This window comes from Amycolatopsis jiangsuensis, from assembly GCF_014204865.1.
Taxonomy (GTDB): Bacteria; Actinomycetota; Actinomycetes; order Mycobacteriales; family Pseudonocardiaceae; genus Amycolatopsis; species Amycolatopsis jiangsuensis.
In genome coordinates this window covers 7786535-8017220 of record NZ_JACHMG010000001.1, presented here as the reverse complement: position 1 = coordinate 8017220, position 230686 = coordinate 7786535, and the positions used below count along the sequence as shown (strand labels likewise).

Below are 230686 nucleotides of genomic sequence, written 5' to 3'. Positions count from 1 at the left end.
GCTGCGCTTGACGGTGCGCAGGTCCAGACCGGCGATCCGCACCCGCACGCCCTTGGCGTTGACCAGGTACCCGTCCCGGATCATGTCGAGGATGTCGCGCTTGTAGACGACCTGCTGCCAGGCGGCCTCCAGCGCGACACGGTCCGACCGGCCGAGGGTGGCCGTGACGCCGACGGCGTAGGCGCCGTCGAGCGGATCGTCACTGAACGCGCCGAGGTCGCGCAGCACTGCCATGTAGGTGTTCGCCACCGCGTGGTGGCACTCGTCGATGATCACGAGCCGCACGCCGGCCCGGGCCAGCTGCAGCCGACGCTCTTCCCGCGCCAGGGACTGCACGCTCGCCACGATCACGTCAACGCCGGCGGTCTCGCGGCGCGGGCCCTTCACGATCCCGATGCGCAGGTTCGGCGAGACGGCGCGCAGCTTCGCCGCGGCCTGCTGCACGAGCTCGTCCCGGTGCGCCAGGACGACGGTCTTCACGCCACGCTCGTGCATCATCGCGGCGAGCGCCGAGAACACGACCGTCTTGCCCGCCCCGGTCGGCAGCACGACGGCCGGGCGCCGGATGCCCGCGGTCCACGCGGCCTTGATCGCGTCGATGGCCTCGGCTTGATACGGGCGGAGCTTGAGCGCGGGGCCCGCGGAGGCAGGCTGCGCCGCGGCGCGCTGCGGCATGGTCGGCCGGGTGTCCGGGACGGTGGGCGTCGTATCTGGAACCACGCGGACCGTGCTCGCGACGGTCGGCAGCTTCGGCGCGGGCACGGTCTTCACGGTGTCGGCCACAACTCTCGGCGCCATTGTTAGGTACTCCTTACTTGGTTTGGTTCCGGCCGACTAGTCCCACTTTCACCCCCTTTAAGGGGGGTGAAACTAGTGGAACCATCTAGTCCCAGAACTAGTTCCAACTAGTTCCAAGTTGGGAAACTTGCAGGTCATGGGGTTTTGGTTCTGGGACTAGTTGGGAAAAGCCCTAGTCCCAGAACTAGTTCCACCTCGAAACTCGTGATCATGGTTTTGGAACTAATCCCCAGCGGGGTTTTCGGCCGCCACGATGGCCTTGAACCGCTGCGAGCCGGCCATCTTGCCGATCTGCTCATCCTTGATCAACGTGTTCCAGCAGCGGTAGAACGAGGTCTTCGAGTACTCCTGGTCCCAGCCTCGCTCCTTGAGCACGGACAGCACCTGGTATCCGGTCGCCCCCGTCTGGCTGAACTGCTCGTGCAGGACGTCCAGAATGCGCGCGAGCTTCTCCGGGGTATTCTCCTTCCACGGCTGTGCGGGGGCGGCACTCACGAATGCGTTGGTGTCCACCACGAGCGAGCTCACCGGGTCGCCCTCGCCATTCACGCCGAGATCCACCGGCACCATCTCGAATGACACGGCGTCGGTGTCGGCGCCGTCCTTCTGCTTGTCGACCACGAGCCGGGCTGTCAGCGCCTTCGGCCCGCCTACGCGCTCGACCTTCAGCTCGGTGTCCTGCGCCCCGTCGAGCGAGCTCGCGCCGCGGGCATCCTCGCCGTTGCGGCCGACGTGGTGGACGGTGAGCACGCATGCACCGCTCGCTCGCCGCAGGCGGTCAAGCTGCCCCACGAACTCGCCCATCTCCGTGTTGTCGTTCTCTCGCACGCTCTGCGCTACGCGGGCCTGCGTGTCCAGCACGATCAGCGCGGGGCGCAGGCGGCGCGCGACTTCGACCAGCGCGTCCCAGTGCGCCGCGTTGCGCACCTGCACGGCGCGGGGGTAGAGCCGGAGGAACTCGTCGGGCACCTCGCCCCTGACTTTCTGCCAGGCCCGCGCCCGCAGCACGATCCCGCCGAGTCCTTCGGCGACGACGTACAGGGCGACGCCTTGGCGCACACGGCGGCCCGCCCAGGCCCGGCCGAGCGCGACGTGCGCCGCGAGATCGAGCGCCACGAACGACTTGAAGCTGCCCGGCTTGCCGATCAGCCACGCGAGCGTGTCGAGGTAGAGCAGCTCGGAGACGAGCGGCGCGGGCGGCTCGCGGCGAGCTACCTCGGCGAACGACAGCATTTCGTTCAGCATGAAGTCGACCGGGTCAACCACCGTCATGCCCGCCACCACGCCCGCGCGCTCGTCCCCCTCCTCACCTTTTCCCGGCATCACCTCGGCCGGGGTGAACTCGAACAGCAGCCCCTCGCCCGCGAGCAGCGCGCAATCGCACTCCGCGCGCGGCGCACCCGGCGCCTTGCCGACGGCGCCGGCGATCATGCGCCACCACTCGCCCTCGGCGTCGCCGTTCGACGCACCGCGGCCGGCGCGCGCCTCGACGAACGCCTCGTGGTGCTGCGTGAGCGCCTGGCGCACGCCGGCGTGTCCCTCGTGGCCGAGCCGCGCGAGCTCGTGCACGCTCTCCAGCCCCGCCGGGTGCAGTGCGTCGCCGCTGACCGCGTCGCGCACGCGCTCCAGCGCCCGGCTCAGCGCGCGCCGCACGGGCTCGCACGTCTCGCCGTCGCGGAACGCGGCGACGGCATCGCGGGTCGCCTGATCGCTGGCCGCCGAGCCCGTGGCGATCTCGCCCGGCTCGCTCAGCCCGTCGACCCACGCCGCGGGCAGCTGCGGCAGCTCGTCGACGGGCACCGCACCTTCGTGCGCCTCCCAGGTGCGTGACGAGCGCAGCACGTACGTCGAGCCCGACGGGTGCACGCTCGGCCACGTCACCGCGTAGCGGTGTCCGTAGTGGATCGACTCGATACCCCGGCCGTGCCCACCCGGCTCATTCTTCCAGCGCCGTCCCTCGGGCAGCGCCGCGCGGAAGAGTCGGATGCCCGAACGCCCGTCGTCGCGTGAGGTGATCACCCACGTGTCCGGCAGCGGGCCGTGCTGCGCCTCCAGCGCGGCGAGTGCCTCGGCGCCGGTCTTCGCCCCGTAGGCGTCGACGTCGAGCCCGTAGACGCCACGCGGCAGCCGCAACGCGATGTTGCCCGCGCCTTCCGGTCCCGCGGCCCACGCGTACACGTCGGCGTAGGACGGGTTCACTCCGGCCCACCCGGTGCGCCCGGCCGGCGGCGGCCACTTCGCACGCGCGCCGAGCGGCACGACGCCTTCCCAGCCCGCTGCCCACCATGCGAGCGCGCCGCGCTCGTACGGACCGCGCGGCTCGGCAACGTCGAGAGCGGACAGCTCCGCGGGCATCACGCTTCACCGCCCACGGACGGGTGGCGCCACAGCTCGTTGTTGTTGTCGTCGAAGACGTAGAGCGCTTCGGCCTCGCCGTCCTCGCTCATCTTGTGGCCGCATTCATGGCAGAGTCCGAAGTAGACTTCCACGCTTGCCTTCTCGATCGCCTCGCCCACAGACTCGGCGGCGACGTCGACCACCTGACTGAATCCCTGCGAGAAGTAGACCTTCACGCGGCACGCCCCTCAGTGACGCCGAGCAGGTCGGCCCCGTCCACTGCGGCGGGCGCCTCGACGCTGCGCACCTGCAGGTGCGCGCCAGTGAATGGGTACGCCTCGGTGGCCGCGACCTTCGAGCACCAGTCGACCTCGACCACGCGCCCGTCGTCCTCCCACACGCGTGCCGCGGTGAGCGAGTCCCACACGGCGCGCAGCAGCTTGTCCAGGTCCGGCGGCGAGTCGACGCGGTGCCCGCCCGGCATGTAGAACGTAGCGCCGAACGCCACGGGCCCGAGCAGCAACGGCAGATCTCCCGGCACGACGCCGAGCTCGCGGTACCGCTCGTAGACGGCGCGCTTCACCGCGGCCCGCCACGCGGGCAGGTAGGCACTCGCCTCGCGCAGTTGTCCAGCTGACCCGGTTTTCTTGCTGCCCTGCGGCGCGGGACGGCCGGGCACCGTCACGCTCAGGACCTCGATTGTGCTCACGTGGACGCCGGGGCTCGGATCCCCGGACGCACGGCCTGACCGCTCACGCCCTCCACTGCTACGCCCGCGGATTGGCCGCGACCGCCGCCCGGTACTGCTGCAGGACCGGCAGCATCCGTTCCTGCACGTGCTGCGGTGCCATCTCGAACGTGCGCTCGCAAGCGCTCAGGTCGAACTGATCGCGCGGGTACTCGTCCTCTTCGGGTTCGGAGCGGACGCCCACGCCGAACCAGGCCAGCGCGTCAGCTGAGACGCCCGTGCAACGCTGCGAGGAGAACCGCAACCCGCCGTCGTCCGCGAGGTAACGCGAGGCGACAAACGTCAACTCCGCGGCAAGATCGTCGGCCTGAGTGCGGTACGTGTCCCGTACCGCCGTCATACGTTCGATGCGGCGCGTCAAGTCTTCCTTGGTGCGCCGAGCGGACGTCGGCGAGCAGTGGACGCACGGAGGCTGACACTCGATATCCGGGGTGCGGGGTGCCTGATTTTCCCGCCAAGCGTCGACCGCCTCGCAGACGAGCGCGACGCGACGCGGGCCCATGCTCGGCACCCGCGAGAGAGCCGACTCGCCTCCGGCGTAGTCGCGGTGCGCGTCGACGAGCTCGGCGACCGCCTCGGCCGTGTCGTAGCCTGCCTTCTTCAGCGGGCCGGTCTGGTGGAAGGTGAGGCCATGCTCATGCAGCACGGCGATCGGAGTGCTCACGCTCATGCCCGCACCTCGCCCGCGCCGAGGTGCCGCACGGCTTCGCGCAGCGCGTCGCGCTTGACGCCGAGCTGCTCCAGCGCGTGCGTGCTGATCTTCTCGTCGGCGACGGCATCGAGCACGCGTACGAGCGCGCGCAACGCGTGCCCGCCGGTGTACGGCGTGGCTTTCGGCTCCGTGTCGTCGAACGTGGCGGGGTAGCGCGACCCGTAGTTGCGGCTCCTCGCAGGCAGGTCCCCCGAGGTGACCGGCCGTCCCTTGCGGAGCTTGTCGCGCAGCTTCGGCAGCGCGGCAAGCCACGCATCGCCGTATTTCTCGACCCACTCGGTGCGCTCGGCCCGGTGGTCCTCGCGCCGCTTCGCGTTCCAGTCGTCGTGTGCTTTCTCGTCGGCCTTCAGCGCGGCCAGTGCGGCCGTGCGCAGCGCCAATCGGTTGAACTGCATGGGATACTTCCTTCGGGAGAGATGGAACCGGGGCGGCCGCCAAGGCCCCCTGCGCGCTGACGGCCGCCCCGGGGTTCGGTTGCCGGATCAGGCGAACGGGTCGACCTGCGCGAGGTACTGCCGGGCGAGCGCCTTGTCCTCGTCGGTGGGTGGCGAGAGCAGGAACGGCGCGTTCTGACCGGCTTCCTTCGCCTCTCCGGTCGTCAGCCGGCCGAGCACCATGCCCGGCTGCCCCTGCAGCCGCTTCGCCAGCGCCTCGCGGCACTGCGAGATCAGGCCGCGCTGCGACAGGAACATCCGCTCCGACTTGAACGGCGTCGCGACGGTCTTCGTGTGCGGCACCGGCGGGGTTGCCTCGGGCTTGCCGCCGTACTGGATCTCCCCACCGTCGAGGATGATCACGTCCGCCGTGAGTCGGTCCTGCGTGGTGCCCGGCTGCAGCCGGTTCGGCAGGTCTTCCTCCAGCTTGTGCGGGATCACGAGCAGCAGGCGGCCGTACATGTCACGCACCCGCGGGCCCCGCGCGGCCTGCGGCGCCGGAGCGCTGAACGGGTCGTCGCCCGCCGGCGTGGGTGCGGCAGCCGGCGCGGTCGGAGGGGTGTCGATCGCCAGCGTTGCGGGTGCGGCGACGGGAGCGGATGCCGGCGGCTGCGCGGGTGCGGAGGCCGTCGGGGCCGGTGCGGTCGCGTTGCCGAAGGCGAACGGATTCGTCATGGTATTTCTTCCCTTTCCTTTACGCTGCCGTCAACTGACGGCAGCGAGCTTGTGCGTAGCGGGCTCGATTGCGCTCGCGCATGCATGCCCTGCATTCGCGACCCCTTCCATCAGGCCGGAAGTAGGTGTTCTCACCGTCGTACGGATGTCCGTTCGAGCACTCCAGCTTCTGCGCGTTCTCCGCCGTGGCACCGACTCCCCGCAGGATGTTCACGCGTTGCGTGACCGCCTCCAGATGCGAGGGGTTGACGCATGCACGGTTTCGGCAGAGGTGATCGATCTGCAGGCCGTCCGGGATTGGCCCAATCCAGTGCTCATACGCGACACGGTGTGCAAGCCGGTAGCTGTTGCGGATTTTGAGGTTCCCGTAACCGGTCGAAATCTGCGATCCGGTCCACACAAGGCATCCGCTCGGCATGATCCGCACCTTTTTGGCGAACCGCCGGAACTCCTTTTCGCTCAGCATGGTCACACGGCGCCGCCCGTCAGTTGACGGAGGCGAGCCTGCGCGTAGGTGTTGACTGCAGCGGTCCACTGTCCCCGAGGGTGCGCATCTTCCCAGATGGCCGCGAGTTCCTGCTGCGACTGCGCGTGCGTGATGCGCTTGTAGACGGCGTCGGCGTCCTCGGTCGGTGCTTCGATCAGCTCGGCGAGCTCCTTCGCCTTGCTGCGCGAGGTCTTCACGTCGGCCGCGATCTGTGCCAGCCGCCACCCGGTCTCGATATCCACCGTGTACAGCTGCGCCGACGCCCTGCCGACCGGCAGATGCAGGATGTACGCGCGCTTGCGGTCGAGCACGCCGGACGGGATCTCGACGAGCCGCTCGCCGTCGGGCTCGTAGTAGTGCGTCGCGTTCGCGTAGATGGCTTGCTGGATCGCGATTTCCATCCACCCGTACGAGAGATCCTTGCCCGTCTTCAAGTCGAGTACGGAGAGCGTGCCGTCCGCCTTGCGCACAACGCGGTCGAACGTCCCCGCCACACCGAGCTCAGGGCACACCACGATGCGCTCGATCAGCTCGGGCACGATCGTGAAACCGGCCTCACGCATGCGCTGCTGATAGGCGACAAGGTCGGCGTGCAGGTTGGCCGGCGCGCCGAGCTGGTCGATCGTCTCGCCGCCGTCCGCCCGTTCGGTGAACGAGTGCAGCGCCGTCCCGAGGTTGGCCGCCTGCGTGCTGCCCGCGGCTTCCTTCGCCTGCTTCGCGATGCCCTGCAGCGTCTTCTTATCCTCCAGCGGCGCGGCCGCCGCGCCCGCCACGAGATCGGGCCGCGCGGCCATGCCCTTGGCCACCATGCGCTCGGCCCACTGCCCGAGGTTGTACTCGTCGGCGAGTACCCGGGCGAGCGTCGTCGCTCGCGTCCACGCCTTCTCCTTGCCTGTACGCGGATCGGGCAGCAGATAGCGCCCCCACTGATCGCGCTTCACGGGCCGCTTCGGCGGCTGCGCCGCCATCGGCTCGACGGTTGTCACGTACCGTTCCTCCAATACCTTGAACCGAATTCCGCCATCGATCAGCGCTTGCGCTACGTGCGCCTCGGCGCTGTGATCGGCCCGCTCGGCGACCATCGCGGGGTGGTCGAGCATCGTCCAGAACTCGACCTCGCGGCCGTCGAGCGCGAGCACGAACCGCGCTTCGCGGCCCTCATGCACCCATTCCCGCTCGGCGTCTCGCGCGGTAATCGTCCACTTGCGACCGTCGGCCGCGTAGACCGTGTCCCCGCCATGCACCTGCTCCCACGTCGGCGCGGTCACGCCGCACCTTCAAGCCGCTGTCCAGCGGACGGTGCTGCGAGTACCTCGCGCAGCCCCGCGACGGTCGTCGCTACCGGCATGCCGCCCACGGGCAACATCTGCGCCTGATCGAACTTTCCGTTCAGCCAAACCGCCCACGCCCGCACGCCGTCACGCCGCACGCGCAGCGCGATCGAGTCGACGACCGGCAGGCCGCGCCCCGGCTTCGTCCCGCGCGAGTACGTCGCCGCGACCGCCCAGCCCGCCCCCTCGGCGAGCCGGGCGACCGTGCGCGCCCCGCGCGGCAGCTCGTCGTCTGCCGCCGGGCGGCAGAGCACCTCCGGCTCGGGGTGCTCGGTCTCGGACTTCTCCAGCTGCGGGAAGCTCCACGTCGCCGCTCGCTCGCTCACACGGCACCTCCCCTGATTACCCGCAGGAGGTAGAGCGCCCTGCGCTCGCCGGTCGTGAGGCCCCGACCGACCTCCCGCCCATTCAGGTGCCGTTGCAGGGCGACGCGATCAACCCACGCCCGGGGCCGTACCCGCGGCGGACATGCCCCGTGCTCGGCCTCCCACCCGTCGACGGGACCGATTGCGCGCACCACCGCTCGGCGCTTGGCCCGGCCGGCGGATTCGCGGGACCGTCGAACCTGCAACGTGGCCACGCGGGAAGCACGAGGGCTGCGCGCCTCGCCGCTCCGGTGACGCCTGGTGCGGCCGCGCTCACACGTGAGGCAGACGAGAGTTATCCGTGCACAGCCATCCCTGCGCCGTTCCGCCATGTTCTCCGGCGTCAGCGGATGGTTGTTCCTGCACATCGCGCTCACGCGGCACGCTCCCCGTGGCGAGCAAGCGCCCCGCCGGTCTGGCTGTTGCACATGCCGCACGCCGGGCGGATGTTGTCGCGCGTGTACCGCCCGCCGTCACGTCCGGGAACGATCCGGTCAACAGTGATCGTCTCGTTGGTGAGCTCGGCGCCGCAGCGATAACACGGCGCCGTCTCGCCGTTCCCGAACGCGGCGAGCAGGAACGCGCGCCGCGCCGCCCGGTCGCGCGTTCCCCCGCGCGCGTCGCGGTTGGTGGTGCCCCGGGACGCCGTCACGCCGCACCGCCCTCGTGGTCACCGCGGTGCACGTCGCCGATCTGGTGCCCCTGCACGTCGTACTCGGCGTAGCGGCCGTACTTGTCAACGATGAAGTACCGGCTATCCCAGACCGCCCAGACAGCTTTGACGCCGCCCCAGGCGGGCGCTGCGGCCCACACCTCGAAACGCTTGCCATCGAGCTCCAGCACCGACCCCGGCTTGCCCGGCTCCGGCGAGAACTGGCCGTTTCCCGGTTTCGGCCCCCGCCACGCCCGCGGCTTCGCCGGGCGTCGGTGCTTGACCGCAGCTGCTCTGTCCAGAATGGACTTATTGGCAGCCGTGAACTTGGCGTGCAGCTCCACGCCCATCTCGTCCGGCGTCGGCAGCTCCGGGAACCCGAAAAGAGTGCCGTTCACCTCGTGCCACGTCTTCATTTCCCGGCCCCCACTCGACGCACTCGGTTCAACGCTCGCTCATGGCGTTCGGCCGCAGACAGCCGCGCCGAGCAGTAGCAGCGGATGCCGTCGCTGCCGACGTAAGCCGACTGTCCGCACCGTCCACACGGGACAGTTGCTGCGACTTGCCTATCCGGCTTTTCGTTGGCGCTCACGGGTTCCCCTCCGGGGGTGGCATGTGTGCCGCTCATCGGCCAGTACGGCGCGGGTCGCCGGAGCCGGGTACTGGATCGGACTGTCGCGCGAAAATTCCCTTGAGTTCGCGCACATCGGCACGGTCACGCTCGGCGCTCCGCTTGTTCTGCGCCTTCGTCTGCGGCGACGGCTGGTTCTTCGCTTGCTTCGGCACTACCGGTTCACCGACCCATCCGCAGGGCACCGGCGATTCCCGTCGTAGCCGCACCGGTAGTCCGGCTTGCCCGCGTCCTCCGAGTACGGCGCGCGCGGCGACGGCGCACCCTCGACCGGCTTGCAGCCGACGAGCCCGAGCACCGCGGCCGCGACGGTCACCGCGACGATTCCGCCGAACCCAACCACCTCGGCCAAGCGAACGGGACGCCAGCAATGCGCGCCGCTGAGCACGACACGCGCCCGCTTCATCGCGGCGGTCACCGAGCCACTCCGAGCGCACGAGCGAACTCCCGGACCACGATTGCCCGGTTGCTCGAGTCCAGCGACGACAGGCCCACCGGGTCCTGGGCGAGGAACAGCGCGAACCGCAGCACCGCCATCTCGCCCGACGATCCAGTCAGCTCGCCTTCAGCCTCGGCGGCCTGCCACCACGAGATGTAGACGACGCCCTCGAACTCGTCCTCGTGCACGCACGCGTCGATGAAGGCCTTGTTCCGCAGCCAGTGGCCCTGCTCGTCGAGCACCTCGAACGCTGCCCGCTGCGGCGCGTCCTGGGTCTCGGCCCAGCGGCGCAGCTGGGCGGCGATATCCTTCGTGCCGATCATGGAGAACTCCCTTTCTCTCTGGTCGTTTGCTCGCTCCGTGTGTCCGCACGGGGCGAGCTTCTCGTTATGCGGCAGTGTTTTCGCGGGTGGTGAGCATCGGTGGCGCAAGCACTGCGAGCAGGCGGCGCGCCTGCTCCGGAGTCAGCGGCGGCCAGCCAGCGACACGTTCGCGGGCCATGTCGCGAAGCCGCTGATCAGCGCGCTCAGGTCCCGCCGACGGTTCCCATGCCTTCACAGGTGGGGCACTGACGGTCGCCCTTGCGTCGGTCCTTCGGGTCGATAGGCACGGTCCCTGAGCCGCTGCACGGATTGCAGGGGTAGCGGTTGGGGGCACTGCCACTGGATCGCTTACCGGACATGCCTCACGCCGCCGTGGCACTGGGCTCGTCCACAGTCAGCTCGGCCGGGGTGACGCGCAGTGTCTTGCACAGCTCCCGGAAGTTGGCGCCGACAGGCGATCGGTTGCCGATCTCCCAGTGGCCGACCGTCGAAGGTGCGATGCGCAGAATCGCGGCGAGCTTGGCCTGAGTCAGGCCGGCGTCCTCGCGGGCCTGACGGATCTTGTCCCCGTCGATCTCTCTCGTTCGCATGGCCGCCACGTTATGCCCCGCTTTGCCACGTCGTCAAAGATGGACGTGGCATTACATGTCACTGCGCGTGGCAGAACTTGGCGATGTAACGAGACGACATGCGGAAACGACGCGCCAAGTGACGCCTGTCACATCTAGACATGCCAAGTTTTGCCACGTTACAGTGGTGACCGTGGGCGAAAGCGAGTACGCAGAGGGCAGCCTCGGCTGGTGGATCGACTTCCGGCGCAGTCAGCTCGGATTGACGCTCGTCGAGCTGGCCGAGCGCGCCGGCATGTCGAGGGAAACACTCAGGAATGCCGCACAGGGCCGGCGCATGCGCGCGGCGAACAAACGGCGCCTGGAAGACGCGTTGCAGTGGCAGGCCGGCGCGATCGACGCCATCGCTCGCGGAGCCGATCCCGCGGGACTTGTTGGGCCCGCGCCGATTCGCCGCGCCGACGGAAGCGTCGACGCGGTCACCGCGGTACGGACACTGCTCGATCTGGCCACGTCGCTTCGCGCTGCTGGAGACGACGCCGAGGCCGAGGAAACCTTGGAGATGGCGACGCGCCTCGCCCGTCGCCAGGGTGTGCTCGCCCAGCTGGCCGACGAGATCACGGCAGCTGGCGCGTGACTAAGGCGTTCGAGTGAAGGTAGTTCGGCCCAGCTAACGGACAGTGAAAGCTGCCCGTTAGAACACATGTACGAATCATGGGTCGGGGAGAACTGGAGACGAGGGGCATGCCGAATCGCATGTGGGTGGGGTGGTCAGGATTTGCCGCGTCGGCGGCGTTTGTGGTTGTGCAGGCCACGTACTTGGTGATCGTCGGAACCCAGTTGATCAGACCTGCGGCATGGGATCTGTCGATCGCATTACTGGTCCTTTCCGGCGTGACGACCATCAGCCTGTCCGCGCAAAATCGCATCGTGCGTGCGCTGGTCCGGCGGATCGACCTCGTTGAGCGACGATCGATCATGCGTGCAGCGGGCGGGGATGCTGACGATGATCCCCGCCCGCCATTGCGTATCGTGCGCTAGCGGAAACGGCAGCGGAGGGCCGCTCCCCCGGTCAAACCGTTGCCGGTCATTTGGACTGCCACGGGCGATCGAGCCGCACTAACCGGTCCGGGTCAAACTTGAACCGGTGGGTTGGCCGTGGCGGAACCACCAAGATCCCGTACGGATAGATCACCTGCGCGACCTCACGTCGCTCCGGCGGCTGCATCTCTGCCCACGCGTCCTCGATCGAATCCGCGGACACCAGGCGCCGCACCGGCCCCGGCATGCTCTGCCGAATGATCGCCTGCCATTGCGATAAGCGGTCGCTGATCTCACGTCGCATCACCAGGTACTCGGCTTGCGTGATCTCACGCCGCGCCCACATCTCCGCAGCGGCTTTCAGCTGCTGCTCGTCGTCGCGCGCCTCGCGCTGCGCTCGGTTTGCGGCGTCGGCGCTCACCGTGGTGGCCAGCGCGGCGACATTGTCCGGTCGTCGGAGGTACGCCAAAATTTCGGCCTCGATCGCATCGTGCGCATGTTCCGCGTCGACTGCCGTTTTGCCACAGCCGCCGATCTTCGGCGTATTCGGTGGCGGGCAAGCATACCGGCCGCCCGGGCGAAGGCGCTTGTTCGGGTTCGGCCAGCCGTACAGCCGGTGACCGCACGCCGAGCACAGCAAAAGGCCGCTCAGCCACTTGCGGAGAGCTTGCTGCCCCCGTCCGTGGTTCCGCTTCGCCAGGGCGACCTGCACCCGCTCCCAGGTCTCACGGTCGAGGATCGCCGCGAGATCGTCCGCCTCCCCCACCACTTCGCCGCGGAACGTATGCAGCCCAGTGATATGGCCGCTGGTGAGGCACGAGTGGATCGACCGAGGTTGCCAGCCGACCAGTTTCCCAGTCTCCTGGTCTACCGCGCCGGTCGCGGTCGGCACTCCACGCCTCGTCAAGTCGAGCGCAATCGCCCGTAACGACTCGGGAGCCCGTTCGTCGTCGCCGAGCACTCGGCGCGCACACTCACGAATGATCTCGGCCTCTTCGGGCACGATGGTCTTCCGGTCAACGGCCCGGCCGTAGCGGCGCCGTCCACCGCCACCGTACACCCCTTGCTCGGCCATCTCCTCGCGCTTGCGCTTCACCCGGCGAGCCGTGTCACGGCTGGATTTGTTCGCCACGGCGACCATCACGCGGGCCATCGTGACCCCTGCGTCCGTGCTCAGGTCGAGCGAGCCCGTCACCGATCGGGTCAACGCCTGGGTCATCTCCACCGCGTCGATCAAATCTTCGAGGTCTCGCGGATCACGTGCAACGCGGTCGAGGTCATAGGCGACGACGCCGAGGATCGCGCGCGAGGTCAGGTCGTCAATGAGCCGCCGGAACTCCGGCCGCATCACGCGCAGCCCTGTCGACCCGTCCGGTAGCCGTACTTTTCTCCGCTTGAACGCCGAGGTGTCGTTCTCGGTGTACACCGCCACGATCTCCACACCGTCGTAGCCCGACGGTCTGAGTGCCGCGGCGAGCAATCGGCAATCCTTCTCTTGCCGCTCAACGCCTGCGGTGTCCTCCTCTCGCGCGTCGGAGATCCGCAGCAGGATGCCGACCGGAAGCAGTTTGCGGGGTGTCATGCATGTAGGTTATCTTGTTCATGTCGCATCCCCGATTCCGTCGACGTCGCGAAGCTGCTCGACGCTCGCGAAGCCGCCGTGCTGCGTACGCCAGTCGACGATGCGCTGCGCGGTGACTTCGCCGACGCCGGGAAGGGTGTCGAGCTGATCCGGGGTCGCGGTGTTCAGGTCGACCTTGGCTGGCGCCGCCCCTGCACCCGCACCCGCCGCGGCGGTCTGGGCCGCGGGCAGGCCGACCGCCAACTGCTCCCCGTCGGTGAGCTTTCGCGCCAGGTTGAGGCCGGACAGGTCGGTGCCCGGCTCCGCTCCACCGGCGGCGCGCACCGCATCGGCCACCCGCGAGCCGCCCGGGACAGTGACGAGGCCGGGCGTTCGCACGTGGCCGATCACGCTGACCACCAGTTTCGCCGAGGACGATGACGACGAAGCCGCAGGTACCTGGGCACGAGCACTCGGCAACGGTGGCGCGACCTCCGCCGCAGGCGATCCACCGAACACCGCGAACCCGATGGCCACCACCGCGGCGGCGAGCACCGCGGAAAGCACGACGAGCACGCCCCGGCGGCCGAGTACCGCGGGCAGGCCGGGATGCCCGGGGGCGCCGCCACCGGGCAGCCAGCGCCGGACGAGCCGGCCACCAGGCCCGACCGTATGCGGGCCCGCGGCCAGCTGGTCGGCCAGCCAGGCGAGCCTGGCGTTGACGGGGGTGCCCGGATCCCGGGCGGACTGATCGAACACACGATCGACGCTAGCGGCTCGGGCAGCCCTCCGGCGAGGGCATCGCGCCGCACCTGTGGACAACCCACCCCTTGTGGACAACTCGGTCCGCGGAGCCCGGAATCACGCAGGCACGACGTGCCGATCGGTCATACTTTCACCGGGCTGGAGGGGCCGATCCGAGAGGAGTCCGCTGTGAACTGAGTCAGCAGCAGTGTTCGCCTTTCCAGGCTGCGCGTCCCTCCTTGACCGCGACGGCAGCGATCAGGAGGGCGACGACGGGATCGGCCCAGAACCAGCCGAAGAGGCTGTTGAGCAGCAGGCCGGCGAGCAAGGCCGCGGAAAGGTAGGTGCAGAGCAAGGTTTGCTTGGAGTCGGCGACGGCGGTCGCGGAGCCGAGTTCCCGACCCGCCCGGCGTTGGGCGTAGGACAGGCCGGGCATGACCAGCAGCGACACGGCGGCCAGCACGATTCCGACCGTCGAGTGCCCGGCCGGCTCGGCGCCGGACAGAGAGCGGACCGACTCGACGGTGACGTAGGCAGCGAGCGCGAAGAACGAGAGAGCAATGGCTTTCAACGCGGCGCGTTCGCGAGCTTCAAGGTCGGCGCCGGAGAACTGCCAGGCGACCGCGGCGGCCGAGGCCACTTCGATCACGGAGTCGAGCCCGAAACCGATCAGCGCGGTCGACGAGGCGTTCGACCCGGCGGTGATCGCGATGACTGCCTCGATGACGTTGTAGGTGATCGTGGCCGCGACGAACCAGCGGACTCGCCGCCTCAACACCATTCGGCGATTGCTGTCGAGCATTGCGGCGACCGGCGTGGGCTCGCAGCAGTCGTCGGTACAGGCACCCACCTGTGACGGGGTGGTCGTGGCCAGCGGGGTAAGTGCGTGGTCGGCGGCCTTGTCGTTCATCGCGTGGCCTTCGCGGTGGCCGGGGTGAGCTGCTCGGCGTCGTCGAGGCAGGGCTGGGCAGTGTCGTCGAGGCAGGGCTGGGCGGTGTCGACGGCGAGCACTACCTGGGCCAGCTCGTTGAGGGCCTTGGCCAGGTGCGGATCGGCGAGTGCGTAGCGGACCTGACGGCCTTCGTAGGTGGCGATGACCAGGCCACATCCGCGCAGACAGGCCAGGTGGTTGGACACGTTCGACCGGGACAAGCCGAGCTCGGCGGCCAGCGCGCCGGGGTAGCTGGTGCCGTCCAGCAGCGCGACCAGGATCCGGCAGCGGGTCGGATCCGCCAGTGCACGGCCCAGCCGCGCCAGCGCGTCACCCCGCGTCTCGCAGTTCAGCATGCACGTGACTGTACATCGAATAGTGAACTGTTTAGTAGACAATGTCCTTAAGGTCGGCGATGAACAGCCGCTCGAGGTCGACGACGATGGCCGGCAACCGTGGTCCGGGCGGGCGAATCGCGCGGCGTCGGGGGATGAACGTCCGGGGGGTGACGCAGCACCTCGTCTTGCCGGATGACGAGCTTGGGCAGGCGGCCGGTTCCGATTCGGTGCTGGCCGGGACACGCAGCTAGGAGTGCGCCGCCCGCTGCACCACGACGCCGAGCACACCGGGACCGGTGTGTGCGCCGATCACCGCGCCGATCTCCGAGACGACACATCCGCCGGCGCAGCCGGGTACCGCTTCCTCGAGCCGGTTGGCCAGCTCGACCGCGCGTTCCGGGGACGCGAGGTGGTGCACCGCCAGTTCGACCGGCCCCGCTCCGGCCGCTCGCACGGACAGTTCGACCAGCCGCCCGATCGCCCGGTTCATCGTGCGTACCTTCTCGAGCGGCAGAATACGTCCCTCGGACATGTGCAGCACCGGCTTGACCGCCAGCGCGGTGCCGAGCAACGCTGCGGCGGGCCCGATCCGACCGCCGCGACGCAGGTGTTCGAGTGTTTCCACCACGAACAGCGTGGACGAGCATCGGGCCGCGTCCACCGCGACGGCTTCGACATCCGCCGGACCGGCCCCGTCCGCTGCGACAGCCGCGGCGCGCAGCGCGGCGAACCCCAAACCCATTGCCGTGGTACGGGAATCGACCACGCGGACCAGGTCGGTGCCGACCTCCTCGGCCGCGATCACCGCGGCTTCCCAGGTGCCGGACAACTCCCGGGACAGGTGCACCGACACCACGGCGTCCGCGCCCGCCTCGAGCGCGGCCCGGAACTCGGCGGCGAACTCCGCGGGAGTGGGCCGGGAAGTGGTGACGATCTTGCGCTCCCCCAAGGCTTCCGCGAGCGCGGCGGGACCCGTTTCGGCGCCGTCGAGTGAAGCCACTCCGTCGACCAGGACGTGCAGGGGCACCACCCGCACCGAGTGCCGCTCGGCGAAGCCTTCGGGCAGGTGGGCGGTGGAGTCCGTGACCACGGCGACCGACACGCGGTCAGCCTACGTCGCCGGAGCCGAGGTACGGCGCGATGAGCTTTGCCATGGCGGTACCGAACGCCTCGTGACCAGCCCATCCCCAGTGCATACCGTCGGGATTGCCTGCTCCGCTGAGTACGTGGTCGCCGACAGTGCCGGGCGTGTCGAGCAATGGCACTTCGCGCCGCGCGGCCCACGAAGCAAGCGAAGCGGCAGCTTCGGCGCGCCCGGTATGCACGCGCCCGTACGCGTCCGCGCGGTGCACCGAAGGCACCATCCCGAACACAGGCAGCTCAGGCCGTAGCACGCGCAGCGCTTCGACAGACTGGTCGAGAAAGCTGACCGTCAAATGCGCCGGGAGGACGCGAGGACGTCCGCGCAACACGACAGACAGCCGCGGCTGCGCAGCCAAGTACGCGCCGCGCACGACACGACGTACGCCGTCATGCCGCAGATACCGCAGCCCTTGCCGGAGATACGTGGGTAACGGCGAGGGCAGTGTGTCCATGCTTCCGATCGCAAACACGACCGCGTCGACGCGGTGGAGATCCGCCCACACCCGCGGATCGCCGGTGAGAGACCACCACACGTCGCGTGCGGTCCAGCCGATTCCGGCCACCAGATCGGCCCGGCCCGACAGGGCGTTCGCGGTGACGTTGGGCCACAGGCGCGGGTCATCCGCGGCGCATGGACCTTCGGGACCGTGGAAACTCAGGGAGTCGCCGAAAACGAGCAGGTGCGGGCCCATCGGTTCAGCCGGTGATCCCCGCGTTGTACGCGTGCAGCCGCCACTTCCCGTCCCGGCGGCCGAATTCGACCCAGTGGCAGTTCATGATCCCGCCCAGCGACGGCCAGACCCCGATGGGCAGGCCGAGCAATTTCGCGGTGAGCGCGACGATCAGTCCGCCGTGCGTGGCCAGCAGCACTGCCTCGCCCGCGTCGGAGGCGGGTGACAGCAGATCGTCGACAACCTCGCCGGCCCGCTCGGCCACGTCCACTCGCGACTCCCCGCCGGGCGGGGCCCACGCGGCGTCGGTGCGCCACTGCTCGCGGTCCCCCGGGTAGGCCTCGTCGACTTCCGGGCCGGTCATCCCCTGCCATTCGCCCAGGTGCGTTTCACGCAGCCGCTTGTCGATCCGCAGCGGCACGCCGATCGCGTCGGTGAGCACGGTGGCGGTGTCGGTGGCCCGGCGCAGATCCGAGGCGATCACCAGTTCCGGCGAGAACCGGGCCAGTGCCGGGACGGCGAACCGCGCCTGGTTCCAGCCGACCGGGGTCAGCGCGGAGTCCAGGTGCCCCTGCATGCGGCCGGCGGCGTTGTAGTCCGTCTCGCCGTGCCGCCACAGCAGCAGCCGCACCGGGCTCACGCCTGCCGGCCCTCCGCGTCGTCGCCGGGCACCTCGGCGGGCACCGGCTCGAGGCCTTCGACCTCGATCCGCGGGCAGTCCTTCCAGAGCCGTTCGAGTCCGTAGAACGACCGCTCGTCCACGTGCTGCACGTGGACCACGACATCGACGTAGTCCAGCAGCACCCAGCGGCCTTCGCGGGCGCCCTCGCGCCGGACCGGCTTGTGCCCGTCGACGCGGAGCTTCTCCTCCACGTTGTCGACGATCGCACCGACCTGCCGTTCGTTCGGCGCGGACGCGATCACGAAGGCGTCGGTGATCACCAGCTGGTCGGACACGTCCAGCACGACCACATCGCCGGCCAGTTTGTCGGCTGCCGCGTGCGCTGCCGCCACCGCCAGGTCCCGTGCCTCGGACGTCGCTGCCACAGTGCTCCTTCGGATTCGGGGTTCGCCCGGACGAGAGTACCCGGTCAGCCGTCGCGGTCCTTGCGGTAGAGGTCCTTCTTCGCGATGTAGCGCACCACGCCGTCCGGTACGAGGTACCAGACCGGCTCACCGCGTTCGACGCGTTCCCGGCACGCGGTGGACGAAATCGCCATCGCGGTGACCTCGACGAGACTGACCTTGCCGCTGGGAAGGTGGTGGGAGTTGAGCCGGTAACCGGGCCGCGTGACGCCGATGAAGTGCGCGAAGTCGAACAGTTCGTCCGCCTTGTGCCAGGTGAGGATCTGCTCGAGCGCGTCCGCGCCGGTGATGAAGAACAGCTCGTCGTCCGGGTACTCCTCGTGCAGGTCCCGGAGCGTGTCGACGGTGTAGGTCTGCCCGCCGCGGTCGATGTCCACCCGGCTCACCGAGAACACCGGGTTGGACGCGGTGGCGATCACCGTCATCAGGTAACGGTCCTCGGCGCGGGTGACCCGGCGGCCGGTCTTCTGCCACGGCTGGCCGGTGGGCACGAAGATGACCTCGTCGAGGGCGAACCGCGACTGGACCTCACTCGCCGCGACGAGGTGACCGTGGTGCACGGGGTCGAAGGTGCCGCCCATGACCCCGATCCGGCGTGGTGACATAGCCGGTGAGCCTATACGCGCGAGGGCGCGGCGGCTGCCACTTCGGACCACGACGTGGCCGCCCCGAGATCAGCTCACTTTGTGACATGAGTCACATAACCCTCCGTTTTCGAGTGTGACCGGTCCGTTCGCTCCGCCTCCGGCTCCCGGTTTGTCGGAGACATGGGGTAGACGTGGGGACGTGGACACCACCGAGACCCTGCGAACCCGCGCCGAGACCCTGCTCCGCGCGCTCGCCGGCGACACCGCCACCCTCCGCGACGACCAGTGGACGGCCATCGAGGCGCTGGTCGCGCAGCACCGGCGCGCGCTCGTCGTGCAGCGCACCGGATGGGGAAAGTCCGCGGTGTACTTCCTCGCCACGGCGCTGCTGCGGGAGCAGGGCGCGGGACCCACGGTGATCGTCTCGCCCCTGCTCGCGTTGATGCGCAACCAGATCGCCGCGGCGGCGCGCGCCGGGATCCACGCGGCGACGATCAACTCGGCCAACGCGCAGGAGTGGGATCAGGTCCAGGCAAGTGTCGCGACGGGCGAGGTCGATGTGCTCCTGGTTAGCCCGGAACGGCTGAACAACCCGGATTTCCGCGACCGGGTGCTGCCCAAGCTCACCGCGGAGGCCGGACTGCTGGTGGTGGACGAGGCGCACTGCATCTCCGACTGGGGGCACGACTTCCGGCCGGACTACCGGCGGCTGCGCACGCTGCTGGGTGAGCTGCCCGACGGGGTGCCGGTGCTGGCCACCACCGCGACCGCCAACGACCGGGTGGCCACCGACGTCGCCGAGCAGCTCGGCATCGGCGACCGGGCCGGCACCCTGGTGCTGCGCGGACCACTGGACCGGGAGAGTCTGCGGCTGGCGGTCGCCGAGCTGCCCACGGACCAGGCCCGGCTCGCCTGGCTCGCCGAACACCTGGCGGAGCTGCCCGGATCCGGGATCATCTACACCCTCACGGTCGCGGCCGCGCACGACGTCGCGGCGCTGCTCGGCGACCGCGGGTACCCGGTCACGGCCTACACCGGCAAGACCGATCCGGCCGATCGGCAGGCAGCCGAGGACGATTTGCTGGCGAACCGCGTCAAGGCGCTCGTGGCCACCTCCGCACTCGGGATGGGTTTCGACAAGCCGGATCTCGGCTTCGTGGTGCACCTGGGCGCGCCGTCCTCGCCGATCGCCTACTACCAGCAGGTCGGCCGGGCCGGCCGCGGGGTGGAGCGGGCCGAGGTCGTGCTGCTGCCGGGGCGGGAGGACAAGGCGATCTGGGCGTACTTCGGATCGCTGGCTTTCCCGGACGAGTTGCGCGTGTCCCAGGTGCTCAATGCGCTGTCCTACGCCGACCGTCCACTTTCGACAGCGGCTCTGGAGCCGTCGGTCGAGCTTTCCCGGTCGCGGCTGGAGATGGTGCTGAAGGTGCTCGACGTCGACGGTGCGGTGCGCCGGGTACGCGGTGGCTGGGAGAGCACCGGGCAGCACTGGGACTACGACCGCGAACGCTACGAACGCGTGGGTACGGCGCGTGCCGCGGAGCAGGAGGCGATGCTCGGGTACGTGGCGACGACCGGGTGCCGGATGGAGTACCTGCGCCGGCAGCTGGACGATCCGGAGGCGGCGCCGTGCGGGCGTTGCGACAACTGCACCGGACAGCACTGGGACACGGCGGTGTCCGAGGAGGTGGCCGGCGCCACGCGGGAACGGCTGGACCGGCCGGGGGTGGACATCGCACCACGCAAGCAGTGGCCGAGCGGGATGGGTGGGCTCGAGGTGCCGTTGTCCGGCCGGATCGCGGCCGGCGAACAGGCTGAGCCGGGGCAGGTACTGGGCCGGCTCACCGACGTGGGCTGGGGCGGGCGGCTGCGCTCGCTCGTCGGCACGGGTTCGGCCGACGGCGAGGTGCCGGACTCGGTGTTCGAAGCGTGCGTCACGGTGCTGGCCTCATGGCGATGGGCGCAGCGGCCGGTGGCAGTGGTCGCGATCCCGTCGGCGACGCGGCCGCACCTGGTCGACAGCCTCGCCCTGCGACTGTCCGCGATCGGACGGCTGGACTACCTCGGCGAACTGGCCTCGGCCGGCCCGCCGCCCCGGCAGGCGAACAGCGCCCAGCGCCTGGCGGATCTGTGGCGGCGGCTGAGCCTGCCAGAGCCGGTGGCCTCGGCGGTCGCCGGGCTCCAGGGCCCGGTCCTGCTGGTGGACGACGTGATCGACACCGGCTGGACGATGACCCTGGCCACCCGCCTGCTCCGCAACGCCGGGGCGGACGCGGTGCTCCCGTTCGCCTTGGCCAGCACAGCCTGAGCCGGGGCTTGCGGAGGCCGTGTGGAACGGGTGTTTGTGAAGGGAGGAGGGGATCTGTCGGACGGGAAGTGAACGTCGTAGCGTGCGGGGTGACGGCGGGCTGACGCGGGCTGTGCGGGGCCGGTGCGGGCTGTGCGGGTACCTCGGCGATATGGGCGACGCACATCCTCCGCGCGGGCTGTGCGGGGCTGGCTCACCACCGTGCGATGCGTGAGTGACACGACGTGAAGGCTCAGCCGAACGACGCAGCATGCGGACTCGGCAGGTGACTTGGTGAGCAGCACGTGGTGCGAAACGTGCAACCGCTGGGTCGCTGGGTCGCTGGGTCGCTGGGTCGCTGGGTCGCTGGGTCGCTGGGTCGCTGGGTCGCTGGGTCGCTGGGTCGCTGGGTCGCTGGGTCGCTGGGTCGCTGGGTAAGGATTCTGCGCATTGAATCGTCGGAGACAACGGCAGCGGCGACGGCGGTGGCAGAGGGCGGAGCTTTCGTGCCTGCTGGCGTGAGCGAAGCCTTCCGTACCGGAACGGCCCTATTCGCTGATCAAGCGAGTGGGCGCCATACCGGTGCGGTCGGCGAAGCCCTGGTGCCTGCGCGAGTCAGCAGAGCGCCGCCTACCGAAGGCGGCGGTCCCTGCGTCGAGTCACGTGCGGCGGGGCTGGCTGGGTCCTCCGGCGTGCCCGTACGAGGGGGACGCCGTGTGCTCGAGGCGGCGGTGCCATGCGTCCCGGGGGCGGGTGCAGGAACAGAGCAGGAACAGTCACACGCGCAGGGACAAGACAGGAGCACGCACGCGCGGGGACAAGGCAGGGACATGCACCTGGGCACCTGGGCACCTGGGCACCTGGGCACCTGGGCACCTGGGCACCTGGGCACCTGGGCACCTGGGCAAGGATCGCCGGGAGCGCGGGGCATCGAGAGCGAGGGCAAGACGCCTGAGCAAGGGCAACCCCGCAACCCCGCAACCCCGCAACCCCGCAACCCCGCAACCCCGCAACCCCGCAACCCCGCAACCCCGCAACCCCGCAACCCCGCAACCCCGCAACCCCGCAACCCCGCAACCCCGCAACCCCGCAACCCCGCAACCCCGCAACCCCGCAACCCCGCAACCCCGCAACCCCGCAACCCCGCAACCCCGCAACCCCGCAACCCCGCAACCCCGCAACCCCGCAACCCCGCAACCCCGCAACCCCGCAACCCCGCAACCCCGCAACCCCGCAACCCCGCAACCCCGCAACCCCGCAACCCCGCAACCCCGCAACCCCGCAACCCCGCAACCCCGCAACCCCGCAACCCCGCAACCCCGCAAGGACAGCATCGCCGGGCCGGTCCAGGATGCGGCGGGCGCTACCGAATTCCGGAGCTTTCTGGCAAAGTGCCGTTCCACTCCGGGTGGATGTGGAGGTCGGGCGGATGGGTGAGCCGGCGGCGGTCGAGGGTGTGGTGCGGCATCGGTTGCCGGTGCGGAAGTTGTTCGCCGCCAGTGCCGGGAACGCGCTCGAGTGGTTCGACTGGACGATCTATGCGACGTTCAGCATCTACTTCGCCGGGGCCTTCTTCCCGCCCGGCAATGATGCGCTCGCCCTGATCAACACGTTCGCCACCTATGCGCTCGCGTTCTTCTTCCGGCCGCTCGGCGGGGTGCTGCTCGGGCGGTTCGCCGACGTGCACGGACGCAAGCCGGCCATGATCCTCACCATCGGGCTGATGGCCGGCGGGTCCGTCGCGATCGGAGTATTGCCCACGTTCGCGCAGGTCGGATGGCTCGCGCCGGTGTTGCTGCTGATCGCGCGGATCGCGCAGGGGCTCTCGCTCGGCGGCGAAGTGTCCAACGCCTCGGCCTACCTCGGCGAGGTCGCGCCGAGGCAGCGGCGGGGGCGGTACTCCTCGTTCTTCTACATCTCCACCGGCACCGCCGTGCTCATCGCGACCGTGCTCGGCTTCGTGCTCGCGCGCACCATGGACAAGGCCCAGCTCGGTTCGTTCGGCTGGAGGATTCCGTTCCTGCTCGGCGGCGTGCTCGGCGTGGTCGGCCTCTGGCTGCGCCGCAGTCTCGCGGAAACCGAGCTGTACCACCAGAAGAAGGACCAAGCCCGGCGCGTCCGGCGACCGCTGCTCACCACGCTTACGCACCATCCCCGCGCGGTCGGGCAGCTCGTCGGCTTCACCATGCTGTCCACGCTCTGCTACTACACGTTCTTCAGCGCGCTCACCTCGTTCGCGGTCAAGACCCGTGGCGCGGACGACGTAGACACCTTCCTAGCGCTGTCCATCGGCACCGCGCTGTTCGTCGCGCTGCAGTACCCGATGGGGGCGCTCGCCGACCGGGCCGGACGCCGACCGCAACTGCTCGTGTGGTCGGGAGCGACCGCACTGGTGATCGTGCCGCTCTCCTACCTCGTACGACCCGGGCTGGGCAGCCTGCTCGTCGTGTTCTGCGTGGGGCTCGGGCTCTACACCGCGATGACCTCGCTGGCCCCGGCGATCATGAGCGAGCTGTTCCCCACAGAACTGCGCGGCCTGGGCATCGGCGCCTGGTACAACCTCACCGTCGCGGTGTTCGGCGGCACCGCTCCCCTAGTGCTCAACGCGCTGTCCACGACCGGTGCCGGCACCGCGTTCTTCTGGTACGTGGCCGTCGCGGCGGCGATCGCGTTTCTCGTCATCCTGCGCCTGCCCGAGACGAAGGGCAGCGAGCTGCGGTAAACACGTCGAACCCGTCCGCGCGGAGTCGGTACGCTGCCCCGATCCGACGACGCGAAGGAGGGACACCGTGCAGCAGCTCGAAGTGAACGAGGAACTGGGGCGACGCGTGGTGAACGCCCTCCACAGCGCCTTCGGCATCGACCCGGAACCGGCGGACGCACTCGTCGTCGTGTCCACTCGCGACGGTGTCGACTACCAGTGCAACCTGGCGATGAGCCTCGGCAAGCGGCTCGGCCGGCCACCGCGGGAGGTGGCCGCGCAGATCGTCGCGCACCTGGACCTGGGAGACATCGCCGAGCCACCGGAGATCGCAGGTCCCGGATTCGTGAATCTCGTCCTGCGCCGCTCGTGGCTGGAACGGCGCGTGGCAGCGCTGGCGGGCGACGACCGGCTCGGTGTGGCCCCGGCGGAAAAGCCGCGCCGCATCGCCCTCGACTACAGCAGCCCCAACGTCGCGAAGGAGATGCACGTCGGGCATCTGCGGTCCACAGTGCTCGGTGACGCGATCGCCCGGCTGCTGCGGTTCGCCGGGCACGAAGTGCTGCCGCACAACCATCTCGGCGACTGGGGCACCCCCTTCGGCATGCTCATCGAGCATCTGATCGACGAACCGCCCGCGGTGCGTGGCGGAATCAGCGACCTCAACGCGTTCTACCAGGCCGCGCGCCGGAAGTTCGACAGCGACGAGGCGTTCGCGACGAGGTCCCGCGAGCGCGTGGTGAAACTGCAGGGCGGGGACACCGAAACCCTTGCGGTATGGCAGGAACTCATCGACGAGTCGACTCGGCATTTCAACGAGGTCTACCGGCAGCTCGGCACCACGCTCACCAACGCTGACCTCTACGGTGAAAGCTTCTACAACCCGAATCTCGCGAAAGTCGTCGACGAACTCGAGGCAAGTGGGCTCACCGAGATCAGCGACGGCGCGGTCTGCGTGTTCCCCGAAGGCTTCCGCAACCGCGACGACGATCGGCTGCCGCTGATCGTGCGCAAACGGGACGGCGGCTACGGCTACGCGGCCACGGATCTCGCCACGGCGAAGTACTGGACCGCCGAGCGTGGTGCGACCGATCTGCTGTACGTGGTCGGCACGCCGCAAGCACAGCACTTCGCGATGCTTTTCGCGGTGTGCCGCGCGGCCGGATGGCTCGACGGTGTGCACGCCGAGCACATCGGATTCGGCTCGGTGCTCGGCGCGGACGGCAAGGTGATGCGGACACGCGCCGGCGAGACGATCAAGCTCGCCGACTTGCTCGACGAAGCGGTCAGCCAGGCCGCGGAGGTCGTCTCCGAGCGCAGCGAACTGAGCGCCGCGGAACAGCGCGCTGTCGCGCATGCGGTGGGCATCGGCGCGGTGAAGTACGCCGATCTGTCCGGGGACCGCGAGCGGGACTACGTGTTCGCGTGGGACCGCATGCTCGCCAAGGACGGCAACACGTCCGTCTACCTGCAGTACGCGCACGCGCGGATCGAGTCGATCCTCGCCAAAGCAGGCGACCGCGGCGACGGCGCGCCCGTCATACTGGCCGAAGCGGCGGAACGAGCACTGGCGCTTACTCTCTTGCGCTTCGGTGAGGCTGTACGGGCGGCAGTGTCGGCGTACGCACCGCACAAGCTGTGTACGTATCTGTACGACACCGCTGTCGCGTTCTCACGGTTCTACGAACAATGTCCCGTGCTCACTGCAGAGACACCGGAGCTACGGGACTCCCGGCTCCAGCTGTCGGCACTGACCTCGCGGACCCTCGTACTCGGCCTGGGCTTGCTCGGTATCGAGGCGCCCCGACGTCTCTGACGCTCACCGCTGCTCAGGACTGCCGAACGCGGCGGACGGCTTCTGCGCGTGGTGGTCGCGAGCCGCGACGATCCGCGGTGCGTTGGCGCGGGACCATTCGGCGATCTGGGTGGTGAGCCGCCCCGCTTCGAGGCCGAGGTCGGTCAGGGCGTATTCGACGTGGGGCGGGATGGCCGGGTAGACGGTGCGGCTGACGAGGCCGTCGCGTTCGAGGTTGCGCAGTGCCTGGGTGAGCGATTTCTGTGTGATGCCGTCGATCCGGCAGCGGATCTCGGTGAACCGGAGCGGCCGCGCGCTGCCCTCGAGGATGCTGAGGAGGTAGAGCACCCACTTGTTCGCGAGCACGTCCACCACCGTACGAGAGGGACAGTCTTTCGCGTAGAAGCGCCTCGAACCGTCGTCAGAGTCAGTATCCATCAGGTACCTATACATCTCAAAGGTGCCTACTTCACAAATGACAGCGGAAACGGAGACGATGGGCTCGAGCCCGGAATCCGGGCGCTACCCCAGGGAAAGGGCCGTGGTGATTCTGGTGACCGGGCCGTCGGGCAAGGTCGGATCCGAGGCGGTACGGCTGCTCGGCGAGCAGCAGCACGCGGCCAGAGCGCTGGTCCGGGACCGGTCGCGGGCGCCACGCGGCGCCGCGGACGTAGCGGTGGGCGATTTCGAGCAGCGGGCGACGGTGGACGCGGCGATGCGCGAGGTGGACACCGTGCTGCTGATCAGCGCCGCGGTGCCGGAGCACGAGATCGCGGTTATCGATGCCGCCGTACGCCAGGGCGTGGGGCACGTCGTGAAGATCACCAATCACAAGGCGACAGCGGATTCGCCGGTCGCGCGGCGCCGCGACCACGCGCGGGTGGAGGCGCACGTGCGTGCCACCGGACTCGACTACACGTTGCTGGCTCCGAACTTCTTCCTGCAGAACCTTTTCGCTTTCATTCCTTCGATCAGGGAGTCGCACAGCTTCGTCATGTGCTCCGGCGACGGCCGGCTCGGCATGGTCGATGCCCGGGACGTCGCGGCGGCCGCGGCCACGGTCGCGGGCGCGCCGGCAGCGCACGCGGGCCGCAGCTACCTGCTGACCGGTCCGGAGCTGGTCAGCTACGCCGACGTGGCGACGGCGCTCGGCACCGCACTCGGGCACGAGGTCGAGTACCGAAGCGTCTCCCCCGAGACGCATCGCGCGATGCTGGTCGACGCGGGCGTGCCCGAATCGGCCGCCACCTCGAACGTGCAGGCCTTCGGCCTCGTCGCGGAAGGCGACGCGGCCTGGCTTTCCGGCGATGCCGGACGGCTCATCGGCCGCGCCCCGCGCAGCCTCCGCGAATTCGTCGCCGACCACGTCTCCGCGTTCGCCTGACGACCACTCGGCACGGGAGGACAGTGCGTTACCGTGGCGGAGCGGGGTTCGGAAAGGAAACGGCGTGCGCGAACGGATGCAGATCGGCGAGGTCGCCGAGCGTACCGGCCTTTCCCTGCGCACCATCCGCTACTACGAGGAAGTCGGGCTGGTCGTGCCGAGCGCGCGCAGCCAGGGCGGGTTCCGCCTGTACACCGAACCGGACATCGACCGGTTGCAGCTGATCAAGCGGATGAAACCGCTGGGTTTCCAGCTCGAGGAGATGCGCGAGGTGCTCGCCATCCTGGACCCGGTTCCGGGCAGCCCGCCCGTGGCCGACCCGGCCGGGCGGCTCGCGGAGTTCAGCGGCGCCGCGGAGCAGGCCTGCCGGGATCTGCGGGCGAAGCTCACCGCGGCCGAGGAGTTTTCCGCGCTGCTGCGCGCGCACCGCGAGCGACTGCCGGACGCGGACTCCCCGGCCCGCACGTGATCTCGACCGCATTCCGGCACCGCCACGTCCGCCGCCGCCCATCTCTCCTCTAACGTAACGGAAGAGTTGGCGGCGAGAGCCGCGTCCACCCGGTGCCCGCGCCGCCCGAACAAGACAGGTCCGTCCACTGTGTCCTCATTGCTGTCCGCCGTGCCCGCGCGGCTGCGCGGTACCCGTCCCGCCTGGTTCTCCCCGAAGGTCGCGCGCACGGAGTTCTTCGGCGGCCTGGTCGTGGCACTGGCACTGATCCCGGAAGCGATCTCGTTCTCGATCATCGCCGGCGTCGATCCGCGGGTGGGTCTGTGCGCCTCGTTCACGATGGCGGTGGTGATCTCGTTCGTGGGCGGACGAGCGGCGATGATCTCCGCGGCCACCGGTGCGATCGCGCTCGTCGTCGCGCCGCTCGCCCGTGAGCACGGGCTGGGTTACCTGGTCGCCACGGTGATCCTCGGCGGGCTGTTCCAGATCGTGCTCGGGTCCCTCGGCGTCGCGAAGCTGATGCGGTTCGTGCCGCGCAGCGTCATGGTCGGATTCGTCAACGCGCTGGCCATCCTGATTTTCCTCGCGCAGGTACCGGAACTCATCGCCGTGCCCTGGCCGGTCTACCCGTTGTTCGCGGGTGGGCTCGTGCTCATGGTGCTCTTCCCCCGGCTCACGAAGATCGTGCCCGCGCCGCTGGTATCCATCGTGGCGCTCACCGTGCTCACCATCGCCGCAGGCATTTCGGTGCCGACGGTCGGCGACAAGGGAGCGCTGCCCTCGGCGCTGCCGGTACCGGGCATCCCGGACGTCCCGTTCACCTTCGGCACGCTCGGACTGCTGGCGCCCTACGCCGTCGCGTTCGCCCTCGTGGGGCTGATGGAATCGCTGATGACCGCGAAGCTGGTCGACGACATCACCGACACCCGGTCCAGCAAGACCCGCGAGGCCATCGGGCAGGGCATCGCCAACGTCGTGACCGGCGTCTTCGGCGGCATGGGCGGCTGCGCGATGATCGGCCAGACCATGATCAACGTCAGGACCGCCGGCTCCCGGACCCGGTTGTCGACGTTCCTGGCCGGGGTCTTCCTGATGGTGCTCTGCCTGGTCTGCGGCCCGCTGGTGTCCCGGATCCCGATGGCCGCACTGGTCGCGGTGATGATGCTCGTCGCGTTCGGCACCTTCGACTGGCACAGCGTCGCACCCGCCACGCTGAAGCGGATGCCGGCCGGCGAGATCACCGTCATGGTGCTCACCGTCGCGGTGGTGGTTGCCACCAGCAACCTCGCCATCGGCGTGGTGGTCGGCACGATCACCGCGATGGTGATCTTCGCCCGCCGGGTGGCGCATCTGGTCGACGTGACCTCAGCCCTCGACCCGGACGGCAACCAGGTCGTGTACGCCGTCACCGGCGCGCTGTTCTTCGCCTCCAGCAACGATCTGGTCTCCCGGTTCGACTATCGCGGCGACCCCGGCCACGTGGTCCTCGACCTCACCGACGCGCACATCTGGGACGCCTCCACGGTCGCCGCGCTCGACGCCATCACCACCAAGTACGCCGCACTCGGCAAGACCGTGGAGATCGTCGGCCTGAACGCGCCCAGCGCCACCATGCACGACCGGCTGTCGGGGGAACTGACCGCGGGGCACTGAGCCCGCTCAGCCTGGCGTCCCGGCGAATCTCCGCCGCAGCTCGGAAACCCTGCCCATGGCGGCGAATCCGCCGCGGGTGAGACCGCGGTGGAAGCGGCTTTCGGTGACGAACCGGTCGGCGCTGCGGGCCGAGGCGCGTACCGCTCGATAGCCGTATTCGCGCATCCGCCGTTCGTAATCGGCCACAGCTGCGCGGACATCGCCGCCACCGGCCAGGGCACGGGACAGCAGCTGCGCATCGCGCAGAGCGACGTTCGCACCGATGCCGCGGAACGGCGTCATGCTGTGCGCGGCGTCGCCGAGCAGCGTCACCGGGCCGGTCTCCCAGGCCCCCACCGGAACCGAGGTCCGGATGGGCAGCAGAGACACCGTCGCGTCCGGGGAATCCGCCACGAGCCGCGAGAACGCCGGGTGCCAGCCTTCGATCCGTTCCAGCACCAGGGAACGCAGGCCGGGCCCCGCCAGTTCGGCCAGCCCGGCCGGGAAACACCGGGTGCGCGCCGCGTACACCCACATCACGTAGCTCGCGGTGTTGTCGAACAGGACCGGGTCGATCGCGGCGGTCTCGTCGTTTTCCGCGTCGTCCGGAAACTCGTGCGGCGCGGTGAACATCCCGCAGCCCGGCGGGGCAGCACCAGGTTGGGGCCGCTGGTCAACCGCTCCGGCACGCACCCGCGGGATTCGGCGGTGAGCGGGGACTTCCCGGCGACGCCGGTGATTCCGGTATCCACAGGCCGGGCATGCGGCAGCAGCTGGAGGCGCACGCGTGAATTCGCCCCGTCCGCGCCGACAACCAGGCCGGCCTCCGCGGTGGTGCCGTCCGCGAAGTGCAGGACCGCCCCGTTTCCGCCGGACTCGTACCGGACGAATTCCTTGTCGTACCGGACGATTCCGTCACCCGGTGCAGCGAGATGCGGCTCGCGGAGTGGTGCGCAGTGGCCGGGTCGGCGTCCGGCGGCCGCGACAGCATGGCCAGCTCCCGCAGCTGTTCGGTGACGAAGGCGAAGCCGCCCGCGCTCGTTCCGGTCGTGACCAGGAAACTGTCCCAAGTGGACGGTGACAGGCATTCGTGCAGTGCCGACGATCCGGTCGGGTCGATGTGCACGCGGTAGCCCTGTAGCCGTTCCGTACGCGTGCGGCTGCGTTCGTACACCGCGACCTTCACTCCCGCGCGGCGCAGCCCGTGTGCCAGGCACAGCCCACCGGTACCGCCCCCGACCACGGCCACTTCGACCTCGTTCACGGTCTTCTTCACTCACTTCCGAAAGAGCCATAAGTAACCATACAAATGATTAAGTCAACCGTACGTCTGATCAAATCACCGGCTACGCTGACGTCCGCGTCCGAGGCCCCGCGCCGTGCACCGCGGTCGGAAGTGCCCCCTTCGAAGGCTTCCGCGCGCTCGCCACACCGGAACGGCCGCTCGAGGACGTCGTGGCCGACTTCGCGCGTGACGGGGCCGCCGACCCCGACCTCAGCCGGATCTTCCTTCGCGAAAACCTGGCCGAGGGCGGTCCGGAGACCGGTAGTGCCGGGCAGCAGCGGGAGTTCCTGCAGCACCAGGTCGCCAGGGCCATCACCGGGCAGGACCCGGAATCGGCCGGGTTCACCGAGGCGTACGCGGAGCAGCTGGCCCGCGTGGTACTCCACCTCAAAGGTCAGCGGCGCAGTGGAACCAGATCGTCGGCGTGGACGACCTCGCGGCGGTGTTCCACCGGGACCTCGTGGCTGGAGCGGCCGATCAGCGCGGGCAGTTCGGCCGCGTCGAAACCTACGACGCCACGGGCCACCGGAACGTCGGCCGCGTCGACGAGGTCGACCACGTCGCCTGCCTGGAAGTCGCCGTCGAGGCCGGTGATGCCGGCCGCCAGCAGGGAACGACGGCGCAGGATCGCCCGCACCGCTCCGTCGTCGAGACGGAGCTTCCCGGACGCGTCGGTGGCGTAGCCGAGCCAGAAGCGGCGGGCCGACAGCCGGGTGTCCGCCGGGGTGAAAGCCGTACCGCTGCGGGCAGCACCGAGTGCGTCCGCAGCGTCGACGGCGGCGGCGAGCAACACCGGGATCCCCGCTCCGGCAGCGGTGCGGGCCGCGGCGAGCTTCGAAACCATCCCTCCGGTACCGAGGCCGGACGAGGAGATGCCGACCGCGATACCGTCCACATCGGACTCACTGTGCACCTCGGCGATCCGGCGGGTGGCACCGGCGCGCGGATCACCGTCGTACAGACCGTCCACATCGGACAGCAGGATCAGCGCCTCGGCGCCGATCAGGTGTGCCACCAGCGCCGCCAGACGGTCGTTGTCACCGAACCGGATCTCCTGCGTGGCCACGGTGTCGTTCTCGTTCACCACCGGCACCGTGCCGAGGGCGAGCAGCCGCGAGAACGTGCGCTGGGCGTTGCGGTAGTGCGACCGGCGCACCACGTCGTCGGAGGTCAGCAGGACCTGACCGACGGTGAGCGCGTAACGGCCGAAGGACTCCGCGTACGCGTGTGCGAGCGTCAGCTGGCCGACGCTGGCGGCGGCCTGCTGGGTGGCCAGATCCCGCGGCCGCTTGCCCAGCTTCAGCGGCGCCAGCCCGGCACCGATCGCACCCGAGGACACGAGCACGATCTGCGCGTCACGCCGCACCCGGGCGGCGATGGCGTCGACCAGCGCGTCCAGCCGGGCCACGTCGAGCCCGCTGCCCGCGGTGGTCAGTGCGGACGAGCCGATCTTGACCACGAGCCTGCGGGCCCCGGCGATCTCCTGCCGGGTCCCGTTCACCGGTCCGGCTCCGCGTGCCCGTCCTCGCCGGTCCAGACACCGTCCAGATCGTCGGCGAGGCCGGCGGGCTCGTCGTCCTCCAGGTCGTCGGGCCCGTCCCGGCGGATCCGCCGCGCCTCCTTGCGTTCGGCCGCGCCGACCCGGTCGTTACGCTCCAGCCGGACGTCGGTGCCACGGCCGGACAAGTGCACCGCGACGCCGGGGGTGGAAGGCTCCCATTCGAACTGGATGTCGCCGATGGTGACCGGACTTCCCGGTTTCGCCCCGCGTTTGGCCAGGGCCTCCTCGACGCCGAGCCGGTTGAGCCGGTCGGCGAGATAGCCGACGGCCTCGTCGTTGGCGAAGTTGGTCTGCCGGATCCACCGCTCCGGCCGGGCGCCGCGGACGACGAACGCGCCGTCCTCCTCCGGGTCCTCTTCGACGATGAAGCCGCTGTCGTCCACCGCGAGCGGGCGCAGCACGATCTTCTCCGGCTCCAGCACCGGCTGCGCCTCGCGGTAGGCCTCCACGACCTCGGCGAGCGCGAAACTCAGTTCTTTGAGCCCCTTGCGGGACGCGGTGGACACCTCGAACACCCGCAGCCCGCGTGCCTCGAAGTCGGGCCGCACGAACTCGGCCAGCTCGGCGGCCTCCGGAACGTCGATCTTGTTGAGCACGACCACGCGGGGACGCTGCTCGAGCTTGCCGCCCAGCCCCGGCGTGTAGCGGGCGAGCTCCTCCTCGAGAGCGTCCACATCGGACAGCGGGTCGCGGCCCGGCTCCAGCGTGGCGCAGTCGACCACGTGCACCAGCACCGCGCAGCGTTCGATGTGGCGCAGGAAGTCCAGGCCGAGCCCGCGGCCCTCGGACGCGCCGGGGATCAGGCCGGGCACGTCCGCCATGGTGTACACAGTGGACCCGGCCGTGATCACGCCGAGGTTCGGCACCAGCGTGGTGAACGGGTAGTCGGCGATCTTCGGCTTCGCCGCGGACAGCACCGAGATCAGCGAGGACTTGCCCGCGGACGGGAACCCGAGCAGGCCGACGTCGGCCACCGAGCGCAGCTCCAGCACCAGGTTGCGGCTCTCCCCCGGCTCGCCGAGCAGCGCGAATCCGGGCGCCTTACGGGCTTTCGACGCCAGCGCCGCATTGCCCAGCCCACCTCGGCCGCCCTGCGCGGCGACGAACCGCGTGCCCGGGCTGACCAGATCGGCCACCAGCTCGCCGTCCTCGGTGAACACCACCGTGCCCGCCGGTACGCGCATCTCCAGCGGTTCGCCGGCGGCACCGTTGCGGTGGCTGCCCATGCCCATCTTGCCGTTGCCGGCGCGGGCGTGCGGGCGGAAGTGGAAGTCGAGCAGCGTGTGCACGCCCGGGTCGACGACGAGGGTGACGTCGCCGCCGTGCCCGCCGTTGCCGCCGTCCGGGCCGCCGAGCGGCTTGAACTTTTCGCGGTGCACCGAGGCACAGCCGTTGCCCCCGTCACCGGCGGTCAGGTGGATGACCGCGCGGTCCACGAACCGGGACGCCATGACGTTGCCTACTCTCCCTGCACACAAAAAACGGCGCGGGTCACGCTGGGTCTGCCAGCGGCCGCACCGTGGGGGTTCCGGGGGCTCGGCCCCCGGGCCAACACGAGTAACGGGGCGACGTGGTCCGCGCTTTCCGCGGACCCACGTCGCCCCGACATCGCCCGTTACGGCGCGATGTTCACGGTCTTGCGGCCGCGCTTCACACCGAACTGGACCGCACCGGCGGCCAGCGCGAACAGCGTGTCGTCGCCACCGCGGCCGACGTTCACACCGGGGTGGAACTTGGTGCCGCGCTGGCGGATGATGATCTCGCCCGCGCTGACCTGCTGGCCACCGAAGCGCTTCACGCCGAGGCGCTGTGCGTTCGAATCACGACCGTTGCGGGAGCTGGACGCACCCTTCTTGTGAGCCATTGTTCAGCCCTTTCTGGCAAAGTTCAGGGTCTTGCGAAGATCCGGAAGGTCTTACTGGGAGATGCCGGTGACCTCGACGCGGGTCAGCTTCTGCCGGTGGCCTTGGCGCTTGTGGTAGCCGGTCTTGTTCTTGAACTTGTGGATCCGGATCTTCGGACCCTTGGTCTGCTCGACGACCTTGCCGGTGACCGAGACCTTCGCCAGCGCGTCGGCGTCCGTGGTGACCTCGCCACCGTCCACGAACAGCACGGCGGGGAAGGTGTGCTCGGTGCCCGGCTCGCCCTCGAGCTTCTCGACCTCGACGACGTCGCCGACGGCCACCTTGTACTGCTTGCCGCCGGTCTTGACGATCGCGTACGCCGACACGGAAGTCTCCTGCATTGCTCGACAATGGGTTAAGGGGCTGGCGCGGCCGGCCCGCCGGGAAGGCGGTCCAGGTGCTCGCGCAGCGGCTCACTCTGGTGGTGAGCCGAACTCCAGGTTACGGGAGGCCCCGGGTCTGGTTGCACCCGGGGTCCCCCAGTGCTCGTTCAGCTCTGGTCGGTGGCGTGCACCGGCGGACCGGCCGGCCGGGAAGCCGCCCGGCGAGACCGCCTGCGTCCGCTCCGCCCCGCCGGGGCGGGCACCTCGACCTCGGGTTCCGCGTCCGCGTCCGGACCGGCGGACGACGACCCGGCGACCGGGGTCTCCGGAGTCACTGCGGCCGCCGACGCCTTCGAGGTCGCTGGGTCCTCGGGGGTCTCCGGCTCCGGCGACGACGGCTCGACGGACGGTTCGGACTGCGGCACCACGACCTCGTCGGCCGGAGTGGTCACCGGCGCGTCCGCGACCTCCCCGGCGGGGCGGGCGGGCGACTCCTGAGGGCGCACCTCGGCCTCGTCGGCCGGAGTGGTCACCGGCTGGCCCGCGACTTCGCGGCCCGGCTCGGCCTCAGCGGTCGCCGTGGTCACGGCGGGCTCAGCGGTCGCCGTGTTCCCGGTCGTCCCCGTGATCGCCGTGGTCCCGGTGGCCACAGTGGTCTCCTTCGACTCTGCGGCCTCGCTGCGGCCCGCGGTTTCGCCGGAGGACGTGCCGGCGACCGCACCGCGCGGTCCGGCTTCGGTGGTCTTCGAGCGGTTCCCCGTCTCGCCGGAGGATGAGCCCTCCTTGCGGCCGGACTCGGTCGCGGTCGGCTCACCGGCAGCTTCGTCCGTGGCGGGCTGCTCGTGCTCGCCCCTGGCGGAGGCGGCCTTCGAGGCGTTGGCCATCGCCTGCACCGCGGTGACCACCGACTCCCGCTGCTCCGGGGTCGGCGCGGGCGTCACCGGTTCGGCCTTGGCCTGGTGCTCGCTGTGCTGGTCATCGCCGCCCTTGCCGCGGCCGCGGGAGCGGCGCGAGGCCTTGGTGTCGGAGCCGTGGTTGTGGCCGTTGTGGCTGCCGGAGCCGTTGCCGCGCTGCGGCTGTTCGGTCGAGACGACCACACCGCGGCCCTTGCAGTGCTCGCACGGCGTGGAGAACGCCTCCAGCAGGCCGGTGCCGATCTTCTTGCGGGTCATCTGCACCAGGCCGAGCGAGGTCACCTCGGCGACCTGGTGCCGGGTCCGGTCACGGCCAAGGCATTCGGTGAGCCGGCGCAGCACCAGTTCGCGGTTGGACTCGAGCACCATGTCGATGAAGTCGATCACGATGATCCCGCCGATGTCCCGCAGCCGCAGCTGGCGGACGATCTCCTCCGCCGACTCCAGGTTGTTGCGGGTCACCGTCTCCTCGAGGTTGCCGCCGGAGCCGGTGAACTTGCCGGTGTTCACGTCGATCACGGTCATCGCCTCGGTGCGGTCGATGACCAGATAACCGCCGGAGGGCAGCCAGACCTTGCGGTCGAGCGCCTTGGTGATCTGCTCGTCGATCCGGTGGGCGGCGAACGCGTCGCCGGTGCCGGTGTAGCGCTTGAGCCGCTCGATCAGGTCCGGCGCGACGTGCTGGACGTAGCCGTGGATGGTGTCCCAGGCCTTGCCGCCCTGGACCTCCAGCTTCGCGAAGTCCTCGGTGAACAGGTCCCGCACGACCTTGACCAGCAGGTCCGGCTCTTCGTAGAGCATCGCCGGGGCGCTGCCCTTCTTGCCGGAACCGGCCGCGGCCTTGTCCTTGATGATGTCCCACTGCGCCTTGAGCCTGCGCACGTCGCGGTCCAGCTCCTGCTCGCTGATGCCCTCGGACGCGGTGCGGATGATCACCCCCGCGTCCTCCGGGACGATCCGCTTGAGGATGTCCTTGAGCCGGCGCCGTTCGTTCTCCGGCAGCTTGCGCGAGATCCCGGTGGCCCCGCCGGCGGGGACGTAGACCAGGAACCGGCCGGGCAGCGAGATCTGCGTGGTCAGCCGGGCACCCTTGTGCCCGACCGGGTCCTTGGTGACCTGCACCAGCACGCTGTCGCCGGTGGAGAGCGCCTGCTCGATCTTGCGGGCCTTGCCCTCCAGGCCGGCCGCGTCCCAGTCGACCTCGCCGGCGTAGAGCACCGCGTTGCGGCCGCGGCCGATGTCGATGAACGCGGCTTCCATGCTGGGCAGCACGTTCTGGACCCGGCCCAGGTACACGTTGCCGACGATCGAGCCGGTGCCGGACTGGGTGACGAAGTGCTCGACCAGCACGCCGTCCTCGAGCACGCCGATCTGCGTCGAATCGCCCTTCTCGGCGACCACCATGGTGCGCTCGACCGATTCGCGCCGGGCGAGGAACTCGGCCTCGGACAGGATCGGGGCCCGGCGCCGTCCGGCCTCGCGGCCGTCGCGACGGCGCTGGCGCTTGGCCTCGAGCCGGGTGGACCCGCGGACGCTGCGCACCTCGTCGCGTGCCGCCCGTTCGGGCTCGGCCTTGGCCTGACGGACGTGCGTGACGGTGTTCGGCGGGTCGTCGCCGCCGGTGGTCTCGGGCGCGTCGTCGTCCCCGCCCTTGCGACGGCGACGACGGCGACGGCGCTTGGTGCCGCCGTCGGAGTCGGCATCGTCGCCGGAGTCGCTCTCGGCGGACTGCTCGGACTTGTCTTCCTTCTCGGCCTTGTCCGGCTTGGCTGCCTTGTCGCCGGGCTTGCCACCCTGGTCGGCTTCGTCGTTCTCGGACTGCTCCGAGGTCTCGAACGAGCCCTCGTCGCCACCCTTGCCCCGGCCGCGGCCCCGGCGGCCACGACGACGCCGGCGACGGCTGTTCGGGTCGTCGCCGTCTTCGTCCGAACGCTCGCCGTCTTCGCCCGCGGTGTCCTCGGCTTCGGCGCTTTCGCTGCTCTCGGCGCGCTTGCTCCGCTTGCCGCTCTTGACGGGCTCGTCGCCGACGCCGAACACCGCTTCGGGCGTGTTCCGCGACGGCTGCGCGGCCGTCTCCTCGGGCGGCAGGAAGACCGGCGACGGCGCGGCGAACACCGGCACGTGCACAGGCCCGCGCGCCGCGGTGGCCTGCTCGGTCTCCTGCTGTTCGGCCGGGATGGCGGGCGCGACGGCCCGGCGGCTGCGCCGCGAACCGGTGCGGCCGGACTTCTCCGGGGCCGCGGTTTCGCCCGCCTGCCCGGCGGTCGAGCTGCCGGCGCCGTCCGGTTCACCGGCGGCCGGGTCACCGGGCGTCGTGGGTTCCGCGGTCGGGGTGCCCTGGTCCGCGGCGGTACCGGCCCGGTCACCGGCCGAGGCGGACTCGGCGGTGTCCTGGCCTGCGGTACCGACCTCGGCGGTGGTCTCCGAAGCGGCATCGGTGGCCCGCGCTGCCGCGGCACGGCCGGTCGCGGACTTGCCGCCGGTCCGCCTGCCGGACCCGGACTTCCGGCCCGCGGACCGGCCGGTGCCCGCGGTCGAGGCGGACTGGTCGGAGGTGTCCGCCGCGGCCTGAGGGTCCGCTGCGGTGGTCGCGGCCGGGACGTCCCCGGCGCCGGGCCCGGTCGCGGATTCCGCGCTGCCGGACTGGGTGGTCGCGGCCGGGTCGTTCCCGGTACCGGAGGTCGCGGCGCCGGGGGCGTCGGCGCTCGAGGCGTCGGCGGTCGGGACGCCGGCGGTCGGGACGCCGGCGGTCGGGACGCCGGAGGCCACACTGCCGGGACCGGCAGCCACGGCTCCGGAAGTCACGGTGCCGGTGGCCTCGGTGCCGGAGGTCGCCGGGGAGCCGGCGGTGCCGGACTCGGTGGGCTGGCCGGCGCGGGCGGTGGCTTCGTCCGTGGCCGGTGGGGTTCCCGGCGCTGCCGGGGTTGCCCCAGTGGGGTCGGTGCCGGCCGGGTCCAGGGCCTCGGCCACCCGGTGCGCGACCTCGCGGGTCACGCTCGAGGCGGCGCTGCGGGGGCTTTCGCCCAGTTCGGCGAGCTTGGCGAGCAGGTCGCGGCTGCTCTGGCCGAGCAGCTTGGCCAGCGCGTGCACGCGGATGCGCGGTGGGAGCTCGCCCAGCCGGCTGCTCGCGGGTGCGGCGGTATTCCCGCCGGTCTGATCGGCGGGTGTGTCCGCGTTCGACATATGTCTCCTCCGCCCCCGGGCGCGTCTGCCGGTTCACACCGGTCACGACGCGGCCGCACAGGGGCCCTTTCCGTTCCGTGCCCGCCGTGGTGGTGACCAGCGGCGGGAATCCTGCTGGCAACCGTGCGCTCCGCCGGATCGGCGGCCACGCACGTCCTGGTCTTCTCGGCGGGGTGCCGGCCCCGGGCCAGCCGCCACGACGTCGACCTTTGGCCCGGCCTCCCGGGGGCGACGCGCGTGGTGCCGGTCCGGCACTCCTCCGGGCCGCTCACGACGCGAGCGGGATGCCCGTCGGCGCAGCGGCCGACGCAAGTATCCCACACCCGGGGACGCACCCGGTGTAGTCGGTGCCCCGCGGCAGGCACCCGGGCGTGCCGCGCTCATGCATCCGGGCGAACTTCACCGCCCCGCATTGTCCTCTCCTGCCGCGGTAAATATCATTCCCGCGCGCGTGACGAGCGCCCGCGCCGGACGACGGTGACCAGTGCCGGAGTCGTATCCGCCGCGCGCCCCGGCGGGTACGCGGCGGCCCCGACCTGCTTCCCCCGGCGGCCAGGTGCGCTTCACCGGACTTGACGCCACCGCACCCGCGAAGAATGCCGCATCCGGCCGGCACCACCGTGCGGCTTTCGACCGCTCCGAACCCCACCACAACGGCCTCGCCCGGAACACGACGCACGGTGGTCATTGTCACGTCAGCAGCAGTTTCGCGATCCTCCTCGTGGACGCCCACACCCCGAATGCCGCGAGCGCCAGCAGGTAGGCGAGGTTGCCGGCCATGCTCCAGGAGAAGAAGCCGCCGGCGAGCCCGCGCATCAGCTCGATGCCGTGGTACAGCGGGAAGCAGCGGACCACCCACTGCAGGGCCGCGGGATAGACGGTGATCGGGAAGAACGTGGTCGAGAACAGGAACATCGGCATGAGCACGAGCTGGATGTAGTCGAGCTGCGAGGTGGACCTCAGGAAGCTCACCAGCGCGATGCTGATGGCCGAGAACGCGAACGACACCAGCAGCGCAACCGGCAGCAGCAACAGCGCCCACCACGACGTGAGCAGCCCCATCGCACCGGTGACGGCCATGAACGCGACCGTGTAGAGGCCGCCGCGCAGCATGGCCCAGCCGATCTCGCCGAGCGCCACGTCCATCGGCCCCACCGGCGTGGCGAGCACCGCTTCGTAGTGCTTCGCGTAGCGCAGCTTGAAGAACATGTTGTACGTCTCGAACACCGCGCCGTTCATCGCCGAGGACGCCAGCAGCGCCGGGGCGACGAAAGCCACGTAGCTCATCGGCCGGCCGTCCGGACCGGCGACGGTGGAGACCAGCTTGCCGAAGCCGATCTGGAACGCGAGCAGGTACAGCAGCGGTTCGAGCGCACCGGACACCAGAACGACCCAGGAACGCCCGTACACGATCAGCGCCCGTTCGATCAGCGCGCCCGCCCGGCCGTGGTACATGCCGACCGGCGCGATGCGCAACACCAACCCGGGCCTCGCCGTCGTCATCACGTCACCAACCTTCGGTAGAAGGCGCGATGCGCGAGGCCCCAGCCGATCAGCACGAGCGCGGCGAGGTACGCGAGATGCCCGAGCACGGCGAGACCGCCCCTCCCGCCGAGCGTGGCTCCCCGGGCCAGCTCGGTGCCGTGCCACAGCGGCGAGAGCCAGGCCAGCCACCGCAGAACCGCCGGAATCTGCGTGATCGGGAAGAACGTGCCGGAGAACAACGTCATCGGGATGAGCACGAACCGGAACAGCAGCCCGAACCGCTGGCCCTCGTCGAACGTGCGCGCGGCCAGCGCGGTGAACAGCGCCCCGCAGGCGAGCCCGGTCAGCGTGCCGACGAGCACGACCACGAGCGCCCCCGCGTTCTGCCACGCGCCGAACAGGAGCGCGACGAGCGCGTAGACCAGGCCGGCCAGGGTGAGCCGGATGGTGCTCCAGATGAGGTGCCCGCCGAGTACCTGCCCTGGCGACACCGGTGTGGCCGTGACCGCGAGGTAGTCCTTCTGCCATTTGAACCCCGACAGCACGGGATAGCTGGACTCGCCGACCGCCAGCTGGGTGGATCCGGCCACGAGCAGCGCCGGGGCCACATAGGCCAGGTACGACACGCCGCCGGTGGCCGGTCCGGCCCGGACCTGCGAGCCGAAGCCGAGGCCCATCGCGGCGAGGAACAGCACCGGTTGCAGCCCGGTGGAGTAGAGCGTGCTCAGCCAGTAGCGGCGGTACCAGGCCCAGTGGCCCTCGACGCGCAGCCACGCGCCGTGCAGCGGGCCGACGACGCGGCCGGTGGAAGCGGTCGCCATCAGTCCACCAGCGTCCGGCCGGTGAGCCGGAGGAACACGTCCTCCAGCGAACTGCGGCGCACCAGGCTGGACACCGGGCGCACGCCACGCTCGTGTGCCCGCTCCAGGGTGGCTTCGCCGGTCATGGTGTAGAGCAGCACCCGGTCCGGCAGCACCTCGACGCGGTCGGCCAGGCCCGCCATCCGCTCCGCGGCCCGCTCCTGCTCCCCCGGCCCGAACCGCAGCTCCACGACCTCCCGGGTGGAATGCCGCGCGATCAGCTCGGCCGGCGAGCCCTCGGCGGCGATCCGGCCGCCGTCCATCACCACCAGCCGGTCGCAGAGCTGCTCGGCCTCGTCCATGTAGTGCGTGGTGACGATCAGCGTGGTGCCGGCCGCCTTGAGCCGGAACAGCCGGTCCCACAGCAGGTGCCGCGCCTGCGGGTCGAGGCCGGTGGTGGGTTCGTCGAGCAGCAGCAGCTCCGGGTCGTTGACCAGCGAGCGGGCGATGGTCAGCCGGCGTTTCATGCCGCCGGACAGCGATTCGACCGTCTTCTCCGCGCGGTCGGTGAGCTGCGCGAACTCCAGCAGCTCACCGGCCCGGCGCCGCACGTGTGCCCGGGACAGCCCGAAGTAGCGGCCGTAGACCTGCAGGTTCTGCCGCACGGTCAGCTCGGCGTCGAGGTTGTCCTCCTGCGGCACGACGCCCAGCCGCGCGCGGATGCGCGGACCGTCGACGCCCGGGTCCATCCCGAGCACGCGCAGCTCCCCGTCGCTGCGCGGCGACACGCAGGCGATCATCCGCATGGTCGACGACTTCCCGGCGCCGTTGGGCCCGAGGAAGCCGAAGGCCTCCCCCGGCCGCACCTCGACGTCGATGCCGCGGACCGCCTCGAACTCACCGAATCGCTTGACCAGCGCCTTGGCTTGCACCAGGGCCGGTTCCTCCACCTCTCCCACGCCGAGGACTCTAGGACGGGGGTCCGACAGTTTCGAGCGATTTGTGCTCCGGTCAGCGCACCGTGACCGCCACCGTGCGCGAGATTCCGTTTACTGTCACCGAGATCCAGGCCGTTCCGGGGTGCAGCGCGTGTACCGATCCGGTCGCCGGATCGAGGGACACGACGTCTCGCAGGGCAGGGGGCCAGGTGCCGGTGTGCACACCACGGCCGGTCCAGGCCGCGCTCACCGGGTAGGTCACCGGAACGGTGCGGCCACCCTGGTCCACCGTCGCGGTGACCCGTCCGGTCGTGCCGGGGGCCAGGGCGCCCGGACCGGTCAGGGTCAGGGCGTCCACGTTCGGCCGGGTTTCGAACCGGACCGGACCGGAGTGGTCGGCGGGATCGACTCGGACCAGCGTCCAGCCCACGAACCCGCCGTCGCCGGGCGCCGCGGCCGGGGTCTTCCCCGAGTTGCCGTTCACGAGGTAGGGCACCCCGTCGATGCGGGACAGGGCGAACACGCCCGCGTGCGAGGCGATCGACACGGCCGGTTTTCCGGACTTCTCCTCGAAATCGGTGAGCCAGTCCGGCAGCAGCGCGGCTTCCTTCCGGTCGGCCAGCCGGGAGTTGCCGGTCGGGCTCGGGTCGCTGACCGGATGGTGCATCGCGACCACCACACCGCGCACCGAACGGTCCGCCGCGGCGCTGTCGAGCGCGTCGCGCAGCATGCGCACCTGGTCGAAACCACCGGCGCGCAAAGAACCCCGCGAGGAGTCGAGCAGCACGAGCCGGACACCGTGCACGTCGACGACTCGATGCGGCGCGCCGAAAACTTCCTGGAAGCGCGCGAGGCCGTCGCCGCCCTCGGCCTCGTGGTTGCCGGGCACGTAGTACCACGGCACACGGCCGTCCAGCTCCGCACCGATCACCTTGCGTGCCAAGGCGAAGTCCGCCGCCGTACCGCGGTCCACCAGGTCGCCGTTGATCAGCACGAGGTCCGGTTCCGCGGCCACTGCCTCTCGGAAGGCCCGCCACGCCTGCGCCACGAGCGGCCCGTCCGGCGCATCGGCAGTGAACTGGGCGTCGCTGACCACCGCGATACGCAGCCCGCCGCGGCCGAGCGTGCCGTCGGTGACCAGCGCGGGATCGTGGTAGGCCGGGTCCGCCGGCAGCGGGGTGGTGGGCGCGACCTCGAAGGTGAGGTCGTCGAACGCGAGCCGGCCCGAGTACTGCTGATCCGGCACGTTCTCCACGGCGTAGAAGCGAGACAGCCGCTGTCCGTCCGCCAGGCCCGCGGGAAGCGCGGCGGTGACGTACCGCCAGCCGGTCCAGTCGACACTCAGCGAGAGGTCCACAATGGACGCGACGTCGGACGCGTCGCGCAGTTCCGCACGTAGCCAGGCGCCTTTCCCGTCTCCGTTCACCCACAGGCCGACCTTCTGCGTGCCCACGGGCACCTCGATCGGATTCGCTGCGTTCACGTAGGCCGCACGCGTCGCGGTCGTCCCGGTGAGCCGGTAGTCGAGCGCCAGGCCGTCGCCACCGTCGTGGCCCTCGGCCGGGGAAAGCGCGGCGCCGACCGCAGCGGGGTACACGGAGGCCGACCAGCCGTCCTGACCGTCGAGCGGAGCCGCCACCTGCGGCACGCTGCCGACAGAGGCGGCGAGGTGCTCGGTGAGACCGGCAGCGTGCACGGTGACCGCGGTGGAGCCGGAAGAAGCCACCGCGGTGACGGCGAAGCCGTTCCCCGAGGGCACCACCTTCACCACCGCGGGGTCGTACTCCAGCTTCACGTCCGATGGTTCGATCCAGGTGCCGTAGCCGTCGGCGTCGTAGCCGTAGACCTGGAACGTTCCGCTCGCGCCGGCACCGGACAACGCCACCTGCTTCGCGCTCGAGCCGAGCCGGACGGGAGTACCGAGCACAGTCAGCTTCGTACGCCCGTTCGCCAGGCCTTGCCGCGCAGTCACGTCCACGTCCGTCCGCGCGTCCGGCCGCCAGCGGTCCTCGTGCGCGGTGAAGACGTTCTTCGTGACGGTGCCACGGATCGGGTTCGACGTGCGCCACCTCGGGGTGGCGGCGACCGCGGCCCCGGTCTCGTCGTGACCGTTGGGCACGAGTACTCGGGTCAGTCCGGACAGGACGCGATCGGAGTTTTCGCCCGGCTGCGCGGGTGCGGGGGCGAAGCCGGTCAGCCGCCCGCTTCCTGCGACGGTCGACACGCCGATCCCGTTGGGCACCAGCCGTTCCTCGCCATCGGAAGGAGCGTTTCGCACACTCGGTGCCGCTTCGCCCTCCCCGCGGGCGAGAAGCGTGGAAGAACCGCCACCGTCGAGGTTGATCGCGTCGTCCGCGCCGAGACGCTTCAACTGCCGAGCCAGCTCCAGCTCGGTCATGCCCCGGCTGTCGGCCTGCCGCCCGTCCACAGTGACGAGCCACATCCGCTTGCCATCGGCGGAAAAGCCGACCGCCGTACGCGGAGCGAGCGTGGTGTCGTCAACTGCCTGCAGCTGCCCGTCCTTCAGCAATGCCTCGTTGCCGCCCACCGCGACAGCGACCTTTCCTGCGTGCGTACGCGGCGCGTACGCGACACCTACGCGGTCACCGACGTGCAACGTCGACAGCGCGTCGGCTCCGGCATCTCGGCCGAGCAGCAGGATGGCGCCGGCCGGGATCGGTCCCTCCACGGGACGCGGCCGCACCTGCGTCACCACACCGTCGTGGATCTCGACCTCGACGACGCGCTGTGCGCCGGCAACCGAGGTCTCGCGGGCCGAGGAACCCCACAGTGGCGTATAGACGCCCAACGCGTCCTTCTCAAGCACCGGGCTGTTGAAGTTGGTGGCCGGGACCACACGGCCGTCCGGCATGGTCACAGACGCTTCGAGGAAGATGTCCGCGAGCTTCGCGCGACCCTCGCTCGTGATCGCCGCGGTGACGTTGTGCCCGGTGGCGGGAGCGGTCTGCAACTGGCCCTTGTCGATGCCGACGCCGATCGGCGCGCCGGTGGCGCTGATGTCGAAGAAGTCGCCGTTCACGCCTGCGACCGCGCCCGTTCGCGCGATCTGCTGCGACAGCGGCGTCCGCGCGGACACCGTGCCCGGACTGAGATACGTCGGCTTCAGCACCTTGCTGGTGAGGTCGACGCTCAGCGTGTCACCGCGGATCCAGCCCTTCGGATCGAAGCGGTCGAACTGGGTGAGGTCCAGACCTGGTGCGAGCTCGGTGGAGGAACTGCTGGTCTCCAGGCCGTCGTCGGTCGCCGGAGCAGCGGCGGAAACCGGCGTTTCCCTGGCCGAGGATGCCGCGGGCGCGCCCTCGACAGGCGGTGTGCCGAGCGGCGCGGCAAGCGGATCGGCGTACGCCGGTGTCGCGACGGACACCGCGAGCGCGGCACTGAGCAGCACGAAACGTGACTTCTTCACAAGGGACCCCAGGTTCGAGGAAGCAGCTTCGTGCCAGGTAAGTGCACCGGCACGACCGGCGGAAGGCGCGCCGGTGAACGCCGCCTGAATGGCGCAGGGACTCTCCCGCTTCCGAGTGGTCCCGCTGGGTCAGGGCGTGAGCTTCGCCGCGAGGAAAGCGCGGGCGACCTCCGCGTCGCCGGTGATCCGCAGGCCGGCCTCGTCGAGCCGGCTGCGGTTCCACAGCACCATGAGCAGGTCCTGGGCCGGCGCCTCGACCGTCGCCGCGGCATGCGCGTCGCCGAGCGCGGGCGGCTCCCCCGGCACGAGCGTCCACGACTGGTCGAAGTCGCTGGCGCGCAAGGTGATCGGCACCGGCAGCGACGGGGCGGGACCGAAGCGGGCGGCCCGGGGCAGGAAACTGCCGAGCACCTCGTCGACACCGTCCGCGGCGACCAGCGGATCGAGCCGCACGACGGCGTCACGGGCAGCGTGCGCGTCGATCAGGTGCACCGCGGTTTCGCAGACCTGACGGCGGAACCAGAACGCTTTCGTCTTCGCCGAACCGGCGAAATGCCAGCACGGCTCGTCCGGATCGGCGCCGGCGAGCGCTTCGAGCAGCTCCGCCGCGCATTCCTCGTACCACCGCGCCGGATCCCCGCTCACCGGGACCGGGGTCCGTTCGCGGTCGCCGGTCCGCACGATCTTCGCCGCCCACCGGTACACGTTGCCCAGGTGCGCCACCAGCTCGGCCCGGGTCCACTCCCCGCAGGACGGGACCACGGCTTCGAGCCGGCCGGCACGCACCTCTTCGGCGAAGTCCTTGGTCAGCGCACGCAGATGCGGCAGGTACTCGGTCGCGGGCAGCGGAAACATCGGCACGCCTCGTAGGCTAGCGCGTGGCCCGGGAGGGGGCATCGTCCTCCGGCGTCATCCGCTGCGTGCCGATGACCGACAGCAGCCGGAACGCCTCCTCCGACGCCGAACCGGGAGCGACGGTGTAGAGCACCACCTGCTGGTCACGGTCGGAGATCTCCAGGACGTCGCAGTCCACCGTGACCGGGCCGACCACCGGATGCCGGAAAGTCTTGCGCAGCACCGGTTCCGCGCGGACGTCGTGTTGTTCCCACAGCCGGGCGAACTCCGCGCTGCCGGCGCGCAGGTCCGCGATCAGCTCGGCCAGGTCGGCGTCGCCGGGATAGCGGGCCGCGGCGGCCCGCAGCCGTAACGCCGAGGAGTGCGCGAACTGCTGCACGTCGGACAACCCGTACAGGTGCGGTCCGAGGAACGCGCGGCGCACGAAGTTGCGCTCGCGGCGGGGCAGCGCGGAGAAATCCTCCATCAAGGCGACGGCGAGGTCGTTCCAGGCGATCACCTCGTGCGCCGCGGACAGCACGATCGCCGCCGCCTGCGGGAGCCGGCGCAGCAGGTCGAGGATGCTCTGCCGGACCTCACGGGCAGGACCCGTGGACGGGACGAGCGGGGCATCGGCGAGCCGGTGCAGGTGATCGCGCTCGACGTCGGTCAGGCGCAGCGCGCGGGTCAGCCCGGCCAGCACCTCCTGCGACGGCCGCGGACCGCGGGCCTGCTCCAGCCGCGTGTAGTACTCGGTCGAGATGTAGGCCAGCCGCGCAACCTCCTCGCGACGCAGGCCCGGCGTCCGGCGCCGGGTGCCGGCCGGCAGCCCCACATCGGCCGGGCTGATCCGTTCCCGCCTGCCGCGCAGGAATCCCGCAAGTTCTCGTCGATCCACCCAGCCAGTGTGAACCGCGTCCGCCGCACTCAGCCAGGTACTCCCGGTGCCTGGCTGTGGCCGGCCCGGCCGCGAAGTCTCGAAGGCATGGAAAACACCACCAGCGGCCTGCTCACCGGCAAGACCGCCTTCATCACCGGCGCCGGACGCGGCATCGGCGCCGCCGCGGCCCGGCTGTTCGCCCGGGAAGGCGCCAGGGTGCTGCTCGCGGCGCGCACCGAAGCCCAGCTGAAAGCCGTTACCGAAGAGGTCCGCGCGGCCGGCGGCACCGCGGAGTACGTGGTCTGCGATCTGGCCGATCCGGCGAGCGTGCGAGCCGCGGTGGACGCGACCGTGCAGCGCTACGGACGGCTGGACGTGGCGTTCAACAACGCCGGGACGTTCACCCCGCCGCTCCCGGTGGACCAGCTGCCACAGGCCGATTTCGACCGTCTCTACGAGGTGAACCTGCGGGGTCCGTGGCTGGCGATGGCCGCCGAGATCACCGCGATCCGGGCGACCGCCGGAACCGGCGCGATCGTGAACAACTCGAGTGTCGGGAGCACCCGGGCCAATCCGCAGCTGCCGGCTTACGGTGCGATGAAGCGGGCGCTCAACAGCCTGACCGAATCAGCCGCGGTCAGCTACGGCCCGGAAGGCATCCGGGTCAACGCGATCGCGCCCGGGAACACCGCCACCGAGATGATCCGCGACTGGGAGGATCACACGCCGGGCCTCACCGGCCAGCTGGTGGCCGGCACGCCGTTGCGCCGCGGCGCGGACCCCGCGGAAATCGCCGAGGCGGCAGCCTGGCTGCTCAGCGACCGGGCTTCGTTCGTGACCGGCACCGTGCTGCGGGTGGACGGCGGCGCGGCGGCCTGAGCCGCGGGTGCCGGGGACGCGCGGTCACCGGCACCCGCACCGGATCACAGGTCCGGGAACCAGAGCTTCAGCTCGCGCTCGGCCGACTCCGGCGAGTCCGAACCGTGCACCAGGTTGTACTGCGTTTCCAGGCCGTAGTCGCCGCGCAGGGTGCCCGGCGTGGCCTTCTCGACCGGGTCGGTGCCGCCGGCCAGCTGGCGGAACGCCGCGATCGCGCGCGGGCCCTCCACGGCGAGCGCGACCACCGCGCCGGAGGTGATGAACTCCAGCAGGTCACCGAAGAACGGCCGCTCCTTGTGCTCGGCGTAGTGCTCTTCGGCGAGCGAGCGCTCGACCGTGCGCAGTTCCAGCGCGGCCAGCTTCAGGCCCTTGCGCTCGATGCGCGAGACGACCTCGCCGACGAGGCCGCGCGCGACGCCATCGGGCTTGACGAGGACCAGCGTGCGTTCAGTCACGACGGTGTTTCTCCTTGCGTGGATCCGTGTTATTCGCCGCGGAGCCTATCCGGTGCGGTCAGCGGCGCTGCGGGTGCAGGGTCCTCGACCACAGGGAGGCTCCGGTGGCGTCGCGCAGGTCGACCGTCAGCGCCCCGCTCGGGCCGTCCACGTTCAGCTCGCCGAAATGCTGGAATCCCTGTGCGGGCGAGGAGTTCTGCGTTTCCGGAGCGTGGGCGAACACCACCTCCGGGCCGAAGGTCGGATCGAGTGCGCTCGGGCCGAACGCGCCGGCGTTGAGCGGACCGGACACGAACTCCCAGAACGGGTCGAAGTCCTGGAACGCCGCGCGGTCGGGCGAGTAGTGGTGGGCGGCGCTGTAGTGCACGTCCGCGGTCAGCCACACGACGTTGCGCACCCGGTCGCGCGCGATCCGCCGCAACACCCAGGCCAGCTCCGTCTCACGGCCACCCGGCGCGCCCGGCAGGCCGTTGGCCACTGCCTCGATCGCCGTGCCGTCCGGGACCACGAGACCGATCGGCATGTCCGCCTGCACGATCTTCCAGGTCGCGGTGCTGCGGGACACCGCGTCGGCGAGCCACCGGGCCTGCCTGTCGCCGAGGATGTGGCCCGGCTGCGTCGGGTCCGCGGTGTTCGCGTCACGGTAGGTGCGCATGTCGAGCACGAACACCTCGACCCGGCTGCCGTAGCGGAAACTGCGGTACACCCGCCCGTCCACGGCCTGACGCCGGTCGATCGGATGCCACTCGTGGAAGGCCTGGTACGCCCGCGGGGCGAGCACGTCGACCCGCTTCTCGGTGTACTCCGGACGGTCGTCGAGGATTTCGCCGGGATACCAGTTGTTGGTCACCTCGTGGTCGTCCCACTGGACATACGCGGGAACTTCGGCCGCGAAGCGCAGGAAGTTCCGGTCGAGGCGGTTGTAGGCGTGCTGGCCGCGGTACTCGTCGAGGGTTTCGGCGACCTTCGACTTCTCCGGCGTGACGATGTTGTGCCAGGTACCGCCTCCGCCGGGCAGCGTCACGGTGTCGGTCAGCGGGCCGTCGGCGTACACCGTGTCGCCGCTGTGCAGGAACACGTCCGGGCGGCGGTCGGCCATCGCGGAGAAGATCGTCATGCCGCCGAGACCGGGGTTGATGCCGTAGTTCTGGCCCACGACGTCGCCGCTCCAGAGGATCCGCGTACTGGTACGGCCCAGCGGCGCGGTGGCGAACCGGCCGGCCACCGCCTCGCTCGACGCGCGGCCGTCGAGGTCCACCGCGGTCACGCGGTAGTGGTACTCGGTGCCCGGCCGCAGTCCGGCCACCCGTACCTTGCCGGTGCCGCCGGTGTCCGGCGTGACCACCGGGCCGGGAACCCGGCGGGCGGACCGGAACGACGGATCGCGGGCGATGTCGACCACGAGCCGGGCCGGACGGTCGGCCCGCGACCACACGACGCCGGAGCCGGTCGTGACGTCACCGGACGCGACGCCGTGGGTGAGCACCGGCCGGTCCCGGCGCACGAGCGGGGCCGCGGTGGCGGCCCCGGGAAGCAGCAGCCCGGAACCGGCGGCCAGCGCCGGGACGGCCAGTCCGGCTCTGAGCACGCAGCGCCGGGTGGGGATCAGTTCGGTCATGGCGGTCGTTCTATCCCGCTGCCGCGGCGGTGCGGCCAACTCCAGCTGACCGGCCGGTGAACGGGCTTTCCCCAGCTGCCGGGCACCACAGCTTTTTCCACAACGGCGGACGGCCCGGGTGCTATTCGGACGGCGTGGCCACCGGCTCGGTCGGGGACTCCGCGACGGTGGACGCCAGCAGCGCCAGCTTGTCCGCGTCCGCACTGCCCCGGTCGGCGTGGTATATCACCAGCAGCATCCCGGCCGTACCGCCGACGCCCAGTTTCTCGCGGTTCAGGGTGAACTCGCCGACCTGCGGATGGTCGAAGGTGACCACCGCGCCCTCCCGGAGCTTCACGTCGTGGCGGGCCCACAGCCTGCGGAACCGGTCGCTGGCCAGCGACAGCTCACCGACCAGTTCGATGAACCGGGGATCGCCGGTGTCCGTGCCCGCGGACTGCCGGAATCCGGCGACCAGTGCGGCGGTGGCACCGTCCCAGTCCGGGTAGAGCGCCTGCTCGGCCGGATCGAGGAAGACGTCCCGCAGCCGGTTCCGCCCGGCCACCAGCCGCGGCGAGACCGCGGCCGCCAGCGGATTGGCGGCCAGCACGTCGAAGTAGCGGCCCTCCACGAACGCGGGCAGCCCGGCCGAGCCGAGCAGCTTGGCGATCCCGGCGGGCACGGTCTCCTTGCGCGGACGGCGCCGGGTGCGGCGGTGCTTCTCCACCGCCAGGCTCAGCAGGTAGGCGGTACCGGTCTCGTCGAGCCCGAGCACCCGGGCGAGGGATTCCAGCACCTGTACCGACGGATTGCGGTCCCGGCCCTGTTCCAGGCGCAGGTAGTAGTCCGCGCTGACCCCGGCCAGCATCGCGACCTCTTCCCGGCGCAGGCCGGGTGTCCGGCGGGTGCCCAGCCGCGGCAGCCCGGCGCTGTCCGGTGTGACGAGTTCGCGGCGGGCCCGCAGGTACTCGCCGAGGGCGTTCGAGTCGTCGGGCATGGCTCCAGGGTAGGCAGCCGGGCGGCACGGTGCCTGGTCCTGCCGGCCCCAGGATCGCCGGGGCACTCCCCCGCCGCGCCGTCCGGGCGAATCGTGGGACGGACCACGACGAAAGGAGCAGGACCATGACCGTGACACTGGTGACCGGCGCGAACAAGGGCCTCGGCCGCGAAACCGCGCGCCGGCTGCTCGCCGCGGGCCACACCGTCTACCTCGGGGCACGCAGCGTCGAACGCGGGCAGCGGGCCGCGGCCGAGCTGGGCGCCCGGTTCGTGCGGCTGGACGTCACCGACGACGATTCGGTGCACGCCGCGCTGCGGGTGATCGAGGAGGCGGAAGGCCGGCTGGACGTGCTGGTCAACAACGCCGGGATCGCCGAGGCCGCCGGACTCGCGCAGGTCGAGGAGATCACCGGCGCGAGCGCGCTCCGGCACTTCGACACCAACGCGGTGGGCGTCGTCCGGGTCATCCAGGCCGCGCTGCCGCTGCTGCGGAAATCCGCCAACCCGGTGGTGGTGAACGTTTCCAGTGCACTCGGCTCGTTCTGGGCGGTCACCACTCCACAACGCCACCAGTTCCGGGTGAACTCGATCCTGTACGGCGCGAGCAAGGCGGCGGTCTCGATGCTGACCGTCCAGTACGCCAAGGCACTGCCGGGGATCAAGATCAACGCGGTCGAACCCGGCTACACCGCCACCGACCTCACCGCCGGGGTCGGCGGCGGGCAGCCGGTCGAGGACGGCGCCGACGTGATCGTGCGCATGGCGACACTCGGCGAGGACGGCCCCACCGGCACGTTCACCGAACCGGGCGGCCCGTTGCCCTGGTGATTCAGGCCTGGTGCTGCTGGCTCGCCAGCGTGCCGGCCGCCATCCGGCGGGCGACGTCGCGGCGCATCCACAGGAACCACAGGAACGCCGCCAGGAACAGCACCCCGAGGATGGCGATCGCGGGCAGCACGAAGGCCATCGCGATCAACGCGAGCTGCAGCACCAGCACCACCGGGATCGCCCACCGGTGCTTGAGCAGTCCACACAGCACGATCAGCGCCACGGCGATGGCGATCACCGCCCAGCCGGTGAAGCTCGTGACGCCGCCACCGAGCTTCGCCACCACGGGCAGCGCCAGCGCGACCGTGATGGCCTCCATGATCAGCGTCCCGGACAGGACCCCGCGGAACCCCTTCATCGGGTCCTTCGCCGGCGGGCGGGCCGCCGCGGCCGGCTCCGAAGTGCCGTGCTCGCTCATGCCGGCTCCTTTCCGAACAGCGTGCGTGCCTCGCCCGCGGTGACCACCGAACCGGTGACCAGGACCCCGCCGCCGGACAGCGGCTCCTCCGGATCCTCGGACTGCTCGACCAGGCCGATCGCGGTCTCGATCGCGGTGCCCAGATCCGGATCGGCCAGTACGCGTTCCTCACCGAACACCGCGGACGCCAGCTCGGCGAGTTCGTCGAGCGGCATCGAGCGCGGCGAGGAATTGCGGGTGACCACGACGTCCGAGACCACCGGCTCCAGCGCTTCCAGGATGCCGCGGGCGTCCTTGTCGGTCAGCACCCCGACGACGGCGACCAGCCGGCGGAACGCGAACTCGTCGGTGACCGTGGCCGCGAGCGCCCGCGCGCCCATCGGATTGTGCGCGGCATCGACCATGACGGCCGGAGCCGCCCGCACCCGCTCCAGCCTGCCGGGGTTGGTCACCTCGGCGAAGCCCTCGCGCACCGCCTCCAGCACGAGCTGCTTGTCCTTGCCCGCGCCGAAGAACGCCTCGACCGCGGCGAGCGCGAGCGCGGCGTTCGCCGCCTGGTGCGCGCCGTGCAGCGGCAGGAAGATCTCGTCGTACACCCCGCCGAGGCCCTGCAGCTTCAGCAGCTGGCCGCCCACCGCGACCTCGCGCTCCAGCACGCCGAACTCGCTGCCCGCGCGGGCCACCGCGGCGTCCACCTCGACAGCACGCTCGAGCAGCACGTTCAGCACGTCGGTGTCCTGTTCGGCGAGCACCGCGACGGAGCCGGGCTTGATGATCCCGGCCTTCTCCCGCGCCGCGTCCACCGCGGTGGGGCCCAGGTAGTCGGTGTGGTCGAGGCCGATCGGGGTGAGCACCGCGACCTGGCCGTCGGCCACGTTGGTGGCGTCCCATGCGCCGCCCATCCCGGCCTCGAGCACCGCGACCTCCGCCGGCGCGTCGGAGAACGCGGCGAACGCCATCCCGGTGAGCACCTCGAACTTGCTCATCGGCACGCCGTCCTCGCTCGCCCCGTCGACCATCGCGACGTACGGCGCGATGTCCTCGAACAGCTCGGCGTAGCGTGCCGCGGAGATCGGCAGCCCGTCGAGTGCGATCCGCTCGGTGACCAGCTGCAGGTGCGGACTGGTGTAGCGGCCGACCCGCAGACCCATGCGGGTGAGCAGCGAGTCGATCATGCGGGTGACCGAGCCCTTGCCGTTGGTTCCGGCCACGTGCAGCACCGGGTAGCCGCGCTGCGGTTCGCCCAGCAGTGTCACCAGCGCCTGGATCCGGGCCAGCGAAGGTTCGATCTTCGTCTCGGGCCACCGCTGGTTCAGCTCGGTCTCGACCGCCATCAGCGCACGGCGCGCCTCCGGGCCGTTCTCGTCGCCGGGCTGCTCCGTGCTGCCCTCGTCGTCCAGCTCGTGCAGCTCGGCGTCGGCGCCGGCGACCAGGTCCGGCACCGGGCCGAGGGCGAGGTTGTCGCCGAGCTGGCCGATGCCGCCGATCCCGCCACGCGAGCCGCCGCCCACGGTGTACGCCGCGTCGGGAGCGTCCAGGTCGGGCTCGGTGCCGTCCTCTTCCTCGTCACCGGGTCCGCCGAGTTCGTCGACACCGGCGAAGCTGTCCGGATCCGCGAGATCGGGCCGCCGGCGCGGGCCGCCCTCGGGCTCTTCGGATTCCTCGGCACCGAACGGCCCCTCGGGGCCGCCGCCCTCACCACGCGGCACGCACTCGCTCCTCGACAACGTCGCTGCGGCACCCGGGAAGGGGCGCCTCCGGACCGGCTAACCAGGCGGTATGCCCTGCTCCGGCCGGTGGGTCAAGCCTACCTGCCCGGCTCGCGCCCGCCGGCATGGCAGGGTCGGGCGCATGCCGTTCGACCACAACCACCACTACCACCCGCGGCTGCTGCGGCTCGTCCCGCCGGGACCGGGCCGGGCACTCGACGTCGGCTGCGGCGAAGGCCGGTTCGCCCGGCGCCTGGCCGCGGCGGGCCTGACCGTGGACGGGATCGACACCTCCGCGGCGATGGTGGCCCGTGCGGCGGCCGCCGGATCCCCGGGACCGGGCACGGTGTCCTACCGGCAGGCGGACGTCACCGCGGAGGCACTGGAACCCGGCGCGTACGGCTTCATCTCGTGCCTGGCGTCACTGCACCACATGCCGTTCGACACGGTGCTGGAGTTCCGCCGGGCACTCGTCCCCGGCGGCGTGCTGGCGGTGCTGGGCTGCGCCCGTTCCAGCACGCCGCGCGACTTCGCTCGGCTGCTCGCCGCGGTTCCGGTGAACGCCGCGGCCCGGCTCGTGGTCGCGGCCGGGGACCGGCTCAACGGCGGCGCCGACCCGGTGCGCGCGGCACCGGTGCGGACGGAGTTCCCCGGGCTGGCGGACGTGCGCCGTGACGCGGAGCGGCTGCTGCCCGGCTGTGAGATCCGTCCGCTGCTGTTCTGGCGGTACCTGCTCAGCTTCCGGAAACCGTGGGAGCACGGGGAATCCGTGGATCACCCGCCTACCGGGTGAACCGCGGGCCCGACCACCCGAACGGCGGCAGGCAACGATCCCCTCCCGGCCGAAAGTGGACCCCGTCCTGCGTTCGGCTCGGGAGAAGGGATCCCCATGCGCACCACCCGGATCGTGCTCGCCGTACTGGCCGTGCTCGCGTTGCTCGGCACCTCGGCGACGGCCGCGTCCGCGCAGCCACGCGGTTTCCGCCACTACGTCGCGCTCGGCGATTCCTACACGGCCGGACCGCTGATTCCGCTGCAGCGGCTCGATCCGCTGGGCTGCGCGAGATCCACGGCGAACTATCCGGCGCTGCTCGCGGTGGCCCTGCACGTGCCCCGCTTCACCGACATCAGCTGTTCCGGCGCGGACACCGGCGACCTGACGCAGGCGCAGGACGTGCCGCTGGGCGTCAACCCGCCGCAGCTGTCCGCGCTGCGTCCGGACACCGATCTGGTCACGGTCGGCATCGGCGGCAACGATTCCGGCGTGTTCGGCTCGCTCGTGGGCACCTGCCCGGGGTTGCGCGCGAGTGACCCCTCCGGAAATCCCTGCCAGCGGCATTTCACCGTGGACGGCGTGGACACGATGAAGGCGCTGCTCGCGGCCACCAGTGAGAACGTGCGGCAGGTGCTGGCCGAGATCCACGCGCGTGCGCCACGGGCCGAGGTGCTCGCGATCGGCTATCCGCGGATCGCCCCGGAGTCCGGTTCCTGCCCGGACGTCCTCCCGTTCGCCGACGGCGACTACGCCTGGCTTTCCAGCGTCGAGGAAGCCCTGAACGCGGCGGTCGAACAGGCCGTGGCAGCGGACGGCGATGCGTCCTATGTAGACACTTTCACGCCGTCGGCCGGGCACGACGCCTGCGCCCGCACCGGCGCGGCGTGGATCAACGGCAAGGACACGAAGCTGCTGGCCGCGGCCGCCTACCACCCGCTGCCGATCGGAATGGCCGGCATCGCCGGCGTCATCCGGCACCACCTGGCCGACCACTGACGAAACCCGAGTCGGCGACGAAACCCGCGCAGGATACTGAGTAAACCCAGGCACCATACGGGACAGCGCCACCGCCTCGACTGAGCGAGGCCACGCGACCCCAGGCCGGCTTACGAAACCCACACACCACACGAAACCGCACCACCACCCCGACTGAGCGACACCACCCGCCCCCAGACCGGCTTACGAAACCCACACACCACACGAAACCGCACCACCACCCCGACTGAGCGACACCACCCGCCCCCAGACCGGCTTACGAAACCCGCGCACCACGCGGGATCGCGCCGCCGTCTGGACTGAGTGATGCCACGCGGCCCCCAGGCCGCGTGGCATCGGGAAGGAAGACGGCGGCTCCCCGGCGATCCCGCCGCCTCAGCTTGCTGAGGCAAAAGATCCAGCCTCAGCTTTGCTGAGGCAGAGAATTCTGAGGCAAAAGTCCCAACCTCGCCTCGATGCGGGTGATGTCCGCGACCGCGGTTTCGCGGCGTAGTTTGATTTTCTCGATGACCTGCGCGGGGGCCTTGGCGATGAACGACTCGTTGCCGAGTTTGCCGTCGGTCTGGGCGAGTTCCTTCTGCGCCGCGCCGAGGTCCTTCTGCAGTCGCTTGCGTTCGGCGGCGACGTCGATCGTGCCGGAGGTGTCCAGCTCCACGGTGACGACGCCGCCGGCGAGCGACACCTCCAGCGATGCGCTCACCGTGAACCCGTCGTCGGGCGGGGTGAGCCGGACCAGCGAGCGGATCGCGTTCTCGTGTCCGGCCGGGAAACCGTCGCCGGTGAGCCGGGCGACCACCTTCTGGCCCGGCTTGAGTCCTTGGTCGGCCCGGAAGCGGCGGATCTCGGTGATCAGTTTCTGCACGTCCGCGACGCGCGCGTCGGCCGCCGGGTCGGCGTATCCGCCGACCGGCTCCGGCCACGCCGCGATCACCAGCGACTCACCGCCGGTGAGCGCGGTCCACAGCTTCTCGGTGACGAACGGCACGAACGGGTGCAGCAGCCGCAGCACCGCGTCCAGCACGTGCCCGAGCACGGTGCGCGTCGCCTCGACCCGAACGGAATCGCCTTGGTACAGCTGGACCTTCGCCAGCTCCAGGTACCAGTCGCACAGCTCGTTCCAGGTGAACTGGTACAGCGCGTTCGCGACCTTGGCGAACTGGAACTCCTCGAACAGTTCGTCCACTTCGGACACGAGCGCGGCGAGCCTGCCGAGGATCCAGCGGTCGGCCTCGGTCAGCTCGGCGGCGGCGGGCAGCGGGCCGGTCGCGTCCGCGCCGTTCATCATCGCGAACTTGCTGGCGTTCCAGAGTTTCGTGCAGAAGTTGCGGGAGCCGGCTGCCCATTCGTCGGCAAGCGCCATGTCCGCGCCCGGGTTCGCGCCGCGGGCGAGGGTGAACCGGGTGGCGTCCGCGCCGTAGGTGTCCATCCACTCCAGCGGGTCGATCACGTTGCCCCGCGATTTGGACATCTTCTTGCCGTTCGCGTCGCGGATCAGGCCGTGCAGGTAGACGTGGTCGAACGGCTGGCGCCCGTCCATCTCCTGCACGCCGAACATCATCATCCGCACGACCCAGAAGAACAGGATGTCGTAGCCGGTGGACAGCACGCTGGTCGGATAGAACTTCGCCAGATCCGCCGAGGACGACGGCCAGCCCATGGTGGACATCGGCCACAGGCCGGAGGAGAACCAGGTGTCCAGCACGTCGGGATCCTGCGTCCAGCCCTCGCCCGCGGGCGGCTGCTCGTCCGGGCCGACGCAGACGACCTCGCCGTCCGGGCCGTACCAGACCGGGATCCGGTGGCCCCACCACAGCTGCCGCGAGATCGTCCAGTCGTGCATGTTGTCGACCCAGTCGAAGTAGCGCTTCTCCAGGTCGGCGGGGTGGATCCTGGTGCGGCCGTCGCGCACCGCGTCGCCCGCGGCCTTGGCCAGCTCCGCGACCTTCACCCACCACTGCAGGGAAAGCCGCGGCTCCACCACGGTGTCACAGCGTGAGCAGTGTCCCACCGAGTGCAGGTACGGCCGCTTCTCCGCGACGATCCGGCCCTGCTCGCGCAGCGCGGCGACCACGGCGGGCCGCGCCTCGAACCGGTCGAGGCCATCGAACGGGCCGGCCACGGTGATCTCCGCACGCTCGTTCATCACGGTCAGCATCGGCAGGTCGTGCCTGCGGCCGATCTCGAAGTCGTTCGGATCGTGCGCCGGGGTCACCTTCACCGCGCCGGTGCCGAACTCCGGGTCCACGTGCCGGTCGGCGACGATCGGGATCTTCCGCCCGGTGAGCGGGAGCTCGACCTGCGTGCCGACCAGGTGCGCGTAGCGCTCGTCGTCCGGGTGCACGGCGATGCCGGTGTCGCCCAGCATCGTCTCCGCGCGGGTGGTGGCCACGACGATGGCGTTCTCGCCCTCGCCGTACCGGATCGAGACGAGTTCGCCCTCGTCCTCGCTGTGGTCCACCTCGATGTCCGACAGCGCGGTCTGGCAGCGCGGGCACCAGTTGATGATCCGCTCGGCGCGGTAGATGAGGCCCGCGTCGTAGAAGTTCTTGAAGACGGTCTGGACGGCCTTGGACAGGTTCTCGTCCATGGTGAACCGCTCGCGCGACCAGTCGACGCCGTCGCCGAGGCGCTTCATCTGGCCGAGGATCCGGCCGCCGTACTCGGCCTTCCACTCCCACACCCGCTCGACGAACCTCTCGCGGCCGAGATCGTGGCGGGACAGGCCCTCGCCGGCGAGCTGGCGCTCGACCACGTTCTGGGTCGCGATGCCCGCGTGGTCCATGCCCGGCAGCCACAGCACCTCGTAGCCCTGCATGCGGCGGCGGCGGCTCATCGCGTCCATCAGGGTGTGGTTGAGCGCGTGCCCCATGTGCAGGCTGCCGGTGACGTTCGGCGGCGGCAGTACGATCGAGAACGGCGGCTTGTCCGACGTGGCGTCGGCCGTGAAGTACCCGGCCGCTACCCAGCGGTCGTAGAGGGGTGCTTCCTCGGCGGCCGGGTCCCAGGCACCCGGAAGGTCGGTTTTCTGCTGCGGAGCGTTCTCGGTCACAATGGACAAGTCTAGGAAACCCGCCACGGCGGGCGTGCTCAGGGGGAAAGGGGTGCCGCGATGACCCGGCCGGAGGATCCGGACGACTACTCGATCGAGACGCATCCGGACCTGATCGACCCGGAATGGCGCAAGCACGCCGAGATGGACGCGTGGCTCGGCGCCAAGAAGGAGCTGAAGAAGAAGCGCCGCCGTGAGCGCCGGGCGCGCTCGTCCCCGGGGTACGGCGGTGGCTACCGCACGCCCTCGGCCAGCCGCTTGCCGGGCATTGCCGCGCTGGTCGGGCTCGTGCTGCTGATCGCCGCCGCGATCACCGTGCACGAGGTGAACGGCCCCGGCGTGAACGAGGGCTCGATCGAATTCCAGTTCGGCGCCGGCCTGCCCGCGGCGGACCGCCCCTCCCCGCACCCGGTCTGACCCGCTCGTTCCACGACCCGTGAAGGCCTCCTCGAGGGAGTTCCGCGTTCCCTCGAGGAGGCCTTCACGCTGTCCGGGCACGGTCGCACAGGCTGGGCTGCACAGGCTAGACTGTGCAGATGAGTTCCGTTCCCCCGCACGTCGCCGAGTCGGCGGGCTGGCTCCGGGGCGTGGTGGGCCAGCTGCACCGCAGGCTGCGCCAGGTCGACAACGCCGGAATCCTCACACCGTCGCAGAGTGCCGTGCTGAACCGGCTGCATCGCGACGGCCCGGCCACGCAGGGTGAGCTGGCCGCGGCCGAGCACGTGCGGCAGCAGTCGATGGCCGCCACGCTCTCCGTGCTCGACTCGCTCGGCTACCTCAGCCGCACGCCCGACCCCGCGGACGGGCGGCGCACCGTGCTCGCGCTGTCCGAGCTCGGGGCCAAGACCGTCGTCGGGATCAGCCAGCACCGCGAGGAATGGCTCGCCGCCGCGCTCGGCGCGGAGTTGACCGCCGAGGAACTCGAAACCGTCCGGCGCGCGCTGCCTCTGCTGCAGCGCGTCGCCCAGCGCTGAGCAAAGGAGCCGTCACGAGCACCGCCACCACCGCGAAAGCACCCGCCCGCTTCGGCGCCCGGCTCGTGACCCCACTGGTCGCGAGCGCGGTGCTGAACCCGATCAACTCCACGCTGATCGCCGTCGCGCTGGTGCCGATCGGACAGGCCTTCGGTGCCGGTCCGGAACGCACCGCCTGGCTCATCTCCGCGCTGTACCTGGCCACCGCGGTCGGGCAGCCGGTGGTCGGGCTGCTGGTGGACCGCTACGGGGCGCGGCGCGTGCTGGTCGGCGGCGCGCTGGTGGTGATCATCGCCGCGATCGGCGGGATGATCCCGGTTTCGGTGGAGTGGCTGACCGGCGTGCGCGCGGTGCTCGGCATCGGCACCTGCGCCGGCTTCCCGGCCGCGATGGCGGTGCTGCGCAAGCGGGCGGACGCGCTCGGCCAGGGCGTGCCGGCGCGGGTGCTGTCGGTGCTGTCGCTGTCCTCGCAGACGATCATGGTGATCGGCCCGACCCTCGGCGGGGTGCTGATCAGCCTGTTCGGCTGGCCGGCGATCTTCGCGGTGAACCTGCCGCTGGCCGGGATCTCCTTGCTGCTGGCCGTCCTCTGGGTGCCGAAGGACGCGCCGGCGCGGGCCGCGGGCGCGCCGAAACCGGCGCGGATCGACCTGGCCGGCATCGCGTTGTTCTCCGCGGCGCTGCTGGTGCTGCTGTGCTACCTGATGGCACCCGGCATCGGTGATCTGTGGCTGCTCGCCGCGGCGATCGCGGTGGGCGGCGTGTTCACGTGGGTGGAGCTGCGCGTCCGCACGCCGTTCATCGACCTGCGGATGCTTGCGGCCAACCGCGCGATCCTGCGCACCTACCTGCGTCAGGCGCTGAGCTTCATGGCGATCTACGCGATCATGTTCGGCTACGTCCAGTGGCTCGAGGAGGGCCGCGGCTTCTCCGAGTCCGTGGCCGGGCTGATGCTCCTGCCGATGTCCGCGGTGGCGGTGGTCGCGGCCGCGCTGTCCGGGCGGCCGACCGGCGTCCGCGCCCGGCTGCTCGTCGTCGCGGGCGCGCTCGTGGCCGGTTCGGTCGCGCTGCTGTTCGTCGACGATTCCACCTGGCCGGCCGGGCTGCTCGGCCTGGTCGCGGTGTTCGGGCTCGCGCAGGGCCTGACCAGCGTGGCCAACCAGACCACGCTGTACCGCGAGGCGCCCGCGGAGACGATCGGGACCGCGAGCGGGCTGTTCCGGACCGCGCAGTACCTCGGCGCGATCGTCGCTTCCACGGTGATCGCCCAGTGCTACGGCGGGCACGCGGATTCGGGCGGGCTGCACCGGCTCGCCGTGGTGCTCGTGGTGATCAGCGGGCTGCTGCTGCTCGTGACGGCCGCCGACCGCGGGTTGCGGCGGGCCGAATCCCGCCCCCGGCTTGGGTAATCGGCCGCCGGGGCGGACGATGGGCAGATGACCCGTGAAGCGCCGGCCGAAGACGTGGACGAAGCCCGTATCGAAGTGGGCAAGCCGAAAACCTGGGCGGCCGGGATTCCCGGTGTGGCGGTGTCGCTCGCCCGCGGCGTCGAGCAGATGGGTGTCGGCCGTACCGCGCGGACGCTGCGCCTGCTCAACCAGCGCGCCGGATTCGACTGCCCGGGCTGTGCCTGGCCGGAGCCGCGGCAGGCCGACGGTGAGAAGCGCAAGCTCGCCGAATTCTGCGAGAACGGCGCGAAAGCGGTCGCCGAAGAAGCCACGAAGCGTCAGGTCGGGCGGGAGTTCTTCGCCGCGCATCCGGTGCCGGAGCTGGCCGAGCGCACCGATTACTGGCTCGGCCAGCAGGGCCGGATCACCGAGCCGTTCGTGCTGCGCGAGGGCGGCACGCACTACGAGCCGATTTCCTGGGACGACGCGTTCGCGCTGGTCGCCGGCGAGCTGCGCGGGCTGACGAGCCCGGACGAGGCGATCTTCTACACCTCCGGCCGCACCAGCAACGAGGCCGCGTTCGCCTACCAGCTGCTCGTGCGCTCGTTCGGCACGAACAACCTGCCGGACTGCTCGAACATGTGCCACGAGTCCTCCGGCGCGGCGCTGTCGGCGGCCACCGGCGTCGGCAAGGGCTCGGTGACGCTGGCCGACCTGCACCGCGCCGACCTGATCGTGGTCGTCGGGCAGAACCCGGGCACCAATCACCCGCGCATGCTCTCGGCACTGGAAGAGGCCAAGGGCAACGGTGCGCGGATCGTGGCGGTGAACCCGCTGCCCGAAGCCGGGCTGATGCGGTTCAAGAACCCGCAGAACGTGCGCGGGGTGGCCGGCAAGGGTTCGCCGCTGGCCGACGAGTTCGCGCAGATCCGCGTCGGCGGGGACCTGGCACTGTTCCAGGCGGTCGGGCATCTGCTGCTGGAGTGGGAGGAAACGGCGCCGGGGTCGATCGTCGACCGGGAGTTCGTGGAGAGCGAGACGCTCGGCTTCGAGGACTGGGCCAAGCAGCTGCGGGAGGTCGACTGGCCGGAGATCGGACGTGCCACCGGCCTGGACCGCGCGCAGATCGAACGGATCGCCCGGATGATCGCCGGGTCCGAGCGCACCATCTACTGCTGGGCGATGGGCCTGACCCAGCACAAGCACGCGGTGCCCACGATTTCGGAGATCGCGAACCTGGCGCTGGCCCGCGGCATGATCGGCCGGCCGGGCGCCGGACTGTGCCCGGTCCGCGGCCACTCGAACGTGCAGGGCGACCGGACCATGGGCGTCTGGGAGAAGATGCCCGAGAAGTTCATGGACTCCCTGGACCGCGAGTTCGGCCTCGCCGTGCCACGCAAGCACGGCTGGGACACCGTCGACTCGATCCGCGCCATGCGGGACGGGCTGGGCAAGGTGTTCTTCGCGATGGGCGGCAACTTCGCCTCGGCCACCCCGGATTCCGAGCGCACGGCCGAAGCACTGCGGTCCTGTTCGCTCACCGTGCACGTGTCGACGAAACTCAACCGTTCGCACGTCGTGCCGGGGCGCACCGCGTTGATCCTGCCGACGCTCGGACGCACGGAACGGGACGTGCAGGAGTCCGGGCCACAGTTCGTGACCGTCGAGGATTCGATGTCGCAGGTGCACGCTTCACGCGGGCGGCTGGCCCCGGCGAGCGAGCATCTGCTGTCCGAAGTCGCGATCGTGTGCCGGCTCGCCGAGCGGCTGCTCGGGCCGGACCACGCGGTGCCGTGGCGGTCGTTCGAACAGGACTACGACCTCATCCGCGACCGCATCGCGGCCGTGGTCCCCGGTTGCCAGGACTACAACCGGCGGGTCCGGGAACCGGACGGGTTCACGTTGCCCCATCCGCCGCGGGACTCGCGCCAGTTCACCGGGACGGCCACCGGCAAGGGCATGTTCACCGTGTCCGGCCTGGAATACCCGGAAGTGCCCGAGGGCAGGCTGCTGCTGCAGACCCTGCGTAGCCACGATCAGTACAACACCACCATCTACGGGTTGTCCGACCGCTACCGCGGCATCGAGGACGGCCGCCGCGTGGTGTTCGCGCATCCGGAGGACCTGGCCGCCCTGGGCGTCGCGGACGGCGAAATCGTGGACCTGGTCTCGGAATGGCTCGACGGCGAACGCCGGGCGCCGGCCTTCCGCGCCGTGGCCTACCCGACCGCCCGCGGCTGCGCGGGCGCCTACTTCCCGGAGGCGAACGCGCTGGTACCGCTGGACTCTGTCGCGGAGAAGTCGAACACGCCGGTGTCGAAGGCGATCGTGGTGCGGCTCGAACCACACCACCACGCCTGACCCGCTCGCCCTGCCTCACCCACCCGGTGCTCGCCGGGCGCTCTGTGGAGTTCCGTGAAGGCCCCCTTCAGGGACTCTAGTTCTCTGAAGGAGGCCTTCACGGACTTGCGGCCGGTGGTCAGTCGACGCAGTTCTCGCCGGCCGAGGTGATCGGCGGCTCCTCGGTGCGGGCGGCGCCGCGGGCAGCAACACTCCCGGCAGCACCCAGCGCCGCGCCACCCCCGGCAGCACCCAGCGCGGCACCACCGCCCGCGGCGACTCCCGGTCCGGAGTAGACCGAGCCGAGCACCACCTCGATGTGTCCCGCGGGCACGTCCGCGGACTCCGCCGTGGTGAGGCCGCCGAGGTCGTTCGCGATCGACTTCGCCTCGTCGGCCAGCGCGGCCGGGTACCGCACCAGCGAAGTCCGCCGGGTCGGCGCGTTGCCGGTCGGGCCGGGGGTGAATCCCTTGCCCTTCAGGACATCCGCCACCCGTCCGGCCAAGCCCTCGGTGGACCCCGCGTTGGAGACGTCCACGGTGGCCTTCCCCGACCCCGCGGCCGGCTTCGGCGCGGCGGCCCCGATCAGCCCGGCGGCGAACGTCTCGACCTGCTCCGGATCGACCTGCACCGCGGTCCAGGTCGGGTGCGCCGGGTTGTAACGGTAGTCCGGGTTCACCACCGGCACCGTGGCGAACTTGATCCCGCCGCCGGACACTCCGCGCATCCGGGCGACGAAGTCCAGCAGGTCCCAGTTCTGGTCCAGCACCACGGATTCCTTCACCGCGTCGATCAGCGCGCCCATCTTGCCCGGATCGGCCAGCGTGCCCGCGGACAGCACCTGACCCGCGAGCGAGGCGAGGAACACCTGCTGGCGGCGCACCCGGTCGAGGTCGCTGCGCGGCAGGTTCTTGCGCTGCCGGACGAAGGCGAGTGCGTCGGCACCGGCGATCTTCTGCTCTCCCTTGACGAAGTTCGCCCCGGAGTCCGGATCGTGGGTGGCCTGGTTCAGGCACACCTGGACCCCGCCGATCGCCTTGCTGATCTGGTAGAAGCTGAGCAGGTTCACCTCGGCGTAGTGGTCGATGGTGACCCCGGTCAGGTCCTCCACCACCTGCCGGGTGGCCCGCCGGCCCGCGGTCAGCGAGCCCTCCTCGATCCGGCCCTTGTCGCTCTCCCCGCCGGCCCGCAGTTTCTTCGCCTCGGCGAGCTTGGCCCGGCCGAACGCGGAGTTGATCTTGTCCTTCCCGCCCCCCGGTATCGGCACGTAGGAGTCCCGCGGGATGGAGAACGCCTGCACCGCCTGCTGGCCGTTCGGAATGCGCAGCACGATCAGGGTGTCGGTGAGATCGTCGGCGCTGTCTCCTGCGCGCAGTTCCCGCAGCATGTCCGCGGGCAGCGGGTTGCCCTGCTTGTCGGTCCGCGAGTCCCGGCCCACCATCAGGATGTCGACCGCTCCGTCGGCGGGCTGCTCCCCCGGAGTGGCACCACCCGGGGAGTCGATCACGTTGCTTCGCGTGATGTCTTCCAGCGACTGCAAAGTGGCGTACCCGTAGGCCGTGCCGGCGAACACCACCAGCGCGAGCCCGGACACGACGATTTTCCCGGCGATCCGCACACCTCATCGACGTCCCCGGGCCGCCATCTGCTGCACGGGTGACTCAGTTCACAGCTCAGCGCAGGTGGGACGCGCCGTTCAGATCGAGCACCGCACCGGAGGCCCAGGTCGCTTCCGCCGAGGCCAGGAACACCACCGCGTCGGCGACCTCCTCGGGCTCGGCGACCCGGCCGAACGGGCTCTGCCGGCGCACCTGCTCGGTCAGCCGGCCCGCCACGCGTTCGGTGGCGGTGAAACCCGGCGCGACCGAGGTGACCGCGATCCCGTGCGGGGCCAGCGCGACCGCGAGGGACTGGCCGAGCGCGTGCAGTGCGGCCTTGCTCGCGCCGTAGGCCGGGTGTTCGGGCTCGCCGCGGAACGCCCCGCGCGAGCCGACGTTCACGATCCGGCCCGGCGCACCGCGGGCGATGAGGTGCCGGGCGACGTGGAACGAGACGTTCGCCGCGCCCAGCAGGTTCACGTCCACCGTGCGCCGCCAGACCTCCTGCCACTGCTCGTAGGAGCCGTCCGCGATCGGGGTGGCGGTCTCCGGTGAGGTGCCGATCGCGGCATTGTTGACCAGCACGTCCACCCCGCCGAGCTGCTTCTCGGCCACCTCGGCGATCCACTGCGCCGCCTCCGGGTTGCCGAGGTCGCCGGACACCAGCACGTGCCCGGAGCCCGGCAGCGCGTCCAGCGTCTCCCGCGCGGCCTTCCGGTTGGATCCACAGTGGACGGCGACCCGGTCGCCCCGGGTGGCGAAGGCGACGGCGATGGCGCGGCCGATCCCGCGCGAGGCACCCGTGACGAGGACGTTCATTTCGCGAACAACTGCGACTCGTCGCGGAACGCCTTGAACTCCAGGGCGTTGCCTGCCGGATCGTGCAGGAACATGGTCCACTGCTCCCCCGGTTCCCCGGCGAAGCGCTGGTAGGGCTCGATGACGAACTCGGTGCCCGCCCCGCGCAGCCGGCCGGCGAGGTCGTGGAAGCCGTCGACGTCGAGCACCAGGCCGAAATGCGGCACCGGCACGTCGTGCCCGTCCACCGGATTGCGGCCCGCCTCGGACCGCGCCCCCGCCACGACGTGGGTGACCACCTGGTGGCCGTGGAAGTCCCAGTCGACCCAGGCCGATGCCGAGCGGCCCTCGGACAGGCCGAGCACGCCGCCGTAGAACTCGCGGGCGCGGGCCAGGTCGTCGACCGGGATGGCGAGGTGGAACGCGGGACGGGCGGGCATGGGCACTCCTCGGGAGGTCGGGACCGGAAACCCCACGTTGACCGGCGAATGTCCGAATGTCAACATTAGCCCGTGGAAGTCACCCCGCTGAGGAAGGCGGCCCGTCGCGGACTGGCCGAGGAAGCCGCCGACCGGGTCCGTGAGGCGATCTTCGCCGGCCACTTCCCGCCCGGCGCACCCCTGCGCGAGGTCGAGCTGGCTGCGTCGCTGGAGATCAGCCGCGGCTCGGTCCGCGAAGGACTGGCCCTGCTGGCAAGGGAAGGCCTGATCCACGGCGGCTGGCACCGGCCGACCACAGTGGTCGACGTGACCGCCGTTGACGTGGAGGAGGTCTACTCCGTCCGCGCCGCGCTGGACCGGCTGGCCGCCACGACCGCACGTGCGCACGCCACGCCGGAGAACCTGGCCGGCCTGGACACCCGGGTGACGGAGCTGGCGACCGCCGTCCGTGGACGCGCCGACGGCCCCCGGTTGCTGGCGCTGGACATCGCCTTCCACGACCAGGTCTACGCCGCCGCCGGCAACGCCCGCCTCACCGAGGCGTGGCATGCGGTGCGCTCCCAGGTGTATCTCTTCCAGCTGCAACGAATTTCCGCGGGAAACGAGCACTACCGCGCGCGAGTGGTGGCCGAGCACCGCGAACTGGCCACCCTGATCCGCGACGGCGAACCGGCCCGGCTGGCCCGCGCCGCGGAGGATCACGTGCACTCCGCGCGCCGAAGCCTGCTCACCGAACTCCGCGGTTGAGGTCTGCACGATCGAGGTCGCGGATCCGTCGCGGCGTCCGGGAGAGAGACCGGTCGCGACGACGATGCGCAGGGAGACCGTTCCGGCGGTGATGCGTCCTGGGCAGCACGCTCGACACTTGCTGACACTGACATAGATGTTTACTGTTGCTAAGTGTCAGTGCGAGCGAAGGAGCCGATGATGATCGAAACCTGGAATTTCTCCTTGTTCAACGCGGGCACCGTGCCCGGTGAGCAGGATCCGACGCCGGAACAGCTCCAGGCCGCTTACTCGCGTTACCTGCGGTTGTGGGTGGACTGCGAGCGCTTCGGGTTCGACGGGGTGGCTTTCGCCGAGCACCACTTCACCCCGACCGGTCTCGCGCCCTCGACACATCTGCTCGTGGCGGCGGTCGCCGCGCAGACCTCGACCCTGCGTCTGAGCACCCTCGGCGGTGTTCTGCCGCTGCACGACGCCCGCCGCTTCGCCGAAGAGGTGGGCATGCTCGACTACCTCACCCAGGGCCGTTACGAACCCGGCATCGCCCCGGGTGCCGGCAGCGTCGAGGCACGCAAAGCCGGTCTGTCCACTGAGGACATCCGCCCGCGGTACCACAGCGGGGCCGACCTCCTGCGCAAGGCCGCGGAAGATCCCACAGTCACCCACCAGGACCAGTTCTACAACCTCGACCGGGTCACTCTCTCGCCGCGGATCCGTCCCGGCACGGGCGACAAAATCTGGGTGACCGCCATGTCCCCGGAATCCGCCGCGTGGGGCGGGCGACGCGGCCACAAGGTCTGCACCGCCTTCCTTCCGACGCCCGAGGCGAACGCACTGGCGCAGCACTACCGCGACGCCGTCACCGATGCCGGGCGGCCGCTCGACCCACGCAACCTCGGCCTCCGCCGCCGGGTTTTCGTCGCCGGCTCCGACTCCGAGGCCGAGGAGAAGCGCGAAGCCGCGATCGACGTCTTCCGGCGGGACGTCCAGTCCCTCGAAGCCGCCGACAACAGGATCGCCCGGCTGCACAGCCACCCCGACGACTTCGCCGTCGGCTCTCCGAAGACAGTCACCGAGCGGCTGGTCGAGCAGTGCCGCGCGGGCGGCTACGGCTCGCTCGTGGCGTTCACCGACTTCGCCCTGTTCGACCACGCCGACCTCGTGCGTTCCCACGAGCTGATCGGCACCGAGGTCGCCCCGGCCCTGCGGGCAGCGGGCCTGGCCGAAGTCCGCGGCTAGAATCGGCGGGTCCGCGTCCCACCCCCTCCGGAGGCGACGAGCCGATGAGCACCGACGGCCGCGCACCGAGCCGCTCCGCCGAGGTACACCAGGACCTGGTCGATGCCGCGCTGAACGCCGCCCGCCGGCTCGACAAGGACATCGCGGACGTGTCCGTGCAGGCCATCGCCGAGGACGCCGGAATCTCGCGGAGCACCCTGCTCCGGCGACTCGGCGGCACCCGGCACGCGCTCGACGCGGCGGTACGGGCCGCCGGGATCGATCCCGGCGGCCGGCGGCCGGTCCGCGATCGTGCCGTCGAAGCCGGTGCCCGCCTGGTCGGCGAGCTCGGCCTCGCCGCGTTCACCGTCGAAGCCGTCGCCGCCGAGGCCGGCTGCTCGATCCCGAGCCTCTACGCCACTTTCACCAGCCGTGACGGACTGCTGCTGGCCGTTTACGACCGCTACAGCCCGACCTCGGACGTCGAAGCCCACCTCAACTCGGCCGGCGACGACCTCGCGGCGACCCTGCGCACCTTCTGCCGGCTCATCGGCGAGAACTTCCAGCGACAGCCCCGCGTCCTGCCCGCCATTCTCGCCGAGATCCTGGCCCGGCCGCAGGATCCGGCCATCCAGTCGTTGCTGAGCCGGCATCTGCCCTGGCTGCTGGACGGGGCCGGGGCCTGGCTCGGCCGGGAGATCCGCCGCGGCCGGATCCGCGACCTCCCCGTCCCGCTGCTGCTGCAACAGCTCATCGGGCCGGTCCTGCTGCACGCGCTCAGCCGTCCGGTGGACGAGACGCTCGCCGTCCTCGGCCTCCCCGAAGCCGGGGAGGCGTACGACTTCTTCGCGGACAACTTCCTGCGTGCGGTCGGCATCCCCGGCCCGGACGGCCGCTGAGCACGCCCGCCGTTCGCCGGCAGCCGCGGCCTCCACGGCTGCTCGAACTACTCCGGCTGGACCGCCGGCTCGACCGGTTGCTGCTCGACCCGGGCCAGTGCCGCCTCGATCCGCCGGTTGCTGGTCATACTCATCGTCACCAGCATCATCGTCACCAGAACACCCGCGGCGATCAGGTAGGGCGCCCGGACGCCGGCCGCGGCGGCCAGCCAGCCGCCCAGTACCGCGCCGAGAGGTCCGGCGGAAACGGCGACCAGCCGCGACGCCGCGGTCACCCGGCCCATCAGCCTCGCCGGGGTCACCGCCTGCCGCAGCGCCGAGCCGAGCACCATGGTGGCCGCCATCGCGCACCCCACCACGACGAACATCGCACCGCCGAACCACGGGTCGCGGGCCAGCCCGAAGGCGAGCACGGCGCCGCCCTCGACCAGCGCGGTCACGGTGAGCGCGGTGCCCGTCCCGAGCCGCCTTTCCAGCGGACCGGCCACGACCATCGCCCCGAGCAGTCCGCCGACGGCTTCCGCGGCCAGCAGGAAACCGTATCCGGCCGCACCCAGCCCGAGCGCGTCGCGGGCGAACAGCACGAGCACCGCCCCGAACGCGCCGAAGGCCAGGTTGCCCACCGCGGGCCGCAGCGCGAGCCCGAGCAGCAACCGGTCCCGCACCAGGTGACGCAATCCCTCCTTCGACTCCGCCCACACCGAGCGGCCCTGCTGCCGCGGCGGGACCGGCACCCGGGGCAGGCCGCGGATCAGCACCGCACTGACCACAAAGGACACCGCGTTCACCCCGAACGGGACGGTACGGCCCAGCGCGAAGAGGAAACTGCCGGCCGGCGGCCCGACGAACTGCCCCGCCGTGGTCGAGGTACCCCGCAGATACCCGTTGGCACGCCTGAGCAGAGTCTGGTCGCGGGCGAGCAGATCCGGCAGATAGGCCTGCGCCGCGGTGTCGAAGAACAGCTGCCCGGTGCCGAGCAGGAACGCCACCCCCAGCAGCACCGGGATGCTGAGCAGGCCGAAGATCCCGGCGGCCACGGTGAACACCAGCAGCGCCGCACGGGCCAGATCGGCGACCCACATCGTGCGCGGGCGATCCCAGCGGTCCACGAGCGCACCCGCGAACAAGCCGGCCACGGGGTACGGCGCGAGCGTCGCCGCGGTGACGAGGCTGACCACCAGCGGATCGCGACTCAGCAGCAGAGCCAGCAAAGGAAGCGCGGCTTCGTAGGCACCATCGCCGAGCGAGCTGACCGTCGCCGCCGTCCACAATCGGCGAAAAGCACGTGGCATCGCGGGCGCGGTCATTCGGCCGCGCCCTTGCCCGGACGGAAGAACGCGACCGCCGCGGTCGCCGCCGGGGCGTCCGGGTCGCGAGCGTCACGCAGGTCGTCGAGCAGCTCGCCCAGCCGCCGCTCGAACTCGGCGAACTGCGCCTCCCCGATCCTCGTGTGCTGCATCCGGACGTAGCGCGGCGTCCCCTCCGGCGCGGTCGCCAGGTCGGCCAGCGCGTGCTGCATCAGCACATCCCGCTGCCCCGCCACCGGTTCGGGCAGCACGATCCGGCGGCCGACGTGCGCGTAGTAGCGCTCCACGACGCCACGCACCTTGCGCGTGCGGACGACGTGGATCAGCCCCGCCCGCTCCAGCACCCGCACGTGGTAGCTGGAGCTGCCTTTGGCCAGGCCCAGCCGCTCGGCGAGCTGGGTGATGGTCGCCGGACCATCCCGCAGCGCGGCCAGCACGCGATGGCGCACCACGTTGTTCACCGCACGCAGCTGTTCGGTGGTCCGGATGTGCACGGCGTCCTGCGCCGGTGTGTCTTCCCCAGGCATGCGCTCAATAGTCAACAACTCTTGACTGTTTGTCCAGTGAAAAACCCCGGACGGATCCGGGGCTTTTCAGCGGCGCCGGCGGCTCAGCCGCCGAACAGGTCGACGACCTTGGTGATCAGCTCGACCACGCCGTAGACGAACGGCGCCAGCACCCACACCCAGGCGAGCACGAGCAGGGCCGTACGGCCGCCGGAGCGGCCCTCGGCCGGTGTCGATGCGTTCATCAGGCCTCACTCCCCACCTGGGTACCGCCGGCAGGCTCGTGGTAGCGCTCCTTGACCGGGCGCACGCATTCGTTCGCGATGAAGCCGACCACGAGCAGGCCGATCATGATGTAGAAGGACGTCGCGTAGAGGTCCGGGCCGGTCTTGCCCGCCGCCTTCTGGCTGTCGGCGATCCCGTCGACGATCAGCGGGCCGAGCACCCCGGCGACCGACCACGCGGTGAGCAGCCTGCCGTGGATGGCGCCGACCTGGTAGGTGCCGAACAGGTCCTTGAGGTAGGCCGGGAGCGTGGAGAACCCGCCGCCGTAGAAGGAGAGGATCAGCATCGCGCACAGCACGAACACCAGCTTGGAGCCGTTCGTGGTCAGCGCGATCACCAGGTACAGCAGGGCGCCGACACCGAGGTAGAACCGGTAGATGTTCTTGCGCCCCACCGAGTCCGACACCGACGACCACACGAACCGGCCGAGCATGTTGGTCAGCGAGAGCATCGCGACGAACCCGGCGGCCGCGGCGGTGCCGACCGGCGCCGAAGTGCCCTTGAAGAAGTCCGTGATCATCGGCGCGGCCTTCTCGAGGATGCCGATGCCGGCGGTCACGTTGAGGCACAACACGATCCACAAGCACCAGAACTGTGGGGTCTTCAGCGCGTTCGCGGCGGAGACGTTCGCGGTGGAGATCAGCGGTTTGGCGGCGTCCGCCTTCGGCGTCCAGCCCGCCGGGCGCCAGCCCTCGGCGGGTACCCGCACGATCAGCACACCCAGCGTCATGAACACGGCGTAGACGAGACCGTGCACGAGGAAGGCCACCGCGATGTCACCGGTGCCCGGCGAGCTGCCGAGCATCGCCGAGGACCACGGCGAGGCGATCAGCGCGCCGCCGCCGAAGCCCATGATCGCGATGCCGGTCGCCATTCCCGGCCGGTCCGGGAACCACTTGATCAGCGTCGAGACCGGGGAGATGTACCCGATGCCGAGCCCGATCCCGCCGATCCCGCCGTAGCCCACCACCACGAGCCAGAACTGGCCGGTGGCGACACCGAGCGCGGAGATCAGGAAGCCGGCCGAGAAGCACACGGTGGCCACGAACATCGCCCAGCGGGGGCCGTTCTTCTCGACCAGTGTCCCGCCGAAGGCGGCGGACAGGCCGAGCATCACGATGCCGAGCTGGAACGGCAGCCCGGACTGGGTGCCGGAGAGATGCAGGGTCTTCTCCAGCGGGGTTTTGAACACGCTCCACGCGTACGCCTGCCCGATCGAGAGATGGATGGACAGCGCGGCGGGCGGGACCAGCCAGCGTGTCCACCCGGGCGGTGCCACGATACGAGAGCGGGCGAGGAAGCCGGGGACGGCCATCGTCAGACTCCTCCGAACTATGAGGGGGTGCAGGGAATGTATTACCAAACCGTCGTCGTTGCACCGGCCGGATGTCGTATGTCTGGTTCGTCGGGTAACGAATTCGGGACGAAAAGGTGGAGGGACGATGGGCAGACTCACCGTGCGGCGGCCGGTGCGGCGGATCTCCGCTGACGGCGAGCGCCGTCGACCGGACTCGCTCGCCGCGGAGGAACCGCTGGAGCTGCGCGTCGGCGGCAGATCCCTGGCGGTGACGATGCGCACACCCGGCCACGATGTGGAACTGGCGCACGGTTTCCTGTTGTCCGAAGGGGTACTCGGCGCGCGGGAGGACATCGCGGTGGCCCGGTACTGCGACGGCGTCGACGACCGGGGACGCAACACCTACAACGTGCTCGACGTGACGCTCGCGGAGGGAGTGTCACCACCGGACACCGGAGTGGAACGGAATTTCTACACCACCTCCTCGTGCGGCGTCTGCGGGAAGGCGGCGCTGGACGCGGTGAAGCTGCGCAGCCGTTTCTCCCCGGCCTCCTCGGCGTTCACAGTGTCCACAGAGGTGCTGGCACACCTGCCGGACGCGTTGCGGGAACAGCAGAAAGTGTTTTCCGCCACGGGCGGCCTGCATGCCGCCGCGCTGTTCACCGCCGACGGCGAGCTGGCGGTGGTGCGCGAGGACGTCGGACGGCACAACGCGGTCGACAAGGTGCTCGGCTGGGCGTTGCAGGCCGGCCGGATCCCGGCGCCGGACCTCGGGCTGCTGGTGTCGGGGCGGGCGTCGTTCGAGCTGGTGCAGAAGGCCGCGATGGCGGGGATCGGGCTGCTCGCGGCCGTCTCGGCGCCGTCGTCGCTGGCGGTGGAGCTGGCCGAGGAGAACTCCATGACCCTGATCGGCTTCCTGCGCGGGGACAGCATGAACGTCTACACCGGGGACCGGCGGCTGCTCGGACTCTCCGGCTGAAGTCCACTTCGGACGACGCGGAGCGTCCACAGTGGTCGCGTCACCCGATCCGGTCGGACGGTGTCCCCATTGTCCGCTTTCGGAGGGTCGGTGTGGTGTCCATCCGCGTGAAGATTTCGCAACGCAACGTTTCGGTCCGCCACGGCGTCCTAGGCTGTATGGGGGACGGAGGGACAGGTGGACGAACCAACCGGTGACCGGCGGCGGGTGAGCCGTCGTTCACTGCTCATCGCGGGCGCGTCGGGACTCGGCGTGGCCGGCGTGGCCGTGGGCACCGCGACCGGCGTCGTGCCGTTCAGCCAGGCGCTGCAGCGGGCACTCGGGGTCGCCTCGTCCACCCCGGTCACGCAGCTGGGCAGCATGCGGGTCGAGCGGGTGTACTCCGCGGCTCGCGGGCGCATGGTGAACCTGGTGTTCCTGCTGCCGAGCAAGCACCCTCCGCGCGGGCTGCCGATGTCCCTGCTGCTGCACGGCCTGCACGGCAACGCCCGCTCCGCCGCGCCGAGCGGACTGCTCAGGCAGCTCGGCAGCGACGTCGCGCGCAAGGCCGTGCGCCCGTACGGCTACGTCGCCGTGGACGGCGGCGACAACTACTGGCATCCGGTCCACCCCGGTGACGACCCGATGGCGATGCTGCTGGAAGAGGTCCCCCAGTGGCTGCGGGCACGCGGCTTCGCCGGGCCCGACGGACAGCCGTTCGCCTGCGCGGGAGTGTCGATGGGCGGCTTCGGGGCGATGCTCTACGGCCGCCGCCGTGCCGAACGCCGCCAGCCACCCGCCGCGATCGCGGCCGTCTCCCCCGCGCTGATCACGTCGTGGCCGGAGATGGAGAAGCGCCGCATCTTCACCGGCCGCACCGACTGGACGGCGCTGGACCCACTGCGCCATCCGAGCGCACTGAACGGCATCCCGACCGCCGTCTACTGCGGCACCGAGGACCGGTTCATCACCGGCGTCCGGGAGTACATCACGGCCACCCACCCGGCCGTGGCCTACACCGCCAAGGGCAGGCACAGCGACACGTTCTTCCGCACGGTGGTCCCGAGCCTGGTCAGCTTCCTGGGCAAGCACCTGCCCCGGACTGCGTAAAGGGAGCGGACCGGTCAGGAGACCCAGCGGGCGACCACGGAGATCAGCCAGAAGCCGATCATCGCCGACAGCGCGCTCAGCAGGGACCAGCGGAGCTGGTGGACCCGGGTCTGCGCGGTGCGCAGGCGGTGCAGGAAGAGGTAGGCCGCGCCGAACAGCGGGATCGGGATCAGCGGCAGCGGGGAGAGCCGGGTGCCGATCGCGACCAGACAGACCAGCGTGCAGAGGCCCAGGAAGATCTCGGACGCGCGCGGCAGCCACGGGCAGCGCGTCAGGACGGACCCCACCACGCGCTCGCTGAGCTCGACGATGCCGACCGGGGTGGCCGGCGACGAGCCGGCGGGGTCGGAGGAAACCGCTTCGGCCGGGTCGGCGGTGTCGTCCCCCGGGGGTGCGGTCAGCGGCACGGTCGTCATCCTGTTCATTATCGCGCCTGCCGCGAACACCCTGGCAGCCGACTCCTCCTAAGCTCCGCGGGCGCCGCGGCGGCGGCCGATCAGGCGGACTTCTCGCCCCGCTCGCTGCGCGTGCGCCGCGAGGGCTGCCGGGCCACGATCGTGGGGTTCACGTTCTCCCGCACGGTCTGCTCGGTGATCACGACCTTCGCCACGTCCTCGCGGCTCGGGATGTCGTACATGACCGGCTGGAGGACTTCCTCCATGATCGCGCGCAGGCCACGGGCGCCGGTACCGCGCAGCACCGCCTGGTCGGCGATCGCCTCGAGCGCGGTCTTGGTGAACTCCAGTTCCACGTTGTCCAGCTCGAAGAGCTTCTTGTACTGCTTCACCAGTGCGTTGCGCGGCTGGGTGAGGATGGAGACCAGCGATTCCTTGTCCAGGTGGTTCACCGTGGCGACCACCGGGAGGCGGCCGATGAACTCCGGGATCAGGCCGAACTTGATCAGGTCCTCGGGCATCGTCTCGGAGAAGACGTCGCTGCCTTCGATCTCGGCCTTCGTGCGGATCTCCGCGCCGAAGCCGAGGCCCCGCTTGCCGACCCGCTCGTTGATGATCTTCTCCAGCCCGGCGAACGCGCCGGCCACGATGAACAGCACGTTCGTGGTGTCGATCTGGATGAACTCCTGGTGCGGATGCTTGCGCCCGCCCTGCGGCGGCACCGACGCGGTGGTGCCCTCGAGAATCTTCAGCAGCGCCTGCTGCACACCCTCGCCGGACACGTCACGGGTGATCGACGGGTTCTCCGACTTGCGGGCGATCTTGTCGACCTCGTCGATGTAGATGATGCCGGTCTCGGCGCGCTTGACGTCGTAGTCGGCCGCCTGGATCAGCTTGAGCAGGATGTTCTCCACATCCTCGCCCACGTAGCCCGCCTCGGTCAGCGCGGTGGCGTCCGCGATCGCGAACGGGACGTTGAGCAGCTTGGCCAGCGTCTGCGCGAGGTAGGTCTTGCCGCAGCCGGTGGGGCCGAGCATCAGGATGTTGGACTTGGCCAGCTCGACCGGCTCGTCCTTGGAGTCCTTCGGCCCGGCCTTGTCCTCGGCCTGGATCCGCTTGTAGTGGTTGTACACCGCGACCGCGAGGGTCTTCTTCGCCTCGTCCTGGCCGATGATGTACTGCTCGAGGAAGTCGCGGATGTCCGCGGGCTTCGGCAGCTCGTCGAGTTTGACGTCGCCGGCCTCGGCCAGCTCCTCCTCGATGATCTCGTTGCAGAGGTCGATGCACTCGTCGCAGATGTACACCCCGGGGCCGGCAATGAGCTTCTTCACCTGCTTCTGGCTCTTCCCGCAGAAAGAACACTTGAGCAGATCCCCGCCGTCACCGATCCGTGCCATGGCCGTTGACCTCGTCCCCTCCGGTGCGCGGGGTGCGCACCTGCTCTCTCTGGCGGTCCCGGGCCTCACCGACTCGACCCGGGGCTGCACGCATTGCCACCGACGGTACCCGTCCGAAGCCGCGAACGGGAGCACCCCGGCCCCGGTGCGGGAACGTCGAACCTACGACAGTAGACCAGCGGGCCGGTGCACGGCGAGGATTGCCCGCGCACCGGCTCGTCGGATCAGTTCGCCGAAGCCTTCCGGTACGGGAGCACCTCGTCGATCATGCCGTAGGCCTTGGCCTCCTCGGCGGTGAGGATCTTGTCCCGCTCGATGTCGGCCTGGATCTCCTCGGGCTCCTTGTTCGTGTGCTTGGCCAGGATGATCTCCATCTGGCGGCGCACCCGCTTGATCTCGGCGGCCTGGATCTCCAGGTCGGAGACCTGCCCGTAGGTGCCCTCGGTGGCCGGCTGGTGGATCAGCACGCGCGCGTTGGGCAGCGCCATGCGCTTGCCCGGCGTGCCGGCCGCCAGCAGCACCGCGGCGGCCGAGGCGGCCTGGCCGAGGCACACGGTGGAGATGTCCGGGCGGATGTACTGCATGGTGTCGTAGATCGCCATCAGCGAGGTGAACGACCCGCCAGGGGAGTTGATGTAGATGCTGATGTCGCGGTCCGGGTCCTCGTGCTCGAGGTGCAGCAGCTGGGCCATCACGTCGTTGGCCGACGCGTCGTCCACCTGCACGCCGAGGAAGATCGTCCGCTCCTCGTACAGCTTGTTGTACGGGTTGGACTCCTTCACGCCGTAGCTGGTGCGCTCGACGTAGGAAGGCAGGATGTACCGCGCCTGCGGAGCCCGCCGGAAGTCGCTCATGAAGGGTCTCCTTGCACTTCGCGCTCGGTTGATCGGGGTGGGCCGGCTCTGGCGCGGCGCGGTCGCGGGGACCGCCGCCGCACTGGAGCCGGTACTGGATCTCGTATCCGACCCTAACGAACTCGGGCGGTGCAGAATGCCTGACACCGCCCAAGTTCGCTCACAGCTTTACTCCGCGGACGCGGCCGCCGTCTCCTCGGCCGCCGGGGCCTCCTCGGTTTCGGCCTCGTCGGAGCCGAACAGCTCGGACAGGTCCACCTCGGCGCCGGAAGCGTCCTTCACCGTGGTGCCTCGCACCACCGAGGCGAGCGCCTTGCCGCGGCGCACGTCGGCGTAGATGGCGGTGAGCTGGCCGGACTGCTGGGCCCGCTGCACGTACTCGTCCGGGCTGACGCCGAAGCGCTGGGCCTGGTAGACGATCCGCTCGGTGAGCTCGCCGTCGTCGACCGTGGTCTGCTCGTCGTCGGCGATGGTGTCCAGCAGCAGCTGCGTGCGGACGGCCTTCTCCGACTCCTCCTGGACCTCGGTATTGAACTCGTCCAGCGTGCGGCCCTCGGCCTCGAGTGCCTCGGCGAACTTCGCCTCGTCGTGGTCGAACGGGTGCACCGCGTCGTGCTTGCGGTTCTCGACCTCGGCCTCGAGGACCTTCTCCGGGATCGGCACCTCGGTGCGCTCGAGCAGAATGTCCAGGACCTTGTCGCGGGCCTGCACACCCTGCTGCATCTTCTTCACCCGGCCGAGCCGCTCGCGCAGGTCCGCGCGCAGCTCGTCGACGGTGTCGAACTCGCTGGCCAGCTGGGCGAACTCGTCGTCGGCCTCGGGCAGCTCCCGCTGCTTGACCGACTGCACGGTGACGGTGACCTCGGCGTCCTGGCCGGCGTACTCCCCGGCCACCAGCTTGGTGGTGAAGGACTTGGTCTCGCCGGCGTTGGCGCCGACGATCGCCTCGTCGATGCCGTCCACGAGCTGGCCGGAGCCGATCTCGTAGGACAGGCCGGTGGTCGAGGCCTCCTCGACCGGCTCGCCGCCGACCGTGGCGGCCAGGTCGATCGACACGAAGTCGCCGTTCTCGGCCGGCCGCTCGACCCCGGTCAGGGTGCCGAAGCGGGCGCGCAGCTCGTCGAGCTGCTCGGCGACCTCCTCGTCGGTGGTCTCGACGTCGTCGACGCTGATCTCCAGGCCCTCGAGGTCGGGCAGCTCGATGGCCGGGCGCACGTCGACCTCGGCGCTGAACTCCAGCACGTCGCGGTCCTCGAGCTTGGTGACCTCGAACTCGGGCTGGCCCAGTGTGCGGACCTCGCCGGCGCGCACGGCCTCGATGTACTTGGCCGGGATGGCCTCGTTGACGACCTCGTCGAGCACCGGCGCGCGGCCGATCCGGCTTTCCAGGACGCGAGCGGGCGCCTTGCCGGGCCGGAAGCCCGGGATGCGCACCTGCTGGGCGATCTTGCGGTAGGCGCGGTCGAAGTTCGGCTTGAGCTCGTCGAACGGCACCTCGACATTGATCTTCACTCGCGTCGGGCTGAGCTGCTCGACGGTGCTCTTCAAGATCTTCTCCTCGAGCGGTAAACGATACGGGTTGCGAACGTCCCTCGGGACGCCCCCGGTCACCTGCTGACCGGGACGTCCGAGTCTAGGCCAGAGGCGTGACGAGACCGGCCCGGGGGCCATCCGCGCACGTCCCGGTCAGCGGCCGGGCGCGGGCGCGGGCGTAGCGTGCGGGACGTGGTTCCCCGGCAGCGCTCCGAAGGACCGGCCGAAGCGGCCGCGCGGCTCACCGGCCGGGCCGTGACCGGCGCCGGGCACACTGGCTCCCTCGGCCGGGTCACGCTGGCCGGCGGTGCGGTCGCGGTGGTGAAGTACGCCCCCGGGGCGGCCGCGGCCGAAGCCGCCGGGCTGCGCTGGCTGGCCGACGCCGGAGCGGTGGCGGTGCCGCGGGTCCACGGGGCCGACGCGGACTGGCTCGTGCTCGACCTCGTCGACGCGTCCTCCCCCACTACTGCCGCGGCGGAGACGTTCGGACGCGAACTTGCCGCTCTGCACGCGGCCGGCGCACCGTCGTTCGGCGCTCCCCCACCGGGCGGTCCCGCGGACGCGTGGATCGGAAACGCATCGATGCGGAACGTGCCCGGGGACAGCTGGCCGCAGTGGTACGCCGAACACCGCGTGTTGCCGTACGTGCGCACTGCGGTCGACGCCGGCGCGCTGAGTTCTTCGGAAGCGGCAGTGATCGAACGGGCCTGCGCGCGGTTTCCGGACACCACCGAAGCACCGGCTCGGCTGCACGGTGATCTGTGGAACGGCAACGTGCTGTGGAGCGACCGTGGCGCCGTCCTCATCGATCCGGCAGCGCACGGTGGGCACCGTGAGACGGACCTGGCGATGCTGCACCTGTTCGGCTGCCCGCGCTTGGAGCGCGTCGTCGCGGCGTACCACGAAGCCGCACCGCTTGCCGACGGGTACCGCGAGCGCATACCGCTGCACCAACTGTTCCCGCTGCTCGTGCACACCGTCTTGTTCGGACGGTCTTACGCCGCGCAGGCCGTCGCCGCGGCGCGGTCACTGGGCTGAAACTGACCTGCACGCACTGACGACCGCACAGCGGACTCACAGGCGGCACATATCGCAGCCACACAGAGTCCTCGCACGCTCGAGGGGTGACTGTTCGCGCGAAGCTCGCTGCCACCCGCTTTGGGCGGCTCTCGCTACGCGTGAAGCTGACCGTGGCGATCGTGCTGCTGCTCTCCTTTGTGTGCCTGGTGATCGGCGTGGTGAGCGAGTTCGCGTTGCGGGCGTTCCTCACGTCGCAGGCCGACAACCAGCTGTATGCCGCGGCCGGCCGCGCGAAGGAGTTCGCCACGCACGACGGACCGCTCGGCGGGCACAACCCGCTGGACGCCCCCGGGCAGGGCGCGGGAACGGTCAACGTGCACTTCTCCGACGGCAGGCTCGTGAACGGCGGCGCGCTGTCGGCGCATGGCGAGCGCATCACGCTGACCCCGGACGAAGTGGCGGTGCTGCAGGGTCTCCCACCGGACGGTCATGCCTACACGAGCACGATCGGGGACCTCGGGGACTACCGGCTCACCGCGATGCCGATTCCCGGCGGCGTGGTGGTGACCGGGGTACCGCTGGACCAGATGCAGCAGACGCTCCTGACCGTCGGGCTGATCCTGTTCGGCGTGGCGGCGGCCGGGGTGACCGCGGCGGCGTTCGTCGGCGCGTTCGCGGTGCGCCGCACGCTGCGCCCGCTCGAGCGGGTCGCTGCGACCGCGTCGCGGGTGTCGGAACTGCCGCTGGACCGCGGTCACGTCGACCTGTCCGTACGGGTGCCCGATCCGGACACCGACCCGCGCACCGAGGTGGGCCAGGTCGGCGCGGCACTCAACCTGATGCTCGGGCACATCTCCGCGGCACTGGAGGCCCGGCACGTGAGCGAGCTGCGGGCCCGCCAGTTCGTCGCGGATGCCAGTCACGAGCTGCGCACCCCGCTCGCGGCCATCCGCGGGTACGCGGAGCTGGCCGGACGCGGCCGCGCGCTGGTGCCCTCCGACGTCGCCCGGTCCATGAGCCGCATCGAATCCGAGGCCGGCCGGATGACGACGCTCGTGGAGGACCTGCTGCTGCTCGCGCGGCTCGACGCGGGCCGCCCGCTCGACGTCGCCGAGGTCGACCTGTCCCGGCTCGTCGCGGACGCGGTGAGCGACGCGCACGTGGCGGGACCGGGGCACCACTGGCAGCTCGCACTGCCGGACGCGCCGGTCTTCGTGCTCGGCGATGTGCAACGCCTGCACCAGGTCCTGGCCAACCTGCTGGCGAACGCGCGCATGCACACGCCGCCGGACACGACGGTGGTCACCGCGCTCGCGCAGTCCCCAGACGGCAGCGCCGTGGTGACCGTGACCGACACCGGCCCGGGCATCCCGCCCGAACTCCTGCCGGAGGTCTTCGAACGATTCGCACGCGGCGACTCCTCCCGATCGCGGGCGGCCGGGTCGACCGGGCTCGGCATGGCAATCGCGGCCGCGGTGCTCGTCGCCCACCACGGAACCATCGAAGTGCACAGCCGCCCCGGCCGCACGGAGTTCGCGGTCCGGCTGCCCACGGCGGTCCCCGCGCAGCGCCAGCTGCCCACCGCGTCATCCCCCGCCCGGTTGCCGTGAAGGGGCGCTGCACAGCAGGCGCACAGGGTGGACATACCGCTGCCCCAGGTCGGGGCGCGAGTGTGGCGGCATGACCGCAGTCGTGACCCCTGAAGCAGCGCCGAGCGCGCTCGTCCCGTCCCGGCGACGACCCCCGTGGGTACGTCCGGTGCTGGCAGCCCTGCTCGTCGCCACCGCCGCGCTCTACCTGTGGGGCCTGGGGGCTTCCGGGTGGGCCAACGCCTTCTACTCCGCCGCCGCGCAGGCCGGTTCGCTCAGCTGGAAGGCGCTGTTCTTCGGCTCGAGCGACGCGGCCAACGGCATCACCGTGGACAAGACGCCGGCCGCGTTGTGGGTGATGAGCCTCTCCGCCCGGCTGTTCGGAGTGAGCAGCTGGAGCGTGCTCGTCCCGCAGGCGCTGATGGGAGTGGGCTCCACCTGGCTGATGTACGCGACGGTGCGCCGCACGTCCGGGTCCGCGGCCGGGCTCATCGCCGGCGCCGTGCTCACCCTCACGCCGGCGGCCGCGCTGATCTTCCGCTTCAACAACCCCGACGCGCTGCTCGTGCTGCTGCTCGTCGCGGCCGCCTACTGCACGGTGCGCGCCATCGAGAAGGCCGGCCCGAAGTGGCTGGTGCTCGCCGGTACCGCGGTCGGCTTCGGTTTCCTGGCCAAGATGCTGCAGGCGACCCTGGTGCTGCCCGCGTTCGCCTTGGCCTACCTCGTGGCCGCGCGGACGTCGCTGGGCAAACGTCTGCTGCACCTGCTCGCCGGACTGGCCGCCGTGGTCGTGTCGGCCGGCTGGTATCTCGCCGTGGTCGCGCTGTGGCCGGCTGCGGACCGGCCGTACATCGGCGGTTCGCAGAACAACAGCCTCCTCGAACTCACCTTGGGCTACAACGGTTTCGGCCGGATCACCGGCGACGAGACGGGCAGCGTCGGCGGCGGGTCCGTCGGCGGTCCCGGTGGCGGCTCCGGCGGCGGCTGGGGCAGTACCGGGCTGTTCCGGCTGTTCGGCAGCGAGATGGCCGGCGGGATCGCCTGGCTGCTGCCCGCGGCGGTGCTCGCCTTCGGAGCCGGGGTGTGGTTCACCCGCCGCGCACCGCGGACCGACCCCGGCCGCGGCGCGCTGCTGATCTGGGGCGGCTGGCTGGTCATCACCGCCGCAGTCTTCAGCTTCATGGGCGGGATCATCCATCCCTACTACACGATCGCGCTCGCCCCGGCGATCGCCGCGCTCGTCGGCACTGCGGTGGTCCAGCTGTGGCGGCTGCGGACGGACCCGGTCGCCGCCGGACTGCTCAGTGGCGGTCTCGCCCTGACCACCGTCACGACTTTCGTCCTGCTCCGGCAAGAACCGTCGTGGCAACCGTGGCTCGCGCCGTGCATGCTCGTGGCCGGACTGTGCTCGGCCGTGGGACTGTTCTTTGTCAACCAGTTCAACCGAGCGTTCGCGCGATCCCTTGCGGTGGCGGGGATGGTGACGCTGCTCGCCGGCACCGGCGCGTACAGCGTCGCGACCGCGGCGACCCCGCACACCGGGGCGATCCCATCCGCCGGACCGGCGTCCGGCCGGAACTTCGGCGGGATGGGCGGCGGAATGCGTGGCGGACCGGGTGGCGGCGGACCCGCGGGCGGACTGCTCGGCACGACGCTGCCGGGCTCGAACCTGACCGCGCTCCTGAAAGCGGGCGCCGACGGCTACACCTGGGTGGCGGCCACGGTGGGCTCCAACAACGCCGCCGGATACCAGCTCGGCAGCGGGCAGCCGGTCCTCGCGGTGGGCGGGTTCAACGGCACCGACCCGTATCCCACCCTCGAACAGTTCGAGCAGTGGGTGCGTAACGGGACAATCCACTACTTCCTCGGCGACGGCATGACCATGCCCGGCGGCCGCAGCAGTGGCAGCGATCTGGCGCAGCAGATCGCCGACTGGGTGGCCGACCACTACGAACCGACCACTGTGGACGGTGTCGTGGTGTACGACCTGACCCGCTGACTCCGGCCGGACACACCCCTGGACGACTGCGCTTGCCCAGGGGTTCCGTGCTGTCCGGTCAAGATCACCTGAGTGGGGCAAGACCCACAGCGGCCGCACAGCAACACCACAAGGTGGGCAAAGCCCCGCCGACGACCGTGAACGTCATGAACGCCACCGCCCCCTCCCGCAGCAGCGCCGGCGCCGTGCCCGCACCGCGGCCCGGGACGACCCCGGTCGGCCTCGGCGGCCCGCATCCCGTGCTCGACATCGTCATCCCGGTCTACAACGAGGAAGCCGACCTCGAACCGTGCATTCGCCGGCTGCACGCCTACCTCGCCGAACGATCCGGCTACCCGTACCGGATCACCGTGGCGGACAACGCGAGCACCGACGGCACCTTGCGGGTCGCCGAGCGGCTGGCCCGCGAATTCGCCGAGGTCGAGGTCCACCACCTCGACGAGAAGGGCCGCGGCCGGGCCCTGCACGCGGTGTGGTCCGCTTCGGACGCTGCGGTGCTCGCGTATATGGACGTGGACCTGTCCACGGACCTCGCCGCGTTCGGGCCGCTCGTCGCGCCGCTGCTGTCCGGGCATTCCGACGTCGCGATCGGCAGCCGCCTCGCCCGTGGCGCGCGCGTCGTCCGCGGCCCCAAACGAGAGTTCATCTCACGCTGCTACAACCTGATCCTCCGCAGCACGCTCGCCGCACGGTTCTCCGACGCGCAGTGCGGTTTCAAGGCCATCCGCGCGGACGTCGCGCGGCGGCTGCTGCCGCACGTGCGGGACACCGGCTGGTTCTTCGACACCGAACTGCTCGTGCTCGCCCAGCGTGCCGGGCTGCGGATCCACGAGGTGCCGGTCGACTGGGTCGACGACCCGGACTCGTCGGTCAACATCGCCGCGACCGCGACCGCGGACCTCAAAGGCATCGCCCGCATCACCCGCGCCACCTTCACCGGGCAGATCCCGGTGCACCGGCTGCGTGAGCAGCTCGGCCGGGAACCGATCGGAGTGGAGGCACCCGGAGTGTCGCCCCGCCTCGTCACCCAGCTCGTCCGGTTCGCCGCGGTGGGCGTCGCCAGCACTGCCGCCTACCTGCTGTTGTTCCTGCTGCTGCGCACCGTGGTGGGCGCGCAGGCGGCGAACTTCACCGCGTTGCTGATCACGGCCATCGCGAACACCGCGGTGAACCGGCGGGTGACCTTCGGCGTCCGCGGTCGCGCCGGCGCCGGACGGCACCAGTTCGAGGGCCTGATCGTGTTCGGGCTCGGTCTCGTGCTGACCAGCGGCTCGCTCGCGCTGCTCAACCACACCGCGAACCCCGGAATCGTCCTGGAGACCACTGTGCTCGTCGTGGCGAACCTCGCCGCCACAGTGCTCCGCTTCCTGCTGCTGCGTGGCTGGGTCTTCAACCCGCGCCGCGGGCGTACCGTCCCCGAGGAGTCCTGATGACCGTCCTGTCCGCCCGTCCCGCCGCGACCCGGGCGCGGGATCCGCGGCACCGCACGGGAAACGCCCCGCCGTGGACCCGGTTCGCCGCACTCGGCCTGCTGGTGGTCACCGCGGTGCTGTACTTCTGGAACCTGACCGCCTCCGGCTACGGCAACTCGTTCTACGCCGCCGCCGTCCAGTCCGGCACGCAGAACCTGCAGGCGTGGCTGTTCGGCTCCCTGGACCCGGGCAACGTGATCACTGTCGACAAACCGCCTGCCGCCCTGTGGGTGACCACCGCGTTCGCCCGCGTCTTCGGGTTCTCCAGTTTCACCGTGCTGGCCCCGCAGGCGCTGATGGGAGTCGCGTCGGTCGGTCTGCTGTACCTGACCGTGCGCCGGGTGTCCGGTCCGCTGCCGGGGCTGCTGGCCGGCGCGGGGCTCGCGCTGACCCCGGTGGCCGCGCTGATGTTCCGGTTCAACAACCCGGATGCGCTGCTCGTGCTGCTGCTGGTGGCGGCCGCCTACTGCACGGTCCGAGCGATCGAGAACGCGAGCCCGAAATGGCTGGTGTTCGCCGGGACCGCGATCGGCTTCGGCTTCCTGACCAAGATGATGCAGGCATTCCTGGTGCTGCCCGCGTTCGCGCTGGCCTACCTCGTGGCTGCGCCGGCGACGCTCGGCAAACGCTTGCTGCACCTGCTTTCCGCGGCGGGCGCGGTGCTCGTGTCCGCGGGCTGGTTCGTGGCGCTGGTGGAACTGTGGCCCACGGCGTCGCGGCCCTACATCGGCGGTTCGACCGGGGACAGCCTGCTGGAGCTGGCGCTGGGCTACAACGGTCTCGGCCGGATCTTCGGCGGCGACGGCAACGGCGGCCCGGGCGGCGGCCCCGGCGGCGGGGGCGGTGGCGGTAACGCGATGTTCGGGGGCGACTCCGGTCTGGGCCGGATGTTCGGCGCCAGCTTCGGCACCGAGGTCTCCTGGCTGCTGCCGGCCGCGCTGCTCGGCCTGGCGGCCGGGCTGTGGTTCACCCGCCGGGCGGCCCGCACCGACCGCACCCGGGCCGCGCTCGTGGTCTGGGGTGGCTGGCTGCTGGTGACCGCCGTGGTGTTCAGCTTCATGGGCGGCACCATCCACCCGTACTACGCGGTGCAGCTCGCCCCGGCGATCGCCGCGGTGGTCGCAATCTCGGGACACGCCTTGTGGCGGGGCCGCGCCTACCTGGCGCCGCGCATCCTGCTGGGCGCGATGATCGCGGTGACCGCGGTGTGGGACTTCATCCTGCTCGACCGCACGCCGGACTGGCTGCCGGCGCTGCGCTGGGTGATCGTGGTGCTGGGGCTGGTCGCCGCCACATTCGTGGTGGTGGGCCTGCCGCGGCTGCGGACGCTGATCGCCGGGCTGGCCGTGGCCACCGTCGTCACGCTCGGCGCGGGGACCGCCGCCTACGGCGTGGAGACGGTTTCCGTGCCGCACAGTGGTTCCATCCCGACCTCCGGGCCGCAGACGAGCGGAGCCGGCGGGATGGGCGGCTTCGGCGGCGGTGGTCCCGGGATGGAGCGCGACAGCGCCGCGCTCGGGCAGCTGCTGGCGCGGACCACGACCAAGTGGGCCGCGGCGACCACGAGCTCCCAGTCGGCGGCGAGCCTGGAGCTGGCCAGCGGCAAGGGCGTGATCGGCATCGGCGGCTGGATGGGCAGCGATCCGGCGCCGACGCTGGCGGAGTTCCGGCAGTACGTGGCCGCGGGTGAGGTCTCGTACTACGTGGACGGCGGCCGCGGCGGCGGCCCGGGTGGCGGGTCGAGTGAGATCGGCGACTGGGTGGCGGCGAACTTCACCGCCACGACGGTGGACGGCCAGACCGTGTACCGGCTGGTGTACTGACCCGCCCGGACCGGAAGGCCTGTCGCAGGGGGCAGGCCTTCCGGTCCGGTGTCCGGGACGACAGCGCGAGCAGGGAAATCCTCAGGCTGTTCCCAGGAACGAAGCGCATTCTGGACGCAGACGAAGGGTTACCTGTCAGACGAAGTCCGGGAGGTCGTCATGGCCGGATATCCACAGTGGCACACCGCGAGCGAGCAGGGTCCGCGGGCGCGCAACGCCGACGCGGTGAGTGCGTACGCCGCGGCCGGTGCCCCCGGCATCACCTTCGCGCTGGCCGACGGGGTCGGGGACGATCCCGGCGCCGGCCGGGCCGCGCAGACCGCGGCGGCCGCCGCCGCGCGTACTCCGGTGGCGGACGGGCCGGTCACCGCGATCCTCAACGCCCAGCAGGCGCTGCGGAAGCTGGGCGGCACCGGTGACGCGGTGCTGGTGGTCGCGATGCCGTTCACGGGTGGCTACCGGATCGCCTGGGTGGGCGACGCCCGTGCGTACGGCTGGGACGGCAGCATGATCCGCAAGCTCACCGAGGACCACACCATGGCCGAGTACTTCCGCACGCGCCGGCAGCCGTACTCGCCGCGGATGGAGCACGTGGTCACCACGAGCGTGCGCACCACGACCGCGCCGGAGATCGGCACCACGGAGGTGGTCGGCGGCGGTCTCCTGCTCACCAGTGACGGCGTGCACAAGGTCCTTCCCCCGGCCACGATCGACGGGATCCTGGCCGATCCGTCCCGTGCCGCCGCCACCCTCGTCTCGACCGCCATCGCCATGGGCGGCCACGACAACGCGACCGCGCTGTTCGTGGAACCGCCGGAGGTGGACGTGGCCGCGATCGTCACCGAACCGTTCCCGACGGCTGCCTGACACCGCACGGCAGGCCTCGCGTGCGGTTCCCGGCGCCGCGGAGCGGAGGACCGCCGGTCACGCCTGCCGTACGGGATCGTGCCGGGTGCGGCAGGCCGGGCACAGTTCGTGCCGCGCGGTGCGGTCGTCCGGATCGCGTCCGTAGAACGGGAAACAGGCCGCGCCGCACAACGCGAGGAAGATCGGCCCGCACCGCAGTGGCCGCGGGCCGACCTGGTGGGCGAGGCCGAGCGCGCGCCGCCGGGCGCCGGCCTCCGGGAGCCAGCCGTGCGCGGGCAGTGTGGCGAGCACCTTCGCGTTCAGCTCGTCCGCCCGCGCGACCAGCGCACCGCCCAGGTCGAGCAATCGCTCACCGAGATCGCGGACCGCGTCCGGCCTCGGCGCCTCCTCGTCGACCGCGCGGGCCAGGAACGCCAGATCCGTGGCCAGCGAGGCCTGCAGGTCGCGGATCCGTTCCAGCAACCGGAGATCGGTCATGTCCGGCTCAGCCACACGGCGTTGCACTCGGCGCACGTCGGATCGAACCAATGTCCGCCGAGCTGCGGCACATCGCCGCGCGCCACGGTGACTTCCGCGCCGCACAAGGCGACGAAGGTCTCGTCGGGCCGCGGCGGGAACGGCCCTTCCAGAGCGTGCCGCTTTCCCTCCGCCTGCTGCCATCGGAACACCGGAATCCCTCCCCTGTGGTGTGGGAGCCCATTCCGGATGTCCTCCGATGCTGACGCAAGTCCCCGGTCCGGGTGAAGCCGCGGTTCCCGGAAATCCCCGCCATCGCAGGGGTTTCCGAGCCGGGCACCCGGGCGGGACAGCGGTTTTCCCGGGCCGGGTGTCACCGGCTGTCGACACGGGTGGGATCCGGGGCACGCTAGTGTCCTGCGCCTGAAATCCTATGACTAAGTCTAGTGTGGGTGGATGGCGCGTAGTGGGCGGCCGGTGGCCGAGGTGGTGTTGACCGCTGAGGAGCGGGAGACGTTGTTGCGGTGGTCGCGGCGGGCAAAGTCGGCGCAGGCGTTGGCGGTGCGGTGTCGGATTGTGCTGGCGTGCGCGGAAGGCCTGTCCCATATCGAGATCGCTGCCAGGTTGGGTGTGCATCGGACGATGGTGGGCAAGTGGCGATCTCGGTTCGTGGCTGACCGGCTTGACGGGCTGTTGGATGAGCAGCGCCCGGGTCGGCCGCCGTTGATCACCGTCGATCAGGTCGAAGAGGTGATCGTGGCGACGTTGGAGCAGACCCCGCGCAACGCCACGCATTGGTCACGAGCGTCAATGGCGGAGAAGTCCGGGTTGAGCAAGTCGACTGTCGGGCGGATCTGGCGCGATTTTGGGCTGAAGCCGCATCGGGCGGAGACGTTCAAGCTCTCCACAGATCCGTTGTTCGTGGAGAAGGTCGTCGATGTCGTTGGCCTGTATCACAATCCGCCAGAGCGGGCGGTGGTGTTGTGCGTGGACGAGAAAAGCCAGATCCAGGCGCTGGACCGATCCCAGCCGGTGCTGCCGATGATGCCCGGCATCCCTGAGCGCCGTTCCCACGACTATGTGCGACACGGCATCACCAGCCTCTTCGCCGCGTTCAACATCGCCGACGGCACCGTGATCGGTGAGCTGCACCGCCAGCATCGGGCCGGCGAGTTCAAGAAGTTCCTGGTCACGATCGATAAGACGGTGCCGGCGGAGTTGGGCGTGCACCTGGTCTGCGACAACTGTGAGAATGATCAGGTGCCGTCCCGGGCCACGGTTTGCCCCGTGTGACAACCGGCCGTGGTGGCTTTCTGTAGATCTGGCGGCCTTGGTCCGGGGCGGTGCTTGCTGCCGCTGGACCGGCGGGGCGTGTCCCGATAGGGGCCTTGCCGTTAACAGGGCACCATCACAGTTCTGACCGCCTCCACCGGCCCAGCGACGGCCATCCGTTCCGAGCCAGGTCAGGAGACAGACAACCGTGCCCAGCATGCCCCACCCAGCCCTGCCCAGCCAAGGCGACAACACCGCCGACGACGTCGTTCTCGATGTGGACACTCATAAGGATCGGCACGTCGCGGCAGTGATCACCGTGCTGGGCGCGTTGGTGGGTAGTGAGACGTTCCCGGCGACGTCGGCCGGCTATCGACAGTTGCTGGCGTGGGCACGCACGTTCGGCACGCCTCGGCGAGCCGGAGTGGAATGCACTGGGTCCTACGGCGCGGCGCTGGCTCGACACCTGGGCGCCGAGGGCGTGCAGGTGATCGAGGTCAACCAGCCGGACAAGGCCACCCGCCGCCGACGCGGCAAAACCGACTCCATCGACGCGGAAGCAGCCGCCCGCGCCGTACTCTCCGGCCGGGCGACCGGAAGCATGAAGACCGGCGACGGCCCGGTGGAGATGCTGCGCATGTTCAAGCTGGCCAAGGCATCCGCCATCAAAGCCCGGACACAGACGATCAACCAGCTCAAGGCGGTGCTCATCGCCGCCGACCCGGCGTTGCGCGAGACACTGTCCGGTCTGAGCAACCCCACGCTCTTCCGCCGCTGCACGGAACTTCCATCGACCACACCCAGCGACGTGACCAGCGCAGCGGTCTACACACTTCGGCTGCTGGCCTGCCGGATCCGCGCGCTGACCGTGGAGATCCGCGACTTGGAGCACCGGATTACCGATACCGTCACCCAGCACACCCCAGCGCTGCTGGAACGTCCCGGAATCGGCCCCGACAGCGCGGCAGCCCTGCTTGTCACGGCCGGGGACAACCCGGACCGTCTGCGCAGCGAGGCGTCTTTCGCAGCCCTGTGCGGAGCCAGCCCCATCGAGGCGTCCTCAGGTAAGACCCAACGACGCCGTCTCAACCGCGGCGGCGACCGCCAGGCAAATGCCGCCCTCTACCGCATCGCGCTCTCTCGCCTGCGCTGGGACCAGCGCACCCAGGACTACCTTGACCGACGTGCCGCTGAAGGCAGGACCCGCCGCGAAACCATCCGCTGCCTCAAACGCTATATCGCACGGGAAATCTACTACCTGATCACCAACCCGACGCCTACGTCGAGCAGGCAGCCACAGTCCAGCGCCGCTTGACATCCATAGGGGCATCTACGGCACTCACAAGACCCCGGAGATCCGTGCGTGGCTGGCCAAGCACCCGCGGTTCCACATGCACTTCACCCCGACCGGCTCCTCCTGGATCAACCAGGTCGAACGCTGGTTCGGCTTCCTCGCCGACCAGCAGATCCGACGCGGTGTCCACAAAAGCGTCCAGGCCCTGGAGAAAGACATACGTTCCTGGATCACCGACTGGAACACTCACCCCAGGCCATTCCTCTGGACCAAGACCGCCGAAGAGATCCTCGACTCACTCACACGGTTTTGTCAGCGAATTTCAGGCGCAGGACACTAGTCCCGGGTGCGGGACACCAGCAGCTCCAGCCCCGGTCCGGCCAGGTCCGTGGTCGCCGCACGGCGGCCGGCCAGTGCCAGCAGGACGGCTTCGGCCGGGCCGCGGACCTCGGCGCCCCGGCCGGCGGACCAGTCCAGGTCCGTGGCGACCGCGCGCAGGCCGGGCAGCCGGCGGGCGGCGCCGACCGGTATCGCGAACAGCAGGACCCGCAGGGCGGCGTACAGGCGTTCGGGCGGGATGGTGCGCGGCAGCCCGAGCGGGCGCCGGATGTCCTGCTGGTGGATCAGCCCGTCGAGGAACCCGATCATGCCGCCGAACGCGGCGGTCAGCCCGCGCGGCTGCGGATTGCGCCGCAGGACGGCGACGAGGTCCTCCGGCGGCCGGGCGCGGTACTCCTCGTGCCCCAGTGCGTTCGCCCGGTCCAGGGACAGCTTCCCCCTGGCGAACCGGCGGACGAGGCCGCGGGCGCCGATCTCGTCGTAGCTCACCACATGGGCCACGACGTCGCGCACCGTCCACCCGGTGCACAGCGTCGGCTCGGCCCACTGCTGCGGGCGCAGGGTGTCCAGGAAATCCGCGAAGTCGGCACGTTCCTCGCGGGCGAAGCGGCGCAGGTCCACAGCAGGCCTCCTTGCGGTTGTCGGTGGCGGGCCGATCGTAGGACCCGCCACCGACAGTTCCTCAGGACCGCGCGAGCGCGGGCGGCGCGGCCCCGGTGCCCCACGCCGTCGGCCGGTCGGACAGCCGCACGTGGATCGTGCCGGAGCGCAGCAGGTCACGGTGCGACAGCCAGCTCTGCCGCACCGGTCCGCGCCGGGTGTCCACTGCGGACACGTACTGGAACTTCGAAGCGTCCGCGCCGGGCGCCTCGATGGTCACCGGACGGCCGTGCGCCGGCCGGATCTCGACCTTCTCGAACATCGGCGCACTGATCAGGTACCTGCCCGACCCCGGCTGCGCCTCGAACACGCCTGCCATCGAGAACACCAGCCAGGACGAGACCGTGCCCAGGTCGTCGTTACCGGGCATGCCATACGGGGTGTCGGTGAACAGGGTGCGAGCGGCGCGCAGCACCGCGGAGGTCTTCCACGGCGCCCCGGTCCAGGCGTACATCCACGGGGCGTGCAGATCCGGTTCGTTGTTCGGATTGAAGGCGAAGTTGTTGTGGTAGTCGTAGGCTCCGTGCACCCACGATTCGGCTGCCGCCTTCGCCGGATCGGTCAGCAGCAGGGGCAGGTCGAAGAAGGTGTCCAGCCGTTGCTGCGCCTTCGCCGGGCCGCCCATCAACCCGAGCAATGTGTCCGGGTCCTGCTGGCCCAGCCACTGGTACTGCCATGGCGTGCCCTCGTGGAAGCCGATCGACTTCGCCGGGTCCGGATCGCCCACAGCGGTGCCGTCCGCGTCTTTCGAGCGCGGGAATCCGGTGAACTCGTGCGAGGTCACGCCGGTGTCCCACAGCTTCGCGAAGTTGTCGCAGCGCCGCGCGAGCGTGGCCGCCTTGTCCCGGTAGCCGAGCCCACCGGCCATTGTGGACAGCGCACAGTCGGCGAGCGAGTACTCGAGCGTGGCCGAACCGGCCTGCCGGCTGTCGCCGTAGGTGTAGCCGGGCAGGTCCTGGTAGCCGACCCAGCCGTTCTTCGTGTAAGTCGGGTTGCCGTCCCTGCCGCGGAAGAGCGACTGGTCGGCGGGGACTTTGGTGGCGTTCTTCCACAGCACGTCGAACAGCCGGCGGGCGGTGCGGTCGTCGAGCAGGCCACGGACGTAGTTGTCCACCACCCACGGCGTGACCGGATCGCCGCTCATCACGTTCGTCTCGCTGGTCGCCAGGGCCCAGCGCGGCACCCAGCCGCCGTCCTCGGCGATCCGCAGCACCGACTTCGTCATGTCCGCGGCCCTGTCCGGATGCAGGAGCGCGACCAGCTGGTTCTGCGCGCGGTAGGTGTCCCACAGGGAGAACATCTGGTAGTACGTCGAATCCGTGCGGTGCACCCGGTCGTCCAGTCCGCGGTAGCGATTGTCCACATCGGACCCGATCGACGGGTGCAGCAGCGAGCGGTACAGCGCGCTGTAGTAGGTGCGCTGATCCGCGGTGGTACCGCCGGCGACCCGCATCCGGTTCAGCTCGCCGCGCCAGGTGTCGTGCGCGGACCGGCGCGCCCGGTCGAACGACCGGGGCTGCTCGGCGGCCCGGTTGAGCCGGGCGCCACCGATCGAGGTGTAGGACAGGCCGACGGACGCGCCGACCTGGTCCCCGCCTGCCGGGTCGAAGGTGAGCCACGCACCGGTCCGTTCGCTGCCGCGGGTCGCGTCCCGCTGCCCGGCGGTCAGCTGCCCGTCCGTCCAGGTGCCGAAGCCGGCGAACGTGCGGTCGAACTTGGCGCTGAAGAAGATCCGGTACCGCTCCTTGCCGGTCTCCCCGCAGAAGTTGCCGCCCTGCAGCCAGCCCTCGACGGTGTCGTCGCCGACCACGTGCACGTCCCCGGCGTAGGTGCTGCCGTTGGACTGGCCGACCTCGATCAGCACGTTCTGCGGCCCGGAGCCCGACGGGTAGGTGTAGCGGTGCTGCCCGGTGCGCTGCGTCGCGGCCAGCTCGGCCCGGATGCCGTCGTCCAGCTCGACGCCGTAGTAGCCGGGCGCGCGGGTTTCCGCGGCATGGCTGAACTTCGCGGCGTACTGCGCCGGATCGGACGAGGTGACCGCACCGGTGGTGGGCATGAACCGGAAGTTGCCCATCGTCTGGCAGCCGACGCCGGACAGGTGCGTGTGGCTGAACCCGAGAATGGTGTTCTGCGCATAGTCGTAGGAGGCGTACTTGTTCAGCTGCGTGTCCGGGCTGAGCTGCACCATTCCGAACGGCGTGGTGGCGCCGGGGAAGGTGGTCCCGTCGCCGTTGTTGCCGATCGAGGTGTCGACCAGCGTGGCCGGATCGGCGGCGAACCGTGCCGGGGCAGCGGAGGCGGCGTCGGGAGTGCTGGCGCCGGAAGCTGTTGTGCCAGAAATGCGAGCGCCGTAGGTACGGGTGCCGGGAGCAGTGGTGCCGGAAGCCGTGGCGCCGGGGGTGAGCAGGCCGGCCGTGGTGATCGAGGCGAGCACCAGGCCGGCGAAGACGCGTCTCCGCGTTCGCATTGCGTTCCTCTCATCGTGACAACGTTGTCAACCATCCGGATTCCCTGATCCTCGCCGGAGCGGTGTCCAGCGTCAATCCGCCGTGAGCCGGGCCGTCAGTACGGCGAGGTGAGAACGTGGTCGACGGCCGCGTGGAGTGTTTCGGTCTCGGTTGCCAGGATCGAGTTCTCGGAGGGCAGCGATCTCGCGATCGACAGTCCGTTGAGGACGGTCACGAGGAATCTGGCACGCCGGGCGTTGTCGCCCTCGGCGAGGCTGCCTTCGTCGCGCAGGACGGTCAGCCAGTACTCCACACGGCGGTGCGCTTCGCGGTCGATGGCGAGATACGCCGCGCGATTCTCGTCGGTCGGTTCCGGTTCGATGTAGGCGGTGAAAACCTCGCGCCAGGCCGCTCGCGCCTGATCGCCCACACCGGCCAGCGTGAGCACCTGCCGCAGGCAGTCGATCAGCCGGTCCCGGGCCGGTGCGGTCCGGTCGTGGATCCGATCGCCGGGGCTGACCGCGTCGTAGATGCCGGCGAGCACGGCGTCCTGCAGGGCGCGCTGGGTCGGGAAGTGGTACCGGAGCGAGCCGGTGCTCACCCCGGCCCGCGCCGCGACCGCCCGCACGCTGAGCCGAGCCCCCTGATCCTCACCGAACATCGCCATGGCCGCCCGCAGAACCTTGTCCCGGCTACTGGCACCGGTCTCCTCGGTCATCGTCACCACCTCCGTCAACACACTGTACTAGCACACTGTGATACCGTCCTGCCGATCTCAGTAACACAGTGTGTTAGTCGCGGTGCCGAGCCGGCCGGCATCCGGCCATCCGACCCGAGAAACGGACGTGAATCCCCATGCACCTGCTCCGCAGGCCGTTCCAGATCATCCGCGCCGACCTCCGGGCCTACCTGCTGGTCAACCTCTTCGTCTACGGAATGCTGGTCCTCGGGCTGGTGCTGGGGCTGCTGTTCCCGGACCTGCATGCCGCCAGGGCAGGCTCGTTCGCCGGCGGCTCGGGCGGATCGCTCGTCAACTCCGTGGTCGGCAACGGCTGGCTGTTCGCGACGGTCATCTTCCTCGTCAACGTGTTCCCGACCGCGCTGCTGCTCATCACCCTGCCGTCGCTGGCGATTCCGTTCGCCGGACTCGCGGTCTTCGCGGTCAAAACGGTCGACTTGGGAGTCACCCTCGCCCCGGTCGACGCGACCTCGCGGCTGACCCTCATCCCGCACTCACTCACGTTGCTCATCGAGTTCCAGGCGTACGCACTCGTGATGTTCGGTGCTTACCTGCTCGGCCGCTCCTGGCTGCGGCCGGCGACCGCCGGCGCCCCGACGCGCCGCCAGGGATACGTGCGCGGGCTGTCCCGGCTCGGCTGGCTCTGGATCCCAGCGCTCGTGCTCTTCGTCATCGGTGCCGCCTACGAAGCCCTCGAGATCTACTTCCTGGTGCCGCTGGTGCTCGGTGGCTGAACGCCGATCACCCCGTCCGCGCGGACTGCGGACGGGGTGATCGGTGCAGCGGCGCGGTCAGTCCCGCTTGGAGTGGCGCCCGTAGACCGCGGCCGCACCGCCGGCGGCCAGCAGTGCCGCGGCGCCACCGAGCAGCCAGGAAAGCTCGTCCCCCGGCAGAGCTCCGGTCTGGGCGAGCTGGGAATAGGTCACCGGACGGCTCGTCTTGCCTCCGCCGGCCGTGGTGATCACGTGGCGCACGGCGGACTGGCTCACCGGCACGGTGGTGACGGCCTGCGGAGTGGTGGTGACGGAGTGGCCCGTCTGGCCGTTTCCGGTACCCGGCGACTGGGTGCCGTTCGCCGGGATGATCGGGCACACCACCGCGTCCAGTGCTTTCTGTGCGTCGGCGAGGTCCGCGGTCAGGCCGGCGACGGTTTCGCGCAACGCGAGCACCTTCTTGTACGCCTCCTGGCCGGCCGCCTTGATGGACTCGATCTCGGCGAGTGCCGTCTGGTACTGCGGGTGAAGCTTCTTGCCGAGCGCGGTATCCGCGGCGATCGCGCGCTCTGCGTCCCGGACCGCGGCGGCGGCCGCGCCTCGGGTGGCGCTCGCCTGGTCGAACGCCTCCTGCGCGGCGGTCACCGCGTCGAGCAACGCTTGGTCCTTGTCGATGTGTCCCTGCTGCGTGGCTTGCGACGCCGGGCCGTAGTGCTTCATGTCGGCTTCAGCGGTGGCGAGGGACGCGCGAGCGGCCTCGGCGGCAGCGTGCGCGGCCTCCATGGCGGCGGTGTCACCGGCGTCCTTGGCCTTGCGGTAGAGCTTCTGCTGCTTCTCGATCTCGTCCTTCGCGGCTTCGGCGCGCCGGTTCGCGGCGGCGTACTTGGTTTTGAACGCGGCGATGTAGCCCTGGCGAAGAGCGATGTCGTCGACTGCCCCTGCTGCGGCATTCTTCGCGTCCCGCAACGCCGCCGCGGCAGTTCCTCGTTTCACGGTGGCCTGCTCGAAAGCAGCCTGCAGACCCGGCAACGCCTGCTGGTGGGCGATCTTGTCCACGCTCGCGGCACGGACTTGCGCGCCGAGGTTGTCCGCGATCTTCTGCTGGGCATTCTTGTCGGCGTTCAGTGAACGCACAGCGGCTTCGGCTTCGCCGAGCCTGGACTGCGCGTCGGCGAGCGCGGACCGGGCCTGGTCCAGCACGGCCTGGGCATCCGTCTGCTCCGCGCAACTCGACGGGGTCGACGGGGTGCTCACGGCGGGCTCGGCGGCGTTGGCGACACCCGCGCCGCTCATGAGGACAGCAGCTGCCGCAACGGGAATAGCGATCGTGCGCATGGATTGTGCTCCCTGGTCCGGGGATGAACTCATCAGGAACAGTCGATTACTGTCCGACACCAACCGCGCCGTCAGGTGGAGGTGTTTCGTCCTTATCCCAGCGCAGAGGCCCTTGCGGAAGTCACCCTGCGCTACGGAGTCGGGAGTGGACAGAAAACTGTTACAGGCCTCGCCGCGTCCGCCCGGGCGGCTTCACGCTCGCCGGGTCACGGTGTCACCGTGCTGCGTCGGCCTCGCAGGTTCCCACGCACCGCACGGCGATCGTGGTGTTCAGCGTGTTGCCGGGCCCGGAGACCAGCCCGGTGATCAGCCGGTCGAGATTCTCGTGACCGCGGCAGCCGGAGAACGGCGGGATGGCGAAGGTGGTCGTCATCTTCGTCGGCGGCGCCGTGGGCTGCAGGCCGATCACGCCCTTCAGGCGGATCTCCACCGGCGCGGCGGTGCGGCAGTCCTCGCCGAGGTCGAGCACCCGTCCGTCCACTGTGGCCTCGCTGAGCCTGATGTCGACCCGCAGGGTCAGGTCGGCAATCACCGACAGGTAGCTGTTGCCGTCCGGGAATGGCCGTTGCGCCACCTCGCCGGCATCGCCCGGGTTCTTCAGCAGAAGGCCGCCCTGCGGGCCGTCCGGGACCAGTTCGACGGTGCTGGTCGCCGGCATGAAGCGGAACGCGACGAAGTAGGCGTCCGGCGTCGGCGGCAGGGAAAGCGTCCCGGACAACGACGCGGTGGCGGCATCCACGTTGGCGTCGAAGGTGCCGTCGGTCAGCGCGAGGTCCGACTGGAGCTTCGCGATGTGGGACACGGTGTCCCGGACGTAGTAGGAAGCCGGGATACCGGCCGCGGCCACGGCGGGCGGCGGTGCTTCCGAAGACGGTGCTGCCGAAGGTGGCCCGGCAGGAGCCGCGGCAGCGGAGCCGAACAGCACGCTGAACACGGGCACGGTCGCGATCGCCACGGCACGCACGACGCGGCGCGTCTTCGGCCCCATCCGATCACGTCCTCCGGTACTGGACTTTTCCCGGAAGTTAAGGACTTCCGCGGCGGGCCGCAACCCACCGCGGAATCGTTGTCAGGGCGGGAACAGCCGCGACCGGCGAAAGTTGTCAGCCCGGCACCCGGTCAGCGGGCCTGCTCGAACCTCTGGTGCCCGAGCACTCCCAGCAGCTGAATCTTCTCGAACGCCTCGGTACGCGGCGGCGCGGTCAGCACCAGCAACGCCTGCGACTGGTCCTCGGTGAACAACACCTGGCAGTCCACCTCGATGTCGCCGAGCTCCGGATGGACGAGCACCTTGTGGTCCTCGAAGCGTTTCGCGACCTCGTGCCGCTCCCACAGCTGCGCGAACTCCGGGCTCTCCAGGCACAACGCGCGCACCAGCTCCCCCGCACGCGACTGCGGCCCGCGCGAACCGTGGGTCACCCGCAGGTTCGCCACGAGCGCGCGGCCCTGCCGCGCACGGTCGTGCTCGGGGTAGACGAGCCGTTCCCGCGGATCAGTGAACCAGCGGTAGATTTCGGCGCGGGCGAGCCCGGTGTACTGCGACCGATCGCCATAGAGAGCGGTGGCCAGCCGGTTCTGCACCAGCGTCTCGCCGAGATCGGACAGGATCAGCGCGGGGGTGTCCGAAAGCCGGTCCAGCACCCGCAGCAACGCCGGCGCCACGTGCGTGGCCACCGCCGCCGGTGAGGGCGCGTTGCGGCCCGCGACCCGGAACAGGTAGTCCCGCTCGTCGCCGCTCAACCGCAGCGCGCGGGCCAGCGCGGCCAGCATCTGCTCGCTCGGCTGCGGACCGCGCTGCTGCTCCAGCCGCGTGTAATAGTCGGTGGACATCGCCGCCAGCGCGGCGACCTCCTCCCGCCGCAGCCCGTGGGCGCGCCTGCGGGCTCCCGGCGGCAAGCCGACGTCCTCCGGCCGCAGCTGCTCCCTGCGGCGGCGCAGGAACGCCGCCAGTTCGCCTCGGTCCATCCCGCCAGTATCCGCGCCGGTCACGGCAGCGGCCAGGGATCGCCGATCCCCCGATGAGCGCTCTCTGCCGCCGGCGCCGCGCGGACCCGAGACTCGAAGCATGGACATCAGCGGAAACACCATCTTCATCCCCGGCTCGACCAGCGGCATCGGCCTGGCCCTCGCGCTCGAACTGCAGGCCAAGGGCAACACCGTGATCATCGGCGGACGGCGCACCGCACTGCTGGAGCGGCTCGCCGCCGAACACCCCGGCCTCGACACCGTCGAGATCGACACCGCCGACGCGGCGAGCATCCAGGCCGCGGCCAAGGAGGTGCTGGCCAAGCATCCCGACCTGAACGTGCTGGTCGCGATGGCGGGCATCATGCGGGTCGAGGACTGGCACCGGCCGGAGTCGTTCCTGGAGTCCGCGGAAGCGGTCGTCACCACCAACGTGCTCGGCCCGATCCGGTTGATCGCCGCGTTCGTGGAACACCTGCGGACCCGGCCGGACGCGACCATCCTGACGGTGTCCTCCGGGCTGGCCTTCACGCCGCTGAAGGTCACCCCGAGCTACAACGCCTCGAAGGCGGCCATCCACATGCTCAGCGAATCGGTGCGGCTGCAGCTGGCCGACACCTCGGTGAAGATCGTCGAGCTCGAGCCGCCGGCCGTGCGGACCGCGCTGCTGCCCGGCCAGGAGGAGAGCGAGTTCGCGATGCCGCTGGACGAGTTCGTGTCGGAGGTGATGACCCTGCTGGAAACCCGTCCGGACGCCCGCGAGATCCAGGTCGAGCGCGTGAAGTTCCTGCGCTACGGCGAGGCACGCGGCGACTACGACCAGGTCGTGGCGGCCTTGAACGCGGCCGACCCGCACGGCGACTGACTCACGCGACGTACACCGGGTTCCCGCCGACAATCGTCGCGGACACCGGCAGGTCGCGCAGCTCCGCCGCGGACAGGCCACTCGGATCGGCCGCCGTGAGCACCAGGTCGGCCACGTCGCCGGCCGCGACGCCCCGGCGGCCGCCCGAGGCCGCGGCCAGCGCGTCCGCCAGTGGGATGGCCTGCTCCGGATGCCACGGCGGCCGGTCGTCGTCGGTGCGCTCCACCGCGGCGGCGATCCCGTCCCACGGGTCCAGCGGGGCGACCGGTGCGTCCGAGCCGATTTCCAAGCGGGCACCCGATTCCAGCAGCGCGCGGTAGGGGTAGGCCCGCTCGGTGCGTCCGTACCAGTGCCGGTCGGCGACGTCCCGGTCGTCGGGCTGGTGCGCCGGCTGCACGCTCGCCACCAGGCCCAGCGCGGCGAACCGCGGCACGTCCTCGGGACGCAGCAGCTGGGCGTGCTCGATCCGGCCCGCGCACCCGACCTCGGCGAACGCGTCGAGGGCGATGGTGTTGGCCCGGTCGCCGATGGCGTGCACGGCCGGGTCCAGCCCGTGGCCGGCGGCGCGGCGCATCAGCGCCACCAGCTCCTCCGGCGGCAGCTCCAGCGACCCCGCCCCGCCCGACCCGGGATAGGGATCGTGACAGTAGGCGGTGCGGGTGTTCAGCGAACCGTCGACGAACAGCTTGAACGGACCCACCGTCAGCAGTCCGTGCCCGGCTTCGAGGAGGTCGCCGGTACGGTGCCCGCGTTCGATGGTCTGCTCCAGCAGATACCGCGCGATCACACAGGAAACCCGGATCAGCGGCGGCTTTTCGGCGGCCCGCCGGGTCCAGTCCGCGACGGTGTCGGCGTATTCGTAGTCGGCCACTGCGGTCACCCCGCGCGCGGCCGCCGCGGCGAGCGCTTCGGCGACCCAGCCGTCCTGCACCTCCACCGGCGCGGACGGCAGCGCCGCGGTGGCGCTCATGCAGTCGTTCTCCACCAGCACGCCGGTCGGATGGTCCAGCCCGATCACCCGCAACGCCGCCGGGCTCAGCCACAGCGTGTGCAGATCGGCGCCGAACAACGCCACCGCCCGGCCGGGCAGCGCCCGCTCCAGCAGGTCCTTGTGCGGCTGGTCCGGCCACAGCCCGTCCCGGAATCCCGCGCCGACGACCAGCTCCTGCGACCGTTCCGGCGCGGCGAGCAGCCGCTCCATCAGCAACTCCACCGCCCCGACCGCCGAACGCGCGGCGCCCAGCGCGATCCGGCGCCGGAACCCGGCCCACTGCAGCAGATGGGCATGGGCGTCGACCAGCCCGGGAAGCACCGTGCCGCCGTGCCCGTCGAGCACCCGGGCGGCGAAGCCGGACCCGGCACCGGGCTCCTCGACGGCCGTCACCACGCCGTCGTGCACCCGCACATCGGCGAGCGGTCCCCGCACTCCGACCCGCACCCGGCGGAGCAGAAGATCATCCATCCACCCAGCTTGCCAGTTCGACCCCGTTCGGGTGAACCGGGTGCAGAGGGCGGAATCCGGGGTATCCCGATGCTGTTGGAAGGAGTACAAGGCAGCCGTCGCCCGCCGAAGGGTCAGGGCCGGTCAGGAGCGCCGCCTTCACAAGCCGCGCAGGGTTCGACTCCCTCGGTTGCCGCCGAACCGACTCCGCGCCTGCGGAGCCCGCAGTGTCCGTGATGGTCACTGTCCTTTGTGGTATCAGGTCAGTTTTCCGTTCAGTGCGGCAGGAAATCGGCCGGGTCGGCCAGAATGCGGTGGATGGTGCGGCCCGCGGCGCCCAGGGTGGCGGCGGAGGCGCCCAGCGTGGAGGAGCTCAGCACCGGCACCGAGCCGCGGAGCGAGGCCAGCCGTGCGGTCAGCACGGCCTCCGCAGGCGGGGCCAGCCACGGGAAGAGCGGACCGAACACCCCGCCAAGGACGATGCGGTCCAGATCCAGCAGGTTGACCGCCGAAGTCAGTGCGAGGCCGAGGGCTTCGGCGGCCGCGTCGGCCGCGGCGAGGGCCGTGCGGTCGTCCGCCTCGAGCGCGGCAACGAGGGCGGGCAGGTCCGGCTGCCCGCCCGCGGCGAGCAGAGCTTCTTGTCCCGCATAGGTTTCCAGGCAACCCCGGGCGCCGCAGCGGCAGTCGGGGCCGGTCGCGGAAACCAGCACGTGCCCCAACTCGCCGGACAGGCCGCGCGCACCGCGGAAGAGCTCCGAGCCGACCACCAGTCCGGCACCGATGCCGATTTCCCCGGAGACATAGAGGAAATCCGGTGCACCGGCACCGAACCACAGCTCCCCCAGCGCACCCAGGTTCGCCTCGTTCTCCAGCGCGACCGGCACCGGCAGGTCGAGCAGCTCCGCCGCTCGCACGTCCCGCCAGCCGAGGTTCGGGGCGCTGGCGAGCACCCCGCCGGCGACCGGACCGGAGACCGCCAGCACTGCCCCGGCCACGGTCAGCCCGGCCGCCCGCGCTTCGGCGAGCGCGACCTCGGCGAGGTCCTGCACCGCCCGCAGCACCACCTCCGGAGCCCGGCCACGGTTGTCCCGGTCGACACGGCGGGAAAACCGCACCGCACCGGAAAGATCGAGCACATCGGCGGCGAGATAGTCCACGTTGACCTCGAGCCCGAGCGACGCCATCCGCGCACCGCTGAGCGCGACGGAGACCCCCGGCCGGCCGCGCTCCCCCACCCGCGTGGGACCCGTCTCCGCGAGAAACCCGGCCTCGACGAGATCCCCGACCAGCTTGGACACCGTGGACTTGGTCAGCCCGGTCCGTTCCGCCAGTGCGGCTCTGGTCAGCGGGCCGCCGCGGCTCACCTCGCCGAGCACCAGCCCGAGGTTGCGCGCGCGCATCGCGTCGTGGCGCACCGGCTGCGTCATCGCGACCTCCCTCTTGACGGACCGGCCCGGCAGCCGGATATTTAGTCTACAACGTGAACTAAATGAAGGGACAGTCATGGACGACTACGCCCCCACCCCGGCCGACAAGTTCACCTTCGGCCTGTGGACCGTGGGCTGGCCGGCTTCCGACCCGTTCGGCGTGGCCACCCGCCCGGCGCTGGATCCGGTCGAGAGCGTGCACCGGCTGGCCGAGCTGGGTGCCTACGGGGTGACGTTCCACGACGACGACCTGCTCGCCACCGAACCCGACCGGGCCACCGCCGTCGCGAAGTTCAAGAAGGCGCTGAGCGCGACCGGCCTGAAGGTGCCGATGGCCACGACGAACCTGTTCAGCCATCCGGTCTTCAAGGACGGCGGTCTCACCAGCAACGACCGCGACATCCGCCGGTACGCGCTGACCAAGGTCCGGCGCAATCTGGACCTGGCCGCGGAGCTGGGCGCGCGGACCTACGTGGTGTGGGGCGGCCGCGAGGGTGCCGAGTCGGACGCGGCGAAGGACGTGCGGGCCGCGCTCGCGCGGTACAAGGAGGGCCTCGACCTCCTTGCCGACTACGTCGTTTCGCAGGGCTACGACCTGCGGTTCGCGCTCGAGCCCAAGCCGAACGAACCACGCGGCGACCTGCTGCTGCCCACGATCGGGCACGCGCTCGGCTTCATCTCGCAGCTGGCGCGGCCCGACCTGTTCGGGCTCAACCCGGAGGTCGGCCACGAGCAGATGGCCGGGCTGAACTTCGTGCACGGCGTCGCGCAGGCACTCTGGCAGGGCAAGCTGTTCCACCTCGACCTCAACGGCCAGCACGGCCCGAAGTACGACCAGGACCTGATTTTCGGGCACGGCGACCTGACCAGCGCGTTCTTCCTGGTCGACCTGCTGGAGCACGGCGGCTACGACGGACCGCGGCACTACGACTACAAGCCGCTGCGCACCGAGGATCCCGAGGACGTCTGGGTGTCCGCGGCGGCGAACATGCGGACGTACCTGATCCTGCGGGAGAAGGCCCGCGCGTTCCGGGCGGATCCGGAGGTGACCGAGGCGCTGGCCGCCTCACGGGTGCCCGACCTGGCCACGCCCACCCTCGCCGAGGGCGAGACGCTCGACGACCTGGCGGCCGAGGACTTCGACGTGGAGGCCGCGGGCAAGCGCGGATACCACTTCACCCGGCTCAACCAGCTGGCGCTGGAGCATCTGCTCGGCGTCCGCTGATCCCCGTGCCCGGCCCCGGCTTCCGCTGCGGCGGAGGCCGGGACCGTCGGCGAAAATCCCGCGACGGCGCCGCACGCGGCGGGTTATCGTCGCCGGCAACACGTCGACGGAGACGAGTAGCGCGAGGCGGGTGCGGGGGACAGAGAGCTGCCGCCGCTGAGAAGGCAGCGCCGCGGCCACGCGTGAAGACACTCCCGAGTGCGGGGAGGAAATGCCCCGCCGGCCAGCCACCGTGATCGGGCCCGAACGAGGCCGCCGGCGCGCCCGGCGGCAAAGGTGCGGTGGTACCGCGAGTTCCCTTCTCGCCCGCACCCCCAAGGGGTCGCCGAGTGCGCTCAGGAGAACCGATGAGTACCCGCACCCTGGTGGCCTGCCTGCGTGACCACGTGGGCGCCACCGTGACCGTCGCCGGCTGGATACACCGCCGGCGCGTGCTGAAATCCGTGACGTTCCTGGTGATCCGGGACCGCTCCGGCACCGCGCAGGCGGTGTTCCGGGAGACCCCGGCATCGGCCGCGAGCCGGGAACCCACGGCCGGTGCGTCACCCGGCGGCGGGGAAACCGCCGCGCAGCCGAGGCTCGACGGCAGCCACACTGCAGCGCGCCCGGGCTTTGTCACCGAGGAAACCGGGGCACGCCCCACCCTCACCCCGGCACCATCCACCTCCGCCACCGGCCGGCGCACGACGTCACCGGCCGGCCTCGCCGAGGAGACCGTGGTGCGGCTGACCGGCCGGGTCACGGCCAATCCCCGCGCACCGCACGGGGTGGAGCTGGCCGACCCGGAGCTGGAGGTGCTGTCCGTTCCCGCGTGGCGGGCGCCGTTCGACCTCTACCGGCCCGAGGTTCCGGCCGCCTTGCCCACGGTGCTGGACCATCCCGCCTTCGCGTTGCGGCACCCGTTGCTGCGCAAGCGTTTCGAGGTTTCCGCGGCGAGTGTCGCAGCTTTCCGGCGGGCACTCGACCGGCGCGGCTTCACCGAGATCCACACCCCGAAGATCGTCGCCACGGCCACCGAATCCGGCGCGAACCTGTTCCGCCTCGACTACTTCGGCAGGCCGGCCTATCTCGCGCAGTCCCCGCAGTTCTTCAAACAGGCCATGGTCGGCGTGTTCGAGCGGGTGTACGAGACCGGGCCGGTGTTCCGGGCCGAACCGCACGACACCGCCAGGCACCTCGCGCAGTACACGAGCCTGGACGCCGAATTCGGCTTCATCACCGACCACCGCGACGTGATGGCGCTGCTGCGCGAGGTCGTCGCCGAGATGGCGGACGCGGCCGGACCGGACGCGCCGTCCGTGCCGGCCGAAATCCCGAGCCTGGATTTCGTTGCGGCACAGGAACTTCTCGCCCGGCACACGGACACCGACCCGCGGGGTGAACCGGACCTCGCGCCCGCGCACGAACGCTGGCTGGGCGAATGGGCCGAGCGCGAGCACGGTTCGGCGTTCCTGTTCGTGACCGGCTATCCGATGGCGAAACGGCCCTTCTACACCGAGCCCGACCCGGCGGATCCGGCCCGCTCGAACAGTTTCGACCTGCTGTTCCGCGGGGTCGAGCTGGTGACCGGCGGTCAGCGGCGGCACCGCTACGCCGACTACCACGCGGTGCTCGGCGACGCGGCCGGGCAGTACGCCGACTACCTCGACGCCTTCGCCCACGGCATGCCGCCACACGGCGGGTTCGCCATCGGCCTCGAACGCTGGGTCGCGCGGGTACTCGGCGTGCCGAACGTACGCGGCACCACGCTCTTCCCCCGCGACCTGCACCGGCTGCGCCCCTGAGCCGCCGACCACTGCAGATCCGCGGCGGGACTACTTCGGTGTGAAGGAAAGGGAGCCGAGGGCCGAGACCAGGGGGGCCAGCTCGGGCAGCTCCGCGGCGCCGGCGAGGGCCGTGGCCAGCACCTCGTCGTGGGTGGGCCGGGCGGCGGCGAGCAGCTGCTGCCCGGTCTCGGTCACCTCGGTGTAGATGCCGCGCCGGTCGGTCGGGCACAGGTAGCGGGCGAGCAGGCCGCGGTCCTCCAGCCGAGCGACCAGTCTCGTGGTGGCCGACTGGCTCAGCACCACAGCGTTGGCCAGCTGGTTCATCCGCAGGTGGAACCCGTCCTGGCGGGCCAGCACGTCGAGCACCGTGTACTCGCTCACCGACAGCTCGTGGTCACGCTCCAGTGCGCGCTGCAGCCGATCCTCGATCCGCGCGTGCAGCGCGGCCAGCGTGCGCCAGCCCTGTGCGCGAGCCTCGACGGCATCGTCGGCCAGTGACACGTTTCACCCCCTCCTGCGGGGTACCCGCGGTTGCGGGCACCACGACCACACGGCATCATCGGCGTGTGCAAATAAACGCGTGTGCAAGTATTGCTGACGCTGCTAGTTGTCGTGTGTCACTGTACTCGCGAACGTCCGGAGGAGTCCGCATCCGATGAACATCGACCTGACCGGCCGGACCGCGCTGATCACCGGGTCCACGGCCGGAATCGGCGAAGCCACCGCGGAGGCGCTGGCCGGTGCGGGCGCCGACGTGGTGGTCAACGGCCGCAACGCGGACCGCGTCGCCGAGGTGGCGCGACGGCTCGGCGCGCGCGGGATCGCCGCGGACGTCGGCACCGCCGAGGGCGTGGCCGAGCTCGTCGAGCAACTGCCGGACGTGGACGTGCTGGTGAACAACGCCGGGATCTTCTCGCCACAGCCGGTGTTCGAGATCCCGGACGCCGAATGGCAGCGCTTCTACGAGGTCAACGTGCTCTCCGGCGTCCGGCTGGGCCGGCACTACGCGCCGCGGATGGCGCGCAGGGGCTGGGGCCGGGTGATCTTCGTCGCGAGCGATTCCGCGGTGCTCATCCCGACCGAGATGGTCCACTACGGCATGACCAAGACCGCGCAGCTCGCGCTTTCCCGTGGCATGGCTCAGGAACTGGCCGGCACCGGCGTCACGGTGAACAGCGTGCTGCCCGGGCCGACGCTCACCGAGGGCGTCCGCGAGTTCGTGGCCGGGCTCTACCCGGACGTCGACTTCGCCGAGGCCGAACGGCGGTTCCTGAGCAACGACCGGCCGACGTCGCTGCTGCGCCGGCTGATCCGCCCGGCGGAGGTGGCGAACCTGATCACCTACGTCGCCTCCGAACAGGCCGCGGCCACCACCGGCGGCGCACTGCGCACCGACGGCGGGGTCGTACCCACCATCCTGCCCTGATTTCCGTTTCGCAGAAAGGGTTCCCATGACCAGCATCCCCGTGACCAAGCTCGGCAACGGTGTCGAGATGCCGCAGCTCGGGTTCGGCGTGTTCCAGGTGCCGGACGACGAGACGCAGGCCGCGGTGAAGGCCGCGCTCGAAGCCGGCTACCGCAGCATCGACACCGCGAAGGTGTACGGCAACGAGGAAGGCGTCGGCCAGGCGCTGGCCGAGTCCGGCATCGCCCGCGACGAACTGTTCATCACCACCAAGCTGTGGAACGCCGACCAGGGCTACGACGAGACCCTGCGCGCGTTCGACGCCAGCCTCGGACGGCTCGGTCTCGACCAGCTGGACCTGTACCTGATCCACTGGCCGCTGCCCCAGCGCGACAAGTACGTGGCCACCTGGAAGGCGCTGGAGAAGCTGTACGAGGACGGCCGAGTACGCGCCATCGGCGTGTCCAACTTCCAGCCGACCCATCTGCAGCGGCTGCTCGACGAGGGCAGCGTGGCGCCGGTGGTCAACCAGATCGAGCTGCACCCGTACCTCAACCAAGAGGAACTGCGCGCGTTCCACGCCGGGCACGGCATCGCGACCGAAGCGTGGAGTCCACTGGCGAAGGGCGGCGATCTGCTCGCCGACGACACCGTGCGGCAGCTGGCCACCAAACACGGCCGGACCCCGGCGCAGATCGTCATCCGCTGGCACCTGCAGCTGGGCAACGTGGTGATCCCGAAGTCCGTGACGCCTTCGCGCATCGCAGAGAACCTCGATGTCTTCGGCTTCACCCTCGCCGACGAGGACGTGGCCGCGCTGTCCTCGCTCGACCGCGGACTGCGTACCGGACCCGACCCGGACACCTTCGACGCGGGCTGATCCCGCGCGTTCACCGAGTGCGCGCCACGCCACCCAGGCTCAGGAAGTGCTGATCGCTCAACGGAAGCAGCCGCGGGCCTGAGGGCCACCATTCGTGCAGCGGGACGACGCCGGGCTCGAGCAGATCGAGCCCGGCGAACAGCGAGACGATCTCGGCCAGGTCCCGGTGCACGGTGTGCAGCCCGGCCGCGGCCAGCACCTCGCCGATGCGGCAGGCCAGCTCGGCCCGCGCCGGGTCCTCCGGCAGATGATCGTGGGTCAGCAGCACATACGAACCAGGGGCGAGCTGATCGCGGTAGCCGCGGACGACGTACTGCGCGTGCTCGAGGCTTTCCACGTGGTGCAGCACGTCGCACAGCAGTACCGCGACCGGCCGGTCGAAGTCGAGGTACCGGTAGACGACCGGATCTCCCAGCGTGGCACCGGGATCGGTCAGATCGGCACCGCTGACGTGGACGTGGTCGTTCTCCTCCAGCACCGCCCGGCCGTGCACCTGCACCACCGGGTCGTGGTCCACGTAGACGATTTCCGCGCCGGGACGGAACCGCGTCACGATCTGGTGGGTGTTCTCCGCGGCGGGCAGCCCGCAGCCGAGGTCGAGAAACTGGTCCACGCCCCGGCGGGTGGCGAGGTAGCGCAACGTCCGCAGCAGCCACTGCCGCCGTTCGCCGGCCACCTCGCGGGCGGCCGGGGCGACCCGCAGCAACCGGCGCAGCACCGCGCGGTCGCACGCGTAGTGGTCCTGCCCGCCGAGCAGCGCGTCGGACAGCCGGGCAGAACTGGGCCGATCCTGGTCCCAGGACACTGCCGGACCGGGCATCACGTTCCCGCGGACCATCGGCGCCGCCCCTCTCCTCGACAACCGAGGGTACTCGGATAGCCACGCGGGGTGGTCCGAACGGTGGTAACTCCCCCGCCAGGGTCAGCCCGTGGACACCTGCAGGTATCCCGGACGTGCTACGGTTCGGTATAACTATACCGGTACTGGACGCGAGGTTTTCGTGATCGAACTCAAAACGCCCGCGGAGATCGAGCGTATGGGCGTGGCCGGGCGTTTCGTCGCCGAAGTGCTCTCCGAGATCGGCAGGATTGCCGACGTTGGCGTCAACCTCCTGGATCTGGAGCAGCACGCACGGGGGATGATCAAGCGCCGCGGAGCGGATTCGTGCTACTGGGACTACGCGCCGTCCTTCGGCGAAGGCCCGTTCCGCAACGTGATCTGCCTGTCGGTCAACGACGCCGTCCTGCACGGGCTGCCGCACGACTACGTCCTCCGTGACGGCGACGTGCTCACCGCGGACCTCGCGGTCAGCATCGACGGCTGGTCGGCCGATTCGGCCCGCACAGTCATCGTCGGGACCGCCGCCGAAGAGGACCTGCGGATCATCCGCGCCACCGAGGAAGCACTGGAGGCGGCGATCGAGGTCGCCCGCCCTGGCAACCGCATCGGCGACATCTCGGCGGCCATCGGGGCGGTCGCCGGCTCCTACGGCTATCCGGTGAACACCGAGTTCGGCGGACACGGAATCGGCCGCACCATGCACGAGGACCTGCACGTGTCCAACAAGGGCCGGGCAGGTCGCGGCCTGAAGCTCCGCCCGGGACTGACCCTGGCGCTCGAACCGTGGTTCGCCCGCACCACCGACGAGATCGTCTACGACCCCGACGGCTGGACCATCCGCTCGGCCGACGGTTCACGCACGGCGCACTCGGAACACACCATCGCCGTCACCGAGGACGCACCCCTGGTGCTGACGCGGCGCGCGGAGGAAAACCGGTAGGCCGACACGTCACTCGTCCACAGAGGACTCCACGCTGGAGCTGACCGGTCCCGGCGTCTCCCGCGGCCGCTCGTCCGCCCGCTCGCGCCCGGGGTCCCCCACCGGGGCCGCATCCGGCTCCCCGGCAGGGTCCTCGAAGTGTTCCCGGCATCGGCGCCCGTAACGGCGCGAGTGGACAGTCATCGCGTTCCCCCTTCGCACTCCCCCTCAAGGGTCCCGCGCCGGGGCGGATGGCGCCAGCCGATTGCGCGCGCTCAGCCGACCGGGCGGTCGCTCGCGGCGAACGCCTCGACGATCGCCTTCGAGAACGCGGGGAGGTCGTCGGGGTCCCGGCTGGACACGATCCCGTTGTCCCGCACCACTTCCTCGTCCACCACGGTGGCACCCGCGTTGCGGAGATCAGTGCGCACGCTGGGGAACGAGGTCATCCGGCGGCCGCGGACCACGTCCGCCTCCACCAGGGTCCACGGACCGTGGCAGATCACGCCGACCGGTTTGCCCGCACGAACGAAGTCGCCCGCGAACTTGACCGCCGCGGGATCCCGGCGCAGGTTGTCCGGGTTCATCGTGCCCCCGGGCAGCAGCAGCGCGTCGTAATCGCTCGCGGACACCTCCGACACGGCGTGGTCCACCGGGAACCGGTCGCCCTTGTCGATGTCGCCGTTCATGGCCTGGATCTCGCCCGTGGACAGCGAAACGAGGTGGACCTCGGCGCCCGCCTGCCGCACCGCGTCGCGTGGCTGTTCCAGCTCCACCTGCTCGACACCGTCGGCTGCCAGCACGGCCACGCGCCGTCCGCGCAATGTGTCCGTCATCGGTCCTCCATCCGGATCGATCGTCTTCCGAACGCCCGGAGTACCCGCTCGCGCGCCGCTCTACTCCGCGTGGGCGGTGGCCTCGATCGCCAGCACGGCGATGTCGTCATGGCCGGAGTCGCCGAGCCATTCCCGCACGGCCTCGCGCAGCCGCTGCACGACCTCCTGCGCGGGCAGCCCCACACAGTCCTCGAGCACCGTGTACAGGCGTTCGTCGCCGAACAGCTCGGTCGACTCGGTGATGTTGCGGGCTTCGGTCACGCCGTCGGTGTAGAGCAGGCAGACGTCGCCCTCGGACAGCTGCGTGGTCGCCTCGGCGAACCGCGCCTGCGGCGAAATCCCGACGAGTGTGCCGGGCACGCTGATCTCCTCGACTCCACCGCCCCGGCGCAGCACGAGCGGTGCCGGATGCCCGCCGGAGGCGAGGGTGACCTCCAGCCCGGAGTCCGTGGTGGCGACCGAACCGAGCACCAGCGTCGCGAACCGGTTGCTGCCGCCCGCGATGAGCAGCTCGTTCAGCAGCCGCAGCAAGGTCCGGCCGTCCCGTTCGACGAGGTGCAGCGCGGCCAGCGAATGCCGTACCCGCCCGGTGAGCGCGGCGGCCTCGGCACCCTTGCCGCAGATGTCCCCCACCACCACGAAAGCACTGCCGTCGTCACGGGCCAGCACGTCGTAGAAGTCGCCGCCGACCCCGAGCACACCGGCCGCGGGCTCGTACCACAGCTCGAAGTTCGCGCCGTCCATCCGCGCCGGGTCCTGCGGCCGCAGGGTCGTCTCGAGGCCGCGGGTGGCCTCCTCCTGCAGCGCGAACCGGTGCGCGTTCGCCAGCGCCGTACCGGCCGCCGTCGCGAACCCCTCGACCGCCCGTGACTGCGCGGCGCCGAACGGCGGCTCTCCCCGCCGGCCGACCAGCACCGCCCCGGCCACCCCCTCGCCGCCGAGCGAAGCGACCGACACGTCGCTGTGCGCCCGGAACTGCTCCGCGACCACCTGCGGCAACGCCGCGACCTCGCTGCCGGGCACCGCACGGGCCTCCGGGCGGCCGGCCGCGGCGAACGCCCCGGCCAGCACCGGCGCCGCCTGCGCGGGCACCCGCCGGATCCGGCCGTGCCCCGGCGCCGCGGCGCCACCGCTGCTCCACCACTCCCAGCGGCCACGGGTCGTGGGCAGCAGCACGAAAACGCAGTCGCCGAGCGCGGACGCGGCGAGTTCCGCGATCAGCCGCGCGGTGCCGTGCCGGCCGCGCGCGGCCGCGAGCCGGGGACCGACCTCGGCGAGGAACTCCTCCGGACGGCGACGGCCGCCGTCCGGCACCGTCCAGGCCTGCCAGCCGTCGGGCAGCGCGCCGATCCGGGCGGGCCGCAGCACCCCGCCGGCATCGACCTTCCCGGTGGTTTCCGTCACGTCCACGAACTCCGGGACGGCGCCCGCGGCCAGCCGCTCCCCCGCCGAATTGGCCCATCGCAGGACCCCGTCGGGGTCACGCACGAACACCGGATCGCGCACGTCGTCCAGCACCGCACGCCAGAATCCGGCGTGCTCGGGCAGCTCGGCGCCGGGTGGCAGAGCCGAGGCCGGGGCGGGCCGTGACACCATGCACGAACCTCCTGCCTCCGGGTCGACCTTCCGGTCCTGGTCCTTCAAGGGTCCTTCAAGGTTGGCACAGCGTGCGCGGGCGGACTGGCTCGAAGTGTAGGGCGAACCGTGGCACGCTGGGTCGACGACCATGGCTGGCACAGGCGTCGTGGGAAGGTCGGCAGACATGACAACCAGTTCCGAGCGGGCTCCCGGGCGTACCGGCGGCACCGGCGCGGACGGGGTACCGGCGGGCGAGGAAGCCGCACTGGAGCGGCTCCTTTCCGCGGTGCACGACCTCGCCGACGGCAACTTCCGGCGCCGCTTCGTGGCGCACGGTGACGGCATCACCGCCCGGCTCGCGTCGGCGTTCAACGACATCGCCGGGCGCAACCAGCAGTTGGTGACCGAGCTGATGCGGGTCCGCGGCGCGGTCGGCCAGGAGGGCAGGCTGACCGAGCGGATCGACGCCGAGATCGGCCCCGGCGGCTGGGCCACCGCGGTGGACACCGTCAACGGGCTGGTCGAGGAAGTCAGCAGGCCGGTGGTGGAGCTGGACCGGGTGCTCGGCGCGGTGGCCGAGGGCGATCTGTCCCAGCCGATGGCGCTGCAGCTGGAGGGCCGTCCGCTGCGCGGGCAGTACGAGCAGCTGGCGAACACGGTGAACGGCCTGCTCGCGCAGCTGTCCCGGTTCGCCGCGGAGGTCATCCGGCTCTCCCGCGAAATCGCCGGCGAGGGCAGGCTCGGCGGCCAGGCCGAGGTGCCCGGCGTCACCGGCACCTGGCGTGACCTCACCGACTCGGTCAACTTCCTCGCCGACAACCTCACCGAGCAGGTCCGCAACATCGCCCAGGTCACCACGGCGGTCGCCCGCGGCGATCTGACGCAGAAGATCAACGTGGACGCCCGTGGCGAGATCCTCGAGCTCAAGAACACCATCAACACGATGGTCGACCAGCTGTCGTCCTTCGCCGACGAGGTCACCCGGGTCTCGCGCGAGGTCGGCAGCGAGGGCAGGCTCGGCGGCCAGGCCCGCGTCCCCGGCGTCGCCGGGACCTGGCGGGACCTGACCGATTCGGTGAACCTGATGGCCGACAACCTCACCGACCAGGTCCGCAACATCTCGCAGGTGGCCACGGCGGTCGCCGCGGGCGATCTGACGAAGAAGATCGACGTCGACGCGCGCGGCGAGATCCTGCAGCTGAAGACGACGCTGAACACGATGGTCGGGCAGCTGTCCGCGTTCGCCGACGAAGTCACCCGCGTGGCCCGCGAGGTCGGCAACGAGGGCCGCCTCGGCGGCCAGGCCGAGGTGCCCGGCGCGGCCGGGACCTGGCGCGGGCTGACCGACTCGGTGAACCAGATGGCCGACAACCTCACCGACCAGGTCCGCAACATCTCGCACGTGACCACGGCGGTGGCGAAGGGCGACCTCACGCAGAAGATCACCGTCGACGCGCGCGGCGAGATCCTCGAGCTCAAGACCACGATGAACACGATGGTCGACCAGCTGTCGTCCTTCGCCGACGAGGTCACCCGCGTGGCCCGCGAGGTCGGCACCGAGGGCCAGCTGGGCGGTCAGGCCACGGTGCCCGGCGTCGCCGGCATCTGGCGGGATCTCACCGGGTCCGTGAACTTCATGGCGAACAACCTGACCGCGCAGGTCCGCAATATCGCCCAGGTGGCGACGGCGGTGGCGCGGGGCGACCTGACGAAGAAGATCGCCGTCGACGCGCGCGGCGAGATCCTCGAGCTCAAGACGACGCTGAACACGATGGTCGACCAGCTCTCCGCGTTCGCCGACGAGGTCACCCGGGTCGCCCGCGAGGTCGGCACCGAGGGGAAGCTGGGCGGTCAGGCGGCGGTGCCGGGCGTGGCGGGGACCTGGAAGGACCTCACCGACAACGTCAACTCCATGGCGAACAACCTCACCGACCAGGTGCGGAACATCTCGCAGGTCACCTCCGCGGTGGCGAAGGGCGACCTGACCCAGAAGATCACCGTCGACGCGCGCGGCGAGATCCTCGAACTCAAGAACACCCTGAACATCATGGTCGACCAGCTCTCCGCGTTCGCCGACGAAGTCACCCGCGTCTCCCGCGAAGTCGGTACCGAAGGCAGGCTCGGCGGCCAGGCGCGGGTGCCCGGCGTCGCCGGGACCTGGAAGGACCTCACCGACAACGTCAACGGCATGGCGGACAACCTCACCGTGCAGGTGCGCAGCATCGCCACCATGGCGAGCGCGGTGGCCAACGGCGACCTGTCGAAGAAAATCTCCATCGACGCGCAGGGCGAGGTCGAGGCGCTGGCCGACACGCTGAACGGCATGGTCGAGACGCTGCGCGCGTTCGCCGACGAGGTCACGCGAGTCTCGCGCGAGGTCGGCACCGAAGGCATCCTCGGCGGCCAGGCGCGGGTGCCCGGCGTCGCCGGCACGTGGAAGGACCTGACCGAGAACGTCAACTTCATGGCGCACAACCTGACCAGCCAGGTGCGCAACATCTCCCAGGTCACCACGGCGGTGGCGCGCGGCGATCTGTCGCGCAAGATCGACGTGGACGCCCGGGGCGAGATTCTCGAGCTCAAGACCACCATGAACACCATGGTCGAGCAGCTCTCCGCGTTCGCCGCGGAGGTCACCCGGGTGGCCCGCGAGGTCGGCACCGAGGGCAAGCTGGGTGGCCAGGCCGAGGTCGAAGGCGTGTCCGGGACGTGGAAGCGGCTCACCGAGAGCGTGAACCAGCTGGCCGGCAACCTGACCACGCAGGTGCGGGCGATCGGCCAGGTCGCCACGGCGGTGACCGCGGGCGACCTGACCCGGCACGTCACCGTGGACGCGTCCGGGGAGCTGGCCGACCTCAAGGACAACATCAACCAGATGATCGTGAACCTCAAGGAGACCACCTCCGCCAACCGCGAGCAGGACTGGCTGAAGACGAACCTGGCCCAGCTGTCCGGGCGGATGCAGGGGCACCGCGACCTGTCCTCGGTGGCCACCCTGATCCTGTCCGAGCTGGCGCCGCTGGTGAGCGCGCAGCAGGGTGCGTTCTTCATCGCACACGAGGACGAGTCGGACGCGGCGGGCCGGTCACTGGACTGCATCGCCACCTACGGGCTCGCGCAGTCCCGCACCGGCCTGCGCTTCCGGCTCGGCGAGTCGCTGATCGGGCAGGCCGCGGTGGACCGCAGGACGATACTGGTCACCGAGGCGCCGCCGGAGTACACGCTGGTCTCGTCCGGGCTCGGTTCGGCGCCCCCGGTGCACGTGATCGTGCTGCCGGTGCTGTTCCAGGGCGAGGTGCTGGGCGTGCTGGAACTGGCGTCGGTGAACGGTTTCTCGTCGGTGCACCTGGATCTGCTGGAGCAGTTGCGGCACACGATCGGCGTGAACGTGAACACGATCCTGTCGAACTCCCGCACCGAGGTGCTGCTGACCGAATCGCAGCGGCTGGCCCAGGAGCTGCGGGCACGTTCCGAGCAGCTGCAGGCGCAGCAGGGCGAGCTGCGCCGGTCGAACACCGACCTCGCGGAGAAGGCGGCGCTGCTGGCCCAGCAGAACCGCGACATCGAGGTCAAGAACATCGAGATCGAGCAGGCGCGCCAGGAGCTGGAGGAGCGGGCCGGACAGCTCACCGTGGCCTCGCAGTACAAGACCGAGTTCATGGCGAACATGTCGCACGAGCTGCGCACGCCGCTCAACAGTGCGCTGATCCTGGCGAAGCTGCTGTCGGAGAACCCGGAGGGCAACCTCACCGAGAAGCAGATCCAGTTCGCCAGGACCATCTACGCCGCGGGCAGCGATCTGCAGCAGCTGATCAACGACATCCTCGATCTGGCCAAGGTCGAGGCCGGCCGGCTGGACCTGCAGATGTCCGACGTGACGCTGCCGGAGCTGGTCAGCTACGTGGAATCGCTGTGCCGTCCGCTCACCGCGGACAAGGGCCTGGAGTTCGCGGTGCGGATCGATCCGCCGGTACCCGGCAGCGTGCACACCGACGAGCACCGGCTGCAGCAGGTGCTGCGCAACCTGCTGTCGAACGCGGCGAAGTTCACCGACGAGGGCGGCGTACGGCTGCACATCCGCACGGCCGAGCCGGAGGAGGTCGAGCAGGAGACGCTGAAGTCGGCCGCGGGCATCATCGCCTTCGCCGTGGAGGACACCGGGATCGGCATTCCCGAGGAGAAGCTGGCGATCATCTTCGACGCGTTCCGCCAGGCCGACGGCACGACCAGCCGCAAGTACGGCGGCACCGGACTGGGCCTGTCCATCAGCCAGGAGCTGACCGAACTGCTCGGCGGCGAACTGCGGGTGCAGAGCGATCCGGGCCGGGGCAGCACGTTCACGCTGTACCTGCCGGTCGGCGCGGCGAACCTGATCGCGCCCACCACCCCGGTCCGTCCCACGCCGAAGCTGCCGGTGCTGCCGAGCACGATCACCGTCTCCGAGCCGGACAGCGCCCCGAAGCGCTTCGACGGCGAGAAGGTGCTGATCGTCGACGACGATCTGCGCAACGTCTTCGCCCTCGCCGCGGTGCTGGAACAGGCCGGGCTGGAGGTGATCTACGCCGACACCGGCGTCGCGGGCATCCGGGCGCTGGAGCGGCACGAGGACACCGCGCTGGTGCTGATGGACGTGATGATGCCGGAGCTGGACGGGAACGCGACCATCGCCGCCATCCGCGCCGAAGCCGCACACGAGGACCTGCCGGTGATCGCGGTGACCGCGAAGGCGACCGAGGAGGACCGGGAACGCACCCTGGCCTCCGGCGCGGACGACTACCTGACCAAACCGGTGGACACCGACCGGCTCCTGGACGTGATCGCCACCCGCCTCGAGGCGGACGCCGCCTCGGCCCCGCAACCCGGCGACCCGAGGAAAAATGGAGCGGGTGACGGGAATCGAACCCGCGTAGCTAGTTTGGAAGACTAGGGCTCTACCATTGAGCTACACCCGCAGCGCCCCGGTACGACCCGGGAACGCAGCAAGCTTAGCGTGCGCGCTAGGCTGACCGGCACACCCCCCGGGTACGCCGGCGGGACCGGGATGTGGCGCAGCTTGGTAGCGCATCCGCTTTGGGAGCGGAGGGTCGCAGGTTCAAATCCTGTCATCCCGACCGATAGGGGCTGGACCTGCGGGTTCAGCCCCTTTTTCGTGCCGTCGGACGCGGCCCGGAAGCTAGCACAGCGCTCAGTGACACTCCTATTTGAGGATTTTCACATGCGCACCCGAGCCCCGAAGCCCGCTCCGCCGGCCTGGCAGGCGTTGATCAACGAGTGGGCCATGTCACTTGAAGCGGAGAACAAGAGCCCCCGCACGATCCGCGGCTACTGCGACGCCGTGCGCTTCTTCCACATCTGGCTCGCCGACCCGGACGTACCGCCGGAAGCCGACGACCCCGAAACGTGGCTGGCGTCAGTTCCACCCAAGCCGACTGAGCCCGCCGACTACGAACCGAACCACGTCAAACGGTGGATCGCCTATCGCCTCGCAACCACCAGCCCCGGCAATGCAAACAACAATTACCGCGCCCTGAGCGCCTGGTTCAACTGGCTTCTGACCGAGGAAGAGATCGAACACCACCCGATGGCTCGCATGAACCCACCCCACATTCCGGACCAGCCGATCCCCATCACCCCGGTGGAATTCATCAAGCAGGTGCTCCGGGACTGCCAAGGCCGCGACTTCCACAGCCGCCGGGACGAAGCGATCATCCGACTGATCTGGGACACCGGCGGCCGCCTCTCCGAAATCGCCAACATCGACCTGGAACGCGACCTCGATCTCTCCCGTCGCGTCGTCAACGTCCTCGGCAAAGGCGGCAAATGGCGCGCGCTTCCCTTCAGCGCCGCCACCGGCAAAGCACTCGGCCGCTATCTCCGCGTCCGGGCGCGCCACCCCTACGCCGACACCACCAGCAGACTGTGGCTCAGCGACCACCGCCGAAGCACGCCACTCTCGCCGAACGGCATCAAGATCATGCTCCGCCGACGAGGCAACGCCGCCGACGCCCACGGCGTGCTCGGCCGCAACCTTCACGCACATCTCGGCCGGCACTTCCAGGCACACACCTTCCTCAGCTCCGGTGGCAGCGAAGGCGACCTGATGCTGCTCAACGGATGGACTACCGCACAAATGGCTCGCAGGTACGGAGCCAGCGCCGCCGCCGAACGGGCCCACGAAGCGGCCAGGAAGATCCGGATCGGGGACGCGCTCTGAACCACAGGCGGCGGCCGCACACGAACACGACACCCATACCTCTCCAGCAGGCTCCAGCCAACCGTCAACCCGGCGGGCCACAACCCAGGCTCGAGCCAAACCACGGAGTTCGACGGCATAGCGCGGCCGTCGCCGACACCAGCACCCTGACGACCACGAAACCCAGGAGCCTGAGTGCTCGCGTCTACTTGAACCGTCACGGGTTGGGGGCCGCTTCCTTTCGTGAGGATGATGGTCACCATGCCCAAGCGTTACCCGCCCGAGGTCCGTGAGAAGGCTGTCCGTCTGGCCCTGGACCGTCTCGACGAGTACGGATCCGCCTATGCTGCCGCGCATGCCGTCGGCCCGATGGTCGACGTGCACCCGGAGACGCTGCGCGTGTGGATCGTCAAGGCTCTCCAGCAGGGTGTCCCGTCCGTCGCGGCGGCCGGTGAGCTGGCCGCGACCGAGCGCGCCGAGCTGGACCGGTTGCGCAAGGAGAACCGGGAACTCAAGCAAGCCAACGACATCCTGAAGCTGGCATCGGCTTTTTTCGCGCGGGAACTCGACCCGCGACACCACTGATCCTCGGGTTCATCGACGAATACCGCCAGGTCCACGGCGTCGAGTCGATCTGCCGCGCGCTCTCCACGCACGGGATCCAGATCGCGCCCAGGACCTACCGCAAGGCCCGCCGCCGGCCACCGTCCGGGCGGGATATCGCCGACGCGTACCTGATCAACGCCTTGCTGGACGCGCAGGAGGCACCCGAGGCTGTTTATGGGCGGCGGAAGATGACCCGTTGGCTGCGTCGCCAGGGGCACGATGTGGCGTTCTGCACCGTCGACCGGATCATGCGAGACCTGGACCTGCAGGGAGTGACCAGGGGCCGCCCACCGCGAACCACGATCCGCGCCAAAGACAGCGTGCGGGCTGGTGATCGGCTCAACCGGGACTTCAGCGCCGATGCCCCAAACCTGGCGTGGGTGGCGGACTTCACCTACGTCTCGACGCAGACCGGATGGGCCTACGTCGCCTTCGTGTTCGATGTCTACTCCCGCGCCATCGTCGGCTGGATTGCGGCGAGCACGAAGACGACCACGCTGGTGTCCAAGGCCCTGAACATGGCGCTTTGGCGGCGTGATCACCACGGGCATCCCGTCGAGCCAGGGTTGATCCACCACAGCGACGCCGGCAGTCAATATACGTCGGTAGCCTTCACCGATTCCCTGGCAATGCAAGGATTATCGGCCTCCATCGGTTCGGTCGGAGACGCCTACGACAACGCGCTAGCGGAGTCGATCATCGGGTTGTTCAAGACTGAACTGGTCAACCGGCACCGCCCGTTCACGAACCTGTCCGAGGTCGAGTACGCAGTGACGGAGTGGGTCGACTGGTACAACAACGCCCGCCTGCATTCCCGGCTGGAGTACCTCACTCCGGTCGAATACGAGGCCGCCTACTACGCTCAACATCTGCCACGCCGACCGGCGCTGGTCTGACACCACAGCCGGTCCCTTACCCGTGACGGTTCAACGTGAGCGAAACCGAGCGCACCGGCTATGCCGACACCAGCCGGAAGACCTACGGCGATCACCTACGCGACTCTGTGGTCTGGGCGCACGAGGCAGCCGACATCCATAGCGAGGCCGCCGACATGTACAACAGGCTGGCCGAGCTCGGGATGCCCGATGCGGTCGAGCGCAGGGACTACGCGCGTCGCGCAGCCGCCCACATGGAGCAGGTGGCCAGCGTGAACGCCGCACAAAGCATCGCCCACGACGAGATGATGGCCGCCGGCGGCCCGGACAACTCCCGCGCCTACGTCGAGTACGAGGCCATGACCCGCCGCCACCAGGAGCTGCTACCCAAGGACCCCCCCGGCTTGACGATCACGTTTCTCCCGAAGTGACTACCGCTCGGTGACCGGTCCGCTACTGTGATTCGTGGCAGACGGTCTTGGCTGGACCGCTCTACCAGCGTTAACAGGTGTCACCAGAGGGGTAAACAGTGTCTCAACCTGCATCCGGGCCGAACTGGCTTGAAGGACTCGGCTTCGTCATCACCGACCAAGCGGGCGGCGGAGGCGCCTCCGGAGGAGGCGCAGCACCGTCCGGGCAGGGCTTCGCCATGAGTACCGACGAAGCTCACAGCATGCTCGTCGTGGCCAAACGCACTCGCGACAAGTACAACAGCATGCGTCGGAAGGCACTTTTGACGCTTCGGATGAATCCACCAACTGACGATCCCGGCAGCAGTGGCTACAACAACCTGATGGGAGCAATGCTTGAAACCTGTGGATCTGCCGAGGAAGGGCGTACCTTCCCGGTGATCGAGTAGAGGTCTCAAGCAGGCCGACGTTGGCGCGTCGGTCGGGAAGGCACGCCCATGCTCACCGTAGTCCCTGACCCCGCATCTGGTGACAACGACCAGTCCGCTGCGGGTGAAGCATCGTTGATCGACCAGATCGTCCGTGAGGGTGCTTGCCGGATGCTGGCCGAAGCGTTGCGTGCTGAGGTCGACGCCTACATCGCCGCGTTCGCTGACCAGCGGGACGAGCGGGGCCGCCGCTTGGTCGTGCGCAACGGCTCCCACCAGCCTCGTGAGGTGCTCACCAGCGCGGGCGCGGTCGAGGTGACCGCGCCGCGGGTCAACGACAAGCGCGTCGACCCGGAGACAGGCCAGCGTCAGCGGTTCGCCTCGGCGATCCTGCCGGCGTGGGCGCGTAAGACCCCGAAGATCACCGAGGTACTGCCGCTGCTCTACCTGCACGGCCTGTCCTCGGGTGATTTCGTGCCCGCACTGGGACAGTTCCTCGGGTCCGCGAAGGGCCTGTCCGCGGCAGTGATCACGAAGCTGACGGAGCAGTGGAAGGCCGACCAGCGTGCCTTCGCCGAGCGGGATCTGTCCGGTGTGGACTACGTCTACCTGTGGGCGGACGGCGTCCACGTCAACATCCGCCTGGAAGAACACAAACTCTGCCTGCTGGTCATGATCGGCGTGCGCGCCGATGGCCGCAAGGAGCTGGTCGCGCTGGCCGACGGCTATCGCGAATCGACCGAGTCGTGGGCCGACCTGCTGAGGGACTGCCACCGGCGCGGGATGCGCGCGCCCGTACTCGCGGTCGGCGACGGTGCGCTGGGGTTTTGGGGCGCGCTACGCGAGGTCTTCCCCAGCACCCGCGAGCAGCGGTGCTGGTTCCACAAAATCGCGAATGTTCTTGCCGCGCTACCGAAATCCGCGCATCCCGGCGCGAAGAAGGCCCTCGCCGAGATCTGGAACGCCGAAGACCGCCGCCATGCCCTGGACGCGGTCACAGCGTTCGATGCCGCCTACGGCGCGAAGTTCCCCAAGGCGGCCGCGAAGATCACCAACGACGTCGACGAGCTGCTGGCGTTCTACGACTACCCGGCCGAGCACCGGATCCACCTGCGCACCACGAATCCCATCGAGTCGACGTTCGCCACGGTGCGGCATCGCACGAAGGTCACCAAGGGGCCGGGCTCGCGAGCGGCCGGGCTGGCCATGGCGTTCAAGCTCATCGAGTCAGCACAAACTCGCTGGCGCGCGGTGAACGCACCACACCTCGTTGCCCTCGTCCGTGCTGGTACCACGTTCGTCAACGGCGTCCTGGTCGAACGACCCGACGAGGAAGCCGCTTAAAGATCTTGATCCACAGGTATTGACAATAGCTCCCTGATGGTCGGCGAAGATCACAACGGTGGAACGCTCGGCGGAGGCAGAGACCAGGTCGAGCTTGTCTACAACTACTCGAACGAGCTAGTCACTCGGCTGGAAAAGGCACTCGGCATCACCGAGTCCTCGGACGACCAGGCTGCCGCCGACCTCGGGAACGTCACACCTGGCGACGACAAGGGGTTCGCGTGAGGAAACCCCGAGCTCTAGCGTCCTTTGCTGGCGTGGTTGCAACCGTTGTACTGGGGGCGGGATGTTCCGGGACGCCGGCCGCGACCCCGACGAGTTCCCCACCGTCGCCGACCAGCGAGACCTTGCCTCACAGCGGCGCTCCCAAGGTCGAGCATCCACTCCCGGCATCCGTGCTCTCCGGCGACCCCTGCCAAGGTGCGTTGACGCCGGAACAGCTCAAACAGATTTTCGGCACCGTGCCAAACGGCACGCCAGACGCCACAGCCGGACTCGGCCCGAACTGTGACTGGCAGGCGGACGCCGGTGTTTCAGTGGGCTATGTGACGCAAGATCACCAGGGGCTCAGCGCCGTATATCGGAATTCCAAACCGCAAACCTCGGTATGGCGTGAGCTTCCGTTGATTCAAGGCTTCCCGGCCGTCGGATACATCGACAAGGCGGGAGCAGCTTCGGGAGATATCTGCACGGTGAGCGTCGGTGTCGCCGACGATCTGTCCTTCGATGTCGCACTGACACTCAGTCAGGCCAAGAAGAACGCGCGTGCGGATCCGTGCGAGCCTGCAACGCGGGTGGCGGACATGGTGGTCACCAACCTGCGCCAGAAAGCGGGTTCGTGATGGGTCTGTTCGACTGGGTCGGCGATGGCACGAAGTGGCTCAACGACCGGTTCAACGACGTTGAGCATTGGGTGTCGGACGTGTGGCACGGCAATACCGGTGACCAGGCAGTTCCCGCCCCGGAGCTGGTCCAGAAAATCTTGGCCAGCAAGGGCGCTACCGAATGGCATCAGGGCGCAGCGTCGCTCGGCGAAATCGCGAAGGACCACGACGAAGCCAGTTCGGATGTGCAGAAGCTGAGCACTGGCCTGGAGTCAACATGGACCGGCGGCGGAGCTGACGCGGCGCAAGCGAGGATTCGCCCGTTGGCAGATGCTTCCTCCGCGGCCGCGCAAACCTATACCAGCAACGGGCAGAACTTGACAGATCTGGCGCATGGGTTCGATGAAATGAAGGCCGCGTTGCAACCGATGCCCAACACGCCGCCACATAAAAACTTCTTCGACAGCGCTTCACCGTGGGACACCGACACCGAAGACCAGATCAACAACTACAACAAGATGGCCCAGGAAAACCTCGACCGCTACAACGGCTACTCGAAGCAGGCACAAACCAGCGGTCAAGGTTTGAAAACGGATTACGGGCAGCTGGGCACGTTCGACGGCGACGTGTCGATTACTCCGCAGGAGCCCGCTTCCACGCACTCGCAGCACACGTCGACCGGTGGGGCGAACGGGCATTCGTCGGCGCGGTCGGACCTCACCAGTACGGGCGGTGCGGCGCATACGCCACCTGCCGGGGGTTCGGTGCCGGACGTGCACACCCCTCCCCCCGCCTCCTCGCCACCGGGTGGGAATTCTGGGTCGGGCGCTCAGTCGGGTGGGGGCGGTACTGAGACCGCGGGTTACGTTCCTCCGTCGCTGCCGGACACGCGGCCCGGTTCGATGCCGCCGCTGCCGGTACCGGGGTCCTCGCCGGGCTCCGGGGGCGGTGGTTCGTCGTGGTCGGGGGGCGGGTTTGTGCCCGGCGGGTTCGGCGGTGCTGGCGGCTCGTCGTCTGGACCAGGCGCAGGGGTCGGCGGGGCCACCGGCCGCATGCCGTCCGGAGGGTCTGGCGGTGGCGCGCGGTCGGGTGCCGGTGTCGGTGCTGGAGAAGAAGGCGCTGTCCGCGGTTCGGGAGGGCCGACTGCAGGGCGCGGCGCCACCGGTGGCCGCGGCGGGGCCGGCATGGGTGGTATGGGCGCTGCGGGAGGCAGGGGCAAGGACGAGGAGGACAAGGAGCACCAGCGCAAGTACGGCGTGGATGATGACTCCGCGTTCAGCCTGACCGACGATGACGGCGGTCGGCTAGTGGATCCGCGAACCGGACTGCCACCCACACCCCCGACCATCGGGGGCTGAGGACACACGTGAACATCCTCGACCGGCCGGTGCGACTGCCCCGGCCCGTGTTTCTCATGTCCTGGAAGCTGGCCGAGCTCGGCGCACTCCCCGTCGTGGTCGAACCGGACCAGACCTACCGCACCGACGACGGCGCAACCGCGTTCCGGCAGCGCGCGCTCGACGAGCTCGCCCGTCTCGGATTGATCGACCGGGACGGCGCGCTGATCCCGCAGTACCGGGCCACACTCGAGGTACTGGCGAGGGCTCGGCGTGAGGTCTACTCCTGGAGCAACCTCCGCGACGCCAGCGTCCAGGCTGCCGCGATCCTCACCGCCGAGTCCGGGCGGGACGCAATCCGGTTGATCACCAACCACGAGGTAATCCAACTCGACCCCATCCGACCGCGCGCGCTGGTAGAAAGCCTGGTCGACACCCTTCCGAATGGTCGCCCAGCCCGGATCAGGCCGCTGTGTGTACCGAAAGGACATTACGACGACGCCGGTCGCGACTACGGTCGCGATGACCCGCTCACCGAAGACGCCGCAGACGCCGACGAGCTGCGTCGGCTGATGCGCGCCGAGCGGGACGCGATTCACCAGCTGTACGCCGCAACCCGCGACAACGCCGGCGAGCGCACGCGTTCCACACCGCTGTCAGCCATCGACCTCACCCGCGTAGGCAGGATCCTGAGTTTCGTTAACGACGGTCCCGGCGGTGCTCCACAGATCAACCTGTATCCCGGTCATCGTGCGCATCTCGTCGACGCACTCACACTCACACTCGGTGCGCTCGGATAGGCGGCAACCACACCAGTTCCGGCAGGCGCAGGTTCCCTGCGCCTGCCGGAACGGCCCGACCGTCCCGTCTGGCTGGTCGCAGAGGGGACGCGACGACGGGGACGGCCAAGTCTCGAGGACCGAGAACTACGTCGTGTCGAATGCGGCGAACCTACTGGCGATGTCTTCGATGATCATGACGGATTCGAGGGGTGTTTTCGCGTTCTTGTCGAGTCGTTCGATGACGTCCCGGTACTCGTTGCGGTCATCGGGAAGGAAAATTCCGGCATTGCGGTGGGAGAAGTAAGCGACCGTCGCTGCGGGAGTGTCATAGAGCGTGAAGGGCCCGGACCGGCCGGGGTGCTCGCCGACGTCGTCCGGCACGACGCGCAGGGTGATTCCGGTCGAGGCCACCACGAGGATCTCCAGCTGCCGGCGCATGATCTCCGGAGTACCGACAAGGTTGGTGAGCGCAGCAGCTCCGACGAAAGCGGTAATCGGTGTGGCATCGAAGCCGAGGATGACATTGCCGCTCTCCGCCCGGACAGTGGCCAGCTCGCGGACGTCCGAGGCGAGGAAACCTTGCGCGAAAAGAGCTGCCATCGAGTAGTCCGGGATCTGCAAGAGGTCGGGAATCTGCAGGGGATGCCACACCCTGATACTGCGAGCCATGGCTTCACAATCGCGCAAAGCTGCCAGGTGGTCGCGGTGACTCTGATTCCCGGGGACGATCAAGCCGGGACCGGTGAGCCGAGCCAGATGCAGGATTCGCTGCTTCTCCTCGCCAACGACACCCAGTGCACCGAGAATCCCCGCCACGTCGGTCACCTTCGGTGTGCGCTGGCCGAGTTCCCAATTAGAGATCAGAGCAGGGTTCGTCCCAATCCGCCGGGCCAGCTCCCGCACGCCATACCGCGCGTGCTTCCGCGCCGCGCGCAGAGCAATACCCAGCAACCGGTTCCGAAACGGACCCTTGTCCTCAACGTTCACGTGTCATGCCCTGTTCCTCGTCATCCTCGACAACGACCTCGCCGGTATCGCGGTCGATCAGAACCTCAGTGCCGTCGTCCCCGATCCAAACGCTCATCACGACCTCCGCGGTGGTGTCCGCAGGCCCGGATGATTCGGCGGGATCTCGTAGCCGTGGATTCGTCGGTACTCAAAGTCGCAATATAGGCACTGCGTCGGTACGCCGTGCGCGCTCCGCTCACTCAACGTCCCGAACGCGGAGGCCGCTGTCTTGTTGCACAGCATCGTGATGACCCCACCCGGCGCAGGAATGGCGGACAGTCGGGTCAGGTGCCACACGCCGCCGATCACGGGGCGCATCGCCGCCGCATCAAGGTAGATGAACGCGGTCATGCAGAACAGCGTCGTCGCCTGCACGCTTCCTGTGCAGGGAAGATCCCGGGGAAGATGGGGGAAGCCGTAGACTCGATGCCGTGACCGGGATGCCGAACGATCGTCTTCGCCTCGCGCGCGAGGCGATGCCTTCGCGTCTGCATCCGGGGACACCGATGGGTCGGGATGAGCTGGCCGGTCACGTACGCGACTGGATCACCGCCACCGACCCGGACGGGCGGTTGTCCGCGTTCGACGGCAACCACCTCGGCAAGCTGGAACGGGGCTCGGTCCGGCGGCCGTCCGCTCTCGTTCGCGCAGCGCTGTGCGGCGTGTTGGAAGCCAACGAACACGACCTTGGCCTCGTTGCCCACAAGGACGAGGAAAGAGTCGCCGCAGCACTCTCCGGCCGGGTGTACACCGATCACAAGGCCTTGGCTGCCATCGCCGAAGTGCTGGCCAGTGTTCGGCGGTTGGAAGACGCCACCAGCGCCGGCGATGTGGTCTCGACGGTTCAGGCGCAACGAGCAATGGTCTCTCGGCTCGCCGACAACTCACGGGGAGCGGTGCGCACCGACGCCATCGGACTGCTTTCCGAACTGGAGCAGTACCTCGGGTGGCTGAGCATTCCGTTGGATCGTTGGGGCGACTCCCGGAAACACCTGGACCAGGCCGTCGTGCGTGCCACGGAGGCCGACGACCCCGAGCGGCTGGCAATGGCGCTATCGTTCTCCGCGTACCGGAACCTGCGTCGTGGCAACTTGCGCAACGCCGAGACCATGAACGCTGCAGCCGGTCGGGACGAACGCGTGAATATCGGTCTGCGCACCTACACCGAGTTTCAGCGCGCCGAGGTCCTGGCTCGTGACGGGCTGAGAAACGAGGCGCTGCAGGCCTTGACCTCGGCCGACACGTTGATGGGCGGACTGCCAGACACCTCTGACGACCTACCGGCATCCGCATACTGGTACGTACCGTCCTTCTTCCACGGACAACGTGCCTTCGTGCTGCACGCGCTCGGCGACGACAGGCAAGCGGCCCGTATCGCCCGCGAAGCTCTGGCAGAGATGCCCTCAGCATGGCGCGAAGCCGAGTGGGCGGGCCGACGTACGAAGCTGGCACAGCTCGACACATGATGAAGCCGTGCGCTGCTGCCCAGCGAACCGACAGCCGGCAAGGCCCTCGCGCATAGTTGCGTAAGGCCCGAGGACCTCACGCAATGCTACGCACAGTAGTGGGAGGTGTCGTGTACGTGTCGCCTGTTAACGGCCGACGCGAGGACCGAGCTGACCGCGCGCCAGAAGCGTCCGGGACCGGGCCAAACGGAAGCAGGAACAGTTTGAGCTGACCACCGACTCCGAGTGCTGGGGCGCGGTCTGTTTCAAGCGCTGGGTAAACACGGAGCTGCCCCTACACCAAGCGGGCCCGCTCAGCATGTACGACAACTACCTGGGCGAATAAGCCGTGGACCAGATGCTCGGCGTGTCGATGGACACCGACGACAAGCAAGGCGGAGGAGCAAGTCATGCGTGCAGCTCCGTCGCGGGCTCGCGGCGCAGTCAGCCGTGGGCCCGCGCGTGCAGTGGGCCACCGCGCCGCTCGTGAACGGCGTTTCTGGCCTGGCACGCCGGGCCGAGGTCCGGCGAGATGGGCACTGTGAGTGATGACATCGAACCCTATGAGGCTTCGTGGAAGTGAGAAGAAGCCGGCGCGAGAGCTGTCGCCGGAGCAGGCCGCTGCGACGGCGATGGTGGCCGAGACGAAGGCTCGCGGGCTGGAGCTGACCGGCCCGGACGGGCTGCTGAAGCTGTTCACCAAGAACGTGTTGGAAGCGGCACTGAACGAGGAGATGACCGAGCATCTCGGGCATGAGAAAAATCGTGCCGAGGAGGGCCGGGACTCGACGAACGTGCGGACCGTGACGCGGTCGAAGACCGTGGTGACCGACGCTGTCGGTCAGGTGGATATCGAGGTCCCGCGGGATCGGGAATCGACGTTCGAGCCGCAGATCGTGAAAAAACGCCAGCGCCGGCTGACCGGCGTGGACGAAGTCGTCTTATCTCTCTACGCCAAGGGGATGACGACCGGTGAAATTTCTACGCATTTCAGCGAAATCTACGGGGCGTCGGGGTGAAATCCCGCACGCGCGGTCGGAAGCGTCTGTGCCGGCAATTCGGTTTCGACCAGCGCTGGGCACCGCACAACCGGTCAATGCAGGCGGTCGCAAACCTTCGGGGCCTGCCTGTCGATCCGGCGGTTCGGGTATCCACCGGTCGGTTCACTGCCCAGACACTTCGCTTGACGCCCGCACGTCCCAAGGGCTTTTCGGGGGCGGAATCATAAGCAGGACGCGACGCTGTGCCCACATAGTGCCGACAGAGGGCGGGGAGCTGGCCGACATCGGTGCCGAGCTCTCCGCACAGGTGGCGGATGGCCGGGTCCGAAAGCTGGTGTCCTCCGTCGGGCCACGGAGCGGTGTTCTCGCCGGTCCGTAGCCCGACCTCGCCGACAACCTTGCAAAAAAGCGAATCACGACTGCGCAAGTCGATGGTCATGCGCGGCCGGTATGTCCAACATGGCCGGCTCGCCACCGGACGCGCCGGCCACGACCCGGTCATCGGACGGCGGCGTGGAAGACCGCGCGCGGGTGGGACAGCTCCTTGAAGCCCCAGATGCCGTGGTATCGACCGAAACCGGAGCTGTTGACCCCGCCGAACGGGAGGTTCTCCTCGGACCAGTGGAGGTTGCTCCCGTTGATGGTCACGCCACCAGAGGTCGTGTTGTCAAGAACGCGCTGAATGAAAGCCTCATCCCGGGAGTGCACGGAGAGACCGAGCGGCTTGCCGAGGGAGTCGACGTACTCGTAGATTTCTTCTTCGTCCACGTAGGTCAGCACCGGGAGGATCGGCGCGAACAGCTCCTCCTGGATGATCCTACTGCCCGCCGGGACGTCGACCAGAACGGTCGGCTCGATCACGAAGTTTTCCGGGTCGGTACCGCCCCCGAAAGCTACCTTTGCACCGGCGGCGATCGCTTCGTCGAGGTAGCCCTTGACCCGCTCGTAGTTGCGCTTGTCGACCAGGCGGCTGTCCTGGCGCCACCGGTAGACACCGTCCTCGTAGTACTGTTTTCGGACTGCCGCGACATACTTCTCGACGAGCTGGTCGCGCAGCGCCTCGGGTACCCACGCGTAGTCGACCGCGAGGCAGTTCTGCCCGTGGTTGAACAGCTTCCCTGTCACGAACACCTCGGCGACATGGTCGAGGTCGGCGGTCCGGTCAACGATGGCCGGGTTTTTGCCGCCCAATTCCAGTGTGAACGACGCCATGTGCTGGGCGGCCTTCTCCACGATGATCCTGCCCACCCGGGGGCTTCCGGTGAGGAAGATGTGATCGACTGGGAGGTCCAGTACGATGTCGTTCGCATCGCGCGGACCGTCCGGGGTAGCGATCTCATCGGCGTTGATCACCGCGACCTCGCGCTCGTCGAACACCGCGCGCACGATCTCCTCGATCACTACCGCGGTCGCCGGGGTCACCGGGTTCGGCTTGGCGAGCACCACGTTGCCGGCGCTGACCGCCTGGATAAGCGGCGAGAAGAACATGCTGAGGGGGAAATTCCAGGTCGAGAAGAGCAGAACAACTCCCCGTGGTTCGTACTTCACGAACACGCGCTCCGCCTCCGGCGACGATGGCGACTTCTCGACCGGCTGCGGCTGCATCCAGGCGGCCAGGTTGTCCCTGGCCTTGTCGATGTTGGACTGTAGTGCGGCCACCTCCGAGCGATCCTCGATCGGACGTCCGAGGTCGGCGTTGATCGCCCGGGCGATGTCCTCCTGGCGAGCAAGGAGCTCGCGACGTAGTCGCTCGAGCCGCTCGATGCGCTCGGCGGCGGTGGTGTGGCGCATTGCGCGACGACGACCGTGCAGGCCGTGGAAAATCCGGTCGATCTCACTGATGTCGATCACGAACATACTCTCCTGACAATGGGCGGATGGGTGGGGTGGCGCGCCCGTCCTGCCCGGGTCCGGTTACCTGCGCCGCAACACCTGCCAGGTTGGAGCGTACGGGCAAACTGCACAATACAGTGCACAGATTTTTCGATCTCTCTTGTGCACAGTGCCTAGTAGTGCTTTGTTAGGTGCTGTTGAGTTGGGGTTTCTGTGGTGGTGTTCGGGGCTGGATGGGTTGTCGGCAGGTGTGGCAGGTGCCGGTCCAGGCCGCGAGCAGGGTCTGGAGTTCGCGCAGGACTGCGTAGAGGGTCAGGCCTGCGCAGGGGCTTTTGGGGTGCGGCGGAGCTGGGTGCAGATGGCCTGGGCGACGGCGGCGAGGGTGACGTGGCGGTGCCAGCCGAGCCAGGAGCGGCCTTCGAAGTGGTCCAGGCCGAGGCCGTCTTTGAGTTCGCGGTAGTCGTGTTCGATGCGCCAGCGGATTTTGGCCAGCCGGACCAGGTCCCGCAGTTTCGTGTCGGCAGGGAGGGTGGAGAGCCAGTAGTCGGTGGGCTCGGGTGCGCCGGGAGGCCACTCGGCCAGCAGCCAGCATTCGGGCAGGCTGCCGTCGCTGTCGCGGGGGATGTTGCGGTTAGCTGGGCGGATGCGCAGCGCGAGGAACCGGGAGCGCATGCTCGCGGTGGGGTTGCCGGGAGTCTTGCGTGATCCGTGTCGCCAGAGGACGTACCGGCCTGCTGATCGTCCGGCGGCCATCGCGAGGGATTTCAGGTCCTGTGGCGGGTCGGGGTAGCGCGGCTGTGGCGGGCGGCCGGTGCCCTTCCAGGCCGGGGTCACCGGCGCGGCCTCGGCGGGGTGGGCGGTCGCGGTCGGGCTGACGGCGAGGGCGTAGGTCAGGCCACGTTCGGTCAGGCCGAGCCGGAATTCGGTGGCGTCGCCGTAGCCGGCGTCGGCCACCACCGGCCGGCTCGGCAGTCCCCACTCACCGATGACCTCGTCGAGCATGTCCAGCGCCAGCCGCCACTTCTCCCGATGTCGCAGTTCGTCTGGGATCGCACTGCGTACCCGCCGACGCCGGATCTCGGCCGCGGCCCCGCCGTCGGTTGCTTTCTCGTCGTCCCAGGACTCGGGCAGGAACAGCCGCCAGTCGATCGCGGCCGAGGCCCAGTCGGTGACCGCGTGCACGCTCACCCCGACCTGGCAATTCCCCGTTTTGCCCAGCGCACCGCAATACATCCGCGCCACACCTGGGGAATCCTTGCCGTCCTTGGGAAACCCGGTGTCATCGATGACCAGGGCATCCGGGGCGATGAACTCCCCGGCCCATCCGGTCAGGCGTCGCCGGACCTCGACGTGTTCCCAGGTCGAGGTGGTGACGAACTGCTGCAACTGCTGATGATCGACCTCAAGCCGCTGCGCCATCGGCTGCATCGACTTGCGTTTGCCGTCCAGCATCAGCCCACGCAGATACAGCTCACCTTTCCCCCGCTGATCACGCCGCGCGAACCCACCGAACATCCGCTCAGCGAACTGTTCGATCACCGGACGAACCTCGTCCATCTCCTCCGAAAGCACCCGCACAGGAGATCACATCAACCACCTGACCAGCCACAACGACACACCTAACAAAGCACTACAAGCACGCCCTGGGCAAACCCAGCCCAACGGTCCCGGCAGGTGGGCGTGGTGGATACTTTTGACAGCCCGGTGTGCACCATGCACAATCGCGAGGTGCCACCACCGAGATGGGAGCCGTTGAGCGGGCCTGCAGCCGAGCTGGTGGCCACCACAGCACAGCACCTGCTCCACGACCCGGCGGAATTGTTCGCAGCCACCGGCCAGGCCATTCTCGACGCCTTACCGGTTGTGGACGCGGACGCGGACCTCGCCGCATCGGCGCGGGCCACCAGCAACGCCAACATCACGCGATGGCTAGTCACCATGGCCCGGTATCCCGGTGAGCCGGTGGGGACCGATCTGACACCGGAGGCACTGGAGATCGCCAGGGACGTCATCCGCCGCGGACTAGACAGGGAGGTGCTGTGGACGGGATATCGGCAAGGCCAGAACACGAGCTGGCTCGGCTGGATGCGGACGCTGTGCACCATGAGCGCGGGCAAGCCGGAGTGGTCCGGTGTCCTCGGTGAAGCACTGGACGCCACCGCGCGCTCCTATTTCGGTTTCCTCGACGACATTCTCGTCAACGTTGAGGCGCAGGTGAGCCTCGAACGTGACCAGTTGCGCAGCGACGGGACATCGATGCGGCTGGAAACGGTGCGCCTGATCCTGGACGGAGCGCCGATCACCCAAGAGCGCGCCGCCAAGCGTCTCGGCTACGAGCTGGCGGCGCAGCACATCGGTTTTGTGTTGTGGGCCGATGGCGAGGTCGACCAGGGCAGCCTGGAGAAGACCGCGAACCAGCTGGCTCGTGCGGCCGGTGCCGGTCGTCCGCTCGCACTGCCGGTGAGCGGCAGCAGCCTGTGGGCTTGGTCGCATGCGCCGTCGCCGCTGAACCTCCGCGCGCTGCGCGACGCCGTCACCGTCATCGAGCGGCCGATCCACGTGGCCATCGGGGCTAGCGCGTACGGGATGGCCGGTTTCGGCCTCACGCACCGCCAGGCGATCGACGCGCGAAAACTCGCGCAGCGCCTGCCGGAGCCACCACGTTTCACCAGTTACGAGGACATCGAGGTGGTCGTGCTCGCCAGCGTCGATCCCGACCGGGTCAGGCATTTCCTCCAGCAGACGCTGGGCGGTCTGATGGGCGAACGGCGCGAAATCCGGGAAACGATGCTCGCGTACCTGCGTCATGAACGCAATGCGACCAGCACCGCGAAGGAATTGTTCACGCACCGCAATACCGTTTTGAACCGGCTTGCCCGTGCGGAGAGCCTCCTGCCCCGCCCTTCCTCGGAGCGTCCACTCGCGGTGCATCTGGCACTGGAGCTCGACCATTGGCTTGCCGCGCAGCCGAATGGCGAGTGAGCCCCCACCTCGAGTTCTCCAGTTCGCGTTTTCGGCGGGAACACCGCTCGGCGCGGTTTGAGTATGACCTCCGCACCGACTTGCTCGCTCAAGCCCGCATTTCGCAGCTGGCACGGGAACCAATCGTGTCCGGCTTGCACTCGTGGCCCGGCTGGTTGGGCGAGGCGACCGGTAACATCTCGGACAGGCCGTAGCCCTCATGAACCGCGCAATCGAACTGCTTCTCGGAGTCGTGCAGCACGGTCACCGGCATCGGCGGGGCCGACCCGTTTTGACGAACAGGGTCGGTGCGGCGGTGTCAGGCTACCTGACGTTTGGTGGTGTCTTCGGTCGCGTGGTAGTTGGTTTCGTAAGCGTCGGGGCTGAGGTAGCCGAGGCGGGAGTGCCGTCGGCGGGTGTTGTACCAGGCCTCGATGTCTACGAAGATCGCCTTGTGGGCGGCGGTCCGCGTCGGCCAGCCATGCCGGTCGATCAGTTCGGTTTTGATTGTGGCGAAGAACAACTCGGTGACCGCGTTGTCCCAGCATTCTCCTTTACGTCCCATCGATAAACGCACCCCGTGAGGCTTATCCACGGTGAATAAGCCTCATTGAAATCCCGCGTGAACGAACGCCGAGCCCGAAGCGGCTTCTTGCCCATAGTCTCCATGATGAACGACATCCTTCCGGAGGCACACGCATCCTGATCTCGGATGTCCGCCAAAACGGGTCACGCCCACATCGTCGGTTCCCCTTGTTTTGGGCAAAGGTGGGCACGGCTGAGATCAACGGCGCACGGCTGCGAGAGACCGGTCGCCGGCGCGCAGCACGCCGCTCTCCAGCGGCCGGCCGACGACCTCCTGCGCCAGTGCCGCGGCAGCACGCAGCCGCTCCAGGTCAAGCCCGGTCTCAATGCCGCACTCGCGGCACAGGAAGGCGAGCTCCTCGGTAGCGATGTTGCCGCTGGCTCCAGGAGCGAAGGGGCATCCGCCGAGTCCTCCGATCGACGCGTCGAGGTCCAGTACGCCGATCTGCATCGCGGCCAGCGCGGTCGCCAAGCCCGCGCCGCGGGTGTCGTGCAGGTGCACGCCGAGCGGGGTCCCCTGGCAAGTCGTCCGGACAGCGGTCACCAGCTCGGCCATCCGCACCGGGGTCGTCGTACCGATCGTGTCGCCGAGGCAGAGCCGGTCCGCTCCGCTGTCCACCGCCCGCCGGGCGAGTGCCACGACGCCGCCCGGCGGGGTGGGCCCGTCGAAAGGATCATCCCAGGCCACGGCGATGATGACCTCACAGGTACCGCCGGCACCGTGGACGACCGACGCCACTTCGCCGACTTGGTCCAACGCTTGTGCGGTGGTGCGGTGAGCGTTGGCCAGACTGTGCCCGTCCGAGGCCGAAACCACGTATTCCAACGCCGTCACGCCGGCGTCGACCGCCCGGTGTGCGCCACGAGGGTTGGCGACCAGTGCCGAGAACTCGATTCCCGGGTACTCGGAAAGATGCGCGGCAACCTCTTCCGCATCGGCGAGCGCGGGCACCGCTTTGGGCGACACGAACGCGGTCGCCTCGATACGCCGCGCACCGGTCGCGACGAGGGCTTCCAGCAGTCTCAGCTTCGCCGCCGTCGGGATGGGCTGCTCGATCTGCAGGCCGTCCCGAAGGCCGACCTCGCGCAGCCGGATCGACTCGGGTACACGCAGAGGCCCGGTCATACGACACCTTCCTTAGCCAAATCTTCGAGATCGTCCGCGGTCAGCCCGAGCAGTTCCCGGTAGACCTCGTCGTTGTGCGTCCCGGGCTCCGGCGGGCCTGCCCAGCGCACCCGGCCAGGTGTGCGGGAGAAGACGGGGACGATTCCCGGCCCGAGCACGTCGTCGTCCACCCGCTCATCGTGGTGGGAGACCAGCGCGCCGCGCGCACGGAAGTGCGGATCGGCGACGATGTCGGCGGCCGTGTACACCTGCCCCACCACGACTCCGGCTTCCTCCAGCCGTGCGGCCACCTCGCTCGCCGTACGGGCGGACACCCATTCGGCCACGAGGTCGTCGATCTCGTCCTGGTTCTCGCCCCGTGCCCGATGGTCGGCGAAACGCGGATCGTCGGCCAGCTCGGGCTTGCCCATTACCGTGCACAGCCGCCGGAAGATCGTGTCCTGGTTGGCGGCGACGATGACCCACTGCCCGTCCGCGGAGCGGAAAAGATTAGACGGAGCGATCCCGTCCAGGCGGGTGCCGCCCGGTCGGCGAACCCGGCCCAGCCGGTCGTATTCCGGGACCAGCGACTCGGTCACCGCCAAGCAGGCCTCGGTCAGCGCGATGTCGACGACCTGGCCCTCCCCGGTCTGCGCACGGTGCAGCAGCGCGGCCAGCACGCCCTGTACGGCTACCATTCCGCCCAGCGAATCGCCCAGCGACACCGCCATCCTCGGTGGTGCCTCACCGGGATGGCCGTTGATCGCCCGCAGCCCGCTCATCGCTTCGGCCACCGACGCGTAGCCTGGCCGGCCAGCGTACGGCCCGGTCTGGCCGTAGCCGGACAGCCGCGCCAGGACCAGGCCCCGGTTGACCGTCCGAAGCCGCTCCCAGCCGAGATTCCAGCGTTCAAGCGTGCCCGGCCGGAAGTTCTCGATCAGCACATCGGCAGTCGCGACCAATTCGAGCAGCAAGTCCTGACCACGCCGCGACCGCAGGTCCAGGGTGACGCACCGTTTGTTGCGCGCGTGCACTGTCCACCACAACCGGTGGCCCCTGTACGCGGCCTGGCCCCAGTCGCGCAGCGGATCCGGCCGGTCCGGCGCCTCGATCTTGATGACGTCCGCACCGAAGTCGGCGAGGACGCGTCCGGCGAACGGCCCGGCCACCACTGTGCCGAGCTCGATCACCCTGGTCCCTCTCAGCGGACCACCGGCTTCAGGTGTGCTCATCGAACCTCCAAGGCGTCACAATGCACATCAGTCGAAGAGGACGACGCCGACGACGAGTTCCCCCGCGGACTGGTCCCGGAAAGCCTGCGCGACGGCGTCGCGCCGGTACTGCCTCGTGACCAGCTCGTCGAGCTTGGACTCGCCGCGCCGGTACAGATCCAGCATCCTGGGATGTCGGCTCGTCCGATCGGACAAGCGTCCTGGGGATCGGGAACGCGATCGAGCAGCATCTGTGCCACCCACCGGGCAAGCGCTTCGGGACATTGCGTCGCCAGCAGCAACGGGTACTGATCGGACCGGGATTGACGCTGTTGACGCGAATCCCGGCACGTCTCCATCCCGCGGCGAGTCGCTGGGTCAGCACGATCAGCACGGCCTTGCTCGACCCGTAGGCACGCCCGTCCGGGTAAGCGGAGGCGCCGCTGAGCGAACCGATGTTGACCATCGATCCGGCACCGCTTGCGGCCAACAGCGAATACGCTGCCCGCGGCACCCGCAGCGCGCCGTTGACATTCATGCCGAACAGCGCGTTCCAGACCTCGTCCCCGATTTCGGCGACCGCGCCGGCTCGACGAATCCCGGCGCTGTCGGACAGATCGTCGGTCCGCGGTTCGGTGCCGATAACAGCATTCACCGCGACAACGTCGGTCGCATCGAGAACGATGGCTCGCGCACGGCCGCCACCCGTGACGACACCCACCCGGCTGCCCAGCAGCCCGGGTGCCATCCACGTATCGTTCTCGTCCATCTACGTCACTTCCTTATGCCCGAAGGGGAATAGGGCACCGCACGTGCTGGTCGATCCGCCGATGGCTGAACACGCCATTGTGGACGCGGCGCTGCGCCTCATCGATGTAGCGAGGACTGACCGAGCAGAAGTCGTCGTCGGTGACCGCGGCGTAGGTCTAACCACCATCGGCCTAGAAACCGGTACCGGTGAGGAAGTCCGACCCGGGGCCGGCCAGGAAGAGGGCGGAGCCGACCAGGTCGTACGGACGCCTGGGCGACCGAGTGGGCCCGTCGATATTCGCCGGTCAGCACGCCAGGGAAGCGAACTGTCCGCCCCCAGCACACCCATGCTGAACGTGATGTTGATGATCTTGCCATAGCCGCGCCTCGACATCCTCTCACCGACCGACTGGCAGGTCAGGGAATAGCTTTTCAGGCCAACCGCGAGGCTGCGGTCACACTTCTGCTCGGAAATGTCGAGGATTCGCCGTGTCCACCTCATTTCGCGGTGTTGACCAGGATGTCGGGCGCCGGTCTTCGCTCAGGGACCTGTGCCATCTCGTCCGCCGCACCGGAGGCGGGTCCCCACGTCCCGTACCCCAACCTTGCCCTGCGTGCGCTTCGCGAGACCGGCGTACTGGCATTGCTTCAGGCCCCGACGGCCGTGGGATCCACCGGGTCCCGCCAGCGGCCCTTTTCGATGTTCGCAGGCTTGCCTTCATACGGCGCGGTGATGAACTCGAAGAGATGTCCGTCCACCGCGTCCCGGATGTAGCATCCCCGGCCGCCGTAATAGTTGTTCACGCCCGGCTCTTCGTAGAACATGTCCTCGTACGGCTGTACGTCGTGCCGCCGCAGCCCTTTCAGCAGCACGTCCATCTCGTCCTCCGAGAGCAGGAAGCACAAATGCTGCGGGGTGATGTGATCATTCCACGCGGAGTCTTCGATGTTCATGAACTCGATGTCCGTCTCACCGGTATGCACGCGGATAAAAGGACCCCAAGCGTTGGTTTCCAAGCCCAGTATTTCGGCGAGAAAATTAGCCGCCGCGACCTTGTCTTTCGATAGGACGATCGTGTGGTTCAGCGAGACCGCCACGGTACCTCCACGTTACAAATCGGTGCTGACGCCATCGACAGTAACTCCGTCGCAGCAATTCGTCAACATGTTGACGACCTCAGTTTTCGGAGTACCGTACGAGCTGGACCAGCGGTGGCCGCCTGAACAGGCCACCGCGTCCCGGGCACAGAACGGATCACGCCAGTCCTCCCGTACCCGGTCACTGCCGAGCGGGTGGGACGGTCCGCACGACAAGAAGGTAACGCCGTGTCGTACTCCATCGAGATCAACGAAAAAGCCTGCAACGGATACGGAAACTGCATCGTCGCCGCGCCTGAGGTCTTCGACCTCGATCCCGAGACGAACATCGCCGTCATCCGGGCCGGCGGAAATTCCGAGACAGCGGACGACGAGGAGCTCGAAGAGGCTGCCGCCGACTGCCCCGTCCGCGCGATCACGCTCCGCCGCCCGTGATGGCCGGCGACGTACTCGTCATCGGCACCTCGGTGGCCGGCGTCCGGCTTGCACGGACACTGCGTCGCAAGAACTTCAGCGGACGGATCCGACTGCTCGACGCGGAGCCCTGTCTGCCCTACGACAAGCCCACGCTGTCGAAGGAAGCGCTGTCTGATCCGGAGCCAGCCGGCGCGTCGCTGCTGATCGACGAGGAACAGCTTGCCGACCTCGACATCGAACTTTCGCGTGGCTGCCGGGCGGAATCGATGTACACGGTGCACAAAACCGTCCGGACTTCTGCCGGGGATTCGACCTTCGACACCGGTGCGCTCGCCCGGAATTTGCCCACCTTCACCGGGTGCGGCGGCGTTTATCATCTCCGTTTGCGTGCGGACGCCGAAGGTCTGTCCCGCCCGCTGGACGGCGCCCGTCATCCCGTCGTCATCGGCGGTGGTTTCATCGGCGGGGAAATGGCCTCGAGCGCACGGCTTCGCGGTGTCGACGTCACCATCGTCGAGGCCGCGCCGCGCCTGCTCGCCCGGGTCATGCCGGGCGAGGTCGCCGAGGAAGCGGCAGAACCCCATCGCGGCAACGGAGTCTCCCTAATGCTGGGAACCACGGTGGTCGACGTGCTCGGTGCCGGCCGCGTCGAACGACTCGTCCTCTCCGACGGCCGGACGATCCCCGCGGACGTCGTGGTCGTCGGAAGCGGTGCGAACCCGGCGACCGACTGGCTTGCCGACTCGGGTCTGCGCATCGACGACGTCGTCCTCTGTAACGCCGACCGCAGTGCCGCGGGTGCCCAAGACGTGTTCGCCATCGGTGACGTCGTGCGGTGGCGCGACGCGGAACCGGCCGCCGACACCGGCGCGAACACTGGACAGCAGCCAGGGAGCAGGCTGCGCACGTCGCACACACCCTCTGCTTCGACGTCAGAAGCCCGTTCAGGAACTGTGAATACGTGTGGTCCGACCAACACGGCGTGCGCATCCAGCACGCCGGGAAGACCGGCTCCGCCACCCGTAGGGCGACAGCGCGCAAGGGCGGACGCTGTTCACCCACCACGACGGTGATCGCCTGGTGGGAGCAACCGCGTTCAACGCCTCATCCGATCTGCTCACCGTCCGCAGGCACCTCATCGCCGCGGCACGGAACCGGCACCGCACGTCCGCGTCCGGCACGAGGCAAGCCGGATGACATCCGCCCCTGCCCGGCACCGTCAAGGAGATTGCATGATCAGGCACGTCTTCCTGCTCAGCACACAGCCATCCGCAACCGGTGAGGACATCGAGCGGCTGGCCGCAGGAATCCGGGCGTTACCAGAGCGGCTCAGTGAGATCCGGCGCTATGAAGTAATCCGCGACCTCGGGCGACAGGCAGGCAACGCTGCTCTGTTGCTCATCGCGGATTTCGACTCGTTCGATGCGTACGAGTCCTACCGCGACCATCCAGAGCACCTCAAGCTGATCGACGATTTCGTCAAGCCGATCAGCGCCGGCTTCAACCGGCTCCAGTTCGAGACCACGATGGACGAAGGTGCGGCGTGACTCGCCGGATCCTCGTGACAGGTGCGGCCGGGGGCTTCGGCACGATCATTTCGCGAGAGCTCCTGCGCCGCGGCTTCCGCGTCGCACTCGTCGATCGGGACGAACACCGGCTCACCTCGGTCAGCGCGGACCTCGCGAGTGCCACGGGCGGCGAGGCCCTTGCCGCGGCGGCCGATCTCGCCGATCCGGCCGCGCGCGCCCGCGCGGTGTCAGAGGTCGACGCCGCATGGGGCGGGGTCGACGGCATCGTCAACTCCGCAGGTGTCGGGCCGGGCATCGTCCGGCCGGATTTCGTCACCAGGCCGATTCTCGCCGAGGAAGTCACGGAGGAACACCTGCGGCGCTCATGGGAAACCAACACCCTTGCGCCGACGCTGCTGGCCATGGAACTGCTGCCGCGCATGCGAGCACGCGGATGGGGCCGGATCGTCAACGTCACCACCGGTCTCGGCACCATGCTGCGCCTCGGTTTCCTCACCTACGGCCCCAGCAAAGCGGCGTTCGAAGCGGCCACGGCGATCCTCGCCGAAGAGTGCAAGGGAACGGGAGTGACCGTCAACGTCGTCGTTCCAGGTGGCACCGCCGACACCCCCATGGTACCCGCCCAAAGCCGGTCCGGTGACGTACGCCTGATCAACCCGGAGGTGATGGCCGACCCGGTGGCTTTCCTCCTCTCGGAAGACGCCGGAACGGCCAACGGGGTGCGCATCGTCGCCGCCGACTGGAACCCCGATGCGCGGCCCGATCCGGCCGCGCTCGCCCCGGTCGGCTGGTGACCGCTGCCGCGCACGCATCTCGGCGGCAACGGCGTCCGAAAACCCGGACGCCCCGCCGGACCGTCGCCGGCGCCCGGGAACAAACCCAGGAAATCTGTGTCGAGCGCGTTGAAGGAGCCGTGATGACCGAGCAGCGCAATGGGCACGACCGCACCTCCCCCCAGGGCCGCAAGGCGCTCGTAGGAGCAATCTTCGGCCTGTCGGTCGACTACTACGATCTGTTCCTGCCCACCGTCGCGCTCACCCCCGCGATCAGGTACTTCCAACCCGCGGGCCTTGCCCCGACCACGATCGCCACGATCGGCTTCGCGATTCTCGCCGCGACGTTCCTCGGCCGGCCCATCGGCGCGTTCCTCTTCGGCCACCTCGGAGACACCTTCGGGCGCAAGCCGGCAACGATGGTCGCGATCGGCGGCGCGGCCGTCGTCACTTTCCTGATCGGCGTCCTGCCCGGCTACCAGGTCTGGGGATCGCTTTCGCTGGTACTGCTCCTCGCGGCCCGCCTCGTCGGCGGCATCTTCCTCGGAGGGGAATACTCCAGTGCCAACCCACTCGCCATCGAAGCGACACCGAAGCACCGGCGTGGCCTGGTCGGCGGCCTCATCATGTGCTCATACAGCATCGGCTACGTCGCGATCTCCGTCGTCACATTCCTGCTGCTGGCCCTGCTTCCCGCCGACGACCTGTATTCGCCCTACGTCCAGTGGGGATGGCGGATCCCGTTCCTCGTCGGCACCGTGGTGAGCATCGCTTTCCTTTTCTACTACCGGAAAGTCGAAGAATCCGAGATCTGGCGGAAGGCGAAGACAGCCACCAGCGCCGCCGCACCGCTACGGCAGCTCTTCCGCGGCGGGAACGCCAGGATCCTCGAACAGGTCTTCATCCTTCAGACCGGCATGTGGCTCGCGGTACAAGCGGTCGTGGGCTCACTGCCGGGACTCCTGCAGAACTACTTCCGGCTCCCGGCCCGAACCGTCACAACGACGCTGCTGATCGGGACAGTCATGCTGGCCGCGGCGTATCTGACCTGGGCGCTGCTCGGGCAGCGCTACGGTCGCCGCCGCATGCTCATTGTCGCCGGTGCAACCCTGTCCCTGCCCGGCACCGGCACGCTGTTTCTGATGAGCCACTCAGCGCTCACTGGGCAACCGGTGATCACCACAATGCTCTGGTGCGTGGTGACCCTGCTGATCGCGGGCTCGCCGTTCGCCATCTCGATGATCTACCTCGCGGAACGATTTCCCGCCGAGATCCGCGCCTCCGGATACGGCATCGGATACAGCCTGGCCATCGTCATACCGTCGTTCTCCGGCTTCTACATGCTCGGCCTCTCCGCCATCATGCCCTACGGCTACACCCCGATCGTATTCATGGTGCTCTCCGGAGCTTTCGTCATCGTCGGCGCCCTCATGGGGCCGGAGACCCGTGACGTGGACCTGACCGCGGACGCCGCGAAGCAACGTTCCGGCCCGCTTACCGAGGACACCCGGCCGCGGTAAAGCACCCCGAGGAAGAGGCTATGGACCAGAGCTACGAATACCTCTACCTCGGCGGTGCCTGGCGCGCACGTCCACGAAGTCGACGATCGAGGTCGTCTCCGCCGACACCGAGCAGATCATCGGGACCGTGCCCGAGGCGCGGGACACCGACGTCGACCTCGCGGTATCGTCCGCACGTCAGGCGTTCGACGATCCGGCCGGCTGGGCACATGGGTCGCCCGAAAGGCGAGCTAACGCGATCGAGTGGCTGTGCGCCGCAATCTCCGGCGAACCGGCGAACTCGTGCTGGAGAGCGTCCGGCAAGGGCTGACGGCCGAAGTCGAGGTGGCACGGCAGCCGGTCGGTGCCGTCGCCGCGATCATCCCATGGAACACCCGCAGACCACCGGTGCACACAAGTACGGGCCGGCACCCGCCCTCGGTTGCACGCTGGTCATCAAGTCGAGTCCGGAAACCGCGCTCGACGCACAGCTTTTGCCGAGGATCGAGGTGCAGGCGTACCTACCGGACGTCGGGCAGAATCTGCAGGACCACGTGTCCACACCGATGGTCTTCCAGACCGTCGAACCGGTGGCTCCGCAGGTCAACGGCCTGGTACCGGCGGTCTTCGCACGCACCCGTCCCGGGCTGCCGCACCGAACGTCCAGCCGATGCTGCTCACCTACATCTCCCCACTCCTCGAAGGGCACCCGTTGCCGGAGAACGGTTTCTCGGTCACCGGCCAAGTGCTCCGCCCGCTCAGCCGCGGATCGATTTCGGCTACTACAACAACAAGCCCTACGACCTGGAAGTCCTGACCGACGTCATGCTGCAGATCCCTGAGATCGGCGAGCAGCGCGCGCTCGCCGCGCTGCACAAGGACGAAGCCGTCCCCGGCGCGAAACCGTCCGGGGCCGAGACGACATGCGGGAGTCAGTCCGTACGCACACGGTCTCCGGCTACCACCAGGTCGGTACTTCCCGGATGGGAGTGGACACCCGCTCAGTGGTCGACCCGACGCTGCGGGTGTACGGCGTCGAGTACCTGTGGTCCGCGGACGCGTCGGTCCGCCCGCTGCCGACGCGCAACCCCACCGGCCGCACGATGATGATCGGCAAACGCGCCGCCGACTTCACCCTCGGCCACAGCGTTCACCCGAGATGAGCCGGACTGCCACGGCACCCGCCACTCCATCGGCAGACAGAGGCATGACCGACGGCACGCATCCGACGCCGGACTACCTGGTGGTCGGTGATGGAACCGCGGGCAGCGTGCTCGCGGCCCGGCGCTCGGCCGATCCCGCCGTCCAAATCCTGACCATGGAAGCAGGGCCCGCTCGTTCCCCGGCCGTGAACCCCGCACCCGCGGCCCGGACGGCTGAGCTGGACCGAGCGGAAGCTCGGGTGAGCACACGCCTGCCCGTGCGGCGAGGCCTGCCGTTGCCTTTCCCCGTGGCCGGGAGCTCGGTGGGTCCTCGGCGATCAAGGGAATGATCTACGTCCGAGGTCATCGGTCGAGCTACGACGCTTGGGCCGGATCCGGACTGGCCGGCTGGGGATACGACGGCCTGTTACCCCACCGGCACCGGAGCGAGCAGACGCCGGCGCGATCCAGGCATCCGGGGACAAGACGGGCCACCCAGAGTCACCCAGGCCACATCCCTCAACCCGGTGTCATCGGCCTGTCTGGACTCCGCGGCGGCCGCAGGGTAAGGCCGCGTGTGCGACATCAGCAGCGGCCTCGGCGAGGGCCTCGGAGCCGCGGACCTGACCATCGTCGCGGAAAAGCGGCAAAGCGTCGCGGACGCCTACTCTCTCCCGTGCGCGCCCGGCCCAAGCTCACCGTTGTCACCGATGCGCTCGTGCACCGCATGCTGTTCAAGAACTGCCGGGCCACCGGCGTCGTCTCTTCCTCCGACGGCAGGACGAGCTCGGCCGGATGCCGGAAGGAAATCGTGGCCACGGCCGGCGCGATCGGCTCGCCCCAGTTGCTGTTGTTGTCCGGCATCGGCCCGGTGAGCCACCTCGCCGACCTCGGCACCGCGCAGATGGCCGAGCTGCCCGAGGGTCGGACACAACCTGCACGACCACCCGGCCAGCGGAATCGTCTACCGGTCCGCGCAGCGCGGTGCCCGACGGCACTGCCAACCAAGCCGAGGTTCTCGGGCTCGTCCGCACGCGGCCACCGGCCCTGATCTGCAGATCCGGTGCCTCGACGTGCCATATCCCCTGGCCGGCACCACACCGCCCGCGTCGGGCTACACGATCGTGGCCTCCTCGATGACCCCCGCAGCCGCGGCACCGTGCGCCTGGCCGCGCCCGGCCTCGAAACGGCCCCGGTGGTCGAGCCGAACTACCTCGCCGATGACCGCCGACCTCGACGTCATGGTCGCCGGGCTCAGGATCGCCAGCAGATCGGCCGAGCTGCTCCGCTGACACCGTCAGTTTGGCGAGGAAACCGCGCCCGGTCCGCAAGCCGATGACGACGACATTCTCCGAGAGGTCGCACGAGCGACGGTGACCACCTGTTTCCACCCGGTCAGCTCCTGCGCCATGAAAGCACCCGACGGCGGTGGTCGACCGGCAGCTGCGGGCCTGAGGCATCGTCGGCCTGTGGGTGGGCGACGGCTCGCTCATCCCCTCGATCCCGTCCGGGAACACCGACGCGACCGACTGCGCGATCGCCGAGGGCGCAGCGGAGATCGTCGTCAACGCTAGCCGTTGCCCGGCGAACGCCGGGTGAGCACTTCGCGCCGACACGTTCTCCACAGAAAAGGACTCCGGATGAGTGCCAGTGCGCGCGGCGCGGCGCAGAGGCTCGAACGTCGTCTCTACACTGGTGAGGTGTCTTCTCCGTCAAGATCCGTGAGCGGCGAGCCGGGGCCGGATGGTGGCGTCTGGAACGATCCGATGCCCGGCCTCATCGGCAGCTTCGTTCAGCGCGCTGTCGTCGCCATGACAACTTACCTTGAGCAGGGCCTGCGAGCTGCGGGCTACGACATCACGCCGGCGCGAGCAGGCAACGTGATGCGCAATATCACTCCGGAAGGCGCGACGATCGTCGCCATCGCACGCGCTGCGGGGGTGAGCAAGCAGGCCATCAGCCGGCAGGCTGAGGGATTGCAGAAACTCGGGTACGTCGTCATCGGGACCAGTGAAGCCGATCGTCGCGTCCGCATCGTCAAGCCAACGCCGTTCGGGCTGGAATCGCGAGACGTCGTGGCCCATCTCTACCAGCAGCTTGAGGAGAAGCTCACCGACCGCGTGGGCACCGCTGACCTCGCCGCCTTCAGGCACGTTGTCGACGCGCTGCAGGACATCGGAGCCGAAACCGACCGTGGTGCCGGTCCGCCCGACGGAGGCGGTGTCTCGCGGCCGTGACGAACTTCAAGACAGACGAAGCGCCACCGACCACGGCCCCTCACCGGAGGTCACTCTTCTTTCCTGTCGATCGGACACCCGGGCCGAGGGTTCACCCGTGCGGGATCCGGGACGGTGCCAGTGCGCCCGCGTCGATCCCGTGGGTCGTGCCCGTGACGTACCGCGCTTCCTCCGAGGCCATGGAGAGCACGGCGTCGCTGACGTCGGCCCGGTCGATGAAGCCCACTTCGATGGCGTTCACGGTGGCGAAGGCGGGGTCCGCGTCGACACGGGTGGCGCCGGTTTTCCGGTGACCGCGGCATAGGTGGCCCGTTATTCACCATCGCGATGTCGACGGTCGTCGGGTGGATCGTGCCGCACCGGAACCGGTGCGAGTTCCAGCGCATGTCCCATGTTGGCGTAGGCGGACAGGCCCGCGATCGAGCTCGTGAGCGCGGCCGACCCTGCCGGAGCCATGGTCCAAGAGCGCGGGAACGGCCGCGCGAATCGTCTTCCAGACACCGCGCAAATTGGTGTCGAGCATTTCCTGCCAAGTTCCCTCCGTGATCTCCCATACCGGCCCATCGAGCAGATCCCGGCGTTGACTACCACGATGTCGAGCTGCCCGAGCGCGGCGATGCCGTCCGCGACAGTCCCTTCCATCGCCGGGAGGTCCCGGGCATCGGCGACCCGGCTCAGTACCCGCCGGCCGAGGTCCTCGACGAGCAGCACCGTCTCGGCGAGGTCGGCCTCCGTCGCGACACCGTACGGTGTCGCCGCGTCCGCGCGGAGGTCCCCGACGTGATGTCCGCACCCCTGCGCCAGTCGCAGCACATGGCCGCGGCCCTGGCCCCGCGCCACCCCGGTGACCAGAGCGACCCTGCCTCCGACTCGTCCCGTCATGGAACTTGCGACTGTGCGGTAGACGCGCTGAACTGATCGCGCGGCTCATGTGGTCTTGAGGAAGATCGATTTGGTGTTGAGGTAGGCGTCGTACTGCTCGTGGCCGTTTTCCCTGCCGTAGCCAGAGGTCTTGTACCCGCCGAAGGGCACCGCGGGGTCCGCCAAGCCGTAGTTGTTGACAAAGACAGTGCCCGCTTGTAGTCCCTTCGTGACCCGCTGCACGGTATTCACGTTGGTCGTCCACAATCCGCTCGCCAGGCCATAGCTGGTGGCGTTGGCCCGGCCGACCACCTCGTCGACGTCGGCAAAGGGCATCGCCGAGATCACCGGGCCGAAGATCTCCTCCCGCGCGATCGGCATGGCATCGTCGACATCGACGAACGTGGTCGGCGAGATGAAGAAGCCCGAGGCATTGCCGTCGGTGGTGAGCCGGCCACCACCGGAAAGCGCGCGGGCGCCGGCCGCCTGTCCCGCCTGCAGGTAGCCGGTGACGCGCTCGAGCTGTTGTGCGGAGACCAGCGGTCCGAGATCGGTGTCCGGATCGAGGCTGTTGCCGACCTTGAGCGAGTTCGCGAACGCCGCGACCCGCTCGGTGAACTCCTCGAAAATCGTGCGCTCGACGTAGAGCCGAGTACCTGCCATGCATGATTGACCGGAGGCGACGAACGTCGCCATCGCGGCACCCGGGACCGCCTCGTCCAGGTCGGCGTCGGCGAACACGATGTCCGGGGACTTTCCTCCGAGCTCCAGGGTGAGCTTCTTGACGTTGCCCGCCGAGGCGCGGATAACCTGCCGCCCCGTCTCGGTGGAGCCGGTGAACGCGATTTTGTCCACGTCGTGGTGTTCGGCCAAAGCCGCACCGGCCTCCCCGTCCCCGGTCACGACGTTCACCACGCCCGGCGGAATCCCGGCCTCGAGGCTGAGGCGGCCGAGCAGCAGCGGTGCGAACGAAGCCTGTTCGGCGGGTTTGAGGACCAGAGTGCAGCCGGTCGCGAGCGCGGCGCCGAGCTTCCAGCTCGCCTGGAAAAGCGGGCCGTTCCACGGGATGATCCCGCCGACTACGCCGACCGGCTCGCGCAAGGTGTAGGTGAATACCTGGCCGCCGGGGATCGAGTTGGGGATGGTAGCGCCGTTGAGGTCCAGCGCCTTGGCGGCGGCGTAACGCAGGTTGTTGAGAGTGACGCCCAGCAGGAATTGCTGGAACTTCACCGGCGTACCCATGTCCATCGCGTCGATGTGCATGAACTCCGCACCGTTGTCCTCGATGAGGTCCGCGAGCCGGTTGAGCACGAGGGAGCGCTCCCCCGTGGTGAACCGGCGCCACGGCCCCGCTTCGAAGGCTCGGCGAGCCGCCCGCACGGCACGGTCGACGTCCACGGCAGTGCCACGGGCGACACTTCCGAGCGTCTCGCCGGTGGACGGATCGATCGAATCGATGGTCTCACCCGCCGCCGCGTCGACCCATTCGCCGTCGATAAGCAGTTGTTTCGGGCGCCCGTCGAGGAAAGCGGGCCGGGTACCGAGAAGATGCGCTGCCATGAGACACACTCCGGGATCTGAATCGGACGGCACCGGCCCCACGACGGAGACGGTGTGACGAGAACCGGCGGACTGACCGGGCTATGAGGCGAAACATCGGGAAGCCTGTTCGCTCGCCCCTCGAACCGGGGCGCGCGCTTCTCGAGGAGGGCGCGGACGCCTTCCGTGCCGTCTCCGATGCCGGTGTAGAACGTCGACAACGGCTCCACCCGGTGCCTCTGCCGTGGGCTGCGGCACTGTTGCGGTGCGTCATCTGTCGCGTCGACGCGACAGCAACGGGCGAACGGCTGTCGACGAAACGGTGAGCGAGCTCCCGGGCGGCGCCCAGCAGCTCGCCGGGCCGATGGACGGAGCGGACCAACCCGTCCTCCCTCGCGTACTCGGCCGTGAACAGCTTGGCTGAGTAGGTCCATTCGAGTGCACGCCTGCTCCCGAGGAGTCACGGCGGGAACCAGGTGGAGGCGGCCTCCGGCACAATCCCCGACCGTCCGAACACGAAGCCGATGCGGGCGACCGAGGAGGCGAGCCGGACGTCCATTTGCAGGGTCATTGTGGCGCCAGTACCGATCGCGGCGCCGTTGATCGCGGCGATCACCGGTTTGGTGCAGGCAAAAATTGGCGAACGCCAGCCGTACCCGGTGTCCCGGACGCCAGCGACGGTCTTCGGCTCGTCGAAGCGGCTGCGCAGCTCCGCCATCGTGGGCCGCTGCGTCTAATCGAGCCCGAACACGTTGCCGGTACCGCGAAGATCCGTCCCTGCGCAAAACGTGGGGCACGCTTCGGTCACCACGATCGCCCGGACCTCGTCGTCGGAGTTCGCCGACTCGTAGACGTCGATCGGCTCCTCCGCCATCGCCGTGGTGAACGCGTTCGGCCGCGCAGGACGGTTGAGGGGCACGGCGAGGACTTCGTCCCGCAGGTCGCGCGGGAGCGTGCTGTCCCGCGCCGCACCCATGGGTGCGGCCTGCCTTCGCGAGCCTCACCGGAGCCCTCGCCGGAGAACTTTCCCAGCGGCGTTCTTCGGCAGCTCACCGACGAACTCGACGGCACGGGGACACTTGTAGGCGGCCAGCCGGTCCCGGCAGAACGCGATCAGCTCGCCGTCGGTCACGGCGGCGCCCGCCCGCAGCGACACGACGGCTCGCACCGTCTGCCCACGGTACTCATCCGGGACGCCGACCACCGCGGCCTCCCGCACCGCGGGATGCCCGAGCAGGACGTCCTCGACCTCGCGGGGCCACACCTTGTACCCCGAGGCGATGATCACGTCCGATTTCCGGTCGACCAGGTAGAACCAACCCTCGGCATCCATCAGCCCGACGTCCCCGGTGCGGATCTCGCCGCCGGTGATCCGGTCCGCAGTGTCCACCGGCTTGTTCCAGTAGCCGGGCACCACCTGGGGCCCGGATATCGCCAGCTCGCCGAGCTTGCCGGGCGGCAGGACCGTTCCGTCGTCGTCGAGAATCCGGGCCCGCGTGTTGAAGACCGGCAAGCCGATCGACAACGCGCCGGTCCCGGGATCGACCGGGGTGGCCACCCCGAGCGGCACGGCGTGCGCCGGCGACGTCGTCTCGGTCATCCCGTAGATGTTGTGGATGACGATCCCTATCCGGTCCCGGATCCGTTCGCGGAGTTCCGGCGCGATGGGCGCACCACCTGAGTAGACCGCCCGCAGAGACGCGAAGTCCTCCTTGGTCGCCCCCTCGGCGCCGGCCAGATTGGTGAACGCGGTGATGGCGCCGACGGTGAACGTCGGGCGGTGTTCCCGGATGGCATCGAGCACCACGCTGCCCTCGAAACGGTGCACCAGGACGAGCCGGCAGCCGCTGACCAACGCGGCACACACGTGCCCGACCAGACCGGTGATGTGGAACAGCGGGGCGATCCCCAGGATGACGTCGTCGCTGCCGAGGCCCATCCACTCGCGGTAGATCTGGCCGGCGAAGGCCAGACCACGGTGGGTGTTGATCGCGCCCTTCGGCACGCCGGTGGTCCCGGAGGTATAGGTGAGGACGGCAGGCGAGGCGGGATCCGTGGGAGCCGAAGCGCAAGCCTGGCCCGCGAACCGGGCGTACACGGTGCTCAGCAGCACGACATCCGGACCAGTGATCGCGGCGGCGGTGGCAGGCAGCACCCGCCGATCGTTCCTCGTCTGGTCATCCAGCGCGGAGGCGACGAACACCTGCCGTACCGCGGTGCTGCCACTACCGACCACTTCGCGGAGAACCGAGTGGTACAGGCCGTCCAGGGTGAGGACGGCCGCCGCACCCGAGTCCTGCAGCAGGTACGTGACCTCCCGCGCCTTGTTCATCGGATTGACCGGCACCGCCACCGCGCGGGCTCTCCAGGCCGCCAGCAAACCGACGACGAACGCGGGATCGTTCTGCAAGTACAGGGCAAGCCGGTCCCCTGGCCCGAAGCCCCGCGTGGACAGGGCAGCGGCGAGGGCGCATGCCCGGTCGTCGAGTTCGCGATAGGTGATCGCGCCGTCGAAGTACGCGATCGCGTCGCGATCGGGATTCTCGGCGATGTGCGCGTCGAACGCGTCCAGTACCGATCCGTACTCGGGCGTGATGTGCGACGGGAGACCGCCGGGATAGTTCCGGAGCCAGGGTGCCTCGGTCATCGCGACGCCTCGGTGCCGGTCATGTCGCGATCCGGCCGAAGTCCTTGCCGGCCTTCTCGGCCAGCTCGTGCGCGCTGGCCCGCAGCTCCGCGGCAAGATCTTGGAACCGAAGCAAATCGGGCGCCTTGTCGGCCAGCGTCAGCTCCGTGTCGATCAGCGTGACGTCCGCACCCCACACCTCGGACAGGATCCGGACGATCCAGCTCGTGGCGTGATCCCAGCCCTCCTTCGGCGCGCCAGCGCGGTAACCACCGCCGCGCGCGACGACCAGTGCGACCGGTTTGCCGGGCAGCGGGAGTGTCCGCGGTGCGAAGCGGTCGTCGGCGATGATCATGTCCACCCACGCCTTGAGGTGCTGGGACACCCCGTAGTTGTAGAGCGGGGTGGCGATCACGACCACGTCCGCAGCGATCAGCTCGTCCGCCAGTTCCCGTGCCACGGCGAGCGCGGGGAGGGTGGCCCCGGTCCACTCCTGCTCGGGGGTGTAGCGCGCCATCGCCGCAGGCGCCCAGACATCCGCCTGAATCGGGTTCGTCCCCAGGTCGCGGCGGACGATTCCGCCGTCGGACCGCTGGGCGAGATACGCGCGTTCGAGGGTGTCGGCGATTTCGCGGCTCACCGAACCCTTCGTGCGAATGCTCGTGTCGAGTCGGAGCAGAGTCACCATTGACCTCCCACGGATGGCGATGCGTCGGCGGGTTCAGGCCGCCCGGGCCGGGCCCCGGCTGGGGTCGGTTTCGGCAGGGCCGAGCACGATGTCGGCCTCTTTCCAGGCCCGGGTGACCTCGAATGGCGTGAAGCGGTCCAGCAGACGGGCGCCGAGCCGGAATCGGCGCACCCGGACGAGCACCCGGCGGATCCGGATCTGCTTCTTGTTGTCGGGCACCCAGGTGACACGCTGGACGTGGGCGAGCCGCTGGAACTCCCGGACGTAGGGCTTCAGCGTCCGTTCCCACTCGGCCAATCCGGCGTTGAGGTTCTCGGTGTGCCTGCTGAGTGCGGCGCGGAGCAGGTCGGCCCCGGCCAGTCCTGCGGACACGCCCATCCCGGCGAACAGGGTCAGGCACCAGGCCGAGTCACCGATGAGGACGACCCGCCCCTTGCGCCAGGACTTCATCTTGACCTGATCGCAGGAATCGAACAGCACCTCATCCGCGTCCGCCATGGTCGCCACCGCATCACCGAGCGTCTCGCCCAGCGGCTCGGTACCGTACACGGCCTTGACGCGCTCGACCGGGCTCTGCGTGAACTCGGCCTCGACGTCGTCGGTGCGGTACTGAAACAGCACCGTCGGGTCGGCGTCGCGGTAGGCGAACACCCACATCGAGCGATCCGGCTCGAGGAGGCTGCAGCCCTGCCCCATGGCCAGTCCGCGCGGCGCGCCCGGGTAGGTATAGCCGACGACCATGTAGTTCAGCCGCTCGACGTGGTCCTCGTGTGGTCCGAAGACCAGTGACCGCACCGTGGAGCGCACCCCGTCCGCGCCGACCACCAGTGCGAAGCGCTCGGTTTTCGAGGTGCCGTCCGCGGTGTTCAACAGGGTCACATCGACACCGTCGTCGTCCTGTTCGACAACGGTGGGCGTGGTGGAGTACCGGATCTCCACATCCTCGGGCAGTGTCGCGTACGCAGCCCGTTCCACGTCCCCGCGCAGCATCATCCACGGCGTGCCCGGCAGGTCCTGAAAGGACATCCCCACCTTCCTGCGGCGACCGCGGTCGATGTCGAGGTGCGGCAGGACCGAGGCGCGGTCGCGTAGATGAGCCAGTATCCCTAGCCGCTTCGCGGCCGACCGGCCGGAGTCGTACATCCCGATCATGTGACCGCCGGTCCGCCGCCGCGGGGCGCGCTCCACGATCACCGGGGTCCAGCCCGCCGAACGCAGTCCGACCGCGGTCGAGATGCCGGTCACTCCCAGTCCCACGACGAGGGCGCGTTTCGTCTCCTCCGTTGGCATGACGGTTCTCCCTGATCAATCGAATGGAAAGGGTCGAGCGTGCGACGCGGCGGTCACGCCGGCAGGTAGCCGTCGCGGGCAAGGCGAGGCATCAGTCCCCCCGCGTCGAGGATGTCGAGCAGCATTGCGGGCAGCGCGGGCACGTCGAACCGGGCACCGGTGGTGCGGTTCTCGACCACGCCCTCGGTGATGTCGAGCCGGGCGATCTCGCCGTCGTGGAAAGCGGTGGCCACACCCGGCACGGTCAGAGCGGGAAGGCCGTAGTTGATGCAGTTGCGGTAGAACAGCGAGTTGAACTCTTCGGCGATCAGTGCGGCGACCCCGAGTTCGGTGAACAGCTTGGACACCGGCCGGGAAGAGCCGATGCCGAAATTGTGCCCGGCCACGACAATGTCGCCGGGCCGCACCTCGTCCGTCCACCCTGGACGCAGTTGGTGGAAGACGTGCTGCGCGGCTTCGGCATAGGGCATCTTCAGCGCGAACGCAGGGTACATGGCGTCGGTATTGACCGAATCACCGACGATCCACACGCGCCCTTCAACGATCCCGCTCATGCGAGTACCTTTCGCGGGTCGGTGATCACGCCGGTCACGGCGGAAGCCGCGACCGTCGCGGGGGAGCTCATATAGATCTCGGCCTCGGTGCTACCCATCCGGCCCTTGAAGTTGCGGGTCGAGGCGGTTAGGCATACCTCGCCCGGTCCAACGACCCCCATGTGGTAACCGAAGCAGGCACCGCACGTGGAATTCGTGACCACGCCGCCCGCGTCGGCGATCTCCTGCAGATAGCCCAAGCGCATCGCGTCCCGGTACACCGCCTGCGACGCCGGGGTGACGATGAGCCGCACACCGTCGGCGACCCGCCGCCCGCGGAGTATCTCTGCGGCAATGCGCAAGTCGTCGAGCTGGCCGTTCGCGCAGGACCCGATGAAGCACTGGTCGACCCGGCGGTTCTCGATCTCGGTGATCGGCAGGCTGTTGTGGCTGACTGTCCCTGGGCGCGCGACGTACGGGACCAGCGCCGACAGGTCGATCGTTCGGACCTCGGTATAGGTGGCGTCGGGATCGGGATCCGCTGGCACCAAAGGGCGATCTGTGACCGCAGCCAGTGCCGCGCGGCACCGGTCGTCGACGCCGAAGGTACTGAAATCCGCCGAGATCTCCGCGCCCTGGGTTGCGATGGTGCGCCGATCGTTCATCGGAAGGGACCCGAGGCCGGGGCCGCCGTACTCCAGGTTGTGGTTGGTCGCGTCTCCGTAGGTGCCTGCGAGGTGCAGGAAGACATCCTTGCCGCTGACGTGCTCGGGCTTCTCCCCCACCAGCTCATAGCGGATCGTGGGGGCCACCGTGAACCAGGTTTTGCCGGTGCACATCACCGAGTAGACCTCGGCGATCCCGAGCCCGCGCGCCGCGGTGTTGTAGGCGCCGGCGGCGCAGGTGTGCGAGTCGGTGCACGCCAGGACCTGTCCGGGCAGCGCCAGTCCGTTCTCGGCGATCACCTGATGACAGATGCCGTGCCTGCCGATGTCGTAAAACCGATCCACACCGAACTTTCCGACGAACGCGCGGGCCCGTTGGCCGCACACCGCGTCCTCCGCCGATGGTGCCGGCACCGCGTGGTCGAGAACGACCGCCACCTTGTCCGGGTCGTTGATCTTCAGCGGCTCGACCCAGTTCGTGGTGAACTGCAGGTCGATCAACACCGCCATGTCGACGTCGACGGCGACGGTCTGTCCGACCTGGACTTCGTCGAGTCCGGAGGCTCTTGCCAGGATCTTGTCGATCATCGTCATGCCCATGTCAGGACTTTCCCCACTTCTCGCCGACGGCGAACCACTCCTCGAGGCCGAGGAGATCGAAGAAGCCGGTGACCTCTGAGGCGGTCACCTCGGGACGGGTGCCACCCAGCTCCGCGTAGGCGTCGACCATCGTGTTGGCCACGGCGAGCAGCGGTGTGGCCGGGTGGATCGCGATGGCGTAGCCGAGATCCTGCAGGTACTCGGCGCCGCGGATCGGTGTCCGGCCGCCCTGCACCAGGTTAATCAGCAATGGTGCGGTGACGTTCTTGGCGATTTCGGCGATTTCCTGATTCGACTGCGGCGCCTCGACGAAAACGACATCGGCGCCTGCCGCAGCATAGGTGTTCACGCGGTCGATCGCTGCCTCCAGCCCGAGCACGCCGCGAGCGTCGGTACGAGCGATGATCAGCGAATCCTCCCGCACGTCCAGTGCGGCACCAAGCTTGGCAACGAATTCCGACTCGGAAACCAGTTCCTTGTCGGGAAGATGACCACATCGTTTGGGGAAGGCCTGGTCCTCGAGCTGGATCGCAGCCACACCCGCGCGCTCGTAGGCCCGGATGGTGCGCGCCACGTTGATCGGGCCGCCGTAGCCGGTGTCCGCGTCCGCGATCAGCGGAACCTCGCCGAGCACCTCGGCGAACAGCGCCGCCCGGTCTGCCATCTCCGTCGCGGTCACCAGCCCCAGATCCGGTACGCCGAAGCCGGATGCGGCGACGCCACCGCCGGTCAGGTAACCGCAGGCGAACCCCATGCGCTTGACCAGATGGGCCGAGATGCCATCGAACACACCTGGTGCGACGACCAGCCGCCCATCTGCCAGCAGCTCGCGAAGCCGGATTCCAGGAGCGGGACGAGTCATCAAGGGTTCACCTACCGAAACTTACAGATTCAATATATAGAACTCAAAGTTAGGTGAATGCGTCGGCGGTGTCAACGCCACCGGTACGACAGCGGGCACTTTCCGAGACACCGCCCGCAGGCTTCCGCGGCGCGCTAGCCTGGAACGCATGCCTGAACCTCGCCCTACCGCAGGCGGTGACACCGCCCGGCGCGCCCTGCTCGTCCTCGAGCTCGTCAGCAGGTCGTCGCGGCCGTTGATGCTCGACGACCTCGTTCGGCAGACCGGGTTCGGCAAGAGCCTGGTCTACCGGCTGCTGCGGGTCCTGCAGGAGGAGTCATTCGTCGAGCACGCCGAGGGCGGCGGATACCGCGGTGGCAGCAGGCTCTACGCGCTCGGTGCCTCGGCGCTGCCCAACTATGACCAATACACCGCCTACGTGCCGATGCTCGAGAAGCTGGCCGAGGAGACCGAGGAGTCGGCCACCCTGCACCGCCGCGTCGGCGACCGGGCCGTGTTGATCACCGGCGCGGAGAGCACCGCCCATCCGCTCCGGCGCGTGTGGACTGCGGGCGAACTGACCTTCCTCAGCCGCGGCAGTTCGGGCATGGCCATCCTCGCCAGCCTGTCCGACGAGGAGATCGACAAAATCGCCGCACAGGAGGGCTCCGAGGGCGAGTTGCGGCTGCGACGGGATACCCGGCGCATCGTCAAGCAGGGCTACGCGATCTCCTCAGGTGTCAACCACCCTGGCGTCAACGGGATTTCGGTCGCCTTGGCAGGCACCGAGATGTCGGTGTCGGTGTCCGGCCCGGAGAGTCGGTGGACACGGCAGCGGATGATCGAGTTCGCGCCACGGCTGATCGAGCTCACGCAGCCGCCGCCCACCGTCTAGGTCTCAGAATGAGCACCCTACGGTTCTGAATAGTGAAACATTCTTTCTTCCTGCTGTTCCCCTTGCGCACGATCTCGGCTAGCGTTGGTCCTGCACTTCGGTCGTCGGAAAGACAAGACCGTGCAGACGGGCGACTGAAGTAGTCCTGCCGCGGCGGCTCTAGACCCTCCTCAGCGTTGAAGGAAGGACCCGGCCGTGTCCGAATGCACGATCGACGTAGCGAAAGGGATCGACCAGGCTCGCTTTCCCGACCTCCAGAGCCGTGTCCTCGTCGTCTGCACGATCATCACGATCATTGACGGGCACGACACCCAGATGATCGGCTTCGCCGTTCCCGCCATGGCCGGGGACTGGGGTGTCTCACCCCAAAGCTTCACCGCAGCGGCGACCGTCGGGCTCATCGGCCTGACCGTCGGCGGCATCATCGCCAGCGCGATCGGCAAACGGTTCGGCCGCCGGCGCATCCTGCTGGCAAGCATCGCGGTCTTTTCGGTGGGCACTCTGGCCACCGCATTGGCCACAACTCCCGTGGAACTCGTGGTGCTGAGGCTCCTGACGACGCTGGGCATGGGTGGCCTACTGCCGAATCTCGTCGCGGTGATCCCCGAGTACTGCCCCGCTCGTCGCCGGCTGATGAGCGTCACCATCGACCTCGCCGGGCTTGGGCTTGGTGGGGTGCTGGTCGGATTCGTTGCGGTGTGGGTCCTTCCGGCGGCAGGCTGGCAGGGCATGTTCGTGGCGGGTGGAGCCGCCGGTCTCTGCTGCGGAGCACTGGCCATGGTGGCAGTTCCGGACTCGATCCGGTTCTTCACGGTCATCGGCAGGTACGACACGGTTCGCGAACTGCTCGCCCGCATCACCGGCTCCGCGGCAGCCGGTAACACCGACATCGCGCGAACTTCTTGAGGAGAGAGCGAAAAACCATGGAACACACGTACAACCGCCCATCGGTCACTCTCGGACTGGCACAGGAAATCTTGCGGTACGCGGTCGTGAAGGCCGTCGAGGACGGGGGCGCGTTCGCCGTCTCCGTGGTGGACGAATCCGGAGTGCAGAAGGCGTTCGCCCGCATGGACGGCGCGCCGGTGCAGTCGGTACAGATCGCCCACGACAAGGCATACACCGCCGCCGGCTTCGGGATGGCCACGGACGGCTGGTTCGACTTCATCAAGGAGGATGAGCCGCTGCGCCTCGGAGCGCCGACCGGCATCGACCGCCTCGCCGTGTTCGGCGGCGGCTACCCGATCACGATCGACGGAGCGGTCGTCGGCGGCATCGGCGTGAGCGGCGGGCACTACCGGCAGGACATGGCCGTGGCCGAGGCCGGCCTGCACGCGCTCGATCCCGCGTCCGCGGAGTCACAGTGACACGGAAACCCGCATTTTCTACCCGTCATGACGCACACCGAGGAGGAGTAACCATGCCTGCCACGCTCAACCACACCATCGTCTTCACCAACGACAAGGTCTCCGCAGCTGGTTTCCTGTCCGAACTGCTCGGCATCGAGACCACCGCGTGGGGCCCGTTCGTCAAGGTCCACGTCGGCGAGACCGACCTCGAGTTCATGAACGTCAAAGATGCCGAGTGGAACGACCACGTCGCCCCGCAGCACCTGTGCTTTCTGATCACCGAAGAGGAAATGGACCGGGTTCTCGAAAGGCTGGAGGCACACTCCGTGGAGCCGTACACGAGTCCGCTCTACAACGAGCGTGGTGTGAACCACTTCTACGGCGGCCGGGGCTGCTACATCCGTGACATCGTGGACGGGCACATGCTCGAGTTCATCACCGCCGCCTATGACGATACGCCGGCGGACGTCGAGGACGCCAAGTGGCGCAAGGCAGCCGTGGCGAAAGACCACCGCTGATGTTCTCCGTCTTCGTTTCATCACTGTCAAACCCGACCAGGTCGGCACTTTCCGCCGTGCGATCCGGACACAGGCACGCGCGTCGGTCCGTGAGGAATCCGGCTGCTTGCATCTCGACGTCCACCAGCAGACCGACGATCCCACGAAATTCGTCCTCTACGAGGTCTACACCGACGAGGAAGCTTTCCGCGGCGCCCACCATGAAACACCACACTACGACACATGGCGTGCTGCTGCAGTCGACCTCGTGGCCGCGGGCGGGCATACGAACATCTACTGCACGCCCGCGTTTCCCGAAGACATCACCTGAGTTCCGGAAATCCGCCGGGAGGAGCGTTGTGCGATGCCACGGGGACCGGGAACCGAAATGCCGACGTCATCGTCGTCGGGTTCGGTCCCGCCGGTATCGCGGCCGCCATCACCGCCCAAAACGCGGGCGCAGACGTGCTTGTTCTCGAGAAGATGCCGGAACCGCTCGCCGGTGGGAACTCCTGTGTCTCCGGTCAGGTGTGGTCGTACCCCGTCGACGTGGAGCTCGCCGAAAAGCACCTGCGTGAGCGGGGCCAGGAGTACCCAGTGCCCGAGGACGTCGTGCGGGCGTGGGCCGCGGAGACGGTCCAGAACGACGACTGGATCCGCGCCCGCGCCGCAGGGGTGCTCGGCCGGATACCGCGCGACGAGGGGGTTCCGTTCACCGGCCCGCACGCCGAAATCGTACGGATCCCCTACGGTGCGGACGCCCGTCAGGCGCGTTGCGGTCGCGCGGCATCCGCGTGCTTTACGGCACGCGCGCCACCGACTCGTCACCGGTCCCGGCGGCGGGGTCGACGGTCTGCGTGCGAACGGCCCCGACGGACCACAGACGCTGTGGGCGAACCGGGCCGTGGTCCTGGCCTCGGGCGGTTTCACCAACGACTCCGAGATGGCCCGCAACTATCTGCGACTGCCGTGGGGCAGCCCGGGCAACACCGGCGACGGCATACGCATCGGCCAGAAGGTCTGCGACGACCTCGCGCACCCTGACAACTACATGACCATGCCCGGGATCCGCATACCGCCCTGCGAGACCGGTGAATACGCGCAGCCACAGGACTCGCGGTTCATCTACGTCGGAGCGGACGGACGGCGCTTCTGCGACGATTCGGTCGAGAGCCGGCACGGCAAGACTGCCCAGCGCGGCAGCTTCGACTTCTTTCCGGGCTTTCCGATGTGGACGATCTTCGACGAGGACGGCCGCGCAGCGGGTCCGCTCGTCTGACCGTGCGAAGTGTACCCGGCATCCTGGATGAGGCAGATCGAGCGTTACCGCTGGAGCGACGACAACCAGGCCGAGATCGCCCGCGGCTGGATCGAGAAGGCGGACACGGTCGGCGAGCTGGCGACCGAACTGGGAGTCGATCCGGCGGGTCTCGAGGTGGGGCTCGCACGGTACAGCGAGTTCGTCGCGCACGACGCGGACCCTGTGTTCGGCCGGCCAGCAATGCATCTGCGGCCGATCGCCCGTGCTCCGTTCTACGGCTTGCGGTGGCCGGGTTTGCTGATCACGACGTTGGGAGGGCTTCGCAAGGACGGCGACGGCCGCGTGCTCGATCCCGAGGGCCGGCCCATCCCGCACGGCTCTTCGCGGCCGGCGACGTCGCGTCGAGTTATCCCTGGGTCATCCACGGCGGAGTGGGACTGGCCGACGCGATGGGCTTCGGCCGTCGGGCAGGCGGCTAGGCCGCGGCATTGCCCGAGCCCGACCGGCCGGCCCTCGGCACGGTGCAGCCGTTCGCCGCAGCACCCTCGAGCCGCGAGCGGCTCGACCACCACTGTCGTCACCTGGTTGACCAACGGACTGTACGTACGTACAGTTGGAGCCGTCCGCAGTGAAGCCGGTCGTTTTGGAGTCCGCATGAGTGTCGTGCTCACAGTCGCGCCCACCGGGCCAGTCGCCTCGAAGACCGACAATCCAGACCTTCCGACTCAGCCGGAAGAAATCGCAACGGCGGTGCAGCAAGCTTATGAGGCGGGAGCAGCGGTCGCGCACATCCATCTTCGCGACGAGTCCGACCGGCCGACGGCGAACCTGTCCATCGCACGGCGGACCCTGGATCTCATCGCCGAACGCTGCCCAATACTGGTCCAGCTCTCGACCGGCGTCGGGCTCGATGTGCCGTTCGAGGATCGAGCCGCTCTCGTCGAACTGCGCCCGCGTATGGCCACGTTAAACCCCTGCACCATGAGCTTCGGAACAGCGGAGTTCCGCAATCCGTACCGGCAAGTTCGTGAGCTCGCCCGACGCATGCTCGATCTCGGTGTCAAGCCTGAGCTGGAAATCTACGACACCGGCCACTTGGATGCCTGCCTGCGGCTTCGCGACGAAGGGCTGCTCGGCGACGGGCCTCTGCAGTTTTCCCTGGTGCTCGGCGTCGCCGGAGGCATGGCCGCGACTCCGGACAACCTGGTCACCATGGTGCGCCGACTGCCGGAGGGTTCCCGCTGGCAGGTGATCGCGATCGGGCGTGCGAACCTCACGCTCACCGCCATGGGACTCGCACTCGGCGGCAACGCCCGCGCCGGTCTCGAGGACTGCCTCTACCTACGCAAGGGTGAACTGAGTCCAGGCAATCTTCCCCTGGTCGAACGCGCCGTGCGCCTTGTTCGCGACCTGGACTCCACCGTGGCGAACGTGGAGGAAGCCGAGAGTCTGCTCGCACTCCCGCGGTGACCGACAGCACCAACCCGGTCCGGGGCACACGGAAGCCGAACCGAGGCCGCGCCGGCCAGATCCTGCGGGCTGCGGAGAAGATCTTCGCCCAGAAGGGGTTCGACGGCGCGACGATGCGTGAGGTGGCTGACGCCGCCGGCGTGGGTCTCTCCTTGGTCGTCTACCACTTCACCACCAAGGACGGGCTGTACCGGTCGATCTTCGAGGCTCGTCAGTACGTCAACGACGAACGCCTCACCCGGTTGGAGACGATCACAGACACCGCCGCGCCGGACGCGCTCGACCGGTTGATCGCCGCATTCGTCGACCCGGTCCTGGCCATGCACACCGAGCCCGAGAACGTCTCGTTCGCCCGTCTCGTCCTGCGCGAGGCAGCCGATCCCTCCAGCCAGCAACGGTCGGTCATCAAAGATCTCTTCGACCCGATGGCCCGCGCGTTCATCACGAAATTGGATGCGGTACTGCCCGGCCGCCCCGCCGGTTTCCATGAATGGGCTTATCTGTTCTCAGTCGGAGCACTGACCCTCAGCGCCTTCGACGATCGGATCGACAACCTCTCCGATCACGACATCTCTGGACGCAAACACGAATTCCTGCGCCGCTACATCACGGCCGCTCTGCGGCACCAGCCCGCAGGCAGTTGACCCCGCCCCGGCGCCGAGCGCGCTTCGCCGGAAAGGACACCACCATGCACGACGCGACAACGACACCGCTACCGCAGACCGGCGACCCCGACCTCGCCGACTCCCCGTACCCGCTGGCCTTCGTTGCTGCCGCCGGCCGGACCGGCATCGCAGACGAGACGGAGCGGGCAGAACACACATTCCGCTGTGAGGTGATGGGAATTCACCGCTTCCAGAAGGAGGGGCTGGTCGAGGACACCACGACGGGGCGGTCCTGGCGGCTGCCCGCAGACGAAGGTAAGTACCTCAAGGGGACCGGTCGCGCTCCCGCACCGCTGATGCACTGGGCCGCCGGACTGCACGGCGACGTGACCACGCGAATCGCCCGCCTCGCGGACGCCAGCGGGATCACCATCACCGACCTCCACGTCACGGTCTCACAGGGCTTCGCCTCCCAGGGTTCCTTCGCCCGCGGCGAGGCCGTCGGCCTCGTGTTCGACCTCGGCTGGGACGTCCGAGTCATCTCAGGCGCGGCGAAACAGCAGATCGAGGAGATCGTGACGGCCGCACTGTCATCGTCGCCCGCGCACGCCGCGCTGACCCGCAGCCGCGAGGGGACATTCGCGCTCACCACCAATGGAAAGGCCACACGGGTTATCGGTGTTCCCGCATCCACTTCCCCGCCGGAGGCCGACCCCTTCCGGGCGCATTCCCACCGCCCCGCGCCGGCGGACACGGAGGCTGTTCCGGACGGAGTACTCACCATCCTTCCGGGGAGCACTGAGCGGTCCGTGATGCTGACCGACAACCACAGCGGCACGGTACAGTGGCACGTGGCGGCCACCGGTGACTACGACTTTTCCTCCGGGCTCGTCACCACGGCCGTCGGATTCCCCGAAGCACCCGCCGATCGGTGGCAAGTGCAGACCGACGCGAGTAACCGGCTCGCCCCCAGCCCGCTGTCCTACTTCGCGATCGGCACAGCGTTTTGCTACCACACCCAGCTTTGCCGGTATGTTGATGTGCGCCGGATGCCGATCAGCTCTCCACGCCTGGTGCAGACCAGTACCTTCGTCAGTGCCGCCACCGCGGCCGACGCCCTCCCCTTCGACACCCACCTGTTCCTCCGCGGCAAGATCGACGATGAGCGGACACGATCGTTGCTCGTCGCGGCCGCCAACACCTGCTACGCGCACCGCGCCCTCAGCGTCGAAGTCGAATCGACCCAGACGGTCTCGGTGAGCCCGGGCCGACCGTGATGGAGAGTGCGCGCATCACGACCGATGCTGGCACCTTCGACGCGATTGCGGCCGGACTCGAAGGTGGGCCAGGTGTTCCGCGCTACTGCGCGGTTTTCCGGAGGCAGGCCGGGTGTGGGAAGAGCAAGTTTGCGCGCTCGGCACCGCCGGCATCCGGGTGGTAGCGCCCGACCAGCGCGGCTACTCCCCCGGCGTGCGACCCGAGAAGGCGTCGGAGTACGGCGTCGAACAGATCTCCGACGACGCACTCACGATGGCGAAGGCCTTGGCGTGGCGGAATCTACATCTCGCGAGTAACGACTGAGGCGCCGCGGTTGCCTCGGTGGGCCGCCGAACGCGCGCCGGATCGGGCGCAAACGATCATGGCCCTGTTCACGCCCATCCCGCCGCGCTCGGTAATGACCTCCGCACCGATGCGACCAGCGCCTCCGTTCTCGGTACATCACCGGTTGGCGGCAGACCGGGCTCACCGAGCGGCGGATGCTGGAAGCCGGCGCGGCCGTGCTGCGCCGGCTCTCCGAGTCGAAGGTGCCGTGCGTCGAGCCAGATCGACAAGCACGTGCCCTGCTCTCCGAGCCGGGCGCGCTCACCGCCGCGCTCAACCGGTACCGCGTGAGCCGCCGGAACCTCCGGATCGGCGAGACCACCGTGCCGACGCTGTACGTCTGGAGCACCGATGACGTCTTCTTCGGCTCCACAGCGACGCTCGGCACGGAGAACCAGGTGATCGGGCCGTACTGGTTCGAACAGCCCACAGCGTAAAATAGTCATGAGAAGACTGTCCGGAAACTTCGGGGCGCATCATCCCCCGATGGCGGTCTGCAGACAGAGATTGCTTTCGCGACCTCGAATACGTGATCGTTGATACGCTCACAGCGCTCCAACAGAGGGCGCTCGTGGACGCGGTCGCTGGTCTCCTCCGACGCCGTACGCGGCGAGTCCAGCTGTTCGGCGTGATCGGGTCGAAGACAGGTCACTCACCCTGGCCATGTGGGCGTGTGCTACCGCCCATATCACCTCCGTCAGGGGAGCCCGAACCCATGGGGCAGCCCGGCCAGCGCATCAGCGGCCGCACGTCGACCCCATTCGTCGCCGAGGGCGTGCCAGTGTCCGAATGCTTGAACCAGCCACTCTCGGGCGTCGCCGGGCCGTCCCGCCGTCGAGCACGCCTGGCCGAGCTCGGTCAACGCGTGTCCCAGGAGATGGCCAGCGCCGGTGGCCTCCGCGAGCCGGACGCCGCGGCGTCCGCAGTCGATCGCGTCATCGTGGTTACCGAGTCCGGACAGCACCGCGCACAAGTTGATCGCCACCACGGCCTCGAGGTGCGGATTCCCCTGGTCCTGTGCCGCCTGCCAGGCATCGCGCAACAGGGGCACCGCATCGAGCTGCCGCCCGAGCATCGAGTATGCCACCGCCAGGTTCGCCGGCACCGCCGGATTCACCGCCCCGTCCTGCCCTGACAGGATCTCGATCGCCGCGCGGTGCTCGGCTGCCGCCTTCTCCGGCTTGCCCAGGAAGTGCCAGGCCACCCCGGCGTCGTTGCGTAATCGGCCCAGTGCCGACGAGTCCGCCCGCCGTTCGGCGGCTTCTCGGCCGAGGCGGACGGTCTCCAGCCACTCCGACCACCGGCTGGTGCAGTAATACAGCGATCCGAATGCCGTCGCCAACCGGGTCGCGATTGCGTCGTGGCCGTGCTCGACGGCCAATCTGAGCATGGCCTCCAGGCAGCCCATCCGCCGGGTGGCCCATGCGACGCCGTCCTGATGGTCGCTGATCGCGGGCAGCCCATCCGCGACAGGCGGCTCGGCACAGTCGTCACCGAGCCCCGGGGTGAGCACAGTGCGGACGGTACGGGCCGCGTCCAGGTACCAGGCGAACATGCGTGCACGCGCGGCATCGGCTTCGGCCGTCGATCGGCCAACGCGTTCCGCAGCATAGATCCGCATGAGATCGTGACAACGGTAGCTATCGTTCGCCGCCCGTCCGAGCAGGTGCCTGCGCTCGAGCACACCGAGCAGCCGATCCGCGTCCGCTCCCACCGTGGCGGCGGCCGCGCCGGGGTCGATCTCCCCACCCGGGTGCACGCCGAGCGCGCGGAAGGCCGCGGCGGCCGCAGGCTCCAATGCGGCGTACGACCAGGAGAACACCGCCCGCACGTCCGAGACCTCGTCATCCGGCACTGCCAAGGCGTCCAGTCGGCGCCGCTCGTCACGCAGCTCGGCGACGAGCGCGTCCAGGCCTTGCTCGGCGAAGTCCCTGATGCGCTCGGCGACGACGCGCAGAGCAAGCGGCAGATTTCCGCACAGTGCCGCCAACTCGGTGGCCGCGCGGTCGTCCGTACCGGGCAGCCACCGCAGCAGCGCGACGGCGTCCGCCGCCGGCAGCGGGCCGAGGTGTACCCGCGTCGCACCGTCGCGAGCCACTAGGCCCGGCATCCTGTCGCGGCTGGTCACGATGACCAGGCAACGCGGGTCGCCGGGCAGCAGAGCGCGTACCTGCGCCGCGTCCACTGCATTGTCCAGCACGACCAGGAGCCGCTTACCCGCAGCCATGGTCCGGAACAACCCCGACCCGGCCTCGGCATCCCCGCCGAAATCGGCGGGCCCGCCGAGCCCGGTGACGAGCCGGGCCAACGCATCCTCGACGCCCACGCCGCGTCGGCCGGCGGCGTAGCCTTGAAGATCCACGAACAGCTGGCCGTCCGGGAAGGACTGCGCGAGACGGCGAGCAAGGCGAATCGCCAGCGCCGTCTTGCCCGCCCCGCCGATCCCGTCGATCGTGACGAGCGTCGCGCCACCTTCCCCGACCGCGTACAACAGATACTCGAGTTCATGCCGCCGGCCACTGAACCCGGGCACTTCGCGGGGCAGCTGGGCAGGTACCGCGCTGGGGCGGCCGCTCGGCCCCGGGTCGTCGTCTGCCAGCACGTCCCGATGCAGCTCCTGCAAGACGGGGCCGGGCTCGATGCCGAGCTCGGTCACCAAGGTCTGCCGCGCGTGCCGGTACGCCTCCAGCGCCTCGCCCCGCCGACCGCTCCGCCCGAGCGCGAGCACCAGCAGCTCGTGCAGCCGTTCGCGCAAAGGATGCTCGGCGGCCAGCACTGACAGCCGGCCCACTACCTCCTCCGCGGCCCCCGTCGCCACCAGCGCTTCCGCGCGAAGCTCCTCGGCGTCCAGTCGGGCGAGGTCCAGGCGGGTACGCTCCGTCTCCGCGAACGGACCACTCGCCCCGCCCAGCGCGGGCCCCTGCCAGAGCGCCAGCGCAGCCTCGGCCTCCCGAAGCGCTCCCAGCCCGTCACCTGTGTCCCGGCGCCGGCGCGCGCTACGCAAAGTCTCCTCGAACTCCGCGACGTCCAGTGTCCGGCCGGGAAGCACGAGCGTGTAACCAGCGCGGGTACGGACCAGCGGACCTGGCCGCTGCTGCGATCCCCCGTCCGGCTCCAGCGCCTTTCGCAGACTGGAGATGTAGGTGTACACCGCGCCCTCGGCCGACTTGGGCGGGTCCTGGCCCCACAGTGCCGCGACAATTTCCGGCAGCGGCACCGCCGCGTTGGCACGGGCAGCCAGCACGGCGAGGACCGTCCGCGGGCCCGCACCCCTGAGGTGCGCGACAGTTCCCCCAACGAGCACCTGAACGTCACCCAGCAACCGCACTCGCATACGGACTCACGCCTTTCCGCGCGCACGCGACGTCGGCACACGAATGTTCCAACCCCTCGAACACGCTCTCGATCTTGGCCTCCGGACGCCGTTGGATAGTCCATACCGGCGGGCACCGCCGGACGTGCCACCCGACCCGGCGCAGTCCGGGCCAACCGAAAGGAAACACCCATGAAGCGTTTCAGCCGCAAGGTCCGAATCGGATTCCTGGCACTGGCACTGCTCGGAGCAGGGTTCGGCATGGTCGAAGCGGCACAGGCATCCACTGCCGGCACCAGCCATGAAGCCGCGGGCTGCGCCGGGTTCCCGACCTATGCTTGTATCTGAACCGGGTGCCGGGGGTGGGACGCGGGCGCCGTGTCCCACCCCCGGACCGGTGAGAAACGGTTGAGATTCGGCGGAGCGTTCGCCGGCACGATGTCTCCTATGAGGACAGTGCAAGAACAGTCCCAGCCGGCTCTCGACAAGGCGATGCGCCTGTACGCTGAATTGTGCTCGTCCTGCGGGCCGACGCACCTGTCGGAACTGAGCCGGCGGACCGGTTACGCGAAATCGACCACGCACCGGCTGCTGAAAGCGCTCGGCTCGGCTGGTCTCATACGGCGCGAGAGCAACTCCTACACCGCCGTTGATCCACGCTCCGCCCGGCCGGCCGGGGACGAACGGCTGCGAGCACTCGCCCCGTTCGTCGGCGACCTGCGCTTGCACACCGGTCTGACCTCGAGCCTGGCCGTGCTCGACGGCAACGATGTCGTGTTCGCCCATCGCGTCTACGGCCACGACCATCCTCGTACGTCGAGCGACGCCACCGGACGTGCGCGGGCCGCGGATACGCTGACGGGTCAGCTGCTGACATCCGGCAAAACGGAGATGTGCACATCGGCGCGAAACTACCAAGGCATCACCTGCGTAGGAGTGCTTGTACCCGGCGACGGGCTTCCGGATGTCGCGTTGACAGTCAAGGGTTTCACAAGCCGGGTCGACCGGGAGCGCACGTTATTCTCCTTACACCGCGTCGCCGTCGCGATCACCCGGCAGGCACCGCACCGTGGCATGCGGCCGGGCCGGGAAAGGGCACCGCAGGGCAGTGCTCCATCTGTCACCAGATGAACGTGGCCGCGGTGTGTGCCGGCAGTGCGGTTAAGGACTCGTCGCCCGAGTTCACACGGACGCTCTGCTCGCTCGTGCCGGTCTGATAAGCGATCAGTGCTTTGGAACATCCAGGTTCCTCCACGCGACGTGGCGCACGGTGTGATTGTCGTTGTCGTTGGAGTCGATGCGCAATGCACCCGGTTCCACGAACTTCGTGAGGTGTCCCATTGTGTAGTACTCGATCGTGTAGTCGACCTGACCGTCTCCGCTGTTGACGTGACCAGCCCGGTGAGTTGTCTCATTCGCCGTTGTGTGGGTCGTGCCCCTGGTCCATGGCCGTGGACCACTTGACGACGCTGTGGGACCAAGCCGTGCCTGGCCATACCGTCGAAGTTCGGCAGCGTGTGGGCGGCCGCATTGTCCATCGTCGGCGCACCGAACTACGGGCACAGGTCCCAGTTCCAGTCCAGCGCGGACAGATTTGCTTTCTACATTCGCGGGCAGCAGCTTGTTCTTCGTGAAGTATGCCAGCCCCGAGCCGTCCCAGTTGGTGGAGGGCCAACGTTTACAGCGCGATCACCTTTCCATGCGGCAGGCACCCCACCTCCGGCGCGCGGGAACCAGGTGCCGCACGGCATGCTCCGTACCCTGGACCGGCTGCAGAACACCCGGACCAGATCGTCACCGCGCTCGTCGAGGCTCTGGTGCAGATCCCGCTCTCGGGTACGCTGTTCGACCACGCAACCCGCTAGAAAGGGCTGGATCGGAGCCTGCTCCACCGGTGGTTCACCCGGCCGGAGACCCACCGCATCTACCCGCCTGCCGATCATCCGAAGCACAGCAGGGCCATCGCCTGCGAGCTGCGCTCGGCCCCCACTCGGCTGGGGCCCGATGCACCGGCAGGCCGCATCGTCGCGCTCACCGGCCGGAGCGAGGAGTTCGCCGGTGCGTGGAGCGCCCATGATGCTGACGCCCACCACGAGGATTACCGGAAACGGACCCAGCCCCTCAAGACCGGCGCGCTGGACCTGGACTGTCACATGCTGTTCACCACCGATCATCCGCACACTCTGCCCGTCCACACCGCCGATTCCGAAGCCGACAGCCGCAAACTCGCCGAATTGGCGAAGTTGTCCCGCGCGATGACCGGAACAACCGTGGCCGGTCACCGTTGCCGCGCCATGAGCTCCAGCGCGAGATCGAGCGTCTCGTCCACTGAGGACGAAGCGAAGAGGTAATCCACCACCACCTCGTCCGCGCCGGCCTCCCGTACCCGCTCGACGCGTGCGGCGACCTCGCCGGGGCTCTCACCCGGGTCGACGTTGACCCGGACAGCACTCTGCAACGCTTGCGGATCGCGCCCCGCGTCATCCGCGGCGCGACGGGCCACTTCCCACAACGGCGCCAGGAACTCCTGCGGCACCCTGTCGAAACCCAGCCAGCCAACGGCACGACGGCCGATCCTGGCAAACGCGGGCGCACTGGCCCCACCGAGCCAGATCGGCGGCCCACCCGGCTGGACCGGCCGGAGGTCCACCCGGGTGGGCGGGACGGACACCGCTTGGCTCTCGAAGCTGACCGGATTCGTCGTCCACCACTTCGCCAGGAAATCAAGAATGTCGTCCAGCCGTCTGCCGCGCTGCGCCCACGACAGGCCGACTGCGTCGTACTCGTCGCGCATCCAGCTGAGCCCGAATCCGGCGTTCATCCGGCCGTCGCTCAGGAAATCCAGCGTGGTCAACGTCCGCGCCAGCTGCACCGGTTCGTGCACCGGGGCGTTGAGTGTGCTGAAGTTGAACCGCACCCGTTCGGTCACCGCGGCGGCTGTGGCCACCAGGGTGAACGGTTCTGCGCCGCGGGCGATCCGCTCGAGATAGGGCCGGTAGTCGCCGCCCGGGTAAGCGGTGTCCGGTGTGACCGGGGTGAAAAGACGGTCCCCGCACCAGAGCGTGTCGTACCCGATCTCCTCGGACGACGACGCGAACTTCCGCAGCCCGCGTGCGTCCGCCAACGCAGGGCCGTATTGCGGCAGAGCCAGCCCCATCCGCACTTTCGGTCTCCTTTCAGCAGTCCGGATCGACCGGCAGTGGTGTGCCGAACCGCACGGACACGCCCGGCGAGTACAGCACGCTCACCGGCTCCCGATCGAGCACGGCAACGCCTGCCGACTCGACCAGATTCTCGTCAAGGTCGAGCAGCCGGGCACGGTGCAGCGGCCACTCCTCGTGGTCATTAGGCAGATACCAGGTGCGCCCGCCGCACCGCACGTGCAGACCCCATCGCGCGGTCACGAACCGCTCGACGGCGGTGGGCTGCCGAACCTTCCCGGCCACCGACACCGAGGCCCGCACCGATGCAGTGTCCGGCCCGCTCTCCCGCCGCCGGCTCCGGTAGGACACTACCGAACCGGATCGCCATTGGCGCATCCGCGACCAGCGGTAGGGCAACCGCGTGCCGAGCCTGCCCACCAGGACCGCGAGCAGCCGCGCCGCGTCCAGTGACAGGAAGACCACACCTCGTCTGCCGTGCACATCGACCGAGTACAACCGGACGTTCACCTCGCAGAACGTCCGCAAGTAAGGCAAACCCGGTTCCCGAGGCAGCCGGACCCGCCGCATCCGGAAGAGCACGAGCCCAACGTAGGTGACCCCATCGGTCACGTCCGGAACAGTGCCCGCCGGCAGCCGTGCGGCGACCGAGGCCGGGTCCACCGCCCAATGCAGGAAAGAAACCCCGCACCAGTCCTGCAGCATCGTGCGCCGGTGCAGCCTGCGGGGCGACACCGGCGTGACGAACTCGGGAACCATCACGCCCTCGTTGCGCGCTCAGCCACCGGGCATCCGGCGGGCAGCGCCGCCAGCGGCGGAACCGACAATTGCAACGTCTGGAGCTTGTGCGCGCTGGCGCTGCCCGGCCATGCGTGGAACGAGACCAGGTAGCACTCCGGATCCGCGGGCAGCAGCATGCTTTCGTGCAGCAAGTCCAGCTCGCCAACCTCATCGTGGTACAAGATTCTCCTGCCGTGCGAAGGGTTCTCGACCTCCTGGCGGGCCCACATCTCGCGGAAGAGCGTGCTGCACGCACCGAGTCTCTCGACCAACGGGCCGACCTGGCGATCCTCCGGCTGCCGCCCGGCGTAACTACGCAGGTAACCGACGTACTCACCGGCTTTCGCTGCCCAGTCGACGAAAAGGCTCTGATAGCCGGGAGAGCAGAACAGAAACCAGCCCCAGTTGCGGCGGCACCCCGGCACCTGTTGCCAGTCCCCGAACAGCGCCGTGGCGGTGCGATTCCAGATGAGCAGGTCCCCACGTGGACCGGTGACGTAGGCCGCGCCCTCCATCGACTCCACCAAGCTGCGCAGCGACCGCAGCCGCCCCTCCTTGTGCACGCTGTGCGGCCGCTGCGGCGAGGACGAAGCGGCCCCGGCCAATGTGCTGAGGTGCGCGTGCTCGGTGGGATTGAGCCGCAGCGTCCGGGCCAGCGAATCGATGATCTCCGGAGAGACGTTCCGTGCGCTGCCCTGTTCCATCCGGATGTAGTACGCCACGGAAATGCCGACGGCGCTGGCAAGTTCCTCCCGGCGAAGCCCAGGCACCCGGCGGAAGCCCCCTTGCTCGGACAGCCCGACATCAGCCGGCTTCAGCCGGGCCCGCCGGTTGCGGAGGAAACTACCGAGGCCGACGTGGCTCTCGTCCGCGCTATCCGACCCGGCAGAGGCTTGATCACCCATCAGCTCCGCTCCACCATTCCGGCCGAACCGTGCCCTACCCGGATCGCCCGCAGCGGCGGCGAATCCGAGGCGGGCACGGTCGTCTCACTCACAGCTGCGCAGTGTCCATCACGAAACGGTAGCGGACCTCCGCGCGTTCCAGCTTCTCGAAAGCCTCGTTGATCTCCTCGGGACGGATCTGCTCGATCACCGCAGCGACACCGTGCTCGGCGGCGAAGTCCAGCATCTCCTGCAGCTGCGGTACACCACCGCTGGAAGAAGCCGCGTAGGACCGCCGCATCGGGATCAGCGACCAGTTGTCCAGCGAGATCGGCTCGTCCGGCGCGCCGACGTTGACCAGAGTTCCGTTGACCTTCAGCAGATTCAGGTACGCGTCGAAGCCGATCGCGGACGAAATCGTGCACAGGATGAGATCGAACTGCCCGGCAAGCCGATCGAATGTCGCGGGGTCGTTGGTCGCGTAGTAGTGATCGGCACCGAGCCGGAGACCATCCTCCTTCTTGCCCAGCGTTCGCGACAACACGGTCACATCGGCGCCCAGCGCATGCGCGAACTGGACCGCGACGTGCCCGAGCCCGCCCATTCCGAGCACCGCGACCTTGGTCCCCGGGCCTGCGTTCCAGTGCCGCAGAGGCGAGTAGGTGGTGATTCCGGCACACAGCAACGGCGCCGCGACGTCCAGCCCCAGCCCCTCCGGCACCCGCACCACGAAGTGCTCATCCACGACGATGGCGGTGGAGTAGCCGCCCTGGTTCGGGTTTCCGTCGGGATCCCGCGAGTTGTAGGTGGGCACGACACCGCTGCCGGTGCAGTACACCTCCAGACCGGACCGGCAGTTCTCGCACTCGCGACAGGAATCGATGTACGTGCCGACACCCACTCGGTCTCCGGGGGCGAATTTCGTGACTTCGGCACCGACCTCGGTGACAAAGCCGGTGATCTCGTGCCCCGGTACCATCGGATAGACACCGGGCCCCCAGCCGTCCTGGGTCTGGAACACATCGGTGTGGCACACACCGCAGTACTTGATTTCGATACGCACGTCCTGTGGCCCGACCGCACGCCTTCCGATGGTCATCGGCTCCAGCGCCGCTTTGACCGACGGAACACCGTAGGCGGAAACATTCGGCATTTCAGAACTCTTTTCACCTCAGGCTACGGGAATACAGCCGGACCGCTGCGCCAGCCACCCTCTCCCACTGCGCGGGGACCCACCAGTACTCGCCAGGCATACCATCCCGGTTAGCACTACCGGCCACCCCAAAGGCAGCCTTCACGAATACTGATACCCAGGGTGGCTTTCCGCGCTGCCGGTGGCAAGTCACCGTGGCCCCGAACCGCATTGTGAAAGCCGGCTGAAATGTTGCCCGTGCCGATCCCCGATAAGGGCATCGACCGGTCCGGCGGCGGACGGCGCCAGCTGCGCACCGTAGACCGCGCAAAGCGCGAGGGCGTAGCTGAGCGTGGTGGGGCGGTGGGCCCCGCGGTCACGGTGCACCAGTCCCAAGCACGCTTGGACCTCTCCCTCGGGCCCGACCTGCACCGGGAGGAACAATCCGGACCGGAAGTTCTCCTCCCTCAGCACCGTGGAGGTCCGGCGATAGCCGCCCGCGGAGGGGAACTGGACCGGCCGCCCGGTGGCGACCGCCCGGCTGCTGGCGAGCCCTGCGTCCGACAGCCCCACCTCGCCACAGGCCCGCACCCAGTCTCCGGACATGCCCTGGTGGGCGCGGACCACCAAGCGGCCGTCCAGCACCTGGTGCAACGCGGCACCATCGGCGACTCCGGCGCCGATGACGCCCTCGACGAGCCGCGTCGTACGCTCGGCGTCGTTTTCGGCGCGCGCCAGGTCCGTCGCGGCCTTCGCGAGCGCGTCGAGCCAGCCTCGCCCCGGTTCGTCGGTGACGCCCGCCCGGTCCTCGTCCGGCACCTCGACCACGGGCACGGCGAAGCGGTAGCCGTGCCCGCGGACGGACTGCACGAACCGGGGCCGCCGTGCGTCGTCGCCGAGCTTGCCCCTCAGCCGGGTGACGTAGATGCGCAACGTGTTCAGGCCCGCCGGCTCGCCGAGGCCCCACACCTGCGCGAGGATCGCCTCCGGGGCGAGCAGACGCTCCGGATGACGCATCAGGTAACTCAGCAGGTCGAACTCGGTCGGAGTGAGCCGGAGATCCTGCTCGTCGAGCCGGGCACGTCGCCGCCAGACGTCGACCGCGAGCCGTCCCGCGAGGAGATAGCGGGTGGTGGGCGCCAGCCGCTCGTCAGTGCGCCGGACGACCGCGTAGGTGCGGGCGAGGATCTCCTCGTCCGTCGTCGATGACGACAGCACGGTGTCGGCGCCTGCCGCCAACGCGGTCAGTACTCCGCCCGTCCCGAGATCTCCCACGACCACCACGGGCGTGCCCGTCATCGCGCGAACCGCGGAGACCAGCCGCACCACCCATCCGGTGTCGTCGGTGAGCACCATCAGCGCGGCGGCCCGGTGCACCGACACCGCCCAGCTCACCCGGTCGGCATCGTCCTCGCGCAGCATCCGCCACCCACTACACAGACCGGACCTGACGAGCCCGCCGGCAGCAGCACGGCGATCCGGCGCGACCAGCACCACCGGCCGGGCCGGCGCGGGGCATCGCACACCCTCGGCCGGGCTGCTACCCGTATCCGCGCTCACACCCATAAGCTCTCCTCCCCGATTGATCCGGCACCGCGCACTCCTCGCCGGACCGTGATCGCCGAGTGGATCGGCTGAACCGGCCCGTGCACGGAGCAGGCCATCCGACTCAGGTTGATCGATCAACCTTAAAGCTCTCCCGCCACGACACCTCCACGGGCATCTCCGCGCTCCCCGGCCACCTAAGCGAGATTGACCTTCAGGAAATCGTCGACGAGATCAAGTACCGCCGGCTGCCAGAAAGCGGGCCCGGCGTGATCCGAACCCCGCAACTGGTAAAGCTCCACCGGGTGGCCTGCGTCACTCAACGCGGAGAACAGCAGCGCACTTTGCCCGAACGGAACCACGCGGTCCTTACTGCCGTGCACGATCAGCATGGGTGGCGGCGTCACTTCCCCGCCGAGGTGGCTCACCGCGACCGTCGGCGCCACCAGATCCGGGTTCTCGAGCACGTTCCGGCCGCCGATCAGCATTCCTTCGGGACTGTCCGGTGCGACGTGGTCCTGGATCGAGGGGTCCTCGTTCATCCGGGAGATGTCCGTGGGGCCGTAGTAGTCGACGACACACCGCAGTCCGAGCTCGTCGCCCACTGGTTCGTCGCTGTATTCCCGATCGTTCAGGGTAAGGCAGGCGAGCACGGCGGTGTGCCCACCGGACGAGTCGCCCCACATGGCCATCCGAGCGGTGTCGATGTGGTACTCGGCAGCGTGCCCACGCAGGAACCGGACGGCGGTTTTCGCGTCCTTGACCTGTGCTGGGAAAGCTGCGACAGCCGACGAGCGGTACTCGACGACGGCCACCACGTAGCCACGCCGGGTGAACTCGGCCAGCGCCGGAAGCACCCGGCCGAGGTCCTGCTTCCGCCAAGCCGATCCCGGGACGAAGACCACGCACGGGAACGTCTGCGGGACATCCTCCTCCCAGGTCGGCGGCAGAAGGATCTGCAACGTCAGCGGATGACCGTCCTTCTCCGCGTACGGAACTCCCAGCAGCGCGGTGCCGTAAACCGGGGTGGGATCGGCCGCAAGGACCTTCATTCCCACCGGATCGGCCGTGCTGTGCGGAAATTCCGCGAGCGGGACCACCCGCGGCGGAACGACTGTCATGTGGACGCACCCTCCACCTCGGCAACCTGCCCAGCCACCATCGATCCGCGTCTTTCGGTCCGGTAGAAGACCGTCGCCGCGATGGCCACCGCCGCGGCCACCACTGCTCCAGTGAGCAATTGCCCGGAAGCGGAGGTACTGCCGGTGATCCGTCCTGTGAGAGTGAAGAAGTAGGGGGCGGCGAAGACACCGATCGATGCCCCGGTGTACAGCACCGCGGTCACCAGTGCCGAGGTCTTCAGCGTGGCCTGCTCGTTCATCGTCGTGATCGCGAACGGCATGTAGCTGCCGAAGCCGAGTCCGGTGAGGACCGCGCCGGCGTGCAGGACGACGAGATCGTGCGCCACACCGGCGCAGACGAGGCCGGCGGTGAGGAACACGAGGCCCGTGGTCACCGTCCAGACGCGAAGCCGGGAGAACACGAAGCCGAAGGCGATACCGGCCACAATGGACGCGACACCGGAACTCGTCATCACCAGGGACACCCCGGCTCCGTCCGTGAGGTGCCGTTCGTCGACCGCGAGGAACGGCACGGCGACGATCAATGCCTGGTACCCGACGGTCATGAACATCATGAGAACCGCTGCGGGCAACGTCCCGCTGGGGATCGCCCGCCGCCCGCTCAACAGCGCACCGCGTCGACCCGAGGAGGCCTGCCACTCACCTGCCGTCACCGGCGACCGCACCTTCTCCGGTTCGGCGAGGAACCGCCAGAGCAAAGTGAAGATCACGAGCGCGGTCAAGTAGACCAGGAACGCGGCCTGCCACCGGAAAGTCATCAGTGCGGCGACGGCCACGCTCCACACCACGTTCCCGATGCCGACCATCGAACTCTGCCAGCCCATCATCCTGCCGCGTTCCCGGCCACGGTAGAAGTCCGCATTCAGGCTCGAGGTCAACGGCTGCAGCAAACCTACCCCGACACCTACGAGCAAACGCGCCGCCATCACCACCGTGAAATTCCCCGCCGGGATGAGGGCCAGCGGAGCCACCCCGCCCACTACGACGAGCAGGACACCGGCGAGCATCAGGGCCCGTTTCCCCACGCTGGCCGCCAACGCACCCGCCGCCAGTGTGGCGACGATGCCCGCCAAGGCGGGCATCGTGACGAAGCTCTGCACCGCCGAATGGCTCACCCCGGGGAACTCCCGGGTCAGGTAGGGCAGGGTCGGCGAGACCGCCCCCGCCTCGGAAAGCAGCAGAGAAGCGGACAGCAGCGAGACCTTGAACATCGGCGATCGCGGATTCGGTGGCTGCACCCCGCAAAGCTAAGTGCCTACACCTAGATAAGTCAAGCCCTGACTTAACTAGCTGACTTGCTCGTACGGGGCGAAGCGAGCCGGACGGCGAACGGTGCTCAGCGCGGTGTGTACGCGGTCATCGGTGGGACCACGCGCGGGTTTGCCAAGACGCGTTCCCGCAAGGTCAGCCACGCGCCTGTCTGGGGCGAACGGTCCCCGAACCGAGCCGCTTCGACTTTCGGCCAGAAGCGGGGGTTGACCCGCGCCCGGGAGACTGCGAGGGCGTTCACCGGCTCCAGCAGCCAGTCTCGGAACAGGGCGAGATCGCCACCGAGCACGACCGCGCCGAGGTCGGTGAGGTGACTCATCGTGCTGACCGCCGAGGCCAGTGCGTCTCCCGCGTCCGCGAGCACGGCCAGCGTCCGTTCGTCCCCCGCATTCGCTTTCGCGACCAGAAGGCGGCTCGCTTCCCCTGCGGCGGAGGGTTCCGGTGGCATCCCGAAAACCCGGCCTGCCAGCGCGACCGTGCCCAGGTACAGCGTCAGGCAGCCCCGTGCGCCGCAGGCACACTCCGGCCCGTCCTTGTCGACCACCACATGGCCGACCTCGCCGGCCAATCCGTGCTGACCACGGAATAACTGGTTGTCGAGGACGAGCCCACCGCCAACCCCCAGCGGACCGGAGAAGACGTAGGCCATCACGTGTGGACTGACAGCCGGTGGCAGCGCCTGGTACTCCGCGAGCGCGCCGAGCCTGCCGTCGTTGAACACCGACAAACAATGCGGGTAGCGCAGCAGCGGTGCGAGTTCCGCCTGAAAATCGATGTTGCGCAACCCGAGGTCAATGGAGTCGGTCATCACGGAATCGGCCGCCACGGTGCCGGGCACGATCAGAACCGTCCCGAGAACGTACGCGTTCCGATCGGCGGCTGCGGCGTCCCAGGCTTCGTCGAGGCCCTCGGCCAGCGTCGTCAGCAGCGCCGAGCTCCCGTGGGCGCGCTCGTCGTAGGTCCGCCTCCGGCTCCAGCGCGGCTGCCCCGAGAGGTCTGTCACCTCGAGCTCGACGGCCCCCGGCACGACGGTCGCGACCAGTCCGACGACCCGCCGGGAATTCAGCCCGACCACGCGCTGCGGCCTACCCCGCGTGGAGACCAGGTCCCCCGGCTCGACGAGCAGGCCGCGGGAAAGCAGATCCGCCACGATAGACGTCACGCTTCCGCTGACCAGTCCGGTGGCCCGGCGGATGTCGGCTCGCGAGCTGACCCCTGCCTCGGCCACCTGGCGCAGGACCAGCGAGGTGTTGTGGCGGCGGACATCAGCGGTGTCGGCAGGGGAGGCCATGTGCTCGATTGTGCTGTATCCGGCCGCGCGGAGCCCCCGGGCCTCGATCACCAGCCCCAGAGGCAGCCGTGAGCAGTCCCGCGCATCCGCAACGGTGCCACTGCCAATGGTGGCAACCCGGGGTAGCGGGATTCCGGAAATTGCGGGCGCCGGTCAGTGCACCGGTGCGAACCATTCCAGGAGATACTGTCGCCATGACGGACCTGTACAGCGGCACGAGACTGCTGGGCAGCCAGGACTTCGCCGTACCGGTCGAACATCGGTACTTCGAAGACAACGATCCCGGCGCGGTTTACGAGTACGGCCACCTCCCGGTTTCCGAGGAAACGATCCTCCGGTCCGCCGGAGAATTCGACCCACAGCGCAGGCACGACGTGGAAGCCGCCCGAACCGGGCCGTTCGGCGGGATCATCGCCTCCGGGTGGCACTCGGTGGTACTCATCATGCGGATTTTCGTCGACCATCACCTCTCGCACGTGGCCAGTCTCGCATCGCGGGGTTGACGAGGTGCGGTGGTCGGTACCACCGCGCCCCGGCGGCAGTGTGGCACTACGGGCGACGGTCGTCGAAGCCCGCGCCGCACAGTCCAAACTCGACCGCGGGATGGTCTGCACCCGAGCCGAACTGTTCAACCAGGACGGTCACTGCCCGGCATGCCTGCTGGCCACGAACTTCCTGCGGCGCATACCGCCGACAACCCGGTGGCCGACGAGGCGGTCAGCGCCGCGCGAGCGGAATCTCGACGGCGACGGTGAGGCCGCCGCGCGGGTTGGCCTCCGCCGTCACCTTGCCGTCGTGGGCGGTGCTGATGGCGCGAACAATCGAGAGGCCGAGGCCGCTTCCCGTGCTCGCGCCGGTCCGTGGCGTGCCGCCACGCTGGAAAGGCTCGAACAACCGGCCGACGTCTTCGGCAGGCACGACCGGGCCGGTGTTGCACACTTCCAGCCGGCCGTGCTCCCCTGCGACGCCCACCCGCACGGACACCGTGCCACCCGGATTGTTGTAGCGCACCGCATTCTGGACGAGATTGCCGATCAGCTGGCTGAGCAGCAGCTCATCGCCGAGCACTGTGCACGAAGCTGTGCGCACATCGAACGTCACGACGCCCGCTGGGGATTCCTGCAGTACGTAGACGGCCACCTGGTCCAGCCGGACCCGCTCCCGGTGGCGGAGTTCCTGTTCACCGCGAGCCAGTTGGAGCAGCCCGCTGATCAAGTCGATCGATCGGTCGTTGATGCGCAGCAGTTCGTCCCTCGCACGCTGCACGTCACCCGGTTCCGCGGAGGAGAGCCCGACCTGGATCACCGTCCTGGTCACCGCAAGCGGGGTCCGCAGTTCGTGCGAAGCGTTGGCGATGAACCGTCCCTGCACCTGAAAGGCATCATCGAGCCTGCCGAGCAGGTCGTCAAAGGTGTCCGCGAGCTCCTTGAGCTCGTCGTGCGGACCGGCGAGGGCGATGCGCTTGTGCAGGTTCGCGGTGGAGAGGCTCTGTGCCTGTGCCGTCATCAGGTGCACCCGGCGCAGCAGCCGACCACTCAGCCACCAGCTGAGCACTCCGGCGATGGCGCCCAATACCACGAACGTCAGCAACGACAGCACCAGCTGGCTCGTCATGAGGTCCCCCAGTGCCTCGCCGGTGCTCACGGGCTGGGACCGGGTGGTCGCCGCGGAGGTGCCGGGGACCGCTCCGGTCGGGGCGGTGACGGGTGCCTTTGGCGCCACCGACCGTTGCGCGCGGACGATGCCATTGCGGTTGAACACGTACACGAGACCGACCACGACCAGGCTCGCGACGAGGAACAGTCCGGTGTGGATGAGGGTTAGCCTGGCTCGCAGCGTCATCCGCTTCACGAACCCGCACCACGCAACCGATAGCCGACCCCGGCGACAGTCTCGATCACCTGTGGGTCGTCGAGCTTGCTCCGCAGCCGGGACATCGTGATGCGCACCGCGTTGGTGAACGGATCGGCGTTCTCGTCCCACACTCCGCTGAGCAGTTCCTCCGCGCTGACCACCGCACCGCCTGCCGCCATCAACGCATGCAGCACGCCGAACTCCTTGCGGGACAGAGAGACGTGCCGACCGCTCTGCATCACTTGCCGCAGCCCGATATCGAGCACGAGGTCTCCGTGGCGCAGCACCGGTGGTGTCGCCGGCCCGGTCCGGCGGCCGAGCGCATCAACGCGGGCAACGAGTTCGTCGAAGTCGAACGGTTTGGCCAGGTAGTCGTCCGCACCAAGGCGCAGGCCCGCGACCCGATCCCGCACGTCCCCCATCGCAGTGAGCATCAGGATTCGCACCCGCAGCCCCTCGGCGGCGAGTTCCCGGCACACGTCGTCGCCGTGCTTACCGGGCAGATCCCGATCCAGCACCACCACGTCGTATTCGTCGACGGCAAGCTTCTCCACCGCGACCAGGCCGTCCGGGGCAATGTCCACCGCCATCGCCTGCCTGCCCAGCCCGTCGGCGATGAACGCCGCCAGCACGGGTTCGTCCTCGACCACGAGCACACGCATAACCGACCTCCGTTGTACCCGGCTCACCTTCGCACAACAGTTGTTTCATCCGCATATCGGTGTTCCGAGACGCTCGTGAAACAAGCCGCTCCGTAACGTTCCGAACTGTCACCGCCACCCGGCGGCCGACACCTCCGAAAATCGAGAACGAGGTATGATCATGGCCAAGTCGATCCCCGCAATCCCGGGTCTGTCGCCCCGCAGCGTTCCGGCCCTTCCGCCGATCGGCCGCACGCCGGCCCTGCCCTCCACCGGCCACCCGGTGCCCCGCACGCCGGCGAGTTCCAAGCGCTGACGCGCGGCTGGGGCCCGCGGCGGCGTACCGCCGCGGGCCCCGCTCCGGTAGACCATCGAAGGGAGTGTGCACAGTGGACCCAGCTACGCCGGCACTGGCAACCCGTGTCGTGTTTCGCCGGTTCTGGCCGCTGACCCGAGGCAATCGGCGGTGGCTGGTGGCAGGTGCACTACTGCTGATCTGTTCTGCTGCCTGTGATTCGGTGGCGGTCTCGATGTTCTCGACCGTTGTGGACAGTGCGCTCGGGGCCGGCGACCTCACCGCGCTCTGGACGCCGGCCACATGGTGGGCCGGCGTCGCGGTATTATCCGGCGTCTTCGTGTTCGGGGGCGAATACCTGACCGCCCGGTCCGGCGAGCGCTTCCTGCTGCGCCTGCGGACCCGGGTCTTCGGTCACCTGCAAAGGTTTTCGCCGGACTTCGTCGAACGTCGACGGCACGGAGATTTGCTCGCCCGGCTCACCGACGACCTCGACACCGTGGAGCGGTTCGTCAGCTCGGGCCTGGTGCATGTGGTCACGTCGCTGTTCAGCGTGATCTTCTTCACCTGCTACGCGCTGTACCTGAGCTGGGAACTGGCGTTGGCGGCGTTCGTCATCGCACCGCTGTTCGCGGTGATCACCCGGCAGTTCGCCCGGCGCATCAACGACCGGTCACGGGAACAGCGCGCGCTGAACGGCGAGCTCACGGCGATCCTCGGCGAGGACCTGGCCAATGCCGCTGTCGTGCAGGCATACAACCGGCAGCAGAGCGAGGAACGGCGGCTGTACGCGGCAGGGGTCCGGTTGCTGAAGACCAATGTGGCGATCTCCAGGCTCAGCGCGCTCTACTCACCTGTGGTGCACCTGGCGGAAACGGTCTGCGTGCTCGGCGTCATCGCACTGGGCACCTGGGAAGTCGCCGCCGGCAGGCTGACCCTCGGTGGGGTGCTGGCGTTCGCCGCAATCCTGTCCTTCGTCTACGGCCCGCTGCAACAGCTCGGCCAGCTGCGGGTGATGGTCTCGGCCGCCACCACAGGTTCGGAGCGGATCGTCGAGCTGCTGGACGAGCTGCCCTCGCCTGCCGACCTGCCCGGAGCCCGGCCGTTGGGCCGCGCCGAGGGCCAGCTGCGCCTACGGTCGGTGACCTTCAGGTACCCCGGCGCGCGACGACCCGCTCTCGACCAGGTCACCACCGAAATCCGGCCGGGAGAACTCGTGGCGATCACGGGTGCGAGCGGAGCCGGAAAGTCGACCGTCACGAAACTCCTGCTCCGCTTCCTCGACCCGGACCGTGGTGCGGTCGAGCTGGATGGTGTCGACCTGCGCGCGCTGACCCTGGAATCGTTGCGCCGTAACGTGGCCCTCGTCCAGCAACGAACGCTGCTCTTCCACGGCACCGTCCGGGACAACATCGCCTACGGCGCAGTGACGACCGGTCACCGCGAGGTCGTCCACGCGGCGATGGCGGCGGACGCCCACCAGTTCATCATTGCCCTGCCGAACGGGTACGACACCATCATCGGCGAACACGGTCACGGCCTGTCCGGCGGACAGTGCCAGCGCATCGCGATCGCCCGTGCGATGGTGGCGAACGCACCGGTACTTGTGCTCGACGAACCGACCGCGAGCCTCGACGACACCACCGTCGAACGCCTACTGGTGCCATTGCGCCGCCTGGCCTCCGGCCGTACCACGCTCCTAATCACCCACGACCTGCGCCTCACCGCCATCGCCAATCGAGTACTGGTCATGGCCGACGGCCATGTTGCCGAGCGCCTCCCGGCGGCAAGTTCTCCACCGCAGCCGATCCACGCCGACCGGGGTGCAAGCCCCGGCGGTGTACGATGGTCCGGCGCCGGGGACCCCCGCGCCGGTTTCCCCATGTCTCCGTAGGCGATCGACCGCAATTGCGGTGGGCAGCTTCGCAGAACGTTCGCGGTGATTTTGCGCCTCACCGGATCCGGCTGCCGCCGCCTCGAAACAGGGCGCGCACATCGGCCCAACAGGTCAGGATTCACTCCACCGCGTCGAACGCTGCCACCGAAGCCAAGATTTTCGGCACCCGGGCGGGCAGGACGCACCAGGCCAGTTCCGGAGGAGGCCAGGATGACCGCATTTGCGCACCCTCCGTCACGAATGCTCTACTAGCCAGCGAAACGGTGAAGGGATCTGACATGAAAGCCCGTCTGACGCAAACGGCAGTGGCGACTCTGTGCATTCTGGCCACAAGCCCAGTTCCTTCGATCGCGTCGGTTCCGGCGCCCCCTCACGAAGTGGATTCGGGATGCGGCAGCGGGCACACCGAAGCGGACCTGCCCGCGACAATCGGTGACGGCCGCGGATACCGTCACCATGCCCCGCCCGGGTACACCAGTGACCAGCCGCTGCCACTGATTCTCGCATTCCACGGCGCGAACGGCGGTCCCGCCGATCTCGAGGATTACACCGGGCTCGACAAGGCGAACGCACTGGTCGTCTACCCCGAAGGCCGTCGCTACGACGGCGAACACCGCACCTGGCCACCCGGCGACCGGTTCCCGTCCGCAGCGGACCGCGATCGGGACCTCGACTACGTCAAGGCACTCGTGGCGGAAACAGAAAGCACCCTGTGCGTCGATACCTCGAAAATCTACGCCACCGGGAAGTCGGCCGGCGGCGGCTTCACTTACCTGCTCGCTTGCAAGGCGCCCGACCTGGTGTCCGCGATCGCGCCGGTGGCCGGAGCGTTCTACCGGCCGGGCAGTGAGCATCACGGTGTCCGGGACTGCGGTTCCGGGCCCCGGCGCATCCTGGAATTCCACGGCGACGACGACAGCGTCATCGACTACGCCGGCACCGACCGATCCCGCCCGATCCGCACCACTGCGGGCGAGGACAACGAGGGATGGATCGATGAATGGGTCCGACGGGACCAGTGCGGTGCGGAGGATCCGGCCGGCCAGGAACCCGCGGACATCCACCGCCACAGCTGGACCGCCTGCGCGGACGACACGGAGGTGGTCCACTACCGGGTACTCGGCGGTGACCACAACTGGCCCGGGTCCGAACACTCCAGCGGTCCTGGCACCCCGACGCAAAGCATCTCCGCCACCGACGTCATCCTCGACTTCTTCCACGTCGACCACACTTGAGTAGACGAGAGTGGTGCACACGCACGCCGAGATCGAGATTCCCCCAAGGTACCGTCCGCATAGCGGCGGCGAGGTCGTATGTTGATACGCTGCGCGCGACTCGTGCCCCTCGTACGCCGGTTGGCACAGTCCGGAGAGCTCTCACCGAGCAGCCATTTCGCTGCACAGTTTCGCACTGCCCACCATCATCGCATCCGACTGCCGACGAGTGATCCACGCTATTTGTACGAATGGCGTTGGTACCAACCACAGTAATACCCGGATCACTGGAACTCAATGCATCCGGGAAGTACTGTTCAGATGAATCATGGCGATCAGAGAAAGCTCCGACGGCACGCGGGCCGAGTTCGTCCGTGTCGCAGCCCTGCTGATCGCCGAAAACGGAATTGATCGGTTCTCCGTGTCCGCAACGGCGCGTCGCGCCGGATTCTCGGCCGCGGCTCCCTACCGTCACTTCCCCGATCGCGTGGCGTTGCTCGCCGCGGTGGCCACCTCGGCGGCGCGTGAACTGTACGAACTCGCCCGGCGATGGGCCAAGGAGGAACCCGATCCGGCGGGACAGGCGGCGGCGATCGCCGCCGCCCACACTCGGTATCTCATCGACCACCGCGTCGGGATGGATGTCTTCTTCGCCGCCACCTTCGAGTCCCCGAGCTTCAGCGAATTGCACCGGGAACGTCGCAATCTGGTCAACGTGTTATTGGCACCGTGCGAGATGCTGTGCCGGGAGCACGAAGAGGCCGTGGAGTTGGTCGGCCAGCTCCACGCCCAATCACACGGATTCGGGGCGCTGTTCCTTTCCGGCTGCTACGGCCACCGACGGGACGTTGTGGTCGCCAAGGCGAAGTCCGCGGCGCAAACGATGGTGGCAGCACACTCACGCACCGCACCCGACCGGTTCCCCCTCGCGAACGGTTGAGCACTTACCGCCGCGAGTGACTACGTCGACGTGCAGATCTCCTGCGACGGCGTCACCGAGGAGGTCAACGATCCGTACGCGGCCCTGGCTCGTACCGCGGTGCGCGCCATGGAACGCCTGCGCAGCGCGGGTCTCACGGGTTTCAAGCTGACCGTGGCGGCCAATCGTCAGAACACCGGGCAGCTGGACGGGTCCAAGACGATCGCCGTTTCGCCGTAGTTCTCGCGGAACACGCGATCTCGGTAAGTAGTCCCGCATCCCGCAGGACACGTTTCGAGGGGGCCCATCTTTTCGCTGCCCAGTACGTTTTCGGTGCGATCTGCGTACCCGCGTCGTTCAAGGCTGCGCAGACCGGCTCGGCCCCGAGTCTCTTCACCTCGACAACACGCTCGCGGTGGCCATCGATATAGTCGATGACCACCGCGAGCGAAACCTCCCGCCGATCAGAGGAACCGTCATGGGTTATGTGGTCTTGCGGTCTAGCTCCGCGGCAGGGAAAAACGCCGATGCCGTTTTCAGGATCTCGCTCGCCCGACGCAACTTGCGCACCTCGCGTTCCAGCCATCCGCGCCGCATCGTCGCTGGTGCGACCGGGCGCCGTGCCGGCGTCGATCTCGGCGCTTGCCCCATGTCCGCAACGCCTCCGGGTGCACGTCCGACTGGCCCGCGATCCAGCGGATCGCCGCCATCCGCTGCCCTCGGCCGCGATCGCGTCCAACGTCACCCGTGTCGCCCGCTCACGCAGCTCATCGCTGTACTCCTTCGGTGCCGGCATGCTCTGCATCCTCTCCGGAATCAGAGCCTGCACAGAATCCGGGGCGCATCAGGCCAACGGGCGGGCCCCGCCGGTCGTCGGTAAAGTGCTGGCGAGCGCGCGGAGCAGCCCAGGTTCTTGACCAGGCGAACGCCAGTCGGCGCTGAGGTGTTACGCGTGCGACCTGACCTTGCGATTGAGGTTCGCGTCCCCGTGATCGCAATTCAGGCACGGCGACCGCGGGGACGCTCAGCAACGGAGACCTGCCGCAGCGACGTTGACGGCCTCCGGCCGCCGGACAGCAGCCAGACCGGTACTCCGCGCGTCCAGTCGGTGAACACCGCCGGCACTTTCCTCCTGCTCGCGGCGATTTCGCTCGCCACGTCGGTCGAGCTGCAGCTCCACCCGTAGCGACACAGCCACTCCGCCGGAGGCTCCGCAGGACCCGAACGGACCAGCGACGCCATCGCAGCGGCCGCGGCTCGGTCCGTCTCGAGCGTGGTGAGCGCCGCGAAGATCGCGGCGTCTGGGAACCGGGCCGGGTATTCCGTCGCGATCGAGCCCTCACCGCGGGTCTGCGCGGTGATCACGGACAGCAGACGATCGCTCTCGATCCTGTCAAGGTACATCAGCAGACCTTCTGCCACCCAGAGGATCGGCTGGTCGGTGCGCAGCCCCGCGTCGATCAACGCGCTTGACCAATCTTCGCGCAAGTCGGCCGGGACGATTACCCGTCGGCAGCTCGGCGTGGCCCCGATCCGGTCGAGATTCTCCTGCTTGAACCGCAACACAGGATCGGAATCCACTTCGAACACCGTGGTGTCGTGTGGGAGGGCCAACCGGAATGCCCGGGCATCGAGCCCCGCGGCCAAGAGCACGACCTGCCGCACACCCCGGTCGACGGCATCGAGAAGCTGTCGGTCGTAGAATGGGGTCCGGCCGGCGAAGTACTCGCGGAACGACACCCACAGCTCCGACGGGCCGTCGGTACGAGCCATGCCCAACGGCAGCAGTGCCGCGCCGGCGGATCCGGTCACCGATTCGACGAAGACCCGGGCGATCGGGTCGTCGAACCGCCGATCGGCTCGAACCGTCTCCTCCGCCCTGGCGTAGGCCGTGAGCAGTGCGGTAGCTCCCACACCTTCGATGGACATCCCCGTGACACCTCTGTTCGGACTGGACGTGGTTCTCGGTGGCCGGTCACGGCCCTTGAGACCTCGATACCACGACCAAGGTTTCGGCGAGATTTCGTTCGATAGCGAGGACCGGTGACGCCGGCAAGTCGACAATCGTGGAGCTCTGCTCCGGTTCCACGATCCGGTCGCGGCACGATCGCACTCGACGGTGTCGACCTGCGGGCGATGACCCTGGAGTAGGGTCGCCGCCCCGCAACGTCGCGTTCATCCTACAGCCGATGTTGCTCTTTCCATGGCACGATTCGGGACTATAACGCCTACAGCTCCCGGTCGGCCGGGGCCGGAAGGTCGTGCACGCAGCGCTGACGGCCGACTCTCCCTCCGTCGCTGAGCGCGATTCGGCTGGTGCCGCGCGCATCAGCTCTCGCCGGGCGGCGAAACCTCACGCCGCAGGATCTTTCCGGTGGCCCCCTTCGGCAACGAGTCCATGAGCCAGACCTGGCGCGGGTACTTGTAGGCGGCGAGGCGGTCGCGGACGAACGCGCTCAGTTCGGCCGGCTCGGCCGAGGCTCCGGGTTTGAGCGCGACAGCGGCACCGACTTCCTCGCCGAGGTCGTCGTGCGGTATGCCGACGACCGCCGTCTCGGCCACCGCCGGATGCTCGTAGAGCACTTCCTCGACTTCCCGCGGGTAGACGTTGTACCCGCCACGGATGATCACGTCCTTCTTGCGGTCGACGATCGTGAGGTAGCCGTCATGGTCACGGGTCGCGATGTCGCCGGTACGGAACCAGCCGTCGGGGATCGCCTCCGCGGTCGCGTCCGGACGCCGCCAGTAACCCTTCATGACGTTCTCCCCGCGGACGGCGAGCTCACCGGGCTCACCGACTGGGAGATCGGCACCGTCTTCATCGACGACTCGGATCTCGCAGCCCCGCACAGGGAAACCGATCGTGCCCGGTTTGCGCTCGTGTCCCGGCTGGTTGAAAGAGGCGACCGGAGAGGTCTCGGAAAGGCCGTACCCCTCGTAGATCGCGCAGTCGAACCGCTTCTCGAACTCGCGCAGAACTGGCACCGGCATGGCGGACCCGCCGGTGATGCAGGTACGCAGCGAGGACAGGTCGGCCACATCCGCGTCGGCGTGGTGCAGCATCGCCGCGTACATCGTCGGCACCCCTTCGAAGACCGTGACCCGGTCGCGCGCGACCATAGTGAGGGCTTTCGCTGCGTCAAACCGCGGCAACAGGGTCAGGCAGGACGCGCCGAGTACCGAGGCGTTCAGGCTGCACGTGAGTCCGAAGACGTGGAACAGGGGCAGACAGCCCATGATCACGTCGTCCGGGCCGGTGGCGAGCAACGTCTCGCGAGTGGTGCGGGCATTGCTGCTCAGGTTGCGGTGCGTCAGCTCCGCGCCCTTGGGCGTGCCGGTAGTCCCCGAGGTGTAGAGGATGACGGCCGTGTCCTCGTCTGCTCGAAGCACCGCGGCACCGTGTCGGCCGGCTTCCGGAAGCTCGAGACCGAACTCGTCGGTGGCGACATACGGGATGCCCACGGCGGCCGCAGCTTTTGCCGCTGCGTCGCCTCCTCCGGCCCAGCCGTAGACCAGCGATGCCTGCGAGTCACCAAGGTGGAACTGGACTTCTCGGGCCTTGAGCAGCGGGTTCATGGGCACGACGACAGCACCCGAGTACAGGATTCCGTAGAATAGCACCGGAAACGCGGGCAGGTTCGGCACCACGAGACCGACCCGGTCCCCCGGCCGGATTCCACGGCGATCCAAGTCTGCCGCCACCGCGGCCGCGGCCGAGTGCAGCTCGTGGTAGGTCATCCTGCGCTCATCGAGCCGGACCGCGGATCGATCGGGGTGCTGGCGCGCGGTCTCCGCGAGAGCGGCGGCAAGGTTCGTCATGAAATCCTCCGAAATCGTGCTTCGCGGCCGGACGCGGAAACCTCCGGCCGGGCAGGTGTGGCCCGCGAGCGCGCGTGGTGCGATCGCGGGCCACACCTCAACTCGCGCTGGGGACCTCGTCCGATTCGGCCGGCTGCCCGGTCTCGGCACTCGCGGTGGATGCCGTCAGTAGACCGGGTAGCTCGCGGGACGCCCGGCTCGCGGCAGCCCGCGCGTGGCGGTCGATGAGCAGCTGCATAAACCCATGCGGGAGGCGCGTGAAGCGTTCGTTCCGAACCGGCACACCGAACTTCACCAGCCGTCGGGCGAGTGCTTCGCCCTGGTCCCGCAGCGGATCCATGCCCGCGGTGGCCACGTAAGTCGGCGGCATGCGATCCAGCCGCTCGTGCCTGAGCACCGACACCCGCCCGTCTCGCTGGTCGGCGGCCACCGGCGCGTACTGGGTGAGCATGTCCCGCGCGCAGGCGGTGCTCAGGAGCGGTCCGGAACCGAACAGGCTCGCGGAAGGCCACTCGCCTAACTCCGCATCGACAAACGGGTACACCAGCCACGCCGCCCGCGGCGAGACGGCGTCGTCCGCGGTTTCCAGGCACACACCGGCGGCGAGATTGGCACCCGCGCTGTCGCCACCGACGCCGATACGCGAGGGGTCCGCTTTCAGTTCGGCGGCGTGTGCCACGGCCCAGCGGAACGCAGCGACACTGTCGTCGAGCGGAACCGGGAATCGGTACTCCGGCGCCTTGCGATAGTCGATCGCCAGGACTCGGCACTGCCCTTCACGGGCCACGAACCGGCAGGTGTTGGCGTGGGAAGCCACCGAACCGAGGACGAACCCACCGCCGGGGCAGTAGACGAGCAGCGCCGAGTCGGCGCCGACGCCCCATGGCGTGTACAAGCGAGCGGCGAGGTGGGTGCCGCCGGCCCCGTCGACCACCAGGTCCTTTTCGGACACGCCCTGGCGCTGATCACCACCCACGGTCGCAAACACCGCGTCCAGGATGCCACGAGCCGTCGCCGAAGGATGCCGGGCGACCGCGTGCAGGATCGGCGCGGTGGGCCCGGCCAGGTTGGCCAGGAATAGACTGAGCCGCTGGCCGTCGGCTCGTTTCAGTCCGGATCGTGAGCTCATGCCGACACCAACTTCGAGGACGAGGAAACCGATGCTGTCCGCAGCTCGTAGCTCTCGACGTCGAATCGGCGCAGCATGGTGCTGTACGCGAACATCGACCTCGGCCAGAGCACGCTGGGCGCGCCCGAGGCGTCTTGGTACCAGCTCTGGCAGCCACCGAGGTGCCAGACGGAGCCTTCGAAGTCGCTGAAGATCTCCTTCATATAGGCATTGAGGGCGTCCTCGCGGACCTCGAAGCTGTCCTTACCCTCGGCGTCGAGCGTGCGCAGCGCGTCGACGACATAGGTCGACTGCGCTTCCATCTGCCAGATCATGGAACCGTGACCGAGCCCCGAACCGATACTCGCGAACCGGAACATGTTGGGGAATCCCACGCACGTGGTGCCCCGGAAAACGTGCGGCTGGTCGCCCCACGCCTCGGCGAGCGAACGCCCGTCGCGGCCGTGCACGCGGTGCGCGATCGGGGCGTCGAAGACATGGAATCCGGTGCCCATCACGATGACGTCGACCTGGTGGTCGCGCCCGTCCGCCGTGCGGACTCCGGTCGGGGTGATCCGCTCTACTCCGTCGGTGACGACGTCGACGTTCGGCTTGGTCAACGTCGAGTACCACTTGTTCGACATGAGGATGCGCTTGCAGCCGAGCTCGTAGTCCGGTGTCAGGCGGCGCCGTAGCTCCGGGTCGCGGACCTGGGCACGAAGCATCGCCCTGGTGACGGCCGTGACGAGGGTCCGGTTGAACTTGTTGCGCCGCATGAGCGGGTAGTGGCCGAGCTCGCGCGAAGCCGTCTGATTGGCACGCAAGCCCTTCGCCAGCGGAGGCAGGAACTTCAGCAGGCCCCGTTCCAAGGCGCCGATGTGCCGGTCCAATTTCGGCGAGACCCAGGGGGCCGTGCGCTGGAAGACCACCAGACGATCCACATTCGGCTGCAGCTCCGGCACGAACTGCACGGCCGACGCGCCGGTGCCGATCACAGCCACCCGCTTGCCGACGAGCGGAGTGTCGTGGTCCCAGCGTGCCGAATGAAAGAGCGTGCCTCCGAAGCTTTCGATACCTTCAATGTCCGGCATGGACGGTTCGACAAGCGGGCCGGCGCAATCCAGCAGTACCTGCGCTTCGACGACGCTGTCCGCAGTCGTGAGCACCCAACGGTGGTGCTGGTCGTCCCAAGAGGCGTCGAGCACCTCCGAATTCAGGCGTAGGTTGTCGCGGAGGCCGTACTTGTCGGTAATTCCCTTGAGGTACTCGTGAATCTGCGGCTGCCGGCTGAAGGAACGCTTCCAGTCCGGGTTGGGTTCGAACGAGTACGAGTACAGGTGCGACGGTGTGTCGCAGGCCGCTCCGGGGTAGACGTTGTCCCGCCACACCCCGCCGACGTCCCCGGCCCGCTCGAGGATCACGAAGTCGGTGTAGCCCGCCTGCTTGAGATTGACCGCCGCGGCGATCCCACTCAGTCCGGCTCCGATGATCGCCACCCGCGTCGTCGTGGACGACGCGTCGGCATTCTTCTGCACTCGGCGTCGAGTCGTGGTCATGTTCATCCCCTTCGATGAGCATTCAGCAGTCACTCGAAGGTAAAGACACGACCACTCGGAGTCTCTAGGCACTGCACACATCGTTGAGGGTCGAGTTGGGCACAGTGACCAACTCGGCCCTGGCCGTCGGTCACGGCACCGACCAGCCACCGTCGACGATGAGCTCGGCACCCGTCATGTAGCGCGCCTCGTCCGAGGCAAGAAAGAGCGCGCCGTACGCGATCTCGATCGGCGCGCCCATGCGTTTCATCGGCACGACGGCCATCTGCTTGTCGAGGTCTTCGCGCATCACCGTCGAACCGCCGAACTCGGTGTCGATCATCCCCGGATGCAGGGAGTTCACGCGGATCCCGCGCTCGGCGTATTCGAGTGCCACCGACTTCGTCATGCTCCGGACGCCGCCCTTGGATGCGTGGTAAGCCACGGAACCTGGGCTGCCGATGTTCGCCCACAACGAGCAAACGTTGACGATGGCCGCGCCCTTTCCGGCTGTCAGCAGCGCCGGTTCCGCCGCTCGCATGCCGAGCCATTGTCCGTCGAGGTTGACGCTCAACAGCTTGGACCACGCCTCCGGCGTGATGGCCATCAAACCGGCCGAGTCGTACACTGCGGCGTTGTTCACGAGTGTGGTGAGCCGGCCGTACTTCTCCGTCGTGAGCGCCACTGCCGCGGCCCAGTCGTCGGGCCGGGTCACGTCAAGGTTGGTGTAGGTCACCGGCGCACCGAGCTGTTTCAGCCTGATCGCGACCTTCTCGCCGGCTTCGTCGAGCACGTCGCCGAAGACTACTGCGGCGCCCTCCTCCGCGAAGAGCTCGACGATCGCCTCGCCGAGGCCTCGCGCGCCGCCCGAGACGAGCGCGACTTTTCCTTCAAGACGTCCGGACATGGGTGTCTCCTCTGTTCTGGTGCCGCGGGCATGCAAAGAGCCCGTCGGGTTGGACCCTGATCCGCCACGGTCGTGCTATTCGGCCCGATCAGGTCACTTCGCAGGTTCGGCGCGCGCGAGCATGACAAAGCCCTTCCCCGGGCGACCGACGAGCTCGTGGAACGCCCGAGGGTTCCGGGCGGCCCCCTTCTCGAACTCGCTCACGGACGGCCACCACAGCTCGCGCGCGCCGAAGATCGGCGGCGCCTCGGATCCGTGAATCTCCTCCACCGGCCACGTCCGCACGTGCCGTAGAGCCGCGATCCGGCGGCCAAGCCCCGCGTCGTCGTCAACGGCCCAGCCGGGTCGCCGTCCTGTTCCACCACGATCATCAGCTTCGCGGAGACGCCGTGTCCAGTGTGATGCCACAGCGCGTAGGCGACGTTATCCGGCTGCGGCTGGTCCAGCACCTCATCGCGCACGTAGGCGAACAGGAGGCTCTCCTGGTCGGTGGAGTTCGCCTCATCGGGCTGGACGACATCCCGATCTTCCGGCACTACCGCCATGCCGACCACGTCCTTCACGCCGGCGAACTGGTCCGCACTCAGCAGCGGGGTGCCGACCGGTGGCACTTCGCCATGCCCGTGATCGTCGCGATCGCGAAGCTCAGGGGGCTTGGGAGTACCGCCAGTGATCGTGGAAAGCTTCGGCGGACGGTCCCGGCTTCCGGCATGGGAAGCCGTACATCTTCACCGGATCGCGGACACGGCTTCCTCCAAGGTTCTCGGACCGGCACATCCGCGAAAGATCGCGGACCGGGCTCGCTCAGGGTGCGAGACGGCCGGTGGCCCGACCACGTCAAAACCGGCCTTGCCCATGATGACCGCGGCTCACGTTCTCACCACGCCTCCCTTCCCTGCGGTTCAACACTTTCACCCTTTCCAGCCGACGCGACGATTCGGTGTCACTCCGCGCGTGAGACGAAACGTGCAGGCATTTCGAGGTCGGCCGGAAGAACTACGGTTTCGTGGAGCAGTTCGAGCTCTCCGACGACGGGGTGAAGGAATGTTTTCCGCCCATACGGGGGTCCTTGACATCGTGACCCTCCCACATCGCGCGGGAGTCAGCACTTCGGGACAGCAGTTTCGTGATCAACGGCACCAGCTCCGGGTCGTCCGGTTGCCGCGCAGATAGCCGACGTAGTCCGGTGCTTTCGCCCGCCAGCTCGCGAGCAGATCCCGCTGACCGGGCGAGCCGAACAGGAAGCGGCCCCAGTTCCGCCGGCCGTCGGGCACCACCGACCAGTCTCCGAACAGCGCGGTGGTCGTAATGTTCCAGGCGAGCACGTCGCCGCGCGGTCCGGTCAGGTGCGCGGTCCCGCTCATCGAGTCCAAGAGTCCTTCCAACGCCAAGGGCCGGCTGGTCGGCAGGTTCGCCGTCCCGAGCTGGCCTGACCGCGACCGCGTACGGCTTCGGCGCCGGAGTGCTCTTCCTCGGCTACCTCGGTGGCACCGTCACCGATCCGGCGCTGGAGGCAGCTGCTCGCGGCGCTAGGCACATGCAGGTCGGTAACTCAACCGGTCCCGCGGTCCCACTGCGCGCGCCGTTGCTGCCGGAGAAGATGGTGGACCTTGCTGGGGCTCCACGACCCGGCACGCCCCACCGGACGTGGTCCGCGCGCCGACCTCCCATGTCCTCTCCGGCGGAGTCACGGTCGCCATCGAAGAACACCCGCTCGCTGACGTCGAGATGACTTGGCAGCGCTTGACCTCGCCCAGCCACCACAAGCTGGTAGTCCCTGAGGCGCGCGGATCGCGCATCATCGACGCGCCGCACACGCCGACCAGCGGCAGGTCAAGCGACCAGGTCGCAGCCCCTCACGCGGCTGCGCCGGGAACACGGCCGCCGTTTAGCGATCGAGCAGGGATCGTTCGCCGAGGTGGGCCATGATCGCCTCGGACGCTTCGCGGATCACCTGCAGCTGTGCCTGGGTGAGCGGATCGAAGAACAGGTCGCGCACTCGCGCCACGTGCGCGGGTGCCGCGTCCCGCACGATCTTCAGGCCCTCGTCCGTGACCGTTACCATCGGCGCGCGAGGGTCGTCCGGACACACCGCACGCGTCACCAGGCCCCGTTCCTCCATCCGCCTGATCTGGTGCGCCAACCTGCTCTTCTCCCACTGTAACTGGAACCTCAGCTCACGAGCACGCAGCTCTCCGGCCGGCTGTTCCGAGAGCACGGCGAGGACTTCGTACTCCGGCTCCGAGATGCCCGAGTCCAGCTGATGGGCCAGGCGCAACGCCATGGCGAGCTGAGTGCGCATGTGATGGAACGCCCGCCATGTCATCTGCTCGTCGTCGTCCAACCACACAACCTCACCGTCCATTCCTCCACGGTATCCCGTGCCCGCCCCGTCGTGGCCGTGTCGGCCGCCTCCACGGTGGATTCGCCTCCTATGATTGACGCATCAACGTTGATGCGTCAATTTCGCGGAGTAGCGGCGCGGCGCACCTTCCACGTCGGTGAAGCCGGCCCCGGGCCGGCCGTCCGCACGCGGGAGCAGATGCGCGTCTACGTGCTGTCCACGGCTGTCTCCGGCCACCACCAAGTCAGCACCGTTCGCATAGGCCCGGAGAGCCGTCGGTCGTTGCCCCACGGCTGCGGGCGCAGGACGTTGCAGGGCTGCACTTAGCCCGATCCGTCCGTCATGCCCACGCGGCCTCCACGCCGGCACCCTTGTGTTCACGGGATGAGGCGTCCAGGCCGGCGCGGGCACGGTGTTCCACCTTCTGGGCTCCGAGTCAGGCACCAGAATCGCGGTGTCGGTACCGGCGCCGTCGGCCTCGCCGGTGTCATGGCGGCCCGTGCGGTCGGCACGACCGCCATCGTCGCCAGCGGACTGCACCGGTGGCGACTCGACGTCGCGATCGAGTTCGGCCCGACGCACACCGTCGACGCGTCCACTGGGGACTCCGTGGAGAGGTCAACGACCTCACTGGTACGCCGCGATCATCAGGGTCGTACCGGAGCGGCACCTTCGAGCTCGACGTGTGGAACATAGTGCGCGGCGGGCCATGCACGGCATGACCCTCGGCGACGCCGTCCCGCAGGCGCTCCTGCCGCGGCTGGTGCAGTTGCGCGCCAAGGCGGGCTCCCGATCGACAAGCTGATCACGCACTACGCGCTGACGGATATCGAAGAGGAGGTCGCGGACGTCGACTCCGGCGCCACGGTCAAGGCAGCCCTGCACCCCTGACGGTGGTGGTGGCCGCTCCCGCGGGTGGTTCCGGATCGCCTCGGCCCGGAAGCACCGCACGGGCTCTGCCCACCGTAAATTCGCGCGCGGCGAGCTGGGCCCCATAAACCGCGCACAAGGCGACGGCGAAGCTGAGGGTGCTGGGGCGGTGCGCGTCGACGTCGCGGTGGACCAGGCCGAGACAGGCCAGGATGGTGCCTTCCGGTCCACCGGCGATGGGGAGGAACAGCCCTGCCCGGAAGTTGTCGGACTTCAGCGCGGTGGTCGTCGAACGATAGGAGCGCGTTTGCGGGACCTGCACCGGTCGCCCGGTCAGGACCGCGCGGCTGCTGGCCAGCCCGTCGTCGGACAGAGCGACGTCGCCGAACCCGTCGAGCCATGTCTCCGACATTCCCCGGTGCGCGCGCACCTGCAACCGGCCCCGATCCACGTGGTGCACCGCGATGCCGTCCGCGACGCCCGCGCCGACGAGCCCGTCGACCAGCTTCTGTGCCAGCTCGGCGTCGTCGCGGGCACGGCCGAGGTTCGAGCTGATCTTCGCGAGTGCTTCGAGCCAGCCCCGTCCGGGTTCGTCGGCGAGCCCGGCGCGTTCCTCGTCCGGCACCTCCACCACCGGAACCGCGAAACGGTACCCGTGCCCCCGCACCGACTGGATATAAGTGGCGCGGCGGGCGGTGTCACCGAGCTTCCCCCGCAAGCGGCCGATGAAGATGCGCAAGGTGTTCAGGCCCTCGACTTCGCGGAAACCCCACACCTGGGACAGGATCGTTTGCGGAGCAAGGATTCGCTCGGGTTGGCGCATAAGATGGCTCAGCAGGTCGAACTCGGTCGAGGTGAGCTTCAGGTCGCACTCCCCGAGATGGGCGCGGCGCCGCCAGACGTCGACGGAGAGCCGCCCGGCGAGCAAATACCGGGTCGTCGGAGCGAGCCGCTCGTCGCCCCGGCGGATGATCGCGTAGGTGCGCGCGAGGACCTCCTCGCTCGCCACCACCGGCGGCAAGACCGTGTCGACGCCGGTCGCGAGGGCCGCGACGACAGCGTCCTTGTGCACGTCGGCCACCACCACGATGGGGATGGCCGACATCGCCCGGAACGCCGACACGAACCGCACCACCCACCCGGCGTCGTCCGCCACCAGCACAAGCGCGGCGGCCCGGTGGACGTTCACCGCCCAGTTCACTCGTTCGAGATCCTTCTCGAACACCATCCGCCAGCCGCGAGCCTCGCCGGACCGCACGAGCTCGTCCGCTATGTCCGCGCAACCGGCGGTGGCGACCACCACCGGTCTCCCGGGAACGGGGTACCGGCCCCCGGCGAGGATGCTGCGGCCGACTTCCACACTCGCCGTCACAATTCCCCCTCCTTCGCCTCTTCACCCGGGCAGGGACCCAGCGCCACCGGATGCAACCCTTCCCGCTCGCCGCGTGACCTCAAGCGAACGCGGAGTTCAGCGCGGCCAGCCGGCGCCACTGCTCCATCGGGACGGTGCCACGGGCGTGACCCACGCCCGGCACGGTGTCGCGATCTGACAATACGTGCAAAGCGACGTGGTCCGCACCCGCGTCCAGTTGTGTCTTGATCCGGTCCGCGACGGCCTGCTCACCACCGCGCACGACCAGCGCGTCGACGAGGCGATCGCTGCCCCCACCCTCGAGATCATCATCTCCGAAGCCCATGGCGCGGAAGCTGTTGACGTAGTTCGGCAAGGCGAGATAGGTGGCCAGGTACTCCCGGGCGACTCGAGCGGAACGCGTCTCGTCCTCGTCGAGGACAACGGCTTGCGTCGGCGCGAGCAGACGATCGCGGCCGAGGATCTCGCGGGCCGAAGCGGTGTGCTCGGGCGTCACCAGGTAGGGGTGCGCGCCGGCCGTTCTGGTTCTGGCGAGCTCGAGCATCCGGTGCCGCAGCGCCGCGAGGAGGAAGACGGGCTCTTCCTGGGGCTGGTGCGCGCCGTACGGTGCGGAGTGCAGCACTTCCAGGTAGCTCTTCATCGTCGTGTAGGGCTTCGCGTAGTCGTGCCCGCGCATGCCCGACACCAGCACCTGGTGGCTCACCCCGAGACCGATGAGCTGACGGCCGGGGAACGCCTCCGCGAGAGTCCGCGCAGCGGTCGCCGTGGCCACCGCGTCACGGGCCCAGATATTGGCAATCCCGGTGGCACCGACGAGATGTTCGGTCGCGCTCAAGGCGATCGCCAGCGCGACAAAGGGATCCCTGCCTGCCCCTTCGGGCAGCCACAGCACGCCATAACCGAGATGCTCTATCTCGGCCGCCGAACCGCGGAACTCCTCAGCCGGCACCCCCTCGAGGGTGTCGGTCCAGATACCGATCGCCGGCAAGCCGGCTCGATCAAACATCCCGTGCTTCTCCTCGATCGACGTGGTGAAACCGCCGCCGACCGCAGGGCCGCAGCGGTGGGCGTCAGACCACTCCTACGAAGGTTGACAGGTCAACGTCATCTCGTCAAACTTCGATCCTCGAGAACGGCGACGTGAGAGCCGTCCAACGCTGCTAGCCAGCCCGCCTCGAGCCGGGTGCCGCACCGGCGAAACGAGTGAAAGAGACATCCCACTGACATGTTCGCCGTGATGAACTGGCGATCACTGATGGGCCGCACGAAGCTTTTACTGATCTGTCCTCAAAGGAGTCGACCTGTCCACCACCACGTCCGACGACGGACGCGCCACCACGACCTCGATCACCCTCTCGGTCAACGGCTCCGATCAGGAACTGCGCGTTGACAACCGCACCTCGCTGCTCGACGCGCTGCGCGAGCGAATCGGCCTCACCGGCACGAAGAAGGGGTGCGATCACGGCCAGTGCGGCGCGTGCACCGTGCTGCTGGACGGACGGCGCGCCAACTCGTGCCTCGTGTTCGCCGTCGCCGCCGAGGGCCGGGAGATCCGGACCGTCGAAGATCTGGCGCAGGAAGGCGCGCTGCACCCTCTCCAGCGCGCCTTCCTCGACCGCGACGGGCTGCAGTGCGGCTACTGCACCCCCGGCCAGCTCTGTTCGGCGGCCGGCGTGCTCGCCGAGGCCGATCGCGGTTGGCCGAGCCGGGTGACCGAAGACGTCGCCGCGGGCATCGGATCGGCCGCGGACCTGGACCGCGAGGAGGTGGCCGAGCGCATGAGCGGCAATCTGTGCCGCTGCGGTGCATACACGGGCATCGTCGACGCGGTGCTGGAGGCTGCCGGCGCGAGCCCCGCCGAAGGAGGCCGGGAATGAGGGCCTTCGCGTACGAACGGGTGTCCGACGCCGGTGAAGCGCAGCGCATCGCCAGCGAGACCACCGAAACGATGTTCCTCGCGGGCGGTACCAACGTCACCGACCTGATGCGGCTCGGCGTCGCCCGGCCCGAACTGCTGGTCGACGTTTCCGGCCTGCCCTACGACGTCGTCGAGCACCGGACCGACGGCTCCGTCCACATCGGAGCACTCGTGCGCAACGACGACCTCGCCGGGGACACCGGCGTCCGGGCGCGGTTCCCGGCGGTCAGCAAGGCGGTCCTGGCGGGTGCGTCCGGCCAGCTCCGGTCGATGGCGACCACCGGAGGCAACCTCCTGCAACGAACCCGTTGCACCTATTTCCAGGACGTGACCAAACCGTGCAACAAGCGCGTGCCCGGCAGCGGCTGCCCAGCGATCGAGGGCGCCAGCCGCGATCTGGGGGTGCTCGGCGTGTCGGATTCATGCATCGCGACGCACCCGTCGGACCTCGCCGTCGCGCTGACCGCGCTCGACGCCCTCGTGCACATCCGCACGACCGACGGCGCGACCCGTTCAGTGCCCCTGGATGAGCTTTACCGGCTCCCCGGCGCCACGCCACAGGAGGAGACGACACTCGAGCGCGGCGAGCTCATCACGGCGGTCGAACTGCCCGCCCCACCGATGGGGAGCTCCACCTACCGCAAGGTCCGCGACCGCTGGTCGTACGCCTTCGCGCTGGTCTCGGTGGCTGCGTCGCTGTCACTGGACAACACCGGTTCCGTGCAATCGGTACGGGTCGCACTCGGCGGGGTCGCTTCGAAGCCGTGGCGCGCGCGAACGATCGAACAGATGCTCCTCGGAGAACGCCTGACCGAGGCCGGGATCCGTACTGCGGCCGCAAGCGAGTTCGCCGATGCCCGGACGACGGCGGCGAACGCATTCAAGGTTGACCTCGCGATCGACGTCGTCGCCGCCGAACTGCTCGCTCTGGCCGGGGAGGAGTCACGATGACCACCACTGAAACGAAACCGCACCACGGCCCGGTGTCCACCGTCGGTACCTCGGTCGAGCGACTTGAGGGCTCGGCCAAAGTCACCGGTGCGGCGCGGTACTCGTTCGAGGTTCCCGCCGACGGTGTACTTTACGCTTGGCTTGTCACGTCGACGATCGCCTCCGGCCGGATCACCCGGGTCGACACCACCGCCGCGCTGGCGGATCCGGAAGTGGTCGCCATCCTCGATCACACCTCGGCTCCACGGCTGCAGGAGGTGGGCGACACCGAGCTCGAAATTCTGCAGTCGTCCGAGGTGAGGTTCCACGGCCAGGTCGTGGCGGTCGTGGTGGCAAACTCCCCGGAAGCCGCGCGGGAAGGGGCGGCACAGGTCGTGCTGGAGTACGACCGGTATCCCCACAGCGTCGTGCTCGACCCGGACAGTCCCGACGTCTACGTGCCACCGATCGTGAACGGTGGGGAGGCGACGGAATCCGAATTCGGCGAGCTCGACAAAGAGCTGGCGGAGTCCGCCGTCGTCCTCGACGCCGTGTACACAACGCCGCCGCACCACACCGCCCCGATAGAACCTCACGCGGCGCTCGCGCAATGGGACGGCGAAAACCTTCTCCTTTACAATTCCGACCAAGGCCCGTACACGACCTCGGCCATCCTCGCGCCGCTGCTGGGTATCCCGCAGGAACGGGTTCGCGTGGTGGCCGAGCACATCGGCGGCGGGTTCGGCTCGAAGTTCGTGCCGCGTGCCCTGCCCGTCGCGGTGGCGCTGGCGGCGAAAGTCCTACAACGCCCTGTGAAGGGCGTGCTCACCCGTCAACAGATGTTTGCGCTCAACGGTCACCGCAGCGAAACCCGGCAGCGGGTCCGGCTCGGCGCCGACGCCGACGGTCGGCTGCGGGCCATCGAGCACACCTCCCTGCAACACACGTCCCGCACGATGGAGTTCGTCGAGAACACCACCACCAGCAGCCGGATGGTGTACCGCGCCAATGCCATCCGCACGTCGCACACCGTGGGACGGCTCGACATCCCCACGCCGAGCTTCATGCGCACACCGGGGCACGTCCCCGGCATGTTCGGCCTCGAGACGGCCATCGACGAGCTGGCCGTGGAGACCGGGCTCGATCCGGTCGAGCTGCGGCGGCGCAACGAGCCCGAGGTCGATCTCCACACGGGCCTGGCCTTCAGCAGCCGCGGACTTCAAGAGTGCTTGCGCGTTGGCGCTGAACGGTTCGGCTGGGCGGGACGTGACCCACAGCCGGGCAACCGCCGCGACGGCCGCTGGCTCATCGGAACCGGAGTGGCGGTCTCGACGCACCCGGACTACACCTTCCCGGCGACGGCCACCGTGCGGGTCGACCGCGACGGCCGGATCGGGGTCCGGGTGGCCGGGGCCGACATCGGCACGGGCGCGCGCACCGCGCTGACCCAGCTCGCCGCCGAGGAGTTCGGAGTTCCGCTGTCGCACGTCGAGGTACGGATCGGCGACAGCTCGTTCGGCCCGGCGCCCGCGGCGGGCGGTTCGATGGGCACGTCGTCGTGGAGTTGGCCGATGCTCGCAGCCGCGCGCGAAATCCGCGGTCGCATCGAGGCTTCCGGTGGTGTGGTGCCGGAAGAGGGCATCGAGTTCACCGCCGACTCCACGGACGACCTGGCTCGTCGTGCGGCCCTCGCGCGGCACACGTTCGGCGCCCAATTCGCTGAGGTCCGGGTCGACGCCGATACCGGCGAGGTACGCGTGGATCGCCTGCACGCCACCTTCGCCGCCGGCCGTATCATCAACGCGCGCACGGCACGGTCGCAATTTCTCGGCGGCATGATCATGGGGCTGGGCATGGCCCTGACCGAGATCGGTGAGCTGGACCTCCAGTTCGGCGACTTCGCGAATCACGATTTCGGCAACTACCACATCGCGGCCAACGCCGACGTGCGCGATCTGCAGGCGCACTGGATCGACGAGGTCGACGACCAGCTCAACCCAGCCGGCGTCAAGGGGATCGGCGAGCTCGGGATCGTCGGCGCCGCGGCGGCCATCGGAAACGCGATCCACCACGCGACAGGTGTCCGGCTGCGCAGCGTCCCGTTCCGCATCGAAGACGTCCGAAGCGGTCTTCGCGCGGGATCGAGGTGACGACGGTCCGCCGATGAGCCCCACTCGATCGGCCGAAGTCGTTGACGCTGAACTCGGAATAGACCCTGCAGAGAAGCAGTCGGCGCCTCCGCCCCGGAGTCGGTGCTGGGTCCACGAAGCGATCAACAGCGGAGTCCAAGACTCGCTCGACTTCTCGCACCGTCCGCGGAAACGCCGACACTCGTAGCTGCCCCTACCACAGGAGACGCCGAGTGGGCGGGGGCGAGTTCGCTACCGCCCCTGCCCACTACCGGTGCTTCGACCCGACGCCCGTGTCCTTGCCCCGGTCCCGTCTCACGAACGGCGCCTCTCTGTGTCAAGTGGATCTTGTGCTTGGGTTGTAGAGTGGTTGCTGGTGGGTCTGGGAAGTGACTTGTCCGAAGAGCTGATGTGCGGGGTGTCAGTCTGAACCGTCACGGGTTGGGGGCCGCTTCCTTTCGTGAGGATGATGGTCACCATGCCCAAGCGTTACCCGCCCGAGGTCCGTGAGAAGGCTGTCCGTCTGGCCCTGGACCGTCTCGACGAGTACGGATCCGCCTATGCTGCCGCGCATGCCGTCGGCCCGATGGTCGACGTGCACCCGGAGACGCTGCGCGTGTGGATCGTCAAGGCTCTCCAGCAGGGTGTCCCGTCCGTCGCGGCGGCCGGTGAGCTGGCCGCGACCGAGCGCGCCGAGCTGGACCGGTTGCGCAAGGAGAACCGGGAACTCAAGCAAGCCAACGACATCCTGAAGCTGGCATCGGCTTTTTTCGCGCGGGAACTCGACCCGCGACACCACTGATCGTCGGGTTCATCGACGAATACCGCCAGGTCCACGGCGTCGAGTCGATCTGCCGCGCGCTCTCCACGCACGGGATCCAGATCGCGCCCAGGACCTACCGCAAGGCCCGCCGCCGGCCACCGTCCGGGCGGGATATCGCCGACGCGTACCTGATCAACGCCTTGCTGGACGCGCAGGAGGCACCCGAGGCTGTTTATGGGCGGCGGAAGATGACCCGTTGGCTGCGTCGCCAGGGGCACGATGTGGCGTTCTGCACCGTCGACCGGATCATGCGAGACCTGGACCTGCAGGGAGTGACCAGGGGCCGCCCACCGCGAACCACGATCCGCGCCAAAGACAGCGTGCGGGCTGGTGATCGGCTCAACCGGGACTTCAGCGCCGATGCCCCAAACCTGGCGTGGGTGGCGGACTTCACCTACGTCTCGACGCAGACCGGATGGGCCTACGTCGCCTTCGTGTTCGATGTCTACTCCCGCGCCATCGTCGGCTGGATTGCGGCGAGCACGAAGACGACCACGCTGGTGTCCAAGGCCCTGAACATGGCGCTTTGGCGGCGTGATCACCACGGGCATCCCGTCGAGCCAGGGTTGATCCACCACAGCGACGCCGGCAGTCAATATACGTCGGTAGCCTTCACCGATTCCCTGGCAATGCAAGGATTATCGGCCTCCATCGGTTCGGTCGGAGACGCCTACGACAACGCGCTAGCGGAGTCGATCATCGGGTTGTTCAAGACTGAACTGGTCAACCGGCACCGCCCGTTCACGAACCTGTCCGAGGTCGAGTACGCAGTGACGGAGTGGGTCGACTGGTACAACAACGCCCGCCTGCATTCCCGGCTGGAGTACCTCACTCCGGTCGAATACGAGGCCGCCTACTACGCTCAACATCTGCCACGCCGACCGGCGCTGGTCTGACACCACAGCCGGTCCCTTACCCGTGACGGTTCAGCCGTCCCCGAGTGTCCTCCCGGGCCCGCCGCGATGGCCCGTTCGGCATCGTGGAGGAGTTGGCGGTAGACCACATCGGATAGTCGCCCTTTCAGGCACCGCATGGCTTCTTTGTGGCTTTTGCCCGACGCTCGCTTACGCTGGTAGTAGGCGCGACCTTCGGTTGCGTGCCGGATTTGGGACAGCGCCATCATGTGCAGGGCGTGGTTGAGTTGACGGTCCCCAGCCCGGGAGAGGCGATGCCGTTTCACCTCACCGGAGGACACTTCGATGGGCGCGGTACCGGTGTAGGAGGCGAACGCCGCCGCGGACCGGAACCGGTGCACCGTGCCTACGCGGGCCAGGATCTTGCCTGCCGGCCCGGTGCCGATGCCGTAGAGCTGGGTGAGTCCGCTGCCGGTGTGCTCGACCGCGGCGGCGATGTCGGTGTCGGCGGCGGTGATACGCCGGTCCAGGCGACGAACCTCGGCGACCAGGTCCGCCGCGAGGCGGCGGAGCGTCTTTCCCGCGACGTCGCGGGGTCGGACGGTGCGCAGCAGGCCAGCTGCGGTCTCGGCCGTCAACTGGGGGGGGCACCCGCGGGGACGAGCTTGGTGAGCAGGGCGTGCAGCCGGTTGATCGTCTGGGTGCGCTGCTTGATCACATCGTCGCGGTGCTCGACCACCGCACGCAGCGCAGCGATGGCCTCGTCGATGCTGGTCGACCGCAGGCCAGTCGCGGTCAGTGCCGCGATCCCGACCGAGACCGCGTCCGCGTCATCGTTTTTACGACCATGGCCGGTGGAGAGCATGCGCACCCGGGCTGCCAGCTTCGCCGGCACATCAACAGGATCGATACCGTCGGCGCCCAGTCGCGTGGTCAGGGGCGGGGCGACAGGTGTTTCCCGAGCCAGGCCCGGCCACCGCCTAGTACTCCAGCCGGACTTCGTGATGTCGCTGGTGGGTTGCCCGAAAGCGGGTGCGGCCACCAGTTGATCATGGTCGGTTGTGTGGACTAACCCTGATCGGCTGGTGGCCGCGAGTCCCAGCGTAAACCCTGACCGATGGGCGGTGATGTTCGAGGAGATGATCGCCCGGATCGCAGGCCGGTTCACCCGCGTCGAACCCCGCCGACGAGCACGGACACTGCTGCTCGGGCTGCTGTCGGACCTGCCGGACAAGAACTGCTGGACCATCTCCGAGTACGCCGGTGACGAGACCCCCGACGGCCTGCAACACTTTCTGCGCAAAGCGGTCTGGGACGCAGATGAGGTCCGTGACGACCTGCGTGACTACGTCACCGAGCACCTCGGCGACACCGGTGCGGTGCTGGTCGTCGACGAAACCGGTGACCTGAAGAAAGGCGTTCACACCGTCGGAGTGCAACGCCAGTACACCGGCACCGCCGGGCGTATCGAGAACGCCCAGGTCGCGGTCTACCTCACCTACGCCACCGACACCGGGCACGCGTTCATCGACCGGGCTCTCTACCTCCCGAAATCCTGGACCACCGATCCCGACCGCTGCGCTGACACCGGCATCCCGGCCACCACCGTGTTCGCGACGAAACCCGCGTTGGCGAGGACCATGATCGGGCGGGCTCTCGACGCCGGGGTCCGGGCCAGGTGGGTCGCCGGGGATGAGGTCTACGGAGCCGACCCCGGGCTACGCGCTGACCTCGAGAAACGCGGTGTCGGATATGTCCTCGCCATCGGCTGCGACCGCCGGGTCAGCACCCCGGCAGGCGTGCTGCGTGCTGACGGTGTTGCCGCTCGGTTGCCCAAGCACGTCTGGCAACGCCTCTCCGCCGGCGCTGGAGCGAAAGGACATCGCTACTACGACTGGGCGTTCGCCGACATCGACCTCGGCGAGGCGGACGGGCACCGGTGGCTGCTGATTCGTCGCAACCGCACCACCGGTGAGCTAGCGTTCTACCGCTGCTACTCGCCCGAACCGATGCCACTACGGATCCTGGTTCAGGTCGCGGGCCGCAGGTGGACAGTCGAGGAATCGTTCCAGACCGCCAAAGGCCTCACCGGTCTCGATCAGCACCAGGCCCGACACTGGACTTCGTGGCACCGCTGGACGGTCATGGCGATGCTCGCCCACGCCTTCCTCGCCGTCGTCGCATCCACCCAACGAAACCCCGAACCGACGACCGTCGGATGGATCTCGTTGACCTGCAACGAAATCCACCACCTGTTCACCACCCTGATCAGCCGCCCCGTTCACGATGTCGCACACCGGCTCCGCTGCTCGAATTGGCGCAGACGCCACCAATACCGCGCCCGGCAAACCCACTACCAGCGACAATCCACCCGAGAACCATGACCATCACGATCTAGGAGGGTCGGGAGCTGGCGCGGTGGCGTGTTCTGGCGGTAGGTCACGAAGCCATTGGCACCCGGTGGTTTCCCGCCGGGTTGTTCTTCTTCGCGTCCGTGGCCAGCACACTCCGTTTCCAGCTCCCGCCCGTCAAACCGTGCATGCGGTTCTCCCGCACACGGCTTACCGACGTTCTTCACCGGCGGCATTCAACGTTTCCAGGCCCGGAAGGGCCTGGGCGGGACGACGATCCCATCGAGACTGATCAGGCCCAGGTGATTCGGAGACAACAGAACCTGAGTCATCCCCCACCCCCACGCCCGGCGGCGATTGCCCCGTTTGGACAACCACAACGCGAGCCGAGTCAGGGCATAGTTCCTGATCTGACCGAGCACCAAGGCGGAGTTCCCGTAACGGAAATACCCCGCCCAACCGCGGAGGAACACGTTCAGTTCATCCACGATCCGCTCGACCGGCACCAGCAACCGGGACCGGGCCGTGACAGACCAGATCCGATCCCGGGCACACTGGACTGCCTTGCGTGCGGGCCAGCGAGCGAGGAAAATCAGATGCGCCGACCGGGGAGTCCGCCCGCGCACCAGCCGGTTGTGGAAGCCCAGGAAGTCCAGCCCCTGTCCCCCTTCGACCAGATGCACGATGCGGGTCTTGGCGGCCTTGGGTTCCAACCCCAGCTCAACCAGCAACACCGTCAACCGCACCAGCGCGGCCTCGGCCTGCTCCCGTGACCGGCACATCACCACCAGGTCATCGCAGTAGCGCACCAGCACACCATGCTCGCTCACATCCCACGCCCGGTCCAACCGGTGCAGATATGCGTTACACAGCAACGGCGATACCGGACCGCCCTGCGGGGTTCCGGACACCTCACGGCGCACCACCCCGTCCTCCAACACTCCCGCGCGCAACATCACGCGCAGCAGCTTCAGGACACCCTGGTCGCTGACGCGTTCCTCGATCACTTGCATCAACTTCTCATGAGGAATCGCCGAGAAACACTCAGCGATGTCCGTCTCGACCACCCACCGCTTGCCCTGCCAGGACTCATCAACGAGCACTTGCAGGGCATCGTGCGCCGACCGCTTCGGGCGGAACCCGAAGCTGCACGGCAGAAAATCGGCCTCGAAGACCGGCTCGAGCACGATCTTCAACGCGGCCGCCACGACACGGTCCCGAACCGAAGGAATCGACAACGGACGACGTTCACCCGTCCCGGGCTTGGGAATCAGCACCCGCCGGGCCGGCAACGGCCGCCACCGTCCGTTCCTCAAGTCCTCGGCCACCTCGTCCAAGAGCCGATCAACGCCGTACTCCTCGACATCGGCCAGAGTGGTTCCATCGACACCCGGCGCACCGTCATTACGGCGCACCGCCACCCACGCCCGCCACAGGACGTCTCTGCGATAGACCTTGTCCCGCAGCGCGTGGAACCGTCGTCCCGAATCGGCCTTGGCCGACCGGTAAAGCGCATGCTGCAAGGCACGAACCGGGTCTCTCATGGACCCCACAGCGGCGGAACTAGCCTGACCGGCACTCACCGGACCCCTCCTTCCAAACACTGCGCACGAACGAAGCAGCGGCCCTTCCCTCACCGGCGGTTCTGTTGTCCGCACGGCTCGATCGGTACTACGACCGCCTCCGACTCCCTCCCGACATCCGATCCACTTCCCGGCTCCACACCGGTTATAGGACAGGCTTGTCCACGCCACTCGCAGCGCGCTTCGGCCGGGGAAGGTCTCCCCAGTTCCCGCCATCACCTTCTGAACGTTCCGCACCCTCTTACGCCGGGGAGTCCTTCGCGGCTGCACTTTCAGGATCTTCACCGCTTCCATGGCCTTCACCGTGAACCGCCCGGCTCGGCTCTCCCTCAATATCTAACGACGCGGCAGGCTTCGCTATCTGCTACGGACCGCTCAGTCGCTTCCCCAACAGGGCTTTTGACACTGGGCTTCGACCCGACCCGTTTCCAGACCGGACCGCCAGCCTGCTACCGGGCCTCCTGACAGCTACCCGGACCGGACTCACACCGGCAGGCGACAACGAGCTTCAGATCACGTCATGACCGCTGGACAGTCACCTCCTGATCACTGGGCGCACCGACTGGAGTACTAGGAAGATCATGGCTGCAGACCACGCTCCCTCCCGGCATTCAACAAGTTGGTGTTTCCGGCGTTATTGATCAGCAGCTTCCGGCGGCCGGCCAGCGGTCACCGAAAGTGATGGCAAAAGCGTTGATCACCGGCTTCCAACGCATCGTCCATCGGGCGCGGCCCGTCCCTGTGGGGTCCAGGCTGCGGGTCACAAGATACAGGAATTTCAACGCGGCTTGTTCCGTGGGGAAATGCCCGCGTGCCCGCACCGCGCGCCGGTAGCCGGCATTCAGCGACTCGATCGGGTTCGTCGAGCAGATCATGCGGCAAATTTCGACGTCGTAGTCGAGGAAGGGGATGAACTCTTCCCACGCGTTCCGCCACAACCTGATCATCGCCGGGTGTCTCCGCCCCTTTTCTCCTCAAGCTCATCGAGTGCTACAAGAGCCGCGTCGGAGCTGGGTGCGGTTTCGAGTGGTTTCACGTCGCGTTTGAGTGCGTCCCAGTGCTGCCGAGCAGCGAGCCGGAACGTGTTCCGAACGAGGTGCACGATAAAGGTCTGGACCAGTGCGTGCGGCCAGACATTCGCCACCACCTCGGGAAGTCCTTTCAGGCCGTCGCAAACGAGAAAGAACACATCGGTGACGCCACGATTCTTCAGATCGACCAGGACGCCCATCCAGAACTTCGCGCCCTCACCACCGGTGCCCATCCACAGGCCCAGCACGTCCTTGCGGCCGTCCACGGTGACCCCGATGGTGAACACATAGTGCCTCGGCCCCTTGTAGGTAGCCAGCTGCCCCTGCAATGAGCCTGAGCCCACGTTCGACAACCTGCACGTCGCCTTCTTCCGCTCCCCGTGGCGCGACCGCGCTGATCTCCAGCGCCGCGGGATCGCGACCCCCACGCTCAGCATCCGCCCGCCGAACGGCCCCGCCACCACGGTGCCAAGTTCGATAACCCTGACGCCGGGCAGGGATCCCGACGCGGCGGGCACGCTGACAACGCCTCCTCGGGTCTGGTTCAGGGTCGGTTGAAACGCTCGCGCAGCGCGCGTTTGTCGACGTTCCCGTGGGCGTTGCGCGGGATCACGTCGACAAGTTCGAAGCGCCACGGCACTTTGTACGACGCCAATTGCACACGCGCGTGCGCCGCGAGCTCTTCCGGCAGCTCGTCAGCCTGTTCTCCGGCCGGGACCACGACCGCCGTCACAGTCTCGCCCCAGGTCCGGTCCGGCGTACCGATCACCGCTACTTCGGCCACGCCGGCGTTCTCCAGCAGCGCCCTTTCGACCTCCACCGCGTACACGTTCGAGCCTCCGGTGATGATGAGATCCTTGGACCGGTCGAGCAGGAACAGCCGCCCGTGCTCGTCGATGCTTCCCAGATCACCGGTGTGCAGCCAGCCATCGTGCAACGTCTTCGCGGTTTCGTCCGGCCGTTTCCAGTAGCCCGCCATGACCGCCGGGCCCGCCGCCGTGACCTCGCCGACCTCACCGGTGCCGAGTTCGGCACCGGTCTCCGGGTCGACGATCCGCACGTCCATCCCAGGCCGGGGCCACCCGGCCGATCGCAACGTGGTCACATCGGCCCCGTCCGGCTCAGGGTGAGCCGCCGCCGGCAGCCAACTGATGGTCATCGGCGCCTCGCCCGGCCCGTACAACTGCACCAGTACCGGGCCGAATGCCCGCACTGCGGCGGCGAACTCGGTCGGCGGGAACGGAGCGCCCCCGTACACGACGTGACGCAGATGCGGGAGCTGCGGGTCGGCACCGTCGAGATAATCGGAGAGCATCGTGATCTGCGTCGGTACCAGCCACGTGTTGGTCACCCGGGTACGCCGCATAAGCTCGAGGATCTCCCTCGGATCGAACCATTCGGCCGTGGGGATCACCTGGTGCGCCCCACGTGCCACCGCCGCGAGCGCGTGGAACCCGGCGCCGTGGCTGAGCGGAGCGGCGTGCAGCGTCACATCGTGCTCGTCCATCGGCGTGAGATCCGCCAGCCACGAGGCCACGATGAACGCGAGACCCCCGTGCGTAAGCATCGCACCCTTGGGCCGGCCGGTCGCCCCGGACGTATAGAACAGCCACGCGATCGTCTCCGGCCCGACGTCCACGGTCTTGGGCGGCTTGTGCGTGTATTCGGCCAGCAGACCTTCGTACTGTTCGCCGGTCGCCACCACGGAAACGCCCACGTCACCGGCTTCGGCCGCTCCGTGCTCGTCCGTGATCAGCACCGCCGCGCCCGAATTGCGAAGATGGTAGGCCACCTCCGTGGCCGAGAGCGTCGCATTCAGCGGCACAATGACCATGCCCGCCTTGAACGCGGCGTACATCCCTTCCAGCAATTCAGGACGGTTGCGCATCAGCAACGCGACCCGGTCCCCCACCCCGGCTCGGTGCGCTCGCAAGACCCAGGCGAGCGCGTCGGAGCGGCGGTCGAGTTCGGACCACGAAAGGCATCGCTCACCCCACGTCACGGCCGGCCGGCCGGGCCGCAGCGCCGCGACCTGGCTCAGCATCCGTCCGAGATTCACCGGCTACACCGGCCGTTCGGGGGCCGGGGACGCATCCTCTACGGGTGTATCGGTCCTATCCGCGCTGCGAGCCGTAATGAGATTCAGCAGCGCCTCGCTGACGTTCTTGCCCTGCTGCGTAGCTTTGTTATTGCTCTCGATCCCGTCGTCGAAATCGCGAGCAGCGGCGTCCTCTCGATCATGCCAGTCGTCGACAAGTGGGGAGGTGATCTGGCTCCCGTCCTGCTGCAACCACATCGTCCACGCGTAGACGAACGCCAGCGTCGAGCCCTCGTCCAAACATGGGGAGTCGTCTCCGGTCGAGGGCACTTCCGACCCGATGGCCGTGCTGACCATCGGCAAGCCCATCACCTGCGTGTAAAAGTCCACCGTCGCTCCCTGAGTGACATAGGCGAGGTGGTTGAGTATCTCCGGCCGCCCCTGGGCCGGTGCGCCGGACAAGGCGCTTTCGGTGGCCTGACTCACTTTCCGGACCTCCTTGATCGAAACGAGCAGTGCGCGGCGTGCCGACACTGAGCAGCCGAATCCAAGGATCCAGCCCGGGAGGCAATCACAAGCCTCGGCGCGCGGGTCGAATCTGCCTTGGAAATAGTGGTCCACGCCCTTGAGCGCGATCGTGCGCAACGAGCCGGACTCGGCATCCAACATGTCGAGGGCGTGCTGCGGGTGCGCGGCTGTGTCACCGGTGCCGTCGATCACGAGAACCGGCACCTGCGATCGCGGCAGCCACCGCAGCGCATCGCCCTGCGCGTGCGCCGGTGACCACTGGTACAACCAACTTCGCGCGGTGGTTTAGCGAACGATCGCCGCGGGCAGGAAATTCGACGAACAGGGCCGTTCCCCATAGGGCAACACCTACCTTTCGGTCGCTCGGTTCGATGGTCCCGTCGAGACTGCGCGGACCCACGTAGGTGCCATGCCACGAACGGGAAGTCGTCGACGCCCTCCAGGGTGGCCCGCAGCATCTGCTCCGGCCGGCGGGTGATCCGACAATCGCGTTCGCGTGGCGCTTCGCGGTAGCGGCTCAGGAATTCCCCGCTTGCAGGGCGGACCGTCGCGCTCGTCGAACATGTCGAGTTCCGAGTCTCGCACGAACAGCGCCTGCTCGTCGCTGATCGCCGGGTCCAGCCACTCTGTTACCAGCCGAGCGTGGCACGAGTGCGCCATCAGCATCACGATCGCATCGACGGGCGGGAACTCGTACCGGCTGAGGCTCGGGGCGCTGCCCGCCGGGCCGGTCACCGTGGCCGTGCTGGGCCTGTATCTGGTAGTAGGGCACCATCGAAGCACCACCGGGATTACCGACGAGGATGATCCGCCGGTAGCCGCGATCCTCGCGCAGATGGCGAACCATCGCCGCGATGTCGACCAGCACGTTATCGGTGATCAGTAAGGAATCATTTCTCACGTAGCAGGTCGTCAGTCCGCCAGCGACGGGTCCTCGCTGTGCCAGCGGCACCAGCGCGTAGTGCACCAGCATGCTCGACATCGGATGCACTAACATGATCGCGGTGTCGGAGCACGTGCCTTCGGCCACGAACTCGCCCGCCCACACGGTCGCTGCCAGCCGGACGACGCCGGAGTAGACGTCGACTCGGCTGCTCGGAACGGCCGGCGCCGCCAGCGGGTTGGCCCGGCAGGAGATTCCGTGGTTCCCGTCTTCGAGTTCGCGGTCGCGTTCACTCCCCGACGATGGCACCCCGAACATGTCGGCAACCTGTCGAACGAGGCCGGTTTCAGTCGCTCGGGAAGAGCTCTCGAAGCTGAGCTGTTGATCGTCAACGTCCTACGGCAAGCAGCCGTTCAGTGCGAACCACCCAGAGAGGGCTTCCCATGGCTTCTCCTTTCGACCCGGTCAAAATCGGCGATATCGAGCTGAAGAACCGGATTGCGATGGCGCCGATGACCCGTAGCCGCGCATACGGACCCGATCACAGCCCGACGGAACTGACCGCCCAGTACTACGCGCAGCGCGCAAGTGCCGGGGTAATCGTCACCGAAAGCACGCAGCCCAACGCCATCGGGCAGGGTTATCCGAACACCCCAGGACTGCACAACGAGACCCAGATCGCGGCGTGGCGCCGGGTCACCGACGCGGTGCACGCTCAGGGTGGGCGCATCTTCGCCCAGCTCATGCACGGCGGCCGCGTGGGCCACCCGTCCAACACCGATGAACGATTCACGCCGGTCGCGCCCTCGCCGGTCAGGGCCGCGGGCCAGATCTTCACCGCGAGCGGGATGCAGGACTTCCCGGTCCCGGACGAGCTGACGCCCGGACAGATCCACCAGACCATCAATGAGTTCACCGACTCCGCGCGCAACGCCATCGATGCTGGCTTCGACGGAGTCGAGCTCCACGGCGCCAACGGTTACCTGGTCCACCAGTTCTTGTCCACAAACGCCAACCTCCGCACCGACGAGTGGGGCGGCAGCCCGCACGACCGGATCCGGTTCGCGGTCGAACTCACGACCGCCGTCGCGGATGCGATCGGTGCCGCACGCACGGCCATCCGCATTTCGCCCGGAGCCCCACTCAACGACATCGAAGAAGACGACTACACCGAGATTTATCCGTTGCTCATCGAATCCCTCAATCCGCTCGGGCTGGCCTATCTCCACATCATGGAGACCCGCGAGCCGGAATTCACGGCAACGTTGCGCCAGGCGTGGAACGGCGTATTCATGCTCAACCCGGCCACCCCCGGCAGCCGTACGGGAAGGGAAGAACTGCAGCTCATCGAGGACGAGAGAACCGACATCCTGTCGTTCGGCGCGCTGTTCATGGCCAACCCTGACTTGCCGCGGCGACTCGAGATCGGCGCACCGATTCAGGAGGCCGATATGTCGAAGTCCTACGGCGGCGATCACACCGGCTACACGGACTACCCCACGCTGCAGTCCTGACGACATGAGGCCGGCGGAAACGCCTTGCCTCACCGTGAACCACGGCGGCCGCGTCGTCCCAAGGGGACGACGCGGCCGTGCCCCGAACTCTCGATGAGAACCCCGCGACACTCGGGCATCAGGACATGCGCCGAGTCCTACGACAGGTTGTTAACCCACTCTGGGTCATGCCGAGGGGCTCACTCCAGCAGCCCGATCAAGACCTACGTCTTATCCGGAACACCGCCCGTCATCCTCGGCGGCTGCGAGACCGCTCCGCATCCCAGCTGACGAGGCATTCCGCGGCCAGTGCCCGGTACGGCCGCCAGTATTCGCCGCGATGCTCGACCTCCGCCCACCGAGAGCAGCGACCTGAGCCATACAGATCGCGGACCGCGCGACGAATCGCGAGGTCGCCGAAGGCAAGGCGGCCGGGCGGCCGGGCGTGATCACGAGGAACCCGGTATGGTCCAGGTTTCGACCCCTAGCAATTGCGTACCGACACCGGCATCGAAGTCTACATCGCCGACCCGCACGGCCCCTGGCAGCGTGGCACCAACGAGAACACCTAGGAGATGTTTCGAAGTCGTGAGCAGCCGGTTTTCCGTGTGGTGCAGTGTGTCGGCGTGTCGTTGATGAAATAGGTGAGGTCTCCGGTAGATCGATCAACGACCAAGAAAATCGGAATACCGGAGACCTCGTGGCCAGCGTAACGGTCACCGGGCGGGCGGACTTGACCGACGCGCAGTGGGCCGTGCTGGAACCCATGCTGCCGGTCTGGAAGAAGCCTGGCCGGCCACCGCAGTGGACCAAACGGCAGCTCATCGACGGGATCCGCTGGCGGGTGCGGGCCGGCACGCCGTGGCGGGACGTGCCGCCCGCTTACGGGTCGTGGCAGGCGGTGTATGGGTTGTTTCGCCGGTGGCAACGTGTCGGCGCGTGGGCGATGATCCTGGCACTGTTGCAGGCTCGTGCCGATGCCTCGGGGTTGATCACCTGGGATGTCAGCGTCGACTCCACCGTCGCCCGCGCGCATCAGCACGCTGCCGGGGCGCGAAGGGATGGGGCTGCGCAGGCTGAACCGCCTGGCGGGGTTGGCGAACCCGAGCCTGCCGATCACGCGCTGGGGCGGTCACGGGGTGGCTGGACGACCAAGGTGCATCTGGCCACCGAGCAGGCGCAGAAGCCGCTCTCGCTGGTCCTGACCGCCGGGCAGCGCGGTGATTCGCCTCAGTTTCAGGTGGTGCTGGAGCGGATTCGAGTCGCGCGTGCCGACCGCGGCCGGCCTCGCACCCGCCCGGATCGCGTGTTGGCGGACAAGGCCTACGGGTCCCGGGTCAACCGTGGCTACCTGCGGAAACGGGGCATCCGATGCACCATCCCGGAAAAAGCAGACCAGATTCGCCATCGCAAGAACAAGGGCAGTGCCGGCGGCCGGCCACCAGCGTTCGACCCGAACATGTACAAGCAGCGCCACGCTGTGGAGTGCGGGATCAATCGCCTCAAGCGCAACCGGGCCGTGGCCACCAGGTACGACAAGCTCGCAGTTCGCTACGAAGCCACGGTCCACATCGCCGCGATCAACGAGTGGCTACGACTTTAAAACACTCCCTAGTGGTGCAGAGTGAGCGGCGCCGGATCTTGTTCGACGGGAGAAGAACCGGCTGGGTCGCTGGGTGACTCGGAGAACACGTGCCCGTGAGGGCCTTCCGTTGATCTGTCCACAGCAGCCCGCAGGGCGAGCGCCCTGACCGGAGTGACTTGATAGAAGCCTGCTGAGCCGTCAACTCGCACTAGGTCTGTCCCCTGGCCAGGGCGCTCGTGTCTGTCCCGTCATCGGAGACAACAGACAACGAGGACAAGCACCGATGGTGACAGTGGGGATCGACCCGCACAAGCACGTTCATGTCGCGGTGGCCGTTGAGGATGGCGGCAGGCGCATTGGCAAGCCGCTGACCGTCGGCAACGACGCGTCCCTGATCACCGTGCTGCTCAAGTGGATCAGGTCGATCACCGGTGACACGCCGGTCACCTGGGCTATCGAGGACGGTCGGGGCTTCGCCCGCCGCCTGGCCGATGGCCTGCTGCTCGCCGGACACGAGGTGGTCTGGGTTCCCACCCGGTTGACCGCCGCCCACCGCAAGCTGCACGCGGCCACCGGCGCCAAGTCCGACCAGATCGACGCCGCCGCGGTGGCCCACGCCGCCATCGCCACACCCGGCCTGGACCGGCATCGAATCGACGAGCGTGTGCGTGAGCTGCGCGTCTTGGTCGACTACCGCAGCGATCTCATCAAGCGCCGCACGATGGCGATCAACCAGCTCAAGGCCCAACTGCACGTCTGGCTTGACCACACCCCTGGTGACCTGGCCCGCGCCAGGAACCTGGCGACGGTGACAGCGCTGGTGAACACCATGACGACCAGAGCGCACGTCCGCCAGGCTCTGATCGACATGATCGCTGAGATCGCAGAGATCAACCGCCGAGTCCACGACCTCGACACCACCATCAGGCAGCTCGTGAGCCCGTTGGCGCCCGCGCTGCTGGAGGTCACCGGGATCAGCCACAACTCGGCAGCGGTCCTGATCACCGAGATCGGTGACATCAACCGGTTCGGCACCTCGGCCAAGCTCGCGCGCTACACCGGCTGCGCACCGATCCCTGTCTACTCCGCTGACCAGCAGCGGCACCGGCTGCACCGTGGCGGCAACCGCCGGCTCAACAGCGTCCTCTACACCGCCGCGATCGTGCAGAAACGCCAGCACCCAGCCGCGCAAACACTCCTGGCCCGCCACGAACCCGCCAAAGGCTCACGCGGAGCCCGCCGCATCCTTCAACGCCACCTCATCGACGTCATCCATCGAGCCATGACCGCAGACCACGCGACTTGGCAGCACCACATCACCCGCTACCAGCCCACCGCTTGACATAGAAGCATCAATGGCTTGCTGCGCCGATACTTTCCCAAAGTAACCGATTTTTCCCGCTGGAGCCGCAATGATCTCGACGCCATTGCCGCGACACCCAACAGTAGGCCCCGCAAGACACTCACCTGGAAACACCCGCCGAAGCCCTCAACGATCAGCTACTGTCGATCCAGCAAGCTGGTGCTGCGACGACCGATTGAACCCAAGCAGTACAGCTCGGCCGTGTTCCGCGGAGCGCTCGACACGCTCGACACGCTCGGCATCCGACCGCCGATGGGCAGCGTCAGCTCGTGCTACGACAACACGGGCGCGGAGTCAACCTTCGCCACTCTGAAAACCGAGATCGGAACCCACGTCTGGGCCACCCGAGACGGCGCCCGACGAGCCGTGTTCACCTACCTCGGCTACGACAACCATAACCGTCTACATTCGGCAATCGACTACCGGACAGCACACGAAAACCGCGTAAGCTGTCGCCAAGATCCCGCCCGCACGGCATAAAACCCGGTGTCCGGTCCCTGGGGCAACCTCACCCGCCATCGCGGGCCAGGCACGCCACCGGGATGGACTCTCGAAACCAGCGCAGGGCCAGCACGGCGTGGCTGGACCCGCCCAGCGCTCACCGGCTGCGGCGGGTAACCCGTCCGGCCCGTGCGAACAGCAACAACCGGACTAGGCACAGCTCCCGGCACAGCCAGCGCGGCGCGATAGGCAATCACGTAGAATCTCTGGTTCTCGCACTTGCCTTCGCAAACCCAGTCCCAGCACGGACTCTACGCCCGTCCCCGGCCAGCCCAGGTCCGCCAATTAAGATAAGCCTACCAAGAAAACCCACTGTAGCGGTCCATACGCGGTAGTTCGTCCAGAGCCGCGTGCGGTCCGTACCGTGACAGGCCGCGACCAGAGTGGCGAGTGCGCGGTTCGCCTTCTCCAGGTGTCGGCGCGCCACCGCGTAGTGATCTGACACAGGGGAAAGCCCTCGGGATTGACAGCCCGCCGTGCCACTATAATACACCTGGGCACACCGCCGGTCAGGAGCCGGCGGTGTCCCAATACTTCACCAGGTGAACGTCGCCGAAGTATGTCCCGGCACGGTGTAGCTGAACGACTGGTCGCCCCAGTTCACCCGCACGCTCTGCTCGTCCCCGCTGGAGTTGTAGGCGATGAGCGCATTCGACCCGTCTGGGTTCTTCCACGCAACGTTACGCACGGTCGAATTATCGTTCGAATCGACGCGCACCGCACCCGGTTTCACAAATTTCGTCAGGTGCCCCATGGTAAAGTACTCGATCGTATAATCCACCTGACCGTCCTGGCCATCCCCCTCATGGACGGTCACCAAGCCCGTGCAGTTGTCACACCCGCCGTTGTGCGGATTGTGGGCCTGGTCCATCGCCATGCCCCACTTCACCACACTACGCGACCAGTTGCGAGTATAATCTATGATGTTGTTCATGTCCTCAGCCTGCTGATCATTGACCCACAGGCCACCGGAATGCTCGGTAGAGTACGCGTTCACATCTGGATACTGGTCATGAACCATGCTCTGCTGCTCGACCTGACCGTCGTAACCGTGCCACGCCATACCGCCGAAGTTCGAATCCGACCGGATGGACTGATCGTCCATGGTCGCCGACGCATACGACTGATACTGACTCCAGTTCCAATCCAACGCGAGCAGCTTGGTCGACAGTTTCGACTGATGCAGCGCCGGCAGCAGACTCTTCTTCGCAAAGTAGGCCAGCCCGTCACCATTCCAATCGGTTGACGGGTAACCATCACAACACGTCGGCTCGTTCTGAATCGACACGTAATCGATCGGGACTCCCGCCTGTTGATAAGCTTGGATGTACTTCACAAAGTACTGCGCGTAGGCGTCGTAGTACTGCGATTGGACCCAACCCCGGTTGTAACTCTCATTGTCCTTCATCCACGGCGGCGCACTCCACGGCGACGCCATCACCTTCAGGTCCGGATTGATCTTCTTGGCCTCCTGAGTGAGCGGCAGCACGTCCGCCGCGTCATGCGCGATCGAGAAATGCTGTAATTCTGGATCAGTTTGCCCGTCGGGCATATCGTCGTAGGTATAGCTATTACGCGAAAGATCCGCACCACCCATAGGGTTACGCAGGAAACTCAGCCCGATTCCGTTGTTCGGATCGAACAGCTTCTGCATCAGCGCATCCCTCGCATCTTGCGACAACAGGCCGGAGGAGTTCATCAGCCACCCAGCCGAATCCGTGAATCCCGCACCACCCCCCTCGAACTGCTGGTAGGTCTTCGAGTCGTCGACCGTGATCGTCTGCTGTCCGTCACCGGTCCCCGGCGCAAACGAGACTGGGCCCTGCTGCTCCAGTCCACGCGTGACGTTGCGGCCACCACCGCCATCGGTGGTCGTTAGCCAGATGTTCACGGACTCACCCGCCGCATGTGCCACCGCAGGCACCACCAGACCCGACACCGCCACGGCGGCCGCCGACAACAAGGGCAGAAAATGTCGTCTCATCATCGGATGATCACCGCCGGAAAACAAGGGGAGGGGGAGCTGGACACCGTTTTCACCTTTCTGCCCGGAGCACGAACGTCACCAAGCCGTCGCGGACACGTTCCCGGTCACCGGGGTCCAATTAACGCGACGATGGTGACTTTCCCACAGGGTCGCCGTTACCACGGCCGAGTATGCCTCTCGGCCAACGGACACGGCAACGGTTCCGTCCGAGTTTTTCCAGAAGGACAATTAAGAGCGTGTCTCATTTGGCGAGTTTCTTGTAACAGGTGATGGTGAGGAAGGCGAGGTAGTGGCTGGGTTTGCGTTCGTAGCGGATGGTCAGGCGCCGGTAGCTGGTCAGCCAGGCGATGGACCGTTCGATCACCCACCGGTGTCTTCCGAGTTTCTCGGTGGATTCGATGCCCTTGCGGGCGATGCGCGGGATGATCCCGCGCCGGCGGAGCCAGTCGCGTAGGGCTGGGATGTCGTAGGCCTTGTCGGCGTGGAGCTTGGCCGGTTTCCGGCGGCGCGGTCCGCGGCGAGACCGGATCGGCGGCAGCGCGTTGACCAAGGGTCTGAGCGCGTGACTGTCGTGAGTGTTGGCCGCGGAGATCCCAACGGTTAACGGAAGTCCGGCCCGGTCGGACAGCACATGGATCTTCGAGCCGGGCTTGCCGCGATCGACCGGGCTCCGACCGGTCAGACCGCCCCCCTTTTGGCCCTGACGGATGCTCCGTCCAGGACCGCACGCGACCAGTCGATCATGCCCTTGCCGCCAAGTTCGTCCAGCACCGCCCGGTGCACATCGCGCCACAGGCCGACCTTGGTCCACTCGGTGAACCGCCGATGCGCTGTCGGCACGGTGACCCCGAAGCTGGGCGGCAGATGTCGCCAGGCGCAGCCGCTGGTCAGCACGAACACGATCGCGGTGAACACCGCCCGGTCGCCCACTCGTGACATGCCGCCACCCTGCGGGCGCGTCTTTCCCGGCGGGATCAACGGTTCGACCAGCGCCCACAACTCGTCGGGCACCAGCCGTCGCGACAACTCGTCCATCACAGCTCATGATCATGCCCACACCTCAACCAACAACCAAGTGAGACACGCTCTAAGAGTATGTCACTGCCGTGTGTACCATTCCCAGTGGCAGCCTCCTGTCGCCGAACCCAGGCTGGGCCAGGGGCCGGCCGTGCTCGTGGGCCTTGCCGGAGTACCACGCGGCGATCTGGCTGTCTCTCGCGCTGGTGGCCTGTTCACACAGCGGTCGGCGGAGAAGACCTTCCCATCCAAGATCAGATGAGTAAGGCCGTCGTCTCTGGCTTTTCGTAAGGCATCGTGCAGGTCCGGCGTCTGATCGGCGAGGACGGTGGTGAGTCGCCGATCTTGCGCGACTGGCGGGAATGTGCCACGGCGTTCGCCAACGGCCGGTGAGCACGGCGAATCCGCGCTCGCCCAGTCACCGCAGACCGCGTAGCAAGGCGTTGTAGGCACGGTTGTCGTCATCAAGCACTTGGTCACCTGGGGGCTGGCACCGCCGTGTGCACGCCGGTGCCAACCCGGTTGTAGCCGCCGTCTACCAGCGTCGGCAGCTTCAGTGGGGATGCCGCCCAATACAGAGCAGCCAGGACATGCTTGCGGGCGGCGGTCAGGTCGTGGACCGGGCCGGGCTCAACATCGCTTACCCACAGCGGGATTCCGCTAGGATCCGACAGCGTTTGGATGTTGCCGCGCGTCTATCGTGTCACGCTTGATGTGCCCGCGAGCTGGCCCAGTACCTGGGTCGACTGCTCGTCGCCGAACGCCGCCGACGCGGCACCCGCACGATCACCTGAGCGTTGACCTGCATCAACCAGGCAGTACTGGACCCGCGCTGGTTCCGCCATCACGCCGACGTCACCACGGTTGCCCGTAATCACGGGATCTACCGTGCCACCGGCTACCGCTACCTCGACGGGATCGTCACGGCCACCCTTGTACTGACTCATTTCGAACACGGCAAGATCATGTGAAAGTCGTTGATATATAAGTAACCCCGCTCAATCTGAGCAGCACTGTTCGTTTGTCAGATTCCGGAAACCCCGTGTTCTCCAGGGAGCCGACATGACGTTTATTGTTCGTATCCCTTGTACTTGTTCCATTTCGGATTGGTGAGATCTCGTTCGTCGGCCGCGTTCCAGAGTTCGACACCGTCCTTGTCTTCCGGGTTATGCACGTCGTGGATCGTGATCTTGCTGATCCGCGGGTTGTCACGCAGAGCCGGGAACTCGGTCATGTCGAAGGCGTTGTCCGGCCGACGACGGGCCACCTCGTTGCCGACGCCTTCCCTGCCGTATTCGGAGTACGGCAGCCCTTCCGGGCGGCTGGGCGAGTTGGGAAGGGCGACATGCACTTCACCCCGGGCGTTGCGCGCCAATGCTTCCGAAGGGTCGTTCCACATCGCCGTGGTCCGTGGATCACCTTTGATGAATTCGGGCATGACGACCTGATGCTTTTCCAACATCATCTCGAGCGTTGAACCACCTTTGCCCTGCGCCTGTTCCCTGGCGAGCTTCTCGATCGAGCCCAAGTACTGGGAGTCCTGTATGACAGTGCCGTCTTCATCCAGCACTGAGTCCTTGACCCGACCACCCGACCAGAACCAGCTCTTGTTCTCGCCGGGGCTCAGGAGGTCACCCCATTTCTTGGCGAACTTCTCATACGTTTCTTCATCCATTTTGCCCAGGTCGATGGTGCCGTTCTCATCACGGAACTCTTCCAGCCCATCGGGCTTCTTGCTCGACGCGCCGAGCTTCCCAGCGTCATCTCCGCCGCCGGGCGACTGCGGTGGCTGCGGCCCCTGCTTCTTTCCACAGGTGCCGGTCAAGCCCAGCGGATCCGCCTCGAGAAAGGGCTGGTCGACGTAGCCGACCGGATTGGGTCCCGCTGCCAGGCCGAGCGGGTCCTGGCTGAGGTAACGTGCTGTCTGCGGATCGTAGTAGCGGTAGAGGTTGTAGTGCAGCCCCGTCTCGTCGTCGCGATACTGCCCGGGAAAGGCCAGCGGGATGGGGCCGGGTGCCTGTTCGCCCCAGAAGGTCGCCCGCGCCCGCCAGGTGAGGGCACCGTCCTCGTCGAGCAGCTCCGTCGGAGCACCGGCCGGTGAAGTAACCACCGTGCTGAACCGCGTGTGATGCTGCGGCCCGGTCTGCTCGATCTGGGCCACCGGCCGGCCGTCGTCGGGCAGCCGCTCCCACGTGCGTACCCGGGAATAACCATCGTCGCGCAGCTCGATTTCCTCGATCAGCTCGGCACCGCTCCAGACGTACCAGGTCTCACCGGTGCGACGCGGTTCCCCGTCCTCCCCGACCACCCAGCAACGCTTGGCGAAGCGGCGGCCCAGTGGGTCGTAAAGATAGGTCCAGAACTTCTCGTCCGGGGTGACCACGGCGGCGAGCCGGTCCAGCTCGTCCCAGACGAAACGCCATTCCCGTCCGCCGACCGTGCGCCCGACTACCCGGCCCTGGCGATCGTAACCGTATTCGGTGTCGCCGGACCGCACGAGCCGGTTGCCGTGGTGGAGACGACGTCCATGGGACGACAGGACGATGTTGCCCGCGAGGTCGTAGCCGAATCGCTCGACGCAGTCCGGCCTGTTCGTCTCGGTCACCCGGCCGGCTTGGTCGAAGGCGAACCGCGTTTCGTCCGCCGGTCCTTCCGCCACGGCCGCGAGCCTGCCGTCCGGCCGGTAAGTGAAACTGCGGCTGTCCATGCCGGACACGGTTTGTTCGGCGAGTCGATCCTCGGCGTCGAACCGTTGGGCCAGCACGACCTTGCCGTTGACGGTGCGCGCGGTTTCGCGCCCGGCGCCGTCGTAGTCGAACCTGATTTGCCGCTTGGCGATGGTCAACGACCTCGCCCGCCCATCGGTGTACCGCCATTCGCTCGTCAGCCCGGACGGAGTGCGCCGCGTGACGCTGCTGGGACGATAGCTCCAGGTCGTAGCGGTTCCGTTGAGCTTCTCCGCGAGAACACGACCACGCTCGTCCCGCACCACTTCCAGGATCGAGTCGGCGTTGACGGCGTATTCAAGACGCCCCAGAGGGTCATAGGCGTACGCCGTGGTGCCGGTGGGCGTGCGCCGTTCGATGACGTTGCCCAGCAGGTCGTACCGGTATTCCCGGCTCTCGCCCATGCCGTTCGTCGCGGTGCGCAACTGCCCGGCGGCGTCGTAGGTGTAGGTAAGGTGTCTGCCGTCGTAGTCGATCTCCTCGATCAGACGGCCGACGGGGTCGTATGCGTAGCGCCAGGTCAGACCATTCGGATTCACCACCGAGGTCAGGCGCAGTTCGCCATCGTAGGTATATTCGGTCCGGGCACCCGCCGCATCGATTTCAGCAGTCACAAGACCGAACGGCCCGTACGCCCTGCGGCTGACTCCTCCGGCCGCATCCCGGTGCTCGACGACCTTGCCGTCCGCATCGTATATCCACGCCGCGCGGCCTCCTTGCGGCCCGATCCGCCAAGCTCGCCGGCCCTCGGCGGTCCAGCCTAGACGGGCCGCTGCGCCGGACATCGTAGGTACGAGCCGCGGTCGGCCGAACAGGTCGCGGTCGGCAGGATCGATTCCGTCGGCGCGCACAGGTTCTTCACCGAACTGATCCGGGCCGACGTTCACGCGTAAGGGCATCGAGACGCCGGGTAGCGTATCGAACGGGTCGGCATTGGAAGCCACGGACATCGTGTCGTCGGTCTTGACGAGGATGCCCTCGGCGTCCGGTACCAACCGCACGACGGAACCATCACATCGGATGACCGCGGCGAGCTCGCCGTTTTCGTACTCGTACCGGGTCAGCCTGCCCAGTTCGTCCACCTTGGACAGCAACTGGTCGCGGCGACTCCACGCGAAGCGTTGCGAGCCTCCCAGCGGATCGACCCGCTCGAGCAGCTGCCCGACGCTGTTGATCCGGTAGGTCCACGGATGGCCCATGGCATCGGTGTGCCGGGTGATGCCGGGCTCGTAGGTGAACGTGGCGTTGTAGAAGCCGTTCGCGCCGACGGTTCGCACGCACCGGCCGAAGTCGTCGTAAACGTAGCGGTACCAGGTGCCAGTGCGGTCTTGCCAGCCGACCAAGCGGTGGTCGACGTCGTAGTCCAGCGTCATTGGCCGGCCCGCGAAGTCCGCGATCGCTGTCAGCTGGCCCAGGCGGTTGTAGCCGAAGTTCACCAGCGGGGCCGCCCCCGGAGCACCCAGTGCGACGACGTGGCCCTCGCTGGTGGCGATACTGATCTCGACACCGTCGGCGCGACGGATCGTCGTAGGCAGACCGCCGGCCGAGTAGCCGATGTCAGTGCGACAGCCGTCTTCTTCCATCGCGGTCAACGACACCGTCGGGCCTGGGCCGGTGAAATGCAGCTCGCGCGACCCCACGGAGATGCGATAGCCGTCCGGCGTGCGGTGCAACGGATACCGGGGGCCCTCCAACGGAAGTACGGGTCCGCTCGTCGGCAGTGGATAGACCAGTACCATGCCGTCCTCGGCGAAGAACCGAACTTGTTCGGGATCGATCTCGATCCGTTGGTCCAGAGTGGACGCCCACGAGCGGCCGAACCATCGTCCCTCGCGGTAGGACGACAGGTGGGTGCGAGAGAGCACCAGCTCGCTTCGGTCACCGGGCAGCGTCAAATCCACCTGGGTCATGACCACTTCCCCGGTGGCAACGTCCACCGGGTCCGAGACGCAGACCTTGGCATCCGACGGGAGGGCACGATCACGCGGACCGTCCCGGCCGGCCAGGCTTTTCGGCGAAGGTTTGTCACCCGATCCGGCGCCCGGCGTACCGCCGGATGACGAGTCCCCGGAAGCGTGCGACGGGCCGTCGGGAGGCCCTGCATCGTTCTTCGGCGGCGGCACCGCGGAATCCGATGCGGGTGGCGGGGTCTGATCCGCACTCGACGTGGTGGTCGTGTCGTCCGCCTTCGGTGACGGCGTGCCGCTGCCGTCGCCACTTTCTTGTGCGTCTTTCAGCTTCGGCGCACCCTGCGGTGAGTCGATGCTCTTCGGCTGCGAAAGCGCATCGATTCGCCCGCGCCTCAACCCCTTCAACGCCGTCGATGCGTCGCCGAACAGCGAATCAGCCCTCTTGAGCAGCGGGATGAGGTTCTTCAGCGCGGTGACCAACCGCTTGACCAGGTCGGCGAGTTTCGAAGCCGTCTTGGACACCGCGGTCACGACCTGCGAGACGACCCAGGTCATGCCGATCCCCAGCGTGAACACCACTTGCAGCGCCCAGCTGATCAAGTGGCCGACCAGGTCCGCGATGATGTCACGGACCAAGCTCCTCACGGCACCCACGACCTCGCCCGCGGTCTTCACTCCGCTGGAAGCTCCTTCACAGCCCTTTTGCGCGCCGGCTAGAAGTCGTGAGAGGTCTTCGGTGCGTTTCCGGTAGGCATCGGCCGCGGCACCGGACCATGATGGCAAGTCGGCCTTGACCGTCTCCGTGAGATCGGCGGCGACACTCCCGAGTTCCTTGGCCACGTTCGCCCAAGTCTCGGCCTGAGCCGTGATCTGATCCGCGTTGCCGGTAAGGCCGTCGAGCGCTTCGCGTAACGGCCCGACGTGCTCCATCAGCCAGCCCACGCCTGCCGAGAGAATGGCTCCGAACGGGTCCATCGCAGTGGACAGCGCGTCAAGCGCAGTGCCGACCGCGCCCATCGCCACCGCGGCCCAGTCGCCGCTCTCGATCGCCGACTTCAGGTCGTTCCCGTCTTCCAGAAGTGTGATGCCGGAGTACAGTTTTGTGGAATCCTGCGGTGGCGCCACCAACGGATTGGACATGGAGCGTTGTACCTGCTTCCTGCTACTGCCAATGACAAATCGCGATTTTGCGGCCGACGCACACCGCGCCGCCGCAAGAATAATCCGTGATCTCAACAACCGCGACAGGCACTCGAGATCGACATTCGGCTGAAATGTTCGGCACTCAACGGGTCCGCCGACCTACGGATGCACCGGCCAGCCTTCTGCTCCCCGCACGTGATGAGAGGCCGCAGAGCCCGGGCCGGAGGCCCGCAACAACCCGGCCATGACTTCGGTCGTGGTGCGACACCGCAGGCTTCCACGAGCCGGACCCCGCGTCGCCCGCACGCGGAGCTTCGCCGTGTTCTCCGAGACCGGACAGCAATACGCACAGGTTGATCACCACCACGCGAGGTGGTGGTCGCCGCGATCGGACATCGGCTGGTGGAGTGGTACAGCGATCACAGCGTGGTCGTGAGCCGCATCGCGGTGACATCGTGACCGTGTTCGACGGCCAGTCTCAGCACGGTCTCCAGAATGCCCACTCTGTGGCCACTGTCCACTGCGGGGCGCCGCAAGCCGGTTGCAACCTTCCTGCCTGGCGCACGGACACCACCAAGCCGTCGCGGACAGGGTCCCGGTCACCGAGATCCCGACGCGGCGCTGGTGACTTCTCAACAGGAACACCGCTACCGCAGCCGAGTACGCCCGGCGGCCGACAGACACGGCCTGGAGTGAAAAGTAGGTACGGCTGGCACGGTCAGCCTTACTGCGCGCAGCACTCCATGGTGGGACAAATCGTCCCTGGATCGTTTGTGCCTTCACCCACGAGCATTCCGAGCGGAGTATCGATGGTGAAGGTGCTCAGGTTTCCTGCACACCCGAAGACGGTTCCACAGCAAGAGGAGACAGAACATGAGCAATCGCGCCATCGCCCTCGTCACCGGCGGCAACCGCGGTCTGGGGCGAGCCACGGCGCTCAAACTCGCCGAGACCGACGTGGACGCGATCATCACCTATCGGTCCGGCAAGGACGAAGCCGCGGCGGCTGTAGAAGCCCTCGAGGCACGAGGACGCACGGCGGTTGCCCTGCGCCTGGACACGACCGAGTTCGACAACTTCGCCGGTTTCGCCGAGTCAGTCCGGCAGGAACTGTCCACGCGCTGGAACCGCGACAGCTTCGACTTCCTCGTCAACAACGCCGGTTCGATCGTACCGACCCCGACTGGTAAAGCGACTGAGGAAGCCTTCGACCAGATGATCGACCTGCACTTCAAGGGCGTCGTTTTCCTCACCCAGGCACTGCTGCCCCTGCTGGCCGACGGCGGGCGCATCGTCAACCTGACCAGCGCAGTCACCCGGATGGTCACGGGCGACATGTCCATCTACGCCGCGGCGAAGAGCGCGATCGACACGTACTCCAGGTACCTCGCCCACGAGCTGGGACAACGCCGGATCACGGTCAACACCGTCGCTCCGGGCCCGATCGCCACAGACTTCGGCGGTGGGCAAATGCGTGACAACGAGAAGTTCCGCGAAGTGGTCGGCGCCCAGGCCGCGCTCGGCCGAGTGGGCGAGCCGGACGACATCGGTGCCGCCATTGCAAGCCTGCTCGCGCCAGACAACGGGTGGGTCACCGCACAGCGCATCGAAGTGTCCGGCGGCATGAACCTCTGAACCTCGGCGAGCTGTCCGGGAGTCCGCTGTCGTACGCGGATTGCCGGACAGCTCGCGATGCCGTGGCCGAGTATGGACTCCCGGCAGCGCAGCCCCCGGCGCGGTGGGATAATCGTCGCCGTGGACCGAACCCAGCTGGCCGATTTCCTGCGCAGTCGGCGCGGCGTGCTCCAGCCCGCCGACGTCGGCCTGCCACATGGACCTCGCCGTCGTACCCCCGGACTGCGGCGTGAGGAGGTGGCCATGCTGAGTGGAATGTCGACGGACTATTACGCACGGCTTGAGCAGGGCCGCGGTCCTGCGCCGTCCGAAAGCGTGCTCAAATCGATCGCTGACGGCCTCGGGCTGTCCGCTCAGGAACGTGACCACCTGTTCGGACTGGCCGGGCGGCAAGCACCTTCGGCGCCACCGCGTGAGGAGCGCGTATCCCCCGGTTTGCTTCGTCTGCTGGATCTGCTGCGCAACTCCCCCGCGCAGGTCGCCACCCTCGCCGCGGAAACGCTGGCCCAGACTCCCCTTTCGATCGCTCTCTTCGGCGACGAGATGGCGTACGACGGCCTCGACCGCAGCTTGATCCACCGCTGGTTCACCCGGTCTGAGACACGCCACGTCTATCCCGAGTGCGACCACACGGACCTCAGCCGGGCGCTCACGGCCCAGCTGCGCGCCGCGTACTCCCACCAAGGCCCCGGGGGGATGGCCGAGGAGATCGTCGAGACGCTGCTCGAAACCAGTGCCGAGTTCGCCAGTTTCTGGCGGGCACACGAGATCAACACCTACTACGACGGCTACCGCAAGCGGGTCCTGCATCCTGAGCTCGGACTGCTCGACCTCGACTGTCAGCTGCTGTTCGGCTCCGGCCGGTGGCAGGGGTTGCTGGTCCTCTCCGCGGCACCAGACTCGGCCGCGCATCGCAAACTCGATGTACTCTCCGCGGCCACGCAGCACCTCACCGCATGAACGCGCCCCCGTTGATGTCGAACGTCGCGCCGGTGAGGTAGCCGACCCGGTCCGGAGCCAGAACGTGACGCGCGCCACCTCGCCGGGAGAGCCCAGCCGGCCGACGGAGACCGCAGCCGCGAGTGCGAGTTGACAAGCGAATACCTTGGTCAGCGCCAGAACCCCTGCTTTCGCCGCGGCGTAGCGCGCTCCCGCGACGTAGCCACCCTGCTGGCCCGCCAGGCACCCGAGGTCTACGAAGCGGCCGAGCCCAGAGTTTCATGCGCTCGGCGCATAGCTGGGTAAGCGCGAACACGCTGTGCGAGTCGGTCGCGAGCACACTGTCCGTCTCGATGTCCCGCCAGGCACGCTCGAGAGCCGAGCCGTCGCGAAGCTCCTCGCCCTGGCCGTATCGAGCAGCAATCCGATGGCTTCGCGTGCGCACCGGACCGCGTGCGCGGCATCCGTCCGCAGCCGCATTCTGCTCGTCCAGTCGGCACTGCCACCAGCCGGTGACTGAGCATCGACCTCATCCGCCGCCCGGCGGGCGAGGTGCAGGCAGGCGGTGGCGGTCGACACCGCAGCACCGGCGACGTTTACCTCGTGCGCCGCGGGCTGGGTGAATCGCTGCTCACCTACGCGCTGGTGGTGGAGGAGATCGCGCGGGGCTGGATGAGCGTCTCCGGCGTGATCAACACGCACTTCATCGTGGCGCACATGATTTCCCGGCATGGCACGGACGAGCAGAAGCAGCACTTCCTGCCCCGGATGGCCACCGGCGAGGTACGCGGCAGCTTCTCCATGTCGGAGCCGGACCTGGGCTCGGACGTGGCGGCGATCAAGACCCGCGCCCGCCGCGACGGTGATGCCTACGTGATCGACGGCGCGAAGATGTGGCTGACCAACGGCGGCTCGTCGAACCTGATCGCGCTGCTGGTCAAGACCGATGAAGGCGCCGACAAGGCGCATCAGAACCTGACCACGTTCCTGGTCGAGAAGCCGGCCGGGTTCGGCGAGGTCGCCCCGGGGCTGAGGATTCCCGGCAAGCTCGACAAGATGGGCTACAAGGGCGTGGACACCACCGAGGCGGTGTTCGACGGCTTCCGCATCGGGGCGGACCAGGTGCTCGGCGGGGCGCCGGGCAAGGGCTTCTCGTTCATGATGGACGGCGTCGAGGTCGGCCGGGTCAACGTCGCCGCCCGCGCGTGCGGGATCGCGATCCGCGCGTTCGAGCTCGCGGTGGCCTACGCCCAACAGCGCAGCACGTTCGGCAAACCGATCGCGCAGCACCAGGCGATCGCCTTCAAACTCGCCGAGATGGCCACCAAGGTGGAGGCCGCGCACCTCATGATGGTCAACGCCGCCCGGCTCAAGGACTCCGGTGCGCGCAACGACGTCGAGGCCGGTATGGCCAAGCTCATCGCGAGCGAGTACTGCGCCGAGGTCACCCAGGAGTCCTTCCGCATCCACGGCGGATACGGCTACTCCAAGGAGTACGAGATCGAACGGCTCATGCGTGAGGCGCCGTTCCTGCTCATCGGCGAGGGCACCAGCGAAATCCAGAAGACCATCATCAGCCGTGGCCTGCTGCGGGAGTACAAGACGCAGTCCTGACCAGGCAGGAAATCCAAGCCGCAGCCAGGTAGTCAACCGGTTGACTACCTGGCTGCGGCTTGCTACGTTCAGCGGGTGAGCGCTTCCTGGCCTCGATTTCCCGATGACAATCCGATGGTGGTCAACGGTCACCGAACGTCGGTCAGCCGGATCCACGCCGGGCCGGTGCAGACCGGCACCGCCGTGGTCTTCGTCCACTCGGCACTGCTCGACCGCCACGCGTGGTCGCGAACGGTGTACCGGTTGGCGGAACTGCTGCCGCCTGCCGGGCTCAACGCCACACTGGTGAGCTACGACTTGCGTGGCCACGGTGCCGCAGCGACGGAACCCATCGCGTCGATCGATCAGCTCGCCGCCGACCTGATCGCCGTCACGCAGCAGGTGGGAGCCGCGCGCACCCACGTCGTCGGGTTGTCGCTGGGCGGCGCGGTGGCGCAAGCCGCAGCTGTGGCCGCCCCCGAGCAGTTCGCATCCCTTGCGTTGCTGGGTACCTCGACGAAATTCCCGCGGGACGTGATGGACGAACGCGCCGCCCGCGGACGGGACGAGGGAGTCCCCGCTCAGGTCAAGCCAACCCTCGATCGGTGGGTGTCGTCACCGACCGCTGCCGATGAGGTCAACGAGTACCTCCGACAGGCCTTGGCGAACACGTCCCCGGCCCGATGGTCGGAGTCGTGGCAGGCACTGGGCCGGTTCGACGTGACCGAAACCCTCGATGGTGTCCCCGTGCCCATCTTGGTGCTCGCCGGCTCACGGGACACCGCCTCCCCACCGGCCGCCATGGAGCTGATCGCGAAGCTGGCGCCGCACTCCCGCCTCGAGTACCTCGAGGCCGCACACCTGAGCGCGCTCGAACGCCCCGCCGAGGTCGCCGCTCACCTGGCCGACCATCTCATCGCGGTGGACGGCCGGCCCTGACCCACCGAGTACAACGCAGAAAGAGAGTTCACCGATGAACCAAGAACTGTTCGACGCCGGTCTGGCGACGCGTCGCAAGGTGCTGGGCGACGCCTACGTCGACGCTTCGCTCGCGGCCGCCGACGAGTTCTCCATGGACCTGCAGGAGCTGGTCACGCAGTACTGCTGGGGCGACGTCTGGAACCGGCCCGGGCTCGAGCACGCGCACCGGAGCATGCTGAACCTGGCGATGCTGACGGCGCTCAACCGGCCGCATGAGCTGGCCACACACGTGCGCGGGGCGCTCAACAACGGCCTGACCCCAGACCAGATCAAGGAAGTCCTTTTGCAGGCCGCGATCTACTGCGGTGTTCCGGCGGCGCTCGACAGCTTCCGCGTGGCACGAGACGTGATCAAGAAAGTGGCCGACGAAAGGCAGCAGACAGCTACGGACGAGTAGCGTCGAAGTGGCGAGCGGGGTGCGAATCCGCGCTCACCGGCACCCCGCCACGCCACGACGATCGCGAAAGGAACCACGACCATGCACCCAGCGGTGGCGCTGATCAGCGGCGCGAACCGAGGCCTGGGGCGGGAAGCCGCACGCCGGCTCGCCGGCGAAGGTGTCTTCGTCTACCTCGGCGCGCGCGACCTCGCCGCAGGCGAACGGGCGGCCCGGGAAATCAGCGGCGAGGGCGGATCGGTCGAAGCAGTCCAGCTCGACGTCTCCGACAGCGACAGCATCATTCGCGCGGTCAAGTGGATCGATGCCGCCGGGCGCGGCCTGGACGTCCTCGTCAACAACGCGGGGCGCACGATGGAGATCCCGGCCGCGGAGATTACCTCGAAGATCATGGAACCGGTCTTCGCCACCAATCTGTTCGGCTCGGTGGACCTCATCCACGCTTGCCTGCCGCTGCTCGCGCAATCGGCCGCACCTCGGATCGTCAACGTCGCCAGCACCACAGCGTCGTTGACGATGACGGCCTCGGGCCACGACTTCGGCGGCGATGGCAGCCTGCGCTTGGCCTACTCGAGCTCGAAAGCCGCGCTCAACATGGCCACCATCCACTTCGCGGCCGCGTTCGAAGCCGATCCCGCACTGGCCCACGTCAAGATCAACTCCGTGACACCCGGCTACGTCAACACGGACATGACCGGGGGAAGGGCAGCCGCACGGTGGAAGAGGGCGTCGAGGTGATCGTCTACGCCGCGCTCCTCGCGGACGACGGGACCAGCGGAAGCTTCTTCAACGACAGCGAGACCGTCGCCTGGTGAGCCCGGCGGGTGCGGTCCCTTCGGAGCACCGCACCCGCCGGCCGGCTTGCTCAGAGCGCGACGACCACGCTCTTGGTTTCCAGGTACTGTTGCAGGACCTCGTCGCCCTTCTCGCGGCCCCACCCGCTCTGCTTGTACCCGCCGAAGGGCAGCTCCGCCGCGAACACGTGGTAGGTGTTCACGTGCACCGTGCCGGCTTTCAAGCGGCGGGCCAGTTTGTGTGCGGCCGACAGGTCACTCG

At 68.8% G+C, this 230686-nt stretch carries 207 protein-coding genes, 2 tRNA genes, 12 pseudogenes and 2 other annotated features (2 of these 223 cut by a window edge); of the genes and pseudogenes, 97 read left to right on the top strand and 124 right to left on the bottom strand.

Annotated features, from left to right (window positions below; genetic code table 11):
- The 15 genes from BJY18_RS36010 to BJY18_RS35940 all read right to left on the bottom strand — a co-directional run.
- Positions 1-798, bottom strand: partial view of a DEAD/DEAH box helicase gene (locus tag BJY18_RS36010; protein WP_184784271.1) — the 5' end (the start) only. The gene continues 1032 nt to the left of window position 1, outside the view; 798 of the gene's 1830 nt are visible here — the first part of the coding sequence; it begins with the start codon at positions 796-798; its stop codon lies off the left edge, out of view.
- 222 nt (positions 799-1020) lie between these two features.
- Complete coding sequence (locus BJY18_RS36005) at positions 1021-3153, bottom strand: AAA family ATPase (protein ID WP_184784270.1); 2133 nt, start codon at positions 3151-3153, stop codon at positions 1021-1023.
- Positions 3153-3371, bottom strand: coding sequence for a hypothetical protein (locus BJY18_RS36000; RefSeq protein ID WP_184784269.1), 219 nt, complete (start codon positions 3369-3371; stop codon positions 3153-3155). The genes BJY18_RS36005 and BJY18_RS36000 overlap by 1 nt, the downstream gene beginning before the upstream one ends.
- Positions 3368-3844, bottom strand: a complete 477-nt coding sequence (locus BJY18_RS35995) for a RusA family crossover junction endodeoxyribonuclease (protein WP_184784268.1) — start codon at positions 3842-3844, stop codon at positions 3368-3370. The genes BJY18_RS36000 and BJY18_RS35995 overlap by 4 nt, the downstream gene beginning before the upstream one ends.
- 58 nt (positions 3845-3902) lie before the next feature.
- Positions 3903-4547, bottom strand: coding sequence for a hypothetical protein (locus BJY18_RS35990; RefSeq protein ID WP_184784267.1), 645 nt, complete (start codon positions 4545-4547; stop codon positions 3903-3905).
- A gap of 2 nt (positions 4548-4549) precedes the next feature.
- Entirely contained in the window at positions 4550-4990 is a 441-nt protein-coding gene (locus BJY18_RS35985; protein ID WP_184784266.1) for a hypothetical protein, read from the bottom strand.
- Between the two features lie 87 nt (positions 4991-5077).
- Positions 5078-5704, bottom strand: a complete 627-nt coding sequence (locus BJY18_RS35980; RefSeq protein ID WP_184784265.1) for a hypothetical protein — start codon at positions 5702-5704, stop codon at positions 5078-5080.
- A 19-nt stretch (positions 5705-5723) separates the two neighbouring features.
- Complete coding sequence (locus BJY18_RS35975) at positions 5724-6170, bottom strand: HNH endonuclease signature motif containing protein (protein WP_184784264.1); 447 nt, start codon at positions 6168-6170, stop codon at positions 5724-5726.
- A gap of 2 nt (positions 6171-6172) precedes the next feature.
- Positions 6173-7459, bottom strand: a complete 1287-nt coding sequence (locus BJY18_RS37905) for a PD-(D/E)XK nuclease family protein (protein ID WP_184784263.1) — start codon at positions 7457-7459, stop codon at positions 6173-6175.
- The gene (locus tag BJY18_RS35965; RefSeq protein ID WP_184784262.1) at positions 7456-7848 is read right to left on the bottom strand and encodes a hypothetical protein; all 393 of its coding nucleotides are present in this window, start codon (positions 7846-7848) and stop codon (positions 7456-7458) included. The genes BJY18_RS37905 and BJY18_RS35965 overlap by 4 nt, the downstream gene beginning before the upstream one ends.
- A gap of 412 nt (positions 7849-8260) precedes the next feature.
- On the bottom strand, positions 8261-8539 hold the full coding sequence (locus BJY18_RS35960) for an HNH endonuclease (RefSeq protein WP_184784261.1): 279 nt from the start codon (positions 8537-8539) through the stop codon (positions 8261-8263).
- Positions 8536-8955: a hypothetical protein gene (locus tag BJY18_RS35955; protein ID WP_184784260.1), complete on the bottom strand. Its 420-nt coding sequence runs from the start codon at positions 8953-8955 to the stop codon at positions 8536-8538. The genes BJY18_RS35960 and BJY18_RS35955 overlap by 4 nt, the downstream gene beginning before the upstream one ends.
- Before the next feature lie 369 nt (positions 8956-9324).
- Positions 9325-9588, bottom strand: a complete 264-nt coding sequence (locus BJY18_RS35950) for a hypothetical protein (RefSeq protein WP_184784259.1) — start codon at positions 9586-9588, stop codon at positions 9325-9327.
- On the bottom strand, positions 9585-9932 hold the full coding sequence (locus BJY18_RS35945; protein ID WP_184784258.1) for a hypothetical protein: 348 nt from the start codon (positions 9930-9932) through the stop codon (positions 9585-9587). The genes BJY18_RS35950 and BJY18_RS35945 overlap by 4 nt, the downstream gene beginning before the upstream one ends.
- Before the next feature lie 362 nt (positions 9933-10294).
- Positions 10295-10522 carry a helix-turn-helix domain-containing protein gene (locus BJY18_RS35940; protein WP_184784257.1) on the bottom strand — a complete coding sequence of 76 codons (228 nt, stop codon included), beginning with the start codon at positions 10520-10522 and terminating at the stop codon, positions 10295-10297.
- A gap of 172 nt (positions 10523-10694) precedes the next feature.
- On the opposite strand from BJY18_RS35940, the gene BJY18_RS35935 reads away from it, so the two are divergent.
- Together BJY18_RS35935 and BJY18_RS35930 are read left to right on the top strand one after the other, a co-directional pair.
- Positions 10695-11138 (top strand): helix-turn-helix domain-containing protein, encoded by a 444-nt coding sequence (locus BJY18_RS35935; RefSeq protein ID WP_184784256.1) that lies wholly within the window; start codon positions 10695-10697, stop codon positions 11136-11138.
- A 107-nt stretch (positions 11139-11245) separates the two neighbouring features.
- Positions 11246-11542: a hypothetical protein gene (locus BJY18_RS35930; RefSeq protein ID WP_184784255.1), complete on the top strand. Its 297-nt coding sequence runs from the start codon at positions 11246-11248 to the stop codon at positions 11540-11542.
- A 46-nt stretch (positions 11543-11588) separates the two neighbouring features.
- Here BJY18_RS35930 and BJY18_RS35925 read toward each other — a convergent pair whose 3' ends face one another.
- From BJY18_RS35925 to nadD, 9 genes are all read right to left on the bottom strand, one after another.
- Entirely contained in the window at positions 11589-13124 is a 1536-nt protein-coding gene (locus BJY18_RS35925) for a recombinase family protein (protein WP_184784254.1), read from the bottom strand.
- Positions 13125-13142: 18 nt separating this feature from the next.
- Positions 13143-13862, bottom strand: coding sequence for a ComEA family DNA-binding protein (locus BJY18_RS35920; protein WP_184784253.1), 720 nt, complete (start codon positions 13860-13862; stop codon positions 13143-13145).
- 184 nt (positions 13863-14046) lie between these two features.
- Positions 14047-14649: a cation efflux transmembrane domain-containing protein gene (locus BJY18_RS35915; RefSeq protein ID WP_246460672.1), complete on the bottom strand. Its 603-nt coding sequence runs from the start codon at positions 14647-14649 to the stop codon at positions 14047-14049.
- 104 nt (positions 14650-14753) lie between these two features.
- On the bottom strand, positions 14754-15134 hold the full coding sequence (gene cmtR / locus BJY18_RS35910; RefSeq protein ID WP_184784251.1) for a Cd(II)/Pb(II)-sensing metalloregulatory transcriptional regulator CmtR: 381 nt from the start codon (positions 15132-15134) through the stop codon (positions 14754-14756).
- A 229-nt stretch (positions 15135-15363) separates the two neighbouring features.
- The gene (locus BJY18_RS35905) at positions 15364-16218 is read right to left on the bottom strand and encodes a DegV family protein (protein ID WP_184784250.1); all 855 of its coding nucleotides are present in this window, start codon (positions 16216-16218) and stop codon (positions 15364-15366) included.
- A gap of 4 nt (positions 16219-16222) precedes the next feature.
- Positions 16223-16951, bottom strand: a complete 729-nt coding sequence (gene octT, locus BJY18_RS35900) for a diglucosylglycerate octanoyltransferase (RefSeq protein WP_184784249.1) — start codon at positions 16949-16951, stop codon at positions 16223-16225.
- A gap of 4 nt (positions 16952-16955) precedes the next feature.
- Positions 16956-17570: a histidine phosphatase family protein gene (locus BJY18_RS35895; protein ID WP_184784248.1), complete on the bottom strand. Its 615-nt coding sequence runs from the start codon at positions 17568-17570 to the stop codon at positions 16956-16958.
- Positions 17567-17977 (bottom strand): ribosome silencing factor, encoded by a 411-nt coding sequence (gene rsfS / locus BJY18_RS35890; RefSeq protein WP_184784247.1) that lies wholly within the window; start codon positions 17975-17977, stop codon positions 17567-17569. The genes BJY18_RS35895 and rsfS overlap by 4 nt, the downstream gene beginning before the upstream one ends.
- A gap of 44 nt (positions 17978-18021) precedes the next feature.
- Positions 18022-18621 carry a nicotinate-nucleotide adenylyltransferase gene (nadD, locus tag BJY18_RS35885; protein WP_184784246.1) on the bottom strand — a complete coding sequence of 200 codons (600 nt, stop codon included), beginning with the start codon at positions 18619-18621 and terminating at the stop codon, positions 18022-18024.
- A gap of 181 nt (positions 18622-18802) precedes the next feature.
- Between nadD and BJY18_RS35880 the strand changes: the two genes are divergently transcribed.
- The 3 genes from BJY18_RS35880 to argS all read left to right on the top strand — a co-directional run bounded on the left by BJY18_RS35880 (position 18803) and on the right by argS (position 25407).
- Positions 18803-20911, top strand: coding sequence for a RecQ family ATP-dependent DNA helicase (locus BJY18_RS35880; RefSeq protein ID WP_184784245.1), 2109 nt, complete (start codon positions 18803-18805; stop codon positions 20909-20911).
- A 1408-nt stretch (positions 20912-22319) separates the two neighbouring features.
- Complete coding sequence (locus BJY18_RS35875; RefSeq protein ID WP_184784244.1) at positions 22320-23612, top strand: MFS transporter; 1293 nt, start codon at positions 22320-22322, stop codon at positions 23610-23612.
- A 67-nt stretch (positions 23613-23679) separates the two neighbouring features.
- A complete protein-coding gene (gene argS / locus BJY18_RS35870) occupies positions 23680-25407 on the top strand; it encodes an arginine--tRNA ligase (RefSeq protein WP_184784243.1) in 1728 nt (575 codons plus the stop codon).
- Positions 25408-25410: 3 nt separating this feature from the next.
- On the opposite strand, the gene BJY18_RS35865 is transcribed toward argS, so the two are convergent.
- Positions 25411-25752: a winged helix-turn-helix transcriptional regulator gene (locus BJY18_RS35865; protein WP_312874077.1), complete on the bottom strand. Its 342-nt coding sequence runs from the start codon at positions 25750-25752 to the stop codon at positions 25411-25413.
- Between the two features lie 109 nt (positions 25753-25861).
- Between BJY18_RS35865 and BJY18_RS35860 the strand changes: the two genes are divergently transcribed.
- The 3 genes from BJY18_RS35860 to BJY18_RS35850 all read left to right on the top strand — a co-directional run bounded on the left by BJY18_RS35860 (position 25862) and on the right by BJY18_RS35850 (position 28871).
- Positions 25862-26770 carry an NmrA family NAD(P)-binding protein gene (locus tag BJY18_RS35860; RefSeq protein WP_246459085.1) on the top strand — a complete coding sequence of 303 codons (909 nt, stop codon included), beginning with the start codon at positions 25862-25864 and terminating at the stop codon, positions 26768-26770.
- Between the two features lie 76 nt (positions 26771-26846).
- On the top strand, positions 26847-27239 hold the full coding sequence (locus BJY18_RS35855) for a MerR family transcriptional regulator (RefSeq protein ID WP_184785057.1): 393 nt from the start codon (positions 26847-26849) through the stop codon (positions 27237-27239).
- A gap of 138 nt (positions 27240-27377) precedes the next feature.
- Complete coding sequence (locus BJY18_RS35850) at positions 27378-28871, top strand: SulP family inorganic anion transporter (RefSeq protein WP_221460254.1); 1494 nt, start codon at positions 27378-27380, stop codon at positions 28869-28871.
- 6 nt (positions 28872-28877) lie between these two features.
- Here the strand turns inward: BJY18_RS35850 and BJY18_RS37320 are convergent, their stop codons facing one another.
- The 13 genes from BJY18_RS37320 to BJY18_RS35785 form a co-directional block, all read right to left on the bottom strand.
- Positions 28878-29483: an FAD-dependent oxidoreductase gene (locus BJY18_RS37320; protein ID WP_246459083.1), complete on the bottom strand. Its 606-nt coding sequence runs from the start codon at positions 29481-29483 to the stop codon at positions 28878-28880.
- 40 nt (positions 29484-29523) lie between these two features.
- Entirely contained in the window at positions 29524-30114 is a 591-nt protein-coding gene (locus BJY18_RS37315) for an NAD(P)-binding protein (protein WP_312874075.1), read from the bottom strand.
- Between the two features lie 415 nt (positions 30115-30529).
- A complete protein-coding gene (gene proB, locus BJY18_RS35840) occupies positions 30530-31636 on the bottom strand; it encodes a glutamate 5-kinase (protein WP_184784240.1) in 1107 nt (368 codons plus the stop codon).
- Positions 31633-33147 (bottom strand): GTPase ObgE, encoded by a 1515-nt coding sequence (obgE, locus tag BJY18_RS35835; protein ID WP_184784239.1) that lies wholly within the window; start codon positions 33145-33147, stop codon positions 31633-31635. Before obgE ends, proB begins: the two co-directional genes overlap by 4 nt.
- 164 nt (positions 33148-33311) lie before the next feature.
- Positions 33312-33560: a 50S ribosomal protein L27 gene (rpmA, locus tag BJY18_RS35830; protein WP_184784238.1), complete on the bottom strand. Its 249-nt coding sequence runs from the start codon at positions 33558-33560 to the stop codon at positions 33312-33314.
- Positions 33561-33611: 51 nt separating this feature from the next.
- Entirely contained in the window at positions 33612-33926 is a 315-nt protein-coding gene (rplU, locus tag BJY18_RS35825; protein ID WP_184785056.1) for a 50S ribosomal protein L21, read from the bottom strand.
- 164 nt (positions 33927-34090) lie between these two features.
- Positions 34091-38020, bottom strand: a complete 3930-nt coding sequence (locus BJY18_RS35820) for a translation initiation factor IF-2 N-terminal domain-containing protein (RefSeq protein ID WP_246459082.1) — start codon at positions 38018-38020, stop codon at positions 34091-34093.
- Between the two features lie 690 nt (positions 38021-38710).
- Positions 38711-39523, bottom strand: a complete 813-nt coding sequence (locus BJY18_RS35810; RefSeq protein ID WP_184784237.1) for an ABC transporter permease — start codon at positions 39521-39523, stop codon at positions 38711-38713.
- Positions 39523-40326: an ABC transporter permease gene (locus tag BJY18_RS35805; protein ID WP_184784236.1), complete on the bottom strand. Its 804-nt coding sequence runs from the start codon at positions 40324-40326 to the stop codon at positions 39523-39525. The genes BJY18_RS35810 and BJY18_RS35805 overlap by 1 nt, the downstream gene beginning before the upstream one ends.
- Complete coding sequence (locus tag BJY18_RS35800) at positions 40326-41264, bottom strand: ABC transporter ATP-binding protein (protein WP_184784235.1); 939 nt, start codon at positions 41262-41264, stop codon at positions 40326-40328. Before BJY18_RS35800 ends, BJY18_RS35805 begins: the two co-directional genes overlap by 1 nt.
- Before the next feature lie 52 nt (positions 41265-41316).
- The gene (locus BJY18_RS35795; RefSeq protein WP_184785055.1) at positions 41317-44652 is read right to left on the bottom strand and encodes a phosphodiester glycosidase family protein; all 3336 of its coding nucleotides are present in this window, start codon (positions 44650-44652) and stop codon (positions 41317-41319) included.
- Positions 44653-44799: 147 nt separating this feature from the next.
- Complete coding sequence (locus BJY18_RS35790) at positions 44800-45525, bottom strand: maleylpyruvate isomerase family mycothiol-dependent enzyme (RefSeq protein WP_184785054.1); 726 nt, start codon at positions 45523-45525, stop codon at positions 44800-44802.
- 16 nt (positions 45526-45541) lie between these two features.
- Positions 45542-46402 (bottom strand): helix-turn-helix transcriptional regulator, encoded by an 861-nt coding sequence (locus tag BJY18_RS35785; protein WP_184784234.1) that lies wholly within the window; start codon positions 46400-46402, stop codon positions 45542-45544.
- Between the two features lie 87 nt (positions 46403-46489).
- Here BJY18_RS35785 and BJY18_RS35780 point away from each other — a divergent pair, with 87 nt between their 5' ends.
- Positions 46490-47263 (top strand): SDR family NAD(P)-dependent oxidoreductase, encoded by a 774-nt coding sequence (locus BJY18_RS35780; protein ID WP_184784233.1) that lies wholly within the window; start codon positions 46490-46492, stop codon positions 47261-47263.
- A 44-nt stretch (positions 47264-47307) separates the two neighbouring features.
- Here BJY18_RS35780 and ndk read toward each other — a convergent pair whose 3' ends face one another.
- The 3 genes from ndk to BJY18_RS35765 all read right to left on the bottom strand — a co-directional run bounded on the left by ndk (position 47308) and on the right by BJY18_RS35765 (position 50312).
- Positions 47308-47718 carry a nucleoside-diphosphate kinase gene (gene ndk / locus BJY18_RS35775; protein WP_184784232.1) on the bottom strand — a complete coding sequence of 137 codons (411 nt, stop codon included), beginning with the start codon at positions 47716-47718 and terminating at the stop codon, positions 47308-47310.
- A gap of 58 nt (positions 47719-47776) precedes the next feature.
- Positions 47777-49336, bottom strand: a complete 1560-nt coding sequence (locus BJY18_RS35770; protein ID WP_184784231.1) for an alkaline phosphatase D family protein — start codon at positions 49334-49336, stop codon at positions 47777-47779.
- A 121-nt stretch (positions 49337-49457) separates the two neighbouring features.
- Positions 49458-50312, bottom strand: a complete 855-nt coding sequence (locus BJY18_RS35765) for a helix-turn-helix domain-containing protein (protein ID WP_184784230.1) — start codon at positions 50310-50312, stop codon at positions 49458-49460.
- Positions 50313-50437: 125 nt separating this feature from the next.
- Here BJY18_RS35765 and BJY18_RS35760 point away from each other — a divergent pair, with 125 nt between their 5' ends.
- A complete protein-coding gene (locus BJY18_RS35760; protein ID WP_184784229.1) occupies positions 50438-51142 on the top strand; it encodes an SDR family NAD(P)-dependent oxidoreductase in 705 nt (234 codons plus the stop codon).
- A 1-nt stretch (position 51143) separates the two neighbouring features.
- On the opposite strand, the gene BJY18_RS35755 is transcribed toward BJY18_RS35760, so the two are convergent.
- Positions 51144-51560 (bottom strand): DUF4233 domain-containing protein, encoded by a 417-nt coding sequence (locus tag BJY18_RS35755; protein ID WP_184784228.1) that lies wholly within the window; start codon positions 51558-51560, stop codon positions 51144-51146.
- Positions 51557-53269: a bifunctional tetrahydrofolate synthase/dihydrofolate synthase gene (folC, locus tag BJY18_RS35750; RefSeq protein ID WP_184784227.1), complete on the bottom strand. Its 1713-nt coding sequence runs from the start codon at positions 53267-53269 to the stop codon at positions 51557-51559. The genes BJY18_RS35755 and folC overlap by 4 nt, the downstream gene beginning before the upstream one ends.
- Before the next feature lie 142 nt (positions 53270-53411).
- Between folC and BJY18_RS35745 the strand changes: the two genes are divergently transcribed.
- Both BJY18_RS35745 and BJY18_RS35740 read left to right on the top strand, forming a co-directional pair.
- Positions 53412-54062 (top strand): class I SAM-dependent methyltransferase, encoded by a 651-nt coding sequence (locus BJY18_RS35745; RefSeq protein WP_184784226.1) that lies wholly within the window; start codon positions 53412-53414, stop codon positions 54060-54062.
- 96 nt (positions 54063-54158) lie between these two features.
- The gene (locus tag BJY18_RS35740) at positions 54159-55040 is read left to right on the top strand and encodes an SGNH/GDSL hydrolase family protein (RefSeq protein WP_184784225.1); all 882 of its coding nucleotides are present in this window, start codon (positions 54159-54161) and stop codon (positions 55038-55040) included.
- Positions 55041-55443: 403 nt separating this feature from the next.
- On the opposite strand, the gene BJY18_RS35735 is transcribed toward BJY18_RS35740, so the two are convergent.
- Positions 55444-58089, bottom strand: coding sequence for a valine--tRNA ligase (locus BJY18_RS35735; RefSeq protein ID WP_184784224.1), 2646 nt, complete (start codon positions 58087-58089; stop codon positions 55444-55446).
- A 60-nt stretch (positions 58090-58149) separates the two neighbouring features.
- Between BJY18_RS35735 and BJY18_RS35730 the strand changes: the two genes are divergently transcribed.
- The 4 genes from BJY18_RS35730 (at position 58150) to BJY18_RS35715 (ending at position 62812) form a co-directional block, all read left to right on the top strand.
- Positions 58150-58506: a hypothetical protein gene (locus tag BJY18_RS35730; RefSeq protein WP_184784223.1), complete on the top strand. Its 357-nt coding sequence runs from the start codon at positions 58150-58152 to the stop codon at positions 58504-58506.
- Between the two features lie 119 nt (positions 58507-58625).
- Complete coding sequence (locus BJY18_RS35725; protein WP_184784222.1) at positions 58626-59063, top strand: MarR family winged helix-turn-helix transcriptional regulator; 438 nt, start codon at positions 58626-58628, stop codon at positions 59061-59063.
- A 65-nt stretch (positions 59064-59128) separates the two neighbouring features.
- Entirely contained in the window at positions 59129-60472 is a 1344-nt protein-coding gene (locus tag BJY18_RS35720; RefSeq protein ID WP_312874074.1) for an MFS transporter, read from the top strand.
- 27 nt (positions 60473-60499) lie between these two features.
- Positions 60500-62812, top strand: coding sequence for an FdhF/YdeP family oxidoreductase (locus BJY18_RS35715; protein WP_184784220.1), 2313 nt, complete (start codon positions 60500-60502; stop codon positions 62810-62812).
- 118 nt (positions 62813-62930) lie between these two features.
- Here the strand turns inward: BJY18_RS35715 and BJY18_RS35710 are convergent, their stop codons facing one another.
- From BJY18_RS35710 to BJY18_RS35700, 3 genes are read right to left on the bottom strand one after another with little or no spacing between them, the layout of a single operon-like run.
- Positions 62931-64409 (bottom strand): LCP family protein, encoded by a 1479-nt coding sequence (locus BJY18_RS35710; protein WP_184784219.1) that lies wholly within the window; start codon positions 64407-64409, stop codon positions 62931-62933.
- A 55-nt stretch (positions 64410-64464) separates the two neighbouring features.
- Positions 64465-65208, bottom strand: coding sequence for an SDR family NAD(P)-dependent oxidoreductase (locus tag BJY18_RS35705; RefSeq protein WP_184784218.1), 744 nt, complete (start codon positions 65206-65208; stop codon positions 64465-64467).
- Complete coding sequence (locus BJY18_RS35700) at positions 65205-65627, bottom strand: VOC family protein (RefSeq protein WP_184784217.1); 423 nt, start codon at positions 65625-65627, stop codon at positions 65205-65207. The genes BJY18_RS35705 and BJY18_RS35700 overlap by 4 nt, the downstream gene beginning before the upstream one ends.
- Before the next feature lie 72 nt (positions 65628-65699).
- Between BJY18_RS35700 and BJY18_RS35695 the strand changes: the two genes are divergently transcribed.
- The 3 genes from BJY18_RS35695 to BJY18_RS35685 all read left to right on the top strand — a co-directional run bounded on the left by BJY18_RS35695 (position 65700) and on the right by BJY18_RS35685 (position 68470).
- The gene (locus BJY18_RS35695) at positions 65700-66374 is read left to right on the top strand and encodes a GntR family transcriptional regulator (RefSeq protein WP_184784216.1); all 675 of its coding nucleotides are present in this window, start codon (positions 65700-65702) and stop codon (positions 66372-66374) included.
- A gap of 153 nt (positions 66375-66527) precedes the next feature.
- Entirely contained in the window at positions 66528-67592 is a 1065-nt protein-coding gene (locus BJY18_RS35690) for an LLM class flavin-dependent oxidoreductase (RefSeq protein WP_184784215.1), read from the top strand.
- A gap of 44 nt (positions 67593-67636) precedes the next feature.
- The gene (locus tag BJY18_RS35685; RefSeq protein WP_184784214.1) at positions 67637-68470 is read left to right on the top strand and encodes a TetR/AcrR family transcriptional regulator; all 834 of its coding nucleotides are present in this window, start codon (positions 67637-67639) and stop codon (positions 68468-68470) included.
- A gap of 47 nt (positions 68471-68517) precedes the next feature.
- Here the strand turns inward: BJY18_RS35685 and BJY18_RS35680 are convergent, their stop codons facing one another.
- From BJY18_RS35680 to BJY18_RS35665, 4 genes are all read right to left on the bottom strand, one after another.
- The gene (locus BJY18_RS35680; protein WP_246459080.1) at positions 68518-69762 is read right to left on the bottom strand and encodes an MFS transporter; all 1245 of its coding nucleotides are present in this window, start codon (positions 69760-69762) and stop codon (positions 68518-68520) included.
- A gap of 11 nt (positions 69763-69773) precedes the next feature.
- Entirely contained in the window at positions 69774-70304 is a 531-nt protein-coding gene (locus BJY18_RS35675) for an ArsR/SmtB family transcription factor (protein WP_184784212.1), read from the bottom strand.
- Between the two features lie 83 nt (positions 70305-70387).
- Entirely contained in the window at positions 70388-70528 is a 141-nt protein-coding gene (locus BJY18_RS35670) for an MFS transporter small subunit (RefSeq protein WP_184784211.1), read from the bottom strand.
- Positions 70528-71883: an L-lactate MFS transporter gene (locus tag BJY18_RS35665; protein ID WP_184784210.1), complete on the bottom strand. Its 1356-nt coding sequence runs from the start codon at positions 71881-71883 to the stop codon at positions 70528-70530. Before BJY18_RS35665 ends, BJY18_RS35670 begins: the two co-directional genes overlap by 1 nt.
- A 127-nt stretch (positions 71884-72010) precedes the next feature.
- Between BJY18_RS35665 and fdhD the strand changes: the two genes are divergently transcribed.
- A complete protein-coding gene (gene fdhD, locus BJY18_RS35660) occupies positions 72011-72844 on the top strand; it encodes a formate dehydrogenase accessory sulfurtransferase FdhD (RefSeq protein WP_184784209.1) in 834 nt (277 codons plus the stop codon).
- A gap of 177 nt (positions 72845-73021) precedes the next feature.
- Positions 73022-73933: an alpha/beta hydrolase gene (locus tag BJY18_RS35655; RefSeq protein ID WP_312874073.1), complete on the top strand. Its 912-nt coding sequence runs from the start codon at positions 73022-73024 to the stop codon at positions 73931-73933.
- 14 nt (positions 73934-73947) lie between these two features.
- Here the strand turns inward: BJY18_RS35655 and BJY18_RS35650 are convergent, their stop codons facing one another.
- From BJY18_RS35650 to tig, 4 genes are all read right to left on the bottom strand, one after another.
- Positions 73948-74349, bottom strand: coding sequence for a hypothetical protein (locus BJY18_RS35650; protein ID WP_221458144.1), 402 nt, complete (start codon positions 74347-74349; stop codon positions 73948-73950).
- Positions 74350-74429: 80 nt separating this feature from the next.
- The gene (gene clpX, locus BJY18_RS35645) at positions 74430-75725 is read right to left on the bottom strand and encodes an ATP-dependent Clp protease ATP-binding subunit ClpX (RefSeq protein ID WP_184784208.1); all 1296 of its coding nucleotides are present in this window, start codon (positions 75723-75725) and stop codon (positions 74430-74432) included.
- 224 nt (positions 75726-75949) lie between these two features.
- Positions 75950-76579, bottom strand: a complete 630-nt coding sequence (locus BJY18_RS35640; protein ID WP_184784207.1) for an ATP-dependent Clp protease proteolytic subunit — start codon at positions 76577-76579, stop codon at positions 75950-75952.
- A gap of 168 nt (positions 76580-76747) precedes the next feature.
- Positions 76748-78127 (bottom strand): trigger factor, encoded by a 1380-nt coding sequence (gene tig / locus BJY18_RS35635; protein WP_184784206.1) that lies wholly within the window; start codon positions 78125-78127, stop codon positions 76748-76750.
- 177 nt (positions 78128-78304) lie between these two features.
- Here tig and BJY18_RS35630 point away from each other — a divergent pair, with 177 nt between their 5' ends.
- The 6 genes from BJY18_RS35630 (at position 78305) to BJY18_RS35605 (ending at position 86882) form a co-directional block, all read left to right on the top strand.
- Positions 78305-79150, top strand: a complete 846-nt coding sequence (locus BJY18_RS35630; protein WP_184784205.1) for a fructosamine kinase family protein — start codon at positions 78305-78307, stop codon at positions 79148-79150.
- 86 nt (positions 79151-79236) lie between these two features.
- On the top strand, positions 79237-80742 hold the full coding sequence (locus tag BJY18_RS35625; RefSeq protein WP_184784204.1) for a sensor histidine kinase: 1506 nt from the start codon (positions 79237-79239) through the stop codon (positions 80740-80742).
- Positions 80743-80812: 70 nt separating this feature from the next.
- A complete protein-coding gene (locus tag BJY18_RS35620; RefSeq protein ID WP_184784203.1) occupies positions 80813-82720 on the top strand; it encodes a glycosyltransferase family 39 protein in 1908 nt (635 codons plus the stop codon).
- A gap of 146 nt (positions 82721-82866) precedes the next feature.
- Positions 82867-84150 (top strand): bifunctional glycosyltransferase family 2/GtrA family protein, encoded by a 1284-nt coding sequence (locus BJY18_RS35615; RefSeq protein ID WP_184784202.1) that lies wholly within the window; start codon positions 82867-82869, stop codon positions 84148-84150.
- On the top strand, positions 84150-86015 hold the full coding sequence (locus BJY18_RS35610; protein WP_184784201.1) for an ArnT family glycosyltransferase: 1866 nt from the start codon (positions 84150-84152) through the stop codon (positions 86013-86015). Before BJY18_RS35615 ends, BJY18_RS35610 begins: the two co-directional genes overlap by 1 nt.
- 159 nt (positions 86016-86174) lie before the next feature.
- The gene (locus BJY18_RS35605; protein WP_184784200.1) at positions 86175-86882 is read left to right on the top strand and encodes a PP2C family protein-serine/threonine phosphatase; all 708 of its coding nucleotides are present in this window, start codon (positions 86175-86177) and stop codon (positions 86880-86882) included.
- A gap of 57 nt (positions 86883-86939) precedes the next feature.
- Here the strand turns inward: BJY18_RS35605 and BJY18_RS35600 are convergent, their stop codons facing one another.
- The gene (locus BJY18_RS35600) at positions 86940-87359 is read right to left on the bottom strand and encodes a hypothetical protein (protein ID WP_184784199.1); all 420 of its coding nucleotides are present in this window, start codon (positions 87357-87359) and stop codon (positions 86940-86942) included.
- The gene (locus tag BJY18_RS37900; RefSeq protein WP_184784198.1) at positions 87356-87550 is read right to left on the bottom strand and encodes an HC3 family zinc finger protein; all 195 of its coding nucleotides are present in this window, start codon (positions 87548-87550) and stop codon (positions 87356-87358) included. The genes BJY18_RS35600 and BJY18_RS37900 overlap by 4 nt, the downstream gene beginning before the upstream one ends.
- Before the next feature lie 244 nt (positions 87551-87794).
- Here BJY18_RS37900 and BJY18_RS35590 point away from each other — a divergent pair.
- From BJY18_RS35590 to BJY18_RS35580, 3 genes and pseudogenes are all read left to right on the top strand, one after another.
- Positions 87795-88604, top strand: a pseudogene (locus BJY18_RS35590) (IS630 family transposase); the annotation flags it as partial.
- Positions 88605-88827: 223 nt separating this feature from the next.
- The gene (locus tag BJY18_RS35585) at positions 88828-89925 is read left to right on the top strand and encodes an IS110 family RNA-guided transposase (RefSeq protein ID WP_184784197.1); all 1098 of its coding nucleotides are present in this window, start codon (positions 88828-88830) and stop codon (positions 89923-89925) included.
- 16 nt (positions 89926-89941) lie between these two features.
- Positions 89942-90244: pseudogene (locus tag BJY18_RS35580) on the top strand (transposase); the annotation flags it as partial.
- Here BJY18_RS35580 and BJY18_RS35575 read toward each other — a convergent pair.
- The 3 genes from BJY18_RS35575 to BJY18_RS35565 form a co-directional block, all read right to left on the bottom strand.
- Positions 90241-90864 (bottom strand): maleylpyruvate isomerase family mycothiol-dependent enzyme, encoded by a 624-nt coding sequence (locus tag BJY18_RS35575; protein ID WP_184784196.1) that lies wholly within the window; start codon positions 90862-90864, stop codon positions 90241-90243. The pseudogene BJY18_RS35580 and the gene BJY18_RS35575 overlap by 4 nt on opposite strands.
- Positions 90865-90925: 61 nt before the next feature.
- The gene (locus BJY18_RS35570; RefSeq protein ID WP_246459079.1) at positions 90926-93370 is read right to left on the bottom strand and encodes a GH92 family glycosyl hydrolase; all 2445 of its coding nucleotides are present in this window, start codon (positions 93368-93370) and stop codon (positions 90926-90928) included.
- 95 nt (positions 93371-93465) lie between these two features.
- Positions 93466-94068, bottom strand: coding sequence for a TetR/AcrR family transcriptional regulator (locus BJY18_RS35565; RefSeq protein ID WP_184784195.1), 603 nt, complete (start codon positions 94066-94068; stop codon positions 93466-93468).
- A gap of 137 nt (positions 94069-94205) precedes the next feature.
- Here BJY18_RS35565 and BJY18_RS35560 point away from each other — a divergent pair, with 137 nt between their 5' ends.
- Complete coding sequence (locus BJY18_RS35560; RefSeq protein ID WP_184784194.1) at positions 94206-94823, top strand: stage II sporulation protein M; 618 nt, start codon at positions 94206-94208, stop codon at positions 94821-94823.
- A gap of 57 nt (positions 94824-94880) precedes the next feature.
- Here BJY18_RS35560 and BJY18_RS35555 read toward each other — a convergent pair whose 3' ends face one another.
- The 3 genes from BJY18_RS35555 to BJY18_RS35545 all read right to left on the bottom strand — a co-directional run bounded on the left by BJY18_RS35555 (position 94881) and on the right by BJY18_RS35545 (position 98102).
- Complete coding sequence (locus tag BJY18_RS35555) at positions 94881-96137, bottom strand: coiled-coil domain-containing protein (RefSeq protein ID WP_184784193.1); 1257 nt, start codon at positions 96135-96137, stop codon at positions 94881-94883.
- Between the two features lie 214 nt (positions 96138-96351).
- Positions 96352-97125 carry a hypothetical protein gene (locus BJY18_RS35550; protein WP_184784192.1) on the bottom strand — a complete coding sequence of 258 codons (774 nt, stop codon included), beginning with the start codon at positions 97123-97125 and terminating at the stop codon, positions 96352-96354.
- A gap of 131 nt (positions 97126-97256) precedes the next feature.
- Positions 97257-98102 carry a helix-turn-helix transcriptional regulator gene (locus tag BJY18_RS35545; RefSeq protein WP_184784191.1) on the bottom strand — a complete coding sequence of 282 codons (846 nt, stop codon included), beginning with the start codon at positions 98100-98102 and terminating at the stop codon, positions 97257-97259.
- 100 nt (positions 98103-98202) lie between these two features.
- Here BJY18_RS35545 and BJY18_RS35540 point away from each other — a divergent pair, with 100 nt between their 5' ends.
- Positions 98203-98967 carry an SDR family oxidoreductase gene (locus tag BJY18_RS35540; RefSeq protein ID WP_184784190.1) on the top strand — a complete coding sequence of 255 codons (765 nt, stop codon included), beginning with the start codon at positions 98203-98205 and terminating at the stop codon, positions 98965-98967.
- Position 98968: 1 nt separating this feature from the next.
- On the opposite strand, the gene BJY18_RS35535 is transcribed toward BJY18_RS35540, so the two are convergent.
- The gene (locus BJY18_RS35535) at positions 98969-100429 is read right to left on the bottom strand and encodes an amidohydrolase (RefSeq protein WP_184784189.1); all 1461 of its coding nucleotides are present in this window, start codon (positions 100427-100429) and stop codon (positions 98969-98971) included.
- A 254-nt stretch (positions 100430-100683) separates the two neighbouring features.
- On the bottom strand, positions 100684-101835 hold the full coding sequence (locus BJY18_RS35530; RefSeq protein WP_184784188.1) for an ROK family transcriptional regulator: 1152 nt from the start codon (positions 101833-101835) through the stop codon (positions 100684-100686).
- A gap of 76 nt (positions 101836-101911) precedes the next feature.
- Here BJY18_RS35530 and xylA point away from each other — a divergent pair, with 76 nt between their 5' ends.
- Together xylA and aspS are read left to right on the top strand one after the other, a co-directional pair.
- Positions 101912-103060 (top strand): xylose isomerase, encoded by a 1149-nt coding sequence (gene xylA, locus BJY18_RS35525; RefSeq protein ID WP_184784187.1) that lies wholly within the window; start codon positions 101912-101914, stop codon positions 103058-103060.
- 347 nt (positions 103061-103407) lie between these two features.
- Positions 103408-104844, top strand: a complete 1437-nt coding sequence (aspS, locus tag BJY18_RS35515; RefSeq protein ID WP_246459077.1) for an aspartate--tRNA(Asn) ligase — start codon at positions 103408-103410, stop codon at positions 104842-104844.
- 30 nt (positions 104845-104874) lie between these two features.
- On the opposite strand, the gene BJY18_RS35510 is transcribed toward aspS, so the two are convergent.
- Positions 104875-105327, bottom strand: a complete 453-nt coding sequence (locus BJY18_RS35510) for a MarR family winged helix-turn-helix transcriptional regulator (protein WP_184784186.1) — start codon at positions 105325-105327, stop codon at positions 104875-104877.
- Between the two features lie 154 nt (positions 105328-105481).
- Between BJY18_RS35510 and BJY18_RS35505 the strand changes: the two genes are divergently transcribed.
- Together BJY18_RS35505 and BJY18_RS35500 are read left to right on the top strand one after the other, a co-directional pair.
- On the top strand, positions 105482-106252 hold the full coding sequence (locus BJY18_RS35505) for an SDR family NAD(P)-dependent oxidoreductase (RefSeq protein WP_184784185.1): 771 nt from the start codon (positions 105482-105484) through the stop codon (positions 106250-106252).
- Between the two features lie 25 nt (positions 106253-106277).
- The gene (locus BJY18_RS35500) at positions 106278-107111 is read left to right on the top strand and encodes an aldo/keto reductase (RefSeq protein WP_184784184.1); all 834 of its coding nucleotides are present in this window, start codon (positions 106278-106280) and stop codon (positions 107109-107111) included.
- Between the two features lie 10 nt (positions 107112-107121).
- Here BJY18_RS35500 and BJY18_RS35495 read toward each other — a convergent pair whose 3' ends face one another.
- Positions 107122-107949, bottom strand: coding sequence for an SAM-dependent methyltransferase (locus BJY18_RS35495; RefSeq protein ID WP_246459076.1), 828 nt, complete (start codon positions 107947-107949; stop codon positions 107122-107124).
- Positions 107950-108112: 163 nt separating this feature from the next.
- Between BJY18_RS35495 and map the strand changes: the two genes are divergently transcribed.
- The gene (map, locus tag BJY18_RS35490; protein WP_184784183.1) at positions 108113-108892 is read left to right on the top strand and encodes a type I methionyl aminopeptidase; all 780 of its coding nucleotides are present in this window, start codon (positions 108113-108115) and stop codon (positions 108890-108892) included.
- A gap of 9 nt (positions 108893-108901) precedes the next feature.
- On the opposite strand, the gene BJY18_RS35485 is transcribed toward map, so the two are convergent.
- The 3 genes from BJY18_RS35485 to BJY18_RS35475 form a co-directional block, all read right to left on the bottom strand.
- Positions 108902-109075: a hypothetical protein gene (locus tag BJY18_RS35485; protein WP_184784182.1), complete on the bottom strand. Its 174-nt coding sequence runs from the start codon at positions 109073-109075 to the stop codon at positions 108902-108904.
- Positions 109076-109146: 71 nt separating this feature from the next.
- Entirely contained in the window at positions 109147-109707 is a 561-nt protein-coding gene (locus BJY18_RS35480; RefSeq protein ID WP_184784181.1) for a type 1 glutamine amidotransferase domain-containing protein, read from the bottom strand.
- Positions 109708-109767: 60 nt separating this feature from the next.
- A complete protein-coding gene (locus BJY18_RS35475) occupies positions 109768-111303 on the bottom strand; it encodes a SpoIIE family protein phosphatase (protein WP_184784180.1) in 1536 nt (511 codons plus the stop codon).
- A 268-nt stretch (positions 111304-111571) separates the two neighbouring features.
- Between BJY18_RS35475 and BJY18_RS35470 the strand changes: the two genes are divergently transcribed.
- Positions 111572-116212, top strand: coding sequence for a HAMP domain-containing protein (locus BJY18_RS35470; protein ID WP_446680370.1), 4641 nt, complete (start codon positions 111572-111574; stop codon positions 116210-116212).
- Here the strand turns inward: BJY18_RS35470 and BJY18_RS35465 are convergent.
- Positions 116164-116237 (bottom strand) — tRNA-Gly (locus BJY18_RS35465). The genes BJY18_RS35470 and BJY18_RS35465 overlap by 49 nt on opposite strands.
- Before the next feature lie 85 nt (positions 116238-116322).
- Here BJY18_RS35465 and BJY18_RS35460 point away from each other — a divergent pair.
- The 10 genes from BJY18_RS35460 to BJY18_RS35415 all read left to right on the top strand — a co-directional run bounded on the left by BJY18_RS35460 (position 116323) and on the right by BJY18_RS35415 (position 124102).
- Positions 116323-116396: transfer RNA gene (locus BJY18_RS35460), tRNA-Pro, on the top strand.
- Between the two features lie 104 nt (positions 116397-116500).
- Positions 116501-117499: a tyrosine-type recombinase/integrase gene (locus tag BJY18_RS35455; protein WP_184784179.1), complete on the top strand. Its 999-nt coding sequence runs from the start codon at positions 116501-116503 to the stop codon at positions 117497-117499.
- 240 nt (positions 117500-117739) lie between these two features.
- Positions 117740-118980, top strand: a protein-coding gene (locus tag BJY18_RS35450; RefSeq protein ID WP_184784178.1) for an IS3 family transposase whose coding sequence is annotated in 2 segments (ribosomal slippage) — positions 117740-118031 and positions 118031-118980 — 1242 coding nt in all. Because the reading frame shifts where the segments join, the coding sequence is not laid out codon by codon here.
- Positions 118024-118152 (top strand) — a sequence feature (AL1L pseudoknot). It overlaps the preceding gene by 129 nt.
- A 35-nt stretch (positions 118981-119015) precedes the next feature.
- Entirely contained in the window at positions 119016-119390 is a 375-nt protein-coding gene (locus tag BJY18_RS35445) for a hypothetical protein (RefSeq protein ID WP_184784177.1), read from the top strand.
- 98 nt (positions 119391-119488) lie between these two features.
- A complete protein-coding gene (locus BJY18_RS35440; protein WP_184784176.1) occupies positions 119489-119818 on the top strand; it encodes a hypothetical protein in 330 nt (109 codons plus the stop codon).
- 48 nt (positions 119819-119866) lie between these two features.
- Positions 119867-121141: an IS256 family transposase gene (locus tag BJY18_RS35435; RefSeq protein WP_184784066.1), complete on the top strand. Its 1275-nt coding sequence runs from the start codon at positions 119867-119869 to the stop codon at positions 121139-121141.
- Between the two features lie 36 nt (positions 121142-121177).
- Entirely contained in the window at positions 121178-121366 is a 189-nt protein-coding gene (locus tag BJY18_RS35430; protein WP_184784175.1) for a hypothetical protein, read from the top strand.
- Positions 121363-121983, top strand: coding sequence for a DUF3558 domain-containing protein (locus BJY18_RS35425; RefSeq protein WP_312874072.1), 621 nt, complete (start codon positions 121363-121365; stop codon positions 121981-121983). The genes BJY18_RS35430 and BJY18_RS35425 overlap by 4 nt, the downstream gene beginning before the upstream one ends.
- Positions 121983-123323, top strand: coding sequence for a hypothetical protein (locus BJY18_RS35420; protein WP_184784174.1), 1341 nt, complete (start codon positions 121983-121985; stop codon positions 123321-123323). Before BJY18_RS35425 ends, BJY18_RS35420 begins: the two co-directional genes overlap by 1 nt.
- An 8-nt stretch (positions 123324-123331) precedes the next feature.
- Positions 123332-124102, top strand: coding sequence for an ESX secretion-associated protein EspG (locus BJY18_RS35415; RefSeq protein WP_184784173.1), 771 nt, complete (start codon positions 123332-123334; stop codon positions 124100-124102).
- A 126-nt stretch (positions 124103-124228) separates the two neighbouring features.
- On the opposite strand, the gene BJY18_RS35410 is transcribed toward BJY18_RS35415, so the two are convergent.
- Together BJY18_RS35410 and BJY18_RS35405 are read right to left on the bottom strand one after the other, a co-directional pair.
- Entirely contained in the window at positions 124229-125071 is an 843-nt protein-coding gene (locus BJY18_RS35410; protein ID WP_184784172.1) for a helix-turn-helix domain-containing protein, read from the bottom strand.
- Positions 125072-125167: 96 nt separating this feature from the next.
- A complete protein-coding gene (locus BJY18_RS35405; RefSeq protein WP_184784171.1) occupies positions 125168-125443 on the bottom strand; it encodes a hypothetical protein in 276 nt (91 codons plus the stop codon).
- Between the two features lie 89 nt (positions 125444-125532).
- Between BJY18_RS35405 and BJY18_RS35400 the strand changes: the two genes are divergently transcribed.
- Positions 125533-126558 (top strand): NsdA family TPR-like regulatory protein, encoded by a 1026-nt coding sequence (locus BJY18_RS35400; protein ID WP_512699138.1) that lies wholly within the window; start codon positions 125533-125535, stop codon positions 126556-126558.
- A 542-nt stretch (positions 126559-127100) separates the two neighbouring features.
- A pseudogene (locus BJY18_RS35395) lies at positions 127101-127550 on the top strand (transposase); the annotation flags it as partial.
- Positions 127551-128036: 486 nt separating this feature from the next.
- Here the strand turns inward: BJY18_RS35395 and BJY18_RS35390 are convergent.
- Together BJY18_RS35390 and BJY18_RS35385 are read right to left on the bottom strand one after the other, a co-directional pair.
- A complete protein-coding gene (locus BJY18_RS35390) occupies positions 128037-129389 on the bottom strand; it encodes an aldehyde dehydrogenase family protein (protein WP_184784170.1) in 1353 nt (450 codons plus the stop codon).
- Positions 129390-129683: 294 nt separating this feature from the next.
- The gene (locus BJY18_RS35385) at positions 129684-130943 is read right to left on the bottom strand and encodes an IS701 family transposase (RefSeq protein WP_446680360.1); all 1260 of its coding nucleotides are present in this window, start codon (positions 130941-130943) and stop codon (positions 129684-129686) included.
- Positions 130944-131045: 102 nt separating this feature from the next.
- On the opposite strand from BJY18_RS35385, the gene BJY18_RS37895 reads away from it, so the two are divergent.
- Positions 131046-132353 (top strand): PucR family transcriptional regulator, encoded by a 1308-nt coding sequence (locus BJY18_RS37895; protein ID WP_184784169.1) that lies wholly within the window; start codon positions 131046-131048, stop codon positions 132351-132353.
- A gap of 298 nt (positions 132354-132651) precedes the next feature.
- On the opposite strand, the gene BJY18_RS35375 is transcribed toward BJY18_RS37895, so the two are convergent.
- The 6 genes and pseudogenes from BJY18_RS35375 to BJY18_RS35355 form a co-directional block, all read right to left on the bottom strand.
- Complete coding sequence (locus BJY18_RS35375; RefSeq protein WP_312874071.1) at positions 132652-132909, bottom strand: integrase core domain-containing protein; 258 nt, start codon at positions 132907-132909, stop codon at positions 132652-132654.
- A gap of 207 nt (positions 132910-133116) precedes the next feature.
- Positions 133117-134043 (bottom strand): hydroxymethylglutaryl-CoA lyase, encoded by a 927-nt coding sequence (locus BJY18_RS35370; protein WP_184784167.1) that lies wholly within the window; start codon positions 134041-134043, stop codon positions 133117-133119.
- Positions 134040-135254, bottom strand: a complete 1215-nt coding sequence (locus BJY18_RS35365) for a CaiB/BaiF CoA transferase family protein (protein WP_184784166.1) — start codon at positions 135252-135254, stop codon at positions 134040-134042. The genes BJY18_RS35370 and BJY18_RS35365 overlap by 4 nt, the downstream gene beginning before the upstream one ends.
- A gap of 27 nt (positions 135255-135281) precedes the next feature.
- The gene (locus BJY18_RS37300; protein ID WP_246459073.1) at positions 135282-135419 is read right to left on the bottom strand and encodes a hypothetical protein; all 138 of its coding nucleotides are present in this window, start codon (positions 135417-135419) and stop codon (positions 135282-135284) included.
- 124 nt (positions 135420-135543) lie between these two features.
- Positions 135544-135981, bottom strand: a pseudogene (locus BJY18_RS38195) (SDR family NAD(P)-dependent oxidoreductase); the annotation flags it as partial.
- 650 nt (positions 135982-136631) lie between these two features.
- Positions 136632-137081: a VOC family protein gene (locus BJY18_RS35355; protein WP_184784164.1), complete on the bottom strand. Its 450-nt coding sequence runs from the start codon at positions 137079-137081 to the stop codon at positions 136632-136634.
- A 228-nt stretch (positions 137082-137309) separates the two neighbouring features.
- On the opposite strand from BJY18_RS35355, the gene BJY18_RS35350 reads away from it, so the two are divergent.
- The 8 genes and pseudogenes from BJY18_RS35350 to BJY18_RS35315 all read left to right on the top strand — a co-directional run.
- Positions 137310-137516, top strand: coding sequence for a ferredoxin (locus tag BJY18_RS35350; RefSeq protein WP_184784163.1), 207 nt, complete (start codon positions 137310-137312; stop codon positions 137514-137516).
- The gene (locus BJY18_RS35345) at positions 137516-138571 is read left to right on the top strand and encodes an NAD(P)/FAD-dependent oxidoreductase (RefSeq protein ID WP_246459071.1); all 1056 of its coding nucleotides are present in this window, start codon (positions 137516-137518) and stop codon (positions 138569-138571) included. Before BJY18_RS35350 ends, BJY18_RS35345 begins: the two co-directional genes overlap by 1 nt.
- 159 nt (positions 138572-138730) lie before the next feature.
- Positions 138731-139045, top strand: a complete 315-nt coding sequence (locus BJY18_RS35340; RefSeq protein WP_184784161.1) for a Dabb family protein — start codon at positions 138731-138733, stop codon at positions 139043-139045.
- Complete coding sequence (locus BJY18_RS35335; RefSeq protein ID WP_184784160.1) at positions 139042-139821, top strand: SDR family oxidoreductase; 780 nt, start codon at positions 139042-139044, stop codon at positions 139819-139821. Before BJY18_RS35340 ends, BJY18_RS35335 begins: the two co-directional genes overlap by 4 nt.
- Entirely contained in the window at positions 139818-141320 is a 1503-nt protein-coding gene (locus BJY18_RS35330; protein WP_184784159.1) for an MFS transporter, read from the top strand. Before BJY18_RS35335 ends, BJY18_RS35330 begins: the two co-directional genes overlap by 4 nt.
- Before the next feature lie 37 nt (positions 141321-141357).
- Positions 141358-141630 carry an aldehyde dehydrogenase family protein gene (locus BJY18_RS38190; protein ID WP_184785045.1) on the top strand — a complete coding sequence of 91 codons (273 nt, stop codon included), beginning with the start codon at positions 141358-141360 and terminating at the stop codon, positions 141628-141630.
- A gap of 565 nt (positions 141631-142195) precedes the next feature.
- Positions 142196-142462: pseudogene (locus BJY18_RS35320) on the top strand (GMC oxidoreductase); the annotation flags it as partial.
- Between the two features lie 277 nt (positions 142463-142739).
- A pseudogene (locus BJY18_RS35315) lies at positions 142740-143492 on the top strand (GMC family oxidoreductase N-terminal domain-containing protein); the annotation flags it as partial.
- Positions 143493-143555: 63 nt separating this feature from the next.
- Here the strand turns inward: BJY18_RS35315 and BJY18_RS37640 are convergent.
- Entirely contained in the window at positions 143556-143684 is a 129-nt protein-coding gene (locus BJY18_RS37640) for a hypothetical protein (protein WP_281393738.1), read from the bottom strand.
- 230 nt (positions 143685-143914) lie between these two features.
- On the opposite strand from BJY18_RS37640, the gene BJY18_RS37635 reads away from it, so the two are divergent.
- Positions 143915-144040 (top strand): hypothetical protein, encoded by a 126-nt coding sequence (locus BJY18_RS37635; RefSeq protein WP_281393737.1) that lies wholly within the window; start codon positions 143915-143917, stop codon positions 144038-144040.
- Between the two features lie 41 nt (positions 144041-144081).
- Positions 144082-144678 (top strand): MarR family winged helix-turn-helix transcriptional regulator, encoded by a 597-nt coding sequence (locus BJY18_RS35310; RefSeq protein WP_184784157.1) that lies wholly within the window; start codon positions 144082-144084, stop codon positions 144676-144678.
- Between the two features lie 91 nt (positions 144679-144769).
- Here BJY18_RS35310 and BJY18_RS35305 read toward each other — a convergent pair whose 3' ends face one another.
- From BJY18_RS35305 to BJY18_RS35260, 10 genes and pseudogenes are all read right to left on the bottom strand, one after another.
- Positions 144770-144919: a hypothetical protein gene (locus tag BJY18_RS35305; RefSeq protein ID WP_184784156.1), complete on the bottom strand. Its 150-nt coding sequence runs from the start codon at positions 144917-144919 to the stop codon at positions 144770-144772.
- 71 nt (positions 144920-144990) lie between these two features.
- A complete protein-coding gene (locus BJY18_RS35300) occupies positions 144991-145560 on the bottom strand; it encodes an SDR family NAD(P)-dependent oxidoreductase (RefSeq protein WP_184784155.1) in 570 nt (189 codons plus the stop codon).
- Between the two features lie 45 nt (positions 145561-145605).
- Complete coding sequence (locus BJY18_RS35295; RefSeq protein WP_184784154.1) at positions 145606-147099, bottom strand: aldehyde dehydrogenase family protein; 1494 nt, start codon at positions 147097-147099, stop codon at positions 145606-145608.
- A gap of 439 nt (positions 147100-147538) precedes the next feature.
- A pseudogene (locus BJY18_RS37295) lies at positions 147539-148054 on the bottom strand (enoyl-CoA hydratase-related protein).
- A gap of 24 nt (positions 148055-148078) precedes the next feature.
- On the bottom strand, positions 148079-149725 hold the full coding sequence (locus BJY18_RS35285; protein WP_184784153.1) for a class I adenylate-forming enzyme family protein: 1647 nt from the start codon (positions 149723-149725) through the stop codon (positions 148079-148081).
- A 19-nt stretch (positions 149726-149744) separates the two neighbouring features.
- A complete protein-coding gene (locus tag BJY18_RS35280) occupies positions 149745-150392 on the bottom strand; it encodes an FMN-dependent NADH-azoreductase (RefSeq protein WP_184784152.1) in 648 nt (215 codons plus the stop codon).
- Between the two features lie 33 nt (positions 150393-150425).
- Positions 150426-151682 carry an FAD-dependent monooxygenase gene (locus BJY18_RS35275; protein ID WP_184784151.1) on the bottom strand — a complete coding sequence of 419 codons (1257 nt, stop codon included), beginning with the start codon at positions 151680-151682 and terminating at the stop codon, positions 150426-150428.
- Positions 151683-151735: 53 nt separating this feature from the next.
- Positions 151736-152236, bottom strand: a complete 501-nt coding sequence (locus BJY18_RS35270; protein WP_184784150.1) for a LeuD/DmdB family oxidoreductase small subunit — start codon at positions 152234-152236, stop codon at positions 151736-151738.
- Positions 152233-153480: a 3-isopropylmalate dehydratase large subunit gene (locus BJY18_RS35265; RefSeq protein ID WP_184784149.1), complete on the bottom strand. Its 1248-nt coding sequence runs from the start codon at positions 153478-153480 to the stop codon at positions 152233-152235. The genes BJY18_RS35270 and BJY18_RS35265 overlap by 4 nt, the downstream gene beginning before the upstream one ends.
- Position 153481: 1 nt before the next feature.
- A complete protein-coding gene (locus tag BJY18_RS35260; RefSeq protein ID WP_184784148.1) occupies positions 153482-154342 on the bottom strand; it encodes an isocitrate lyase/PEP mutase family protein in 861 nt (286 codons plus the stop codon).
- A 148-nt stretch (positions 154343-154490) separates the two neighbouring features.
- Between BJY18_RS35260 and BJY18_RS35255 the strand changes: the two genes are divergently transcribed.
- The 11 genes and pseudogenes from BJY18_RS35255 (at position 154491) to BJY18_RS35200 (ending at position 162437) form a co-directional block, all read left to right on the top strand.
- Entirely contained in the window at positions 154491-155216 is a 726-nt protein-coding gene (locus BJY18_RS35255; protein ID WP_184784147.1) for an IclR family transcriptional regulator, read from the top strand.
- Positions 155217-155411: 195 nt separating this feature from the next.
- Entirely contained in the window at positions 155412-156122 is a 711-nt protein-coding gene (locus BJY18_RS35250) for an MFS transporter (protein ID WP_184784146.1), read from the top strand.
- 17 nt (positions 156123-156139) lie between these two features.
- On the top strand, positions 156140-156583 hold the full coding sequence (locus BJY18_RS35245) for a GlcG/HbpS family heme-binding protein (RefSeq protein ID WP_184784145.1): 444 nt from the start codon (positions 156140-156142) through the stop codon (positions 156581-156583).
- Between the two features lie 53 nt (positions 156584-156636).
- A complete protein-coding gene (locus BJY18_RS35240) occupies positions 156637-157083 on the top strand; it encodes a VOC family protein (RefSeq protein ID WP_184784144.1) in 447 nt (148 codons plus the stop codon).
- Positions 157013-157393, top strand: a complete 381-nt coding sequence (locus BJY18_RS35235) for a putative quinol monooxygenase (RefSeq protein ID WP_184784143.1) — start codon at positions 157013-157015, stop codon at positions 157391-157393. Before BJY18_RS35240 ends, BJY18_RS35235 begins: the two co-directional genes overlap by 71 nt.
- Positions 157306-158341: pseudogene (locus BJY18_RS35230) on the top strand (FAD-binding protein). Before BJY18_RS35235 ends, BJY18_RS35230 begins: the two are co-directional and overlap by 88 nt.
- Positions 158342-158368: 27 nt before the next feature.
- Positions 158369-159793, top strand: a complete 1425-nt coding sequence (locus BJY18_RS37290; protein ID WP_246459068.1) for a beta-keto acid cleavage family enzyme — start codon at positions 158369-158371, stop codon at positions 159791-159793.
- Complete coding sequence (locus tag BJY18_RS35215) at positions 159790-160437, top strand: TetR/AcrR family transcriptional regulator (RefSeq protein WP_221458140.1); 648 nt, start codon at positions 159790-159792, stop codon at positions 160435-160437. Before BJY18_RS37290 ends, BJY18_RS35215 begins: the two co-directional genes overlap by 4 nt.
- A 44-nt stretch (positions 160438-160481) precedes the next feature.
- Complete coding sequence (locus tag BJY18_RS35210; RefSeq protein WP_184784140.1) at positions 160482-161675, top strand: OsmC family protein; 1194 nt, start codon at positions 160482-160484, stop codon at positions 161673-161675.
- A 112-nt stretch (positions 161676-161787) separates the two neighbouring features.
- Positions 161788-161979 (top strand): alpha/beta fold hydrolase, encoded by a 192-nt coding sequence (locus BJY18_RS37630; RefSeq protein ID WP_184784139.1) that lies wholly within the window; start codon positions 161788-161790, stop codon positions 161977-161979.
- Positions 161980-162155: 176 nt separating this feature from the next.
- Positions 162156-162437: a hypothetical protein gene (locus BJY18_RS35200; RefSeq protein WP_184784138.1), complete on the top strand. Its 282-nt coding sequence runs from the start codon at positions 162156-162158 to the stop codon at positions 162435-162437.
- Positions 162438-162697: 260 nt separating this feature from the next.
- On the opposite strand, the gene BJY18_RS35195 is transcribed toward BJY18_RS35200, so the two are convergent.
- The gene (locus BJY18_RS35195) at positions 162698-165244 is read right to left on the bottom strand and encodes an AfsR/SARP family transcriptional regulator (protein WP_184784137.1); all 2547 of its coding nucleotides are present in this window, start codon (positions 165242-165244) and stop codon (positions 162698-162700) included.
- Positions 165245-165505: 261 nt separating this feature from the next.
- Here BJY18_RS35195 and BJY18_RS35190 point away from each other — a divergent pair, with 261 nt between their 5' ends.
- The 3 genes from BJY18_RS35190 to BJY18_RS38185 all read left to right on the top strand — a co-directional run bounded on the left by BJY18_RS35190 (position 165506) and on the right by BJY18_RS38185 (position 167664).
- The gene (locus tag BJY18_RS35190; RefSeq protein ID WP_184784136.1) at positions 165506-165661 is read left to right on the top strand and encodes a hypothetical protein; all 156 of its coding nucleotides are present in this window, start codon (positions 165506-165508) and stop codon (positions 165659-165661) included.
- Positions 165662-165805: 144 nt separating this feature from the next.
- Positions 165806-166444, top strand: a complete 639-nt coding sequence (locus BJY18_RS35185; protein ID WP_184784135.1) for a helix-turn-helix domain-containing protein — start codon at positions 165806-165808, stop codon at positions 166442-166444.
- Between the two features lie 740 nt (positions 166445-167184).
- Complete coding sequence (locus BJY18_RS38185) at positions 167185-167664, top strand: MmyB family transcriptional regulator (RefSeq protein WP_184785043.1); 480 nt, start codon at positions 167185-167187, stop codon at positions 167662-167664.
- Here the strand turns inward: BJY18_RS38185 and BJY18_RS35175 are convergent.
- The 8 genes from BJY18_RS35175 to BJY18_RS35140 all read right to left on the bottom strand — a co-directional run bounded on the left by BJY18_RS35175 (position 167592) and on the right by BJY18_RS35140 (position 176517).
- Complete coding sequence (locus BJY18_RS35175; RefSeq protein WP_221460234.1) at positions 167592-168470, bottom strand: TIGR03619 family F420-dependent LLM class oxidoreductase; 879 nt, start codon at positions 168468-168470, stop codon at positions 167592-167594. The two genes, BJY18_RS38185 and BJY18_RS35175, sit on opposite strands and share 73 nt — an antisense overlap.
- Positions 168471-168489: 19 nt before the next feature.
- Complete coding sequence (locus BJY18_RS35170; protein WP_184784133.1) at positions 168490-169233, bottom strand: YqjF family protein; 744 nt, start codon at positions 169231-169233, stop codon at positions 168490-168492.
- On the bottom strand, positions 169233-170159 hold the full coding sequence (locus BJY18_RS35165) for a helix-turn-helix transcriptional regulator (protein WP_184784132.1): 927 nt from the start codon (positions 170157-170159) through the stop codon (positions 169233-169235). The genes BJY18_RS35170 and BJY18_RS35165 overlap by 1 nt, the downstream gene beginning before the upstream one ends.
- A gap of 88 nt (positions 170160-170247) precedes the next feature.
- Complete coding sequence (locus BJY18_RS35160; RefSeq protein ID WP_184784131.1) at positions 170248-171291, bottom strand: NAD(P)-dependent alcohol dehydrogenase; 1044 nt, start codon at positions 171289-171291, stop codon at positions 170248-170250.
- 189 nt (positions 171292-171480) lie between these two features.
- Positions 171481-172692, bottom strand: a complete 1212-nt coding sequence (locus BJY18_RS35155) for a response regulator transcription factor (protein WP_184784130.1) — start codon at positions 172690-172692, stop codon at positions 171481-171483.
- Between the two features lie 320 nt (positions 172693-173012).
- Entirely contained in the window at positions 173013-173936 is a 924-nt protein-coding gene (locus BJY18_RS35150) for an alpha/beta hydrolase (RefSeq protein ID WP_184784129.1), read from the bottom strand.
- Positions 173933-175195, bottom strand: coding sequence for an MFS transporter (locus BJY18_RS35145; RefSeq protein ID WP_184784128.1), 1263 nt, complete (start codon positions 175193-175195; stop codon positions 173933-173935). Before BJY18_RS35145 ends, BJY18_RS35150 begins: the two co-directional genes overlap by 4 nt.
- Before the next feature lie 98 nt (positions 175196-175293).
- A complete protein-coding gene (locus tag BJY18_RS35140; protein ID WP_184784127.1) occupies positions 175294-176517 on the bottom strand; it encodes an ROK family protein in 1224 nt (407 codons plus the stop codon).
- 194 nt (positions 176518-176711) lie between these two features.
- Here BJY18_RS35140 and BJY18_RS35135 point away from each other — a divergent pair, with 194 nt between their 5' ends.
- Complete coding sequence (locus BJY18_RS35135) at positions 176712-177020, top strand: hotdog family protein (RefSeq protein ID WP_221458130.1); 309 nt, start codon at positions 176712-176714, stop codon at positions 177018-177020.
- Positions 177021-177234: 214 nt separating this feature from the next.
- Here the strand turns inward: BJY18_RS35135 and BJY18_RS35130 are convergent, their stop codons facing one another.
- Complete coding sequence (locus BJY18_RS35130; RefSeq protein ID WP_246460640.1) at positions 177235-178359, bottom strand: sensor histidine kinase; 1125 nt, start codon at positions 178357-178359, stop codon at positions 177235-177237.
- A 5-nt stretch (positions 178360-178364) separates the two neighbouring features.
- Entirely contained in the window at positions 178365-179033 is a 669-nt protein-coding gene (locus tag BJY18_RS35125; protein ID WP_184784125.1) for a response regulator transcription factor, read from the bottom strand.
- Between the two features lie 359 nt (positions 179034-179392).
- On the opposite strand from BJY18_RS35125, the gene BJY18_RS35120 reads away from it, so the two are divergent.
- The 4 genes from BJY18_RS35120 to BJY18_RS35105 all read left to right on the top strand — a co-directional run bounded on the left by BJY18_RS35120 (position 179393) and on the right by BJY18_RS35105 (position 183577).
- Complete coding sequence (locus BJY18_RS35120) at positions 179393-181201, top strand: ABC transporter ATP-binding protein (RefSeq protein WP_312874070.1); 1809 nt, start codon at positions 179393-179395, stop codon at positions 181199-181201.
- 380 nt (positions 181202-181581) lie between these two features.
- Positions 181582-182439 (top strand): CE1 family esterase, encoded by an 858-nt coding sequence (locus BJY18_RS35115; protein ID WP_184784123.1) that lies wholly within the window; start codon positions 181582-181584, stop codon positions 182437-182439.
- Positions 182440-182746: 307 nt separating this feature from the next.
- Entirely contained in the window at positions 182747-183358 is a 612-nt protein-coding gene (locus tag BJY18_RS35110; protein WP_184784122.1) for a TetR/AcrR family transcriptional regulator, read from the top strand.
- A 30-nt stretch (positions 183359-183388) separates the two neighbouring features.
- Complete coding sequence (locus BJY18_RS35105) at positions 183389-183577, top strand: hypothetical protein (RefSeq protein ID WP_184784121.1); 189 nt, start codon at positions 183389-183391, stop codon at positions 183575-183577.
- 759 nt (positions 183578-184336) lie between these two features.
- Here BJY18_RS35105 and BJY18_RS35100 read toward each other — a convergent pair.
- The 10 genes and pseudogenes from BJY18_RS35100 to BJY18_RS35050 all read right to left on the bottom strand — a co-directional run bounded on the left by BJY18_RS35100 (position 184337) and on the right by BJY18_RS35050 (position 196298).
- Positions 184337-185266: an SAM-dependent methyltransferase gene (locus tag BJY18_RS35100; RefSeq protein ID WP_184784120.1), complete on the bottom strand. Its 930-nt coding sequence runs from the start codon at positions 185264-185266 to the stop codon at positions 184337-184339.
- A gap of 399 nt (positions 185267-185665) precedes the next feature.
- Positions 185666-187156, bottom strand: a complete 1491-nt coding sequence (locus BJY18_RS35095) for a long-chain-fatty-acid--CoA ligase (protein WP_184784119.1) — start codon at positions 187154-187156, stop codon at positions 185666-185668.
- Between the two features lie 97 nt (positions 187157-187253).
- Positions 187254-188285, bottom strand: a complete 1032-nt coding sequence (locus tag BJY18_RS35090; protein ID WP_184784118.1) for an alpha/beta hydrolase — start codon at positions 188283-188285, stop codon at positions 187254-187256.
- Complete coding sequence (locus BJY18_RS35085) at positions 188282-189820, bottom strand: flavin-containing monooxygenase (RefSeq protein WP_184784117.1); 1539 nt, start codon at positions 189818-189820, stop codon at positions 188282-188284. The genes BJY18_RS35090 and BJY18_RS35085 overlap by 4 nt, the downstream gene beginning before the upstream one ends.
- 130 nt (positions 189821-189950) lie before the next feature.
- Complete coding sequence (locus tag BJY18_RS35080) at positions 189951-190706, bottom strand: SDR family NAD(P)-dependent oxidoreductase (protein ID WP_184784116.1); 756 nt, start codon at positions 190704-190706, stop codon at positions 189951-189953.
- A 200-nt stretch (positions 190707-190906) separates the two neighbouring features.
- Complete coding sequence (locus BJY18_RS35075) at positions 190907-191269, bottom strand: hypothetical protein (protein ID WP_184784115.1); 363 nt, start codon at positions 191267-191269, stop codon at positions 190907-190909.
- A 433-nt stretch (positions 191270-191702) separates the two neighbouring features.
- A pseudogene (locus tag BJY18_RS38180) lies at positions 191703-192070 on the bottom strand (MmyB family transcriptional regulator).
- Between the two features lie 524 nt (positions 192071-192594).
- Positions 192595-193071, bottom strand: coding sequence for a MarR family winged helix-turn-helix transcriptional regulator (locus BJY18_RS35060; RefSeq protein WP_184784113.1), 477 nt, complete (start codon positions 193069-193071; stop codon positions 192595-192597).
- An 847-nt stretch (positions 193072-193918) separates the two neighbouring features.
- The gene (locus BJY18_RS37275; RefSeq protein WP_184784112.1) at positions 193919-195292 is read right to left on the bottom strand and encodes a winged helix-turn-helix domain-containing protein; all 1374 of its coding nucleotides are present in this window, start codon (positions 195290-195292) and stop codon (positions 193919-193921) included.
- Between the two features lie 79 nt (positions 195293-195371).
- Positions 195372-196298: a TIGR03620 family F420-dependent LLM class oxidoreductase gene (locus BJY18_RS35050; protein WP_184784111.1), complete on the bottom strand. Its 927-nt coding sequence runs from the start codon at positions 196296-196298 to the stop codon at positions 195372-195374.
- Between the two features lie 295 nt (positions 196299-196593).
- Between BJY18_RS35050 and BJY18_RS35045 the strand changes: the two genes are divergently transcribed.
- The 4 genes from BJY18_RS35045 (at position 196594) to BJY18_RS35030 (ending at position 201988) form a co-directional block, all read left to right on the top strand.
- Positions 196594-197169, top strand: a complete 576-nt coding sequence (locus tag BJY18_RS35045; RefSeq protein WP_184785041.1) for a (2Fe-2S)-binding protein — start codon at positions 196594-196596, stop codon at positions 197167-197169.
- Positions 197166-198161: an FAD binding domain-containing protein gene (locus tag BJY18_RS35040; RefSeq protein ID WP_184784110.1), complete on the top strand. Its 996-nt coding sequence runs from the start codon at positions 197166-197168 to the stop codon at positions 198159-198161. The genes BJY18_RS35045 and BJY18_RS35040 overlap by 4 nt, the downstream gene beginning before the upstream one ends.
- A complete protein-coding gene (locus BJY18_RS35035; protein WP_184784109.1) occupies positions 198158-200290 on the top strand; it encodes a xanthine dehydrogenase family protein molybdopterin-binding subunit in 2133 nt (710 codons plus the stop codon). Before BJY18_RS35040 ends, BJY18_RS35035 begins: the two co-directional genes overlap by 4 nt.
- Positions 200291-200747: 457 nt before the next feature.
- A protein-coding gene (locus BJY18_RS35030; RefSeq protein WP_184784108.1) for an IS3 family transposase occupies positions 200748-201988 on the top strand; the annotation gives its coding sequence in 2 pieces (ribosomal slippage) (positions 200748-201039 and positions 201039-201988; 1242 coding nt in all).
- Positions 201032-201160: a sequence feature (AL1L pseudoknot), on the top strand. It overlaps the preceding gene by 129 nt.
- Here BJY18_RS35030 and BJY18_RS36505 read toward each other — a convergent pair.
- Both BJY18_RS36505 and BJY18_RS36500 read right to left on the bottom strand, forming a co-directional pair.
- Positions 201955-202584, bottom strand: coding sequence for a transposase (locus tag BJY18_RS36505; protein WP_221458129.1), 630 nt, complete (start codon positions 202582-202584; stop codon positions 201955-201957). The genes BJY18_RS35030 and BJY18_RS36505 overlap by 34 nt on opposite strands.
- Positions 202581-202988 (bottom strand): IS110 family transposase, encoded by a 408-nt coding sequence (locus BJY18_RS36500; protein WP_221458127.1) that lies wholly within the window; start codon positions 202986-202988, stop codon positions 202581-202583. Before BJY18_RS36500 ends, BJY18_RS36505 begins: the two co-directional genes overlap by 4 nt.
- Positions 202989-203073: 85 nt before the next feature.
- On the opposite strand from BJY18_RS36500, the gene BJY18_RS35020 reads away from it, so the two are divergent.
- Positions 203074-204330, top strand: coding sequence for an IS701 family transposase (locus BJY18_RS35020; protein ID WP_184784107.1), 1257 nt, complete (start codon positions 203074-203076; stop codon positions 204328-204330).
- A 203-nt stretch (positions 204331-204533) separates the two neighbouring features.
- Here BJY18_RS35020 and ltrA read toward each other — a convergent pair whose 3' ends face one another.
- The 5 genes and pseudogenes from ltrA to BJY18_RS34995 form a co-directional block, all read right to left on the bottom strand.
- A complete protein-coding gene (ltrA, locus tag BJY18_RS35015) occupies positions 204534-205841 on the bottom strand; it encodes a group II intron reverse transcriptase/maturase (protein ID WP_221458125.1) in 1308 nt (435 codons plus the stop codon).
- Between the two features lie 680 nt (positions 205842-206521).
- A pseudogene (locus BJY18_RS35010) lies at positions 206522-207189 on the bottom strand (IS256 family transposase); the annotation flags it as partial.
- Between the two features lie 266 nt (positions 207190-207455).
- Positions 207456-208955 (bottom strand): class I adenylate-forming enzyme family protein, encoded by a 1500-nt coding sequence (locus tag BJY18_RS35005; RefSeq protein WP_184784106.1) that lies wholly within the window; start codon positions 208953-208955, stop codon positions 207456-207458.
- A gap of 18 nt (positions 208956-208973) precedes the next feature.
- Entirely contained in the window at positions 208974-209669 is a 696-nt protein-coding gene (locus BJY18_RS35000) for a hypothetical protein (RefSeq protein WP_184784105.1), read from the bottom strand.
- Between the two features lie 325 nt (positions 209670-209994).
- Complete coding sequence (locus tag BJY18_RS34995) at positions 209995-210678, bottom strand: hypothetical protein (protein ID WP_184784104.1); 684 nt, start codon at positions 210676-210678, stop codon at positions 209995-209997.
- A 125-nt stretch (positions 210679-210803) separates the two neighbouring features.
- Here BJY18_RS34995 and BJY18_RS34990 point away from each other — a divergent pair, with 125 nt between their 5' ends.
- The 5 genes and pseudogenes from BJY18_RS34990 (at position 210804) to BJY18_RS37265 (ending at position 215281) form a co-directional block, all read left to right on the top strand.
- Positions 210804-211874 carry an alkene reductase gene (locus BJY18_RS34990; RefSeq protein ID WP_184784103.1) on the top strand — a complete coding sequence of 357 codons (1071 nt, stop codon included), beginning with the start codon at positions 210804-210806 and terminating at the stop codon, positions 211872-211874.
- 679 nt (positions 211875-212553) lie between these two features.
- Positions 212554-213456, top strand: a complete 903-nt coding sequence (locus BJY18_RS34985; protein ID WP_184780554.1) for an IS5 family transposase — start codon at positions 212554-212556, stop codon at positions 213454-213456.
- Between the two features lie 265 nt (positions 213457-213721).
- On the top strand, positions 213722-214780 hold the full coding sequence (locus tag BJY18_RS34980) for an IS110 family RNA-guided transposase (RefSeq protein WP_184784102.1): 1059 nt from the start codon (positions 213722-213724) through the stop codon (positions 214778-214780).
- Positions 214781-214980: pseudogene (locus BJY18_RS37270) on the top strand (IS30 family transposase); the annotation flags it as partial.
- On the top strand, positions 214961-215281 hold the full coding sequence (locus BJY18_RS37265; RefSeq protein ID WP_312874069.1) for an integrase core domain-containing protein: 321 nt from the start codon (positions 214961-214963) through the stop codon (positions 215279-215281). The pseudogene BJY18_RS37270 and the gene BJY18_RS37265, both read left to right, overlap by 20 nt.
- Positions 215282-215837: 556 nt before the next feature.
- Here the strand turns inward: BJY18_RS37265 and BJY18_RS34970 are convergent.
- Together BJY18_RS34970 and BJY18_RS34965 are read right to left on the bottom strand one after the other, a co-directional pair.
- Complete coding sequence (locus tag BJY18_RS34970) at positions 215838-217286, bottom strand: glycoside hydrolase family 30 protein (protein ID WP_246459065.1); 1449 nt, start codon at positions 217284-217286, stop codon at positions 215838-215840.
- Positions 217287-217530: 244 nt separating this feature from the next.
- A protein-coding gene (locus tag BJY18_RS34965) for an IS5 family transposase (protein WP_246459063.1) occupies positions 217531-218324 on the bottom strand; the annotation gives its coding sequence in 2 pieces (ribosomal slippage) (positions 217531-217985 and positions 217985-218324; 795 coding nt in all).
- A 779-nt stretch (positions 218325-219103) separates the two neighbouring features.
- On the opposite strand from BJY18_RS34965, the gene BJY18_RS34960 reads away from it, so the two are divergent.
- Entirely contained in the window at positions 219104-219277 is a 174-nt protein-coding gene (locus BJY18_RS34960; protein WP_184784098.1) for a hypothetical protein, read from the top strand.
- A gap of 98 nt (positions 219278-219375) precedes the next feature.
- Here the strand turns inward: BJY18_RS34960 and BJY18_RS34955 are convergent, their stop codons facing one another.
- On the bottom strand, positions 219376-224082 hold the full coding sequence (locus tag BJY18_RS34955; protein ID WP_184784097.1) for a DUF6531 domain-containing protein: 4707 nt from the start codon (positions 224080-224082) through the stop codon (positions 219376-219378).
- A gap of 876 nt (positions 224083-224958) precedes the next feature.
- On the opposite strand from BJY18_RS34955, the gene BJY18_RS34950 reads away from it, so the two are divergent.
- From BJY18_RS34950 to BJY18_RS34925, 6 genes and pseudogenes are all read left to right on the top strand, one after another.
- A complete protein-coding gene (locus BJY18_RS34950; RefSeq protein ID WP_184784096.1) occupies positions 224959-225720 on the top strand; it encodes an SDR family NAD(P)-dependent oxidoreductase in 762 nt (253 codons plus the stop codon).
- A gap of 120 nt (positions 225721-225840) precedes the next feature.
- Complete coding sequence (locus tag BJY18_RS34945) at positions 225841-226680, top strand: helix-turn-helix transcriptional regulator (RefSeq protein ID WP_184784095.1); 840 nt, start codon at positions 225841-225843, stop codon at positions 226678-226680.
- Positions 226681-227271: 591 nt separating this feature from the next.
- Positions 227272-228273: pseudogene (locus BJY18_RS34940) on the top strand (acyl-CoA dehydrogenase family protein); the annotation flags it as partial.
- Between the two features lie 75 nt (positions 228274-228348).
- The gene (locus tag BJY18_RS34935; protein WP_184784094.1) at positions 228349-229191 is read left to right on the top strand and encodes an alpha/beta fold hydrolase; all 843 of its coding nucleotides are present in this window, start codon (positions 228349-228351) and stop codon (positions 229189-229191) included.
- A gap of 34 nt (positions 229192-229225) precedes the next feature.
- Positions 229226-229630 (top strand): 4-carboxymuconolactone decarboxylase, encoded by a 405-nt coding sequence (pcaC, locus tag BJY18_RS34930; protein ID WP_184784093.1) that lies wholly within the window; start codon positions 229226-229228, stop codon positions 229628-229630.
- A gap of 93 nt (positions 229631-229723) precedes the next feature.
- A complete protein-coding gene (locus BJY18_RS34925; protein ID WP_312874068.1) occupies positions 229724-230368 on the top strand; it encodes an SDR family NAD(P)-dependent oxidoreductase in 645 nt (214 codons plus the stop codon).
- 127 nt (positions 230369-230495) lie between these two features.
- Here the strand turns inward: BJY18_RS34925 and BJY18_RS34920 are convergent, their stop codons facing one another.
- On the bottom strand, positions 230496-230686 hold the final stretch of the coding sequence (locus BJY18_RS34920; RefSeq protein WP_184784092.1) for an aldehyde dehydrogenase family protein. 1318 nt of this gene lie beyond the right edge of the window; 191 of the gene's 1509 nt are visible here — the last part of the coding sequence; its start codon lies beyond the right edge, outside the window; it ends in the stop codon at positions 230496-230498.

Bases quoted from the DNA above. Each gene is read 5' to 3' on its own strand.
- BJY18_RS36005 (WP_184784270.1), bottom strand. From the start codon at position 3,153: ATGCCCGCGGAGCTGTCCGCTCTCGACGTTGCCGAGCCGCGCGGTCCG.
- BJY18_RS35985 (WP_184784266.1), bottom strand. From the start codon at position 4,990: ATGCAGTTCAACCGATTGGCGCTGCGCACGGCCGCACTGGCCGCGCTG.
- BJY18_RS35980 (WP_184784265.1), bottom strand. From the start codon at position 5,704: ATGACGAATCCGTTCGCCTTCGGCAACGCGACCGCACCGGCCCCGACG.
- BJY18_RS35975 (WP_184784264.1), bottom strand. From the start codon at position 6,170: ATGCTGAGCGAAAAGGAGTTCCGGCGGTTCGCCAAAAAGGTGCGGATC.
- BJY18_RS35955 (WP_184784260.1), bottom strand. From the start codon at position 8,955: ATGAAGACGTGGCACGAGGTGAACGGCACTCTTTTCGGGTTCCCGGAG.
- BJY18_RS35945 (WP_184784258.1), bottom strand. From the start codon at position 9,932: ATGATCGGCACGAAGGATATCGCCGCCCAGCTGCGCCGCTGGGCCGAG.
- BJY18_RS35940 (WP_184784257.1), bottom strand. From the start codon at position 10,522: ATGCGAACGAGAGAGATCGACGGGGACAAGATCCGTCAGGCCCGCGAG.
- BJY18_RS35930 (WP_184784255.1), top strand. From the start codon at position 11,246: ATGCCGAATCGCATGTGGGTGGGGTGGTCAGGATTTGCCGCGTCGGCG.
- BJY18_RS35925 (WP_184784254.1), bottom strand. From the start codon at position 13,124: ATGACACCCCGCAAACTGCTTCCGGTCGGCATCCTGCTGCGGATCTCC.
- BJY18_RS35915 (WP_246460672.1), bottom strand. From the start codon at position 14,649: ATGCTCGACAGCAATCGCCGAATGGTGTTGAGGCGGCGAGTCCGCTGG.
- cmtR (WP_184784251.1), bottom strand. From the start codon at position 15,134: ATGCTGAACTGCGAGACGCGGGGTGACGCGCTGGCGCGGCTGGGCCGT.
- octT (WP_184784249.1), bottom strand. From the start codon at position 16,951: ATGGGCCCGCACCTGCTCGTTTTCGGCGACTCCCTGAGTTTCCACGGT.
- nadD (WP_184784246.1), bottom strand. From the start codon at position 18,621: ATGTCACCACGCCGGATCGGGGTCATGGGCGGCACCTTCGACCCCGTG.
- BJY18_RS35875 (WP_184784244.1), top strand. From the start codon at position 22,320: ATGGGTGAGCCGGCGGCGGTCGAGGGTGTGGTGCGGCATCGGTTGCCG.
- BJY18_RS35860 (WP_246459085.1), top strand. From the start codon at position 25,862: ATGACAGCGGAAACGGAGACGATGGGCTCGAGCCCGGAATCCGGGCGC.
- BJY18_RS35855 (WP_184785057.1), top strand. From the start codon at position 26,847: ATGCAGATCGGCGAGGTCGCCGAGCGTACCGGCCTTTCCCTGCGCACC.
- BJY18_RS37320 (WP_246459083.1), bottom strand. From the start codon at position 29,483: ATGTTCACCGCGCCGCACGAGTTTCCGGACGACGCGGAAAACGACGAG.
- obgE (WP_184784239.1), bottom strand. From the start codon at position 33,147: ATGGCGTCCCGGTTCGTGGACCGCGCGGTCATCCACCTGACCGCCGGT.
- rpmA (WP_184784238.1), bottom strand. From the start codon at position 33,560: ATGGCTCACAAGAAGGGTGCGTCCAGCTCCCGCAACGGTCGTGATTCG.
- BJY18_RS35820 (WP_246459082.1), bottom strand. From the start codon at position 38,020: ATGTCGAACGCGGACACACCCGCCGATCAGACCGGCGGGAATACCGCC.
- BJY18_RS35810 (WP_184784237.1), bottom strand. From the start codon at position 39,523: ATGACGACGGCGAGGCCCGGGTTGGTGTTGCGCATCGCGCCGGTCGGC.
- BJY18_RS35805 (WP_184784236.1), bottom strand. From the start codon at position 40,326: ATGGCGACCGCTTCCACCGGCCGCGTCGTCGGCCCGCTGCACGGCGCG.
- BJY18_RS35790 (WP_184785054.1), bottom strand. From the start codon at position 45,525: ATGTTTCCGCTGCCCGCGACCGAGTACCTGCCGCATCTGCGTGCGCTG.
- BJY18_RS35780 (WP_184784233.1), top strand. From the start codon at position 46,490: ATGGAAAACACCACCAGCGGCCTGCTCACCGGCAAGACCGCCTTCATC.
- BJY18_RS35770 (WP_184784231.1), bottom strand. From the start codon at position 49,336: ATGACCGAACTGATCCCCACCCGGCGCTGCGTGCTCAGAGCCGGACTG.
- BJY18_RS35765 (WP_184784230.1), bottom strand. From the start codon at position 50,312: ATGCCCGACGACTCGAACGCCCTCGGCGAGTACCTGCGGGCCCGCCGC.
- BJY18_RS35760 (WP_184784229.1), top strand. From the start codon at position 50,438: ATGACCGTGACACTGGTGACCGGCGCGAACAAGGGCCTCGGCCGCGAA.
- BJY18_RS35755 (WP_184784228.1), bottom strand. From the start codon at position 51,560: ATGAGCGAGCACGGCACTTCGGAGCCGGCCGCGGCGGCCCGCCCGCCG.
- BJY18_RS35745 (WP_184784226.1), top strand. From the start codon at position 53,412: ATGCCGTTCGACCACAACCACCACTACCACCCGCGGCTGCTGCGGCTC.
- BJY18_RS35740 (WP_184784225.1), top strand. From the start codon at position 54,159: ATGCGCACCACCCGGATCGTGCTCGCCGTACTGGCCGTGCTCGCGTTG.
- BJY18_RS35730 (WP_184784223.1), top strand. From the start codon at position 58,150: ATGACCCGGCCGGAGGATCCGGACGACTACTCGATCGAGACGCATCCG.
- BJY18_RS35725 (WP_184784222.1), top strand. From the start codon at position 58,626: ATGAGTTCCGTTCCCCCGCACGTCGCCGAGTCGGCGGGCTGGCTCCGG.
- BJY18_RS35715 (WP_184784220.1), top strand. From the start codon at position 60,500: ATGACCCGTGAAGCGCCGGCCGAAGACGTGGACGAAGCCCGTATCGAA.
- BJY18_RS35705 (WP_184784218.1), bottom strand. From the start codon at position 65,208: ATGAACGTCCTCGTCACGGGTGCCTCGCGCGGGATCGGCCGCGCCATC.
- BJY18_RS35700 (WP_184784217.1), bottom strand. From the start codon at position 65,627: ATGCCCGCCCGTCCCGCGTTCCACCTCGCCATCCCGGTCGACGACCTG.
- BJY18_RS35685 (WP_184784214.1), top strand. From the start codon at position 67,637: ATGAGCACCGACGGCCGCGCACCGAGCCGCTCCGCCGAGGTACACCAG.
- BJY18_RS35680 (WP_246459080.1), bottom strand. From the start codon at position 69,762: ATGCCACGTGCTTTTCGCCGATTGTGGACGGCGGCGACGGTCAGCTCG.
- BJY18_RS35675 (WP_184784212.1), bottom strand. From the start codon at position 70,304: ATGCCTGGGGAAGACACACCGGCGCAGGACGCCGTGCACATCCGGACC.
- BJY18_RS35670 (WP_184784211.1), bottom strand. From the start codon at position 70,528: ATGAACGCATCGACACCGGCCGAGGGCCGCTCCGGCGGCCGTACGGCC.
- BJY18_RS35665 (WP_184784210.1), bottom strand. From the start codon at position 71,883: ATGGCCGTCCCCGGCTTCCTCGCCCGCTCTCGTATCGTGGCACCGCCC.
- fdhD (WP_184784209.1), top strand. From the start codon at position 72,011: ATGGGCAGACTCACCGTGCGGCGGCCGGTGCGGCGGATCTCCGCTGAC.
- BJY18_RS35650 (WP_221458144.1), bottom strand. From the start codon at position 74,349: ATGACGACCGTGCCGCTGACCGCACCCCCGGGGGACGACACCGCCGAC.
- clpX (WP_184784208.1), bottom strand. From the start codon at position 75,725: ATGGCACGGATCGGTGACGGCGGGGATCTGCTCAAGTGTTCTTTCTGC.
- BJY18_RS35640 (WP_184784207.1), bottom strand. From the start codon at position 76,579: ATGAGCGACTTCCGGCGGGCTCCGCAGGCGCGGTACATCCTGCCTTCC.
- BJY18_RS35620 (WP_184784203.1), top strand. From the start codon at position 80,813: ATGACCGCAGTCGTGACCCCTGAAGCAGCGCCGAGCGCGCTCGTCCCG.
- BJY18_RS35615 (WP_184784202.1), top strand. From the start codon at position 82,867: ATGAACGCCACCGCCCCCTCCCGCAGCAGCGCCGGCGCCGTGCCCGCA.
- BJY18_RS35610 (WP_184784201.1), top strand. From the start codon at position 84,150: ATGACCGTCCTGTCCGCCCGTCCCGCCGCGACCCGGGCGCGGGATCCG.
- BJY18_RS35605 (WP_184784200.1), top strand. From the start codon at position 86,175: ATGGCCGGATATCCACAGTGGCACACCGCGAGCGAGCAGGGTCCGCGG.
- BJY18_RS35600 (WP_184784199.1), bottom strand. From the start codon at position 87,359: ATGACCGATCTCCGGTTGCTGGAACGGATCCGCGACCTGCAGGCCTCG.
- BJY18_RS35585 (WP_184784197.1), top strand. From the start codon at position 88,828: ATGCCCCACCCAGCCCTGCCCAGCCAAGGCGACAACACCGCCGACGAC.
- BJY18_RS35570 (WP_246459079.1), bottom strand. From the start codon at position 93,370: ATGCGAACGCGGAGACGCGTCTTCGCCGGCCTGGTGCTCGCCTCGATC.
- BJY18_RS35565 (WP_184784195.1), bottom strand. From the start codon at position 94,068: ATGACCGAGGAGACCGGTGCCAGTAGCCGGGACAAGGTTCTGCGGGCG.
- BJY18_RS35560 (WP_184784194.1), top strand. From the start codon at position 94,206: ATGCACCTGCTCCGCAGGCCGTTCCAGATCATCCGCGCCGACCTCCGG.
- BJY18_RS35555 (WP_184784193.1), bottom strand. From the start codon at position 96,137: ATGCGCACGATCGCTATTCCCGTTGCGGCAGCTGCTGTCCTCATGAGC.
- BJY18_RS35550 (WP_184784192.1), bottom strand. From the start codon at position 97,125: ATGGGGCCGAAGACGCGCCGCGTCGTGCGTGCCGTGGCGATCGCGACC.
- BJY18_RS35545 (WP_184784191.1), bottom strand. From the start codon at position 98,102: ATGGACCGAGGCGAACTGGCGGCGTTCCTGCGCCGCCGCAGGGAGCAG.
- BJY18_RS35540 (WP_184784190.1), top strand. From the start codon at position 98,203: ATGGACATCAGCGGAAACACCATCTTCATCCCCGGCTCGACCAGCGGC.
- BJY18_RS35535 (WP_184784189.1), bottom strand. From the start codon at position 100,429: ATGGATGATCTTCTGCTCCGCCGGGTGCGGGTCGGAGTGCGGGGACCG.
- BJY18_RS35530 (WP_184784188.1), bottom strand. From the start codon at position 101,835: ATGACGCAGCCGGTGCGCCACGACGCGATGCGCGCGCGCAACCTCGGG.
- xylA (WP_184784187.1), top strand. From the start codon at position 101,912: ATGGACGACTACGCCCCCACCCCGGCCGACAAGTTCACCTTCGGCCTG.
- aspS (WP_246459077.1), top strand. From the start codon at position 103,408: ATGAGTACCCGCACCCTGGTGGCCTGCCTGCGTGACCACGTGGGCGCC.
- BJY18_RS35505 (WP_184784185.1), top strand. From the start codon at position 105,482: ATGAACATCGACCTGACCGGCCGGACCGCGCTGATCACCGGGTCCACG.
- BJY18_RS35500 (WP_184784184.1), top strand. From the start codon at position 106,278: ATGACCAGCATCCCCGTGACCAAGCTCGGCAACGGTGTCGAGATGCCG.
- BJY18_RS35495 (WP_246459076.1), bottom strand. From the start codon at position 107,949: ATGGTCCGCGGGAACGTGATGCCCGGTCCGGCAGTGTCCTGGGACCAG.
- BJY18_RS35485 (WP_184784182.1), bottom strand. From the start codon at position 109,075: ATGACTGTCCACTCGCGCCGTTACGGGCGCCGATGCCGGGAACACTTC.
- BJY18_RS35480 (WP_184784181.1), bottom strand. From the start codon at position 109,707: ATGACGGACACATTGCGCGGACGGCGCGTGGCCGTGCTGGCAGCCGAC.
- BJY18_RS35475 (WP_184784180.1), bottom strand. From the start codon at position 111,303: ATGGTGTCACGGCCCGCCCCGGCCTCGGCTCTGCCACCCGGCGCCGAG.
- BJY18_RS35455 (WP_184784179.1), top strand. From the start codon at position 116,501: ATGCGCACCCGAGCCCCGAAGCCCGCTCCGCCGGCCTGGCAGGCGTTG.
- BJY18_RS35435 (WP_184784066.1), top strand. From the start codon at position 119,867: ATGCTCACCGTAGTCCCTGACCCCGCATCTGGTGACAACGACCAGTCC.
- BJY18_RS35430 (WP_184784175.1), top strand. From the start codon at position 121,178: ATGGTCGGCGAAGATCACAACGGTGGAACGCTCGGCGGAGGCAGAGAC.
- BJY18_RS35420 (WP_184784174.1), top strand. From the start codon at position 121,983: ATGGGTCTGTTCGACTGGGTCGGCGATGGCACGAAGTGGCTCAACGAC.
- BJY18_RS35405 (WP_184784171.1), bottom strand. From the start codon at position 125,443: ATGACCGCGTTCATCTACCTTGATGCGGCGGCGATGCGCCCCGTGATC.
- BJY18_RS35400 (WP_512699138.1), top strand. From the start codon at position 125,533: ATGCCGAACGATCGTCTTCGCCTCGCGCGCGAGGCGATGCCTTCGCGT.
- BJY18_RS35370 (WP_184784167.1), bottom strand. From the start codon at position 134,043: ATGACCGGGCCTCTGCGTGTACCCGAGTCGATCCGGCTGCGCGAGGTC.
- BJY18_RS35365 (WP_184784166.1), bottom strand. From the start codon at position 135,254: ATGAGCACACCTGAAGCCGGTGGTCCGCTGAGAGGGACCAGGGTGATC.
- BJY18_RS37300 (WP_246459073.1), bottom strand. From the start codon at position 135,419: ATGCTGGATCTGTACCGGCGCGGCGAGTCCAAGCTCGACGAGCTGGTC.
- BJY18_RS35345 (WP_246459071.1), top strand. From the start codon at position 137,516: ATGGCCGGCGACGTACTCGTCATCGGCACCTCGGTGGCCGGCGTCCGG.
- BJY18_RS35340 (WP_184784161.1), top strand. From the start codon at position 138,731: ATGATCAGGCACGTCTTCCTGCTCAGCACACAGCCATCCGCAACCGGT.
- BJY18_RS37640 (WP_281393738.1), bottom strand. From the start codon at position 143,684: ATGACGTCGAGGTCGGCGGTCATCGGCGAGGTAGTTCGGCTCGACCAC.
- BJY18_RS35310 (WP_184784157.1), top strand. From the start codon at position 144,082: ATGAGTGCCAGTGCGCGCGGCGCGGCGCAGAGGCTCGAACGTCGTCTC.
- BJY18_RS35300 (WP_184784155.1), bottom strand. From the start codon at position 145,560: ATGACGGGACGAGTCGGAGGCAGGGTCGCTCTGGTCACCGGGGTGGCG.
- BJY18_RS35295 (WP_184784154.1), bottom strand. From the start codon at position 147,099: ATGGCAGCGCATCTTCTCGGTACCCGGCCCGCTTTCCTCGACGGGCGC.
- BJY18_RS35285 (WP_184784153.1), bottom strand. From the start codon at position 149,725: ATGACCGAGGCACCCTGGCTCCGGAACTATCCCGGCGGTCTCCCGTCG.
- BJY18_RS35280 (WP_184784152.1), bottom strand. From the start codon at position 150,392: ATGGTGACTCTGCTCCGACTCGACACGAGCATTCGCACGAAGGGTTCG.
- BJY18_RS35275 (WP_184784151.1), bottom strand. From the start codon at position 151,682: ATGCCAACGGAGGAGACGAAACGCGCCCTCGTCGTGGGACTGGGAGTG.
- BJY18_RS35270 (WP_184784150.1), bottom strand. From the start codon at position 152,236: ATGAGCGGGATCGTTGAAGGGCGCGTGTGGATCGTCGGTGATTCGGTC.
- BJY18_RS35265 (WP_184784149.1), bottom strand. From the start codon at position 153,480: ATGGGCATGACGATGATCGACAAGATCCTGGCAAGAGCCTCCGGACTC.
- BJY18_RS35260 (WP_184784148.1), bottom strand. From the start codon at position 154,342: ATGACTCGTCCCGCTCCTGGAATCCGGCTTCGCGAGCTGCTGGCAGAT.
- BJY18_RS35255 (WP_184784147.1), top strand. From the start codon at position 154,491: ATGCCTGAACCTCGCCCTACCGCAGGCGGTGACACCGCCCGGCGCGCC.
- BJY18_RS35245 (WP_184784145.1), top strand. From the start codon at position 156,140: ATGGAACACACGTACAACCGCCCATCGGTCACTCTCGGACTGGCACAG.
- BJY18_RS35240 (WP_184784144.1), top strand. From the start codon at position 156,637: ATGCCTGCCACGCTCAACCACACCATCGTCTTCACCAACGACAAGGTC.
- BJY18_RS35235 (WP_184784143.1), top strand. From the start codon at position 157,013: ATGACGATACGCCGGCGGACGTCGAGGACGCCAAGTGGCGCAAGGCAG.
- BJY18_RS37290 (WP_246459068.1), top strand. From the start codon at position 158,369: ATGAGGCAGATCGAGCGTTACCGCTGGAGCGACGACAACCAGGCCGAG.
- BJY18_RS35210 (WP_184784140.1), top strand. From the start codon at position 160,482: ATGCACGACGCGACAACGACACCGCTACCGCAGACCGGCGACCCCGAC.
- BJY18_RS35200 (WP_184784138.1), top strand. From the start codon at position 162,156: ATGCTGGAAGCCGGCGCGGCCGTGCTGCGCCGGCTCTCCGAGTCGAAG.
- BJY18_RS35190 (WP_184784136.1), top strand. From the start codon at position 165,506: ATGAAGCGTTTCAGCCGCAAGGTCCGAATCGGATTCCTGGCACTGGCA.
- BJY18_RS35185 (WP_184784135.1), top strand. From the start codon at position 165,806: ATGCGCCTGTACGCTGAATTGTGCTCGTCCTGCGGGCCGACGCACCTG.
- BJY18_RS35175 (WP_221460234.1), bottom strand. From the start codon at position 168,470: ATGGGGCTGGCTCTGCCGCAATACGGCCCTGCGTTGGCGGACGCACGC.
- BJY18_RS35170 (WP_184784133.1), bottom strand. From the start codon at position 169,233: ATGGTTCCCGAGTTCGTCACGCCGGTGTCGCCCCGCAGGCTGCACCGG.
- BJY18_RS35165 (WP_184784132.1), bottom strand. From the start codon at position 170,159: ATGGGTGATCAAGCCTCTGCCGGGTCGGATAGCGCGGACGAGAGCCAC.
- BJY18_RS35160 (WP_184784131.1), bottom strand. From the start codon at position 171,291: ATGCCGAATGTTTCCGCCTACGGTGTTCCGTCGGTCAAAGCGGCGCTG.
- BJY18_RS35155 (WP_184784130.1), bottom strand. From the start codon at position 172,692: ATGCTGCGCGAGGACGATGCCGACCGGGTGAGCTGGGCGGTGTCGGTG.
- BJY18_RS35150 (WP_184784129.1), bottom strand. From the start codon at position 173,936: ATGACAGTCGTTCCGCCGCGGGTGGTCCCGCTCGCGGAATTTCCGCAC.
- BJY18_RS35140 (WP_184784127.1), bottom strand. From the start codon at position 176,517: ATGGCCTCCCCTGCCGACACCGCTGATGTCCGCCGCCACAACACCTCG.
- BJY18_RS35135 (WP_221458130.1), top strand. From the start codon at position 176,712: ATGACGGACCTGTACAGCGGCACGAGACTGCTGGGCAGCCAGGACTTC.
- BJY18_RS35130 (WP_246460640.1), bottom strand. From the start codon at position 178,359: ATGACGCTGCGAGCCAGGCTAACCCTCATCCACACCGGACTGTTCCTC.
- BJY18_RS35125 (WP_184784125.1), bottom strand. From the start codon at position 179,033: ATGCGTGTGCTCGTGGTCGAGGACGAACCCGTGCTGGCGGCGTTCATC.
- BJY18_RS35110 (WP_184784122.1), top strand. From the start codon at position 182,747: ATGGCGATCAGAGAAAGCTCCGACGGCACGCGGGCCGAGTTCGTCCGT.
- BJY18_RS35100 (WP_184784120.1), bottom strand. From the start codon at position 185,266: ATGTCCATCGAAGGTGTGGGAGCTACCGCACTGCTCACGGCCTACGCC.
- BJY18_RS35095 (WP_184784119.1), bottom strand. From the start codon at position 187,156: ATGACGAACCTTGCCGCCGCTCTCGCGGAGACCGCGCGCCAGCACCCC.
- BJY18_RS35090 (WP_184784118.1), bottom strand. From the start codon at position 188,285: ATGAGCTCACGATCCGGACTGAAACGAGCCGACGGCCAGCGGCTCAGT.
- BJY18_RS35085 (WP_184784117.1), bottom strand. From the start codon at position 189,820: ATGACCACGACTCGACGCCGAGTGCAGAAGAATGCCGACGCGTCGTCC.
- BJY18_RS35080 (WP_184784116.1), bottom strand. From the start codon at position 190,706: ATGTCCGGACGTCTTGAAGGAAAAGTCGCGCTCGTCTCGGGCGGCGCG.
- BJY18_RS35060 (WP_184784113.1), bottom strand. From the start codon at position 193,071: ATGGACGGTGAGGTTGTGTGGTTGGACGACGACGAGCAGATGACATGG.
- BJY18_RS35050 (WP_184784111.1), bottom strand. From the start codon at position 196,298: ATGTTTGATCGAGCCGGCTTGCCGGCGATCGGTATCTGGACCGACACC.
- BJY18_RS35040 (WP_184784110.1), top strand. From the start codon at position 197,166: ATGAGGGCCTTCGCGTACGAACGGGTGTCCGACGCCGGTGAAGCGCAG.
- BJY18_RS35035 (WP_184784109.1), top strand. From the start codon at position 198,158: ATGACCACCACTGAAACGAAACCGCACCACGGCCCGGTGTCCACCGTC.
- BJY18_RS35020 (WP_184784107.1), top strand. From the start codon at position 203,074: ATGTTCGAGGAGATGATCGCCCGGATCGCAGGCCGGTTCACCCGCGTC.
- ltrA (WP_221458125.1), bottom strand. From the start codon at position 205,841: ATGAGAGACCCGGTTCGTGCCTTGCAGCATGCGCTTTACCGGTCGGCC.
- BJY18_RS35005 (WP_184784106.1), bottom strand. From the start codon at position 208,955: ATGCTGAGCCAGGTCGCGGCGCTGCGGCCCGGCCGGCCGGCCGTGACG.
- BJY18_RS34995 (WP_184784104.1), bottom strand. From the start codon at position 210,678: ATGTTCGGGGTGCCATCGTCGGGGAGTGAACGCGACCGCGAACTCGAA.
- BJY18_RS34990 (WP_184784103.1), top strand. From the start codon at position 210,804: ATGGCTTCTCCTTTCGACCCGGTCAAAATCGGCGATATCGAGCTGAAG.
- BJY18_RS34980 (WP_184784102.1), top strand. From the start codon at position 213,722: ATGGTGACAGTGGGGATCGACCCGCACAAGCACGTTCATGTCGCGGTG.
- BJY18_RS34970 (WP_246459065.1), bottom strand. From the start codon at position 217,286: ATGAGACGACATTTTCTGCCCTTGTTGTCGGCGGCCGCCGTGGCGGTG.
- BJY18_RS34955 (WP_184784097.1), bottom strand. From the start codon at position 224,082: ATGTCCAATCCGTTGGTGGCGCCACCGCAGGATTCCACAAAACTGTAC.
- BJY18_RS34950 (WP_184784096.1), top strand. From the start codon at position 224,959: ATGAGCAATCGCGCCATCGCCCTCGTCACCGGCGGCAACCGCGGTCTG.
- pcaC (WP_184784093.1), top strand. From the start codon at position 229,226: ATGAACCAAGAACTGTTCGACGCCGGTCTGGCGACGCGTCGCAAGGTG.